The sequence below is a fragment of the Sphingomonas sp. Ell38C01 genome (assembly GCF_055231975.1).
The window spans coordinates 1501913-1732598 of the sequence record NZ_JBUYVA010000001.1 but is presented as its reverse complement, the minus strand read 5'-3'; the positions used below and the strand labels follow the sequence as shown (position 1 = coordinate 1732598).

196 protein-coding genes, 1 tRNA gene, 1 pseudogene and 1 CRISPR repeat array (1 of these 199 only partly in view) are annotated in these 230686 nt (G+C 69.0%); of the genes and pseudogenes, 126 read left to right on the top strand and 72 right to left on the bottom strand.

Annotation, left to right across the window (positions count from 1 at the left end):
- Positions 1-8: 8 nt before the first annotated feature.
- Entirely contained in the window at positions 9-932 is a 924-nt protein-coding gene (gene era / locus ACV7NO_RS08105) for a GTPase Era (RefSeq protein ID WP_463405492.1), read from the top strand.
- A gap of 93 nt (positions 933-1025) precedes the next feature.
- Here era and ACV7NO_RS08100 read toward each other — a convergent pair whose 3' ends face one another.
- The gene (locus ACV7NO_RS08100; protein ID WP_463407309.1) at positions 1026-1724 is read right to left on the bottom strand and encodes an NAD-dependent deacylase; all 699 of its coding nucleotides are present in this window, start codon (positions 1722-1724) and stop codon (positions 1026-1028) included.
- A gap of 98 nt (positions 1725-1822) precedes the next feature.
- On the opposite strand from ACV7NO_RS08100, the gene glsA reads away from it, so the two are divergent.
- The 10 genes from glsA to cas2 all read left to right on the top strand — a co-directional run bounded on the left by glsA (position 1823) and on the right by cas2 (position 12008).
- On the top strand, positions 1823-2761 hold the full coding sequence (gene glsA / locus ACV7NO_RS08095; RefSeq protein WP_463405491.1) for a glutaminase A: 939 nt from the start codon (positions 1823-1825) through the stop codon (positions 2759-2761).
- Positions 2761-3591 carry an oxygenase MpaB family protein gene (locus tag ACV7NO_RS08090; RefSeq protein ID WP_463405490.1) on the top strand — a complete coding sequence of 277 codons (831 nt, stop codon included), beginning with the start codon at positions 2761-2763 and terminating at the stop codon, positions 3589-3591. Before glsA ends, ACV7NO_RS08090 begins: the two co-directional genes overlap by 1 nt.
- A gap of 118 nt (positions 3592-3709) precedes the next feature.
- The gene (gene dapB / locus ACV7NO_RS08085) at positions 3710-4459 is read left to right on the top strand and encodes a 4-hydroxy-tetrahydrodipicolinate reductase (RefSeq protein WP_463405489.1); all 750 of its coding nucleotides are present in this window, start codon (positions 3710-3712) and stop codon (positions 4457-4459) included.
- A gap of 10 nt (positions 4460-4469) precedes the next feature.
- Entirely contained in the window at positions 4470-5135 is a 666-nt protein-coding gene (nth, locus tag ACV7NO_RS08080; RefSeq protein WP_463405488.1) for an endonuclease III, read from the top strand.
- A gap of 41 nt (positions 5136-5176) precedes the next feature.
- Positions 5177-5521: a hypothetical protein gene (locus ACV7NO_RS08075; RefSeq protein WP_463405487.1), complete on the top strand. Its 345-nt coding sequence runs from the start codon at positions 5177-5179 to the stop codon at positions 5519-5521.
- Positions 5522-5569: 48 nt separating this feature from the next.
- Positions 5570-5646, top strand: a tRNA-Arg gene (locus tag ACV7NO_RS08070).
- A 477-nt stretch (positions 5647-6123) separates the two neighbouring features.
- Positions 6124-7066, top strand: a protein-coding gene (locus ACV7NO_RS08065) for an IS630 family transposase (protein ID WP_463404102.1) whose coding sequence is annotated in 2 segments (ribosomal slippage) — positions 6124-6470 and positions 6469-7066 — 945 coding nt in all. Because the reading frame shifts where the segments join, the coding sequence is not laid out codon by codon here.
- A 425-nt stretch (positions 7067-7491) separates the two neighbouring features.
- On the top strand, positions 7492-10731 hold the full coding sequence (gene cas9 / locus ACV7NO_RS08060; RefSeq protein ID WP_463405486.1) for a type II CRISPR RNA-guided endonuclease Cas9: 3240 nt from the start codon (positions 7492-7494) through the stop codon (positions 10729-10731).
- 12 nt (positions 10732-10743) lie between these two features.
- Positions 10744-11673, top strand: a complete 930-nt coding sequence (gene cas1 / locus ACV7NO_RS08055; RefSeq protein ID WP_463405485.1) for a type II CRISPR-associated endonuclease Cas1 — start codon at positions 10744-10746, stop codon at positions 11671-11673.
- Entirely contained in the window at positions 11670-12008 is a 339-nt protein-coding gene (gene cas2 / locus ACV7NO_RS08050; RefSeq protein ID WP_463405484.1) for a CRISPR-associated endonuclease Cas2, read from the top strand. The genes cas1 and cas2 overlap by 4 nt, the downstream gene beginning before the upstream one ends.
- 73 nt (positions 12009-12081) lie before the next feature.
- Positions 12082-15018: direct repeats of the CRISPR family, unit length 36 nt; unit sequence ATAATAGCCGCTCAGAGATCGCGGTCCAGCGGCAAC.
- Between the two features lie 126 nt (positions 15019-15144).
- On the opposite strand, the pseudogene ACV7NO_RS08045 reads toward cas2, so the two are convergent.
- Positions 15145-17163, bottom strand: a pseudogene (locus ACV7NO_RS08045) (M13 family metallopeptidase).
- 270 nt (positions 17164-17433) lie between these two features.
- Here ACV7NO_RS08045 and ACV7NO_RS08040 point away from each other — a divergent pair.
- Entirely contained in the window at positions 17434-18561 is a 1128-nt protein-coding gene (locus ACV7NO_RS08040) for a zinc-binding dehydrogenase (protein WP_463405483.1), read from the top strand.
- Positions 18562-18740: 179 nt separating this feature from the next.
- Here ACV7NO_RS08040 and ACV7NO_RS08035 read toward each other — a convergent pair whose 3' ends face one another.
- Positions 18741-19406 (bottom strand): spermine/spermidine synthase domain-containing protein, encoded by a 666-nt coding sequence (locus ACV7NO_RS08035; protein ID WP_463405482.1) that lies wholly within the window; start codon positions 19404-19406, stop codon positions 18741-18743.
- Positions 19407-19469: 63 nt separating this feature from the next.
- Between ACV7NO_RS08035 and ACV7NO_RS08030 the strand changes: the two genes are divergently transcribed.
- Together ACV7NO_RS08030 and ACV7NO_RS08025 are read left to right on the top strand one after the other, a co-directional pair.
- Positions 19470-20117, top strand: a complete 648-nt coding sequence (locus ACV7NO_RS08030) for a DsbA family oxidoreductase (RefSeq protein ID WP_463405481.1) — start codon at positions 19470-19472, stop codon at positions 20115-20117.
- Positions 20117-20293, top strand: coding sequence for a DUF4169 family protein (locus ACV7NO_RS08025; RefSeq protein ID WP_463405480.1), 177 nt, complete (start codon positions 20117-20119; stop codon positions 20291-20293). The genes ACV7NO_RS08030 and ACV7NO_RS08025 overlap by 1 nt, the downstream gene beginning before the upstream one ends.
- 131 nt (positions 20294-20424) lie before the next feature.
- Here the strand turns inward: ACV7NO_RS08025 and ACV7NO_RS08020 are convergent, their stop codons facing one another.
- Both ACV7NO_RS08020 and ACV7NO_RS08015 read right to left on the bottom strand, forming a co-directional pair.
- Positions 20425-21330 (bottom strand): 5-oxoproline transporter, DUF979 family subunit, encoded by a 906-nt coding sequence (locus tag ACV7NO_RS08020; protein ID WP_463405479.1) that lies wholly within the window; start codon positions 21328-21330, stop codon positions 20425-20427.
- Entirely contained in the window at positions 21327-21992 is a 666-nt protein-coding gene (locus ACV7NO_RS08015) for a DUF969 domain-containing protein (protein ID WP_463405478.1), read from the bottom strand. The genes ACV7NO_RS08020 and ACV7NO_RS08015 overlap by 4 nt, the downstream gene beginning before the upstream one ends.
- Before the next feature lie 315 nt (positions 21993-22307).
- On the opposite strand from ACV7NO_RS08015, the gene ACV7NO_RS08010 reads away from it, so the two are divergent.
- From ACV7NO_RS08010 to ACV7NO_RS07915, 20 genes are all read left to right on the top strand, one after another.
- Positions 22308-22442, top strand: a complete 135-nt coding sequence (locus ACV7NO_RS08010) for an AtzG-like protein (RefSeq protein WP_463405477.1) — start codon at positions 22308-22310, stop codon at positions 22440-22442.
- Positions 22439-23863 (top strand): AtzE family amidohydrolase, encoded by a 1425-nt coding sequence (locus tag ACV7NO_RS08005; RefSeq protein ID WP_463405476.1) that lies wholly within the window; start codon positions 22439-22441, stop codon positions 23861-23863. Before ACV7NO_RS08010 ends, ACV7NO_RS08005 begins: the two co-directional genes overlap by 4 nt.
- A gap of 81 nt (positions 23864-23944) precedes the next feature.
- Entirely contained in the window at positions 23945-25294 is a 1350-nt protein-coding gene (locus ACV7NO_RS08000; RefSeq protein WP_463405475.1) for an NCS2 family permease, read from the top strand.
- Positions 25295-25404: 110 nt separating this feature from the next.
- Complete coding sequence (locus tag ACV7NO_RS07995) at positions 25405-26310, top strand: 5'-methylthioadenosine/S-adenosylhomocysteine nucleosidase (RefSeq protein ID WP_463405474.1); 906 nt, start codon at positions 25405-25407, stop codon at positions 26308-26310.
- 13 nt (positions 26311-26323) lie between these two features.
- On the top strand, positions 26324-27898 hold the full coding sequence (locus tag ACV7NO_RS07990; RefSeq protein WP_463405473.1) for a gamma-glutamyltransferase family protein: 1575 nt from the start codon (positions 26324-26326) through the stop codon (positions 27896-27898).
- On the top strand, positions 27895-29187 hold the full coding sequence (locus tag ACV7NO_RS07985; RefSeq protein ID WP_463405472.1) for an allantoate amidohydrolase: 1293 nt from the start codon (positions 27895-27897) through the stop codon (positions 29185-29187). The genes ACV7NO_RS07990 and ACV7NO_RS07985 overlap by 4 nt, the downstream gene beginning before the upstream one ends.
- A gap of 37 nt (positions 29188-29224) precedes the next feature.
- Positions 29225-30406 carry a pyridoxal-phosphate-dependent aminotransferase family protein gene (locus tag ACV7NO_RS07980; protein ID WP_463407308.1) on the top strand — a complete coding sequence of 394 codons (1182 nt, stop codon included), beginning with the start codon at positions 29225-29227 and terminating at the stop codon, positions 30404-30406.
- 142 nt (positions 30407-30548) lie between these two features.
- Complete coding sequence (puuE, locus tag ACV7NO_RS07975) at positions 30549-31427, top strand: allantoinase PuuE (protein ID WP_463405471.1); 879 nt, start codon at positions 30549-30551, stop codon at positions 31425-31427.
- Positions 31424-31804: an oxalurate catabolism protein HpxZ gene (gene hpxZ / locus ACV7NO_RS07970; protein ID WP_463405470.1), complete on the top strand. Its 381-nt coding sequence runs from the start codon at positions 31424-31426 to the stop codon at positions 31802-31804. Before puuE ends, hpxZ begins: the two co-directional genes overlap by 4 nt.
- A gap of 148 nt (positions 31805-31952) precedes the next feature.
- Entirely contained in the window at positions 31953-32381 is a 429-nt protein-coding gene (uraD, locus tag ACV7NO_RS07965; protein WP_463405469.1) for a 2-oxo-4-hydroxy-4-carboxy-5-ureidoimidazoline decarboxylase, read from the top strand.
- Complete coding sequence (locus tag ACV7NO_RS07960) at positions 32378-33799, top strand: NAD(P)-binding domain-containing protein (RefSeq protein WP_463405468.1); 1422 nt, start codon at positions 32378-32380, stop codon at positions 33797-33799. The genes uraD and ACV7NO_RS07960 overlap by 4 nt, the downstream gene beginning before the upstream one ends.
- The gene (uraH, locus tag ACV7NO_RS07955) at positions 33796-34125 is read left to right on the top strand and encodes a hydroxyisourate hydrolase (RefSeq protein ID WP_463405467.1); all 330 of its coding nucleotides are present in this window, start codon (positions 33796-33798) and stop codon (positions 34123-34125) included. Before ACV7NO_RS07960 ends, uraH begins: the two co-directional genes overlap by 4 nt.
- Positions 34125-35618 carry a xanthine dehydrogenase small subunit gene (gene xdhA / locus ACV7NO_RS07950; RefSeq protein ID WP_463405466.1) on the top strand — a complete coding sequence of 498 codons (1494 nt, stop codon included), beginning with the start codon at positions 34125-34127 and terminating at the stop codon, positions 35616-35618. The genes uraH and xdhA overlap by 1 nt, the downstream gene beginning before the upstream one ends.
- A complete protein-coding gene (gene xdhB / locus ACV7NO_RS07945) occupies positions 35618-37999 on the top strand; it encodes a xanthine dehydrogenase molybdopterin binding subunit (protein ID WP_463405465.1) in 2382 nt (793 codons plus the stop codon). The genes xdhA and xdhB overlap by 1 nt, the downstream gene beginning before the upstream one ends.
- The gene (gene xdhC / locus ACV7NO_RS07940; RefSeq protein WP_463405464.1) at positions 37992-38957 is read left to right on the top strand and encodes a xanthine dehydrogenase accessory protein XdhC; all 966 of its coding nucleotides are present in this window, start codon (positions 37992-37994) and stop codon (positions 38955-38957) included. Before xdhB ends, xdhC begins: the two co-directional genes overlap by 8 nt.
- Entirely contained in the window at positions 38954-40246 is a 1293-nt protein-coding gene (gene guaD, locus ACV7NO_RS07935; RefSeq protein ID WP_463405463.1) for a guanine deaminase, read from the top strand. The genes xdhC and guaD overlap by 4 nt, the downstream gene beginning before the upstream one ends.
- Complete coding sequence (locus ACV7NO_RS07930; RefSeq protein ID WP_463405462.1) at positions 40243-41256, top strand: adenosine deaminase; 1014 nt, start codon at positions 40243-40245, stop codon at positions 41254-41256. Before guaD ends, ACV7NO_RS07930 begins: the two co-directional genes overlap by 4 nt.
- A complete protein-coding gene (locus ACV7NO_RS07925; protein ID WP_463405461.1) occupies positions 41253-42263 on the top strand; it encodes a bile acid:sodium symporter family protein in 1011 nt (336 codons plus the stop codon). Before ACV7NO_RS07930 ends, ACV7NO_RS07925 begins: the two co-directional genes overlap by 4 nt.
- 57 nt (positions 42264-42320) lie before the next feature.
- A complete protein-coding gene (locus tag ACV7NO_RS07920) occupies positions 42321-43481 on the top strand; it encodes a purine nucleoside permease (protein ID WP_463405460.1) in 1161 nt (386 codons plus the stop codon).
- A 102-nt stretch (positions 43482-43583) separates the two neighbouring features.
- Positions 43584-46841, top strand: a complete 3258-nt coding sequence (locus tag ACV7NO_RS07915; RefSeq protein WP_463405459.1) for a TonB-dependent receptor — start codon at positions 43584-43586, stop codon at positions 46839-46841.
- Positions 46842-46942: 101 nt separating this feature from the next.
- Here the strand turns inward: ACV7NO_RS07915 and ACV7NO_RS07910 are convergent, their stop codons facing one another.
- Positions 46943-48148, bottom strand: coding sequence for an acyl-CoA dehydrogenase family protein (locus ACV7NO_RS07910; protein WP_463405458.1), 1206 nt, complete (start codon positions 48146-48148; stop codon positions 46943-46945).
- A 79-nt stretch (positions 48149-48227) separates the two neighbouring features.
- On the bottom strand, positions 48228-49337 hold the full coding sequence (locus ACV7NO_RS07905) for an acyl-CoA dehydrogenase family protein (RefSeq protein ID WP_463405457.1): 1110 nt from the start codon (positions 49335-49337) through the stop codon (positions 48228-48230).
- Between the two features lie 105 nt (positions 49338-49442).
- Between ACV7NO_RS07905 and ACV7NO_RS07900 the strand changes: the two genes are divergently transcribed.
- Positions 49443-51746, top strand: a complete 2304-nt coding sequence (locus ACV7NO_RS07900; protein WP_463405456.1) for an acyl-CoA dehydrogenase — start codon at positions 49443-49445, stop codon at positions 51744-51746.
- A gap of 90 nt (positions 51747-51836) precedes the next feature.
- Positions 51837-52779, top strand: a protein-coding gene (locus ACV7NO_RS07895) for an IS630 family transposase (protein WP_463404102.1) whose coding sequence is annotated in 2 segments (ribosomal slippage) — positions 51837-52183 and positions 52182-52779 — 945 coding nt in all. Because the reading frame shifts where the segments join, the coding sequence is not laid out codon by codon here.
- Positions 52780-52791: 12 nt separating this feature from the next.
- Here ACV7NO_RS07895 and glgX read toward each other — a convergent pair.
- The 6 genes from glgX to ACV7NO_RS07865 form a co-directional block, all read right to left on the bottom strand.
- Positions 52792-54540 (bottom strand): glycogen debranching protein GlgX, encoded by a 1749-nt coding sequence (gene glgX, locus ACV7NO_RS07890; RefSeq protein WP_463407307.1) that lies wholly within the window; start codon positions 54538-54540, stop codon positions 52792-52794.
- Between the two features lie 50 nt (positions 54541-54590).
- Positions 54591-56225 carry an alpha-D-glucose phosphate-specific phosphoglucomutase gene (locus ACV7NO_RS07885; RefSeq protein ID WP_463405455.1) on the bottom strand — a complete coding sequence of 545 codons (1635 nt, stop codon included), beginning with the start codon at positions 56223-56225 and terminating at the stop codon, positions 54591-54593.
- Positions 56222-57664 (bottom strand): glycogen synthase GlgA, encoded by a 1443-nt coding sequence (gene glgA, locus ACV7NO_RS07880; RefSeq protein WP_463405454.1) that lies wholly within the window; start codon positions 57662-57664, stop codon positions 56222-56224. The genes ACV7NO_RS07885 and glgA overlap by 4 nt, the downstream gene beginning before the upstream one ends.
- Positions 57665-57806: 142 nt before the next feature.
- Positions 57807-59060, bottom strand: a complete 1254-nt coding sequence (gene glgC, locus ACV7NO_RS07875) for a glucose-1-phosphate adenylyltransferase (RefSeq protein WP_463405453.1) — start codon at positions 59058-59060, stop codon at positions 57807-57809.
- Between the two features lie 51 nt (positions 59061-59111).
- Positions 59112-61271 (bottom strand): 1,4-alpha-glucan branching protein GlgB, encoded by a 2160-nt coding sequence (gene glgB / locus ACV7NO_RS07870; protein WP_463405452.1) that lies wholly within the window; start codon positions 61269-61271, stop codon positions 59112-59114.
- Positions 61268-63739: a glycogen/starch/alpha-glucan phosphorylase gene (locus ACV7NO_RS07865; RefSeq protein ID WP_463405451.1), complete on the bottom strand. Its 2472-nt coding sequence runs from the start codon at positions 63737-63739 to the stop codon at positions 61268-61270. Before ACV7NO_RS07865 ends, glgB begins: the two co-directional genes overlap by 4 nt.
- A 281-nt stretch (positions 63740-64020) precedes the next feature.
- Here ACV7NO_RS07865 and ACV7NO_RS07860 point away from each other — a divergent pair, with 281 nt between their 5' ends.
- On the top strand, positions 64021-65493 hold the full coding sequence (locus tag ACV7NO_RS07860) for a glycosyltransferase family protein (RefSeq protein ID WP_463405450.1): 1473 nt from the start codon (positions 64021-64023) through the stop codon (positions 65491-65493).
- A gap of 145 nt (positions 65494-65638) precedes the next feature.
- On the opposite strand, the gene ACV7NO_RS07855 is transcribed toward ACV7NO_RS07860, so the two are convergent.
- Positions 65639-66460 carry a formate/nitrite transporter family protein gene (locus tag ACV7NO_RS07855; RefSeq protein ID WP_463405449.1) on the bottom strand — a complete coding sequence of 274 codons (822 nt, stop codon included), beginning with the start codon at positions 66458-66460 and terminating at the stop codon, positions 65639-65641.
- A gap of 79 nt (positions 66461-66539) precedes the next feature.
- Between ACV7NO_RS07855 and trmB the strand changes: the two genes are divergently transcribed.
- A complete protein-coding gene (gene trmB, locus ACV7NO_RS07850; protein ID WP_463405448.1) occupies positions 66540-67220 on the top strand; it encodes a tRNA (guanosine(46)-N7)-methyltransferase TrmB in 681 nt (226 codons plus the stop codon).
- 147 nt (positions 67221-67367) lie between these two features.
- Here trmB and ACV7NO_RS07845 read toward each other — a convergent pair whose 3' ends face one another.
- Together ACV7NO_RS07845 and ACV7NO_RS07840 are read right to left on the bottom strand one after the other, a co-directional pair.
- Positions 67368-68381 carry a ferritin-like domain-containing protein gene (locus ACV7NO_RS07845; protein ID WP_463405447.1) on the bottom strand — a complete coding sequence of 338 codons (1014 nt, stop codon included), beginning with the start codon at positions 68379-68381 and terminating at the stop codon, positions 67368-67370.
- A 67-nt stretch (positions 68382-68448) separates the two neighbouring features.
- Complete coding sequence (locus ACV7NO_RS07840) at positions 68449-69393, bottom strand: ferritin-like domain-containing protein (RefSeq protein ID WP_463405446.1); 945 nt, start codon at positions 69391-69393, stop codon at positions 68449-68451.
- A gap of 456 nt (positions 69394-69849) precedes the next feature.
- On the opposite strand from ACV7NO_RS07840, the gene ACV7NO_RS07835 reads away from it, so the two are divergent.
- From ACV7NO_RS07835 to ACV7NO_RS07825, 3 genes are all read left to right on the top strand, one after another.
- Entirely contained in the window at positions 69850-70308 is a 459-nt protein-coding gene (locus ACV7NO_RS07835) for a hypothetical protein (RefSeq protein ID WP_463405445.1), read from the top strand.
- A 180-nt stretch (positions 70309-70488) separates the two neighbouring features.
- Positions 70489-72063, top strand: coding sequence for an alpha-amylase family glycosyl hydrolase (locus tag ACV7NO_RS07830; RefSeq protein WP_463405444.1), 1575 nt, complete (start codon positions 70489-70491; stop codon positions 72061-72063).
- Entirely contained in the window at positions 72060-73070 is a 1011-nt protein-coding gene (locus ACV7NO_RS07825) for a glycosyltransferase family 4 protein (protein WP_463405443.1), read from the top strand. Before ACV7NO_RS07830 ends, ACV7NO_RS07825 begins: the two co-directional genes overlap by 4 nt.
- Before the next feature lie 104 nt (positions 73071-73174).
- Here ACV7NO_RS07825 and ACV7NO_RS07820 read toward each other — a convergent pair whose 3' ends face one another.
- A complete protein-coding gene (locus tag ACV7NO_RS07820; protein ID WP_463405442.1) occupies positions 73175-73627 on the bottom strand; it encodes an Lrp/AsnC ligand binding domain-containing protein in 453 nt (150 codons plus the stop codon).
- A 136-nt stretch (positions 73628-73763) separates the two neighbouring features.
- Between ACV7NO_RS07820 and putA the strand changes: the two genes are divergently transcribed.
- Positions 73764-76865, top strand: coding sequence for a bifunctional proline dehydrogenase/L-glutamate gamma-semialdehyde dehydrogenase PutA (gene putA / locus ACV7NO_RS07815; protein ID WP_463405441.1), 3102 nt, complete (start codon positions 73764-73766; stop codon positions 76863-76865).
- Positions 76866-77084: 219 nt separating this feature from the next.
- Here the strand turns inward: putA and ACV7NO_RS07810 are convergent, their stop codons facing one another.
- A complete protein-coding gene (locus ACV7NO_RS07810; protein ID WP_463405440.1) occupies positions 77085-78596 on the bottom strand; it encodes a DUF4139 domain-containing protein in 1512 nt (503 codons plus the stop codon).
- A complete protein-coding gene (locus ACV7NO_RS07805) occupies positions 78596-80023 on the bottom strand; it encodes a DUF4139 domain-containing protein (RefSeq protein ID WP_463405439.1) in 1428 nt (475 codons plus the stop codon). The genes ACV7NO_RS07810 and ACV7NO_RS07805 overlap by 1 nt, the downstream gene beginning before the upstream one ends.
- Positions 80024-80154: 131 nt before the next feature.
- Here ACV7NO_RS07805 and ACV7NO_RS07800 point away from each other — a divergent pair, with 131 nt between their 5' ends.
- Positions 80155-80448, top strand: coding sequence for a hypothetical protein (locus ACV7NO_RS07800; protein ID WP_463405438.1), 294 nt, complete (start codon positions 80155-80157; stop codon positions 80446-80448).
- Between the two features lie 96 nt (positions 80449-80544).
- Here the strand turns inward: ACV7NO_RS07800 and ACV7NO_RS07795 are convergent, their stop codons facing one another.
- Positions 80545-81630 carry a GNAT family N-acetyltransferase gene (locus ACV7NO_RS07795; protein ID WP_463405437.1) on the bottom strand — a complete coding sequence of 362 codons (1086 nt, stop codon included), beginning with the start codon at positions 81628-81630 and terminating at the stop codon, positions 80545-80547.
- 91 nt (positions 81631-81721) lie between these two features.
- Here ACV7NO_RS07795 and ACV7NO_RS07790 point away from each other — a divergent pair, with 91 nt between their 5' ends.
- The 3 genes from ACV7NO_RS07790 to ACV7NO_RS07780 all read left to right on the top strand — a co-directional run bounded on the left by ACV7NO_RS07790 (position 81722) and on the right by ACV7NO_RS07780 (position 83863).
- The gene (locus ACV7NO_RS07790; protein ID WP_463405436.1) at positions 81722-82192 is read left to right on the top strand and encodes a DUF2721 domain-containing protein; all 471 of its coding nucleotides are present in this window, start codon (positions 81722-81724) and stop codon (positions 82190-82192) included.
- Positions 82189-82578 carry a DUF4345 domain-containing protein gene (locus ACV7NO_RS07785; protein WP_463405435.1) on the top strand — a complete coding sequence of 130 codons (390 nt, stop codon included), beginning with the start codon at positions 82189-82191 and terminating at the stop codon, positions 82576-82578. The genes ACV7NO_RS07790 and ACV7NO_RS07785 overlap by 4 nt, the downstream gene beginning before the upstream one ends.
- A 142-nt stretch (positions 82579-82720) precedes the next feature.
- Positions 82721-83863 carry an MBL fold metallo-hydrolase gene (locus ACV7NO_RS07780; protein WP_463407306.1) on the top strand — a complete coding sequence of 381 codons (1143 nt, stop codon included), beginning with the start codon at positions 82721-82723 and terminating at the stop codon, positions 83861-83863.
- Positions 83864-83906: 43 nt separating this feature from the next.
- Here the strand turns inward: ACV7NO_RS07780 and ACV7NO_RS07775 are convergent, their stop codons facing one another.
- The 3 genes from ACV7NO_RS07775 to ACV7NO_RS07765 form a co-directional block, all read right to left on the bottom strand.
- Positions 83907-84437, bottom strand: a complete 531-nt coding sequence (locus ACV7NO_RS07775; RefSeq protein ID WP_463405434.1) for a DUF3617 domain-containing protein — start codon at positions 84435-84437, stop codon at positions 83907-83909.
- Positions 84434-85765, bottom strand: coding sequence for an amidohydrolase (locus ACV7NO_RS07770; protein WP_463405433.1), 1332 nt, complete (start codon positions 85763-85765; stop codon positions 84434-84436). Before ACV7NO_RS07770 ends, ACV7NO_RS07775 begins: the two co-directional genes overlap by 4 nt.
- 108 nt (positions 85766-85873) lie before the next feature.
- A complete protein-coding gene (locus tag ACV7NO_RS07765) occupies positions 85874-86692 on the bottom strand; it encodes a ferredoxin--NADP reductase (protein WP_463407305.1) in 819 nt (272 codons plus the stop codon).
- 208 nt (positions 86693-86900) lie between these two features.
- On the opposite strand from ACV7NO_RS07765, the gene uvrB reads away from it, so the two are divergent.
- A complete protein-coding gene (gene uvrB / locus ACV7NO_RS07760; RefSeq protein ID WP_463405432.1) occupies positions 86901-89096 on the top strand; it encodes an excinuclease ABC subunit UvrB in 2196 nt (731 codons plus the stop codon).
- Positions 89097-89181: 85 nt separating this feature from the next.
- On the opposite strand, the gene ACV7NO_RS07755 is transcribed toward uvrB, so the two are convergent.
- A complete protein-coding gene (locus ACV7NO_RS07755) occupies positions 89182-89601 on the bottom strand; it encodes a hypothetical protein (RefSeq protein ID WP_463405431.1) in 420 nt (139 codons plus the stop codon).
- Between the two features lie 178 nt (positions 89602-89779).
- Here ACV7NO_RS07755 and ACV7NO_RS07750 point away from each other — a divergent pair, with 178 nt between their 5' ends.
- Positions 89780-90478: an energy transducer TonB gene (locus tag ACV7NO_RS07750; protein WP_463405430.1), complete on the top strand. Its 699-nt coding sequence runs from the start codon at positions 89780-89782 to the stop codon at positions 90476-90478.
- Between the two features lie 7 nt (positions 90479-90485).
- Here ACV7NO_RS07750 and ACV7NO_RS07745 read toward each other — a convergent pair whose 3' ends face one another.
- The gene (locus ACV7NO_RS07745) at positions 90486-90935 is read right to left on the bottom strand and encodes a DUF3597 domain-containing protein (protein WP_463405429.1); all 450 of its coding nucleotides are present in this window, start codon (positions 90933-90935) and stop codon (positions 90486-90488) included.
- 28 nt (positions 90936-90963) lie between these two features.
- Positions 90964-91335, bottom strand: coding sequence for a PRC-barrel domain-containing protein (locus tag ACV7NO_RS07740; RefSeq protein ID WP_463405428.1), 372 nt, complete (start codon positions 91333-91335; stop codon positions 90964-90966).
- Positions 91336-91425: 90 nt separating this feature from the next.
- Between ACV7NO_RS07740 and ACV7NO_RS07735 the strand changes: the two genes are divergently transcribed.
- The 5 genes from ACV7NO_RS07735 to ACV7NO_RS07715 all read left to right on the top strand — a co-directional run bounded on the left by ACV7NO_RS07735 (position 91426) and on the right by ACV7NO_RS07715 (position 95297).
- On the top strand, positions 91426-91977 hold the full coding sequence (locus tag ACV7NO_RS07735; RefSeq protein ID WP_463405427.1) for a hypothetical protein: 552 nt from the start codon (positions 91426-91428) through the stop codon (positions 91975-91977).
- 768 nt (positions 91978-92745) lie between these two features.
- Positions 92746-93381: an opacity protein gene (locus ACV7NO_RS07730; RefSeq protein ID WP_463405426.1), complete on the top strand. Its 636-nt coding sequence runs from the start codon at positions 92746-92748 to the stop codon at positions 93379-93381.
- Between the two features lie 107 nt (positions 93382-93488).
- Positions 93489-94007, top strand: coding sequence for a helix-turn-helix domain-containing protein (locus ACV7NO_RS07725; RefSeq protein WP_463405425.1), 519 nt, complete (start codon positions 93489-93491; stop codon positions 94005-94007).
- Positions 94008-94033: 26 nt separating this feature from the next.
- The gene (locus tag ACV7NO_RS07720) at positions 94034-94483 is read left to right on the top strand and encodes a hypothetical protein (protein WP_463405424.1); all 450 of its coding nucleotides are present in this window, start codon (positions 94034-94036) and stop codon (positions 94481-94483) included.
- A gap of 145 nt (positions 94484-94628) precedes the next feature.
- Complete coding sequence (locus ACV7NO_RS07715; protein ID WP_463405423.1) at positions 94629-95297, top strand: acyloxyacyl hydrolase; 669 nt, start codon at positions 94629-94631, stop codon at positions 95295-95297.
- 44 nt (positions 95298-95341) lie between these two features.
- Here ACV7NO_RS07715 and ACV7NO_RS07710 read toward each other — a convergent pair whose 3' ends face one another.
- On the bottom strand, positions 95342-96865 hold the full coding sequence (locus tag ACV7NO_RS07710; protein ID WP_463405422.1) for a fumarate hydratase: 1524 nt from the start codon (positions 96863-96865) through the stop codon (positions 95342-95344).
- A 120-nt stretch (positions 96866-96985) separates the two neighbouring features.
- Here ACV7NO_RS07710 and ACV7NO_RS07705 point away from each other — a divergent pair, with 120 nt between their 5' ends.
- On the top strand, positions 96986-99622 hold the full coding sequence (locus ACV7NO_RS07705; RefSeq protein WP_463405421.1) for an EAL domain-containing protein: 2637 nt from the start codon (positions 96986-96988) through the stop codon (positions 99620-99622).
- Positions 99623-99837: 215 nt separating this feature from the next.
- Here ACV7NO_RS07705 and ACV7NO_RS07700 read toward each other — a convergent pair whose 3' ends face one another.
- Positions 99838-100455, bottom strand: a complete 618-nt coding sequence (locus ACV7NO_RS07700; RefSeq protein ID WP_463405420.1) for a hypothetical protein — start codon at positions 100453-100455, stop codon at positions 99838-99840.
- Between the two features lie 110 nt (positions 100456-100565).
- Here ACV7NO_RS07700 and ACV7NO_RS07695 point away from each other — a divergent pair, with 110 nt between their 5' ends.
- The 3 genes from ACV7NO_RS07695 to ACV7NO_RS07685 all read left to right on the top strand — a co-directional run bounded on the left by ACV7NO_RS07695 (position 100566) and on the right by ACV7NO_RS07685 (position 104921).
- On the top strand, positions 100566-101228 hold the full coding sequence (locus ACV7NO_RS07695) for a response regulator (protein WP_463405419.1): 663 nt from the start codon (positions 100566-100568) through the stop codon (positions 101226-101228).
- Positions 101225-102628: a sensor histidine kinase gene (locus tag ACV7NO_RS07690; protein WP_463405418.1), complete on the top strand. Its 1404-nt coding sequence runs from the start codon at positions 101225-101227 to the stop codon at positions 102626-102628. Before ACV7NO_RS07695 ends, ACV7NO_RS07690 begins: the two co-directional genes overlap by 4 nt.
- A 406-nt stretch (positions 102629-103034) precedes the next feature.
- On the top strand, positions 103035-104921 hold the full coding sequence (locus ACV7NO_RS07685) for a ribonucleoside-diphosphate reductase subunit alpha (protein ID WP_463405417.1): 1887 nt from the start codon (positions 103035-103037) through the stop codon (positions 104919-104921).
- A 173-nt stretch (positions 104922-105094) separates the two neighbouring features.
- On the opposite strand, the gene ACV7NO_RS07680 is transcribed toward ACV7NO_RS07685, so the two are convergent.
- Positions 105095-105346, bottom strand: a complete 252-nt coding sequence (locus tag ACV7NO_RS07680) for a DUF2171 domain-containing protein (protein ID WP_463405416.1) — start codon at positions 105344-105346, stop codon at positions 105095-105097.
- A gap of 56 nt (positions 105347-105402) precedes the next feature.
- Here ACV7NO_RS07680 and ACV7NO_RS07675 point away from each other — a divergent pair, with 56 nt between their 5' ends.
- Positions 105403-105603 carry a hypothetical protein gene (locus ACV7NO_RS07675; protein WP_463405415.1) on the top strand — a complete coding sequence of 67 codons (201 nt, stop codon included), beginning with the start codon at positions 105403-105405 and terminating at the stop codon, positions 105601-105603.
- 48 nt (positions 105604-105651) lie between these two features.
- Positions 105652-106713 (top strand): ribonucleotide-diphosphate reductase subunit beta, encoded by a 1062-nt coding sequence (locus ACV7NO_RS07670; RefSeq protein WP_463405414.1) that lies wholly within the window; start codon positions 105652-105654, stop codon positions 106711-106713.
- 205 nt (positions 106714-106918) lie between these two features.
- Here the strand turns inward: ACV7NO_RS07670 and ACV7NO_RS07665 are convergent, their stop codons facing one another.
- The 4 genes from ACV7NO_RS07665 to ACV7NO_RS07650 all read right to left on the bottom strand — a co-directional run bounded on the left by ACV7NO_RS07665 (position 106919) and on the right by ACV7NO_RS07650 (position 109060).
- Positions 106919-107260 carry a hypothetical protein gene (locus ACV7NO_RS07665; RefSeq protein ID WP_463405413.1) on the bottom strand — a complete coding sequence of 114 codons (342 nt, stop codon included), beginning with the start codon at positions 107258-107260 and terminating at the stop codon, positions 106919-106921.
- Positions 107261-107305: 45 nt separating this feature from the next.
- Positions 107306-107563: a hypothetical protein gene (locus ACV7NO_RS07660; RefSeq protein WP_463405412.1), complete on the bottom strand. Its 258-nt coding sequence runs from the start codon at positions 107561-107563 to the stop codon at positions 107306-107308.
- Between the two features lie 4 nt (positions 107564-107567).
- Positions 107568-108008, bottom strand: coding sequence for a CoA-binding protein (locus ACV7NO_RS07655; protein WP_463405411.1), 441 nt, complete (start codon positions 108006-108008; stop codon positions 107568-107570).
- A 98-nt stretch (positions 108009-108106) separates the two neighbouring features.
- The gene (locus ACV7NO_RS07650) at positions 108107-109060 is read right to left on the bottom strand and encodes an Mrp/NBP35 family ATP-binding protein (protein WP_463405410.1); all 954 of its coding nucleotides are present in this window, start codon (positions 109058-109060) and stop codon (positions 108107-108109) included.
- A gap of 70 nt (positions 109061-109130) precedes the next feature.
- Between ACV7NO_RS07650 and ACV7NO_RS07645 the strand changes: the two genes are divergently transcribed.
- From ACV7NO_RS07645 to ACV7NO_RS07630, 4 genes are all read left to right on the top strand, one after another.
- Complete coding sequence (locus ACV7NO_RS07645) at positions 109131-110294, top strand: SPFH domain-containing protein (protein WP_463405409.1); 1164 nt, start codon at positions 109131-109133, stop codon at positions 110292-110294.
- A complete protein-coding gene (hflC, locus tag ACV7NO_RS07640) occupies positions 110291-111157 on the top strand; it encodes a protease modulator HflC (protein ID WP_463405408.1) in 867 nt (288 codons plus the stop codon). Before ACV7NO_RS07645 ends, hflC begins: the two co-directional genes overlap by 4 nt.
- 114 nt (positions 111158-111271) lie before the next feature.
- A complete protein-coding gene (locus ACV7NO_RS07635; RefSeq protein ID WP_463405407.1) occupies positions 111272-112816 on the top strand; it encodes a Do family serine endopeptidase in 1545 nt (514 codons plus the stop codon).
- Positions 112817-112981: 165 nt separating this feature from the next.
- Positions 112982-114637: a helicase HerA-like domain-containing protein gene (locus tag ACV7NO_RS07630; protein WP_463405406.1), complete on the top strand. Its 1656-nt coding sequence runs from the start codon at positions 112982-112984 to the stop codon at positions 114635-114637.
- Between the two features lie 162 nt (positions 114638-114799).
- On the opposite strand, the gene ACV7NO_RS07625 is transcribed toward ACV7NO_RS07630, so the two are convergent.
- Both ACV7NO_RS07625 and ACV7NO_RS07620 read right to left on the bottom strand, forming a co-directional pair.
- On the bottom strand, positions 114800-115756 hold the full coding sequence (locus tag ACV7NO_RS07625; RefSeq protein WP_463405405.1) for an isopenicillin N synthase family dioxygenase: 957 nt from the start codon (positions 115754-115756) through the stop codon (positions 114800-114802).
- Between the two features lie 87 nt (positions 115757-115843).
- The gene (locus ACV7NO_RS07620; protein ID WP_463405404.1) at positions 115844-116326 is read right to left on the bottom strand and encodes a hypothetical protein; all 483 of its coding nucleotides are present in this window, start codon (positions 116324-116326) and stop codon (positions 115844-115846) included.
- Between the two features lie 110 nt (positions 116327-116436).
- Here ACV7NO_RS07620 and ACV7NO_RS07615 point away from each other — a divergent pair, with 110 nt between their 5' ends.
- The 4 genes from ACV7NO_RS07615 (at position 116437) to ACV7NO_RS07600 (ending at position 119387) form a co-directional block, all read left to right on the top strand.
- A complete protein-coding gene (locus ACV7NO_RS07615) occupies positions 116437-117690 on the top strand; it encodes a multidrug effflux MFS transporter (protein ID WP_463405403.1) in 1254 nt (417 codons plus the stop codon).
- 69 nt (positions 117691-117759) lie between these two features.
- Positions 117760-118095: a DNA primase gene (locus ACV7NO_RS07610; protein ID WP_463405402.1), complete on the top strand. Its 336-nt coding sequence runs from the start codon at positions 117760-117762 to the stop codon at positions 118093-118095.
- Between the two features lie 91 nt (positions 118096-118186).
- Entirely contained in the window at positions 118187-118744 is a 558-nt protein-coding gene (locus ACV7NO_RS07605) for a hypothetical protein (protein ID WP_463405401.1), read from the top strand.
- A 220-nt stretch (positions 118745-118964) separates the two neighbouring features.
- The gene (locus ACV7NO_RS07600) at positions 118965-119387 is read left to right on the top strand and encodes a hypothetical protein (RefSeq protein WP_463405400.1); all 423 of its coding nucleotides are present in this window, start codon (positions 118965-118967) and stop codon (positions 119385-119387) included.
- A gap of 25 nt (positions 119388-119412) precedes the next feature.
- On the opposite strand, the gene ACV7NO_RS07595 is transcribed toward ACV7NO_RS07600, so the two are convergent.
- Together ACV7NO_RS07595 and ACV7NO_RS07590 are read right to left on the bottom strand one after the other, a co-directional pair.
- Positions 119413-120714, bottom strand: a complete 1302-nt coding sequence (locus tag ACV7NO_RS07595; RefSeq protein WP_463405399.1) for a homoserine dehydrogenase — start codon at positions 120712-120714, stop codon at positions 119413-119415.
- A gap of 35 nt (positions 120715-120749) precedes the next feature.
- Positions 120750-121340, bottom strand: a complete 591-nt coding sequence (locus tag ACV7NO_RS07590; protein WP_463405398.1) for a TetR/AcrR family transcriptional regulator — start codon at positions 121338-121340, stop codon at positions 120750-120752.
- A gap of 173 nt (positions 121341-121513) precedes the next feature.
- On the opposite strand from ACV7NO_RS07590, the gene ACV7NO_RS07585 reads away from it, so the two are divergent.
- Positions 121514-121849, top strand: a complete 336-nt coding sequence (locus ACV7NO_RS07585; RefSeq protein WP_463405397.1) for a VOC family protein — start codon at positions 121514-121516, stop codon at positions 121847-121849.
- A gap of 235 nt (positions 121850-122084) precedes the next feature.
- Entirely contained in the window at positions 122085-124043 is a 1959-nt protein-coding gene (locus tag ACV7NO_RS07580) for an OPT family oligopeptide transporter (protein WP_463405396.1), read from the top strand.
- A 4-nt stretch (positions 124044-124047) separates the two neighbouring features.
- Here ACV7NO_RS07580 and ACV7NO_RS07575 read toward each other — a convergent pair whose 3' ends face one another.
- From ACV7NO_RS07575 to queF, 3 genes are all read right to left on the bottom strand, one after another.
- Positions 124048-125328, bottom strand: a complete 1281-nt coding sequence (locus ACV7NO_RS07575; RefSeq protein WP_463405395.1) for a glycoside hydrolase family 130 protein — start codon at positions 125326-125328, stop codon at positions 124048-124050.
- 48 nt (positions 125329-125376) lie between these two features.
- On the bottom strand, positions 125377-127650 hold the full coding sequence (locus ACV7NO_RS07570; protein ID WP_463405394.1) for a glycosyltransferase family 4 protein: 2274 nt from the start codon (positions 127648-127650) through the stop codon (positions 125377-125379).
- 144 nt (positions 127651-127794) lie between these two features.
- Positions 127795-128253 (bottom strand): preQ(1) synthase, encoded by a 459-nt coding sequence (gene queF, locus ACV7NO_RS07565; protein WP_463405393.1) that lies wholly within the window; start codon positions 128251-128253, stop codon positions 127795-127797.
- An 81-nt stretch (positions 128254-128334) separates the two neighbouring features.
- On the opposite strand from queF, the gene ACV7NO_RS07560 reads away from it, so the two are divergent.
- The 3 genes from ACV7NO_RS07560 (at position 128335) to ACV7NO_RS07550 (ending at position 131506) form a co-directional block, all read left to right on the top strand.
- Positions 128335-129174 carry a sulfurtransferase gene (locus ACV7NO_RS07560; protein WP_463405392.1) on the top strand — a complete coding sequence of 280 codons (840 nt, stop codon included), beginning with the start codon at positions 128335-128337 and terminating at the stop codon, positions 129172-129174.
- A complete protein-coding gene (metC, locus tag ACV7NO_RS07555) occupies positions 129171-130370 on the top strand; it encodes a cystathionine beta-lyase (RefSeq protein WP_463405391.1) in 1200 nt (399 codons plus the stop codon). The genes ACV7NO_RS07560 and metC overlap by 4 nt, the downstream gene beginning before the upstream one ends.
- A 293-nt stretch (positions 130371-130663) precedes the next feature.
- On the top strand, positions 130664-131506 hold the full coding sequence (locus ACV7NO_RS07550; protein ID WP_463405390.1) for a TorF family putative porin: 843 nt from the start codon (positions 130664-130666) through the stop codon (positions 131504-131506).
- A 218-nt stretch (positions 131507-131724) separates the two neighbouring features.
- On the opposite strand, the gene ACV7NO_RS07545 is transcribed toward ACV7NO_RS07550, so the two are convergent.
- The 7 genes from ACV7NO_RS07545 to ACV7NO_RS07515 all read right to left on the bottom strand — a co-directional run bounded on the left by ACV7NO_RS07545 (position 131725) and on the right by ACV7NO_RS07515 (position 138788).
- Positions 131725-132195, bottom strand: a complete 471-nt coding sequence (locus ACV7NO_RS07545; RefSeq protein WP_463405389.1) for a DUF3035 domain-containing protein — start codon at positions 132193-132195, stop codon at positions 131725-131727.
- Positions 132188-132694, bottom strand: a complete 507-nt coding sequence (lspA, locus tag ACV7NO_RS07540) for a signal peptidase II (RefSeq protein ID WP_463405388.1) — start codon at positions 132692-132694, stop codon at positions 132188-132190. Before lspA ends, ACV7NO_RS07545 begins: the two co-directional genes overlap by 8 nt.
- Positions 132691-135642: an isoleucine--tRNA ligase gene (gene ileS, locus ACV7NO_RS07535; protein ID WP_463405387.1), complete on the bottom strand. Its 2952-nt coding sequence runs from the start codon at positions 135640-135642 to the stop codon at positions 132691-132693. Before ileS ends, lspA begins: the two co-directional genes overlap by 4 nt.
- 27 nt (positions 135643-135669) lie before the next feature.
- Positions 135670-136584 carry a bifunctional riboflavin kinase/FAD synthetase gene (locus ACV7NO_RS07530; protein WP_463405386.1) on the bottom strand — a complete coding sequence of 305 codons (915 nt, stop codon included), beginning with the start codon at positions 136582-136584 and terminating at the stop codon, positions 135670-135672.
- A 153-nt stretch (positions 136585-136737) separates the two neighbouring features.
- On the bottom strand, positions 136738-137205 hold the full coding sequence (locus ACV7NO_RS07525) for a dihydrofolate reductase (protein WP_463405385.1): 468 nt from the start codon (positions 137203-137205) through the stop codon (positions 136738-136740).
- A 7-nt stretch (positions 137206-137212) separates the two neighbouring features.
- Positions 137213-137335 (bottom strand): hypothetical protein, encoded by a 123-nt coding sequence (locus ACV7NO_RS07520; RefSeq protein WP_463405384.1) that lies wholly within the window; start codon positions 137333-137335, stop codon positions 137213-137215.
- Between the two features lie 70 nt (positions 137336-137405).
- Positions 137406-138788, bottom strand: a complete 1383-nt coding sequence (locus tag ACV7NO_RS07515; RefSeq protein ID WP_463405383.1) for a helix-turn-helix domain-containing protein — start codon at positions 138786-138788, stop codon at positions 137406-137408.
- 170 nt (positions 138789-138958) lie between these two features.
- On the opposite strand from ACV7NO_RS07515, the gene ACV7NO_RS07510 reads away from it, so the two are divergent.
- The 9 genes from ACV7NO_RS07510 to ACV7NO_RS07470 all read left to right on the top strand — a co-directional run bounded on the left by ACV7NO_RS07510 (position 138959) and on the right by ACV7NO_RS07470 (position 150692).
- Positions 138959-139114 carry a hypothetical protein gene (locus tag ACV7NO_RS07510; RefSeq protein WP_463405382.1) on the top strand — a complete coding sequence of 52 codons (156 nt, stop codon included), beginning with the start codon at positions 138959-138961 and terminating at the stop codon, positions 139112-139114.
- A gap of 104 nt (positions 139115-139218) precedes the next feature.
- On the top strand, positions 139219-140814 hold the full coding sequence (locus ACV7NO_RS07505) for an isocitrate lyase (protein WP_463405381.1): 1596 nt from the start codon (positions 139219-139221) through the stop codon (positions 140812-140814).
- A gap of 383 nt (positions 140815-141197) precedes the next feature.
- Positions 141198-141506, top strand: a complete 309-nt coding sequence (locus ACV7NO_RS07500; protein ID WP_463405380.1) for a DUF485 domain-containing protein — start codon at positions 141198-141200, stop codon at positions 141504-141506.
- On the top strand, positions 141503-143194 hold the full coding sequence (locus tag ACV7NO_RS07495) for a cation acetate symporter (RefSeq protein WP_463405379.1): 1692 nt from the start codon (positions 141503-141505) through the stop codon (positions 143192-143194). Before ACV7NO_RS07500 ends, ACV7NO_RS07495 begins: the two co-directional genes overlap by 4 nt.
- Positions 143195-143261: 67 nt before the next feature.
- Positions 143262-145064, top strand: coding sequence for a DUF885 domain-containing protein (locus tag ACV7NO_RS07490; protein WP_463405378.1), 1803 nt, complete (start codon positions 143262-143264; stop codon positions 145062-145064).
- A 142-nt stretch (positions 145065-145206) separates the two neighbouring features.
- Entirely contained in the window at positions 145207-145947 is a 741-nt protein-coding gene (locus tag ACV7NO_RS07485) for a Crp/Fnr family transcriptional regulator (RefSeq protein WP_463405377.1), read from the top strand.
- 137 nt (positions 145948-146084) lie between these two features.
- Complete coding sequence (locus ACV7NO_RS07480; protein WP_463405376.1) at positions 146085-147428, top strand: MFS transporter; 1344 nt, start codon at positions 146085-146087, stop codon at positions 147426-147428.
- A gap of 7 nt (positions 147429-147435) precedes the next feature.
- Complete coding sequence (locus ACV7NO_RS07475) at positions 147436-149541, top strand: alpha-galactosidase (protein ID WP_463405375.1); 2106 nt, start codon at positions 147436-147438, stop codon at positions 149539-149541.
- Entirely contained in the window at positions 149538-150692 is a 1155-nt protein-coding gene (locus ACV7NO_RS07470; protein WP_463405374.1) for a glycoside hydrolase family 68 protein, read from the top strand. Before ACV7NO_RS07475 ends, ACV7NO_RS07470 begins: the two co-directional genes overlap by 4 nt.
- Here the strand turns inward: ACV7NO_RS07470 and ACV7NO_RS07465 are convergent.
- Complete coding sequence (locus tag ACV7NO_RS07465; RefSeq protein ID WP_463405373.1) at positions 150689-151876, bottom strand: alpha-hydroxy-acid oxidizing protein; 1188 nt, start codon at positions 151874-151876, stop codon at positions 150689-150691. The two genes, ACV7NO_RS07470 and ACV7NO_RS07465, sit on opposite strands and share 4 nt — an antisense overlap.
- 78 nt (positions 151877-151954) lie before the next feature.
- Here ACV7NO_RS07465 and ACV7NO_RS07460 point away from each other — a divergent pair, with 78 nt between their 5' ends.
- Positions 151955-152992: a LacI family DNA-binding transcriptional regulator gene (locus ACV7NO_RS07460; protein ID WP_463405372.1), complete on the top strand. Its 1038-nt coding sequence runs from the start codon at positions 151955-151957 to the stop codon at positions 152990-152992.
- Between the two features lie 8 nt (positions 152993-153000).
- On the opposite strand, the gene ACV7NO_RS07455 is transcribed toward ACV7NO_RS07460, so the two are convergent.
- Together ACV7NO_RS07455 and ACV7NO_RS07450 are read right to left on the bottom strand one after the other, a co-directional pair.
- A complete protein-coding gene (locus ACV7NO_RS07455; protein WP_463405371.1) occupies positions 153001-154224 on the bottom strand; it encodes an MFS transporter in 1224 nt (407 codons plus the stop codon).
- 190 nt (positions 154225-154414) lie between these two features.
- Entirely contained in the window at positions 154415-154732 is a 318-nt protein-coding gene (locus ACV7NO_RS07450; protein WP_463405370.1) for a 2Fe-2S iron-sulfur cluster-binding family protein, read from the bottom strand.
- Between the two features lie 54 nt (positions 154733-154786).
- Between ACV7NO_RS07450 and ACV7NO_RS07445 the strand changes: the two genes are divergently transcribed.
- Complete coding sequence (locus ACV7NO_RS07445) at positions 154787-155416, top strand: DNA-3-methyladenine glycosylase family protein (RefSeq protein ID WP_463405369.1); 630 nt, start codon at positions 154787-154789, stop codon at positions 155414-155416.
- A 7-nt stretch (positions 155417-155423) separates the two neighbouring features.
- Here the strand turns inward: ACV7NO_RS07445 and ACV7NO_RS07440 are convergent, their stop codons facing one another.
- Positions 155424-155846, bottom strand: coding sequence for a DUF2147 domain-containing protein (locus tag ACV7NO_RS07440; RefSeq protein WP_463405368.1), 423 nt, complete (start codon positions 155844-155846; stop codon positions 155424-155426).
- A gap of 135 nt (positions 155847-155981) precedes the next feature.
- On the opposite strand from ACV7NO_RS07440, the gene ACV7NO_RS07435 reads away from it, so the two are divergent.
- Positions 155982-157328, top strand: a complete 1347-nt coding sequence (locus ACV7NO_RS07435) for an Nramp family divalent metal transporter (RefSeq protein ID WP_463405367.1) — start codon at positions 155982-155984, stop codon at positions 157326-157328.
- Between the two features lie 407 nt (positions 157329-157735).
- Here ACV7NO_RS07435 and ACV7NO_RS07430 read toward each other — a convergent pair whose 3' ends face one another.
- Together ACV7NO_RS07430 and ACV7NO_RS07425 are read right to left on the bottom strand one after the other, a co-directional pair.
- On the bottom strand, positions 157736-158395 hold the full coding sequence (locus ACV7NO_RS07430) for an HAD family hydrolase (protein ID WP_463405366.1): 660 nt from the start codon (positions 158393-158395) through the stop codon (positions 157736-157738).
- A gap of 299 nt (positions 158396-158694) precedes the next feature.
- A complete protein-coding gene (locus ACV7NO_RS07425) occupies positions 158695-159567 on the bottom strand; it encodes a cold-shock protein (RefSeq protein ID WP_463405365.1) in 873 nt (290 codons plus the stop codon).
- 212 nt (positions 159568-159779) lie between these two features.
- On the opposite strand from ACV7NO_RS07425, the gene ACV7NO_RS07420 reads away from it, so the two are divergent.
- From ACV7NO_RS07420 to ACV7NO_RS07405, 4 genes are read left to right on the top strand one after another with little or no spacing between them, the layout of a single operon-like run.
- A complete protein-coding gene (locus ACV7NO_RS07420; protein ID WP_463405364.1) occupies positions 159780-160544 on the top strand; it encodes a TerC family protein in 765 nt (254 codons plus the stop codon).
- A gap of 48 nt (positions 160545-160592) precedes the next feature.
- On the top strand, positions 160593-161213 hold the full coding sequence (locus ACV7NO_RS07415; RefSeq protein ID WP_463405363.1) for a ribonuclease D: 621 nt from the start codon (positions 160593-160595) through the stop codon (positions 161211-161213).
- 19 nt (positions 161214-161232) lie between these two features.
- Positions 161233-161871 (top strand): LPS export ABC transporter periplasmic protein LptC, encoded by a 639-nt coding sequence (gene lptC, locus ACV7NO_RS07410; protein WP_463405362.1) that lies wholly within the window; start codon positions 161233-161235, stop codon positions 161869-161871.
- A gap of 6 nt (positions 161872-161877) precedes the next feature.
- Positions 161878-162429 carry an LptA/OstA family protein gene (locus ACV7NO_RS07405; protein ID WP_463405361.1) on the top strand — a complete coding sequence of 184 codons (552 nt, stop codon included), beginning with the start codon at positions 161878-161880 and terminating at the stop codon, positions 162427-162429.
- Between the two features lie 9 nt (positions 162430-162438).
- Here ACV7NO_RS07405 and ACV7NO_RS07400 read toward each other — a convergent pair whose 3' ends face one another.
- Entirely contained in the window at positions 162439-162915 is a 477-nt protein-coding gene (locus ACV7NO_RS07400) for a hypothetical protein (protein WP_463405360.1), read from the bottom strand.
- 200 nt (positions 162916-163115) lie between these two features.
- Between ACV7NO_RS07400 and lptB the strand changes: the two genes are divergently transcribed.
- On the top strand, positions 163116-163898 hold the full coding sequence (gene lptB, locus ACV7NO_RS07395; RefSeq protein ID WP_463405359.1) for an LPS export ABC transporter ATP-binding protein: 783 nt from the start codon (positions 163116-163118) through the stop codon (positions 163896-163898).
- A 114-nt stretch (positions 163899-164012) separates the two neighbouring features.
- Positions 164013-165506 (top strand): RNA polymerase factor sigma-54, encoded by a 1494-nt coding sequence (gene rpoN, locus ACV7NO_RS07390; protein WP_463405358.1) that lies wholly within the window; start codon positions 164013-164015, stop codon positions 165504-165506.
- Positions 165507-165651: 145 nt separating this feature from the next.
- Here rpoN and ACV7NO_RS07385 read toward each other — a convergent pair whose 3' ends face one another.
- Both ACV7NO_RS07385 and ACV7NO_RS07380 read right to left on the bottom strand, forming a co-directional pair.
- Complete coding sequence (locus ACV7NO_RS07385; RefSeq protein WP_463405357.1) at positions 165652-166494, bottom strand: HpcH/HpaI aldolase/citrate lyase family protein; 843 nt, start codon at positions 166492-166494, stop codon at positions 165652-165654.
- Positions 166495-166651: 157 nt separating this feature from the next.
- Positions 166652-168985, bottom strand: coding sequence for a TonB-dependent receptor (locus ACV7NO_RS07380; RefSeq protein ID WP_463405356.1), 2334 nt, complete (start codon positions 168983-168985; stop codon positions 166652-166654).
- A 140-nt stretch (positions 168986-169125) separates the two neighbouring features.
- On the opposite strand from ACV7NO_RS07380, the gene ACV7NO_RS07375 reads away from it, so the two are divergent.
- The 10 genes from ACV7NO_RS07375 (at position 169126) to ACV7NO_RS07330 (ending at position 181593) form a co-directional block, all read left to right on the top strand.
- Positions 169126-169707 (top strand): ANTAR domain-containing response regulator, encoded by a 582-nt coding sequence (locus tag ACV7NO_RS07375; protein WP_463407304.1) that lies wholly within the window; start codon positions 169126-169128, stop codon positions 169705-169707.
- Entirely contained in the window at positions 169704-170903 is a 1200-nt protein-coding gene (locus ACV7NO_RS07370; RefSeq protein WP_463405355.1) for a CmpA/NrtA family ABC transporter substrate-binding protein, read from the top strand. The genes ACV7NO_RS07375 and ACV7NO_RS07370 overlap by 4 nt, the downstream gene beginning before the upstream one ends.
- 201 nt (positions 170904-171104) lie before the next feature.
- On the top strand, positions 171105-172343 hold the full coding sequence (locus tag ACV7NO_RS07365) for a nitrate/nitrite transporter (RefSeq protein WP_463405354.1): 1239 nt from the start codon (positions 171105-171107) through the stop codon (positions 172341-172343).
- Between the two features lie 49 nt (positions 172344-172392).
- Positions 172393-173598: an alginate export family protein gene (locus ACV7NO_RS07360; RefSeq protein ID WP_463405353.1), complete on the top strand. Its 1206-nt coding sequence runs from the start codon at positions 172393-172395 to the stop codon at positions 173596-173598.
- A gap of 267 nt (positions 173599-173865) precedes the next feature.
- Positions 173866-176349, top strand: coding sequence for a nitrite reductase large subunit NirB (gene nirB, locus ACV7NO_RS07355; protein ID WP_463405352.1), 2484 nt, complete (start codon positions 173866-173868; stop codon positions 176347-176349).
- Positions 176346-176687, top strand: a complete 342-nt coding sequence (nirD, locus tag ACV7NO_RS07350) for a nitrite reductase small subunit NirD (protein ID WP_463405351.1) — start codon at positions 176346-176348, stop codon at positions 176685-176687. Before nirB ends, nirD begins: the two co-directional genes overlap by 4 nt.
- Positions 176688-176820: 133 nt before the next feature.
- Positions 176821-179382 (top strand): molybdopterin-dependent oxidoreductase, encoded by a 2562-nt coding sequence (locus ACV7NO_RS07345; protein WP_463405350.1) that lies wholly within the window; start codon positions 176821-176823, stop codon positions 179380-179382.
- The gene (gene cobA, locus ACV7NO_RS07340; RefSeq protein WP_463405349.1) at positions 179372-180166 is read left to right on the top strand and encodes a uroporphyrinogen-III C-methyltransferase; all 795 of its coding nucleotides are present in this window, start codon (positions 179372-179374) and stop codon (positions 180164-180166) included. Before ACV7NO_RS07345 ends, cobA begins: the two co-directional genes overlap by 11 nt.
- 177 nt (positions 180167-180343) lie before the next feature.
- A complete protein-coding gene (locus ACV7NO_RS07335; protein WP_463405348.1) occupies positions 180344-181411 on the top strand; it encodes a hypothetical protein in 1068 nt (355 codons plus the stop codon).
- 23 nt (positions 181412-181434) lie between these two features.
- Positions 181435-181593: a hypothetical protein gene (locus tag ACV7NO_RS07330; RefSeq protein ID WP_463405347.1), complete on the top strand. Its 159-nt coding sequence runs from the start codon at positions 181435-181437 to the stop codon at positions 181591-181593.
- A 124-nt stretch (positions 181594-181717) separates the two neighbouring features.
- Here the strand turns inward: ACV7NO_RS07330 and ACV7NO_RS07325 are convergent, their stop codons facing one another.
- Together ACV7NO_RS07325 and ACV7NO_RS07320 are read right to left on the bottom strand one after the other, a co-directional pair.
- Entirely contained in the window at positions 181718-183133 is a 1416-nt protein-coding gene (locus ACV7NO_RS07325) for a sugar transferase (protein ID WP_463405346.1), read from the bottom strand.
- Between the two features lie 174 nt (positions 183134-183307).
- Complete coding sequence (locus ACV7NO_RS07320; protein WP_463405345.1) at positions 183308-185326, bottom strand: exopolysaccharide transport family protein; 2019 nt, start codon at positions 185324-185326, stop codon at positions 183308-183310.
- A 234-nt stretch (positions 185327-185560) separates the two neighbouring features.
- Between ACV7NO_RS07320 and ACV7NO_RS07315 the strand changes: the two genes are divergently transcribed.
- From ACV7NO_RS07315 to ACV7NO_RS07305, 3 genes are all read left to right on the top strand, one after another.
- A complete protein-coding gene (locus ACV7NO_RS07315) occupies positions 185561-186289 on the top strand; it encodes a polysaccharide biosynthesis/export family protein (protein WP_463405344.1) in 729 nt (242 codons plus the stop codon).
- A 34-nt stretch (positions 186290-186323) separates the two neighbouring features.
- A complete protein-coding gene (locus ACV7NO_RS07310) occupies positions 186324-187526 on the top strand; it encodes a hypothetical protein (protein ID WP_463405343.1) in 1203 nt (400 codons plus the stop codon).
- 169 nt (positions 187527-187695) lie between these two features.
- The gene (locus ACV7NO_RS07305) at positions 187696-189312 is read left to right on the top strand and encodes a glycoside hydrolase family 44 protein (RefSeq protein ID WP_463405342.1); all 1617 of its coding nucleotides are present in this window, start codon (positions 187696-187698) and stop codon (positions 189310-189312) included.
- 174 nt (positions 189313-189486) lie between these two features.
- On the opposite strand, the gene ACV7NO_RS07300 is transcribed toward ACV7NO_RS07305, so the two are convergent.
- Both ACV7NO_RS07300 and ACV7NO_RS07295 read right to left on the bottom strand, forming a co-directional pair.
- Positions 189487-190395: an NAD-dependent epimerase/dehydratase family protein gene (locus tag ACV7NO_RS07300; protein ID WP_463405341.1), complete on the bottom strand. Its 909-nt coding sequence runs from the start codon at positions 190393-190395 to the stop codon at positions 189487-189489.
- Positions 190395-192026 (bottom strand): FAD-dependent oxidoreductase, encoded by a 1632-nt coding sequence (locus tag ACV7NO_RS07295; protein WP_463405340.1) that lies wholly within the window; start codon positions 192024-192026, stop codon positions 190395-190397. Before ACV7NO_RS07295 ends, ACV7NO_RS07300 begins: the two co-directional genes overlap by 1 nt.
- A 164-nt stretch (positions 192027-192190) precedes the next feature.
- Here ACV7NO_RS07295 and ACV7NO_RS07290 point away from each other — a divergent pair, with 164 nt between their 5' ends.
- Both ACV7NO_RS07290 and ACV7NO_RS07285 read left to right on the top strand, forming a co-directional pair.
- The gene (locus ACV7NO_RS07290; protein ID WP_463405339.1) at positions 192191-193966 is read left to right on the top strand and encodes a serine aminopeptidase domain-containing protein; all 1776 of its coding nucleotides are present in this window, start codon (positions 192191-192193) and stop codon (positions 193964-193966) included.
- The gene (locus ACV7NO_RS07285; protein WP_463405338.1) at positions 193963-195276 is read left to right on the top strand and encodes an oligosaccharide flippase family protein; all 1314 of its coding nucleotides are present in this window, start codon (positions 193963-193965) and stop codon (positions 195274-195276) included. Before ACV7NO_RS07290 ends, ACV7NO_RS07285 begins: the two co-directional genes overlap by 4 nt.
- Here ACV7NO_RS07285 and ACV7NO_RS07280 read toward each other — a convergent pair.
- The gene (locus ACV7NO_RS07280) at positions 195273-196220 is read right to left on the bottom strand and encodes a fatty acid desaturase family protein (RefSeq protein WP_463405337.1); all 948 of its coding nucleotides are present in this window, start codon (positions 196218-196220) and stop codon (positions 195273-195275) included. The two genes, ACV7NO_RS07285 and ACV7NO_RS07280, sit on opposite strands and share 4 nt — an antisense overlap.
- A 48-nt stretch (positions 196221-196268) precedes the next feature.
- On the opposite strand from ACV7NO_RS07280, the gene ACV7NO_RS07275 reads away from it, so the two are divergent.
- Positions 196269-197066, top strand: a complete 798-nt coding sequence (locus ACV7NO_RS07275; RefSeq protein ID WP_463405336.1) for a type IV toxin-antitoxin system AbiEi family antitoxin domain-containing protein — start codon at positions 196269-196271, stop codon at positions 197064-197066.
- 79 nt (positions 197067-197145) lie between these two features.
- A complete protein-coding gene (locus tag ACV7NO_RS07270; RefSeq protein ID WP_463405335.1) occupies positions 197146-198462 on the top strand; it encodes a glycosyltransferase family 4 protein in 1317 nt (438 codons plus the stop codon).
- A 96-nt stretch (positions 198463-198558) separates the two neighbouring features.
- Here the strand turns inward: ACV7NO_RS07270 and ACV7NO_RS07265 are convergent, their stop codons facing one another.
- Positions 198559-199470, bottom strand: coding sequence for a FecR family protein (locus tag ACV7NO_RS07265; protein WP_463405334.1), 912 nt, complete (start codon positions 199468-199470; stop codon positions 198559-198561).
- Positions 199467-200012, bottom strand: coding sequence for an RNA polymerase sigma factor (locus tag ACV7NO_RS07260; protein ID WP_463405333.1), 546 nt, complete (start codon positions 200010-200012; stop codon positions 199467-199469). Before ACV7NO_RS07260 ends, ACV7NO_RS07265 begins: the two co-directional genes overlap by 4 nt.
- Positions 200013-200174: 162 nt before the next feature.
- On the opposite strand from ACV7NO_RS07260, the gene ACV7NO_RS07255 reads away from it, so the two are divergent.
- The 8 genes from ACV7NO_RS07255 (at position 200175) to ACV7NO_RS07220 (ending at position 214507) form a co-directional block, all read left to right on the top strand.
- On the top strand, positions 200175-203552 hold the full coding sequence (locus ACV7NO_RS07255; protein ID WP_463405332.1) for a TonB-dependent receptor: 3378 nt from the start codon (positions 200175-200177) through the stop codon (positions 203550-203552).
- Entirely contained in the window at positions 203552-205279 is a 1728-nt protein-coding gene (ggt, locus tag ACV7NO_RS07250) for a gamma-glutamyltransferase (RefSeq protein ID WP_463405331.1), read from the top strand. Before ACV7NO_RS07255 ends, ggt begins: the two co-directional genes overlap by 1 nt.
- A gap of 145 nt (positions 205280-205424) precedes the next feature.
- A complete protein-coding gene (locus tag ACV7NO_RS07245) occupies positions 205425-206870 on the top strand; it encodes an amidohydrolase (protein ID WP_463405330.1) in 1446 nt (481 codons plus the stop codon).
- A 141-nt stretch (positions 206871-207011) separates the two neighbouring features.
- Positions 207012-208838: a DUF885 domain-containing protein gene (locus tag ACV7NO_RS07240; RefSeq protein WP_463405329.1), complete on the top strand. Its 1827-nt coding sequence runs from the start codon at positions 207012-207014 to the stop codon at positions 208836-208838.
- A 220-nt stretch (positions 208839-209058) separates the two neighbouring features.
- Entirely contained in the window at positions 209059-210792 is a 1734-nt protein-coding gene (locus tag ACV7NO_RS07235; protein WP_463405328.1) for a DUF1800 domain-containing protein, read from the top strand.
- A 3-nt stretch (positions 210793-210795) separates the two neighbouring features.
- Positions 210796-212184 (top strand): DUF1501 domain-containing protein, encoded by a 1389-nt coding sequence (locus ACV7NO_RS07230; protein WP_463405327.1) that lies wholly within the window; start codon positions 210796-210798, stop codon positions 212182-212184.
- A gap of 199 nt (positions 212185-212383) precedes the next feature.
- The gene (locus tag ACV7NO_RS07225) at positions 212384-213739 is read left to right on the top strand and encodes a cytochrome P450 (protein ID WP_463405326.1); all 1356 of its coding nucleotides are present in this window, start codon (positions 212384-212386) and stop codon (positions 213737-213739) included.
- A 282-nt stretch (positions 213740-214021) separates the two neighbouring features.
- On the top strand, positions 214022-214507 hold the full coding sequence (locus ACV7NO_RS07220) for a hypothetical protein (RefSeq protein ID WP_463405325.1): 486 nt from the start codon (positions 214022-214024) through the stop codon (positions 214505-214507).
- A 49-nt stretch (positions 214508-214556) separates the two neighbouring features.
- On the opposite strand, the gene ACV7NO_RS07215 is transcribed toward ACV7NO_RS07220, so the two are convergent.
- Together ACV7NO_RS07215 and ACV7NO_RS07210 are read right to left on the bottom strand one after the other, a co-directional pair.
- Entirely contained in the window at positions 214557-214943 is a 387-nt protein-coding gene (locus ACV7NO_RS07215; RefSeq protein ID WP_463407303.1) for a VOC family protein, read from the bottom strand.
- A gap of 26 nt (positions 214944-214969) precedes the next feature.
- On the bottom strand, positions 214970-216076 hold the full coding sequence (locus ACV7NO_RS07210) for an S-(hydroxymethyl)glutathione dehydrogenase/class III alcohol dehydrogenase (protein WP_463405324.1): 1107 nt from the start codon (positions 216074-216076) through the stop codon (positions 214970-214972).
- Between the two features lie 100 nt (positions 216077-216176).
- Here ACV7NO_RS07210 and cysQ point away from each other — a divergent pair, with 100 nt between their 5' ends.
- The 5 genes from cysQ (at position 216177) to ACV7NO_RS07185 (ending at position 220800) form a co-directional block, all read left to right on the top strand.
- Positions 216177-217001 (top strand): 3'(2'),5'-bisphosphate nucleotidase CysQ, encoded by an 825-nt coding sequence (gene cysQ / locus ACV7NO_RS07205; RefSeq protein ID WP_463405323.1) that lies wholly within the window; start codon positions 216177-216179, stop codon positions 216999-217001.
- Positions 216998-217894 carry a sulfate adenylyltransferase subunit CysD gene (gene cysD, locus ACV7NO_RS07200; protein WP_463405322.1) on the top strand — a complete coding sequence of 299 codons (897 nt, stop codon included), beginning with the start codon at positions 216998-217000 and terminating at the stop codon, positions 217892-217894. The genes cysQ and cysD overlap by 4 nt, the downstream gene beginning before the upstream one ends.
- Positions 217894-218049: a hypothetical protein gene (locus ACV7NO_RS07195; RefSeq protein ID WP_463405321.1), complete on the top strand. Its 156-nt coding sequence runs from the start codon at positions 217894-217896 to the stop codon at positions 218047-218049. Before cysD ends, ACV7NO_RS07195 begins: the two co-directional genes overlap by 1 nt.
- Positions 218046-219962: a sulfate adenylyltransferase subunit CysN gene (gene cysN / locus ACV7NO_RS07190; protein ID WP_463405320.1), complete on the top strand. Its 1917-nt coding sequence runs from the start codon at positions 218046-218048 to the stop codon at positions 219960-219962. Before ACV7NO_RS07195 ends, cysN begins: the two co-directional genes overlap by 4 nt.
- An 88-nt stretch (positions 219963-220050) precedes the next feature.
- Positions 220051-220800 (top strand): class I SAM-dependent methyltransferase, encoded by a 750-nt coding sequence (locus ACV7NO_RS07185; RefSeq protein ID WP_463405319.1) that lies wholly within the window; start codon positions 220051-220053, stop codon positions 220798-220800.
- Between the two features lie 199 nt (positions 220801-220999).
- Here ACV7NO_RS07185 and ACV7NO_RS07180 read toward each other — a convergent pair whose 3' ends face one another.
- The 4 genes from ACV7NO_RS07180 to ACV7NO_RS07165 all read right to left on the bottom strand — a co-directional run bounded on the left by ACV7NO_RS07180 (position 221000) and on the right by ACV7NO_RS07165 (position 223768).
- A complete protein-coding gene (locus ACV7NO_RS07180) occupies positions 221000-222130 on the bottom strand; it encodes a GNAT family N-acetyltransferase (protein WP_463405318.1) in 1131 nt (376 codons plus the stop codon).
- A 101-nt stretch (positions 222131-222231) separates the two neighbouring features.
- Positions 222232-222696 carry a RidA family protein gene (locus ACV7NO_RS07175; RefSeq protein WP_463405317.1) on the bottom strand — a complete coding sequence of 155 codons (465 nt, stop codon included), beginning with the start codon at positions 222694-222696 and terminating at the stop codon, positions 222232-222234.
- 164 nt (positions 222697-222860) lie between these two features.
- Entirely contained in the window at positions 222861-223487 is a 627-nt protein-coding gene (locus ACV7NO_RS07170) for an HAD family hydrolase (RefSeq protein ID WP_463405316.1), read from the bottom strand.
- Positions 223484-223768, bottom strand: a complete 285-nt coding sequence (locus tag ACV7NO_RS07165) for a DUF3572 domain-containing protein (RefSeq protein WP_463405315.1) — start codon at positions 223766-223768, stop codon at positions 223484-223486. Before ACV7NO_RS07165 ends, ACV7NO_RS07170 begins: the two co-directional genes overlap by 4 nt.
- A 39-nt stretch (positions 223769-223807) precedes the next feature.
- Here ACV7NO_RS07165 and ACV7NO_RS07160 point away from each other — a divergent pair, with 39 nt between their 5' ends.
- The gene (locus ACV7NO_RS07160; RefSeq protein WP_463405314.1) at positions 223808-224170 is read left to right on the top strand and encodes a response regulator; all 363 of its coding nucleotides are present in this window, start codon (positions 223808-223810) and stop codon (positions 224168-224170) included.
- Positions 224171-224430: 260 nt separating this feature from the next.
- On the opposite strand, the gene rpmG is transcribed toward ACV7NO_RS07160, so the two are convergent.
- Positions 224431-224598 (bottom strand): 50S ribosomal protein L33, encoded by a 168-nt coding sequence (rpmG, locus tag ACV7NO_RS07155; RefSeq protein WP_055844439.1) that lies wholly within the window; start codon positions 224596-224598, stop codon positions 224431-224433.
- A 250-nt stretch (positions 224599-224848) separates the two neighbouring features.
- Here rpmG and ACV7NO_RS07150 point away from each other — a divergent pair, with 250 nt between their 5' ends.
- From ACV7NO_RS07150 to ACV7NO_RS07135, 4 genes are all read left to right on the top strand, one after another.
- Positions 224849-225151, top strand: a complete 303-nt coding sequence (locus tag ACV7NO_RS07150) for a hypothetical protein (RefSeq protein ID WP_463405313.1) — start codon at positions 224849-224851, stop codon at positions 225149-225151.
- Positions 225152-225179: 28 nt separating this feature from the next.
- A complete protein-coding gene (locus tag ACV7NO_RS07145) occupies positions 225180-225734 on the top strand; it encodes a TMEM165/GDT1 family protein (RefSeq protein WP_463405312.1) in 555 nt (184 codons plus the stop codon).
- A 95-nt stretch (positions 225735-225829) separates the two neighbouring features.
- The gene (locus ACV7NO_RS07140) at positions 225830-226327 is read left to right on the top strand and encodes a Dps family protein (RefSeq protein WP_463405311.1); all 498 of its coding nucleotides are present in this window, start codon (positions 225830-225832) and stop codon (positions 226325-226327) included.
- A gap of 131 nt (positions 226328-226458) precedes the next feature.
- Complete coding sequence (locus tag ACV7NO_RS07135) at positions 226459-229179, top strand: TonB-dependent receptor (protein WP_463405310.1); 2721 nt, start codon at positions 226459-226461, stop codon at positions 229177-229179.
- Between the two features lie 40 nt (positions 229180-229219).
- Here the strand turns inward: ACV7NO_RS07135 and ACV7NO_RS07130 are convergent, their stop codons facing one another.
- Positions 229220-229486 carry a hypothetical protein gene (locus tag ACV7NO_RS07130; RefSeq protein ID WP_463405309.1) on the bottom strand — a complete coding sequence of 89 codons (267 nt, stop codon included), beginning with the start codon at positions 229484-229486 and terminating at the stop codon, positions 229220-229222.
- A gap of 229 nt (positions 229487-229715) precedes the next feature.
- On the bottom strand, positions 229716-230258 hold the full coding sequence (msrA, locus tag ACV7NO_RS07125; RefSeq protein ID WP_463405308.1) for a peptide-methionine (S)-S-oxide reductase MsrA: 543 nt from the start codon (positions 230256-230258) through the stop codon (positions 229716-229718).
- Positions 230259-230320: 62 nt separating this feature from the next.
- Here msrA and galE point away from each other — a divergent pair, with 62 nt between their 5' ends.
- On the top strand, positions 230321-230686 hold the start of the coding sequence (galE, locus tag ACV7NO_RS07120; RefSeq protein ID WP_463405307.1) for a UDP-glucose 4-epimerase GalE. The gene runs 630 nt beyond the window's last position; the window shows 366 of its 996 coding nt (coding positions 1-366); it begins with the start codon at positions 230321-230323; its stop codon lies beyond the right edge, outside the window.

Here is a 230686-nt window from a genome sequence, read left to right as displayed (position 1 = left end):
CCGACACCATGACCGATACCCCCGCCGAGCAGCCCTCCCACTCCAGATCCTGCGGCCTCGTCGCGATCGTCGGCGCCCCCAACGCCGGCAAGTCCACCCTCGTCAACGCGCTCGTCGGCCAGAAGGTCGCGATCGTCAGCCCCAAGGCGCAGACGACGCGCACCCGGCTGATGGGCGTCGCGATCGAGGGCGATGCGCAGATCCTGCTCGTCGACACGCCCGGCATCTTCGAGCCCAAGCGCCGGCTCGATCGCGCGATGGTCGCCGCGGCCTGGGGCGGCGCGGACGGCGCGGACCTGATCGCGCTGGTGGTCGACGCCAAGGGTGGGCTCGGCGCGAAGGTGACCGACATCGCGGAGAGCCTGAAGGGCCGCCCCGAGCCGCTCTACCTGATCCTCAACAAGGTCGATCTCGCCGACAAGCCCAAGCTGCTGCTCCACGCCGAACGCCTCAACGCGCTGCTCGACTTCAAGGAGACCTTCTTCGTCAGCGCGCAGACCGGCGATGGCCTGCCCGAACTGAAGCGTATCTTCGCCGCCGCGATGCCCGAGGGGCCGTGGCACCATCCCGAGGATCAGGTCTCCGACGCCACCGAACGCGCGATGGCCGCGGAGGTGACGCGCGAGCAGCTCTATCTCCAGCTCCATGCCGAGCTCCCCTACGCCTCGACGATCGAGACCGAGAAGTTCGACGAGCGCCAGGACGGATCGGTAGAGATCCACCAGCAGATCCTCGTCGAACGCCCCACGCAGCGCGCGATCGTCCTCGGCAAGGGCGGCCAGCGCATCAAGGAAATCGGGGCGAAGGCGCGTGCCGAACTCGCAACGCTGCTCGACCGCCCCGTCCACCTCTACCTCCACGTCAAGGTCAAGCCCGGCTGGGACGAGGACAAGGGCGTCTACCGCGACATCGGCCTAGACTGGGTGGAGTGAATATCCTCCCCGCTCGCGGGGAGGGGGACCAGCCAAAGGCTGGTGGAGGGGCTTCGCCACATACGATGACGCACCTTCCCTGAAAGGATCGCTCTACCCCAGCACCTCGCTCACCCACGCCGGCACCAACATCCCCGCCGCCCCCAGGCGTGTCTCGCCGAACCACGTACTCCCCGCCGATCGCTCGAGGTTCAGCTCCAGCGTCGCCGCGCCATAGGCGTTCGCCATCCGCACGAACCCCGCCGCCGGATACACCGCGCCCGACGTCCCCACCGACACGAACAGGTCGCACGCCGCGATCGCCGCCTCGATCGCGTCCATCGCATAGGGCATCTCCCCGAAGAACACGATGTCGGGCCGCAGCGCCGCCGCCCCGCACGCGCCGCACACGCTCCCCGGCGGCAACGCCCCCTCCCACGCGACGCGCTCCCCGCACGCCGCGCACAGCGCCGACCGCAGTTTGCCATGCATGTGCAGCATCCGCCGTGCGCCAGCACGCTCGTGCAGGTCGTCGACGTTCTGCGTCACGATCAGCAGATCGCCCGGCCATGCCGCATCGAGCCGCGCGAACGCCCGGTGCGCCGCATTGGGCTCCACCCCCGCCAGCGCCGCCCGCCGTGCATCGTAGAAATGGTGGACCAGCACCGGGTCCGCCGCCAGCGCCTCGGGCGTGCACACATCCTCGACCCGGTGTCCCTCCCACAGCCCGCCCGGCCCGCGGAACGTTGCGATTCCGCTTTCGGCAGAGATGCCCGCCCCGGTCAGCACGACGATGTTGCGCACGCCTGTCATGCCCGCGATCCTATCGCCCTCGCCGCCGCTCGCAACCGTCACGGACATTTTGCTGTCGACCGCGAGTTACAGAAGCCCATTTCCCGCGAAAGTCCCGGATGCCCAACGATCTCGCCAGCATCGTCCCCGCCATCGCAGAGGAGATCGCCGCTGACGCCTTGGCGATCGAGGCCTCCGCGGACGCGAAGGACGAAAGCCTCGCCCCAGGCCCGTTCGGCATCGCGGTGGCCACCACGGACGGCGCGCTCGTCACCGGCGGGGCGGCGACCACGCCCTTCGCGCTCCAGAGCATCGCCAAGGTCTTCGCGCTCGAATGCGCCACCGCCGCGATCGGCGATGCGGTGTTCAAGCGCGTCGGCCGCGAACCCTCGGGCGATCCGTTCGACTCGATCATCGATCTCGAACGGACCAAGGGCATCCCGCGCAACCCGTTCATCAACGCCGGCGCGCTCGTCGTCGTCGACATGCTGGTCGAGCACCTGCCCGACCACCGCGAGCGCGGCGCGGTCGTCGATCTGGTCCGCCGCCAGCTTGGCGACGACGCCTTTTCGCTCGACGACAGCGTGATGGAAACGGAGCAGGACGCGAGCGACCTCAACCGCGCGATCATGAGCTTCGCGCGCCATCATGGTAATCTGGTCTGCGCGATCGACGACGTGATGGAGGCCTATGTCCGCCAATGTGCGATCCGCCTCGATTGCACGCAACTGGCGCGGACCGGGTTGTTCCTCGCCAACACCCGCCGCCGACCCGACGATTCGGGGGCGGACGCCGTCGCGAAACGCATGCGCCGCATCCTGGCACTGATGATGACGTGCGGGCATTATGACGGCTCGGGCGATTTCGCGGTGCGCGTCGGCCTGCCCGCCAAGAGCGGGGTCGCGGGCGGCATCCTCGCCATCGCGCCCGATACCGCCGCGGTTGCGGTATGGTCGCCCAATCTCGACCAGCACGGCAATTCGATGCTCGGCGTCCGCGCGCTCGAGATGCTGGCGGACCGCACCGGCTGGTCGGTGTTCGGGCCGCCGCGCGACTGATGCGCGGGCCGTCGCTCCGCACCGCGCTCGGCGACCGGATCCGCGGCCTCGTCGGGTCGCGTCAGCTCGATCTCTCCCGTCCGCCCGGCGACGACGGGCTGTTCGGTCCCGGCTCGCCAGCCTGGGCGGTGCATGGCGATTTCACCGCGATGATGATCGGCGGCGTCTCCGCGCTGATGCTCCAGATGCTCCACCCGCTCGCGCTGGCTGGCATCTGGGACCACTCCGATTTCCGCCGCGACGCCAGCGGGCGCCTCCGCCGCACCGCGCAGTTCATCGCCGCGACCACCTTCGGCTCGACCGAGACCGCCGAGGCGATGATCGCGCGCGTCCGCGCGGTCCACGACCATGTCCACGGCACGCTGCCCGACGGCACGCCCTATTCCGCGAACGATCCCGCGCTGCTCACCTGGGTCCATGTCGCGGAGGTCGACAGCTTCCTGCGCGCGCACCTGCGCTACAAGGATGCCGCCTTCTCCCCCGCGCGACAGGACGCGTATCTCGCGCAGGTCGCCGAGATCGCCCGTCGTCTCGGCGCGACCGACGTCCCCGCCAGCCGTGCGGAGATCGCCGCCTACTATACCCGCATCCGCCCGGACCTGCGCGCCGACCACCGCACCCGCGACGTCGCGCGCACCCTGATGTCGCAACCCGCCACCCACGCCGCACTGGCCCCCGCCAACGCGCTGATGATGCAGGCTGGCGTCGACCTGCTCCCGATATGGGCACAGGCGATGCACGGCTACGCACGCTCCCCGGCACGCCCCGCGCTCCGCACCGCCACCCGTGGCCTCGGCACCGTCCTGCGCTGGGCGCTCGCGACCCGCTAGGCGCCCCTGCCCCGGCGTCGCCCCGGACTGGATCCGGGGTCCAGCTTCCGCTCGTTGGGGGTGTCCCCCACCCGCCGATCCATGGCAAGGGAGCGCCCCAACAGAAGGCCGCGAATCGATGAGTCCCCAAATCCTCCGCGCAACCGCGATCGGCATCTACGGCAGCGCCGGCCGGATGGGTCGCGCGATCGCCGACCTCACCGAGATCGAGGGCGCCACGCTCGCTGGCGGCACCGACGCGCGCGAGGATCCCGCCCCGCTCGCCCGCGCCGCCGATGTCCTCGTCGACTTCTCCACGCCCGCCGCGCTCGAGGCGCATCTCGCCGCCGCGGTCGCCGCCGGCACCCCGATCGTCATCGGCACCACCGGCTTCGGCGCATCGCATCACGCCGCGATCGATGTCGCCGCGCGCGAGGTCGCGGTGCTGCAGACCGGCAATACCTCGCTCGGCGTCACCCTGCTCGCGGTGCTGGTCGAGGAAGCCGCCTCCCGGCTCGGCCCCGAGTGGGATATCGAGATCGTCGAGATGCACCACCGCCACAAGGTCGACGCTCCCTCGGGCACCGCCAACCTCCTCGGCGACGCCGCCGCGGCGGGCCGCGGGACGACGCTGGGCGAGTTGCGCGTCGACGCACGCGCGGGGCTGACGGGCGCGCGGACCGAGGGCACGATCGGCTTCTCCGCGCTGCGCGGCGGCACCGTCGTCGGCGATCACATGGTCGTCTTCGCCGGCCAGGGCGAGCGCATCGAGCTCGGCCATCGCGGCGAGGACCGCTCGCTCTTCGCGCGCGGCGCGATCAAGGCCGCGCTCTGGCTCGCCGACAAGCCCGCGGGCCGCTATTCGATGCGCGAGGTCCTCGGGCTTTGACGACGGCGCCATGAAAAAGACAGACGTCTTCGAATTCTACCGTCGCCTCGCGGAGGCCAATCCGCACCCCGAGACCGAGCTGGAATCGGGCAACGTCTTCCAGCTCCTCGTCGCGGTCGTCCTTTCCGCGCAGGCGACCGACGCAGGCGTGAACAAGGCGACGCGCGCGCTCTTCGCCGAGGTGAAGAGCCCCGCCGACATGGTCGAGCTTGGCGAGGCGGCGCTCAAGCACCACATCCGCACGATCGGGCTGTTCAACACCAAGGCGAAGAACGTCATCGCGCTCTCGCACGCGCTGATCGAGCATCACGGCGGCCAGGTGCCCGCCGACCGCGCCGCGCTGGAGGCGCTGCCCGGCGTCGGCCGCAAGACCGCCAACGTCGTCCTGAACGTCGCGTTCGGCGCGGAAACCTTCGCGGTCGACACCCATATCTTCCGCATCGGCAACCGCACCGGCCTCGCCCGCGGCAAGACCCCGCTCGCGGTCGAGCTGAAACTCGACAAGGCCACGCCGCAACCCTTCCGCCTCCACGCCCATCACTGGCTGATCCTGCATGGCCGCTACGTCTGCAAGGCGCGCAAGCCCGAATGCTGGCGCTGCATCGTATCCGATCTCTGCGCGTTTAAGCCTAAGTCCCAGGCGCCGGCGCACGCGCCTGCAACGACCGAGGCATAGGAGAGTCGATGCGCCCCCACCTTTCCCTCGCCGTCGTCGCCATGGCATTCGCCGCTACCGCCGGCGCGCGGGACCGCGACGCCATGCCCGCCGCCACCCCGGCCGGTGCTCCTCGCGACTGCATTCCGCTTTCGGGCATCCGCGAAAGCCGCGTCCGCAGCGACGGCATCATCGATTTCGTGATGCGCGACCGCGCCGTCTACCGAAACACCCTCCCGGCCGGGGGCTGCCCCGGGCTCGGCTTCGAACGGCGGTTCAGCTACGCGACCTCGCTCAGCCAGCTCTGCTCGGCCGACTTCGTGACCGTCCTCTACACCGCCCCCCTCCAGACGGGCGCCAGCTGCGGCCTCGGAAAATTCCAGCCCGTCACCCTCGCGTCCCGCTAGAAAATCGCTGGCGCCCGGCCAAACCTTGCGCTAGTCGCTTTCGCCCACGCACCCGTAGCTCAGCTGGATAGAGCGCTGCCCTCCGAAGGCAGAGGCCACTGGTTCGAATCCAGTCGGGTGCACCAGCTTTTCAAAGACTTAGCAACGACCCCAGCCACCCCGCTGGGCCTGTTGTCCGGAGTAACGTCCGGGCTACGGTGGTTTGCGCCGGTCGTACACAGGCATGATCCCGAATCGTCGCCGTTCCGATCGGGTTTGCGGACGCCGCAGCACTCGTTGCCGAGCCCCGACACCCGCCCGCGGGTCTCAAGTTCAGCATTGCCGCCGAGGTTGAGTTCGTGTGAATCTTCATCGCGACAGGAGCAGTTGCGCGACACCGTGATGACGCAGCGACAATAGCGCGCGCGCGGCCTGGATCACGGGGCAGTCCAGGGCCTTCTCGCCGTCACGTTCGCTTCGCCGGCGCACTGTCAGACACGCCCGGCCGATGACGGCGCCGGCGATTGCACTAGAGCGTGATGACGTAGATCTGAATCGCTGAGGATTCCCATGGGGCTGGCGATCTGATTCAATGTGCCGGCTGGCGAAGGAGGCCAGCCAGCATGTCAAAGCCGTATTCGATGGACCTGCGGGAACGGGTGGTCAGGGCGGTAATCACCGATGGCATGTCGTGTCACGCGGCTGCTTCACGCTTCGGGGTGGCGCCGAGTTCGGCGATCAAATGGGTGCGGCGCTTTCGCGATACGGGCAGCGCCGCACCGAGCCGGATGGGTGGTCGCCGATCCAACATCCTGTCCGGCGCGACACGTGACTGGCTGCTGGAGCGGATGACCCGCGACTTCACCTTGCGTGGACTGGTAGCGGAGTTGGCGAGCCGCGACGTGAAGGTCGACTATGTTCAGGTCTGGCGGTTCGCCCATGTCGAGGGGCTGAGCTTCAAAAAAAAGCGTGATGCCCGCCGAACAACTCCGTCCCGCGATCGCCCGGCGTCGGGCGCAGTGGAAGAAATACCAGGGTCGGCTTGATCCGGCGCGTCTCGTCTTCATCGATGAGACGTGGGTGAAGACGAACATGGCCCCCTTGCGCGGTTGGGCACCGGTCGGCCAGCGGCTCCATGCCAAGGTGCCCTACGGCCACTGGCGCACGATGACGTTCCTGGCGGCGCTGCGCTGCGACCGGATCGACGCGCCGTGCGTGCTGGACCAGCCGGTCAACGCGCAAAGCTTCACCGACTATATCGAGCAGTGCCTCGTGCCGACGCTGTCGCCCGGCGACGTCGTCATCATGGACAACCTCTCCAGCCACAAGAAACCCGCCATCCGCAACGCTATCCGTGCGGTCGGTGCCAGGCTGCTGTTCCTGCCGCCCTACAGCCCGGACCTGAACCCGATCGAGCAGGTTTTCGCCAAGATCAAACACCTCATGCGCAAGGCCGCCGAGCGATCCCACGAGGCAACATGGAGACGCGTCGGCACGCTTCTCGATGCCTTCTCCCCCGCAGAATGCCGCAACTACCTCGTCAACTCAGGATATGGGTCAGCTTGATGTCATCCGACTCTAGGGTTGCGAATATCCTCGGGATCCGGTTCGGAGCACGGTGATCGCCGACGATCCGAACGAAAAAGGCCAGCGCCATGGCGCTGGCCCTATCTGGTGCGTACTGACACTTGTTAACCGCCAGACCGCGATCTCTGAGTGATGCAGGATACCGAATGCTCGGGCGGGGTCAAGCGTCGATTGCCGACCATATCCGCCATTATGATCCGTTTCGGTGCAATTCCGACGAAGTCCACATTTGGACAGGCGGGGCGCCGGTTCGATAACCGTCGATACCCGTCCGATCTATTGGACATCGGGCGAGCGCCTCGCCAGTCTACACCTGCCGTGACGGAGAAAATCTCCGTTCCGGTGCGATCGCACTTTGACCTGACAGCGACAAAGCGATCCAGATGGCAATGGGGGTTGTGCACATGGAATGGCGTCTCGGTCTTGATCTCGGCACGAACTCGCTCGGCTGGGCGGCGCTCGAACTCGACGGGGAAAAACCACCCAGGCCGGTCGGAATCCTCGACTCGGGTTCGCGGATCTTCAGCGACGGGCGCGATCCCAAGTCCAAGGCCTCGCTCGCGGTGGAACGCCGCGAGGCGCGCGCGATGCGTCGTCGCCGCGATCGCTTCCAGCAGCGCCAGCGGGCCCTCATGAAGTATCTCGTCGCCGACGGCCTGTTCCCCGCCGACCCCGTCGAGCGCAAGGCGCTCGAGGCGCTCGACCCCTTCGCCCTGCGCGCCCGCGCGCTCGACGAGGCGCTGCCCCTTCCCCATCTCGGGCGTGCAATCTGGCACCTGAACCAGCGCCGCGGCTTCAAGTCCAATCGCAAGACCGACAAGCCCGACGACGATGCGGGCAAGGTCGCGACCGGCGTGGAACGTCTGCGCGACGCGATCGACGCGGACGGCGCACGCACCTTCGGCGAATGGCTTCACCTGCGCCGCCAGCCGACCGAGGAGCATCCCGACGGCAAGTCTGTCCGCACCCGCCTGCGTGCCGAGGAAGGCGAAGATGCCAAGGGCACCGGCTACGACTTCTATCCGGGTCGCGCGCTGATCGAGGACGAGTTCGACGAGATCTGGCACGCGCAGGCGCAATATCACGCCGATGTCCTGACCCCCGAGGTCCACGACCGCCTGTTCGAGATCGTCTTCCACCAGCGTCCGCTCAAGACGCCGCAGGTCGGCACGTGCACCCTCGTCGCCGGCGAGACGCGTCTCGCCAAGGCGCACCCCCTGTTCCAGCGCCGCCGCCTGCTGGAGGAAGTCAACGCGCTCAAGATCGTCCGCGCCGGCCAGGTCGCGGAGCGGCTGATGCCGGAACAGCGCGACCTGCTCCTCCTCAAGCTGAAGGACAAGGCAAAGGTCTCGTTCGAATCGCTGCGCAAGGTGCTGAAGCTCGACGCGGACGCCCGTTTCAACAAGGAAAGCGAGAACCGCAAGGATCTTAAGGGCAACGAGGTCAACGCCGCCACCGCGACGAAGTCGCGCTTCGGTGGCCGCTGGGCGCATCTGCCCCTCGAGGATCAGGCAACGATCATCGCGCGGCTGGAGGAAACCGAAAGCGACGAGGAGATCGCGGCCTTCCGCGACTGGCTGACCGAAACCTACGCGCTCACCCCAGACCAGACCGAGGCGGTCGCGAAGACTCGCCTGCCGCAGGGCCATGGCCGCTTCGGCATCACCGCGACGACCGGGCTGATCGACATGCTGACGAACGGTCGCACCGAAGACGGCCGCGTCCTCGTCTACAGCGAGGCGGTCGAACGGCTGGGCTGGCATCACAGCCAATTCCGTAAGGAGACGGTTCACGGCTCGCTGCCATATTATGGCGCGGTCCTCGAACGCCACATCATGCCCGGCAGCGGCGAAGAGTCCGATTCGGAGGAAAAACGCCTCGGCAAGCTCACAAACCCGACCGTTCATATCGGGCTCAACCAACTCAAGCGCACGATCAACGTTCTCATCGAGCGCTTCGGTCCGCCCACCGAAATCGCGGTCGAACTGGCGCGCGAACTCAAGCTGACCGACGAGGAGAAGAAGGACCGCGATCGCCAGAACAAGCGCAACCGCGAGGATGCCGAGCGGCGATCGGAGTCGCTGCGACTGATCGGCGTCGCGGATACTGGCGAAAATCGCGCACGCCTGAAATTGTGGGAGGAACTGGACGGCGAGAACGTCATGGGGCGCACCTGCGTGTATTCAGGCGAACGGATTTCGATCCGCCGGCTGTTCTCCGACGAGGTCGAAGTCGATCATATCCTTCCCTTTTCCGCGACACTCGACGACAGCAATGCCAACAAGATCGTCTGCATGCGCGAGCCGAACCGGTTCAAGCGCAAGCGCTCGCCTTCGGAAGCCTGGGGCGATAGCCCCCGCTGGGATGAGATCGCCGAACGGGCATCGCGTCTTCCGCGCAACAAGCGCTGGCGCTTCGAACCCGATGCGATGGAGAGGTTCCGCGAGAATGACGGCTTTCTCGCTCGCCAACTCGTCGATACGCAACATCTCGCCCGCCTGGCACGCGAATATCTGGCCTCGCTCTACCCGGACAACGGTGAGAACAGCAGCAAGGTGTGGGTGTCACCCGGTCGCCTGACCGAGATGGTTCGTCGCAAGCTCGATCTCAACGATCTTCTGCCCGATCATAATTTCGGTGGAGGCGCGGCTCAGCCCAAGAACCGGCTCGACCATCGCCATCATGCGATCGACGCGATCGTGATCGCCATCGTCGACCGCTCGATGCTCCAGAAGATCGCGCGCGAATCCGGGCTGACGGGGGTGGAAGGGCGCGAAAAGATCGTCATCCAGCCGCCTTGGGACGGCTTTCGCGGCGACGTGCAGGATGCGGTTCGACGGATCATCGTCAGCCACCGTCCCGATCACGGCACCGCCGGACACGGCGCCGGATCGACAGCGGGACGACTACACAACGATACCGCCTACGGATTGACCGGCGAGCGCGACGCCAAGGGGCTGCCGATCGTCGTCCGGCGCAAACCGCTAACGTCGCTCAAGCCCGTGGATATTCCCGCAATTCGCGATCCAGATCTGCGCGCGGCGCTCGCCGCCGACACGCTGGGGCTGGACGGCAAGGATCTGGAGCGCGCGCTCAAGCGGTTCGTCACGCACGGTCCGACGCAGTTTCGCGGCATCCGCCGCGTCCGCGTCACCGAACCGCTCACCGTCATCCCGATCCGCGATCGTGCGGGCCATGCCTACAAGGGCTACAAGGGTGATTCCAATTATCGCTACGACATATGGGAGATGCCCGACGGAAAATGGCGTGCCGTCGTCGTCTCGATGTTCGAAGCACACCAGCCGGGCGAGCGCCCGCGTCCGCATCCCGCGGCCAGGCGGATCATGCAACTCCATCGCGACGACATCCTCGCGATCGAGCGCGACGGCGGCCCGCGCGACCTGGTCCGGATCGTCAAGTTCTCGGAAAGGCAGTTCGCGGTCGCACCGCCCAACGAGGGCGGCGCGCTCAAGGCGCGCGACGCGAACCCCGACGATCCATTCAAATACATCTATCCCGCACCCAGCACCCTTAAGGCATGGCGCGCGCGCAAGGTCGGCGTCGACGAGACCGGTCGCGTCCGCGATCCCGGCTTCCCGGCCCGCACCGCCGTCCGTCGTACCCGCCCGAAGACCGCGGACTAGCGCCCGCGCACGATGGAGCGGATCGTCGACATCGCCACCGACGGCCGCCACCTGTCCGCGCACCGCGGCTTCCTGATCGTGGCGCAGGATCGCGTCGAGGTCGGCCGCGTCCCGCTCGACGACGTCGCCGCGGTGATCGTCCATGCGCACGGCGTCACCTGGTCGACGAACCTCGTCGTGGCGCTGGCAGAGCGCGGCGCGATCCTGCTGCTGTGCGGGTCGAACCACGCCCCCGTCGCGGTTTGCCTCCCGCTTGCCGGCCACCATGCGCAGAACGGCCGCATCCGCGCGCAGTGGGAGGCGGGCAAGCCATTGTCGAAGCAGCTCTGGCGGCGGCTGATCGTCGCCAAGATCCGCTGGCAGGCCACCGCGCTCGAAACCGAGGGCAAGCCGCACGCTGCGTTCGACCTGCTCGCGCGCCGCGTCGGCTCGGGCGATCCCGACAATGTCGAAGCGCAAGCGGCGCGGCGCTATTGGCCGCTCTTGATGGGCTCGGACTTTCGCCGCGACCGGTCGCTCGATGGCGCCAACGCGCTGCTCAACTATGGCTACACCATCTTGCGCTCGATGTGCGCGCGCGCGGTCGTCGCGGCCGGGCTCCATCCTTCGATCGGTGTCCACCACGCCAACCGCGGCAACCCGTTCGCGCTTGCCGACGACGTGATCGAACCGTTCCGCCCGCTCGTCGATCTCCTCGCGCTGCGCCTGCTCGCCACCGGCACAGCCACCGTCACGCCCGCCGCCAAGCAGGCCTTCGCCGGCCTGATCGCGTTCGATCTGCCCGGCGAGGCCGGCGTCACCACGCTGGCCAACGCCGCGACCCGGGTCGCGCAGACGCTCGCCACCGCCTTCCAGACCGGCCGCGCCGCCGATCTGTGGATCCCCGCTCCGCCCGCCCCGATCGAGCTCGCCCGCCTCCACGCACTCGCGATCGCGCCGTGAATGGTGTATCGCTCAGTGGCTATCAGTTGATGTGGATCTTCGTGATGTTCGACCTGCCGGTCACCACCCGCGATCAGGCCCGTGCGGCGACGAAATTCCGCGAATATCTGCTCGACGAGGGATTCGAGAAGAGCCAGTTCTCGGTCTACGCCCGATTCTGCAACGGCAAGGAACAGATCGAGGCCTACCAGCGCCGGATCGAGGCCCACCTTCCCGACAAGGGCGACGTCCACATCCTGACCTTCACCGACCGGCAGTACGAGAATATCGTCCGATTCTCCGGCCAGCGCCGACGACGGACGCGCAAAAATCCGAATCAGCTGGCGCTATTCTGATGCCGCTCGCCGATTTCAGGCCATCAGGATGCGTCACTTTCCCGCTGTTTCACAACAGGTTGGCGACGCATCCATAATAGCCGCTCAGAGATCGCGGTCCAGCGGCAACGCCCGAAGCGCAGACGCCCGACGTGGACGGATAATAGCCGCTCAGAGATCGCGGTCCAGCGGCAACAACGGGGAGCCGAAGGACAACGGCGCTCTGATAATAGCCGCTCAGAGATCGCGGTCCAGCGGCAACTAGATTTCCCCAATCTGGATTGACCGCCGCATAATAGCCGCTCAGAGATCGCGGTCCAGCGGCAACTCGGGCGAACGTGGCATGATCGCCGCGGTATAATAGCCGCTCAGAGATCGCGGTCCAGCGGCAACGGATCCGGACCGCGGCGGATCCGCAGCGTGATAATAGCCGCTCAGAGATCGCGGTCCAGCGGCAACAATACCCCGCGCACGCCGCGCGGCTGAGCTATAATAGCCGCTCAGAGATCGCGGTCCAGCGGCAACCGATGGGCGGCTTTCGGGTGCGCTCACGCCATAATAGCCGCTCAGAGATCGCGGTCCAGCGGCAACGGCCAGCGCCACATACTGCCACCATAGCTCATAATAGCCGCTCAGAGATCGCGGTCCAGCGGCAACTGATCGACACCCAGGCGGTTCGCCAGCAGCATAATAGCCGCTCAGAGATCGCGGTCCAGCGGCAACCGCGAACGCCGCGGCGGTGCGCGTCTCGGTATAATAGCCGCTCAGAGATCGCGGTCCAGCGGCAACGCCAATCCCCGGCGGCTCGGTAATCGGGTCATAATAGCCGCTCAGAGATCGCGGTCCAGCGGCAACTGCGGCCGAACTCGATCACTCGGCCGTAAAATAATAGCCGCTCAGAGATCGCGGTCCAGCGGCAACATGTCGCGGTGCGGATGCTTGCGCGTACGAATAATAGCCGCTCAGAGATCGCGGTCCAGCGGCAACTCTTCCGGTTGCCATGTCGTGTAGCCATCGATAATAGCCGCTCAGAGATCGCGGTCCAGCGGCAACGCCCGAAGCGCAGACGCCCGACGTGGACGGATAATAGCCGCTCAGAGATCGCGGTCCAGCGGCAACAACGGGGAGCCGAAGGACAACGGCGCTCTGATAATAGCCGCTCAGAGATCGCGGTCCAGCGGCAACTAGATTTCCCCAATCTGGATTGACCGCCGCATAATAGCCGCTCAGAGATCGCGGTCCAGCGGCAACTCGGGCGAACGTGGCATGATCGCCGCGGTATAATAGCCGCTCAGAGATCGCGGTCCAGCGGCAACGGATCCGGACCGCGGCGGATCCGCAGCGTGATAATAGCCGCTCAGAGATCGCGGTCCAGCGGCAACAATACCCCGCGCACGCCGCGCGGCTGAGCTATAATAGCCGCTCAGAGATCGCGGTCCAGCGGCAACCGATGGGCGGCTTTCGGGTGCGCTCACGCCATAATAGCCGCTCAGAGATCGCGGTCCAGCGGCAACGGCCAGCGCCACATACTGCCACCATAGCTCATAATAGCCGCTCAGAGATCGCGGTCCAGCGGCAACTGATCGACACCCAGGCGGTTCGCCAGCAGCATAATAGCCGCTCAGAGATCGCGGTCCAGCGGCAACCGCGAACGCCGCGGCGGTGCGCGTCTCGGTATAATAGCCGCTCAGAGATCGCGGTCCAGCGGCAACGCCAATCCCCGGCGGCTCGGTAATCGGGTCATAATAGCCGCTCAGAGATCGCGGTCCAGCGGCAACTGCGGCCGAACTCGATCACTCGGCCGTAAAATAATAGCCGCTCAGAGATCGCGGTCCAGCGGCAACATGTCGCGGTGCGGATGCTTGCGCGTACGAATAATAGCCGCTCAGAGATCGCGGTCCAGCGGCAACCGAACGCTGCGGCCGAACGCTTCGCCGAGCATAATAGCCGCTCAGAGATCGCGGTCCAGCGGCAACCATTGGCATCGCTGCGGGCCCGGATCATGTATAATAGCCGCTCAGAGATCGCGGTCCAGCGGCAACCCGCGTCCACGACGAACGAAGAAGTCGGTATAATAGCCGCTCAGAGATCGCGGTCCAGCGGCAACCGGCCGCACTCCGCCCTTAAACATCAGCGCATAATAGCCGCTCAGAGATCGCGGTCCAGCGGCAACCCGCACTCCCACGTGATGTGCCGCTCGCGGATAATAGCCGCTCAGAGATCGCGGTCCAGCGGCAACCAAAGCTGGCAGTCAGTGCGACCGCCGGACATAATAGCCGCTCAGAGATCGCGGTCCAGCGGCAACCGTCGATGGTTTCGTCCGCGATCGCGAGGAATAATAGCCGCTCAGAGATCGCGGTCCAGCGGCAACTCGCACACCATCCGGCTGTGCGACGGCGGGATAATAGCCGCTCAGAGATCGCGGTCCAGCGGCAACGGCATCGGTCCCGACGAAGTCACCGTCTTCATAATAGCCGCTCAGAGATCGCGGTCCAGCGGCAACCCTGTACGATCTGGAGCCTCAGGGCTTGGCATAATAGCCGCTCAGAGATCGCGGTCCAGCGGCAACGAACAGCACGCCGTACATGTCGTACACCTCATAATAGCCGCTCAGAGATCGCGGTCCAGCGGCAACCGTAGCGGTCGCGTCCCTTCTGCGACCAATATAATAGCCGCTCAGAGATCGCGGTCCAGCGGCAACAATCAATAGCGTCAAGCTGACCTTGGAACCATAATAGCCGCTCAGAGATCGCGGTCCAGCGGCAACAAGCGGACCTCGCGCCAGGCGGTGGGATCGATAATAGCCGCTCAGAGATCGCGGTCCAGCGGCAACAAGATCGCGGCGGTGAACAGGCTCGGCGAGATAATAGCCGCTCAGAGATCGCGGTCCAGCGGCAACCTACTCCTCTGATATCATCTAGACCTGCGGATAATAGCCGCTCAGAGATCGCGGTCCAGCGGCAACTATCCGGTGTGCCGTTGCTATCTTCGCACCATAATAGCCGCTCAGAGATCGCGGTCCAGCGGCAACGATAGTTCGACCATAACGACGCCCATCTCGATGATAGCCGCTTACATGCCGACGCGGACCCACTCCCGCGAAACCCGCCTCTGCCTCCGCGCGCCTCCCTATGCGCACGGAGGGCGGATCACCGCCTCACCAGATCCGCACCCGATCCGCCGGAGTCAGATACTGCCGGTCCCCCGGCTTGATGCCGAACGCCGCATACCACGCATCGACGTTGCGCAGCGGGTTGATCGCGCGGATCTGCCCCGGCGAATGCGGATCGCTGACGAGTTGCTGGCGCAGCGCCTCGGGCCGGAACAGCGTCCGCCACACCTGCCCCCAACCCAGGAAAAACCGCTGATCCCCGGTGAACCCGTCGACCACCCTGGCCTTCTTGCCCCCCAGCGACTGATGATACGCATCGAGCGAGATCAGCACGCCGCCCAGGTCGCCGATATTCTCGCCCATCGACGCGCGCCCGTTGATCTTCACCCCGGGCACCTCGGGGAAGCTGTACGCCTCATATTGCGCGCCCAGCTTCTCGGCCTGCACCTCGAACTTGGCGGCATCCTGTGCGGTCCACCAGTCGCGCAGCACGCCGTTGCCGTCGGACTTGCGACCCTGGTCGTCGAAGCCATGGCTGATCTCGTGCCCGATCACTCCGCCGATCCCGCCATAGTTCACCGCCGGGTCCGCATCGGGATCGAAGAAGGGCGGCTGGAGGATCGCGGCGGGGAACACGATCTCGTTCTTCACCGAGTTGTAATAGGCGTTCACCGTCTGCGGGGTCATCCCCCATTCCGCCTTGTCGACGCGCCCACCCAGCCGGTTGCGGCGATAGTCCCATTCGAACCGCTGCGCGCGCTCGGCATTGCCGACGACGTCGCCCGGCTGCACCTGCAACGCCGAATAGTCGCGCCACGTGCTCGGATAGCCGACCTTCACCGTGAAGTTGGCGAGCTTGGCCAGCGCCTGCTGCTTGGTCGCGTCGCCCATCCACGGCAGCCCGCGGATCCGCCCGCCAAGCGCGGTGCGCAGGTTCGCGACCAGCACGTCCATCTTCGCCTTCGACGTCGCCGGGAAGTACAGCGCGACGTAATCGCGCCCCACCGCCTCGCCCATCGATCGCTCGACCACGCCCACGCCGCGCTTCCACCGCTCGCGCTGCTGCGGCTGGCCGTTGAGGAACTTGGCTCGGAAATCGAACTGCGCGTCGACGAACCGCTTCGAAAGCATCGGCGCGATGTCATCGGTCGTGCGGAACGCCTGCCAGGCCTTCAGCGTGTCGAGATCGGTGGCAGCGAAGACGCCGGCGATCTTCGGCACCGCGCTGTTCTGTCCGACGATCACCCGCGTCGCCTTGCCCAGCCCCGCCGCATCTCAGAACGGCGTCCACGCGAAGCCCGGCGCGGCGGCGGCCAGCTCCGTCACCGACATCGGGTTGTACGTCTTGTCGCGGTTGCGGCTCTCCGCGCGAGTCCAGTGCGCCTGCGCGACCTGCGTCTCCATCGCGACCACCTTGGCGGCCGCCGCCTCGGCGTCGGGCCAGCCCGCCATCGACAGCATCTGCGCGACATATTGCCGGTAACGATCGACCTGCGGCTTGAACTTGGCGTCGAGATACAGCTCGCGGTCGCCCAGCCCCAGCCCCGACTGGCGCAGGCTCAGCGCATAGATATCGGGCTGCTTGGCATCGTCGTTGACGCCGACGCCGAAGAACGACGCCCCGAACCCGCCGACCGATCGTCCCATCAGTCGCGCCAGATCGTCCTTCGACGCCGCCGCCTTCACCGCGGCCAGCCGCTGCGTCAGTGGCGTCGCATCCGCGCGCTCGATCGCGGCGGTGTCCATGAAGCCCCGGTACAGCGTCGCCACCTTCGCACGATCCGCGTTCGCGGCGTCGGTCGGCGCATAGCCCTCGATCAGCGTGCGAGTCCGCGCCTCGGACAGGTCTCGCAGTACCGCGAACGCGCCATAGGACGACCGGTCGGCGGGGATCTGCGTGGTCTTCGCCCAGGTCCCGTTGACGTATCGGAACCAGTCGTCCCCCGGCTTCACGCTGCGGTCCATCCCCGCTTCGTCGAAACCCCAGGTGCCGTAGCGCGTCGCCGCGGTCGCGTCGCCACCCGCTGCGCCCGCTCCTGTCCCCTGGGGCAACAGCGAGGTCATGGTGCACGCCGCGTCGAGGCACGCGGCGGCATCCTGCGCCGTCGCGGGAGTGGCGATGGCGAGCGCAGCCAGCGAAGCGGCAAAGGCAAAGCGGAATGTCACGGCGGAGAACCTCTCTTGCGACCAAGGATATGAAATCGCGCTCGAAACCGGCGCGTTTGCGGCAGGACTGATGCCCGGGTCCGTTGCCGATTGCAACCGTACGCCTTGACCCGGGCGTTCTCCACGGGCCACACCGCGGGTCGAAAACAGATACGAGAGGATGCGACGATGGCCGACACCCCCACCGGGCTCGAACTGCGCTCGACCGTGAAGAGCGACAACACGCTGGTCCTCGATCTGGTCGAGGTGTCCCCCGGCACCCCCGGCCCCGACGAGGTCGTCGTCGAGGTCGAGGCCGCGCCGATCAACCCCTCCGATCTCGGTCTCCTGCTCGGCCCCGCCGACGTCGCGACGCTGCGTGCCGCCGGCACCGCCGACCGCCCGGTGCTTACCTTCGACATTCCCGAGCGCCGCATGGCGTCGGTCAAGGCCCGGCTCGACCAGTCGCTCGCGGTCGGCAACGAGGGCGCGGGCACCGTGATCGCGGCGGGCGACAATGTCGCGGACATCGTCGGCAAGCGCGTCGGCATGCTCGGCGGTGCGATGTACACCCGGTATCGCACGCTCCCCGCGCGCGACTGCATCGTCCTGCCCGAAGGCGCGAGCGCGGCGGACGGCGCGTCGATGTTCGTCAACCCGCTGACGTCGCTCGGCTTCACCGAAACGATGAAGGCGGAAGGCCACACCGCGATCGTCCACACCGCCGCCGCGTCGAACCTCGGCCAGATGCTCGCGCGCATCTGCCTCGCCGACGGCATCCCGCTCGTCAACATCGTCCGCAGCGAAGCGCAGGCCGAGATCCTGCGGAAGATCGGCACGCCCCACATCCTCGACAGCACCGCGCCCGATTTCCGCGAGAAGCTGGTCGAGGCGATCGCCGAAACCGGCGCGACGATCGCGTTCGACGCGATCGGCGGCGGCAAGCTCGGCGGGCAGATCCTCGCCGCGATGGAGGCCGCCGCATCCCGCAAGGCCGATGCCTACAGCCGCTACGGATCGACCACCTTCAAGCAGCTCTACATCTACGGCGCGCTCGATCTCTCGCCGACCCAGCTCGATCGCAGCTTCGGCTTCTCGTGGAGCGTCGCGGGCTGGCTCCTCACCCCCTTCCTCCAGAAGGCCGGCCGCGACGTCGCCGCGCGCATGCGCCAGCGCGTCGCGGACGAACTGACCACCACCTTCGCCAGCCACTACACCGCCACGATCGGCCTCGCCGAAGCGCTGAAACCCGACGTGCTGGAGGCGTACAACCGCAAGACGACCGGCGAGAAATACCTGATCGACCCGACGCGGTAAGTCTCCCCGCGCCTCCCGTCATCCCGCCCCCTCCCCGTCATCCCTGCGCAGGCCGGGATGACGGGAACAGGAGTTCGCGCCGCAACATCCACCGTTCGGACTAAGCTTGTCGAAGGGTGCCACCCTCCGGCGACGGACAGGGCTTTGACAGGCCCAGCCCGAACGGTTCCCGCGCGCGCCTACCCCTTCACCCCGAACCAGATCACATGCCGCGGCCCCTTGCCGTTGCTCCGCGCACGCACCGCCACCTCCTCGACCGCGAGTCCCTTCGCCATCCGCCGCGCGAACACCGGGTCCGACGCCGCGGACCACACCGCCAGCACCCCGCCGGGCCGCAGCGCCGCCCCCGCCGCCGCCAGCCCCGTATTCGAATAGAGCGCGCCGTTACGATCCGCGGTCAGCGCGTCCGGCCCATTGTCAACGTCGAGCAGGATCGCGTCGTATTCGGCATGCGCGTGCCGGATCATCACGCCCACGTCGCCGACGATCAGCTCCACCCGCGGATCGTCGAGGCAGTCGCCGGTCAGCGCCGCCATCGGGCCGCGTGCCCAGTCGATGATCTCGGGCACCAGCTCCGCCACCGTGATCCGCGCATCGGGGCCCAGCCGCGCCAGCGCCGCGCGCAGCGTGAACCCCATGCCGTATCCGCCGATCAGCAGATGCGGCGCCGTCGTGGTCAGCCGGTCGCACGTCATCGTCGCCAGCGCTTCCTCGGAGCCGCTCATCCGCGTGCTCATCAGCTCGTTGCGATCCATTACGATCATGTGGTCGTCGCCGCGCCGGACGAGCCGCAGCTCGGTGCCGCCGGGCACCTGCGCGGTCGCGATATGCTCGCGGGGGATCATGGCTGCACTCCTCTTGACTGGCGCCAGTCCCTACATCACGCCCGAAATAGCGAAAGGCTTTCCATGTCCCGTCCGATGCGCATCGATTTCGTCTCCGACGTCGTCTGCCCGTGGTGCGTCATCGGGCTGCGCGGGCTTGAGCAGGCGCTGGCGAACGTCGGCGACCTCGTGAAGGCGGAGATCGTCTTCCATCCCTTCGAGCTGAACCCCGACATGCCCGCGGGCGGCGAGGACGTCGCCGAACACATCGCGCGCAAGTACGGCGCCACCCCCGAACAGTCCGCCGCCAACCGTGACGGCATCCGCGCCCGTGCCGCCGATCTCGGCTTCGCCATGGCGATGAAGCCCGGCAGCCGCATCTACAACACGTTCGACGCGCACCGCCTGCTCCACTGGGCCGGCGAACACGGCCGCCAGCGCGACCTCAAGCACGCGCTCTTCGCCGCCTATTTCACCGAGGGTCGCGATCCCGGCGACGCCGATGTCCTCGCCACCGCCGCCGAGACCGCGGGCCTCGACCCCGCCGAGGCCCGCGCGATCCTCGCCTCCGATCGCTACGCGGAGCAGGTCCGCGCCGACGAGGAAGCGTGGCGCCGCGAGGGCATAAACAGCGTCCCCGCGGTCATCGTGAACCGCAAATACATGATCTCCGGCGGCCAGCCCCCCGAAGCCTTCGAACGCGCGCTCCGCACCATCGCGGCGGAAGCCTGATGGGCGACGTCATCAACCTCCGCCGTGCCCGCAAGGCGAAAGCCCGCACCACCGCCGAAGCCACCGCCCAGGCCAACCGCGCGCTTCACGGCCGGACGAAGGCGGAGAAGCTCGGCGAGAAGCGCGAAAACGCAAAGCTCGCCCGGATCGTGGACGGCGCGAAGCTGAAGGAGTGAACCAACTCCGAAGAACCGAACCACCCCCGTTCGCACTGAGCTTGTCGAAGTGCTGCCCTTCTTCTTCAACCGTCGCAAAAGTAAGGACGGTGCTTCGACAAGCTCGGCACGACCGAAAACGGATCGCTTCTCTACCCCAGCATCCACCACAACAACACGATATTGAACCCCAGCAACGGCAGCGCGGTCGGCACCTGCGCCTTGATGACCGCATTCCGGTCCCGCAGTTCCAGCAACGCCGCGGGCACCAGGTTGAAGTTGGCCGCCATCGGCGTCATCAGCGTCCCGCAGAACCCCGCCAGCATCCCCACCGCCGCGACGATCGCGGGATCGCCGCCGAACCCGCGCACCAGCACCGGCACGCCCACCGCCGCCGCCATCACCGGGAACGCGGCGAACGCGTTGCCCATCACCATCGTGAACAGCGCCATCCCGCCCGCATAGGCCACCACCGCGCCGATCAGGCTCCCCTGCGGCACCACCACCCCGATCACCCCGCCGACGACCCCGCCGACACCCGCCAGCGCAAACACCGCACCCAGACTCGCGAGCATCTGCGGCAACACCGCCGCCCAGCCCACATCGTCCATCAGCCGCCGTCCCGCGACCAGCGGCGCGAGCGGGCGCGGCTTCAGCCACACGATACTCACGGCAAGCGCGATCAGCACCCCCAGCGTCAGCGCCACCAGCGTCGCCTGCCTGGGATCGACCAGCGCGGGCACCTGCTTGAACGCCAGCGTCCCCAGCAAGGCGATCGCCGGAATGATAAGCGCGGGCACGAACACCCGCACCGCGGGCGCCGCCGCGGGCGCGTCGACGGCCTCGCTCCGCTTCATCCGCCCCGATGCGGCAAGCCCCACCAGCACGAGCACCAGCACGCCGTTGCCGACATCGCCCAGTCGGTCGCCCGCCAGGAAGCTCGTCGCGATCAGCGCATGGAACGCCGCGTTCACGAACCGCCGCTCACGCACGCCCAGCACCGCGAACGCCGCGAAGGTCAGCCCCGCGACCGTATAGACGAAGTTGAGCCCGATCACGCCGCGCGCTCCGCCGCCGCGCGCGCGAGCCTGCGGTCGAGCCACCACAGCCGCCCGCCATGCACCACGAACGCCGCGATCGCGGTCGGGATCGCCCAGACGGACAGCTGGAACGGCTCGAGCACGATGCCATAGCCCTCCAGCACGCCCTTCATCAGCAGGATCGATCCGATCGCGATGAAGATGTCCTCGCCGAAGAACAGCCCGATGTTGTCGGTCGCCGCCGCCAGTGCCTTCACCCGGTCCGGGTCGGCGTTCCCCTGCGCCTCGCCCGCCGCTTCCGCCATCGGCGCGATCAGCGGGCGGACGGTCTGCGGATGCCCCGCGACCGACGTCAGCCCCAAAGCCGCGGTCACCTGCCGGAACAGCAGATACCCGATCAGCAACCGCCCGACCGTCGCCCCCTTCAGGCCCGCGACCAGCCCGCGCGCCCGCGCCTGCAACCCGAACCGCTCGAGGATCCCGATCACCGGCAGCACGATATAGATCGCGGTCACATAGCGGGTATCGTTGAACGCCTTCCCGAACGCCGCCAGGATCGCCACCGGATCCAGCCCCGCTGCCAGCCCCGTCACCAGCGCGGATGCCGCGATCACCAGCATCGGATTGAACCGCAACAGGAACCCCAGCGCGATCACCGCGATTCCGGACAGGACGAGCATCAGCGGGGCTTTCCGATCACGAGCAAGACGCACGGTGTTCGCACCGAACGATCCTCCCCCGCAAGGGGAGGCGCGCCGACGGCGGGTTCCATTGCCATGGCCGATACGACGCGTAGCAGGAATCGCATGCCTTCACCCTGAACGTCACCCCGGCCTTGAGCCGGGGTCCCGCTTACATTGGCCGCTTGGAAAGAAGCGGGACTCCGGATCAAGGCCGGGGTGACGATAGAGTTCGGGGCTTTGCAGGCCCTTCGAGATAGGGATTACGCACCGCCCCCTTGCCTTTCCGCGCCAACCCCGAAACGATCGCGCCCGATGACCGACGACACCCTCCGCGCGCTCGCCGCGCTACTCGACCTCGGCCTGCCCGACGAAAGCCTCCCGGGCGTCGCGCAGAACCTCGCCGCGCTCGCCGAGCACGCAGCGCGCCTCGCCGAGGACGCCGCATGACCGCTGCCGAAACCGCCGCCGCGGTTCGCGAGGGCCGCACCACCGCGGTCGCGCTCGCCCGCGCCGCGATCGACGCCGCCCGCGCCGACCCGCACGTCGCGGTCACCCGAACCCTAGCCGACCGCGCGCTGGCGGAAGCCGCCTCAGTCGACGCCCAGGTCGCGCGCGGCGAGGATCCCGGCCCGCTCGCGGGCGTGCCCTATGCGGTCAAGGATCTGTTCGACGTCGCCGGCCTCCCCACCACCGCTGGCGCCGCGATGCTCGCCGACGCCCCGCCCGCGGCGCATGACGCAGAGGCGATCGTCCGCATGCGCACGGCCGGCGCGGTGCTGGTCGCAACCACCAACATGGACGCGTTCGCGTACGGCTTCGCGACGATCAACGCCGCGCACGGCACGACGCGCAACCCGCACGACCACGCGCGCCTCGCCGGTGGGTCGTCAGGCGGCGCGGCGGCGGTGGTCGCCGCCGGCATGGTCCCGCTGTCGCTCGGTTCCGACACAAACGGCTCGATCCGCGTCCCCGCCGCGCTGTGCGGCCTTTGGGGCCTGAAACCGACGCACGGGTCACTGCCGCTCGCCGGAGTCTATCCCTTCGTCGACAGCTTCGACGACATCGGCCCCTTCGCGACGACGCTCGCCGATCTGGAACTGGCGTGGCAGGTGCTGGGGTCCACTGCCCCCAACCCCGTTCGGGCTGAGCCTGTCGAAAGCTCTCCTGAGCGGTCGCCGCAGGCGGGCAGCCGAAGGGCCCCGTCCTTCTTTTCGCACGCCTCAGAAAAGGACAGCCCTTCGACAAGCGCAGGGCAAACGGAAGTCCGGGCGGCAAGGCTCGCAGGCTGGTTCACCGAAAACCTCTCCCCGGCCCTCGCCCAAGCGCTCGACCACCACTTCGCCCACCTCCCCACCGTCGCCTTGCCCGATGTCGACCGCGCCCGCTCCGCCGCCTACATCATGACCGCGGCAGAGGGCGGCAGCCGCCACCTCCCCGAACTGCGCCGCCGCGCGATGGCGTTCGATCCGCAGGTCCGCGACCGCCTGATCGCCGGGGCACTCACGCCCGCCGCGCATCTCGTCGCCGCGCAGGCCTTTCGCGAAACCTTCCGCGCCGCCGCCACGACGCTGTTTGAGCAATATGACGTCCTGATCGCCCCCTGCGTCGGCGACGTCGCCCCGACGATCGCGGACCCCCACGTCACGCTCGACGGCCGGCGCGTCCCCGCCCGCGCGCATCTGGGCCTCTACACCCAGCCATTGAGCTTCATCGGTCTGCCCGTCATCGCCGCCCCGCTCCATCGCCCGGGCCAGCTCCCGCTCGGCCTCCAGCTCGTCGGTCGTCCCGGTGGCGAGGCGGCGCTGTTCGCCTGCGCCGCGCAACTGGAAGCGCAAGGCATCTGCCGCACGAGCCCCCTTCCCAGCTGAAAATTCCGCTCTATGCTGCACCGCACCGGCGCCAGACCGGATCAGCAGGAGGATCGGCGAAACCAAGGGGCACCCGATCCGATGACGACCGATACGGTGCCTGCGGCATCGACCTATCTAGATCGCCGCTTCGCGCTCGCCGCGCGCGGCACGGACCTGCGCACCGAGGTGCTGGCGGGGGTCACCACCTTTCTGACGATGGCGTACATCGTGCTGGTGAACCCCGCGATCCTGGGACAGGCAGGGATGCCCGTCGCCGCGGTCGCCGCCGCGACCTGCTTCGCCGCCGGGTTCGCGAGCATCCTGATGGGCGCCACCGCCAACGTGCCGCTCGCGCTCGCGCCCGGCATGGGGCTCAACGCCTATTTCGCATTCACCGTCGTGCTCGGCATGGGCATCCCGTGGCAGACCGCGCTCGGCTGCGTCTTTGTCTCGGGCGTCGCGTTCCTCGTGCTGACGCTCGCGGGCGTCCGCCAGATGATCGTCGCCGCGATCCCCGCGCACCTCTTCGCCGCGGTCGCGGGCGGGATCGGGCTGTTCATCGGCTTCATCGGGCTGCGCAACGCCGGCCTCGTCGTCAACAGCCCCGCGACCGGCGTGACGCTCGGCAACCTCCACGCGCCGGGCGCCATCCTCGCGCTCGTCGGCCTCGTCGCGATCGCGGTGCTCAGCGTCTGGCGGGTGAAGGGCGCGATGCTGATCGGCATCCTCGCGACGACGCTCATCGGCTGGGCGGTCGGCGCGGTCGCGTTCAAGCCCGAACCCTATTCGCTCGCCAGCCTGGGCGAGACGGTCTTCGCGCTCGATCTCGCGGGCGTGTTCGGGGGGGCGGGCAAGCATGGGCTGGGCGTGCTCGAGATCCTGTTCGTCTTCCTCTTCGTCGACCTGTTCGACAATCTCGGCACGCTCGTCGCGGTCACGAAGCGCGCCGGGCTGATCGACGCCGACGGCAAGATACCCCGGCTCAACCGCATCCTCGTCACCGATTCGATCGCCACCATGGTCGGCGCGCTCGTCGGCACCAGCACCGTTACCAGCTATGTCGAGAGCGCAGCCGGGGTACAGGCGGGCGGGCGCACCGGCCTCACCGCGATCGTCACGGGCGTGCTGTTCCTCGCCGTCATGTTCGCCGCGCCGTTCGCGCAGGCGATCCCGCTCGCCGCGACCGCGCCCGCGCTCATCCTCGTCGGCGCGCTGATGATGGCGCCGCTGATCGAGGTGGCGTGGGACGAGCCCGACGCGGCGATCCCCGCCTTCCTCACGGTCGCGATGATTCCGCTCACCTTCTCGATCGCGAACGGCCTCGCCTTCGGGATCACCGCCCACGCGCTGCTCAAGCTGCTGCGCGGCAAGGCCACCAAGGGAGACTGGCTGCTCATGATCCTCGCCGCCCTGTTCGTCGTCCGCTTCGCCTGGCTGACCGCGGCATGAACTGTTTCATGCTTGCAATCCGTTCGTTTCGAGCGAAGTCGAGAAACGCTGCGCAACGTCTGGGGCACGTTGCTCGACTTCGCTCGAAACCAACGGCAGCAGGGGCTGCCTTGGTATTGACGATAGTCGCCACCCCCGCCGCCGCGCAGAAGCTCGACGTCACGCCGCGCACCGTGGTGATGACCGCTTTTCCCCCCGAATGGGCCGCGCTCGAAGGATCGGTCGCGACGCCGACCACCCACCGCGTCAACGGGCTGACGATCCTCACCGGCACGATGGCGGGCAAGCCCGTCGTGCTGATCCAGTCGGGTGTGTCGATGGTCAACGCCGCGATGAACACGCAGCTGGTGCTCGACCGGTTCACCGTGAAGCGGATCGTGTTCTCCGGGATCGCGGGCGGCGTCGATCCGCGGCTCGACATCGGCGACGTCGTCGTCCCCGATCGCTGGAACCAGTATATGGAGGTGTCGCTGGCGCGAAAGACCCCCACCGGCTGGGCCCCGCCAGAGCGTCGCGACGCCGATGCGCTGCCCAATTATGAGATGCTGTTCCCGCGCGGCGTCCGCGTCGGCAACGCGGTGGAACCGTCGAAGCAGCATCGCTGGTTCGACGCCGATCCCGCGCTGCTCAAGCTCGCCACCACCGTCGCGCACACGGTGAAGCTTCAGCGCTGTGCCGCCGCCAGCACGAACGTCATCGCCTCCCCTGCCGCCTGCCTGCCCAAGGAGCCCAAGGTGATGGTCGGCGGCGGCGGCGTCAGCGGCCCGGCGTTTGCGGACAACAAGGAATATCGCGAATATCTGTATGCCACCTTCAAGGCCACCGTGCTTGACATGGAGACCGCGGCGGTGGCCCATGTCGCCTATGCCAACATGGTGCCCTTCATCGGTTTCCGCAGCCTGTCGGACCTTGCCGGCGGCGATGCAGGCGCGAACCAGATGGTGACCTTCACCGCGCTCGCCTCGATCAATTCCGCGCACGTCGTGAAGGCGTTCGTCGCGGCCCTTCCGGATTGAGCGGGGCCGACTGATGCTCCACAGCGTGCGTGGCGACCGGGGGATGGTGACCAGCCCCCATCATCTGGCGTCGCAGGCCGGCCTCGGCATCCTGCGCGACGGCGGCACCGCGGCGGAAGCCGCGGTCGCGGTCGCCGCGACGCTGGCCGCGGTCTATCCGCACATGACCGGGATCGGCGGCGACGGCTTCTGGCTGATCCGCGAGCCGGACGGCCATGTCCACGCGATCGACGCCTGCGGTGGCGCGGCGGCGGCGGCCGATCTGTCGCTCTACGCCGGGCAAGACACGGTGCCGTGGCGCGGGCCTCTCGCGGCGAACACCGTCGCGGGCACCGTCTCGGGCTGGGCCGCGGCGCTCGAGGGCGGCACGCTTCCCCTCGCGCGCCTGCTCAAGGACGCGATCCACCACGCGCAGGCGGGCGTCCGCGTCACCCGCGGCGGCGCGGAGATCGCCGCCGCCAAAGGCGCCGAGCTGCGCGGCCAGCCCGGCGCGTGGGCCGCCACCTACGAACCCGAAGGCCGCCCGTTGCGCGAGGGCGACCTCCTGCGCCAGCCCGCGCTCGCGGACACGCTCCGTCGCCTCGCGAGCGAGGGCCTCGACAGCTATTATACCGGCGCGCTCGCCGCCGACATCGCCGCCGATCTCGCAGCGCTCGGCGCGCCCGTCTCCCGCGCGGACCTCGCCGCGCACGCCGCGACCCGCCCGGCACCGCTCACCGTCCCCATCACCGGCGCGCGCCTCTACAACACCGCCCCGCCGACGCAGGGCATCGCGTCGCTGCTGATCCTCGCGCTGTTCGATCGCCTTGCCGCCGACGCCCCCAACGGCTTCGCGCACATCCACGGCCTCGTCGAGGCGACCAAGCAGGCGTTCCTCTGGCGCGACACCCACTGCGGCGACCGCGCCTTCATCGAGGACGACCCGCAGGCGCTCCTCGACAGCCCCGCCCGCCTCGACGCGATGGCCGCGCGGATCGATCCGGCGACCGCGCTCCCCTGGCCGCAACCGCCGCAGCTCGGCGATACCTGCTGGTTCGCCGCCGCCGACCGTCGCGGACAAGTTGTCAGCGCGATCCAGTCGACCTATTTCGAGTTCGGCTCGGGTCTCGTCCTGCCGCGCACCGGGATCACCTGGCAGAATCGCGGCGCCAGCTTCCGCCTCGCGCCCGACGGCTGGAACGCGCTGCGCCCGGGTCGCAAGCCGTTCCACACGCTCAACCCCGCGCTCGCGGTCTTCGACGACGGTCGCACCATGGCGTACGGCACGATGGGCGGCGAGGGCCAGCCGCAGACGCAAGCCGCGCTCTTCACCCGCTACGCGCGCTTCGGCGTGCCGTTGCAGGAGGCGATCACCGCCCCGCGCTGGCTCTTGGGTCGCACCTGGGGCGACGTATCGACCAGCCTCAAGCTCGAGGACCGCTTCGCCCCCGACGTCGTCGAAGCGCTCCGCACCGCGGGCCACCAGGTCGAGCTGCTTGCCCCCTTCACCGCCACGATGGGCCATGCCGGCGCGATCGTCCGCCATGCCGACGGCGCGCTCGAAGGCGCGACCGATCCGCGCAGCGACGGCCAGGTGGCGGCGTTTTGAGCGCCCCCGGAAGCGGTCGGCGCGCGGTGGAGCGCTGCGACGCGCTCGGCGTCGTGCCCTATAGCGACGCCCCCGACATGCTGTTGCGCGCGTGGCTCACCCCCGCCTTCGCCGAGACCCAGCGCGCGATCGCCGGGTGGATGGCGGAAGCCGGCATGGACGTCCGCCTCGACCCCGCGACCAACCTGATCGGCCGCTACGAAGGCACCGACCCCGCCGCCCCCGCGCTCGTCATCGGCAGCCACATCGACAGCGTCCGCGACGCCGGCCGCTACGACGGACCGCTCGGCGTCATGCTCGGCATCGAATGCGTCGCCGCGCTCCACGCCGCGGGCCGCCGCCTGCGCTTCCCGATCGAAATCTACGCGTTCGGCGACGAGGAAGGCTCGCGCTTCCCCGCCGCGATGCTGACGAGCAAGGCGGTCGCGGGGGTGCTGGAGGCAAACGCGCTAACCGTCGCCGACAATAATGGCGTAACGCTTCGAGAGGCTCTTCGCGCGTTCAACTACGAAATGCATGATCCGGACGCGCCGCGTCCAGCTTTCGACAGCCTACGCATTTCGAACTATCTTGAAGCCAGACGCTCTCCCGACACCATCCTCGCCTATCTCGAGGCGCATATCGAACAAGGCCCCGTCCTCGAATCCGCCGGCCTGCCCGTCGGCATCGTCACCGGCATCGCCGCGCAGCTCCGCTACAAGCTCACCGTCACCGGCACCGCCGGCCACGCCGGCACCACGACGATGCCGCTCCGCCGCGACGCGCTCACCGCCGCCGCCGAGATGGTCCTCGCCGCCGAAACCGTCGCCCGCGCGCGCGCCGACGTCGTCGCCACCGTCGGCGTCCTCAGCCCCTCCCCCGGCGCACCCAACGTCATCCCCGGCCGCGTCGATTTCACCCTCGACGTCCGCTCGGGCGACCAGCCCGCCCGCGACGACGCCGCGCACGCGATCCTCGCCGCCTTCGCCGACATCGCCGCCGCCCGCGGCATCGCGCTCGATCACGCGCAGATCCACGATCTCCCCGCCAGCCCCTGCGATCCCGCCCTGATGGACACACTCGCCGCGGCGGTGCAGGATGCCGGCACGCCGCCGTTCCGTCTCGTCAGCGGCGCGGGGCACGACGCGATGGTGATGGCCGCGCTCTGCCCGACCGTCATGCTGTTCGTGCGCTGCGCGGGCGGCATCAGCCACAACCCCGCCGAGGCGGTCGACCCCGCCGACGTTGAGATCGCGCTCGCCGCGATGCTCGGTTTCCTCGACAAACTGGACCAGACCCGTGACGCCTGACTTATATGGAGAGATCGATCCCCCCCAGCGGCTGCTGATGGGCCCCGGCCCGGTCAACGCGCACCCGCGCGTGCTGCGCGCGATGTCCGCGGATCTGCTCGGCCAGTTCGATCCCGAGATGACGGGGTACATGAACGAGGTCATGGCGCTCTACCGCCCCGTCTTCGGCACCGCCAACCCCTGGACCTTCCTGATCGACGGCACCGCCCGTGCCGCGATCGAGGCGTCGCTGGTCAGCGTTCTCGCGCCCGGCGACACGCTGCTGGTCGTGAACTTCGGCCGCTTCGGCCTGCTCCTGACCGAGATCGGCGAGCGCATCGGCGCGACGGTCGAAACCGTCGATGCGCCCTGGGGAGAAACCGTGCCGATGGAGGCGATCGCCGCCGCGATCGAGCGCACGCGTCCCCGCCTCGTCGCCACCGTCCACGGAGACACCTCGACGACGATGGCGCAACCCCTCGCCGGACTCGGCGACCTGTGCCGCGCGGCGGGTGCGTTCAGCTATGTCGATGCCACCGCGACGCTCGGCGGGATGCCGATCGAGGCGGATGGCTGGGGCGTCGATATCGTGACGGGCGGCCTGCAGAAATGCCTTGGCGGCCCCTCCGGCTCCGCCCCCATCACCATCTCCGATCGCGCCGCGGACCACATCATGGCGCGTCGCCACGTCGAGAAGGGCATCGCGCGCGCCGACATCGCGGACGGCACCGGCCGCCGCATCGGGTCGAACTATTTCGATCTCGCGATGGTCATGGATTACTGGTCCGACAAGCGCCTGAACCATCATACCGAGGCGACGACGATGCTCTACGGCGCGCGCGAGTGCGCCCGCATCGCGCTCGGCGAAGGCCTGCCACAGCGGTTCGAACGCCACGCCGCCGCCGGCCGCGCCGTCACCGCGGGCGCACGCGCGATGGGGCTGACGGTGTTCGGCGCCGACGCGACGCGGATGACCAACGTCACCGCGATCCACATCCCGCAAGGCGTCGACGGCGAACGCGTCCGCACCCGGATGCGCGAGGAATGGGAGATCGAGATCGGCACCGCCTTCGGCCCGCTCGCGGGCAAGGTCTGGCGGATCGGCGCGATGGGCTACAATGCAAGGCTCCACAAGGTGCTCCACACGCTGGCGGCGCTGGAAGCGGTGCTGCGCGCGGAAGGCCACGCCACTCCCGCGGGCGCGGGCGTCGATGCGGCGCTGGCGGCGTGGTCGGCATGAGCGGCACGCGCGCGCCGACTCGTTTGGCCAACCCATCCCCGTTCGTTTCGAGCGAAGTCGAGAAACGTGTCCCAGGCTCCATTATAGCGTTTCTCGACTTCGCTCGACACGAACGGGCTCGCGGGATCGGACGGGATAGACCGTGAACGCACCGCGAAACCTCACCGGCTACGGCCCCACGCCCCCCGACCCGCGCTGGCCGAACGGCGCGCGCGTCGCGGTGAACTTCGTCGTCAATTACGAAGAGGGCGCGGAGAACAGCGTCCTCAACGGTGACGCGGCGTCCGAAGCGTTCCTCTCCGAAATGGTCGGCGCGGCCAGCCACCCCGCGCGCGCGATGGCGATGGAGAGCCTCTACGAATACGGGTCGCGCGCCGGCTTCTGGCGCCTCCACCGCCTCTTCACGCAGCGCGGCGTTCCCGTCACCGCCTTCGCCGTTGCGAAAGCCATGGAAGCCAACCCGCAGGCGGTCGCGGCGATGCAGGACGCCGGCTGGGAAATCGCCACCCACGGCCTGCGCTGGATCGATTATCAGACCGTCCCCGAAGCGACCGAGCGCGCGCACATCGCGGAGGCGATCGCGCTCCATACCCGCCTCACCGGCGCCCGCCCGCTCGGCTGGTATCAGGGCCGGACCAGCCCCGACACCGCGCGCCTCGTCGCCGAGGAAGGCGGGTTCATCTACGACGCGGACAGCTATGCCGACGACCTGCCCTATTACGCGCAATCGGGGCAGTTGATCGTCCCCTACACGCTCGACGCCAACGACATGAAGTTCGTCGCGCTCAACGGCTTCACCGAGGGCGAGCAGTTCTTCGCCTATCTGCGCGACACCTTCGACCAGCTCCGCGAGGAGGGCGGCCGGATGATGTCGATCGGGCTCCACGGTCGTATCGCCGGCCGGCCCGCCCGCGCCCGTGCGCTCGCCCGCTTCGTCGATCACGTCGTCGACAGCGGCGACGCGTGGATCGCGCGCCGCATAGACATCGCGCACCACTGGCGGCAGGTACACCCCGCATGATCGTCAACGACCCCCAGCCGCTCGCCGAAGTCACCGTCGCGTTCCACGCCTATGAACGCGCGCTGATGGCGGACGACCTCACCGCACTCGACGCGTTGTTCCACGACGCGCCCACCACCAACCGCTACGGCGTCGGCGAAGTCCTCTACGGCATCGATGCGATCCGCGACTTCCGCAAGGGTCGCGGCGGCTCGCCGCAGCGTACGCTCGGCCGCGTCGCGATCACCACCTATGGCGACGCGTTCGCGACCGCGGACGCCGAGTTCTTCCGCCAGGGCAGCGACCGCCGCGGTCGCCAGACGCAGGCCTGGGCGAAGTTCGCCGATGGCTGGAAGATCGTCTCCGCACATGTCAGCCTCGAAGGGAGCGGATCATGATGCGTCCCCACCCCACCCGTTCGTTTCGAGCGAAGTCGAGAAACGATGCGCAGCGTCCGGAAGACGTTTCGCGGCCTTGGCCTGTTATGAACGCCTGCCTTCGCACGCAGTCGAAGGGCTCGAAACGAACGGAAACAGGTCTGGCGAAATGACCGCGCTCTTCGAACATTCCCCCTGGGTCGAGGCGCGCGCCGACGCCGCCCCGTCGTCCGGCGACCGCCATACCGACCTGATGGCCGTCGTCCACGCCGCCACGCCCGACGAACAGCTCGCGCTCATCCGCGCGCACCCCGAACTCGCGGAAAAGGTCCAGCTCACCGACGCGTCCGCCGCCGAACAGGCCTCCGCCGGGCTCGATCGCCTGAGCGAAGACGAGTATGCCCGCTTCCACGCGCTCAACGCCGCCTATCGCGAGACATTCGCCTTCCCCTTCATCATCTGCGTCCGGCTGACCGACAAGTCGGGCATCCTCGCCGCGATGGAAGCACGCCTCGCCAACGACCGCGCCACCGAGATCGCGACCGCGCTCGCCGAGATCGGCCGCATCACGAAGCTCCGGCTGGAGGACGCCGCATGACGCCCGCCCCCTTTGGAGACCTCGCCGCGCTCGAAGCCCGCGTCGCGCACGACCTCGCGCTGCTCGACCATCCGAAACCCGACTGGACCCGCCCCCGCGCCGATACCCTCGACGTGGCCATCATCGGCGGCGGCCAGAGCGGCCTCGGCGCCGCCTTCGCGCTCCAGCGAGAGCGCGTGTCCAACATCCTCGTCCTCGACGAGAACCCCGCCGGCTACGAAGGTCCGTGGGACACCTATGCCCGGATGCGCACGCTGCGCACGCCCAAGTCGCTCACCGGGATCGACCTCGGCATCCCCAACCTCACCTTCCGCGCCTTCTGGGAGGCGCAGCACGGCGCGCACGGCTGGGACGCGCTCGGCAAGATCGCGCGCCGCGACTGGATGGCGTATCTGCGCTGGTATCGCCGCGTTCTCACGCTGCCCGTCCGCAACGATGCGAAGGTCATGCTGGTCGAGCCGCTCGACGACGGCGTCCACCGCCTCTACCTCGCCGGCGGCGACACGCTCGACGCACGCAAGGTCGTCCTCGCCACCGGCATCCAGGGCGGCGGCGAGTGGCACGTGCCGTCCTTCGTCTCCGATGCGCTCCCCGAAACCCGCTACGCGCACACCAGCCAGGCAGTCGACTATACGCGTCTCGCGGGCAAGCGCATCGCGATCCTGGGCGGCGGCGCCTCCGCGTTCGACAACGCCACCGCCGCGCTGGAGGCCGGGGTCGCGCAGGCGCACGTCCATATCCGCCGCGCCGAACTCCCCCGCGTCAACCCGATCCGCTTCATGGAAGGCGTCGGCCTGATGCCGCGCTACCCCGCGTTTGACGACGCCGCGAAATACGACGTGATGGCCAGCTTCTTCGCGCGCAACCAGCCGCCGACGGTCGACATGTTCGAGGCTGCCTCCGCGCACGACGGCTTCGCGCTGGTGACGGGCAGCCCGTGGCTGACGGTCGAGGAGCGGGGCGACGCGGTCGCGGTCACCACGCCGCACGGCGTCCTCGACTACGACTTCCTCGTCCTGTCGACCGGCCTCGTCACCGATCCCGCGCTCCGCCCCGAATTGCGCCTCGTCGCCGATCGCATCGCGCGCTGGTCCGATCGCTACGAAGCGCCTGCGGCGATCGCCAGCGCGGTGATCGACGCGCACCCCTATCTCGGCCCGGCGTTCGAATTCACCCCGCGTGCGCCCGCCGACGCCGCCGCGCTCCACGGCCTGTTCGCGTTCAACTATTCCGCGCTCATCAGCCACGGCCTGTCCGCCGCCGCGCTCTCGGGCCTCAAATACGCGCTGCCCCGCCTCGCCAAGGGCGTCGCAGACCAGCTCTTCCTCGACGACGAGGCGGCGATCCTCGCCGACTATCACGCCTATGCGGAGGAGGAATTCACCCTTCGCTGGCCGCTTCCGGACGCCACCGAATGAGCACGCTCAGCACCCACGTCCTCGATACCGCGCACGGCTGCCCCGCCGCCGGCCTCGCCGTCCACCTGTCGGGCGAGGGCATCAGCACCAGCGGCACCACCAACGCCGACGGCCGCTGCCCCGGCCTCGCCGGTGACAGTATCCCACCCGGCCGCTACCGCCTCGAATTTTCGGTCGCCGACTATTTCCGCGCCCGCGGCGTCGCGCTCCCCGATCCGCCCTTCCTCGACATCGTCGCGATCGATTTCGGCATCGCGGAGGACGCGCACTACCACGTCCCCCTGCTCGTCTCCCCCTTCGCCTATTCAACCTACCGGGGCAGCTGATGATCGTCCGCTTCCTTCTCGACGGCGAGATCGTGGAGACCGACGCCGCCGCGACCGACAGCGTCCTCGACCTGATCCGCTACCGCCTGCGTCGCACCGGCACCAAGGAGGGCTGCGCGGAGGGCGATTGCGGCGCGTGCACGATCCTCGTCGGCGAACGCACGGATAGCGGCATCGCCTGGCGCGCGGTCAACGCCTGCATCCTTTTCGTGCCGATGCTCGACGGCAAGGCGGTGATGACGGTCGAAAGCCTCGCCGGCACCGCGCCGATCCAGCACGAGATGGTCGCGCGCCATGGCTCGCAATGCGGCTTCTGCACGCCCGGCATCGTCATGGCGCTCCACGCACGCAGCCTCGGCGCGGCGGGCATGGACGTGCCGGTCGGCGACGCGCTGTCGGGCAACCTGTGCCGCTGCACCGGCTACGGCCCGATCCTTGCGGCTGGCGACGCGGTGCCGCCCGCTGCACGTGACGATGCGACCACGATAGCGTTGCTCGATTCGCTATACCCAAACGCACCGCACCCCGGCGAAGGCCGGAGCCCAGACTCGGCGCACAGCGCCGAAGACGCGTCCGCGCATGGCTCCGCTGAAGACTTGGACCCCGACCTCCGCCGGGGTACGGCCCCGCAAGACTGGCACGCCCCCGCCACCACCGACGAACTCGCCGCCCTCCTCCTCGCCCACCCCGAAACCCGCCTCGTCGCCGGCGCCACGGACGTCGGCCTATGGGTCACCAAGCAACACCGCGCGCTCGGCCCCGTCGCCTTCATCGCCGATATCCCGGACCTGCGCACGATCGACGAAACCGACACCGCGCTCACCCTCGGCGCCGCCGTCCGCTACGTCGACGCCGACGCCGCGCTCACCCGTCTCCACCCCGAGCTCGGCCGCCTCGTCCGCCGCATCGGCGGGGTGCAGGTCCGCAGCAGCGGCACGATCGGCGGCAACATCGCCAACGGCTCCCCAATCGGCGACATGCCTCCCGTGCTGATCGCGCTTGGCGCCACGCTCACGCTGCGCCGCGGCGACACCCGCCGCACGCTCGCGCTCGAGGATTATTTCCTGTCCTACGGCAAACAGGACCGCCAGCCCGGAGAGTTCGTCGAAAGCGTCACCATCCCCCGCCCCGCCCCCGAAGCGCTGGTCCGCCTGACCAAGATCTCCAAGCGCTTCGACAGCGACATCTCCGCCGTCATGGCCGCCTTCGCGCTTACCATCGAGCGTGGCCGCATCACCGCCGCGCGCATCGCGTTCGGCGGCATGGCCGGGACCCCCAAACGCGCGCCCGCCGCCGAGGCCGAACTCGTCGGCCAAGACTGGCGCTGGACCACCATCGAACGCGCCGCCCAGGCGCTCGCCACCGATTATGCCCCGCTCGACGACCTGCGCGCCTCGTCCGCCTATCGGCTAAAGGTCGCCGCCAACCTCCTCCGCCGCCTGTGGATCGAGGCGAGCGGCGAACCCGTCGACCTCTTCGCGGACGCGCTGTGATGCCCGACAGCCCCTTCAACCGTGGCGGCGTCGATCCGGACCTGCCCCCCCTCGGCACCGCGGAGGCAACGCCCCGCGACGCGACGGCCGCCCGCACGCACAGGGTACACACCAGCGTCCCCCACGACAGCGCCCCCGCGCACGTCGCGGGCACCGCGCGCTATGTCGACGACCTGCCCGAGCCCCCCGGCCTCCTCCACCTCGCCTTCGGCCTCGCGCAGGACGGCCACGCCCGCCTCGACGCGCTCGACCTCGCCGCTGTCCGCGCCGCGCCCGGCGTCGTCGCGGTCTACACCGCCGCGGACATTCCCGGCGTCAACGACGTCAGCCCCGTCTTCGGCGACGACAAACTGCTCGCAGACGGCGAGATCCTCTACCCCGGCCAGCCATTGTTCCTCGTCGCCGCGACCAGCACGAACGCCGCCCGCCGCGCCGCCCGCCTCGGCCAGGTCATCGCGGAACCGCGCCCCGCTCTCGTCACGATCGCCGACGCGCTCGCCGCCGGCTCCACGATCGAGGACACGCAATATATGCGCCGTGGCGACGCCGACGCCGCGCTCGCCGCCGCCCCCCACCGTATCGCCGGCACGCTCGCAATGGGCGGGCAGGAGCATTTCTATCTTGAGGGCCAGGCCGCGATGGCCACCCCCGGCGAGGACGGCCAGGTCCACGTCCTGTCCTCCACGCAGCACCCCAGCGAAGTCCAGCACCTGATCGCCAAGGTCCTCAAGCGCAGCCATGCCGACGTCACCGTCGAGGTCCGCCGGATGGGCGGCGGCTTCGGCGGCAAGGAAACGCAGGGGTCCGCCTTCGCGGTCGCCTGCGCGCTCGTCGCCGCCAAGACCGGCCGCCCCGCAAAATTCCGCGCCGACCGCGACGATGACATGGGCGTAACCGGCAAGCGCCACGAGTTCGACACCGCCTACGACGTCGCGTTCGACGCCGCCGGCCGCATCGAGGGCATCCGGCTCACCCTCGCCTCGCGCTGCGGCGCCACCGCGGACCTGTCGCCCGCGATCAACGACCGCGCGATGTTCCACGCCGACAATTGCTATTATCTCCCCGCGGTCGAGATCGTCAGCCACCGGCTGAAGACGCACACCGTCTCGAACACCGCCTTTCGCGGCTTCGGCGGCCCGCAGGGGATGCTCGCGATCGAGCGCGTGATGGACGCGATCGCCGCGCACCTGTCGCTCGATCCGCTCGCCGTCCGTCAGGCGAACCTCTATGGTGCCGGCCGCGACGTCACCCCCTACCACATGACCGTCGAGGACAATGTCGCCCCCGACCTCATCGAGGACCTCGCCACCCGCGCCCGCTACGCCGAACGCCGCGATGCGGTCGATGCGTTCAACGCCACCCACAGCGTCCTGAAGAAGGGCCTGTCGCTCACCCCGGTCAAGTTCGGGATCAGCTTCACCACCACGCATCTGAACCAGGCGGGCGCGCTCGTCCTCGTCTATGCCGACGGATCGGTGCAGGTGAACCATGGCGGCACCGAGATGGGGCAGGGCCTCCACGTCAAGATCCAGCAGATCGTCGCGGACGTCTTCGCGATTCCCGTCGACCGCGTCCGCGTCACGTCGACGCGCACCGACAAGGTTCCCAACACCTCGGCTACCGCCGCCTCGTCGGGCGCCGACCTCAACGGCATGGCCGCGTACAACGCCGCGACCACGATCCGCGACCGCCTGACAGCGATGCTCGCGGACCGCTGGAGCGTCGCCGCCGACACGATCGCCTTCACCCCCGAGGGCGCTGCCGCCCCCGGCGAAAGCATCGACTTCGACACACTCTGCCGCCAGGCGCATCTCGCCCGCGTCTCGCTCTCCGCCACCGGCTTCTACGCGACCCCCAAGATCGCGTACGACCGCAAGACGCACGCCGGCCGCCCGTTCCTCTATTTCGCGTACGGCGCCGCGCTCAGCGAAGTCGTGATCGATACGCTGACGGGCGAGCACCGCGTCGTCGCCGTCGACATCCTCCACGACGCGGGCCGCTCGCTCAACCCCGCGATCGATCTGGGCCAGGTCGAAGGTGGCTTCGTCCAGGGCATGGGCTGGCTGACGACCGAGGAGCTCGTATACGACGAACGCGGCCGGCTGCTCACCCACGCGCCCAGCACCTACAAGATCCCCACCGCCAACGACCGCCCGCGCCGCATGGACATCCGCCTCTGGCAACCCGGTCGCAACGCGGAACCGACGATCCACCGCTCGAAGGCGGTCGGCGAACCGCCCTTCATGCTCGCCATCTCGGTCTTCTGCGCGCTGACCGAGGCGGTCGCTGCCGCCGCGCCGGGCAAGGGTTTGCCAAGGCTCGACGCCCCCGCCACCCCCGAACGCATCCTCGCCGCGATCGACGCGCTCCGCGATGCCTGACTGGACCCCGTTCGCGAAGGCCGCGCTCGCGAACGGCCCGACCGCGCTCGTCACCATCCTCGCCACCGAAGGCTCAGCCCCCCGCGGCGCAGGCACGCGGATGGTCGTCACCGCCAGGACGCAACACGGCACGATCGGCGGCGGCGCCCTCGAATACCGCGCAGTCGACCAGGCCCGCGCGATCCTGTCGCATCCGGCCGGCACATGGCGCGTGCAGGACTACCCGCTGGGGCCACTACTCGGCCAATGCTGCGGCGGACGCGTGCGACTACTGGTGGAGAGCATTACAGATGTCGAATGGGTAACCGAAAACCCGACACTTGCAATTCTAGGCGAAACAGCGATCCAGCGAGTGCCATACCCCGGCGAAGGCCGGGGCCCAGACTCGGCGCGCAGCGCCGACTGCGTTGCCGCGCATGATCCGTCCGGACTGGACCCCGGCCTCAGCCGGGATACGGCCAAGGCTGAGATGACGGCGAGAGGCCCCCTCCCCACCCCCGGCACCGCCTACATCGAACCCGCAGATACCCCTCGCCGGGCGCTCCACCTCTACGGCGCCGGCCACGTCGGCCGCGCGATCGCGGAACGTCTCCCCGGCCTCCCCTTCACCCTCGCCTGGTTCGACACCCGCGCGGACCACGACGCCCCCGGCGTCACGATCGATACCGAGGACGCGCTGGTCGCGTGCGCGCGCACCGCGCCAGCCGACGCCGCGACTCTGATCCTCACCCACGATCACGCGCTCGACTATCGCCTCGCCGCCGCCGCGCTCACATCGCCCGCCCGCTTCGTCGGCCTGATCGGCTCCCAGACCAAGCGCGCCCGCTTCCTCTCCCGCCTCGCCGCCGACGGCATCGACGCCACGCGCCTCACCTGCCCGATCGGCATCCCCGGCATTCCCGGCAAGGATCCCGCCATTATCGCCATCGCCACCCTTGCGCAGCTCCTGTCGCTATGACCCGAACCGCCATCCGCGCAGCCCTCCTCACCGTCCCCGACGCGGAGCCGATCCACCACCCCGACGGCCTCCTCGTCGTCGAGGACGGCCACGTCCTCGCGTTCGGCCCCCACGCCGACCTCGCCCCGCGCTTCTCCGACGTCCCGACCGAACACTTCCCCGGCAAGCTCGTCGTCCCCGGCTTCGTCGACGCGCACATCCACTATCCACAAACCGATCGCATCGCCTCGCACGGCGACCAGCTCCTCGAATGGCTCGACCGCCACATCTTCCCCGAGGAAGCCCGCTTCGCCGATCGCGCGCACGCAGACACGGTCGCCACCGCCTTCTGCGACGAACTCCTGCGCAACGGCACCACCAGCGCGCTCGTCTTCGCGACCGTCCACGCCACCTCGGTCGACGCGCTGTTCGCAGCCGCGCTCGCGCGTGACATGCGCCTCATCAGCGGCAAGGTCCTGATGGACCAGGGCCCCGAAATCCTGCGCGACACCGTCGCGGACGGTCGCGCTGATACCGAAGCGCTTATCGCGCGCTGGCACGGCAAGGGTCGCCTCGGCTACGCGATCACCCCCCGCTTCGCGCTCACTTCGTCCGACGCGCAGCTGGCGGACGCCGGCGCGCTGCTCGCCGCGCACCCCCACGCGCTGCTCCACACCCACCTCGCCGAGAACCCGCACGAGATCGCCGCGGTCGCCGCGCGCTTTCCCGAGGCGGCGGACTATCTCGACGTCTACGACCGCTTTGGCCTCGTCGGCGACCGCTCGGTCTTCGCGCACTGCATCCACATGGACGATCGCGCGCTCGGGCGGCTGGCCGAGGCGCGCAGCGGCATCGCCTTCTGCCCCACCTCGAACCTGTTCCTGGGCTCGGGCCTGTTCGATCTCGCGCGCGTCGATCGCCACGGCGTGAAGACCGGCCTCGCCACCGATGTCGGCGCGGGCACGACCTTCTCGATGCTCGCGACTCAGGGCGAGGCGTACAAAGTCGGCCAGATGCGCGGCACTGCGCTCGATCCTTTCCGCGCGCTCCACCTCGCCACCGCCGGGGCCGCACGCACGCTCAACATCCACGACAAGGTCGGCGCGCTCCGGCCGGGGCACGAGGCGGACTTCGTCGTCCTCGATCCCGCCGCCACCCCGCTCCTCGCGCGCCGCACCGCGGGCGCGTCGCTTGCCGACACGCTGTTCGCGCTCCAGATCCTCGGCGACGATCGCGCGGTGGCAGCGACCTATCTGCGTGGTAGACGCGCGCATTCCCGACCGGATCTGGCACGACAGGACACGACATGACCAAGGACGAGTTCCTCACCACCCTCCCCAAGGCCGAGCTCCACCTCCATATCGAGGGCTCGCTCGAACCCGAGCTGATGGTCGCGCTCGCGAAGCGCAACGGCATCGCGATCCCCTACGCCTCGGTCGAGGAGGTTCGCGCCGCGTACCAGTTCACCGATCTCCAGAGCTTCCTCGACATCTATTATGCCGGCGCCGCGGTGCTGGTGACCGAGGAGGATTTCCGCGACCTCACCAACGCCTATTTCGACAAGGCCGCCGCCGACGGCGTCCGCCATGCCGAGATCTTCTTCGATCCGCAGACGCACACCGATCGCGGCATCCCGTTCGACATCGCGATCGGCGGCATCCTCGCCGGCATCGAGGAGTCGCAGACGAAGCACGGCCTCACCGCCTCGCTGATCCTCAGCTTCCTGCGCCACCTCTCCGAAGACGCCGCGTTCGACACGTGGAAGCAGGCACAGCCGTGGCTCGGCCGCATCATCGGCGTCGGCCTCGATTCCTCCGAAGTCGGCCACCCGCCGTCGAAGTTCGCGCGCGTCTTCGCCGCCGCCAAGTCCGATGGCATGAAGCTGTGCGCGCACGCCGGGGAGGAAGGCCCCCCCGAATATATCTGGGAAGCGCTCGACGTGCTGAAGGTCGACCGCATCGACCACGGCAATCGCGCGCTGGAGGACAGCAAGCTGATCGACCGTCTCGTCGCCGAACAGATGGCGCTCACCGTCTGCCCGCTCTCCAACGTCGCGCTGCGCAACGTCGCACGGCTGGAGGATCATCCGATCGACCGGATGCTCGATTTCGGGCTGCGCGCGTCGATCCATTCGGACGACCCCGCCTATTTCGGCGGCCAGATCGGCGAGAACTACCGCGCCGTCGCGCGCGCGCGCCAGATGGAACGCGCCGAGATGGCCGAGCTCGCGCGCAACAGCTTCCGCGGCGCCTTCCTCGACGAGGCGACGATCGCCAGCCACGTCGCCGCGGTCGACGCGCATCTGGTCGCCGCCGCATGATACGACGCGTCCTCGCCGTCTTCGAGCCGTTCGTCCTGATGCTGCTGGGAACGGTGCTGCTGGCCTCGCTGCTCCCCGCGCGCGGCATCTGGGCGACGTACGCGGGCTATGCAGCAGATGCGGGGATCGTGCTGCTGTTCTTCCTCCACGGTGCCAAGCTGTCGCGCGAGGCGATCGTCGCGGGCGCGCGCAACTGGCGGCTCCATGCCGCGGTGCTCGCCGTCACCTTCATCGTCTTCCCGATGCTCGGACTCGGGCTCGACGCGCTGCCCTTCCTCACCGGGCCGATGGCGGCGGGGTTGCTGTTCCTCACCCTGCTGCCCTCGACCGTCCAGTCCTCGATCGCGTTCACCGCGATCGCGCGCGGCAACGTGGCGGCGGCGGTGTGCAGCGCGTCGCTGTCGAACTTCCTCGGCATCCTCGTCACCCCCGCGCTCGTCGCGCTGCTGATGGGGGGCGTCAGCACGATGACCGGTGCGTCGGCGCTCGCCTCGGTCGAGGCGATCGTGCTGCAACTCCTCGTCCCCTTCGTCGCGGGGCATCTGCTGCGCCCGTGGATCGGCGGGTTCGTCGCGCGGCACAAGCCGCTGCTGACGATCGTCGATCGCGGCTCGATCCTGCTCGTCGTCTACACCGCGTTCGGCGCGGCGGTGGTCGAGGGGCTGTGGTCGAAGCTGTCGGGGGCGGACCTCGCGCTGATCCTCGCGGTGTGCGTCGTTCTGCTCGCGGCGGTCCTCGCGTTCACGCTGCTGCTCGGTCGCCTGCTCGGCCTCCCGCGCGAGGACGCGATCGTGCTGTTGTTCTGCGGCTCGAAGAAGAGCCTCGCCTCGGGCGTCCCGATGGCGGGCGTCCTCTTCCCGGCAGCACAGGTGGGCGTCGTCCTCCTGCCCGTCATGCTGTTCCACCAGATCCAGCTGATCGCGTGCGCCTTCATCGCGCGGCGCTATGCCGCACTGCCGCAAGAACCGCTTGCGGCCCCGCAACGATCTGATAGCCTTGTCTCATAGCGCCGGAAACACGGCGCGAGTCCGGGGGAGGCCCAACCGCAAACATGCGAGGGCCAAGTGGGGGTTTTCCGTTTCATTGCCGCACTGTTCGTCGCACTGACCGCGACGACTTTGGCGTTCGCGCAGACCGCGCCCTTGCCCGTCCGCCCCCTCCCGGTGCGGGTCGTGGTCGTCACCGCGTTCGAGATCGGCGCCGACACCGGCGACGCCGCGGGCGAGTTCCAGGCCTGGGCCGGCGTCACGCCACAGCCGATCCCTTTCCCCGCCGGCTTCCGCCACCTGCGCTACGATCCCAAGAAGCAGATCCTGCTCCTGTCGACCGGCATCGGTACGAACCGCGCCGCCGCCTCGACGATGGCGCTCGGTCTCGATCCGCGCTTCGACCTGACGAAGGCCTATTGGCTGATCGCCGCGATCGCGGGGGTAAACCCGAACCACGCCTCGGTCGGCTCCGCCGCCTGGATCGGCGACGTCGTCGACAGCGACTACGGCTATGCCGTCGACCCGCGCGAGGCGCCGGAGGGCTGGACGACCGGGATGTTCGCACGCGGCCGCAAGACGCCCTACGAAACGCCCCGCCCCGAGGACACCAGCTACAACCTCTTCCCGCTCAACACCGGGCTGCGCGACTGGGCGTACGCGCTCACCAAGGCCATCCCGCTCGCCGACACTCCCGTGCTCGCCGAAATCCGCAAGGGATTCGCCGCCTATCCGCAGGCGACGAAGCCCCCCTCGGTCCTCAAGGGCACCGAGATCACGGGCCAGACCTTCTGGCACGGCACCCTCCTCAACACGCATTTCGAACGCTGGGCGGATTACTGGACGAACCGCGGCGAACCCTTCGTGATGACCGCGATGGAGGATTCGGGCGTCGCGGGCGCGCTCTACATGCTCGGCCGGATCGGGCGCGCCGATCCACAGCGGCTGATGGTCCTGCGCACCGGCAGCAACTATTCGGTCCAGCCCACAGGGCAAGGCGCGGCGGAAAGCCTGATCGGCGAATCGACCGGCCTCTCCGCGCTCCAGCCGTCGCTCGACGCCGCCTTCAGCGTCGGCGGCAAGGTCGTCGACACGATCGCCGCGGACTGGCCGCGCTACCGCGACACGGTCCCCGGCGGCCCCGACCCCGACGTCGCGGCGCGCGGCGCGGTCGCGCAGCCGCTACGCTATCCCGGTGCCCCACCCCAGACGGCGGAGGGTCCGATGCCCGGTCACTGAACCGACGCACGTTCGTGGCAGGAGGATGCCCGATGCGGAGATGGCCCCAACGAGAGGCCGCCCGCCAGTGGCTCTACGAACATCGATAAAAGGGGAATCATCATGCGTCATCTGTTGAACGCCGGCGTCTGCATCGCCGCGATCGCCTGTGCGGCCACGCCCGCCTTCGCGCAGGAAACGTCGTCGAGCATTCGCGGCACCGTCACCGCGCCCGACGGCGCCCCCGTCGCGGGCGCCTCGGTCACCGTCATCCACGTCCCCTCCGGCACGAAGAACGTCGCGACCACCGACGCCGGCGGCAACTTCACCGCCTCGGGCCTTCGCATCGGCGGCCCGTTCGAGGTCGACGTCACCGCCGCCGGCTTCGCCGACAGCAGCATCACCGATATCCAGCTGACCGCGGGCCAGCCGCTGCGTCTGCCGATCGCGCTCGAAACCGGGCAGACCGACATCGTCGTCACCGCCGCCAAGTCGGGCGCGACCGATCTCGGCGCAGGCCCCACGACCGTGCTCGACCGCCGCGCGATCGAGGGCGTCGCCTCCACCCGCCGCGATATCCGCGACATCGTCCGCCGCGATCCGATGGCGACGATCGATCCGGGCCAGAGCCGCGGCGTCATCATCGCGGGCCAGAATGCACGGCTCAACAAATTCTCGGTCGACGGCCTGCGCTTCGGCGACAATTTCGGCCTCAACGTCGGCGGCCTGCCGACCAGCCGCGGACCCGTTCCGCTCGACGCGATCGAGCAGCTCTCGGTCAAGATCGCGCCCTACGACATCTCGGAAGGCGACTTTCAGGGAGGCGCGATCAATCTCGTCCTGCGCTCGGGTGGCAACACACTGACGGGCAGCGCCTTCTACACCTATAATGACGACAGCCTGACGGGGAAGCAGACCAAGGCGCTGCGCCAGAATCTCGACTTCACCAGCAAGAATTACGGCGGCTTCCTGTCCGGCCCGATCATCAAGGACACGCTGTTCCTCGCACTCGCCTATGAGCGGCTGGAGGAATCTCAGCCGACCGACTTCGGCATCGGCGGCGTCGGCACCGCGATACCGAACCTGACGGCGGGACAGGTCGACAATATCGGCAGCATCGCGCAGTCGGTCTACAGCTACAACACCGGCGGGGTATATCGCTCGGTTCCCGAAACAGACGAGAAATACACCGCCAAGCTCGACTGGAACATCACCACCGGTCAACGCCTGTCGCTCACCTATATCCACAACAAGGGGTCGGTCGGCTCGACGTCTGGCTTCTCGACGATCAACGCCGCATCGCCCGCGCTGACGCTCACCTCGAACAATTATCTGCGTCCCGAGACAGTCGACAGCTTCGTCGGCGAGCTGAACTCGGAATGGACCAACACGCTCAGCACGCAGATCCGCGGCAACTACCGCAAATACGATCTCACCCCCGCCCCGTTCGGCGCGTTCCCGTTCAGCCAGTTCCAGGTGTGCCTCGATCCCACCGCGACCGCGCAGCAGAACGGCGCGGCCAACGCCAACGCCTTCACCTGCTCGCAGGGTTCCGCCTCGGCCCCCGGCGCCGCCCGCCTCTATTTCGGGCCGGACCAGTTCCGCCACTTCAACTATGTCCGCACCAAGCAATATGGCGGCGACGTCGCGGTGAAGTGGAATATCGAGGACCTGTCGTTCAAGCTCACCGGCGCGTGGGAGCATTACGACATCGCCAACGCCTTCGCGGCGAACGCGCTCGGCACCTATTATTTCGATTCGGTCGCCGATCTCCAGGCACGCCGCGCGGGCAGCGTCGTGCTGCAGGGATCGATCTCGGGCAACCTCAACGACATCCTCGCCAGCTTCCAGTACGACCAGTTCACCGTCGGCGCACAGGCGGCGTGGGACCCGTCGTCGACCTTCAACGTCACCGCCGGCTATCGCGCCGATCTCTACCGGATGAACAGCCGCCCGCTGCTCAACCAGGCGTTCTTCAACCGCTACAACCTGTCGAACACCGGCAACCTCAACGGCAAGATCGCGCTCCAGCCGCGCCTGTCCTCCACCTGGACCCCGGTCGACCGGCTGAGGGTGCGCGCCGGCATCGGCCTGTTCGCGGGCGGCAGCCCCGACGTGTTCGTCGGCAACAGCTTCTCGGTCAACGGCGTGCTCGCCAACTCGGTGACGATCCAGCGCAACGCCGACGGCACGTGCACGCTGCCCACGCCGACGGTCTGCACAGCGGCGCTGACGGGCGTCACCGGCACGTCGTTCAGCAACGAGCTGACCAACTATCTGCGCACCAACACCGGCGCGATCGCGCTCTCCCCGGTCAACGCGCTCGATCCCGGCTTCAAGCTGCCCTCGACGTGGAAGTCGAGCCTGTCGGCGGATTACAAGGCGAACCTCGGGCCGCTGGGTGACGGCTGGAACATCGGCGGCGACATCTATTACGGCTGGACCAAGAACGCCGCGATCTACTACGACCTGCGCCTGCGCAATATCGGACTGACGCCCGACGGCCGCCCGCGCTACGCCTCGCTCACCGCCGGCGCCAACACCGATCTGTACCTGACGAACAGCCAGCTCGGCCATTCGCTCGTCACCGTCGCGCGGTTCGACAAGCAGTGGGATTTCGGGCTGTCGATCGGCGGCAGCTATACGTACCAGGACATCAAGGACCAGTCCTCGATGAACGGCACGACGGGCTCTGGCACCTATGGTCAGAACCCCACGGTCGACGCCAACGTCGCCGCCTACGGGACTTCGATCTACCAGATCAAGCACAGCTGGAAGTTCAACTTCGACTATGACCACGCCTTCTTCGGCGACTACAAGACGCGCTTCAGCCTGTTCGGCGAGCTGCGCTCGGGCCTGCCCTATTCGCTGACGATGACGGATCTCCAGTCGAACGGCCACGGCCTCGTCTACGGCGCATCGGGCGCGACGAACCGCAACCTGCTCTACGTACCCACCGTCGGCGACACCAAAGTAGTGTTCGACAGCGCCGCGACGGAGACCGCGTTCAACGCGCTGGTCGACGCCTACGGCCTCGGCGACAAGCGCGGCACGATCCTCAAGAAGAACTCCCAGCGTTCAGCCAACTGGTTCAAGGTCGATCTCCACGTCGATCAGGAAATCCCGCTCCCGCTCGTCCCCGCACGCATCACGCTGTTCGCGGACATGGAGAACGTGCTGAACTTCATCGACAAGGACTGGGGCGCGCTCGAGCAGGTCAACTTCCCGTACCTCGCCTCGGTGGTCACGGTATCGTGCGTTGCCAGCGGCGCGAACCAGTGCGCGCAGTACCGCTACTCCAACTTCTCCAACCCCACGATCACCAACCAGACCCGCGCCTCGCTCTGGTCCCTGCGCGTGGGCGCCAAGCTGAAGTTCTGACGAAGGCCTGACGGAGGGGTATCGCGCTCACGATAGCGCGACACCCCTCCACCAGCCTGTAGCTGGCCCCCAGCCCTTGCGGATCGGAACGATCAAAACCCTCACCGCGCCACCGGCAAGTCCCGGAACGCGGCATCCTTGTCCACCCGGATCTCGCCGGGCAGGCCCAGCACTCGCTCCGCGATGATGTTCTTCAGGATCTCGTCGGTTCCGCCCGCGATCCTCAGCCCCGGCGCGTTCATGGTCGCCGAGTGGAACAGCGCCTTCGCCTTCGTCACCCTGTGGTCGGCGATGATCCCGAACTGATCCATCGCCTCGATCGCGGCGTTGCCGATCTCCTGCAACTGCGCCGCCGCGATGATCTTGCCGATCGCGCTCTCGGGGCCCGGCACCTGCCCGCGCGACAATGCGGTCATCGTGCGCATCCGCGTGTTGCGCAGTCCCTCCGCCTGTACCCACCAGTCCGCCAGCCGCTGCCGGAACGCCGGATCCGCGACCAGCGCACCGGCAGGGCCATCGATCTCGCGCGCCAGCTTCAGGATGTCCGCCGGACCCACGCCGCCGCCGCCGCCCACCGCCAGCCGCTCGTTCATCAGCGTGAACAGCGCCACCGTCCAGCCCCCGTCGACCGGGCCCAGCCGCTGCGCGTCGGGAACGCGCACGTCGGTGAAATACACCTCGTTGAAGTTGGACCCGCCGGACATCTGGTGGATCGGCCGGATCTCGATCCCGGGGGACTTCAGGTCCACCCAGAGCATCGTCAGCCCCTTGTGCTTGGGCACGTCGGGGTTCGTCCGCACCAGCAGGATGCCATAGTCGCTGTAATGCGCGCCCGACGTCCACACCTTCTGGCCGTTCACCACCCAGTCGTCCCCGTCACGCACCGCACGCGTGCGGATCGCCGCGACGTCGCTGCCGCCCGCGGGTTCGGAGAACAATTGCGACCAGATCTCCTCGCCGCGCACCGCGGGGCCCACGAACCGGGCCTTCGTCGCGGCATCCGCATAGGCCATCACCGTCGGCACGCACATGCCGAGCCCGATCGTGAAATGCCCGGTCGCCACGTTCCGGCGCGCTTCCTCCTGTCCGAAGATCACGCTCTGGATCGCTGTTCCCCCGCCGCCGCCGGCCTCCTTCGCCCAGGTGATCTGCGCATAGCCCGCCGCCGCCTTGCGCGCCTGCCACGCCCGCCCACGTGCGAGATCGTCGTCGGGCGCCGACGCCTTGTGCTCGGCGACGTTGGTGTCGAGCCACGCGCGCACCTGCGCGCGATAGGCCGCCTCCTCGGGGGAATCTTCGAAGTCCATCTGACGTCTCCGCAAAAAAACCGTTCGTCCTGCGCTGGTCGGACAGCTCAACCCGAACGGGTGGAGAAATCGGGCCCAATCACGCTGCGTTGCGCCGCTCCAGCGCGTCCACCAGCCGCTCGCGCCAGATCCCCGGCGCTCCCGCCACCAGCGCCAGTTGTCGCGACCGCCGGTAATAGAGCTGCGGATCCGCCTCCCAGGTGAAGCCGATCCCGCCATGCGTCTGGATATTCTCCTTCGCCGCGAACCAGAACGCCTCGCTCGCCGCGACCCGCGCGGTCGCCGCCGCCAGTGGCAGCTCCGCCGCGCCCGCGTTCAGCGCCCATGCGCCGTAATAGGCGTTGGAGCGTGCGATCTCGGTCTTCACGTACATATCGGCCAGCTTGTGCTTGATCGCCTGATATCCGCCGATCGCACGCCCGAACGCATGCCGCTGCAACGCATAGGCCCTCGCCATGTCGAGGCACCGGTCCGCCCCGCCGACTTGCTCGAACGCCAGCAGCACCGCCGCACGATCGAACACCGCCTCCATCTGCGCGAGGCCTCCGTTCCCGTTCCCACCCGCGCCCAGCCGCTCGGCGGGCGCATCGGCGAACGTCACGCGCGCCACACTGCGCGTCGGGTCCAGCGTCTCCAGCACGTCCGCGGTCACGCCCTCGCCCCGCTCGACCAGGTACAGCCCGTCCGTCGCGAGCACGACGATCACGTCCGCCACGTCGCCGTCGGTCACCGGGATTTTCTCTCCCGACAGGCGCCCGCCCGTGACGCGCGTCGCGATCGATCCCGGCGTCACCGGCCCTGCGCCCTCGCTGGTCGCGAATGCGCCGATCACCGCGCCGCGCGCGATCCGCGGCAACCACCTGGCCTTCTGCGTCTCCGATCCGAACAGCATCAGCGCCTCGGCAACGAAATACACCGTCGAGGCGAACGGGATCGGCGCGCAGGCCCGCCCCAGTTCCTCCGCCAGCGCGCACAGCTCGACATGCCCCAGCCCCAGTCCGCCATGCTCTTCCGGGATCGCCGCCCCCATCCAGCCCTGCTCCGCGACCGCCTGCCACAGTCCGGCATCATAGGCCGTCCCCGCGTCGTCGAGCACCCCGCGCACCACATCGCTGCCGCACCGCGCCGCCAGGAACCGTCGCGCCTCGTCCTTGAGCATCCGCTGCTCGTCCGAATAATCGAAGTTCACGCCGATTCTCCCCTGCCGCGGGGTCTTGCCCCATGTTGCGCGAACCATAACATCTGTTATGCCCACTGCAAGCGGCTCCGGAGCCGCACCATGGAGAGCGCGACGATGCCCACGACCGCCGACGAACGCGCTGCGCTGATCGACTCGCTCCGCCGCCTGCTTGCCGACCACGCGAGCGAGTCGGACGTCCGTCGCGCGATCGAAGCCCCCAGTCGCACGGACCCGGTGCTTTGGCGCGCGCTCGCGGAGCTCGGCATCGCCGGCCTGCTGGTCAGCCCCGATCACGGCGGCGCAGGCCTCGGCCCGATCGAAGTCGAGCTGGTGATGGAGGAAGCCGGCGCCGCGCTCGCCTGCGCCCCGCTGGTCGCGACCGCGATGGCCGCCGCGCTGCTCTCCCGCCTTGAGGGTGAGGATGCCCTCCTCGCCGCGATCGCCGCGGGCACGACGATCGCCACGGTCGCGCCCGGTGACTGGCGCACCGGCGCAAGCGATGTTCGCGCCGACGCCGATCGCCTCACCGGCACGGCCCGCTACGTCCTCGACGCGAAGTCCGCCGACGCGATCCTCGTCGCCACCGACGCCGGACTCCATCACGTCGCCCGGGATGCTCCCGGCCTGATCGTCACCCCGCTCTCCACCTTCGACCGTACCCGTCCGCTCGCCGACGTCACCTTCGTCGACACCCCCGCGCGCCGCCTCGCCGGAGACGCGAGCGCAGCACTCGCCCACGCGCTCGATACCGCGCGCGTCGCGCTCGCGGGCGAGGCCGCCGGGATCGCCCGCCGCGTGCTCGACCTGTCGACCCGGTATGCGCAGGACCGGTTCCAGTTCGGCCGCGCGATCGGCAGTTTCCAGGCGGTCAAGCACATGGCCGCAGACATGCTCGTCGAAAGCGAGGGCGCCACCTCCTCCGCCCGCCACGCCGCGCACGCACTGGCGACGGACGCTCCCGATCGCGACGAGGCGATCGCGCTCGCCGCCTTCGCGACGAAGGACGCAGCGGTCCACTGCGCCGCTACCGCGATCCAGCTCCATGGCGGCATCGCCTTTACGTGGGACCACCCCGCACACCTCTACCTGCGCCGCGCCCGATCGAACGCGCAGCTCCTCGGCGACGCGGACCAGTACCGCGAACGCTTCCTCACCGCGCTGTCCTCCGCCCGCCCCGGGCCCGTCGAAACCCGCCCCACTCCGGGCGCGACGCGAGACGAGCCACCGTCCGCGCTCCACGACGAAGTCACCCGGTGGCTCGCGGACAATTGGACCGGGGACATCCCCACCCAGACCGAACAGTTCGGCCGCGATCCCCGCAGCGCATGGCTCGCCAAGGTCCACGCCGCCGGCTGGTCGGTCCCCCGCTGGCCCGTCGAATGGGGCGGCCGCGCACTGTCCGACGCCGATGCCCGCATCGTCGAGCGCGCCTTCGCCGCGGCCGGCGCCCCCGGCACCGGGCAGGATCGCACGAACCTGTGGGCCAACACCGCGCTCGCCTTCGCCACCGACGCGTTCAAGCGCGAGGTCGTACCCAGGCTGCTCCGCGGCGAAGTGGGCATGTGCCTCCTCTATTCGGAGCCCGGCGCCGGCTCAGATCTCGCCGCGATCCGCACCCGCGCCGATCCTGACGGCGACGATTACGTCATCGACGGGCAGAAGGTCTGGACCTCGGGTGCCGCCACCGCCGATTACGGCATGCTGATCGCGCGTACCGACTGGGATGTGCCCAAGCACAAGGGCATCAGCTTCTTCTTCCTCCCGATGAAGCAACCCGGTGTAGAGGTTCGCCCGCTGCGCCAGATCACGGACGAGGCGCATTTCAACGAGGTCTTCCTCACCGCAGCGCGCGTTCCCGCCGCCAACATGCTCGGCGCGCCGGGTCAGGGCTGGCAAGTGCTCCAGACCGCGCTCGCCTATGAGCGCTCGGTGATGGGCGACGCCGCGCGCGGCCCCCGCAAGGGCGGCGCGAAGGGAGAACGCGCACTCGTCGAGCTCGCACGCGATGCGGGAAGGCTCGAGGATCCCGTCTTCCGCCAGCGCATCGCGCAGGTCGTCGGGTGGCGCGTGGTCAACCGCCTCAACACCGTGCGCGCCAAGGCGGAGGTCGCGCAGGGCAGCTCCTCGTCCGCGATGTCGATCGGCAAGCTCGCCATGTCGCGCATCCTCCATGCCGAGGCCGCGTTGCGCACGCAGTTGCTGGGCGCCGAAAGCCTCCTCGAAGGCCCCGACCATCCGCAGGCGGACGACGCGAACTTCCTCGCGCTCAACGCCTATTTCACCTCGATCGGCGGCGGAACCGACCAGATCCAGCGCAACATCATCGGCGAGCGCGTGCTCGGGCTCCCCCGCGAACCCGAAATCGATCGCACCACGCCCTTCCGGGAGGTGCGATCGGGAACCAGTCGTCAGCCCTAGAGCGTGATGACGTAGATCTGAATCGCTGAGGATTCCCATGGGGCTGGCGATCTGATTCAATGTGCCGGCTGGCGAAGGAGGCCAGCCAGCATGTCAAAGCCGTATTCGATGGACCTGCGGGAACGGGTGGTCAGGGCGGTAATCACCGATGGCATGTCGTGTCACGCGGCTGCTTCACGCTTCGGGGTGGCGCCGAGTTCGGCGATCAAATGGGTGCGGCGCTTTCGCGATACGGGCAGCGCCGCGCCGAGCCGGATGGGTGGTCGCCGATCCAACATCCTGTCCGGCGCGACACGTGACTGGCTGCTGGAGCGGATGACCCGCGACTTCACCTTGCGTGGACTGGTAGCGGAGTTGGCGAGCCGCGACGTGAAGGTCGACTATGTTCAGGTCTGGCGGTTCGCCCATGTCGAGGGGCTGAGCTTCAAAAAAAAGCGTGATGCCCGCCGAACAACTCCGTCCCGCGATCGCCCGGCGTCGGGCGCAGTGGAAGAAATACCAGGGTCGGCTTGATCCGGCGCGTCTCGTCTTCATCGATGAGACGTGGGTGAAGACGAACATGGCCCCTTTGCGCGGTTGGGCACCGGTCGGCCAGCGGCTCCATGCCAAGGTGCCCTACGGCCACTGGCGCACGATGACGTTCCTGGCGGCGCTGCGCTGCGACCGGATCGACGCGCCGTGCGTGCTGGACCAGCCGGTCAACGCGCAAAGCTTCACCGACTATATCGAGCAGTGCCTCGTGCCGACGCTGTCGCCCGGCGACGTCGTCATCATGGACAACCTCTCCAGCCACAAGAAACCCGCCATCCGCAACGCTATCCGTGCGGTCGGTGCCAGGCTGCTGTTCCTGCCGCCCTACAGCCCGGACCTGAACCCGATCGAGCAGGTTTTCGCCAAGATCAAACACCTCATGCGCAAGGCCGCCGAGCGATCCCACGAGGCAACATGGAGACGCGTCGGCACGCTTCTCGATGCCTTCTCCCCCGCAGAATGCCGCAACTACCTCGTCAACTCAGGATATGGGTCAGCTTGATGTCATCCGACTCTAGGCTACCGAAACCGCCCTCGCGCGCCGATCCACGCGAACCGAAATCCCGCCGAACCGAACCTCGAACCCCGGCGTGCCGCCCGTCTCCCAATCCGCCACCGTCATCGCGCTGCCGTCCAGCCGCAACCAGTCCGCCGCCGCGAGAAGCGTTGGCTCCGCCAGGTCCGGGCAGCCCGCCCGCACCGCCGCCAGCCCCGCAACGAAATCCTCCAGCGCCACGTCCCGCCCCGCCCAGTCGAGCCAGCTCACGGCGTTGTCCTGCGCATAGGCGTTGTTGTTGCCCCCCTGCGTCCGCCCGAACTCGTCGCCGGCGCACAGCATGATCGCGCCCTTCGACGCGAACAGCGTCGCCAGCAGCGCCCGCACGTCCGAAGTCCGTCGTGCGATCACCGCGGGGTCGTCGCTCGGCCCCTCGACGCCGTTGTTCCAGCACACCTCGTCGCCATGCCCGTCGCGGTTGTCCTCGCCGTTCGCATGGTTGTGCCGCCCCGCATGGCTGACTAGGTCGCGCAGCGTGAACCCGTCATGCGCCGCGACGAAGTTGACGCTCCGGGACACGCTGCCCGCGAACACATCCCCCGATCCCGTCATCCGCGTCGCCAGCACGCCGACGCCCGCATCGCCGCGCCAGAACCGTCGCACATCGTCGCGATACCGGTCGTTCCACTCGAGCCACCCATCGGGAAACTGCCCCAGCCGATATCCGCCCGGCCCGATGTCCCAGGGTTCTGCGATCATCGTGCACTCCGCCAGCACCGGGTCGCCCGCGACCTCCGCGAAGATCGGCGCGTCCGCCTCGAACCCCGGAGACCGCGCCAGCACCGGCGCCAGGTCGAACCGGAATCCGTCCACGCCGCCCTGCTCTGCAAAGTGCCGCAGCGCCGCCACGGTCATCGCGCGCACCGCCGGTTGGGCGAAGTCGAACGTGTTCCCCGTCCCCGTATCGTTCACCAGCGCGCCGTCGTCGCCCCGCGCATACGCCGCATCGTCCAGCCCCCGGAACGACAGCGTCGGCCCGCCCGCGCCGCTCTCCCCGCTATGGTTGAACACGAGGTCCAGGATCACCCCGATCCCCGCCGCGTGCAGCGCCTCGACGGTCGCACGCAGTTCCGCCATCCCGCCCGGCGCCAGCCGCGGGTCGAGCGCCATCGGCACGACGGGGTTGTACCCCCACGCGTTGCGCAGCCCCAGCGCATGCAGATGCCGCTCGTCGATCCACGCGGTGATGGGCATCAGCTCGACCGCATCGACGCGCAGCTTGCGCAGGTGCGCGATCACCGCGGGATGCGCCAGCGCGGCGATCGTCCCGCGCTGCGCTGCGGGCACGTCCGGGTGCAGCATCGTGAACCCCCGCACGTTCACCTCATACACCAGCCCGCCCGCCGGCAGCGGCCGTCGCCCGGTCGCGGACGCCAGCGGCGCGGTCACCACCCCTTTCGGCACCAGCGCCGCAGTATCGACGCCCCGTTCCCCCAGCCGCGGATCATAGGCGAACGCACGGTCGAGCGTCGTCGCATACGGATCGACGAGCAGCTTGCTCACGTCGAACGGCGGCGCGCCGTCCGCGCGATAGCCGTACCGCGTTCCGACACCGACGCCCGGCACCTCCGCGACCCAGTCGTCGCCATCGCGCATCATCGCGATGCGGCGTTCGGCCTCATCGTGGAAGAGACACAACCACATCGCCTCGGCATCGGGTGAACGCACCGCGAACCGCACGCTACCCCGGCGAAGGCCGGGGCCCAGTCGTGGACCATCCGTAACTGGGCCCCGGCCTTCGCCGGGGTAGTCCAGGCTCACGTTACCACGTCGGGCTTCGCACGCCCCGTATGCCGCACGATCCCCGCAATTGCATCCGCCGCCGCCACGATCTCCGCCAGCATCTTGCCCGTCTCCGCATCCAGATCGCCGCCCACGCCCTCGTACCGCTCCAGATACACCCGCAAGGTCGCCCCGCTCGTACCGGTCCCCGACAGCCGGAACACCACCCGGCTGCCGCCTTCGAACAGCACGCGCACGCCCTGGTTGCGGCTCACAGATCCATCGGTCGGGTCCTCATAGGCGAAGTCGTCCGCCGCCTCGACCGTCAGCGCGCCGAACCGCTCGCCCGGCAGCGTCGCCAGCCGCCCGCGCAGCGTCGCCATCAGCGCATCCGCCGCCGCGCTGTCGACGCCCTCGTAATCGTGCCGCGCATAGTAATTCCGCCCGAACCGCGCCCAATGCGCGCGCGCCAGCTGGTCGACCGACTTGCCCGTCGCCGCCAGGATGTTGAGCCACAGCAGTACCGCCCACAATCCGTCCTTCTCCCGGACATGGTCGCTCCCCGTCCCCGCGCTCTCCTCGCCGCAGATCGTCGCCATTCCCGCGTCGAGCAGGTTGCCGAAGAACTTCCACCCTGTCGGCGTCTCGTACGCCGTGATCCCCAGCGCCGCCGCCACCCGGTCCGCCGCCGCGCTCGTCGGCATCGATCGCGCGATGCCCTTCAGCCCCGCCGCATAGCCCGGCGCCAGATGCGCGTTCGCCGCCAGCATCGCGAGACTGTCCGAAGGCGTCACGAACCGTCCGCGCCCGATGACGAGGTTCCGGTCGCCGTCCCCGTCGGACGCCGCGCCGAAATCGGGCGCGTCCGCGGCCATCATCGTCTCGTACAGCGCGTGGGCGTGGACGAGGTTCGGATCAGGATGATGTCCCCCGAAATCCTCCAGCGGCACGCCGTTCCTCACCGTCCCCGTCGCGAACCCCAGTCGCCGCTCGAGGATCTCGGTCGCGTACGGCCCCGTCACCGCGCTCATCGCATCGAACGCCATCGTCAGCTTGGCGGCCCGGATCGCGTCGAAATCGAACAGCGTCTCCATCAGCGCGGCATAGTCGGTGACGGGATCCACCACCTCGACCACCATGTCGCCCACCCGGCACTCGCCGGGAACGTCGAGCTCGACGTCGCCCGCCTCGACGATCAGGTAGCGCGCGATCGCCAGCGTGTTCGCATGGATCGCCTCGGTCACCTTCTCGGGCGCGGGGCCGCCGTTCGCGATGTTGTACTTGATCCCGAAATCCTCGGTCGGCCCGCCCGGATTGTGGCTGGCGGACAGCACCAGCCCGCCGATCGCGCCGCGCTTGCGGATCAGGTGGCTCGCCGCCGGGGTCGACAGGATACCCCCCGCCCCCACCACCACGCGCGCGAACCCGTTCGCCGCCGCCATCCGGATCGCGGTCTGGATCACGTCCCGATTGAAAAAGCGGCCATCGCCGCCGATAACCAGCGTCGCGCCGTCCTTGCCGTCTCCCCCATTTTCTTCAAGCGCATCGAACGTCGACTGGATGAAGTTCGCCGCATAATGCGGCTGCTGGAACACCGTCACCTTCTTGCGCAGCCCGGACGTACCGGGCTTCTGGTCGGTGTAGGGCGTCGTCGAAACCGTGCGGATCATGCGTGCGAAACCTTTCGGTAAAGCGCCGCATAGCGCGCCCCGCTCTGCGCCCAACCGAAATCCGCGCGCATCCCGTTCGCCTGTAGGGATCGCCACCGCTCGCGCTCCGCGAACAGCCCGGTCGCGCGGCGGATCGCGGCGGTGACGCCGTCGATGGTCACCCCGCCGAACTGCAACCCCGTCGCCACGCCCGCCGCCAGCGCCGCCTCGTTCGCGTCGATGATCGTGTCCGCCAGCCCCCCCGTGCGCGCGACCACGGGCACGCAGCCATAGGCCAGCCCGTACAGCTGCGTGAGGCCACACGGCTCGAACCGCGACGGGATCAGGATCGCGTCCGCCCCGCCCTGCAACAGGTGCGACAGCGGCTCGTCATAGCCGATCCGCACCCCGATACGCCCCGGATGCCGCGCCGCGGCCTCTAGGAACGCCGCCTCCAGCGAGGCGTCGCCCGACCCCAGCACCGCCAGCCGCCCGCCCATCGCGACCAGCGCGTCGAGGCAGTCGACCAGCACGTCCATCCCCTTCTGCCACGTCAGCCGGCTGATGACCGTGAACACCGGCCCGTCACCCGGCTCCAGTCCGAACATCGCCTCCACCGCGCGCGTGTTGGCTGCGCGCTTCGCCAGCGTCCGCGCGGTGAAGCGCGCGGGCAGCGCCGCGTCGGTCGCGGGATCCCACACCGCGCCGTCGATCCCGTTGACGATGCCGGACACGCGGTCCGCGCGCGTGCGGACCAGCCCCTCCAACCCCATCCCGAACTCGGGCCGGAAAATCTCCTGCGCATAGGTCGGGCTGACGGTGGTGATCGCGTCCGCCGCCTCCAGTCCCGCCTTCAGGAACCCGACACCGCCATAATATTCCACCCCGTCCACCGCGAACGCCCCTGCGGGCAGTCCCAGTTCGGCGAACACATCCGCATCGAACCGCCCCTGGAACGCGATATTGTGCACCGTCATCACGCTGCGCGCGGGCACCCCCGGCCCCGGCGCCAGCCGCAGATAGGCGGGCGCCATCGCCGCCTGCCAGTCATGCGCATGCAGCACGTCGAACCGCTGCCCCTTCACCACGCCCGACGCGAGATCCGCCGCCGCCCGCGACAACGCCGCGAACCGCCGCCAGTTGTCCGCCCAGTCGCGCCCTGCCGCATCGCCATAGACGCCGCCCTCGCGCGCGAACAACGCCGGCGCGTCGAGCACCAGCAGCGGATGCCCCGCGATCTCACCCGCCAGCAACCGCGCCTCGACCCCCAGCAGGTCGCGCCACCGATGCACCGCCCGCGCCTTGCGGATCGCCGGCGCAACGGACGGATAGCCCGGCAGCACCGTCGTCACCGCCACCCCGTGCGGCGCCAGCGCCGCCGGCAACGCGCCGACGACGTCCGCCAGCCCCCCCGTCTTGACGAGCGGATACGCCTCCGACGCGACCGACAGGACCCGCATCACGCAAGATCCTCCCCGGCACGGGGAGGGGGACCAGCGAAGCTGGTGGAGGGGGATTTCCACAAGCGCCGCCGTCGTAGGAAACCTCCCTCCACCACGCTTCGCACGGTCCCGCGCGCCGGAAAGAACTTCCTTTCGCCCCTCACAGCCGGTCGATCATCGGCTGCGTGATGAGGCAGATCCCGCTCTCCGTCCGCCGGAACCGCGTCGCGTCCAGCGCCGGGTCGTCTCCCACCACCAGCCCGTCCGGGATCACCACCCCGCGATCGAGCACCACCTTGCGCAATCGCGATCCGCGCCCGAGGTGGCAGTGCGGCAGCACCACCGCCTCGTCGAGCATCGCGAAGCTGTGCGCGCGCACCCCGGTGAACAGCAGCGACCGGTGGATCGACGCGCCCGAGACGATGCAGTCCCCGGAGACGAGGCTGGCCACCGCCGATCCGCGCCGCCCCTCCACGTCGTGGACGAACTTGGCGGGCGGGGTGATCTCCGAATAGGTCCACAGCGGCCAGCTCCGGTCGTACAGATCCAGCTGCGGCACCACGTCGGTCAGGTCGATATTGGCCTCCCAATAGGCCTCCACCGTCCCCACGTCGCGCCAATAGGCGTTCGCCTCGCCCGCCGATCGCACGCAGCTTTCGGAGAAACGGTGCGCCACCGCCTTGCCGTGCGCGACCAGGTACGGAATGATGTCCTTCCCGAAATCGCGCGTCGATCCTTCGGTATCCGCATCGCGGCGCAGCTGGTCGAACAGCAGCTTCGTGTTGAAGACATAGATCCCCATCGACGCCAGGCTGACGTCGGGCTTGCCCGGCATCGCGGGCGGATCCGCGGGCTTCTCCACGAAGTCCACGATCCGGTCGTCCGCATCGACCGCCATCACCCCGAACCCGGTCGCGTCCGCGCGCGGCACCTCCATGCACGCCACCGTCACGTCGGCCTTCTGGTCGACATGCTGCTGGAGCATCAGCTCGTAATCCATCTTGTAGATGTGATCCCCCGCCAGGATCACCATATATTCCGGCGCATAGCTCTCGATGATGTCGATATTCTGGAACACCGCATCGGCCGTGCCTTCGTACCACTGGAATTCGCTGACGCGCTGGCTGGCGGGAAGGATGTCGAAGCTCTCGTTGCGTTCGGGCCGCAGGAAGTTCCACCCGCGCTGGAGATGCCGGATCAGCGAGTGCGCCTTGTACTGGGTCGCGACACCGATGCGGCGGATGCCGGAGTTGATCGCGTTCGACAGCGCGAAATCGATGATCCGGCTCTTGCCGCCGAAATACACCGCGGGCTTGGCGCGCGTATCGGTCATCTCGAACAGCCGGCTCCCGCGCCCGCCCGCCAGCACATAGGCCATCGCATCGCGCGCGAGTGGCTGCCGCCTGTGATCCATCCTCATCCCTCTTTCTTTTTTATATCCCTCCCGCCTGCGGGAGGGGAGATGTCACCCCGCCCATTCCATGACGAGCGTTCCCAGCGGCGGCAGCGTCACCATCGCGTGCCCGTCCTTCGCGGTCACCCCGCCCAGGTTTCCGAGCCCCGACCCCCAATAGTCATGTGCATCCGAATTGAGCAGCTCGCGCCACCGTCCGTCATGCGGCAGCGGCAACCGGTACGGCATCCGCGCCACCGGCGTCAGGTTCGCGATCACTGCGATCGGCGCATGGCCCGGCGCCTTCCTCAGCCACATGAACACCGAGTTCGCGGCGTCGTCGACCACCAGCCACTCGAACCCCTCGGGCTCGCAGTCGCGCGCGTGGAGCGCGGGCTTGTCGACATAGAGCCGGTTGAGATCACGGACGAGCTTGCGCACCCCCTCGTGCGCCGCCGAGTTGCGCAGCTCCCAGTCGAGCGCGCGGTCTTCGCTCCACTCGCGCCGCTGCGCGAACTCCTGCCCCATGAACAGCAGCTTCTTGCCGGGATAGCCCCACATCATTGCGTACAGGCTGCGCAGGTTGGCGAACTTCTGCCAGTCGTCGCCCGCCATCTTGGTCAGCAGCGATCCCTTGCCGTGCACCACCTCGTCATGGCTCAGCGGCAGCACAAAATTCTCGCTGAAGGCATAGGCCAGCCCGAACGTGATCTCGTCATGGTGATGCCGCCGGTGCACCGGCTCGCGCGCCATGTACTGGAGCGTGTCGTGCATCCAGCCCATGTTCCACTTGAAACCGAAGCCCAGCGCACGTTCGTCCGCATGGACCGGGTTGGTCACGCCGGGCCAGGCGGTCGATTCCTCGGCGACGGTGAACACGCCCTTGTGCCGGCCATAGACCTCGCGGTTCATCTGGCGCAGGAAGTCCACCGCCTCCCAGTTCTCGCGCCCGCCCTCGGCATTTGGGATCCATTCCCCCGCCTCGCGGCTATAGTCGCGGTACAGCATCGAGGCGACCGCATCGACGCGGATCCCGTCGATATGATAGCGCTCCGCCCAGAACAGCGCGTTGTTCACCAGGAACGCCGCCACTTCCTTGCGCCCGTAATTGTAGATCGCGGTGTTCCAGTCGGGGTGGAAGCCCAGCCGCGGATCGGCATGCTCGTACAGCGACGTCCCGTCGAACATCGCGAGGCCATGCGCGTCGAGCGGGAAGTGCGCGGGCACCCAGTCGATCAGCACCCCGATCCCCGCCCGGTGCGCGCCGTCGACGAACCGCGCGAACCCCTGCGGATCGCCGTGCCGCGCGGTCGGCGCGAACAGCCCCGTCGTCTGGTAGCCCCAGCTCGGATCGTACGGATGTTCGCTCACCGGCATCAGCTCGATATGCGTGAACCCCATCTCGACGACATACGGGATCAGCCGCGCCGCCAGCGCGTCCCAGGTCAGGAACCAGCCCTGCTCGTCGCGCTGCCACGATCCGGCATGCACCTCATAGATGCTGATCGGCATCCGCCGCGGATCGACCGCCGCCCAATAGGCACGATGATCCGCATCGCCCCAGTCGTGCGCATCGGGCGCGGTGGTGATCGAAGCCGTCGCGGGGCGCAGCTCAGCGCGGAATGCCAGCGGATCGGCCTTCAGCGGCTCCTGCTCGCCGTCCGCGCCGGTGATCGCATACTTGTACGCGCGCCCCGCGCCGATATCGGGGACGAAGATCTCCCACACCCCCGCGTCGCCTCGCCGGCGCATCGCATGCCGGCGCGCGTCCCAGTCATTGAAGTCGCCCACCACGGCGACGCGCTGGGCATCGGGCGCCCACACCGCGAAATGCACCCCCCCCGCGCCCTCATGCTCCAGGACATGCGCGCCCAGCTTGTCGTGCAGCCGGTAATGCTTGCCCTCGACCATCAGCAGGTCGTCGATCGGCCCCAGCACGGGTCCGAAGCTGTACGCGTCGGTCACCCACCAGTCCGCGCCGCCGCCCTCCGCGCGATACTTCACCGCGCACGGCTCGCCTGCCAGTGCGCCCTCGAACACGCCGCGATCGTCTACCCGCTCCAGCGTTCCCAGCGGCTCGCCTGCCAGCGTAAACGCCTCGACCCGCTCCGCCCCCGGCACGAATGCGCGCGCATGCGTTCCCCCGGGGCCCGCATGCGTCCCAAGTAGCGAGAACGGATCGGCATGCCGCCCCTCGACCAGCGCCGCGATCGCCTCGGCGGGCGGCCTCACAGCACGCCCCAGATCTCGCGCGCATAGTCGCGGATCGTCCGGTCGGACGAGAACCAGCCGACCCGCGCGACGTTCCTGATCGCACTCGCGCGCCACGCATCCTGATCGCCCCACCACGCATCGACCCGGCGCTGCGCTGTGGCATAGGCATCGAAATCGGCCGCGATCATGAACCAGTCATGCTCGTAAAGACCGTCCATAAGCCCCTGATACCGCGCCGGATCGTCGGGCGAGAACACCCCCGAGCGAACCGCGTTCACCGCCTGTTTCAACTCGGGCGACGCATCGATCGCCGCACGCGGATCATATCCACCCGCGCGCTTGGCCGCGACCTCGTCCGCGGTCAGCCCGAAGATCGCGATGTTCTCCGCCCCCACATGGTCGCGGATCTCGACGTTCGCGCCGTCGAGCGTCCCGATCGTCAGCGCGCCGTTCAGCGCGAACTTCATGTTGCCCGTGCCCGACGCCTCCATCCCCGCGGTCGAGATCTGTTCGGACAGGTCGCACGCCGGCACGATCCGCTCCGCCAGCGATACGTTGTAGTTGGGCACGAACGCCACCTTCAGCAGCCCGCCGACCGCCGGATCGCCGTTCACCCGCCGCGCCACGTCGTTGGCCAGTTTGATGATGAGCTTGGCATTGTGATAGCTCGACGCCGCCTTGCCCGCGAACAGCTTCACCCGCGGCGTCCAGTCGCGTTCGGGGTGGCTGCGGATCTGGTCGTACAGCGCCACCGTCTCGATGATGTTGAGCAATTGCCGCTTGTACTCGTGGATCCGCTTGATCTGCACGTCGAACATCGCATCGGGATCGACGCGCAAGCCCATCGAGTCCTTCAGGTGCGCCGCCAGCACCACCTTGTTCGCGCGCTTCACCTCCGCGAACCGCTCGCGAAAGCCTGCATCCTCCGCGAACGGCGCCAGCTCGACCAGCTTTTCCGCATCGTCGAGGAACGCGTCGCCGATCGCATCGCGGATCAGCGCGGTCAGCTTCGGGTTGCACTCCTGCAACCAGCGCCGGGGCGTAATCCCGTTCGTCTTGTTGTTGATGCGCGTCGGGTACAGCCTGTGCAGGTCCGCGAACACCGTCTGCTTCATCAGCTCGGTATGCAACGCCGCCACGCCGTTGACGCTGTGCGATCCCGCGAACGCCAGGTTCGCCATCCGCACCCGCCGCTCGCCGCCCTCGTCGATCAGGCTGATCGCGCTGATCGCGGCGTCGTCGATCCCCGGCGCCTTGCGGGCCTCGCGCAGCAGCTTGCCGTTGATCGCGTAGACGATCTGCATGTGCCGCGGCAGCAGCCTTTCGAACAGCGGTAGCGGCCAGCTCTCCAGCGCTTCGGGCAGTAGCGTGTGATTGGTATAGCCGAACGTCGCCTTCGTGATCTCCCACGCCTCGTCGAACCCGAGTTCGTGGTGATCGACCAGTAGCCGCATCAGCTCCGCCACCGACACCGCCGGATGCGTATCGTTCAGCTGGATCGCCGCCTTGTCGGGCAGCGTGCGGACGTCGCCGAAATACTGGACGTGCCGCCGGACGATGTCCTGGATCGAGGCGGAGGAGAAGAAATATTCCTGCCGCAGCCGCAGTTCCTGCCCCGCCGCGTTCGAATCCGCGGGATACAGCACGCGCACCAGGCTTTCCGCGCGCACCTGTCCCTCGAGCGCGCCCTCGTGATCGCCCGCGTTGAACTTGTCGAGCCGGATCGGATCGAACGACTGCGCGGTCCACAGCCGCAGCGTGTTCACCCGCTTGCCCCGCCACCCGACGACGGGCGTATCGACCGCCACCGCCTCGACCGCCTCGGCGGGCTTCCAGTGGACCTGCCCCCCTCCGGACTCGGGTTCGTTGCCCGTCACCTCGCCGCCGAAGCCGATGAAATACGCGCTCTCGCGCCGCTCGAACTCCCACGGATTGCCGTGCGCCAGCCACGTCTCCGGCAGTTCGACCTGCCAGCCGTCGTCGATCCGCTGGCGGAACATCCCGTTCACATAGCGGATACCGTATCCGTACGCGGGCACGTCGAGGCTCGCGAGGCTCTCCATGAAACATGCCGCCAGCCGGCCGAGACCGCCATTGCCCAGCGCCGCATCGGGCTCGATCTCCTCGATCGCCGCCAGGTCGACGCCAAGCTCGGCCAGCGCGCGCGTCACCTCGCGGTTCTTCTGCAAGTTCGCGATCGCGTCGCGCAGCAGCCGCCCGATCAGGAATTCGAGGCTGAGGTAATAGACCCGCTTGGCCCCCGCCGCATGCGCCGCGCGGGTCGATTCCATCCACCGGTCGATGATGTCGTCGCGCACCGTCAGGATCGTCGCCGCCAGCCAGTCATGCGGCCGCGCCGCGCGCTCGTCCTTGCCGATGCGATAGGCCAGCACGTCGACGATCTTGCGCGCGAGTGCGCCGCGCGTATCCGACGCGTCGTTCGCCGATGGAGGAAGGGACGCGGCGGCGAGGGGCTGGGCGGTCAAGGCGGCTCCGTTCGGTCTGGCTCGAATGCGAGCTTAGCGCCTCCCGGCGCATTGTCACTTGCCATACGTATGCGCGCAGTTGCGGATTTCGGGACGGAAGCCCTTGCTCCCATACATCGTCACCCCGGACTTGATCCGGGGTCCCGCTTTTTGCCGCCGTCCAGAAAGAAGCGGGACCCCGGATCAAAGTCCGGGGTGACGGAGAGGGCAAAGACAGATCATCACCGTCTCTCCCACATCCACCCTAGCGCCCCGCCCCCCGACCCGTCAGAACCCGCACCGTGCCGACCCTCCCCGCCCGCTTCCATCTGTTCGCGCTCCTCGCGCTCGCCCTCGCGTTGCGCGTCGCGGTCACGCTCGGCGCGAGCACGCATCACCCGGACGAGATCTTCCAGTATCTCGAGCAGGCGCATCGCCTCGTCTTCGGCTACGGCGTGGTGCCGTGGGAGTATAAGTACGGCATGCGCAGCTGGCTCGTCCCCGGTGCGCTCGCAGGGCCGATGGCGCTCGGCGCGTGGCTCGCGCCCGGCGGGCTCGCCTATCTCGTCCTCCCCCGCCTCGCGGTCGCCGCCGCGACGCTCGCGATCGTTTGGGGGGCATGGGCGTTCGGCCGCGCGATCGGGCGCACCCACGCGCTGCTCGCCGCGTTCGTCGCCGCGACGTGGTTCGAGCAGGTCTTCTACGCCTCGCACACGCTGACCGAGACGATCGCGACCGCCGCCGCGCTCCCCGGGCTCGCACTCCTCGTTCTCCCCGGTCCCCGCCGCCGCCTGATCGCGGCGGGTGCGCTGCTGACGCTCGCCGCCCTGGTCCGCTTCCACTATGCTCCCGCGCTCGCGATCGCGGTGTTCTGGCGCTGCCGCCTCGAGCTGCGCGCGGCATGGTGGCCGGTGATCCTCGGCGCGCTCCCCGTCGTCGTCCTCTCCGGCGCGATCGACCTCGCCGCGGGGCAATGGCCGTTCGCCTGGGTGGTCGAGAACATCCACCAGAACGTCGTCAACGACGCCGCGTCGAACTACGGCGTCAGTGACTGGGGCTATTATCTTCGCAGCATCCGCGACTGGTGGCGCTGGGCGACGATCCCGATCGCGTTCCTCGCGGTGATGGGCGCGGCGCGCTATCCCGCGCTGCTCGCGGTCGCGCTCGTCAACATCGCGGTCCACATGACGATCGGGCACAAGGAGGAGCGTTTCATCCTCCTGTCCTCGACGCTCCTCGTCATCCTCGCCGCGCTCGGCACCGCGGACCTCGTCGCGCAGGCGAAGACCCGCTGGCGCACCACCGCCGCGCTCGCCGCCGTCGCCGCCTGGACTGCCACGTCGATCGCGCTCGCCACCGCCACCCCGATGCGGTTCCGCTGGTCGTCGCAGGCGCCGGTGCTGGAGACGGCGCGGATCGCGGGGCAGACGCCGGGCCTGTGCGGCGTCGCGACGTGGCACATGCTCTACTGGCAGTCGGGCGGCTACACGCACCTCCACCGCGACGTGCCCATCTACCCGATGTCCGCGCAGGTCGAGCTCGGCATCCCCCCTGCCGACCGCGCGACGCTCGCCGCCGCCGCGCGCGGGTTCGACGCGATCGTCACTGCCGCCGACGGCATCCCCGACATGCCCGCCGGCTTCACGCTCAAGGCCTGCCGCACGATCCCCCGATTCCTGTCCAGCGAGGCGGAGCGCGATGCGCTCACCACCTGCGTCTACACCCGCCCCGGCCCCTGCGATCCCGCCGCCGCGAAGGCGTGGCGGCTTCGTTGACGACATTGCCTCCCAGCAAAGCCGCCAGCAGAATCCGTTCGCTTCGAGCGCAGAATCCGTTCGCTTCGAGCGAAGTCGAGAAACGCCGACCGGACGCGTCGCTCCGTTTCTCGACAGGCGCAAAACTAACGGAGAAGCTCGGGACCTACTCGCCGTCCGCGTTCATCTCGCCACGCACCTGCGCATGCGCCAGCACCGCATACAACCCCGCCCCGCCGACCAGATTGCCCAAGGTTGCCGGCGCGACCAGCCCCAGCAACGCCTGCGCAGGCGACACCGCCCCCGTCCACATCAGCAGAAACGCCTCGTCCGATCCGACGATCGAGTGGCTGAACCCCGCGATCCCCACCACGTACGTCACCAGGAAGATCACGACGAACGCCTGGTCGCGCGCGCTCGGCAGCGCCCATGCCATCACCGCGATCAGGAATCCGGCGGGGATTGCGTTCACGAACGTCGCCCACGGCCCCAGCTCCGTGATCCCGTGCGAGATCGCCAGCATCGATTCGCGCAGCGCGCCATGCCCGATCGTATCGCTCGCCACCGCCGCCGCCGCGATCGCAGTGCCCAGCAGATTGCCGCCCAGCACGATCCCCCAGAGCCTGAGCGTCCGTCCCAGCGCCCAGCGCGACGGCTTGGTCACCAGCGGCAGCATCGCGGTCAGCGTGCTCTCGGTGAAGAACTGCATCCGCCCCAGCACCACCAGCACGAACCCCACCGGATAGCCCAGCCCCACCACCAGCTCGCGCCATCCGGCCTCGGGCAGACCCAGCCGCAACGCGCCTTCCGCGATCAGCGAGGCGTTGATCGCCAGCCCCGCCGCCAGCGCGGACCAGAACAGCGACGCCGCCGGCCGTTTCAGCTCCGCCTCGCCCTCCTCGCGCACCGCGCGGTGGACGTCCTTGGCATCGGCCGCCTTCAGGTCGTCGATCTCGTCATCGGAGGCGCGGGGGTCTGGTGTTTCCATTGCACCGACGAAACGATCGCGCGCCGCCTTTGCTCCCCTGTCTTTGCTCTGGGGCGATAGCTCGGCTATCGGCGCCGCGATGAACGATCCGATCACGATCCGTCGCCTCTACGGCCGCCGCCAGGGGCACAAGCTTCGCCAGGGCCAGGCCGCGCTCGTCGAGGACCTGCTGCCCCGCCTCGAAGTCCCCGAGGATGGCGCACTCGACGCCCCCCGCCTGTTCGGCGACGCCCGCCCGCTACAGGTCGAGATCGGCTTCGGCGCAGGCGAGCATCTCGCCGCGCAGGCCGCCGCCAACCCCGGCACCGGCTTCATCGGCTGCGAGCCCTTCCTCAACGGCGTCGTCGCCGCGCTCGCGCATGTCCGCGACGGCGCGCTCGCCAACGTCCGCCTCCACATGGGCGACGCGCTGGAGGTGATCGAGCGCCTGCCCGACGCCTCGCTCGAGCGCGTCTACCTGCTCCATCCCGATCCCTGGCCCAAGGCGCGCCACGCCAAGCGCCGCATGGTCAACCACGGCCCGCTGGACCTGATCGCGCGCAAGCTAAAGCCCGGCGCCGAGTTCCGCCTCGGCACCGACGATCCCACCTATTGCCGCTGGGCGATGATGGTGATGGACCAGCGCCGGGACTTCGCCTGGACCGCGCAGGAGCCCGCCGACTTCCTGACCCGCCCCGCCGACTGGCCCGAAACCCGCTACGAGCGCAAGGCCCGCCGCCACGGCCACGAGGTGTGGTATTTCCGCTACGTGCGGGTCTAGCAACAAACCGTCACCCCGGACTTGATCCGGGGTCCCGCTTCTTTTCTAGCGACGAAGAGAAGCGGGACCCCGGCTCAAGGCCGGGGTGACGGATGAAGCCGGACCGACGTCACTGCTGACGCTCGACGCGTCCCGGCATATCCGGTCTCAGCTCGCCGCGCTGGTCCGGAACGTCCCGTTGACCCCGGCCGGGAAGAACCCGCCCGCCGAAACCGCCGCGCGGTTCAGGTATACGATGTTGAGCACCTGCCCCGTGCTCCGGCTGAACGCCAGCCCGTTCGAGTCGGTCGGCACCAGGTTGGCGGTCGTCGCGGTGCCGATCCCCTGGTCGAGGTCGGTCGATCCGTCGAGGCTGTCACGCGCGTCGCTGATCTGCTGCGCGGCGGTGAACAGCGCGTTCGCGTCGACGCCCTTGCGATACAGCAACGTCCGCACCAGCCCGGCATGATACGCCTCGACCGCGAGGATGCCCGCCGCGGCATCCAGATAGGTCTTGCTGGTCAGCAGCGGCGACGCCCCCTTGTACGCGGTCACGCCCACATCCTCGAAGATATACGCGCCCAGCAGGAAGTTGTTGTCGCTCGCATACGGATCGAAGATCCCCGTCGACGAAACCACGCCCGCCGCGCGCGCCGCCGCGGTGAACGATCCGCTCGCATCGCCCGAGATGTTGATCGCGGGCTGCGCGGCGGCGGTGCTGCCGATCGCGGTGCGCAGGAAGATCACGTGGTTGATCTCGTCGATCGCGATCTCGCGCGCATATTGCGCGATGATCGGATCGGAGAACGCCACCTGCCGCGGCCCGTTGCTCCCGCCGGTGACGACCGCACCCTGCGTGCCCGTGCCCGTCAGCAGCGAGGCCTGGAGCCCGGTGCCGAACGCCGCATAGGAATAGAATTGCGCCTCCAGATATTCGAGCTGGAGCGCGAAGTTCAGGATGTCCAGATCCGCGTTCGCCGCGGTCGGCGTGGGGGTCGGAGTCGGCGTGGGGGTCGGCGTCGGGGCAGGCATGTCGTTGCCGTCGTCGCCGCATGCCGCGAGCAGCGTCAGCCCGCCCGTCACCGCGACCGCGGACCCCGCCGCCTGAAGGAACCGGCGGCGTTCGCTGCGCCGGCCTTCGATCGCCTCGACGACCCGCATCTTCGTGTCGAAATCTTGCATCGTATCTCTCCGTGACCTGAAGGACGCGGGCATCGGCCCGCATGCCCTGAAAGCTGGGGCGCGTGGCTCAGTTGGCCGCGCTCGTCCGGATGGTTCCGTTGACGCCGGCCGGGAAGAACCCGCCCATCGTGACCGCGGCGTTGTTCAGGTAGACGATGTTGAGCACCTGTCCCGTCGTCCGGCTCAGCGCCAGGCTGTTGACGTCGGTCGGCACGATGTTCGACACCAGCTGACCGTTCGACATCAACGGGTTGACGCCCTGGTCGAGGTTCGATGCACCGTCGAGGCTGTCGCGCGCGTTCGAGATGTTCTCGGTCGCGGTCTGGAGTGCGGAGCCGCGTGCATACAGCGCAGTGCGCACGATCGCGGCATGATACGCCTCGACCGCGAGGATCCCCGCCGCCGCCTCGAGGAAGGTCTTGTTGGTGATGAGCGCCGCGGCGCCCTTGTACGCGGTGACGCCCACATCCTCGAAGATGAACGCGCCCAGCAGGAAGCTGTCGTCGTTGGCGTACGGATCGAACGTCTGCCCCGCGCCGATCAGCCCGGCCGCGCGCGCCGCGGCGGAGAAGGCGCTGGTCGGCGTCGCCGACACGTCGATCGCAGGCTGCGCGACCGCTGCCGAGCCCAGCGCGGTACGCAGGAACGCGACGTGCGCGATCTCGTCCGCGGCAATTTCCGCCGCATAGCGCGCCACCACGGGATCGCTGAAGTTCGCGCGCCGCCCGCCCAGCACCGCGCCCTGCGTGCCCGTACCGGTCAGCAGAGTGTTCGCCAGCCCAGCGCCGGTCGCGGCGTAGGAGTAGAACTGCGCTTCGAGATATTCGAGGTTCAGCGCGAAGTTCAGCACGTCGTTGTCTGTCACCGTCTGTGCGGCGGCCGGGGTCGCGAACGCGAATGCACCCGCGCCTGCCGCTGCGGCGCCCAGTGCGACGGTGAAGAATGCGCGCCGGTCCTCGCGGCGTCGAACCCGCTGGTCCAGCACCTCGATCATCTGGTCTGAATCGGTCATGCCCTTGCTCTCCCTGTGTCGGGCGACGAGGTGCGGGATGACGTGAAGTCTATCCGCTGCGTCGCAACACGAACTCGCCGCCGTCGATTTGACGACAGTGGAGGAAAATTGCGGGAAAATTGCAGGGTTAGCAAACGGAAACGACCGCGATTTCGAAAAAAATCGTATGAAATCATCGTGTTGATTTGAAGCAAGATGAATATACGTACCGCAGTCAATAAAAGTTTCAGTAAAAGTGCGTTTACCGGGAAATACGAAGATTTATTCTTTCCTCCAGTGATGCGACACCATCGCTGCACTGATCGTGATTAGGACCAGAGGCCGTCGTTACTAATCGAGATCACTACACCCGCAAAACCGCGAATCCCGGCGTTCGTCGCAACGGCGTTGCTCGCGGTTGACCGAATCCCGCGCACCCGCTTTCAGCACGCGGCACGGATACGAACGGGAGCGCGCGTGACGAACGATCGAGGCTGGGGCGCCCCGACCACCGGGATGCCCACCACCATTCCATCGCCGGACCGCGCCGAACGCGAGCGCCACCGCGCGGAGGACCGCGCCCGCCGCCTGCTCGAACGCGTCGACGCGTCACAAGCCCGTATCGATCGACGCGCCGCCGAACGCGACGCCGCCACCCGCCTGCGCGAGGAGGCACGCGACGCCCGCCGCATCGCCGAGGACGCCACCCGCGCCGCGCGCATCGCCGACCGCGACGATCGCCCGAAGCGCCGCAGCACCGGCGCGCTCTCGCGAACCGGCGACGCCCCCGTCGAACGCGACACCCGCCACTACGCCACCGCGGTGGACACGGACCGCATCCGCATTCTCCGCCGCCGCGGCGCCACCGTCGCCGGGTTGGCCACCGCGTTCGGAATCTCTGAGGACGAGGTGGAAGCTGTGCTGCGGGACGAGTAGCATCCGTCACCCCGGCGAAGCCTGTCCTCAGCGCCTGCCCGGCAGGCAGTCGAAGGGGCCGGGGTCCACCGCGCAACGAAGCGCCTCGCCCATGACGATGAAAGCCGCCTACCGCCACACGCCGAAGCCATTGGCGTTCGTCCGACGTTACGGTGTACCCCGCGCAGGATCAGGACCCGAATGACCACCCACACCACCCACACCCGCCCCTGGTGGGAACGCGGCACCGTCTACCAGGTCTATCCCCGCTCGTTCCAGGACAGCGACGGCGACGGAATCGGCGACCTGGCCGGCATCGAATCCCGCCTCGACCACATCGCAAATCTCGGCGTCGACGCGATCTGGCTGTCGCCGATCTTCCCCTCGCCGATGGCCGATTTCGGCTATGACGTCGCCGATTACTGCGGCGTCGACGCGATGTTCGGCGACATGGCGGCGTTCGATCGCCTCCTCGCCGCGATCCACGCCCGCGGGCTCAAGCTCATCCTCGATTTCGTCCCCAACCACTCGTCGGACCGGCACCCTTGGTTCGTCGAAAGCCGCGCCTCGCGCGACAACCCGAGGCGCGACTGGTACATCTGGCGGGATGCCGCCCCCGATGGCGCGCCGCCCAACAACTGGATCAGCGACTTCGGCGGCCCGGCATGGGAGTGGGACGCGGCCACCGGCCAATATTACCTCCACGCCTTCCTCGCGTCGCAGCCTGACCTCAACTGGCGCAACCCGGACGTGCGCGCGGCGATGACCGACGTGCTGCGCTTCTGGTTCGATCGCGGCGTCGATGGCTTCCGCATGGACGTGCTCTGGCACATCGTGAAGGCGGAAGGCCTGCCCGACAACCCGCCCAACCCGGACTGGACCCCCGCGCGCACCGAGCGGGACCGCGTGATCCAGCGCCACTCCACCGACCAGCCCGAGGCACACGCGATCGCCGCCGACTTCCGCGCGCTCGCCGACGGCTATGGCGCGCGCGTCCTGATCGGCGAGATCTTCCTGCCCAATGCCGCGCACGCGCGCTGGTACGGCACGCCGGAGCGCCCCGAGGTGCATCTCCCCTTCAACTTCCAGCTGATCGAGAATGCGTGGGACGCCGCAACGCTGCGCCGCGTCATCGCCGACTACGAAGCCTCGCTCCCCCCGCATGGCTGGCCCAACTGGGTCTTCGGCAGCCACGACGCCCCCCGCATCGCCGCGCGCATCGGCGAGGCCCAGGCGCGCGTCGCCGCGATGCTGCTGCTCACGCTGCGCGGCACCCCCACGCTCTACCAGGGCGACGAGATCGGCATCGGCGAGGTGCCCATCCCCCCCGACCGCATCCGCGATCCCCAGCATGTCCGCCAGCCCACGCTGAACATCGGCCGCGACCGCTCGCGCACCCCGATGCCGTGGGACGCGAGCCCCTTCGCCGGGTTCAGCACCGGCGAGCCATGGCTCCCGCTCAACCCCGACTGGCGCACCCGCAACGTCGCCGCGCAGGATGCGGACGCGGCGTCGATCCTTACCCTCTACCGCACGCTCCTCACGCTCCGCCGCGCTACCCCCGCGCTCGCCACCGGCACGATGACGCTGCTGGACGCGCCGGACGGCGTCCTCGCCTACGACCGTACCGAAGGCGACCAGCGCCTGACGATCCTCCTCAACCTCACTGCGCGGAACGTCCCGATCGCATGGGGAGGCAAGCCTTTGCTCTCTACGCTCGACGGCGATCCCGAACCGGGGATGCTGTACCCCAACGAAGGCCTCATCCTCGCATGAAGATCGCGATGCTCGCCCCGATCGCATGGCGCACGCCGCCCCGCGCCTATGGCCCGTGGGAACTCGTCACCAGCCTCCTCACCGAAGCGCTCGTCGCGCGCGGCGTCGACGTCACGCTGTTCGCGACGCAGGACAGCCTCACCGCCGCCACCCTCGCCGGCCCCGTTCCCGCACCGTACAACGACGATCCCTCGGTCGACGCGAAAGTCTGGGAATTCCGCCACCTCGCGCACGTCTTCGAACGCGCGACCGCCTTCGACCTGATCCACAACCAGGCCGATTTCCCCGCCCACGCCTTCGCGAGCCTGACCGAAACGCCGATCGTCACCACGATCCACGGCTTCGGCTCGGACCGGATCCTGCCGATGTACGTGCCGTATCAGGATCGCGTGCATTACGTTGCGATCAGCGACGCCGATCGCCACCCTGCGCTGCGCTACGCCGCGACGATCCACCACGGCATCCCGCTCGACGCCTTCGCGTTCGACGCCGCGGGCAGCGACTCGCTCCTGTTCTTCGGTCGCATCCACCCCGACAAGGGCGCCGCCGAGGCGATCGCCGCCGCCCGCGCCTCGGGCCGCACGCTCGATCTCTATGGCATCGTCCAGGACGAGGGCTATCACGCCCGCGACGTCGCCCCGCATATCGACGACGAGGCGATCTGCTACCACGGCGTCACCGGCGGCGCGGCGCGCATCCGCGCGCTCGGCGAGGCCCGCGCACTGCTCCACCTCATCAACTTCGACGAGCCGTTCGGGCTTTCGGTGATCGAGGCGATGGCCTGCGGCACCCCCGTCATCGCCAACCGCCGCGGCTCGATGCCCGAACTGATCGACCACGGCGTGACGGGGTTCCTTGTCGACACCCCCGAAGAAGCCGTCGCCGCGATCGACCGCGTAGGAGAGATCGACCGCGCGGTGGTGCGCCAGGCGGTGGTGGACCGGTTCTCGGTTGAGCGAATGGCGGACGCTTACATCACCCTCTACCGTCAGATACTCGGGCACTAACCCCAAAACCGTTCGCACTGAGCTTGTCGAAGTGCTGCCCTTCTTTCGACGATCGCAGAGAAAGGCAGTGCTTCGACAAGCTCAGCACCAACCGAAGCACAAGTTCAAACCGGCAGCCGCGTCGTCGCCTTCACCTCCTCCAGCACCGCATAGGTCCTCGTCTCGCGGATCCCCGGCAGGTCCACGAGCGTCGAGCCCAGGAACACCCGGTACGCCGCCATGTCCGCCACCCGCACCTTCAGCAGATAGTCGAACCCGCCCGCCACCATGTGGCACTCCAGCACCTCGTCCAGCCGCTCGACATGCGCCGCGAACGCCGCGAACACGTCGTCCGACGTCCGGTCGAGCAGCACCTCGACGAAGATCATCAGCGCGCGCCCCAGCTTCGCGGGATCGAGCAGCGCGGTATAGCCGGTGATGACCCCGCCCGCGCGCAGCCGCTTCACCCGGTCGAAGCACGCCGCCGGTGACAGCCCGCACTGCGTCGCCAGCGCCTGGTTCGTGATCCGGCCGTCCAGCTGCAACGCGCGCAGCAGCTTGCGGTCCATCGCGTCCATCTCGAAGATCCTTCGGTCCATAGTCGAAATCGCCGAAAGCATTCGCCGATCCCCACGCAATTGCAAAGCACGTCCGGCCCGAACCGCGATATAGGCGAACGATCGCCCTGAGATCGCACCGACAGGATACACCGCCATGCTCCGCACCTTCGACTGGGATCGCCTCGACACCACCAAGTATCAGGACGAGCCCGAAACCGTCGCCGCGCTGCTGCGCGCCGTTCCGCTCTCCATCGAAGAGCGCGCCGTCGTCGCGCGCAACGCGGTGTCGCTCGTCCAGGCCGCGCGCGCCTCGACGAAGAAGCAGGGCGTGGTGGAGAGTTTCCTCCAGGAATTCTCGCTGGGCACGAAGGAGGGCCTCGCACTCATGTGCCTCGCCGAGGCGCTGCTGCGCACCCCCGATGCCGAAACGCGCGACCGACTGATCGCGGAGAAGATCGGCAGCGCGGACTGGGCGAGCCATCTCGGCGGCTCCGACAGCCTCTTCGTCAACGCCTCCACCTGGGGGCTGATGCTCACCGGCAAGCTGATCGACGTCGACGACGAGGCGAAGCGCGACCTCGGCGGCTGGGCGAAGCGTCTCACCGCGCGGATCGGCGAGCCCGTCATCCGCCAGGCGGTCGGCGCCGCGGTGAAGATGATGGGCGAGCAGTTCGTCCTCGGCCGCTCGATCGACGCCGCGCTCGCGCGTGCGAAGAAGGAGGATTATCTCTGCTCGTTCGACATGCTCGGCGAGGGCGCGCGCACTGCCAAGGACGCCGCGCGCTACGAGGTGATCTACGCGCAGGCGATCGAGGCGGTGGGTCGTGCAAGAGCTCCGGGCCTGTCGCCCGAGGACGGCCACGGCGTCTCGGTCAAGCTCTCCGCGCTCTGCCCCCGCTACGAGGCGGTGCAGGAACGCCGCGTCTGGGACGAGCTCTACCCGCGCATCAAACGCCTCGCGCTGATCGCCGCGCAGCACGACCTCAACTTCGCGATCGACGCGGAGGAGGCCGACCGCCTCGTCCTGTCGCTCCGCCTCGTCGATCGGCTCGCGCGCGAGGAGGAACTGGGCGACTGGACCGGCCTCGGCGTCGTCGTCCAGGCGTATCAGAAGCGTGGCCTCGCGGTGATCGAGGGGCTGGCGGCGCTGGCGAAGTCCACCGGCCGCCGCATCATGGTCCGCCTCGTCAAGGGCGCGTACTGGGACAGCGAGATCAAGCGCGCGCAGGTCGCGGGCCGCCCCGACTATCCCGTCTTCACGACGAAGCCCGCCACGGACCTCAGCTACCTCGTCTGCGCCGACGCGCTCATCAAGGCGGCGCCCGCGCTCTACCCGCAATTCGCGACCCACAACGCGCATACGCTCGCCGCGGTCACGCTGATGGCGACGCGCGCCGGCGTCCGCATCGAGCACCAGCGGCTCCATGGCATGGGCGAGGCGCTCTACAAGGCCGCGGGCGGCAACCTGACGCTGCGCGCCTACGCCCCCGTCGGCGGGCACGAGGAACTCCTCCCCTATCTCGTCCGCCGCCTGCTCGAGAACGGCGCGAACACCAGCTTCGTCCACGCGCTGCTCGACGAGCGCGTCCCCGCCGAACTCGTCGTCGGCGACCCCGTCGAGGCGGTCCGCGGGCAGCCCGACCGCCATCCGCGCATCCCCGTCCCGGCAGACATCTATGGCGCGACACGCCGCAACCCGCTGGGCCGCGACTACAGCCGCGACAGCGAACGCGAGGCGGCGGTCCGGGCCGCGCAGGTCGGCGCCGCCGACACGATCACCGCCGGCCCGATCGTCGGCGGCGACCTGCTCGAGGGCACCGGCCCCCGCCCGGTGACGAGCCCGGTAGACCACGCCCAGCTCATCGGCGCCGTCAGCGACGCCACCCCCGCCGACATCGACGCCGCCGCGAAGCGCGCAAGAGCCGCACAACCCGCCTGGGACCGCAAGGGCGGCGCCGGCCGCGCGGTGGTCCTGCGCGCGATGGGCGACGCGCTCGAGGCGAACATGGACCGCCTGATCGCGCTTCTGTCGCGCGAAGCGGGCAAGACGCTGAACGACGGCGTCGCCGAGGTCCGCGAGGCGGTCGATTTCTGCCGCTATTACGCGCACCTCGCCGAAAAGCAGTTCGACGGACTCCAGCCGCTGACCGGCCCGGTCGGCGAGACCAACCATCTCGAGCTGCGCGGTCGCGGCACCTTCGTGTGCATCAGCCCGTGGAACTTCCCGCTCGCGATCTTCACCGGCCAGATCGCCGCCGCGCTCGCCGCGGGCAACGCCGTCCTCGCCAAGCCTGCCGAACAGACCCCGCTGATCGCCGCCGAGGCGGTCCGCCTGTTCCACAACGCCGGGCTCGACGCCGACCTCCTCGCGCTCCTCCCCGGCGACGGCGCGACGGTCGGCGCCGCGCTGGTCGAACACCCGATGATCGACGGCGTCGCCTTCACCGGCGGCACCGAGACGGCGTGGGCGATCAACCGCGCGCTCGCGAATCGCCGCGGCGCGATCCTCCCCTTCATCGCCGAGACGGGTGGGCTCAACGCGATGTTCGTCGACACCACCGCGCTCAAGGAACAGGTCGTCGACGACGTCATCGTCTCCGCGATCGGCTCGGCGGGGCAGCGCTGCTCCGCGCTCCGCCTGCTCTTCGTTCCCGAGGAGTCCGCCGACGAGCTGATCGCCACGCTCAACGGCGCGCTCGACGCGCTGGTGCTGGGCGACCCCGCCGACGCCGCCACCGATGTCGGCCCGGTCATCGATGCCGACGCGCTCGCGATGCTCGAGGCGCACCGCGCCCGGCTGGAGCGCGAGGCGACGATCGTCCGCCGCCTCGATCCGGGAGCATGGGCCACCCGCGGCACCTTCTTCGGCCCGCTCATCGCCGAAATCCCGCGCGCCGACTTCCTCGAAAAGGAGGTCTTCGGCCCCATCCTCCACATCTACCGCTACAAGGCCGACGAGCTCGAGACGATCGCGCAGGGGCTCGCCGACACCGGCTATGCGCTGACGCTCGGCATCCACAGCCGCATCGAGCGCTTCGCCGAGGAGATCCGCGCGCTGGTGCCGGCGGGCAACGTCTATATCAACCGCTCGATCATCGGCGCGGTCGTCGGCGTCCAGCCCTTCGGCGGCGAGGGCCTGTCGGGCACCGGCCCCAAGGCCGGCGGCCCCCACGCGCTCCTGCGCTACGCCGTCGAACGCGCCGTCTCGAACAACATCACCGCGCAAGGCGGCGACCCCGCGCTGCTCAACATCTGACGGAAAGATCCTTCCCTGCAACGGACGATCCGGGGCCGAGCGGAATTCACCCGTTTGCCGTTCGTCTCGAGTAGCCGTCGAGCGACGTCGAAACGGCGTATCGAGAGGCCGTTCCCAGTGGCAAGCCTCTCGATACGGGCTGTCGACTTCGCTCGAGGCCTACGCGAGACGAACGGGCAGGAGCAGAGCAGGTCGCTTTCGCTGAATGTCGATCCACCCCTAGTCCGCCCGATACGCCATCGTCACCCGCCCGCCCGCAGGCACCGATACCCGCCACGTCGCCACCCCGTCGATCGCCACCAGCGCCACATCCTCGCCGACGATCTTCGCGCCCGCCCCGCCGACCTGCACGTCGAGCGCCACCGCGGCCGCGTTCGCGTTGCTCGCGGTCACCATCCACCGCCGCGTCCCGGCCGCCGCCTGCTCGACCAGCACCTGCGCGCTCCGCCCCGCGCCGACGCGCACCGTCTGCCCCTCGGCCGTATCCTCGATCCGTCCCGTCCCCAGCAGCAGCCGATCGCCCCCGCGCCGCGCGTACAGCGCAGTCGACCCCGACGGCAGCGCGAGCCCCAGCCCCGCCTCCGTCCGGTTGCGCATCACCAGTTCGATGCGCGCGGGCGTCGGCGGCAGCACCTGCCCCGGATACACGCCAAGCCGGTAGCGCCGCTCGAACGGCACCCCCGCCCGCGCCAGCAACGCCACCTGCTTCTGCGCGCGCGGCGCGACCGTCACCCGCTCCGGCACGCGGTACAGCTTCACGTCGCCCAGGTCCTCGGGCGGCGGCGGTGGGGGCGGGGGCGGTGGGGGAGCGGGCGCCGCGGCCATCGCCATCGGCGCGCGCATCAGCGATCCCGTGACGACGATGTCCTCCATCGGCTCCGCTCGCTTCGCCTTCAGATCCGACGTCGTCGTTCCCAGCGGATAGCATTGCAGCCGCAACTGCCCGACGCGCTCGCGATACGCCGCCTCCGCCGTGCGGTTGAGCCGCCCCGCCACCGCGCTCACCTCCGCACCCGCGAACGCCTGCGGGTTGGCGTTCGCCAGCGTCATCCACGCGAACAGGTCCAGCGTCCGCCCGTCCGCCGCCAGCGTCGCGACATAGCTCGCGCTCCAGTCGAACCCGCTCGCCAGGTACGACAGCGTCACCGTCGCCACCCGCGCCGCGGGCGTCACCGTCGCCACGCTCAGCACCGGCTTCGCCGACAGCCCCGCCGGCACGCCGGCAAACCGCACGCCCTCCGCCAGCCCCGAACACCGCAGCGTCTCGATCCCGGCGGGGGTCTTCAAAACCACACCCTGCCCCGGCCCCGCCACCAGCGTCGCCGTCTCCATCCGCACCGCTCCCGTCGCGCGATCGGTCCGCGTCAGCGTCACCTGCCGCCCCAGCGTCCCGTCGATCAGCGACGCGGGCGACAGCAGCCGCGCGTCGCGGTTCTTCTCCAACGTCCCGCCGGGCAGCCCCTCGACGATCGCGCTTACCGGCACGATCCCCTCCGCCACGCCCTCGAACCGCAGCGTCGCCGGGCCGCGCGGCAACCGCACCCGTCGCGTCTCGGTGACCAGCGCGAACCCGCCCAGCCAGCGCAGGTCGATCGCAACGTCACGATAGCGCGACGGGTTCCGATACACCGTCACCGCCACGCGGTCGGGCGCGGGCGACACCACGACCGCCTCCTGCGCGATCGCAGGCGCAGCGATCGCCGCCGCGACCAGCGCCAGCACCCGGCGCATCACCAGCGCGTGTCGAACGTCGCGGTCACCACCGCCTCGCCGTTCGCGGGCACCGGCACCTGCCACACCGCGGTCCCTGCATCGCGCCGTTCGCTCTTGCGGCTCTCCTCGATCACCCGCGTATCCGCCCAGTCCAGTCCCGCCTGCGCCAGTTCCACCGTCACTCCCGCCGCCTTTGCGTTGGTCAGCGTATAGCGCATGCTCGTCCGCCACCGGTCACCCCCCATCCGCGTCCGCGACACGACGACGGGCAGCACCTTCACGTCGAACGCATCGCCGGTGACGAGCGCGATCCGGGACCCCTGCGGCGTATGGTCGATCCGGTTCTCCCCGGTGAACTGCGGTTGCCCGCGCGCGTCGCGGACATAGACGCGGATCGTCCCAGCGGGCAGCGCGTCGCCCAGCCCCGCCCCCGCAGCATTGGCGAAGCGCAGCACGCTCTGTGCGCTGCGCGGCTCGGTCGCGCTCGCGTTCCATTCGTTGCGGAACTGGTATCCCGACGATGCCGCCCCGCCCTTCAGGTCGAGGAAGCTCACCTGCTTGGTCTGCTTGTCCGCGATCGTCGTGCGCATCGCGAGCGGATAGAGGTAGAAGTCGCCCAGCTGCTCGCGCGCCGATGTCTCGGTCCCCGCCTGCCGGATCCGCCCGGCCGGGCGGCGCGGCTGCGGGCGATACTGATACTGGTCGGTCTGCGGGTCGCTCGCCACCTCCCCCGCGACGAGCAGCGTCTTCGCGTTCGCGAACGTCGTCCCGCTCGTGTTCTTCAGCGTCACCCAGCCCTGCAGGTCGATCGTGCCCGCCTTCTGGTCGTACAGCGCGACATAGTCCGCGCTCCACCCGATCCCGCGCGTCAGGTAAGAGAGCGTCGCAGGCCGCGTCCCGCCGCGCGTGCTCGCCAGCGTCACCGACAGCGTCGGCCGCGCGCGCAGAGACTCGGGCACCCGGTCGAACACCGCGCGTACCGGCAATCCATCGTCGCGCAGCACCTCGATACGCTCGCCGATCTGGAGCACCACGCCACCGTTCACCGCCAGCACCTTCGCCCGCTCGCGCGTCTCCGCGCCGGTCGCGGGATTGGTCCGCACCAGCGTGATCGTCTCGCCCACCGCCTTTTCCATCAGGCTGGTCGGGCTCAGCAGGTCGTAATCGAAATTCTGCTCGACGATGCTCGCGTCCGCCACCTCGAGCGATACCGTCTCCGGCCGGATCTGTGCGCTCACGTCGGGGAAGGTCTGACGCACCCGCCCATTGTCGAGCGCCAGCGCCCGCACGTCCTGCACCAGCGCGACATCGTTGGTGTAGATGGTGACCGAGACGTCGCCCTGCGCGCTCGCGGGAGCGCCGGGCGTCACCTGCGTCGGCGCTTCCTGCGCCCCTGCCCCCGCCGGCAGCATCAGCGCCGCCCATCCCAGAAGGTGCCCGCGCATCCACCGTCTCCTTCGGCCTCGTCTTCGTCCGCTATGCCCGACGCGACCGCCAGCGACAATGCGCAACCCTCTGGCGTCAACCCTGGCTGCGGGTTTAGGTTAGTCCGCCAACCGCCCTGGATTCATACCGGATGTTCGATCCCCGCCGCGTTCCCCACCCGGACAGTTCGACCGACCGCGGTGAGCGGCGCGCGGTCGTCGGCTGGTCGCACGCCGACCTCCCGCTCGGTATCGACCTGACGATCGAGACGACGCGCTCGCAGGTCGGGCTGGAGAACGGCCGGGTCGAGCATTGCCACTTGGTGATGACCGACAACCAAGCGCTCCTCCTCGCGCGCTATCTCCTTCACGTCACCGGCCAGACGATCGCGGACCCGCCCCCGCCCGCTCGCGGCTGGCGGGCCCTGCTGTCCCGAAAACCGTAAAACCGGACTTGATCCGCGGTCCCGCGTCTTCTGCCCGCCGTATCAAAGGATGCGTCACCCCGGCTCAAGGCCGGGTGACGCGTGGGAACTCCGCCCCTAATTCCCGCTCATCCGCCACGCCACGCCGCCCAGCTTCGCCGCCAGCGCCGGCAACCCCGGCCGCACCAGCAGCCAGTCGCGGATCGCCGCCCCCTCGTCCGCGCCGATCACCTTCTTGTACCCACTGTCGCCGGCGCCCCAGTCGACATGCGTGACGCCGCGCGCCACCGCCTCGGACAGGTTGCGCCAGTACAGCAGCTTGCCCGGCGAATGCTTCGCGAACGCGGGATCGTAGCTGTTGGCGATCGCATATTTCAGCGCGCCCGCATCGATGTCGAACGAGAACGCCGCGGGCTTGCCCGCCACCCGCAGCAACGCCGCGCGAAACATCCCCGCCAGCACCGGATCGTTCGAGGCCGCGCGCCAGAACGCCCCGTGCCCGCCTTGCGTGAACTTCGCGTCGCTGCCGTCGGTTCGCGCTGCGATCCAGCTCGCCTCCTCGATCGCCGCCATCGCGTCGAACGCCTCCGCCCAGTCCTTCCCGCTCACGAACGACCAGTCGAGCGCGCCATGCGCCGCCAGATGCTTCTCGTGGAACCGGTTCTTGCGCAGCGTCGAGTTGCGCGGCCATATCCCCTCCGCCTGCTGCGCCGCCATGTCGAGCATGTGGCTGGTCGCGACGTAGCGCGGCACCGCCGCCCATCCCCGCGCCCGTGCCGCCGCGATCAGCGGCATCGCGTTGACGTCGCCATCATAGACCGGCCCGATCCGCAGCACCGATACCGTCCTGGCCAGCGTCGCCAGCGCCACCTCGAGCGAATCCTCCCCCGCCGCCGCGGACATCGCGAACCCGCGGAACGGCCAGAAGCAGCCCGGCACCGCCACCAGCCCCAGCGCCGCCGGCCCCTTCGCGACGAACGGAATCGCGATCACCGGCACGCCCTCGGCCTCGACGACCAGCGTCCGCGCCGCGCCGCCATAGGAGGCCAGCGCTGCGGCGTACCATTGATAGCGCAGGAAGCGGTGCGTCTCCGCCCCGCCGTCCGCCACCGCGTCGATCGCGGACGACAGCCCGTCGACAACGGCGGCCGTAACGGTGCGCGGCAACCGGGCGAAGCCGTCGAGGGAAAGCGGTCTGCTCATGATCCGCCCGGCTATACGCGCAACGCGTTACCGCGATGTTTCGAGCATGCGCATGTTGCGATGCAAAACGGGCAGGCGTAGACGTAGCGTCATGTCGGCCACCCAGTTCGCCCCAGCGGTCTCGACGATCGCCCAGACGATCCAGCTGTCGCTGACGCCGATCTTCATGCTGACCGCGATCGGCCAACTGCTCAACGTCGTGGTCGGCCGGCTCGCACGCGTGGTCGATCGGGCCCGGACGCTCGAACAGCTTCACCCCCGCTCGACCGGGCCGGAGCGCGATCGCTACGTCTGGGAGCTGCGACTGCTGGATCGGCGCATCACGATCATCAACGCCGCGCTGTTCCTGGCGGTCGTCAGCGGGGTGCTCACCTGCATCGTCGTCGCGCTGATGTTCGTCGCGGAACTCGTCCATCTCAAGATCGGACGCTATGTCGCGTTCGCCTTCGTCGCCGCGACGATCATGCTCATCGCCAGCCTGGTCGCGTTCATGATCGAGGTCCGCGTCTCGCTGCGCGCGATCCACGTCCGGGCCGAACTGCTCGAACAGGACATGGCGTGATCGAAAGGCGCGCGTTGCAGGCGGTCGTCGCATTCGCCTGCCTCGTCCCGCTCGTCACCGGCGCGATGGGCATTCTTCACGGCCCCGCGTCGTTCGGCCACGCGGCGGTGATCCCGGTCGATCTCGACAGCCATTTCCGCTACGTCTCGGGCATTTTCTTCGGCGTCGGAATCGCGTTCGCCACCTGCATTCCCGCGATCGAGACGAAGGGCCCCCGGTTCCGGCTGCTCGGCGCGCTCGTCGTGATGGGCGGGCTGTCGCGTCTGGTGTCGCTCGTCGCGGTCGGTGTGCCGTCGACCGGCCACCTCTTCGGGCTGGCGATGGAACTGGGCGTCGTCCCCTGCCTGATGGCGTGGCAGGCGGCCGTCGCCCGCCGATGCCGCTGAACGAACGCGCGGCGCCGGCGTTGACGCGCGACGCCATCGTCCCGATCCGTCTCCTTTTCCGTTCGTGTCGGACGAGGGCCGGCAGGACCGCCCCCCGCCTAAGGATCACCCGGTGCCCCTCATCCTGAAGATTATCGGCGGCATGCTGCTGTTCCTGATCGTCGCGCTGCTGATCGCGATCACGGTCGTTCCCCGCTTCCTCGACCGCATCTATTATGAAGGCCCGGACTCGGACCATTACGACGGGGAGCGGTTCCATAACCCCGATGGCGACGCCGACACGCTGCGGATGCCTGCCCAGTCCGGCGGCCGTGCGGGCTTCTTCTGGCGCTACCTCACCGGCAGCGACGGTCGTCCGCCCTGGCCCGACAGCGTCCCCGTCACGCCCGCGAAGCCGGAAGCAAGCATCGCGGGTGAGCGCATGGTCGTCACCTGGGTCGGCCACGCCTCGGTGCTGGTCCAGACACAGGGGCTCAACATCCTGACCGATCCCGTCTGGGCGGATCGCGCGGGCCCGCTCGGGTTCGGCCCGAAACGCGTCGCGCAGCCCGGCATCCGGCTGGAAGACCTGCCGAAGATCGATCTGATCCTCGTCAGCCACAACCATTACGACCATCTCGACAAGGCGACGCTCAAGCGCCTGTGGGAGCGAGACCGTCCGCGCATCGTCACCAGCCTCGGCAACGACAGCGTGATCGGGCAGACCGGCGCGCAGGCGACCGCGCTCGACTGGGGCCAGCGCGTCGAGGTCGCACCCGGGGTCGCGGTCGCGGTCACCCGCAACCACCATTGGGGCAGCCGCTGGTTCACCGATCGCAACCGTGCGCTCTGGTCCAGCTTCGTGGTGACGTTGCCCGACGGCAACCTGTTCTTCGCTGGCGACACGGGGCTCGGCGATGGTCGCTGGCCGGCAGAGGCCGCGGCGCTCGGTCCGATCCGCCTGGCACTGATCCCGATCGGCGCGTTCCGCTTCGTCCCCGGGCAGATGGGGTCTGGCAGCCATATCGGCCCGGTCGACGCGATCCGCGTGTTCGATCGCCTCGGCGCCGCGCACGCGATCCCGATCCACTGGGGCACCTTCCGCCTCAGCTACGAGCAGTACGATACCCCGCCGAAGATGCTCGATGCACTCCTGCGATGCACCGGCGGCGACCCCGCCCGCTTCGCCCCCGCGACGATCGGCGTACCCGTCGAGGTTCCGGCCTATTCGGCACCGACCCATCGCCCGGACGAAGCCCGACTGGCGACCTGCGCGAAGGCGCCCGAGATCGCGGCACTCCCATAGCTCCCGAACGTCACCCCGGACTTGGTCCGGGATGACGGACCACCTACGCCTTCGTCGCCGCGCAAGCGCCCGTCCGCTTGGACTGCAACCGCGTCGTCATCGTGCTGGCCCCGCCCCCACCGGCCGCCACGCGCCGGATCATCGCGGTCAGGTCTACCGCGGTCGAGGAATAGCTGCCCTTTTGCACCACCTCGATCCGCGAGCCGTCGGGCGAGGAACAGGCCATCGTCGCGTTCAGCTGGCCGCCCTTCATGGAGAATCGCGCGAAGCGGCAACCCTGCGCCTGTCCCGACGACAGGTCGCCGAACACCGGCCGGTCCGCGCGTTCGGGCGTCAGGCAGGCGCTGTCGGTCTGCTTGCGGCCGATCTGCTGTTTCAGCGCCTCCGCCATGCCCGCAGGCGCCCCGGGCGCCTCGAGCGATACCAGTTCGGTCGTCGTCTCCCACTGACCCGGCTCGGGCTTCTCGATCCCCTTCGACGCGGTCGCGACCTCCTCGATCGACGCGTTGGTCAGCTCCACCCCGCGATCGCACGCCGCCAGCGCGAACGCGGCCATCAGCACCGCGCGCTTCACGACACCGCGCCCGGCTTGAGCAGGTCGAGCACCGCCGCGGTCATGGCCACCGCGCCGGTCGTCACCACCGGCTCGGGCGAGATCCTGAACAGCGGCGAATGGTGCGACGGCACCGGCGGCCCGCCCGCCTTCGCCGCGTCGAATGCCGCCTGCGGCGTGCCCCCGACCGAGAAATAATAGCCCTTCACGCCCGTGTCGGGCCGGACCAGATAGGCGAAGTCCTCCGCCCCCATCCCCTTCTGCTCGAACGGGATCACCCGCGGCTGGCCCAGCGTCTGGACCATCACCGCGTTCAGCCGCCGGGCGAGCGCGGCATCGTTGATCGTCGTCGGCGTGCCCTCCGTCACGGTCACCACCGGCATCTTGTCCGCGGGCATCCCGTTGAGTTCGCCGATGCCCAGCGCGACCCGCTTGATCCCCGCGATCAGCTTCGCGCGCGTCGCCTCGTCATTGGCGCGCACCGTCACCTGCAACTTCGCCTGGTCGGAGATGATGTTGTGCTTCAGTCCCGCATGGAAGCTGCCGACGGTGATGACGCCGGGATCGAGCGGCATCCGCTCGCGGCTGATGAGCCCCTGCAACGCGATCACCAGCTGCGACGCCATATAGACCGGGTCCTTGCCCGCATGCGGGCTCGCGCCGTGCGCGCCGATGCCGGGCACCGTGATGTCGACCGAGTCGGACGACGAATACTGAATCCCCTCGGACGCCGAGACGGTCCCCGCCAGCCCTTCCGAATTGCTGTGCAGCGCCAGCGCATATTGCGGCTTGGGAAAACGGGTATACAGGCCGTCCTTCAGCATCGCCTCCGCCCCGCCGACGCGCTCCTCCGCGGGCTGGACGATGAACACCACCGTCCCCTTCCACCGGTCCTTCAGCGCCGCCAGCCGCCGCGCGGTCGCCACCATCGCGACGATGTGCGTATCGTGCCCGCATGCGTGCATCACCGGCGTCTCGACCCCGTCGATGCCCACCTGCCGTACCTTGGAGGCATTGGGCAGCCCGGATTTCTCCTCGACCGGCAACCCGTCCATGTCCGCGCGCACCAGCACGACCGGCCCGGCGCCGTTCTTCATCACGCCGACCACCCCGGTGCCGCCGACCTTCTCGGTCACGACCATCCCGGCCACTTTGCGCAGTTCCGCTGCCATCCGCGCCGCGGTGTTCGTTTCCTTGAACGACAGCTCGGGGTTGCGGTGGAACCAGTCCCAAAGCTGCCCCAGGTCCTTGTCGTAATCCGCCTTCACCGCCGCGGCATAATCGGGCTCGGCCAGCGCAGGCGTCGCAAGGCACAGCGTCGCCGCGGCGGCGAGGAGAAGGTGGCGCATCGATCGGGTCCCCTGTAATTTGGGAACAGCATAACCGCCTGCCCGCACGATGCCAGCGCGGACATGACCCGCCCTCCGTCATCCCAGCTTTCGCGGGGATGACGGCGTTCAATCGACGAACGCGCGCTCGATCACATACCGCCCCGGATTGGCGTTCGACCCTTCGTCGAACCCCAGCGATTCCAGCAGCGCCGCGGTTTCCTTTATCATCGCGGTGGAGCCGCACAGCATCACCCGGTCCCCCTCGGGATCGAATGCCGCCGGTCCCGTCAGCGGCTGCGCGAACAGCCGCCCGCTCTCGATCAGCGCGGGAATCCGCCCCGTCGTGTGGAACGCCTCGCGCGTCACCGCCGGGATATAGTGGAACTGGAGCAGCGCCTCCTCGTGCACCAGCGGATCGCCCGCCAGCTGCGCGGTCAGCTCGTCGCGCCACGCCAGATCGCTCACCCGGCGCACGCCGTGGACGATCACCACCTGCTCGAACCGCTGATACACCTCCGGGTCGCGCGCCAGGCTCAGGAACGGCGCCAGCCCCGTCCCCGTCGACAGCATGAACAGGCGCTTCCCGCCCAGTAGCGCATCGCACACCAGCGTGCCGGTGGGCTTCTTGCCCAGATACAGCTGGTCGTCCGCATGGATCGCCTGCAACCGTCCCGTCAGCGGCCCCTCGGGCACCTTGATCGACAGGAACTCCAGCTCGTCGGACCAGGCCGGGCTCGCGATCGAATAGGCGCGCATCACCGGGCGGGCGCCCTCTTCCAGCCCCGGCAGACCGAGCATCACGAACTCGCCCGAGCGGAACCGGAACGACGCGGGCCGATCGACCGCGAAGCTGAACAGATGCTCGTTCCAATGCTTCACCCACCGCACGGTGACGCTCTGGAACGCGACATGCTCCGGGATCAGTGCCGGCGCGCGGACATGCATGTTCAACCCTTCTACTCCGTCATCCAAGTCGTTGCTGCGCTGCGGCACGACGCTGTGCCGCTACCTGCGAACCGCCGGCGCGGCAACCGCTGTCACGAACCGGTGCGCTGCCCAGACACTTTCTGCGATCCGATCGCAATAGAGTTTAGCTTGCCCTCGCTCAACCATGCATTGTCGAGCGCGGCGCCCGCGACCATATTCCAGCGCGATGGCCATCCAGATCCGTACCACCCTCGCCGAGCCCGAAACGGGGCAGAGCTTCGTCCCCCACCGCCCCGCGCGCCCCCAAAAGGCCGAAGGCGGCCGGCGCTTCACACTGACCAGCGAATACCAGCCCTCGGGCGACCAGCCGACCGCGATCCGCGAGCTTGCCGAGGCCGCACGCACCGGCGAGCGCGACCAAGTCCTGCTCGGCGTCACCGGCTCGGGCAAGACGTTCACGATGGCCAGCGTCATACAGGAGCTTCAGCGCCCCGCGCTCATCCTCGCCCCGAACAAGATCCTGGCCGCACAGCTCTACGGCGAGATGAAATCGTTCTTCCCGAACAACGCGGTCGAATATTTCGTCAGCTATTATGATTACTATCAGCCCGAGGCCTATGTCGCGCGCTCGGACACGTACATCGAGAAGGAAAGCTCGGTGAACGAATCAATCGACCGGATGCGCCATTCCGCCACCCGCGCGCTGCTGGAGCGCGACGACGTCATCATCGTCGCCTCGGTGTCGTGTCTCTACGGCATCGGCTCGGTCGAAACCTATTCCGCGATGATCTTCGACCTGAAGAAAGGTCAGACCGTCGACCAACGCGAGATCGTCCGCAAGCTCGTCGCGCTCCAGTACAAGCGCAACGACGCCGCGTTCCAGCGCGGCAACTTCCGCGTGAAGGGCGACACGCTCGAGATCTTCCCGTCGCATTACGAGGATTCGGCGTGGCGCGTCTCGTTCTTCGGCGACGATATCGAAGAGATCGTCGAATTCGATCCGCTCACCGGCCGCAAGATCGCCAGCCTCGACTATGTCCGCATCTACGCGAACAGCCACTACGTCACTCCCGGCCCGACGCTCAAGCAGGCGACCGAGGCGATCAAGCACGAGCTGGCCGAGCGCCTCAAGGAGCTCGTCATGGAGGGCAAATTGCTCGAGGCGCAGCGGCTGGAGCAGCGCACCAATTTCGATCTCGAGATGATCGCCGCCACCGGCAGCTGCTCGGGGATCGAGAATTACAGCCGCTTCCTCACCGGCCGCCTCCCCGGCGAGCCGCCCCCCACGCTGTTCGAATATCTCCCGGAAAACGCGCTGCTGTTCGTCGACGAGAGCCATGTCACGATCGGCCAGATCAACGGCATGTCGCGCGGCGATCATCGGCGCAAGATCACGCTCGCCGAATACGGCTTCCGCCTGCCCTCCGCGATCGACAACCGCCCGTTGCGCTTCAACGAGTGGGAGGCGATGCGCCCGCAAACCACCTATGTCTCCGCCACGCCGGGCGCCTGGGAGATGGAGCAGACCGGCGGCGTCTTCGCCGAACAGGTCATCCGCCCCACCGGCCTCATCGATCCGCCTGTCGAGATCCGCCCGGTCGAGGAACAGGTCCAGGACCTAATCCAGGAATGCAAGAAGACCACCGAGGCCGGCTACCGCACCCTCGTCACCACGCTCACGAAGCGGATGGCAGAGGACCTGACCGAGTACATGCACGAGGCGGGGCTCAAGGTCCGCTACATGCACTCCGACGTCGAGACGCTGGAACGCATCGAACTGATCCGCGACCTCCGGCTCGGCGTCTACGACGTCCTGATCGGCATCAACCTGCTGCGCGAAGGGCTAGACATCCCCGAATGCGGCCTCGTCGCGATCCTCGATGCGGACAAGGAGGGCTTCCTGCGCAGCGAAACCTCGCTGATCCAGACGATCGGCCGCGCCGCGCGCAACGTCGACGGCCGTGTCATCCTCTACGCCGATCGCATCACCGGCTCGATGGAGCGCGCGATGAACGAGACGCAGCGCCGGCGCGAAAAACAGATCGCCTACAACACCGAACACGGCATCACCCCGCAGACGATCCGCCGCAACATCGGCGACATCATCGCCCACGTCGCCAGCAAGGACCAGGTCACCGTCGAGATCGACGAGGACCGCCCCCACATGGTCGGCCACAATCTGCGCGCCTATATCGAGGATCTCGAAAAGCAGATGCGCAAGGCCGCGTCCGACCTCGAATTCGAAACCGCCGGCCGCCTCCGCGACGAAATCCGCGCGCTCGAGCAGGAGGAACTGGGCCTCCCGGTCGACCAGCAGAAGCTGCCGATCATGGGGCGGTCGAACGAGGGCAAGCCGGGGACGCGCAAGACGCGCTACGGGAAAAGTCAAAAGGCGCGGATGGGCGGAGCGCGCGGTCGCTGATCCTCACTGCGCCCGCGGGCGTTGACGGCCAATGGCGATGGGACCGTCTTGCGCCCCATCGCCCTCGCGGATCGGGGATCGGGGATCAGGAATTCCGCGCGCTGGTAACGGCGGTGTCGAAGTGATCGCCCGCACGAACCGTGCACGCATCGACCGCCACCGGGACGATCCGCGCATCGTCGAAGATCTTCTCGGTCGTCACCTTCTTGCCGTGCCGCAGACTGGTATCGATCGCGATGCCCTCCGGCCGGACCTTGACCAGCGCGTCGGCCGTCGCGCGGCAGACGACGGTGCGTTCGGCCGCACCGCTCTTGACGAGCGCGACGTCCGCCATCCCGTTCGACAGCGGCACCCGCGCCTCCTGAGCGACCCAAGGTGCGGCCGATGCACCGGTTGCTACCAGAATGCCGGAAAATGCAACGATACCCATCATGACCTTGTTCATCTCAACCTCCATTATGTGAGCTTGGACCAGTAAAACGCCCCTGAAAAATGCTGGTTTCATGGCCGAAACGACATGACGATAATGTCATGCGGCGTTCAGTCGTGCGTCACGCTGCGGCGGCAGATACGGTCGACGGCTGTGCGGTCGCGACATGAACGGTCGGCAACCGTTCAGCCACCCGCGCGTACACACCACGCGCATGTTCCGAACCCCGCCCGCCGAGCGCCTGACAGGCGCCATGCTCGCCATCCTCGTCCAGGCGGCGATCGGCTATGCGTTGTTCGCCGGTCTCGCGATGCAGCGTCCCGCGGTCGTGACCGAAGCCCTCACGCTCTTCCGCGTCCTCCCGGACCAGCCCCCACCAAGCGACAGGCCGATCCCGCCGCCGAAGCGAGTCCACCGCCCGACCGGCGCAGCCGCTCCGCCCAACCTGCGCTCGCAGGCAACCGAGGTCGTCGCGCCGATTCCCGTCATCCCGCTCCCCGCGCCGCCGGTCGTCGTCACGCTGACGCCTGCAACCGGCGCGCAGGCGATCGCGGGTGCCAGCGATCGCGCGGGGCCCGGCACCGGCGCGGGCGGCATCGGCAATGGCCCCGGCGCGGGGGACTATGGCGACGGGAACGGCAACGACACCGAGACGCCACCACGCTGGCGCAAGGGCCGCCTGAAGATGTCGGACAGCCCGCTCCCCGACGACGACACTTCAATCGAGCGCACCGTCGGCGTTCGCTACACCGTCACCGAACAGGGCCGAGTCACGAGCTGCCGCATCACCCGTTCGAGCGGCGCGCCATCGCTCGACCAGACGACGTGTCGCCTGATCGAGCAACGCTTCCGCTACGACCCCGCCCGCGATGGCGACGGGCACCCGGTTGCTTCGACGATCGTCGAGAACCACATTTTCGTCAGCGAGGTCGCGCCACCGCCCGACCGCTGACCATCGGTCAGTCCTTCAGGCCCGCGGGCACCGTCCCGCCATTCTTCTCCAGCTCGCGCATCACCGCCTTGTGCAGCCAGATGTTCATCTCCGCCGACCCGTCCTTCGCGCCGGTATATCCGAGTTCGCCCGCCAGCTCCTTGCGGTTGTCGAGCGACGAATCGAGCCCGAGCAGCTTCATCAGGTCGACGATCGACGTCCGCCAGTTGAGATCGGGATTGCCCCTGTCCGACGCGATCTTCATCAGAACCGCCTCGACATCCACCGGCTGCGAAGGCGCGGGTGCAGCCGGGGCCGCGGTCGGCTCCGCCTGCGTCGTCTGCGGATGCGCGGCAGGCGCAGGTGCAGGCGTAGCCGGCGTCGGTGCAGGAGCCGGTTTCGCACCCCCGCCGAACTGTCCGCCCAGCGGCCCGCTCGTGCCGAAAATCGCGTCCTTGATCTTGCCGAAGATACTCATGTCACGCTCTCCCTTGAGGACATCCGTTTCACCCCGCCGACAGATCCTCGCTGCCGACCGAGTAGTAGCTCGCGACGCGATCGGCATAGGCCTGATCGAACACCGGCGCGTTGTTCGCCCAGCTCGGTCCGCCTTCCAGGACGCGGCGGTCGATCGTCACGACGTACAGGTCGCGGACGAGGTCGAACTGGAGCAGTTCGAACGGCAGCGGGTAGAAGCTCTTGCCCATCCCCAGGAACCCGCCGAGGCTCAGCACCGCATGCGTCACGCGCCCGCTGTTCTTGTGGACCATGAAGGCATGCACGCTGCCCACCGAATCGCCGTCGCGGCTCTCGATCTTCATGGTGCCCGCGATGTTGGTCTGGACGAGTTGCTGGGTCGGGGTCTGCGGGTCTGACATCATCGGCTCCTGTGCGTTCGGGCGATGAAGCGAACGGCGCGCGCGCCGGTTCCGGTTGAGCCGACGCCGCCGATCCCGCATAGCCGTGCGATGCGCTTTCCGCCCCGCTCCGCCAGCCGCCCCCGCGCGCTTCTCGCGATCGCCTGCCTCGCCTGCGCCGTCGCCGGGTGCGTCGCCAAGCCCGAACCCGTGCCGCAGCCCGCGCCGCCGCCTACCCTCCCGCTCCCCGCACCCGCGCCCGCCCCGCTCGCCGCGGACTGGCGCGACTGGCCGCAGACGCCCGGCACCTGGACCTATGGAAAGGACGCGCGCGGCTCACGCGCGATGTTCGGCACCGCGGGCGCCGACGCGCGTCTCGTCCTGCGTTGCGACATGGCGGAGCGCCGCGTCTACTTCTCGCGCGCCGGGGATGTCCGTACTCCGCTGACGATCCGCACCACCAGCACTGCACGCACGCTCCCGGTCCAGCCGACCGGCGGCACGCTGCCTTATGTCGCGACCCCGCTCGCCGCCGCGGACCCGCTGCTCGACGCGATGGCGTTCAGCCGTGGGCGGTTCGTGGTCGAGCAGGCCGGGGTCGCCCCCGTCGTCGCGCCCGCCTGGGCCGAGGTCGGCCGAGTGACGGAGGATTGCCGCGGCTGAATCGCATCGGCGGCGGGGCAGGATCGTCGTGCAAAGATCGTTTGAATACAAGTCTTGTATCGCCCCCGCCCACCGCGCACATTGCATCCGTGGCCGACGCTGGCCACGCTTGTTATCAACCAGCGAAAGGAGGTGATCCGATGTCTCATGGTTCAGCAGTGAGTTCGGTTCGGTTCGTTCGGGGGACGCGCCGCTAGAGGCCGAGGGCCGGGCGCGGGAGGTATTTTCCTCCAGCAAACGCGCATCGGCCGCAGGCACGCGGTTCGCATGGTCCTCCGGGCTGGAGCTTTCCGGCCGCTGACCATGTCTGGGGGTTGTCGGACGGTCCTTGCGGGGATCGTCCGACAACCTCTTTTCACGTGTGGCACCCGTCGGACCGACGGGGCGCCCTTCCCGACCCCCGCACCGTCGTCACCTCAACGAAGGCTGGGGTCGGTTCGTGCGGCGCGGCACGTCAGCCGCCAGAGATCCCGGCTTTCGCTGGGGTGACGGCGTATGTCGCCTGACCCCGCCCAGGCTTCCCATCACATTCCCGCCATCATCATGGCACGCGCCACACCCCCGCCATGATTGCGCCACGGCTCGTTCATCCGCCCGACAGGAACTGTTGCGCCGCAGCAACTACCCGTTCCAACCGTCGCAAAACACCGATTATTTGCCACGTGCAACGCAACATAGTTTGAGGTGCCGGGTTTGGAGTGACCTCGGACGGATCGGTCGACGCAGCGCGACCCGCCCCGGCCGGAGTAACGACAAAAGGCACATCCCATGCGTAAGATCACCCTCGCGGCCGCCGTTGCGGCTGCCACCTTCGCCGTCCCCGCGTTCGCGCAGGACATGTCCGCAGCCCCGGCAGACACGCAGACCACCGCCGAGACGCAGTCGACCGCAGCCCAGGCGCCCGACGGCAGCAAGGCGTTCGGGATCGAGCCGTATTTCGGCGTGATGGGCGGCTGGCAGGAGTTCGACAGCGAGCCGAACCGCGCCGGCATCACCGGCGGCACCCGCAACAACAAGCTGAACGGCAGCCTGATCGAGGGTCTGGCCGGCGTCAACGTCCCGCTCGGACCAGTGTTCGTCGGTGCCGAAGGCACCGTCGCCAAGGGCATCTCTGGCGATATCGACTGGCAGTATGGCGCGTTCGGTCGCTTCGGCGTCCGTGCGGGCGAGAGCGGGCTGATCTACGGCAAGGTCGGCTACCAGTGGGTGAACTTCGACAAGCGCGCCCCGACCAACCGCGATTTCCACGACATCGCGTTCGGTGCGGGCTTCGAGGTCGGCCCGAAGAGCATCGGCCTCGGCGGCATCACCGGCGAGAGCGGCTTCCGCCTGCGCGGCGAAGTCACCACGTTCGGCGACTTCCACAGCGTGCGCCCGATGCTCGGCATTGTGACGCACTTCTGATCGGGAATTTCCGCTAGGAGCAAAAGGGGCGGGTCGTCGTAGGACGGCCCGCCCTTTTGTCGTCCGGGAACAAAAGGCCTTCCGCGCACTGTCGCGCCCGATTCGGATTGCGACAAGCCGCGCATCTGGATAGGCGCGCTCCCGAAATGCCTACCTCCCAAGCCGCCATCAAAGCCGCATCGCTCACCGATGCGCAACGGCAGTATCTGCGCCTCGTCGCGCGGGGCATGACGTCCAAGCAGATCGCCCAGACGCTCGGCGGATCGCATCACACGATCAATGTCCAGATCGGCATCGCGATGCGGATTCTCGGTGCCGCCTCCCGTCGGGACGCCGCCGCGATGCTCGACATCGACGGCGCTGCGGCATCGTACGAACCATCATACGATCCGCCGCCGGTTGCCGATCCCGCCGCCGCGAACGAAGGATTGCCGCAAGACAGGCATTCTGGCGGAGATCAGCAATGGGCAATTCCGGTTTCGACCAGGGCACGGCCGCTCAACACGTTGAGCACCGGGCGCCGGCTCGTCTGGATCCTCGTCATCGCGGCCGGCGTCGCGCTGCTCCTGGGTGGTCTGGTCAGCGGCGTCACCACGATGCTGACCAGCCTCGGCCGCCTGACCTGAGCCGTGGCTGAGGGTTACCGGGGCGGATGACGATCTTCCTGGCATTGCGGGTCCTCTACGGCGCCTGCCTGCTGGCGACGGCCGTCATCGGGTGGCACTTCGGGGGGCGCAGCGAGCGATGGGGGGTGGCGATCGTCGTGACAGGCACGCTCGTGACCTACATCGTCATGGACCCCGCGCTGTTCGACTGGCGGTCGCACCGCGCGCCGCTCGTCGTGGTTGACACCCTCGCGCTCCTCGCGTTGCTGGCGCTCGCGTTGCGGTCTGAACGGTTCTGGCCGATGTGGGCGGCGGCGTTCCACCTGATAACGCTGTGCAGCCACGGCGCGATCTACGTTCTGCCGCGCCGTCTCCTGCAGACCTACGCCGTGTTCCAGGGCTTCTGGATCTACCCGGTCATGCTCTGCATCGTCATCGGCGCGCTGACGCGGCGCGTCGACGGGGTCGGGCGAGATCGACCGATCAGGCACGACTGACACACGTCGCGACCCGACAGGTCGCGGATCGCATCTATTTTCACATCGGAGACAGAGCTTGAATATTTCGACGACCGGCCTTCACGGGCGGATGGCACGCGCGCGGCGAACGGCCGCCACGAGGGTGGTCTACGCGCTCCCGGCGATGACCGGACTGCTGGCCGTGGCGGTCGCCTGCGCATCGCTCCCGGCAGCGGCGCAGGACATCCCCGGACAGGATCCGAAATTGTCGCGCCGCAGCGGACCGGAGATCGCGGTCGGCGTCTTCGAGCACGGCTCGAACTTTCATCCGCTGGGCGAGGAACTGACGTTCCCCAAATTGCCGGCCAACCAAATCTATGAAGGCGACGAGGAAAGCGACGGGACCGTCGACATCCAGATCGCCTATCGCAGCGCGCCGCTACGCTGGGCGCTGAAGCCGCGACTGACCGCCAAGGCGCAGATCAGCACTGCGGGCCGCACCAGCTTCGCCAGCCTCGGCGCCGAATGGCGGCAGCACGTCCTGCGCGGGCGCGTCTATGGACAGATCGGCATCGGGCTGGCCGTCCACGACGGCTATCGCTTCACCCCGGATCCGTTCGAACCCGGCCTGTCCCTCGACGAGGCACGGCGGCGCTATGCCATCTACCTGACGCGGACGTCGTTCGGATCGCGCTTCCAGATCAATCCCAACGCATCGATCGGCGTAAGACTGACCCGACGCTGGGCGGTCGAGCTGGCATGGGAGCATTTCAGCCACCACCAGTGGTTCTCCGAACAGAACCCCGGGCTCGACAATCTCGGCTTGCGCCTGGTCCGCACGCTCGGCCGCTGACGCGTTGCCCCCGTGCCGTCCGGGCGGCACGGGGAAACCAGCCCTCACGCCCCGACCAACAACCCCTCGCGCGCGATCTTGTCCCGCCAGACCAGCGGCGCCAGCTGGTGGACGTTGTTGCCCTCGCTGTCGACCGCGACGGTCACCGGGAAGTCGGACACCTCGAACTCGTAGATCGCCTCCATCCCCAGATCCTCGAATCCGACGACCTTCGATCCCTTGATCGCGCGCGCGACCAGATAGGCGGCGCCGCCCACCGCCATCAGGTACGCGCTCTGGCCTTCCGCGATCGCCTTGGTCGCATCCGGCCCACGCTCCGCCTTGCCGACCATCGCGAGCAACCCCTGGTCGAGCATCATGCGGGTGAACTTGTCCATCCGCGTCGCGGTCGTCGGGCCCGCCGGGCCGACGACTTCCTCGCCCACCGGATCGACCGGCCCGACATAATAGATCACGCGGCCCTTGAATTCGACGGGCAGCTCCTCCCCCTTCGCCAGCATGTCCGCGATCCGCTTGTGCGCCGCGTCGCGCCCGGTCAGCATCCTACCGTTGAGCAGCAGCCGGTCGCCCTGCTTCCACGACCGCACCACCTCGGGCGTCAGCGTGTCGAGGTCGACGCGGATCGCCGCCTTGTCCGGGGTCCAGTGGACGTCGGGCCATTCGTCGAGCTTGGGCGCCTCCAGATAGGCGGGCCCGCTGCCGTCGAGCGTGAAGTGCGCGTGGCGGGTCGCGGCGCAATTGGGGATCATCGCCACCGGCTTCGACGCGGCGTGCGTCGGCCAGTCCGCGATCTTGACGTCGAGGATCGTCGAGAGACCGCCCAAGCCCTGCGCGCCGATCCCCAGCGCGTTGACCTTGTCGAAGATCTCGATCCGCAGCGCCTCGATATCGGTCTTCGGCCCGCGCTGCTTCAACTGCGCCATGTCGATCTGGCCCATCAGCGATTCCTTGGCGAGCAGCATCGCCTTCTCCGCCGTTCCACCGATACCGATCCCCAGCATGCCCGGCGGGCACCAGCCCGCGCCCATCTGCGGCAGCATCTCCAGCACCCAGTCGACGATCGAGTCGGACGGGTTCATCATCTTGAACTTCGACTTGTTCTCGCTGCCGCCGCCCTTGGCCGCGACGTCGATCGATACGATGTTGCCCGGCACCATCTCGACGTTCAGCACGCTCGGCGTATTGTCCTTCGTATTGCGCCGGGTGAACGCCGGGTCGGCCAGGATCGAGGCGCGCAGCTTGTTCTCCGGGTGAAGGTACGCGCGCCGCACGCCCTCGTCGATCACCGCCTGCAAGGACCGCGCGGTGCTGTCCAGCCGGCAATCCATGCCCCATTTCACGAAGACCGTGACGATCCCGGTATCCTGGCAGATCGGGCGATGCCCCTCCGCGCACATCCGCGAGTTGGTCAGGATCTGCGCGATCGCATCCTTGGCGGCGGGGCCCTGCTCGGCCTCGTACGCGTCGCCCAGCGCGCGGATGTAATCCATCGGATGATAGTAGCTGATGAACTGGAGCGCGTCGGCGACGCTCTCGATCAGGTCGGCTTCGCGGATGATCGTGGTCATGGGGCCGTCTCCTAGCGCGAGGGGGGGCGCGGTTTCAACGGCCGTGCGGTGCCGGCGGTCATCCTTTCTTCACCACGACGCCTAACCGCTTCCGAACCCACCTCGGTCTAACGCCACCTGATGCTCAGGACCCGTTCAACCGACCCCGAAGACCAGACGGCCACCACCGCCACCGCGCTGGGCATCGTGTCGACCGACGAACCGGCTTTGCTCGACGCGCGCGAGGCGGGGCTGGACGCGATCCGCGGGCTGTGGCCGATCGCCGCGTTCGCGACCGCGATCGCTGCCGCGGTCGTGGTCGTGGCGCTGTTCGTGTCGGGCATGCTCACCGCGTTGTCGCTGGCGGTGGCGGCGCTCGCGGTCGCGAGCACCCTCGCGATCTGGGCGATGGTGTCGCTCGCATCGCTGCGCCAACGCCCGTCGCACGAACGGATCGCAGGTGTGGCGATGGCCGCGACGATGCTCGCGGTCGCGCTGTCGCTGATGGCGGTCAGCACGCAGGTCCTGCCCTCGGCGCTTCACCTGGCCGGGCTGGTCGGGTCGTTCGGCGCGGTCATCATCGCCGCAACCGCGCTGCATCCGCTGCGCGTCGCGTCGCTCAGCTTCGCGATCGCGCTGGCGGTGATGGTGCCGATCACCGCGGGCTTCGGGCTCGCCGCGATGACCGCGCTGCTCCTCGCCGCGCTGCTCGTCACCGGGATCGCGCGGATCGCGCGCCGCGACCTGGCCGAGGCCGACGACCGCGCCCGCGCCGGCGCCGCCGCGGCCCTCGCCACGCGCTTCGTCGCCGATTTCGAGACGCACGGCACCGGCTGGTTCTGGCACAGCGACCGCCAGGGCCACCTCACCTACCTGACGCCCAAGGTCGCGCGCGAGCTTGCGGCGCACGGCGTCGCCGCGATCGGCGAGCGGCTGACCGACATCTTCCGCGTCGATTCGCAGCTGGTAGAGACCGAACGCACGCTCACCTTCCACCTCTCCTCGCGGACCGCCTTCGCCGAGTATTCGGTCGTTCCCGCGATCGAGGGCATGGGGGAGCGCTGGTGGTCGATCAGCGGCCGCCCGATCACCGACGCGCGCGGCCGGTTCCAGGGTTTCATCGGTTCGGGCTCTGACCTGACGGAGCGCCGCCGCCAGGATGCGGAGATCACCCGCCTTGCGCTGTTCGACAGCCTCACCGGGCTCGCCAACCGCCAGCGGATGCGCCTCTCGCTCGATCAGACGCTGTCGCCGCAGACCAGCGGGGGCGGGCTTACGGGACTGTTCCTGCTCGATCTCGACCGGTTCAAGACGGTCAACGACACGCTCGGCCATCAGGTCGGGGACGAACTGCTCAAGCAGGTCGCGGTCCGGCTCCAGCGCACCGTCGGCGATGCGGGGCTCGTCGGGCGACTGGGCGGCGACGAGTTCAAGGTCGTCCTCCCGCGAGAGGGGAGCCGCGAACGACTGGGCGGGCTGGCGCGCGAGATCATCGCTTCGCTGTCGCAGCCCTATGCGATCGCGGGCTCCTCGATCACGATCGGCTGCTCGATCGGCGTCGCGATCGCGCCCGAGCACGGCACCACCGCGGAAACGCTGGTCCGCAACGCCGATCTCGCGCTCTACGCCGCCAAGGCCGATGGCCGCGGCGTCCACCGCTTCTTCCGCGACGAGTTGCTCAGCGGCGCGCAGGATCGCAAGCGGATGGAGGACGATCTGCGCCTCGCCCTGCGTCAGGACCAGTTCCACCTCGCCTACCAGCCCGTCGTGTCGACCGCGGACGCATGCATCGTCGGGTTCGAGGCGCTGCTGCGCTGGACGCACCCGACGCGCGGGCTCATCAGCCCGGCCGATTTCGTGCCCGTCGCGGAGGAATGCGGGCTGATCGAGCAGATCGGCGAATGGGTCCTGCGCACCGCCACGCGTGAGGCGGCGACCTGGCCCGATCACGTCCGCGTCGCGGTCAACGTCTCGCCGATCCAGTTCGCCAACCCCGCGCTGCCCAAACTCGTCACCAGCGCGATCGCCGAAGCCGGGATCGCCGCCGACCGCCTGGAGCTCGAGATCACCGAAAGCGTGTTCCTCGACGAGGACGCCACCACCGATCACATGTTCCGCGCACTCAAGGGGATTGGCATCCGCCTCGCGCTCGACGATTTCGGCACCGGCTATTCGTCGCTCGGCTATCTGAAGAAAGCGCCGTTCGACAAGATCAAGATCGACCAGAGCTTCGTGCGCGGCGCGATCATGGCGGGCAACCGCAACGCCGCGATCATCAAGGCGATCGTGATGCTCGCGGATACGCTCGGCATGGAAACCACCGCGGAAGGCGTCGAGCAGCAGGACGAGATCGCGCTGATCCGCGAACTGGGGTGCAGCCATATCCAGGGCTATGTCTATGGTCGCCCCGTTGCCGCTGCCGATGCCGCGGACCAGCTGGCGGAGCATGCCGGCTATGCCGTCCCGATCGGCCACAAGGTCAGCCGCGCGGCGCGCACCACGCTGCTGCGCACCGCCCGGCTGGAGGTCGGCGACGATGTCGGCGACGTCCGCATCCGCAACCTGTCGTCGGGCGGCGCGATGATCGACGGCGTCGATTTCCCGCCCGAAGCGATCGGTGTCCCCATCCGCATCGAACTGATCGATGGCCAGATGTTCGCCGCCACGATCCGCTGGATCGACGACGAGGGCCGCGCCGGCCTCGAATTCGCCCGTCCCTTCGACCTGGAACGCCTCGCCCAGGCCCCGGCCCGCCCGCTGCGACGAGCCGCAGGATAGGACAGGCCACGGGGCAGGACACAGAGTTCCGAACACATCGTCACCCGGCCTTGATCCGGGGTCCCGTTTCTTGTCCGCTGCTCGCCATAAAGCGGGGCCCCGGCTCTAGGCCGGGATGACGGCCTCCTCCGGAACCACCCCGCCTCGCTTTCATCACCGTCGATCCCGCCTGCCCCTCCTCTCCCACAGAAAGAGAAGGGGCAGCACGGGCCTGCTTAACGAGGCGCCGCGGAATTGGGCGCACCGGCCCCGGTCGCCGGGGGCGGAGGCGGAGCCCCTGCCCCGCCGACGGGCGGCGGCGGCGGCATCCCGACACCGGGCGCCCCGGCAGGCCCGCACCCGGCCGGAGGCGGCGGCGGTGCACCCGGACCACCCGGCGGAGGCGGAGGCGGGCCGTCACGACCCGGCCCGCCCTCGGGGCCATGCCGCCCGCCCGGCCCGCGCCCGGGGCCGACCTGCTCGACCCGGCCCTGCGGATCGACCAGATAGGTTGCGCGCAACTGCCCGTCGTCATAGCGACCCTGCACCGTCACCGCGCTGCCCGCCGCGATCGCGCCGCTACCGTCGCGTCCCGCGCTCACCATGGCGCGCCCGGTGCCGTCCTGCACCACGAAGCGGTCGCCATAGACCTCCGCCACGCGGCCCTTCACCGTCACCACGCCCTGCGTCGCCGCCAGCTTCGCGATCGGCGTCGCGACGGTCGGCGCCATCTCCACGCTCGGCCGCGTCAGCGAGACGGCGCCCGCGCCCCCCGCCACGCCCAGCCCCAGCAGCGCCGCGGCGCCCAGCGCTAGCCTGGTGCGGCGCGATCCGTACTTCTTCATGTCGACCATCTTGTCGTCTCCTTGGCTTGTCGATGGCCTGCTTCTACGCCACGCTTCCCCCGCCACGCTGAACCGCGCGGTTCAGCTTCGGTTTAGCGTTTCGGAGTAGCCGCCGCCTCATGCGTATCCTGCTGGTGGAAGACGATGCGGACCTCGGCCCCGCGATCGCGCGGGCGCTGCGCGCCGAGCAATGCGCGGTCGACCTCGTCGCGAACGGCGTCGACGCTGCACATCTGGGCGATACCGCGCCCTACGACGCCGCGGTCCTCGATCTCGGGCTGCCCGGCAAGGACGGCGTCACCGTGCTGCGCGAGTGGCGCGCCGCGGGCCGCGACCTGCCCGTCCTGATCCTGACCGCGCGCGAGGCGTGGTCGGACAAGGTCGCGGGGTTCAAGGCGGGCGCCGACGACTATCTGGTCAAGCCGTTCCGCGTAGAGGAGCTGGTGATGCGGCTGCGCGCGCTCGTACGTCGCGCCGCGGGCCACGCCGCCGCCCGCCTCGATTGCGGTCCGCTCGGCTACGACACCCAGACCGGCCAGTTCGAACGCGACGGCCTGCCGCTCAAGCTCACCGCGCTCGAATGGCGCGTCCTCTCCGCGCTGATGCTCCGCCGCGATACCGTGATCGAGCGTCTCGACCTGATCGATCGCGTGTACGAGGGCGACGCGGATCCCGACTCGAATTCGATCGAGGTCATCATCGGCCGCCTCCGCAAGAAGATCGGCGCCGAGATGATCGAGACGGTCCGCGGCCGCGGCTATCGCCTGACCGCTCCCGCATGACGTTTCTGCCGAACTCGATCCACGCGCGGATGCTCGCGCTGTCCACGCTCGCGACGCTCGTCGCGCTGGTCGTCGCCGCGTTCGCGATCTCCGCGGTGCTCGAACGCTTCGTCACCGCGACGTTCGACCAGCGGCTCGACGACAAGCTCTTCGCGCTCGCCTCGACCGTCCGGCGCGACGGCACGATCGACGGCATCCTGATCGAGCGCTTCGACCGTGCCTTCACCCGCGAGGACACGTGGCGGGTCGATGCCCCGCGCGGCACCGCGGGCACCGCGATGATCGACGCCGTCCCCGGGATCAGCCTGGACCCGAAGACGCAGTCCCTGCCCGCGCTCGCGACGATCGAATCGCGCCGCCGCGGCCCGCCCGGCCCGGATCGCCGCCTTGAGCCCCCGCTCCCGCCGCCCGATCCGATCGACGCGGCGACGTCGCGCCCGTTCGATATCATGCTGGCCGACGGCGAACGCGTCCACGGCCGCACCTTCGCGGTCCCGACCGACGCAGGGCCCGCGCGCGTCGCGGTCGCCGTCCCGCACGACCTGATCGAGCGCCCGATCCGCGAAGCGCTCGCCCCGCTCGCCGTGTCGCTCCTCGCGCTCGGCCTCGCGCTCGCGATCGCGATCGTCGTCCAGCTGCGCTACGGCCTGCGCCCGCTCCGCACGATCGGCGCGCAGGTCGCCGCGATCCGCACCGGCGCCCGCACCCGCATCGACGAGGACCAGCCGCGCGAACTCCGCCCGCTCGCAGCCGAGCTTAACGCGCTCGCCGCCGATACCGAGCGCGCGCTCGCCACCGCACGCGCCTCCGCCGCCAACCTCGCCCATGCGCTCAAGACCCCCGTCGCCACCCTCGCGCTCACTCTCGCCGACGACGCCCCCGCCGCCGCCCAGGTCGCCCGGATCGACGCCACGATCCGCCACCACCTCGCCCGCGCCCGCACCGCCACCGGTGCCGCCCGCGCGACGACCGTGCTGGCCCCGGCCATCACCGATCTCTCGCGTGCGATCACACGCCTCCGCGCCGATCGCGGCATCACGATCGTGCAGGACATTCCCGCCGATTTCGCCGTGGGGCTCGACGCACACGATCTCGACGAACTCGCGGGCAATCTGATCGACAACGCCGCCCGCCACGCGCGTACCGAGGTGCGCGTCGCCGCGGTCCACGAAGCCCGCCGGATTCGCCTCATCGTCACCGACGATGGCCCGGGCATCCCCCATGCCGACCGCGCACGTGCCACCACAGCCGGCACCCGCCTCGACGAACGCGGCGACGGCCATGGCTTCGGCCTGTCGATCGTCCGCGACCTCGCCGAACTCCACGGCGGCAGCCTCACGCTGGACGAAGCCCCCGGCGGCGGGCTGGCGGCAAGCGTGACGCTCCCGACCGCGTCCTGACCCGGACACAACCGGTGGTGTCCGCCACCGCCACCTCTGAAAATATTTTCGTTCGCCCCCCGTTCCCTTGCATTCCGCGAACCCCGCGCAAGTCCGCGCGTCGCGCGTTTCCGGGTACGACCAACACCCCTGCGAACGCGACCGGCCGCACCGTTCCGGCCCCATTCCCCGCTTGCGTCACGACACGCTTTCCCACAATCTGTAGGGGTTGAGTTCGGGGGCGGACCCAAGCACTGGTAGAGACAAGCGCAGAACACCATATCGCGCGGAGACGTTCAGCGCCCCTCGGGCGACGCGGATGATCTTATTTTGTTCTCCACTGCGCGGCGTCCGGAGTGTAGGATCGGGGGCTATCCCGATTCGCATCGTCTCCCGGACGCACGACGGACATGAGGGAGCGGCCGCGATGGATTTCAGGGACACGGGTGAGACGAACATGACGACCGATACGATCGACGCGACCCAGACCGAAGCCACCGGCAGCGAGGCCGTCGCGAAAGCGAAGCCGTACCCTGTCGAGGTCGATCACAGCCGCGATGCGCGCCTCACCGATTTCGGCAAGGAGACGCTCAACGATCGCTACCTGCTGCCCGGCGAGGGCTATCAGGATCTCTTCGTCCGCGTCGCCTCGGCCTATGCCGACGATGCCGCGCACGCGCAGCGGCTGTACGACTATATCTCCAAGCTCTGGTTCATGCCCGCCACCCCCGTCCTGTCGAACGGCGGCACCGGGCGCGGCCTGCCGATCAGCTGCTATCTCAATTCCGTCCCCGACAGCCTCAACGGCATCGTCGACACGTGGAACGAGAATGTCTGGCTCGCCTCGCGCGGCGGCGGGATCGGCACCTATTGGGGTAACGTCCGCGGGATCGGCGAGCCCGTCGGCCTCAACGGCAAGACCAGCGGCATCATTCCCTTCGTCCGCGTGATGGATTCGCTGACGCTCGCCATCTCGCAGGGCTCGCTGCGTCGTGGCTCGGCCGCCTGCTATCTCGACATCTCGCACCCCGAGATCGAGGAGTTCCTCGAGATCCGCAAGCCGTCGGGCGATTTCAACCGCAAGGCGCTCAACCTCCACCACGGCGTCCTCGTCACCGACGCGTTCATGGAAGCCGTCCGCGCGGGCAGCGAATGGCACCTGCGCAGCCCCAAGGACCAGGCGATCCGCCAGACGGTCGACGCGCGCTCGCTGTTCCAGAAGCTGGTCGAGACGCGCCTGCAGACCGGCGAGCCGTACATCGTCTTCGCCGATCACGTGAACTCCGCGATGCCCAAGCATCACCGCGACCTGGGGCTCAAGGTCTCGACCTCGAACCTGTGCTCCGAAATCACGCTGCCCACCGGCCGCGACCATCTCGGCAACGATCGCACCGCGGTGTGCTGCCTGTCTTCGCTCAACCTCGAGACGTGGGACGAGTGGAAGGACGAGAAAGGCTTCGTCGAGGACGTGATGCGCTTCCTCGACAACGTGCTGCAGGATTACATCGACCGCCATGAGCCCGGCATGGAGCGCGCCGCCTATTCGGCCGGACGCGAGCGTTCGGTCGGCCTCGGCGTCATGGGCTTCCACTCGTTCCTCCAGGCGCGCGGGCTTCCCTTCGAGGGTGCGATGGCCAAGTCCTGGAACCTCAGGATCTTCAAGCAGATCAAGGGCCAGGTCGACGAGGCGTCGATGCAGCTCGCGGTCGAGCGCGGCCCCTGCCCCGACGCCGCCGACATGGGCGTGATGGAGCGGTTCAGCTGCAAGATGGCGATCGCGCCGACCGCGTCGATCAGCATCATCTGCGGCGGCACCAGCGCGTGCATCGAGCCGATCCCCGCGAACATCTACACCCACAAGACGCTGTCGGGCAGCTTCTCGGTCAAGAACGCCTATCTCGAGCGGCTGCTGGGGGAGAAGTCGAAGAACTCGGACGCGGTGTGGAACTCGATCCTCGAACAGGGCGGCTCGGTCCAGCATCTCGATTTCCTGAGCGCGGACGAGAAGGACGTGTTCAAGACCAGCTTCGAGATCGACCAGCGCTGGCTGCTCGAGCTCGCCGGCGATCGCACGCCCTATATCGATCAGGCGCAGTCGCTGAACCTGTTCATCCCCGCCGACGTCGAGAAGTGGGACCTGCTGATGCTCCACTTCCGCGCCTGGGAACTGGGCATCAAGTCGCTCTATTACCTGCGCTCGAAGAGCGTCCAGCGCGCCGGCTTCGCGGGCGGGGTCGAGGCGGACAACACGATCGCCAAGCCCGAATATGCGTTCGAGACGACCGATTACGACGAGTGCCTGGCCTGTCAGTGACCTGCCAGATTCGAGGAAGCGCGGGGACCGTTCGCCCCCCTGCCATGGGGATGATGATGCGACAGGCGATGGCCCAGATGCGAATGGTCCAGATGCGAAAGACCCCGACCCGCATAGCGCGGGCCGGGGCCATATCGTCCGCGCGCCGACAGGTCACCGGCGCAGGGACATCCTCATTCGGCTTCCTCGAACAGGTCCTGCGCGTTCTGCGCGGTCGCGCTCAGCCGCACCTGATCGCCCTCGACCTCGGCGACGAGGCCCAGCGGGATGTAATGATGCTTCGCGCCCTGCCCGTCCTCGGTCTGCGGGCTGTCGGTCTTGGTCAGCTTGATCCGTCCGCCGTCGACATGGTCGACCGTCCCGACATGGACGCCGTCCGCGCCGATGACTTCGGCATGTTCCTTGATCTGGGTTGCGTCGACCATGATGCGTCTCCTTGCGTGGGTTCGGTTGGGAAACGCACGACCCCGGCGTTGGTCGCATGAGCTGGCAGATCCTCATCATGTACGCGGTCGCCACGGTCTTCGCCCTGCTCGGCGCCGGCCTGCTCATCGCGCTCGCCCGCCCTGCGGGGCCCGCCAAGGTCTATGTCTTCCGCATGGTTGGCATCATGGCGCTGTCGCTCGGCGTGGTCCTCGCGATGAGCGCGACCGCGATGTGGCAGTGGAGCCTCGAACCCTGAATTTGCGTTTTCCATCTCATCCCAAGCATTCGGTCCCGGAGTAACCCCATGTCCCTTCTCGAAGCCCGCAAGCAGTACAAGCCGTTCGAATACCCCTGGGCGTTCGAGTTCTGGAAGCGCCAGCAGCAGCTCCACTGGCTCCCCGAGGAAGTCCCGCTCGGCGAGGATTGCCGCGACTGGGCGCAGAAGCTCTCCGATCACGAGCGCAACTTGCTCACCCAGATCTTCCGTTTCTTCACGCAGGCGGACGTCGAGGTGCAGGATTGCTACCACGACAAATATGGCCGCGTGTTCAAGCCGACCGAGATCAAGATGATGCTGACCGCGTTCAGCAACATGGAGACGGTCCACATCGCCGCCTACAGCCATCTGCTCGACACGATCGGCATGCCCGAGAGCGAGTATGGCGCCTTCCTCGAATATGCCGAGATGAAGGAAAAGCATGATTACATGCAGAATTTCGGCGTCGACAACGACGAGGACATCGCGCGCACGCTCGCCATGTTCGGCGGCTTCACCGAAGGCGTCCAGCTGTTCGCCAGCTTCGCGATGCTGATGAACTTCCCGCGCTTCAACAAGATGAAGGGCATGGGCCAGATCGTCACCTGGTCGATCCGCGACGAGTCCCTGCATTGCGAGGGCATCATCAAGATGTTCCACACCTTCTGCCACGAGCGCCAGTGCCTCACCAAAGCGGTCAAGGACGACATCGCCGACGTCTGCCAGACGACGATCCGGCTCGAGGACAATTTCATCGACCTCGCGTTCGAGATGGGGCCGGTCAACGGCATGACGCCCAAGGAGATCAAGAAGTATATCCGCTTCATCGCGGACTGGCGGATGGGCCAGCTCGGCCTGAAGCCCATCTACATGATCGACGAACACCCCCTCCCCTGGCTCGCCCCGATGCTCAACGGCGTCGAGCACGCCAACTTCTTCGAACAGCGCGCCACCGAATATTCGAAGGCGGCGACGAAGGGCCAGTGGAACGACGTCTGGGACTCGTTCGACAAGCGCCAGAAGGCGAAGAAGGGTCCGGCCGCCAACGAGGATCTGATGGCGGAGATCGGCGGAGACATGTTCTCGCGGGCTGGCGTGGCGGCGGAGTAAGGCGCGCCGCGCGAGGAGTTAGCGAAAGCCAACTCCCGCCCCCCACGGCGCGCCCGGCCGGCGGCGCCACCGGCGTCGACCGACGAAAGCACGGGCTTTGCCCGTGCTCCGCGCGCTCATCGCAGGCGAATACGATCGTGAACCGCGCTCCGCCCTTTCGCGAACGATAGCGGACGGCACGGTCATTCCACCCCGCGACATCGAGTCACGGCGCCGGCTTGCGGGCCCCGTTGCCACCGACGCCCGTGCGCGTACTGTAATGCACCCCGGCATGCCCGCATCCGGTCAGGAACAGGCTCTTCTCGCGGCAATTGTCGCTGCGCGCGAACAGGCGCTCACGCTCGGCACGAACGTCCTGGATCTGCGGGTTGCCCGCGTCCAGCCCGACGAAAGGCACGCGGAACCGGTCGGCGTTGCGCGTGCCGCACACGGTGATATCGGTCGAGGCCGGATCGCGCACGCACCGCCGTTCCGCCGCAGTCATCGCGTCGTATCGCGACGTCGTAGCGGGGTCGCTCGCGGCGAACAGGAGCGTCAGGATCAGCATGGCAAGACAGACTGCCTCGCCCCTATCGCCAGCGCAAGTCCCGCCTCAATCTATCGCGGTGGACACCATCGGCCGGCGCTTGCGCGTACACAATCGCGCGCCGACGATGCTGCACTGTTGTCCGTCGGTCGCCAGTGCCCGTGTCTTCGTGTCGATCTCGATCGTATCGTCGCCGGCCATCCGGAACCGCGCATTGGCATCCCGGACCGGCGCCTCCGCCACGCCGAGCCGTCGCGATGCGGTCTCGATCAGCATCGCGGGATCGCCGGCCATCAAGCCGAGCAGCAAAGCGAATGCGGCCATCGCGTCAGCCCCGATCGACAGAAACGGGCGAGACGCCAAGCCGCGGAATGTCGATCGCCGGGCACCGGTCCATCACGACCTTGAGCCCCGCCGCTTCCGCCCGCGCCGCTGCCGCCTCGTTGACGACCCCCTGCTGCATCCACACCGCCTTCGCGCCGATCGCGATCGCCTCGTCCACGACCTCGCCCGCGGCGTCGCTGCGACGAAAGATGTCGACCATGTCGATCGGATCGCCCAGTTGCGCCAGGTCGCGGAACACGAACTCCCCGTGTATGTGCTCGCCCGTGATCTGCGGATTGACCGGAATCACGCGATATCCATGCGCCTGCAGCGTTGCCATCACCCCGTAGGATGGCCGGGAAGGCCGGTCCGACGCGCCGACCAGCGCGATCGTCCGCACCTCTTCCAGCAGGGCCTTGATCTCGGCGTCGGTCGTCAGCGGCATCGCGGCGCTCCCGATGGAGAAAACTGGTCCGCTCGTGCCGCGGCTCTACGCGCCGGGCACGACCGGTAGTAAGACAACGCGGTCACGCCATTCAGGTTTCACGCTTTTTCCAGCCATGCGGCGACCCGGGCCGCGATCGGCGCAAACACCGTGTCGCCATCCTCCGCCGCCGGCGGTCGCCCCGCATCGCTCGCGCTGCGGATTGCGATGTCGAGCGGGATGCGCCCCAGGAACACATGCCCACGCGCCGCCGCCTCGGCCTCAGCGCCGCCGCACCCGAACGGATCGGAGACGCTGCCGCACGACGGGCACGCATAGCCCGCCATGTTCTCGATCACGCCGACGATCGGCACGCCCGCCTTGTCGAACAGGTCGATCGCGCGCGTCGCGTCGATCAGCGCCAGGTCCTGCGGGGTCGAGACGATCACCGCGCCCGCGGGCCGGTACTTCTGCACCATCGTCAGCTGGACGTCGCCGGTGCCCGGCGGCAGGTCGATCACGATCGTGTCCGCCACGCCCCACTCCGCGTCGAGCAACTGCCCCAGCGCCCCCGCCGCCATCGGCCCGCGCCACGCCAGCGCCCGCCCCGGCTCGACGAGTTGCCCCATCGACAGCAGCGGCACGCCGTACGGCGTCGCCACCGGCATCAGCACCTTGTCGCGCGCCTCGGGCCGCGTCCCCTCCACCCGCATCAGGCGCGGCTGCGAGGGGCCGTAAATATCCGCGTCGACCAGCCCGACGCGCCGTCCGGCGCGCGCCAGCGCGATCGCCAGGTTCGCCGCGACGGTCGACTTGCCGACCCCGCCCTTCCCGCTCGCCACCGCGATCAGCCGCCGCGCGACGCGCTCCGCGGTGACGACGACGCGCACCTCGGCGACGCCGGCGACCGCGCCGGCCGCGGCCTTCGCCGCCGCCTCCATCGCCTCGCGCTCGCTTTTACCCAACCCGGTCGCGTCGAGCACGATGCCCGCGCGCGCGCCCTCCATCCGCACCGTCGCGCGCGTTCCCGCCACCGCGCCCACCGCGTGCTCAACCTGCCTGTCGATGTCCATGACGCGCCAGATAGGCCCGCCCACGACGCTTGCCACTGTTTTTCCCGTCCGGCGCGCTTATAAAGCTATCATGACGATCTTCCCGGCGTGGCTGAAGCGCCCCCCTATCCTCGCGACCGAAACTCCCAAGGGCCCCTGGGGCGGAGGCGGTGCCGGCAATAGCGGCGGTGCCGGCGGCGACGGCCCGCGCAACCCTTGGTCTGTCCCGCCCGGCGGTCGCAAGGGCACGCCGCGCACGACCGCGCTCGACGAGTTCCTGAAGCGCGCGCGCCCCGGCGGCCCCGGCGGCGGCCCCTCGCTCCCCGGCGGCGCGAACCCGCGTGCGCTGTGGATGATCGGCGTCGCGGTGATCGTCGTCGCGTGGATCGTCCTCACCGCGTTTCACTCGATCGGATCGCAGCAGCGCGGCGTCGTCACCTATTTCGGGCGCTACAGCGGCACGCTCCAGCCCGGTATCAGCCTGACGCTCCCCGCCCCGATCGCCTCGGTGACGAAGGTCGACGTCCAGCGCATCCGCACCGACGATTTCCCCCGCGACGGCGCGGAGAACCTGACGCTGACCGGCGACCAGAACATCATCGACCTCGCCTATTCGGTCCGCTGGGACGTCTCGTCCCCCCGCGATTACGTCTTCCAGGTCGCGAACCCCGAGGAGACCGTCCGCGCCACCGCCGAAAGCGCGATGCGCGCGGTGCTGGCGACGACCACGCTTGAGGAAGCGATCGGCGCGGGCCGCACCGGGATCGAATCGCGCGTCGCGCAGACGATGCAGGCGATCCTCAACGACTATAACGCGGGCGTCCGCATCCAGGGCGTCTCGATCAAGCAGGCGTCCGCGCCCGCCAGCCTCGTCGACGATTTCAACAAGGTGACCGAGGCGCAGCAGCAGGCGATCGGCAACCTCAACCGCGCGCGCTCCACCTCGCAGCAGGTCATCAACCGCGCGCAGGGCGAGGCCGCGGCGTTCGACAAGGTCTACGAACAATACCGCCTCGCCCCCGAGGTGACGCGCCGACGGATGTATTACGAGACGATGGAAGCCGTGCTCCGCAAGACCGACAAGACGATCGTCGAGGTTCCGGGCGTGACGCCCTACCTCCCGCTCGATCGCGCCCGCCGCCTGTCCGACGCCGCCGCGACGACGCCGCCCGCGGTTCAGGCTGCCCCGGCCCAGTCCCCTCCCGCCCAGTCCGCTCCCGTCCAGTCCGCCACCCCGCCGGGAGCCGGCCGATGAACGCGTTCTCCTGGCGCAACCCGCTCGCGCTCGGCATCGGCGCGCTGCTCGCGGTCATCGTGGGCGCCGCGACGATCGCGATCGTGCCCGAGACGCAGCAGGCGGTGGTCTATCGCCTCGGCCAGCCGATCTACATCGTCAACCGTTGGACCCCCGGACAGGCGTACGGCGACACCGGCGCCGGCCTGATCGCGCGGATTCCGTTTCTCGACCGGATCGTCTGGGTCGACAAGCGCGTCCGCGACGTCGAGCTCGACAATACGCAGGTCCTGTCGACCGACCAGCTCCGCCTCAACGTCGATGCCTATGCGCGCTACCGCGTCTACGATCCGCTCAAGATGGTGAACACGGCCGGCTCGGAGGAGCGCGTCGCGGACCAGCTCCGCCCGCTGCTCGGCACCGCGATCCGCAACGAGCTGGGCAAGCGCCGATTCGTCTCGCTGCTCAGCCCGGAGCGCGGGCAGCTGATGGACAACATCCAGAACGCGCTTGATCGCGAGGGCCGCAAATACGGCGTCCGCGTCGTCGACGTCCGCATCAAGCACGCCGACCTGCCGACCGGCGGTCCGCTCGATAGCGCGCTCGAGCGCATGCGCACCGCGCGCCAGCAGGAGGCGAACTCGATCCAGGCAGAGGGCCTGAAGAACGCGCAGATCGTCCGTGCGGAGGCCGATGCCCGCGCTGCGCAGATCTACGCCGACGCGTTCAGCAAGGATGCGGACTTCTATGATTTCTACCGCGCGATGCAGTCCTATCGCACCACCTTCGGCGCGGACGGCGGACCGGTGCCGGAGGGATCGACGTCGATCATCCTCAGCCCGAACAACGCCTATCTCAAGGAGTTCGAGGGGCGCGGTCGTTGAACGCGATCTGACTTGAAACGACGCCGATCGTTCATATTCAAATACCGTTCATCGAGTTGCCCTATTACCACAGTGCAACCGGAAAAATGCGTTCCACGAGAGGAATACAATATCGTGCGCTATGCCTATGCCCTGACCGGGGCCCTACTGCTCGGCGGCGCCGCCGCGTCGATCTCGCTCCACAACGATGCCAGCGCGCAGGTGGCGCAGAACGAGCCCGGCGCGATTCAGGCCGCCGCGCCCAAGGCCGGTGCGCCGATGAGCTTCGCGGACATGGTGGCGAAGCTCCAGCCCGCGGTCGTCAACATCTCCACCGACCAGAAGGTCACCGTCGCGCAGCAGCAGGGCAACAACCCGCTTGCCGAGCTGTTCGGCCAGTTCGGGATGCAGGTGCCCAACCAGGGCGGCGGACAGGGCGGCGCGCCGATCACGCGTGAGGCGACCTCGCTCGGCTCGGGCTTCATCATCTCGCCCGACGGCTATGTCGTCACCAACAACCATGTCGTCGCGGCGGGCGCCAAGAACGCGACCGTCGAGGCGATCACCGTCACGCTGATCGACCGCAAGGAATATAAGGCGAAGCTGATCGGCCGCGATCCTGCGTCCGATCTCGCGCTGCTCAAAATCGACGGCGCGAACCTGCCCTTCGTCAAGTTCGGCGATTCGGCGCGCAGCCGCGTCGGCGACTGGATCGTCGCGATCGGAAACCCGTTCGGCCTCGGCTCGACGGTCACCGCTGGCATCGTCTCCGCGGTCCACCGCGCCACCGGGCAGACCGGCCCGCTCGATCGCTTCATCCAGACCGATGCCGCGATCAACCAGGGCAATTCGGGCGGCCCGATGTTCAACATGAACGGCGACGTGATCGGCATCAATTCGCAGATCCTGTCGCCCACCGGCGGCAATGTCGGCATCGGCTTCGCGATCCCCGCGGAAGAGGCCTCGCCGATCATCGCGACGCTGATGAAGGGCCAGTCGATCAAGCGCGGCTATCTCGGCGTCGGCATCCAGCCGGTCGGCGACGATATCGCGGCCGCGCTCGGCCTGCCCAAGAATCAGGGCGAGATCATCGGCCGCGTCGAGCCGGGCGGCCCCGCCGCCAAGGCGGGCCTGCGCGCGGGCGACGTCGTGACGCGCGTCAACGGCAAGGAGGTCAATCCCGACCAGACGCTGTCGTATCTCGTCGCGAACATCGCACCGGGCTCCAACGCGCGGTTCGACGTGATCCGCGACGGCAAGCCGACGACGATCAACGCCACCGTCGCGGTTCGCCCGTCGGAGGACGCGATCGCCAGCATCGGCAGCGGCGACGATGACGACGGGCTGCCCGACGAGAACCAGGGCGGCAGCGCGGCCACCGCGCCTGCGGCCTCGCTCGGCCTCCAGGTCGTGCCGCTGACGCCGCAGATCGCCCGCCAGGTCGGCGTCGATTCGACCGTCCAGGGCGTCGTCGTCGCCAGCGTCGACCAGTCGAGCGACGCCGGGCAGAAGCTGCGTCGCGGCGACGTGATCTCCGCGATCAACAGCGTCCCCGTCCGCACCGTCGCCGACGTCACCCGCGCGGTCGCCACCGCGAAGGCTGCGGGCCGGCCGCAGGTCCTCCTCCTCGTCACCCGCGGGCGTGCGGGCGGCGGCTATATCGCGGTCAAGCTGAAGTAAGCCGGACCGACCGAACGACAGGGCCGCCGCGGGCAACCGCGGCGGCCCTTTTTTTTGGTTGAAACATCCGCTCCTTGTTCCGTTCGCACCGAGCCTGTCGAAGTGCTGCCTTTTCTTCCCGGCAGAAGAAGGGCAGTCCCTCGACACGCTCAGGACAAACGGAGAATGGAGCCCATGACCGGCATCTTCATCGGCGCAGGCGAAGGTGGCACCGCCCCCCAGACGCTGGAACTCAAACGCGCCAACCGCCACGGACTGATCGCGGGCGCCACGGGCACCGGCAAGACCGTCACGCTGCAGGGCATCATCGAAGGCTTCTCGAACGCGGGCGTCCCCTGCTTCGTCGCCGACGTGAAGGGCGACCTCTCCGGCCTCGCCATGGCCGGCTCGCCGACCGCGAAGACGCACGAGATCTTCGCCGCCCGCGCCGCCGCGATCGGCGACACCGCGTGGCGCTACGCCGACACCCCGACGCAGTTCTGGGACCTGTACGGCGAGCAGGGCCACCCGATCCGCACCACCGTCAGCGAGATGGGCCCGCTCCTCCTCGCCCGCCTGATGGACCTGAACGAGGTGCAGGAGGGCGTCCTGACGATCGCGTTCCATGTCGCCGACAAGGACGGCCTGCTCCTCCTCGATCTCGACGATCTCCAGGCGATGCTCGCCGAATGCGGCGCGCGCGCCGACGAACTCACCACCACCTACGGCAATGTCAGCAAGCAGAGCATCGGCGCGATCCAGCGCTCGCTCCTCCAGCTCCGCAGCCAGGGGGGCGAGCATTTCTTCGGCGAGCCCGCGCTCGAGATGGACGATTTCATCCGCACCGACGACACCGGCCGCGGCATCGTCAACATCCTCGCCGCCGACAAGCTGATGGCGGCGCCCAAGCTCTACTCCACCTTCCTCCTATGGTTGATGAGCGAGCTGTTCGAGCATCTTCCCGAGGTCGGCGACGCCGACAAGCCGAAGCTCTGCTTCTTCTTCGACGAGGCGCACCTGCTGTTCGACGCCGCGCCCAGGGCGCTGCTCGAGAAGATCGAACAGGTCGTCCGCCTCATCCGCTCGAAGGGTGTCGGCATCTATTTCATCACGCAGAACCCGATCGACATCCCGGATACCGTCGCGGGCCAGCTCGGCAACCGCGTCCAGCACGCGCTTCGCGCGTTCACCCCGCGCGATCAGGCCGCGGTCCGCTCCGCCGCGGAGACATTCCGCGCCAACCCGGGCCTCGACGTCGCCACCGCGATCACCGAGCTCAAGGTCGGCGAGGCGCTCGTCTCGCTCCTCCTGCCCGACGGCGCCCCCTCCCCCGTCGAGCGCACCCTCATCAAACCCCCCGCCTCGCGCGTCGGCCCGATCACGCCCGCCGAACGCAAGGTGATGATCGAAACCGACGCGATCGGCGACAAGTACGACACGCTGGTCGATCGCCAGTCCGCCGAAGAGATGCTCGCCGCCAAGACGCAGGAAGCCGCCGCCGCCGCCGCGCAGACCCGCGCGCAGGGCGACGCCGACAAGGCCGCCGCAGCGCAGGCCAAGGCCGACGCGGTCGCCACCAGACAGGCCGAGCGCGACCGCATCGCCGCCGAGCGCGAGGCCGAACGCCAGCGCCGTATCGCAGAGCGCGAGGCGGCGAACTCGCCGGTCACCAAGATCACCAACAGCGTCCTGCGCTCCGCCTCGTCCTCGATCGGACGTCAGGTCGCGAACGAGGTCGGCAAGCAGATCTTCGGCACCGGCCGCCGCTCGTCCGCATCCGGCGGCGGACTGATCGGCGGCCTCGTCCGCGGTGTGCTGGGCGGCCTGTTCAAGGGGCGGTGAAGACCATCGCCACCCCTCGATATTTCGCACCCGACCCCAACCCGTTCGCACTGAGCCTGTCGAAGTGCCGCCCTTCTTCTCCACCATAGAAAAGAAGGACAGTGCCTCGACAAGCTCAGCACAAGCGGGATTTCAGAATACTCCGGAGATCGCAGCCCAGCCCTATTTTTTGATGAGCCCGATCTCCACCAGCCGCTCGTACAAATAATCCTGCGCGGTGATCGGCGTCGGATACCGATCCGGGTTCTCCGCGGTCACCGTCTGCGGCAGCGTCTCGATCAGGAAGTCGGGCGCGGGATGCAGGAAGAACGGCATCGAATAGCGCGAGTGGCCGCGCCGCTCGGGCGGCGGATTCGTCACGCGATGCGTGGTCGAGGGCAGGACATGGTTCGTCAGCCGCTGGAGCATGTCGCCGACATTGACGACCATCGCACCCTCGGGCGGCTTGATCGCCAGCCATCGCCCCGAATCGCGGTCGAGCAGCTCCAGCCCCGCCTCTTCCGCACCCAGCAACAGCGTGATGAGGTTGATGTCCTCGTGCGCCCCCGCGCGTACGCCTTCCGCATCGATCGGGATCGGCGGATAATGCAGCAATCTGAGCACGCTGTTGCCGTCCTTTACCGCCGCGTCGAACCAGTCGGGCGCCAGCCCCAGATGGCGCGCGATCGCCGACAGCAGCCTGTCGCCCGCGGTATCGAACGCCGCGAACAGCTCGACGAACGTATCCTTGAAGTCCTTGGGCTCGGTCGGCCAGATATTGGGCGCCATGTCGCCGGCGAACCGATGCCCAGCGGGCAGCTCGCGTCCAACGTGCCAGAATTCCTTCAGGTCGACATGCTTGGCGTCCTTGGCGATTTCGGTCTTGAACGGGGTGTAGCCCCGCGCGCCGCCGCCGCCCTCGACGAAATAGCCGCGCTTCTCCGCCTCGGGCCGCGCGAACAGTGCTTCGGTATCGCGCCACGCGCGGTCGATCAGGTCCTGCGGCACGCCGTGGTCCGCCACCACCGCGAACCCGAACCGCTCGAACGACGCCCCCAACGCCGCCGCGAACGCATCGGGATCGGTCGCCTGGTCCTTCAGGCTGAGCGTGGGAACCTGAGCGAGGGGAGTGTCGAGCATGGCAAATGTCCGTTCCATCGGGAAACTTCCCGTATAGCGCACGGAACCGAGCGCTGCCAGTCCGGCGACCGGTCCGGCGCTCGCCGGCTACCCGATCCGCACCATCCCCGACGATCGCGTCGCACCGTCGGGCGCCAGCTCGATCCGGAACGGCTCGTCCCCGGTCGTCCCGCGCAGCCCGGCGCCGTCCGGCGTCAACGCCATCCCCTTCTTCTCGAACTCGCGCTTGAACCAGTCCTGCACCGATGAGGGCGTCGCCGGGCTGTTGAACCGCACCGTCACCGTGCCGTCCCCCTTCCCCTGCCCCGCCACGTCGAGATTCTCGATCCGCGAGCCCGGGAACAGATGCACCCCGTTCACGTCGAAATCGTCCGCGTTCATCGCGATCTTGGGCAGCTTGAGCGCGCCCTTGAACATCGGCGTGTCGATCTTCACTTCGCCGGTTCGGCCGTCCACCGCCGCGCCCGCGCCGTTGCCGGTGTCGATCGCGATCGACGTACCGTCGTCGGAGCGGTTGCACGCCGTCAGCGCGGCGGCCGCGACGGTGAGCGCCAGCATGGTGCGGGTCATCGAACGTCTCCCGTGTATTGCGTCGCCAATACAGCTAATACGTATGCACTCCGGTTTCAATCGCCTGCAACGGGGTGACGGGGCAGCCTTGCATCCCTAGTTGCACGCCCATGACGACACCCGCATCGCCGATCACCGATCAGGGCACACCCCTGATCGCTCGCCAGGGCGCCCCGATGCCGATGGCGGAGTTCGTCGCGCTGATCGCCGCGTTGATGGCGCTCGGCGCGCTCGGCATCGATTCGATGCTCCCCGCGCTCCCCGCGATCGGCGCTGCGCTCGACGTCGCCGACGAGAACCGCCGGCAATTCGTCGTCAGCGCGTTCCTCGGCGGGTTCGGGGTCGCGCAACTGGTCCACGGTCCGCTCGCCGACCGCTACGGCCGCCGCGCCCTGCTCGTCGCGATGCTCGCGCTCTACGTCGTCGCCAACGTCCTGTGCGCGGTCTCGGGCAGCTTCGTGCTGCTGCTGTGCGCGCGCGCCATGGGCGGTGCCGCGATCGCCGCGACCCGGGTCGCCTGCATCGCGATGGTTCGCGATCGCTATGCGGGGCGCGCGATGGCGCGCGTCATGTCGATCGCGTTCATGGTGTTCATGATCGTCCCGGTCCTCGCCCCCACTTTCGGCGCAGGCGTGCTGCTGTTCGGCAACTGGCGCGCGATCTTCTGGACGGTCGCGGTCGTCGCCGCGCTCGTCCTTGCCTGGTTCGCTTGGCGCATGCCCGAAACGATGGACCCGCGGGATCGCCAGCCGCTGTCGCTCTCGCGCACCGCCGCGGGCTGGCGGACGACGCTCACCGATCGCTGGTCGCTCGGCTACACCTGCGCGTCCGCCTGCCTTCAGGGCGCGCTGTTCGGCTATCTCAATTCGATCCAGCAGATCGTAGCCGACGTCTTCGCCCGCCCGAACATGCTCGTCGTGGTGTTCGCGACCACCTCGGCGACGATGGCGCTCGCGAACCTTGCCAATGCGCGCCTCGTGATGCGGCTGGGCACGCGGCTCATCAGCCACGCCGCGGTCCTCGTCCTGATCGCGACCAGCGGCGTCCACCTCGCGGTCGCGGCGAGCGGGCACGAGACGCTGGTCTCGTTCGCGATCCTCCAGGCGCTGACCCTCGGCAGCTTCGGCCTCGCCACCTCCAACTTCTCCGCGATGGCGATGGAGCGGATGGGGCATATCGCGGGCACGGCGTCGAGCGTGCAGGGCTTCGTCAGCGTCACGGGCGGTACGCTGGTCGGCGCGATGATCGGACAGGCGTTCGACGGATCGAGCGTTCCCCTCACCGCCGGTTTCCTGATCGCCGGCGTGACCGCGCTCTCACTGGTCGTCTGGACCGAGCGCGGCCGCCTGTTCCGTCCCGCCTGATCGTATCACGCCGCGGAACCGCCAGCCCCTGCGCACCGTTCGCACCCCACACATGAGTGGAGACGGACGATGGGTGGCTATCAGGTTTCAGGCCAAGGCACCGGCGACGACGGCTATGACGAGGATGGCTATGACGAGAGCCAGCGCGCCGAGATCCTCGAGGCCACGCGCAACGGGCCGACCGACGGCACCGTGATCGTCGATCTCGACCCTGATCTCGGGATGGACGACGATACCGACGACGAGGATGACCTGGGCATGGCCGATGGCGAAACCGCCGTGGCCGACGACGAGGTCGATCAGGATGACGACGACATCGACGAGGACGAGGTCCAGGCCGATTTCGACGCCGGCACGCTCGACGATGACATCGACGATCGCGACGACAAGGCCATCGCGCCCTGAGCACCGGCGTAGCGCGGCATGTGTCCTGCGATGCGCCTGCCGCGCATGTCGTTCGAAAGGTTCCTATATGCGCATCGCGACGATAATCGCCTTGGCCACGCTCCTCGGTGGCTGCGATCGTGACGATTCTTCGCAGGCCAATCAGGTCGACGTCGCGACAGCAGCCAATGCCGCACAGGGGGCGGTCGACGCCTATGCCGACGCGCACCGTACCGCGCCCGTTGCGGCAACGCCCGGAAACAGACGCGACGTATCCGAAGCGGGCGACCGACAAGACGCGCGCAACCTCGTCGTCCGCTATTATGCGCTGATCGCGCACAAGGACTATACCGCCGCCCGCCGTCTCTGGGACGACGACGGCTCGGCATCCGGGATGTCGGACACGGCATTTGCCGCCACCTTCGATCGCTATGCGACCTACCGTGCGGAGATCGGCGACCCCGGCCGTATCGACGCCGGCGCCGGCCAGCGCCACGTCGAAATCCCGGTCCGCGTCACGGGCACGCTCGCCGGCGGCGGCGGACCCTTCGCGATCGAGGGCCCGCTGATCCTCCATCGCACCGCCAATATTGACGGCGCCACACCCGCACAACGCAGCTGGCATATCAGCGAATCTGGCCTGCGCCCCCGCCCGATCGTACCGCGATAGCGCGGTTACCCCATCGCGTTCGCCAGTGCCGCGAGATCGGCCGCGTTGACCGCAACCCCAGTCGCATCCCTTTCCTGCCGGCTGTGCGACATCGGCTACAGGCGGTGACGGCGCGGATGCATCGCACGCCATCGCGCCGACGCCCGTCACGATACGCCTGCGACCCATGGTTACCGCGGCGACTTCTGCCCGCCACAATTGCGCGGCACGATCCGCTCCCATGCTGACACCGCTGATCGCCATCCTGCTCCAGGCCGCCCCCGTCGCCCCTGGCCCGCACTCCGCCCCGCCCCCGGTGCCCGGGCGCTTCTCGATCCTCGTTCCCGTCGGCGACCAGCCCTGCGACCGCAAGCCGGGCGACGACATCGTCGTCTGCGGCGATCCGCTCCCGTCGCAGACGCTCCCGCTCCCCGGCGAGGCGATCTCGCCCGGCCCGACCCCCTCGAACAAGTTCGTCACCGGCGCCGGCGCACTCGCCGCCGAAGGCACGCCCTGCGCCGCGACCCAGCGCGGTTGCCTGGTCGGTTTCGGCCCGCCGCTGATGCCGATCGTGAAGGGGGCGGTCGATCTCGCCAAACGCGCCTTCGCGAAGAAACCCGACAAGACCGGCCGCGTCGCGATCCCGCTGGACAACACGCCCTGAAATCCCTTTCCCCGCCGGGGAACGATCACCCCAGAATATGCATCCACATCGGCTCGCCGACCAGGCTGGCCGACCCGCGCAGCCGCTCCAGCGCCTGCGCCACGCAGCGCTCCGGCCCCTCGTGCGTCACGATCGCGACCAGCACCTGCCCGCCTTCGTCGGCATCCCCGCTCGCGCCGCGCTGGATCAGGCTTTCGATCGAGACCCCGGCATCGCGCATCGCCGCCGCGATCTCCGCCAGCACGCCCACCCGGTCCGCGACGGTGAAGCGCAGATACGCGCGCCCGCGCCGCTCGCCGCTGTCCGCCTTGCCACTCGCGACCAGCGCGTCGGCGGGCATCGCGAAGGGTGGGCCATATTCCCCGCGCGCGATGTCGATCAGGTCCGCGACCACCGCGCTCGCGGTCGGCCCGTCGCCAGCCCCCGCGCCTTGGAACAGCAGCCGTCCGACGAAATTGCCCTCCGCCACCACCGCGTTGGTCGATCCGGTAACGTGCGCCAGTGGATGCGCCAGCGGCACCAGATGCGGGTGCACGCGTTGGAACAGCCCGTGCGGGCCAGCCTCGGCGATGCCCACCAGCCGCACCTTGTAGCCCAGCGCCGCGGCTTCCGCGATGTCCGCCGCCACGACATGCCGGATCCCGCTCGCCGCGACCTCTCCGAACGCTGGCCGCGTCCCGAACGCCAGGCTGGCGAGGATCGACAGCTTGTGCGCGGCGTCTACGCCGTCGATGTCGAAGCTCGGATCGGCCTCGGCGAACCCCAGCGCCTGCGCCTCCGCCAGCACCTCGCCGAAATCGCGCCCTTCCGCTTCCATCTTCGACAGGATGAAGTTGCACGTTCCGTTCAGGATCCCGGTCACCCGGATGATCTCGTTCGCCGCCGCGCCCTCGCGCAGCCCCTTGATGACGGGCACCCCGCCCGCGACCGCGGCCTCGAACTTGCACGCCACGCCCGCGCCTTCCGCCGCGCGCGCCAGCTCCAACCCGTGATGCGCCAGCATCGCCTTGTTCGCGGTGACGAACCCCTTGCCCGCCGCCAGCGTGGCGCGCGCCAGCGTCAGCGCGGGGCCGTCCGATCCCCCGATCAGCTCGACCACCACGTCCGCGGTCGGATGCGCCGCCAGCGCGGAGGTATCGTCGATCCAGTCGAACCGCGCGATATCGACACCGCGGTCCTTCGACCGGTCGCGCGCGGAGACCGCCACGATCTCGATCGGCCGCCCCGCGCGCCTGGCGATCAGGTCGCCATTGGTGTCGAGCACCTTGATGACGCCCGCTCCCACGGTCCCCAGCCCGGCCAGCGCCACCCGCAACGGTTCGGTCATTCGTCCCACCCCACACCAAGATCGAAGACGCCCGGTTAGGGGCGTGGGGGTGCGTTGTCGAGACGGGCAGCAGCGCGACGAGCCGGACGCTCACCGTTCGCGACGATGGTAGAACACGCGATCAACTGGTCCGTCATATCGTCGATCGTCACCGCGGCATGACCCGCCAGCCAGCAGCGGAGCATCGCCAGTTGCGCGGCCGCGATTCCCGTCGCACAGATCGATGCGCGCCCCTCGGCCAGACCCGTGCGAACCGCATGCGGCACGATGGCTTCCGCCAAAGTCCTTTGAACGATCGGCGCGGTCGCCGAATCCATCAGCGATCGTCCGATCGATCGTCGGTCCCAAAGGTGCAGCACCATGTCCCGGACATAGGAACGCGCCGCCCGCCCGGACGCAGCGGTGGCAAGCGCCAGGAACACCGGGTGCAGCGCGGACAGCAGCACCGCGTCCTTGCTGCGGAAATGCTCGTAGAAGGTCGATTTTCCGATGCCGGCCTGCCGGATCACCGCGGCGACGCGTATCGCATCGTGTCGACGCTCGAGCGCCAGCGCGACGAACGCATCGACGATGGCGGCACGCGTCCGTGCCGCGCGTTGGCTGTCCGTCTGGGGTCGGTTCGGCATGCGGGGGGTCTATCATCGGCGGCAGGCTTTTGCGGGCGCAATCGGCCGGACATCTGCGACACGATGTCCGCTTCGCGGCCCCCGACATGTTTTCCCCCTCGCCAGGGGCTGGTCTCGGCTGCAAATCATCGGAGGATGGCAATCTCGGAGGACTGGCAATGGATCATCATGCAGTGGCGATCATCCCGTGCAGCGATCTTGATGCGAGCGAGGCGTTCTACGCTCGGCTGACGTTCGACGTCGTCAGCGACTACGGGCATTACCGTATCCTGGAGGACGGCCGCGGCTGGCACCTGCACCTCACCTACGCGCCCGGCTGGCCGAAAGCCGTGGAAGACAATCCTTTCGGACTTTACCTCTATGTCGACGATGTCGACGCGGTCGCGGACCGCGTTCGTGATCTTATCATCGAAGACGGGGCACCGCATGCCAAGCCGTGGGGAACGTACGAATTCTCCGTCAGCGACCCCAGCGGCCTTCTGGTCCGGATCGGACGGGTTATTGAATAGCGCGCCGCCGGCGACAGGAGAATGACCGGAAGGGCGAGCGAAACTATGTCCTACATGGCGCGTCGCATGTAGGATCGTCGTACGCTCTTTCACACGACGGACACAGCGCACGCGCTTCGGGTTACGCGCCCCTGCTTTCGGCAGGACATTTCCATCCCGACGTGGCGGCAACTTCGGCAACTTCCGAGCCCTCAAACCCCTGTTGCGCCCTGCACCAGCCGTGGCACAAGCACGCATGGCCACCTCCCCCACCAGCACGCCGAGCACCCCCATCGCCGAACTCACGCTGCGCGGCGTCCTGCTCGGCGGGGTCATCACGCTGCTGTTCACCGCGGCGAACGTCTATCTCGGGCTGAAGGTCGGGCTGACCTTCGCCACCTCGATCCCCGCCGCGGTCATCTCGATGGCGATCCTGCGCGCGTTCAAGGGCTCGTCGATCCTCGAGAACAACATCGTCCAGACGGTCGCGTCCGCCGCGGGCACGCTGGCGGCTATCATCTTCGTGCTGCCCGGGCTCGTCATGATCGGCTGGTGGACGCACTTCCCGTACGTCACCACCGCCGCGATCTGCGCGACCGGCGGAATCCTCGGCGTCATGTTCTCGGTTCCGCTGCGCCGCGCGCTCGTCCTCGATACGCCGCTCCCCTATCCCGAGGGGCGCGCCGCCGCCGAAGTGCTCAAGGTCGGCGCGGCGAGCGACGGCGCGGAGGAAAGCCGCCGCGGACTACGCACGATCGTCGCCAGCGCGGTCGCCTCCGCCGGGTTCGCGCTCGCGACGCAGATGAAGCTCGTCGTCGGCGAAGCCGCGCTCTGGTTCCGTGCCGGGGCGGGCGCGACGGGCATCTCGGGCGGCCTGTCGTTCGCGCTCGTCGGCGCGGGGCATCTCGTCGGGCTGTCGGTGGGCGCGGCGATGTTCGTCGGGCTCGCGCTCGGCTGGTGGGTGCTGTTGCCCGTCCTTACCGCCGCACAACCGATGCCCGGCCCGGTCGAGGCATGGGCGGGCAGCGTCTTCCGCACCGACGTCCGCTTCTTCGGCGCGGGCGTCATCAGCGTCGCGGCGGTGTGGACGCTGATCCGCATCATCGGCCCCGTCATGGCCGGGATCCGCGGCGCGATCGCCGCCTCGGGCGCGTCGCGCAGCGGCGACGCGCTGCCGATCGAGGAGCGCGACCTGCCGATCTGGATCGTCGGCGCGATCAGCCTCGCCATGCTCGTCCCCATCGCGATCCTGCTGTGGGAGGTGATCGCGGGCGGCCCGCTCGTCACCTCCGCGGTCCTCCTGATCGGCGGGGCGCTCGTCTTCGTGGTCGTCATCGGGCTCGTGATCGCGGCGGTCTGCGGATACATGGCCGGGCTCATCGGCGCGTCGAACTCGCCCGTCTCCGGCATCGGCATTCTCGCGATCCTCGCCTCCGCACTGCTCCTCGCGGGACTGTTCGGGCGCGATCTGCCCGCGGACACCATGCAGGCGCTCGTCGCCTATGCGCTCATCGTCACCGGCGTCGTCTTCGGCGTCGCGACGATCTCGAACGACAACCTGCAGGACTTGAAGACCGGCCAGCTCGTCGGTGCCACCCCATGGAAGCAGCAGGTCGCGCTCGTCCTCGGCGTGATCTTCGGCAGCCTCGTCATCCCCCCCGTCCTCGACCTCCTCAACGCCGCCTTCGGCTTCGCCGGCATACCCGGCGCGAAGCCCGACGCGCTCCCCGCACCGCAGGCCGCGCTGATCTCCGCGCTGGCGAAGGGCGTGCTCGGCGGCAACCTCAACTGGGCGATGATCGGCTATGGCGCGCTGGCGGGCGTCGTCGCGGTGATCGTCGACGAGATCCTCGGCCGCACCGGCAAGCTGCGCCTGCCTCCGCTCGCGATCGGGATCGGCGTCTACCTGCCGATGGCGGCGACCTTGCCCGTCGTGATCGGCGCGGTCCTCGGCCACCTGTACGATCGCTGGGCGGAGCGGCGCGGCGACGTCGAGGCGGCGAAGCGCATGGGCGTCCTCACCGCGACGGGCATGATCGTCGGCGAGAGCCTGTGGCAGGTCGTGTTCGCCGGCATCGTCGCGGGCTCGGGCAGCGATTCCCCGCTCGCGATCGTCGGCGAGGACTTCGCGCCGGTCGCGCTCATCGCGGGACCGGTCGCGTTCGCCGCGCTGGTCTGGTGGCTCTACCGGCGAACGCGCGCGTCCGCCGGCTGACGCGTCACATCAATTCGAGCAGCTTCGAGATCTCGACGAACGCGAACCCGACCGAGCTGTCCGCGATCCCGTACGGCATGAACAGCTTGTCGCCATGCCGCATCGCGCCGCAGGTATAGACGACATTGGGCACATAGCCCTCGCGGTCCTGGTCCGCCGCGGCAAGGATCGGCTCGCGCGTCCGCCCGATCACCTTCGACGGATCGTCCTTGTCGAGCAGCGCGGCGCCGATCGAATATTTGCGCATCGCACCCACGCCGTGGGTCAGCAGAAGCCAGCCCTCGTCGATCTCGATCGGCGGGCCGCAATTGCCGATCTGGACGAACTCCCACGGATATTCCGGCTTCAGGATCAGCGCGCCGTCGTCCCAGTGCGACAGGTCGTCGCTCTTGAGCAGGAACAGGTTCTCCCCGTCCTGCCGCCCGATCGACATATACTGGTCGCCCACCTTGCGCGGGAACAGCGCGATGCCCTTGTTGCGCGCCGCGGTGCCCGTCATCGGCACCAGGTCGAACGCGCGAAAGTCCTTCGTCCGCATCAGCTCGGACTGGATCTTCGCGCCGTTATACGCGGTATAGGTGCCCAGCCACTCGACCTCGCCATCGTCATGCGTGAACTGGACGAGGCGCAGATCCTCCAGCCCCTTCGACTGTGCGTTGGTGATCGGGAAGATCACCGTCCCCGACAGCGTCGAGTCGCGATGGCGATAGACCGTCACCGGCCCCTCGGGCGCTTCCTCCTCGTCACCGCCGATCGTGTCCGTCGCGGTCGCGAAGGGCGGCTCGGGCGCCAGCATCATCTCGTTGTTGCTGGTGATGATGCCTTCGCGGAACGCGACCGAGGAGATATGCCCCTCGCCCACCGCACGCAGGCTCATCAGGATTCGCTGCGATCCTTCGGGCATCCCCGACTGGTCGAAATGCGGCACCGCGCTCGGGTTCATCAGCGCGGCGGCGGCATAGCTGTATTCGTGGCAGAAATACGCGCCGATCAGCTGGCGCTTCTCGTCGCCGATCTCGCTGCCGTTCAGCCCGTGCTGCGCCTCGATCTCATCATAGCGCGTCATGAACACGCGCCGCGTCTGCCAGTGACGCGCCTCGAAATCCTTGAGCACCGTCTCCAGCTGCTCGCGCGCCTGCTGGTTCGTCATCTCGAGCACTTCGTTGACGAGACGCTGTGAGCGGCTCACCCCCTGCCCGTTCGCCTGCCACGCCAGATGGAACGGCCGCACGACAACGCGCGACGGATCGGCATGCAACCGCAACGCATGGTTGAAGAGATCCAAGAGTAAGCCTCGCTGTCGCCTGAAACGAATGCGCCGACGCGAGCGAGGCTACGCGACGGCGCGACCACTCCCTTCCACATTTTCGGCGAGCTTTGATAGCCCCGAAATCGCACAGCCTGCCAATTGCAGGGCCAAGATCGATTCCGCCCCCTGGTTGCGGTTCAGACCGTGCGGCATCAGCCCGTCGTAGCACCCTCCGTCTGCACCGCTCGACAGCGGCAGGTCGAGGTCGTTGGCGCCGAGGAACCACTGGTACGCGCGCATCGCCTGTTCCAGCCAGCGCTCGTCATGCGTCGCATCGTACGCCGCGACGCACGCCTCGACCGTACCCTGCGCCTCCAGTGGCTGCTGGTCGTATGGCAACGGATCGGCGTAAGGCCGCCCGAAGCTTTCGCTGCCCACCGCACGGAACCGGCCATCAGGCGCGGTCTGCTTGGCGAGAATCCAGTCGAGCGTCTCGACCCCGCACGCGATCAGGTCGGCGCGGCCCAGCGCCTTGCCAGCACGCAGCATCGCCTCCGGCAGACGCGCATTGTCGTAGGCCAGCACGATCTCGAACCACGACCATTCGGACCGGCGTACATCGGACAGCAATTCGAGATGCTGGTCGGGGAACCGCTCCAGGATCGCCTTTGCCCGCGCGTGCCCGGGAGACGCCTCCAGCATAGCCGCCGCACCCAGCATCGCGAATGCCTGCGCACGCGGGCTCTCCAGCTCGAACGCCACGCTCGCGGTCGTGTCGAACATCGCAATCGCCCAGTCGCGATGCTTCGCCATCTTCGCATCGCGCGCAGTGACGCCGAGCGACCACAAAGTGCGCCCGTTGGAGTCCTCGGACCCGACATCCTCACACCACGTACGATCGTAGTTCATGAAGTTGCGGAACCGCCGCTTGTCGGGGTTCCACGCATATTGGACGAACGAGGCATAGATCGTCGTCCACTTGTCGCGCACGACCGGATCGAGATCCTCGATCTCGCACATCAGCATCAGCGCCCGGCAATTATCGTCGATGCAATAGCCGTGGCGACGGTCGGGGACCGAGAAGATCGAGTGCTGGAGCATGCCCGTCGCGTCGCTCATCCGCTCGACCGCGGCGATATCGGGTTTCAGCATCGCGCGCGGCTTGGCCGGCGCGGTGATGCGTCGCGGCTGTGCCGCGACGATCATCTGTATCTGGTCCAAGGCCGTCTCCGAAAGGCGCGACCAGATCATCGTCCGGCCACGGGCATAGGCCCGTGCTGACAATTGGCCGCGATTGCGGTCGCTACCAAGCAAACCGGTGATTTCACGCGCGAACGCGGCACTGTCGCAGAAGTCGACCAGCACGCCGTGTCCGTCCGCCAGGATTTCCGTCGCATGCACATAAGGCGTTGAGACGACAGCCTTGCCCACGCCGACGGCGTAGCTCAGCGTGCCCGACGTGATTTGCGCGGGATTGGTGTACGGCGTCGCATAGATGTCCGCCGCCTGCAGATAGTCGATCAGGTCGTCGTGGTCGACGAACGCGTCGATGAACGCGACATTCGCGTCGACGCCGCGGTCGGCGGCCAGCGCCTTCAGCCGGTCGCGATACGCCTCGCCTTCATGCGCTACAAGGTTCGGATGCGTCGCGCCGAGCACGACGTAATAGGCATCGGCGTGCGCCGAAACGATCGCGGGCATCGCCTCGATCATCGTCTCGATCCCCTTGTTCGGCGCCAGCAGTCCGAACGTCAGGATCACCTTGCGGCCCTCCCATCCGAACCGGGCCTTGAACAGCTCGGGATCGGCGAACACCCGGTCCGGCACGCCGTGCGGGATCATCACCACCGACTTGGGCGACGCGCCATAGACACGCTGGAGGATTTCGCGCCCGCGCTCCGCCATCACGATGACGCGGGCCGCGCGCTTGAGCAGCCCCTCCATCACCTGGCGCTCCGACGCGCTCGGCTTCTCGAGCACGGTGTGCAGCGTCACGATCAGCGGAAGCGAGGTGCGGTCGAGCAGCGCGAGGATATGCTCTCCCGCGTCGCCGCCGAAGATGCCGTATTCGTGCTGGAGCCAGATCGCCTGCGCGCCCGACGTCTCGATCCGGCGCGCGGTCTCGATATAGGCGGCGCGCTCGTTCTGCGGGATCGTCCCCGTCACTTCGGGCGGGTAGGCGTAACGGCCCGGATGATCGTCCATCGCATAGACATCGACGGTCAGGTCCGGAAACCGGCTGGCCAGCGCGTTGAACGTATCCGTCGTGAACGTCGCCAGACCACATTTCCGGGGCAGGAAATTGCCGATCAGCGCGATGTGATCGATCTTGGTCAGGGAGTCCGCGGCTGGCGTCATCGTCGCTTTACCTTCGCTGATGCAATAAAACGGACATTAATCGCCCGTACACAAAGGCTAACGTGCGATAGGCCGGTTGGTTGCGTCCATGCCGCACCGCACAAGGCCAAGATCACTAACTTAAATCAATCGCTTCGCCTAACGTCATCCGCGCCCGCGATAGGGCGCGACACCCTGATCGGGCAGCCACAATGCCGGTGGCGGCGCGCCGGTCTGCCAGAACACGTCGATCGGGATGCCCCCGCGCGGATACCAGTATCCCCCGATCCGCAGCCACACCGGCGCCATCTCCGCCACCAGCCGCTCGCCGATCCCGACGGTACAGTCCTCGTGGAACCCCGCATGGTTGCGGAAGCTGCCGAGGAAGAGCTTGAGCGACTTCGATTCGACGATCGTCTCGCCGGGCACATAGTCGATCACCAGATGCGCGAAGTCGGGCTGCCCGGTCACCGGGCACAGCGAGGTGAACTCGGGCGCCGCGAACCGCACCAGATAGGTGCGCGCGGGCCGCGGGTTGGGCACATAGTCGAGCACCGCCTCCTCGGGCGAGGCAGGCAGGGCGCTGGTCTGGCCGAGATGGCGCGGGGTCGTGGGGATCGTCATCCCACGCGATATAGGAACTCCCGCCCCGAAACGCGACCACCCCCCTTCCGCCCCGAGCGCGCCCGAGGTAGCAAGCCCGCCATGACCCCACTCGTCACCCCGGCATGGCTCGCCGCCGAACACGGCGCGCGCGACCTGCGCATCGTCGACGCAACCTACGTCCTGCCCGGCGACGCGCGCGACCCGCGTGCGGAGTTCGAGGCCGCACACATCCCCGGCGCCGTCTTCCTCGACCTCGCCGAGATCGCGGACTCGACCAGCGACCTCCCCTCGATGCTCCCCCCGCCGGAGAAGTTCGCCAGCCGCATGCAGGCGCTCGGCCTCGGCGACGGCACCCGCATCGTCCTCTACGACACGTCTCCGCTCCACAGCGCCGCGCGCGCCTGGGTGATGCTCCGCAGCTTCGGCATCCCCGACGTCGCGATCCTCGACGGCGGCCTCGCGCGCTGGCAGGCGGAGGGCCACGCGGTCGAGGCGGGCACCCCCACCCCGCGCCCGCGCCACCTCACCCCGCGAACGCGCGGCGCGCACATCCGCGACCTCGCCGCGATGCGCGCCAACCTCGACACCCGCGCCGAACAGGTCGTCGACGCGCGCGGCTCCGCGCGGTTCGCGGGCGAGGAACCCGAGCCCCGCCCCGGCACCGACGCCGGCCACATCCCGGGCGCGAAGAACCTCCACTATGCGAAGCTTTTCGAAGCCGACGGCAGCTGGAAACAGGGCAACGCCTTGCGCGCCGCCTTCGCCGAGGCGGGGGTCGATCCCGGGCAGCCGATCGTCGCCACCTGCGGCTCGGGCATCACCGCGTCGATCGTCGCGTTCGCCGCGCACCTGCTCGGCACCGACGCCGCGGTCTATGACGGCAGCTGGGCCGAATGGGGCGCCGACGCCACCACTCCCAAGGCGAAAGGCCGCGCATGACCGACCATAGCGACCGCGATCTTGCACCCCGCACCCGAATCGTTGCCGCCGGCCGCCGCAAGGAATGGACCGCGGGCGTCGTCAACACCCCCGTCTGGCGCGCCTCGACGATCCTCTACGATTCGGTCGATCACCTCCGCCGCACCGGCGCGAAGGACACGCACCACACGCTTTTCTACGGCCGCCGCGGCACCCCCACCCAGTGGAGCTTGGCCGATGCGCTCACCAGCCTCGAACCCGGCGCGGAGGCGACCTTCCTCTACCCCTCGGGCGTCGCCGCGATCGCCGCCGCGCTGCTCACCGTGCTGTCGCCGGGCGACGAGTTGCTGCTGGTCGACAGCGCCTATGATCCCACGCGCGGGCTCGCGACCGGGCTGCTCGCGCGGCTAGGCATCACGACGCGTTTCTACGATCCGCTGATCGGTGCTGGCATCGCGGACCTGATCGGCGACCACACCCGCGCGATCCTGATGGAAAGCCCCGGCAGCCTCACCTTCGAGGTGCAGGACATCCCCGCGATCGTCGCCGCCGCGAAGGCTCGCGGCGTCGCCACGCTGCTCGACAACACCTGGGCCACCCCGCTGCGCTTTCCCGCGATCGCGCACGGCATCGACTACACGATCCTCGCCTGCACGAAATATGTCGTCGGCCACAGCGACGTGATGCTCGGCTCGGTCACCGCCGCCGAGGGCCGGTTCGCTCCCTTGCGCGACACCAGCTTCCAGCTCGGGCAGGTCGCCAGCCCTGACGATTGCTGGCTCGGCAGCCGCGGCCTGCGTACGATGGCGATCCGGCTCGACCAGCACGAGGCGAGCGCGCTGCGCATCGCACGCTGGCTCGCCGATCATCCCGCGGTCGCGCGCGTCCTCCACCCCGCGCTCGCCGCCTGCCCCGGCCACGACGTCTTCGTGCGCGACTTCTCGGGGTCTACGGGGCTGTTTTCCTTCGTCCTCGACGGCGGCGGCGACGCCGCGCGCACCGCGCTGATCGACGCGCTCGCGCTGTTCGGGATCGGCTATAGCTGGGGCGGCTATGAAAGCCTCGTCGTCCCCGTCGATCCGCACCGCCACCGCAGCGCGACCACCCCCGACTTCGCCGGCCCGCTCGTTCGCCTCCAGATCGGCCTCGAAGACCCCGCCGACCTGATCGCAGACCTCGACCAGGCACTCACCCGCTTCGTCGCAGCCCGCGGCTGAAGCTCCTCCCCGACACGGGGAGGGGGACCCTCCGCAGAATGGTGGAGGGGGGATGCGCAACCGGACCGATACCCGCCGCCCCCTCCTTTGCCTACCAGGACCGCCCCCACTGTGGCGCAATCGCAACGATCGTGCGCTTTCGGCACATCGCCCACCAAGAATGCCTTGTGCACCGCAACACTCGTGCGCCATGAAGCGGCTCTGTCACGAAGACCGCACGAGGGGCTCGCCCCTGACAGATGCGGCGCCGGACGGAAATGCAGGAGCGGACATCGACCTTTGAAAGGGATACGATGCGCTTCACCACTGTTCTCGCCGGCGGGCTCGCGCTCGCCTCCGCCACCCCTGCGTTCGCGCAGGACACGGCACCGCCTCCCGCCGTCACCGTCACCGGTTCGGCCGGCATCTATTCCGACTATCGCCTGCGTGGCGTGTCGCAGTCCGACAAGAACGGCGCAGTTCAGGCCAGCCTGACGATCGCGCACGAAAGCGGCCTCTACATCGGCACGTTCGGCTCCAACCTGTCCGGCTGGGGTACGTTCGGCGGCGCCAATGTCGAGCTCGATGCGATCGCGGGCTACAAGCACACCTTCGGCTCGGCCACCGTCGACGGCGGCGTCACCTGGTACACGTATCCGGGCGGCTTCTCGGAGAGCGACGTCGTCGAATTCTACGGCAAGCTGTCGGGCACCTATGGCCCCGCCACGCTCACCGCGGGCGTGTTCTACGCGCCGACGCAGACCTCGCTGGGACGCATCTTCAACAACGCGACTGACGCGGGCAACGGTATCGCGCGCAATCCCAAGCGCTGGGACAACCTTTACCTGACCGGCGACAGCTCGATCGCGGTCCCAGGCCTGCCGATCCCGCTGACCGCGCGCGCGCATATCGGCTATTCGAAGGGCAATCCCGGCCTCGGCCCCAACGGCACCAGCCTGGCGCCGACCGGCGAATACTGGGACTGGAACGCCGGCGTCGACTGGAACTTCTACAAGAACCTGACGCTCAGCGCGACCTATGTCGACACCGACATCGGCGCACGCGAGAGCTTTTACCTCGCCCCCAACTTCCGCAAGACGAGCGGCGGGCTGATCTCGGACCCCACCGTGGTGTTCTCGCTCACCGCCGCATTCTGATCGCGCCACGCTGACGAAAAGGGGGGCGGCACCACATCGGTGCCGCCCCCCTTTTCGTGCCCTTCACGGACGCCGGAAGTACCGCGTCCGATCTCTCGCACACCCTCTAACCGTTCGGGCCGAGCCTGTCGAAGCCCTGCCCTTCTTCCTTCTCGCCCGCCGAAAGGAAAGACATCCCTCCGACAGGCCAAGGACCAGCAAGGCTCCGATACGTCAGCTCACTTCGGTGCAGGCGTCGGCGTCGCAGCAGGCGCCGGCGCAGCCCCCGCCGGCTTCGGCACATTGGTCGTCGCCCGCGCGTCCTGCCCGTCGCCCTCGGGCGCCGCGACGATGTCGCGCGTGGTCGAACCCTTGTCGACCACGTTGGTGTCGGGATCGCCCACCGCCGAGCGCACGCCCATATCCGCGGTATCGTCGCCCGCCTGGTTGAGCGCTGCGCGCTCCGCGGTACTGCGCGCGGTGTTGCCGCCGAACAGCGCGTCGAGCGCCTGCCGGCTCGGGTCCGCGCCCTGCACGCGCGCCGCGCCCGGCGTCGGCGGGACCAGCGCGAAATCGGGCGGGATCACAAGCGGGGCCTGCCGCGCCACCGCGAACTCGTCGGGCCGCGCGCGATCGTATCCGCTCTTCCCGCAGCCGGACAGCAGCGCCACACCGATCAGCGCCACCGCGACGCCAGACACCTTACGCATTCCCATTCTCCAAAACCTTGGGGGCCTTATCGCGGATCAGCAGCGCGCGCACCAGCAGGATCAGCACCCCGATCGTAATCGCGGCATCGGCGACGTTGAACACCAGGAACGGCCGCCACTCGCCGAAATGCAGGTCGGCATAGTCGATGACGTATCCCAGCCGGATCCGGTCGACGATGTTGCCCAGCGCACCGCCCAGCACCAGCCCCAGCGCCGCGCGATCCGCGGACTTCGGCTCGCGCCACATCCACACCGCCACGCCCGCCGCGATCGCGCCGGTGAACGCGACCAGGATCCACCGCATCACTGTCGTCTCCGCACGCAGCAGCCCCAGCGACACGCCGACATTCTGCACGAAGCGCAGGTCGAACACCGGCAGCAGCCGGATCTCCGCGCCCAGATAGTCGAGCCCCAGCGGCCCGGTGACGATCCACTTCACCAACTGGTCCGCCGCGAACACCGCCAGTGCGATCGCCAGCGCCTGCCTCGGCGCGCTCACGCGACAACCTCCGCACAACGCCCGCACAACGCGCCGTCCTCGGTTACATCAGGCAGGTGCCGCCAGCAGCGGCCGCATTTGTGGAAGTCCGTCCGCGTCACCTCGACGCTATCACCCGAAGAGACCTTCGCCACGATGAACAGCTCCGCCAGCGCCTCGGCGGACAGCGGCATCTCGGGCACCGACACCTCGGCCTCCAGGCTGGAGCGCACCGTCTTCGCACGTCGCAGCGGCTCGATCGCCTCGGTCACCCGCTCGCGCAGGCGCCGCACCTCCAGCCAACGGCCTGCGATATCCTCCGCCCCTGCCTTGGGCAGTTCGGGCCATTCGAGGAAATGCACCGACGAGTCTTCGCCCGGATAGCGCGCCTGCCACACCTCCTCGCAGGTGAAGACCAGGATCGGCGCCGCCCAGCGCACCAGCGCATGGAACAGCACGTCGAGCACCGTCCGGTACGCCCGCCGCTTCATGTCCGAAGGCGCGTCGCAATACAGCGAGTCCTTCCTCACGTCGAAGAAGAACGCCGACAGATCCTCGTTCGCGAAGTCGGTCAGCAGCCGCAGATACCGCCCGAACTCATAGCCTTGCGCGGCGTCCTTCAACTGCCCGTCAAGCGCGCGCGCCAGATGGAGCACGTATCGCTCCAGCTCGGGCATGTCCGCCACCGCCACCCGTTCGGCGTCGTCGAACCCGTCGAGCGCGCCGAGCAGATAGCGGAACGTATTGCGCAGCTTGCGGTACGCATCGGACGCGGTCGACAGCACTTCCTTGCCGATCCGCACGTCCTCGAAATAATCGGTCGAGGCGACCCACATCCGCAGGATGTCCGCCCCGCTCTCGCCGATGATCTTGAGCGGATCGACGACGTTGCCGAGCGACTTCGACATCTTGCGCCCCTGCCCGTCGAGCGCGAACCCGTGCGTCAGCACCGCCTCGTACGGCGCCCGCCCGCGCGTCCCCGACGATTCGAGCAGCGACGACTGGAACCACCCGCGATGCTGGTCCGACCCCTCGACATACAGGTCCGCGCGAACGCCCTCGCCGTACCGCGCCTCGACGGTGAACACATGCGTGCAGCCCGAATCGAACCAGACGTCGAGAATGTCCTTCTGCGGCTCATAGTCGGCGAGATCGTACGCCTCACCCAGGAACGCCTGGTGATCCGCGGTGAACCACGCGTCCGCCCCGCCTTCGCGAAACGCCGCAACGATACGCGCGTTGACGCTGGAATCGTTGAGATACTGCCCCGTCGCACGGTGCACATAGAGCGCGATCGGCACCCCCCATGCGCGCTGGCGCGAAATCACCCAGTCCGGGCGCCCCTCCACCATCGACCGAATCCGGTTCTCCGCCCGCGCCGGCACCCACTGCGTCCGCTCGATCGCGTCCAGCGCGATCTGGCGCAGGGTGGGCGCGTTGCCTGCCCCCCCTCCCGCTTGCGGGAGGGGGCCGGGGGGTGGGCTCGCGGTCTCATGCGTCGTAACGTCGGAAACCGGGAGCCCACCCCCAGCCCCTCCCGCGAGCGGGAGGGGAGCAGAAGTGTCCATCGGGATGAACCACTGCGGCGTCGCGCGGAAGATCACCTTCGCCTTCGACCGCCACGAATGGGGATAGCTGTGCCTGAAATCGTCCGACGCCGCCAGCAACGCCCCCGCCGCACGCAGGTCCGAACAGATCGGCCCGTCCGCGCTCACGAACTTCTTGTTGATGACCGAGCCCTGCCCGCCCAGCCACGCCCAGTCGTCGCGATACATCCCCGCGCCATCGACCGCGAAGACCGGCTCGATCCCGTGCTCCTTGCACAGCGCGAAATCGTCCTCGCCATGATCCGGCGCCATATGCACGAGCCCCGTGCCCGCATCGGTCGTGACGAAGTCGCCGGGCAAGAACGGACGCGGCTTAGCGAAGAACCCGCCAAGATGGTGCATTGGGTGGCGGGCAGTTGCGCCGTTAAGGCGGTTGCCTTCGAAGCCTTCGCCCTGCTCCACAATCTGCCAAGCATTTTGTTCAAGCACGTCTTTCTTGAAAACCGCTACTCTGTCTTCCGCGATCAAAACGATTTTACGGTTGGGCAACGGCAATACGGGAGCAGGCTTATCGGGCGAGACGAACGGCGGCAGCGTCGCCTTCTCGATCGTCAGCAAAAGATACCGAAGCTCCGCCCCATAGCTCAGTGCCTGGTTCACCGGAATCGTCCACGGCGTCGTCGTCCAGATCACCGCATGTGCGCCGACCAGCTCCGGCGCGTTCGGCGCATCGACGATCTCGAACGCGACGTCGATCTGGGTCGACACCACGTCCTCATATTCCACCTCCGCCTCGGCCAGCGCGGTCTTCTCGACCGGCGACCACATCACCGGCTTGGCTCCACGATACAGCTGGCCGCTCTCCGCGAACTTCAGCAACTCGCCGACGATCGTCGCCTCGGCGTCGTATTTCATCGTCAGGTACGGATCGGCCCAGTCGCCCATCACGCCCAGCCGCTGGAACTCCGCCTTCTGCACGTCGACCCACTTGTCGGCGTACGCGCGGCACTCCGCGCGGAACTGGTCGACGGGCACGTCGTCCTTGTTCAGCTTCTTCGCGCGATACGCTTCCTCGACCTTCCACTCGATCGGCAGGCCGTGGCAGTCCCAGCCCGGCACGTACGGCGCGTCATAGCCCATCAGCGATCGACTGCGGACGATCACGTCCTTCAGCACCTTGTTCATCGCATGGCCCATATGGATGTCGCCATTGGCATAGGGCGGGCCGTCGTGAAGGATGAAGCGCTTCCTGCCCGCACGCTGCTCGCGCAGCCGGTCGTACACCCCGATCCGCGCCCAGCGCTCCAGGATCGCGGGCTCCTTGGCGGCGAGCCCCGCCTTCATCGGAAAATCGGTCTTCGGCAGGAAGACGGTGTCGCGCCAGTCGGTCTTGGCGTCGCGCTGTTCGGGTGTGTCGGTCATCAGACCGAGCGCCTTAGCGAAGCGCGACTAGCGCAGCAACGCCCGCGCCCGATCGCAATCCGCCGCCATCTGCGCCTGCAAAGCCTCCAGCGAGTCGAACTTCGCCTCCGCGCGCAGATACTCGACCAACGCCACCTCGATCACCTGCCCGTACAGATCCCCCGAAAAGTCGAAGAAATACGGCTCCAGCAGTTCCTTGGGTGGATCGAAGGTCGGACGGATCCCCAGATTCGCCGCGCCGTCCAGAACGCGCCCGTCCGCCAGCGTCCCGCGCACCGCATAGATCCCGTAGGCCGGGCGCAGATACATCCCCATGTCGACGTTCGCGGTCGGATAGCCGATCTCGCGCCCCAGCTTGTCGCCATGCTGCACCACGCCGCGAATCGCGAACGGCCGCGTCAGCAGCCGCGCCGCGCCCTGCGGATCGCCGCCACGCAGCGCATCGCGAATCCGCGTCGACGACACCGCCTCGCCGTCCAGCGTCACTGCGCCCACCGTTTCCGCCGAAAGACGCGCATCCGCCGCCAGCATCGCGACCGTCCCGCCCTTGCGGTGCCCGAAAGTGAAGTCCTCGCCCGTTACGACACCGGCCGCGCGCAGGCATCCGATCAGCCGTTCCTCGACGAACTCTGCCGCGGACAGCGCCGCCAGATCGCCGTCGAACCGGAACACCACCATCGCATCGACCCCCGCCGCCGCGAACAGCGCCTCGCGCTGGTCCAGCGTCGTCAGCCGGAACGGCGGCGTATCGGGGCGGAAGTGGCGCACCGGGTGCGGATCGAACGTCGCGACCAGCGCCGGCCTCCCCTCCGCCCGCGCCCGCGCGACCGCGCGCCCGACCACCGCCTGGTGCCCGAGGTGGAATCCATCGAAATTGCCGAGCGCGACGATGCCCCCCGCCAGATGCGCGGGCACCACCGAGCCGCCGTCCACGCGCTCCATGGTTTCGCGCCTTACGGACGCGGAAGCGGTCGGGCAATGGGGCTCGCCTTCGCTGGCCCCTGCCTCCGTTCGGGCTGAGCTTGTCGAAGTCCGGCCCGCACCACGATCCGTGGGCCGCCCTTCGACAAGCTCAGCCCGAACGGTTCACGGAATTCAGTCCCGAACCAACGTCACGAATGCATATCCCGGCCGCCCTTCTGCCGCCACGAACTCATCCCGCGCCACCTCGCGCCACCCGACGAACCCCGGCACCACCGCATCCCCTTCCGGCGCCGCATGCACCTCGGTCAACTCCACCCGATCCGCCCGGTCGAGGAACAGCGCGAACACCTCCGCCCCCCCGATCACCGCGACATCGTCTCCCGCCAGCGCCAGCGCCTCCTCGACCGAATGCGCCACCTCCGCACCCGCCGCGCTCCAGCCGCGATCCCGCGTCAGCACGATATGCCGCCGCCCCGGCAGCGGCGCTGGGAAGCTCTCGAACGTCTTGCGCCCCATCACCATCGCACGCCCTAGCGTCTGCGCCTTGAAGCGCTTCAGGTCGGCCGGCAGGTGCCACGGCAGCGCGCCGTCGCGCCCGATCACGCCGTTGTCGGCGCGCGCGAGATGGAAGGTAATCATCGCTTCGCTATGCCTTGCCCGCCACGCCGGGGCCAGCCGCTACCGCCACCCGCGGTGGCGGCGTCTCCAGCCATTGCAGCACCGCCGCGCAGAAGGTGGCGACGACGACCGTCACGATCAGATCCCGCATCTCGAACTCCCCGAACCATCTGACTACAGCCGTAGTCGAAGCGTACTGAACCCGAAATGAACATGTGTCGTCAGTCCGCGACGAATCCGAACGCCGACACCCCCCGCTCGCGTTCGTTGACCACCAGCGCCCGCCCTGCCGGCGGCGCGGAGCGTTGCGCGCACGCCCCGCGCAGGCACGCCCGGCACCCCAGCCCGATCGGCGTCGCCGGCCCCGCCGGATCGACCCCGCGCGCCGCCGAAAGCGCCCCCGCCTGCGCCGCCGCCACCCCCAGTCCGATCGCGAACTCCGCCGCGACGTCCCCCGCCACCCGCGCCTGCGGCTCCACCGTTCGCGACACCGTTAGCCAGCGCGCGCCGTCCTCCAGCTCGACCAGCTGCACCGCCGCCCGCCCCGGCCGGTCGAAGGCATGATGGAGCCGCCACAACGGGCACCGCCCCTCCGCCTCGACAAGGATCGCCCCGCTCGCGCCGCCATAGCGTTTCGACGATTGCCCCGCGCGATCGATACGGATCAGGAAGAACGGCAGCCCCCGCGCGCCCACCCGCTGCAACGTCGTCAGCCGGTGCGCGACCTGCTCATATCCCGCGCCGAACCGCCGCATCAGCAGGTCCAGATCATAGCCGCTCATCTCGCACGCGCGCAGGAAGCGGGCATAGGGCATCATCACCGCCGCCGCGAAATAGCTTGCCAGATGCCGCCGGAATAGCCGCTCCGCCGCGCGGTCCGCAAACCCCGCCCCGCGCGCCAGCGCCTCGATTTCCGCGCGCGCCTCGATCTGCGCCAGCTGGAACGCCACCGCGAACGTCCGCCCCGCGGGATCGAGCGTCTCGCTCAACTGCAACTGGCGCGCGTGCAGGTCCACCCGGCGCAGCAGATCGGGCATCACGTCGACGGGCAGGATCCGGATCGACAGCGCGTGCCGCACACGCAACCGCTCGACCATCGCGCCATACGCGTCGCCTGCGCCCAGCCGCAGTTCGTCCGCCAGCGCCTCCGCCGCCGCGTCGAGGTCCGCGAAATGGTTGCGCCACCGCTCGATCTCACGCCGCACGATCAGCGAGGGTTCGTCCGTCGCCACCGGCGCACTCCCGCCACCACCCCGGTCGAACGCGCGCGCGAACGCCTCCGCCCCGCCCGGCGCCGCCGCCAGCCACGCGTCGACCTCGTCGCGCTCCACCTCCAGGTCGGCGAACAGCGGGTCCGCCAGCCGCCGCTTGAGCGCGTCCGCCCCGCCCCCCGGCTCCCCCGCCGCCAGCGCGCGCGGATCGAAGTCGAACCGCTCAGCCAGCCGCACCAGCAGCGTCGCGGACACCGGCCGCTGGTTGCGCTCGATCAGGTTGAGATAGCTCGGCGACACCGCCAGCATCTCCGCCATCGCCGCCTGCGTCAGCCCCGCGCGCCGCCGCGCCCGCCGGATCGCGTGCCCGCCCATCAGTTTCCGGTCTGCCATCGACGATCCTGTAAAGACTTTACAAAATGACGAGGACAATCCCGCCTTTGCCGACCATAATACGCGAAACCCTGTCGATTTCGATACCGAATGCGCGATTCATTCGCTTATTCAACTCCCACCGGGCGGCGCTTCAGCCATCGCCGCCCGCACCGACAGGAGAGTTCATCATGACCACCGAACCGCAGCGCAGCCGCGCCGTCTTCTCGACCGAGGACTTCGGGCTGATGAAGGAAGCCGTCGCGCACTACACCAAGGTGATCGCCGACAAGCCCGAGAGCGTGAAGTTCTCCAACCTCTATCACCGTCTCGGCCGCCTGAGCTGAACCCGTTTTCCAGTTCCTGGGGAGGAAGGGTGTCCGCCGGTACGCAACACGCGTCCGGCGGACATTTCCCGCACCCCGCACACGTATATGAAGGACCCGCACTCGTGACCTACCAGGACAAGATCGCCCGCACCGGGCAGCTCATCGGCAGCTATCAGGGCACCTGGGACGGGATCGACGCCGAGTCGGTGGCGCGGATCCAGGTCCAGAACCGCTTCCGCACAGGGCTCGATATCGCGAAGTACACCGCCAGCATCATGCGCCGCGACATGGCCGCCTACGATGCGGATCCGGCGAACTACACCCAGTCGCTCGGCTGCTGGCACGGGTTCATCGCGCAGCAGAAGATGATCTCGATCAAGAAGCATTTCGGCTCGACCAGGGGCCGCTACCTCTATCTTTCGGGCTGGATGGTCGCCGCGCTGCGCAGCGAATTCGGCCCGCTGCCCGACCAGTCGATGCATGAGAAGACGAGCGTGCCAGCGCTGATCGAGGAGCTCTACACCTTCCTCCGCCAGGCCGACGCGCGCGAGCTGGGCATGATGTTCCGCGATCTCGACAAGGCGCGCGAGACGGGCAACGAGATCGAAGTGCAGCGGCTGACGCAGGCGATCGACAATTACGAGACGCACGTCGTTCCCGTCATCGCGGACATCGACGCGGGCTTCGGCAATGCCGAGGCGACCTACCTCCTCGCGCGCAAGATGATCGAGGCGGGCGCCTGTGCGCTCCAGATCGAGAACCAGGTCAGCGACGAGAAGCAGTGCGGGCATCAGGACGGCAAGGTCACCGTCCCGCACGAGGACTTCCTCGCGAAGGTCCGCGCGTGCCGCTATGCGTTCCTCGAGCTCGGCATCGACGACGGCATCATCGTCACGCGCACCGACTCGCTCGGCGCCGGTCTTACCAAGCAGATCGCGGTCAGCGAGACGCCCGGCGATCTCGGCGACCAGTATAATAGCTACCTCGACTGCGAGGAAGTCACCGACCTGTCGACGATCAACGGCGACGTCGTCATCAACCGCAACGGCGCGCTGATGAAGCCGAAGCGCCTGCCCTCGAACCTCTTCCAGTTCCGCGAGGGCACCGGCGCGGACCGTTGCGTGATGGACTGCATCGCCTCGCTCCAGCACGGCGCGGACCTGCTCTGGATCGAAACCGAGAAGCCGCACATCGAGCAGATCGCGTCGATGGTCGACCGGATCCGCGCGGTCATTCCCAACGCCAAGCTCGTCTACAACAACTCGCCCAGCTTCAACTGGACGTTGAACTTTCGCCAGCAAGTCTATGATGCCTGGGCAGAAGCCGGGAAGGACGTGTCCGCCTATGATCGCGCGCGCCTGATGTCGGTCGATTATGACGCCACCGACCTGGGTGCCGAGGCCGACGAGCGCATCCGCACATTCCAGCGCGATGCGGCGGCGCGGGCGGGAATCTTCCACCATCTCATCACGCTGCCGACCTATCACACCGCCGCGTTGTCGACCGACAATCTGGCGAAGGAGTATTTCGGCGACGCTGGGATGCTCGGCTACGTCAAGGGCGTCCAGCGCAAGGAGATCCGCGAGGGAATCGCCTGCGTGAAGCACCAGAACATGTCGGGCTCCGACATCGGCGACGACCACAAGGAGTATTTCGCGGGCGAGGCGGCGCTGAAGGCCGGCGGCGCGCACAACACGATGAACCAGTTCGCCGCGTGATCCCGTCCCAGCCGCAGCCATCAGGGCTGCGGCGCCCCCACGGCAAAACAATGCCGGAACTCGACGACGTGACAATGGACCGGACGCCCATCCGCCCGGCGTGACCGCCTCCACGGCAGTACCGACAGCGCGGTCGTCACCACCGCGAGCATGGCCTGCTCCGGCCCGGCGACACGATGGCGGCTGCCGCAATCCCGACGTTGCGCAGGGCCCGATTCCGGGGCGCATCGATCCCCTTCTGGCCTGTGTCCGGATCGGCAGCGGTCCGCGCCCTGCCGGCCTGCACATGTGCGCGACAACCATCTCGCATCCTTTGCTTGCGCTTTGCCGCAGGCTCCGCATGATGCCGCCCACGCGAGCCTGGACCGTGTGGGGGAGAGCGCATGACCACCGAAGACGCCGCGACGATCGCGCGCGATTCACGCTATATCGCGCTCGTGCGTCGCCGCGGGCGGTTTACCTGGGCGCTCAGCGTCGTGATATTCGGGGCCTATTTCGGGTTCGTCCTGCTAATCGCGTTCGACAAGGCGTTCCTCGCGCAGCCGATCGGCGCCGGGGTCACCTCGCTCGGGATCGTGCTCGGCTTCGCGCTCATCCTCCTCTCGATCGTGCTGACCGGCGTCTATGTCCGCGAGGCGAATCGCGCGTTCGACGGCCTCGTCGCCGATCTCGTCCGGGACTATCCGGCATGAGGCGTCTTTTCGCGCTCGCCGCCGCCCTCCTTATCCCGCTTCCCGCCGGGGCCGACGCGATCGCCGGGCAGGCGACGCGCCAGCCGACGAACTGGACCGCGATCGCCATGTTCGCGCTGTTCGCGGGCCTGACCCTGCTCATCACCCGCCGCGCCGCGCGCCGCACGCGCACCGCATCGGACTTCTACACCGCGGGCGGCGGCATCACCGGCTTCCAGAACGGCCTCGCGATCGCGGGCGACTATATGTCCGCGGCGTCGTTTCTCGGCATCTCGGCACAGATCTTCAACGACGGCTATGACGGGCTGATCTATTCGATCGGCTTCCTCGTCGGCTGGCCGATCATCCTGTTCCTGATGGCGGAGCGGCTGCGCAATCTCGGCCGGTTCACCTTCGCGGACGTCGCCGCGTTCCGCTTCGCACAGCCCCCGGTGCGCACCTTCGCTGCGATCAGCACGCTGGTCGTCGTGCTGTTCTACCTCATCGCACAGATGGTCGGCGCGGGGCAGCTCATCAAGCTGCTGTTCGGGCTCGATTATGCGTACGCGGTCGTCATCGTCGGCGTGCTGATGACCTTCTACGTCCTGTTCGGCGGGATGACCGCGACGACCTGGGTGCAGATCATCAAGGCCGTCCTCCTCCTCGGCAGCGCCACCTTCATGGCGAGCGTCGTCCTCTGGCAGTTCGGCTTCTCGCCGGAGGCGCTGTTCGCGCGCGCGGTCACGGTGAAGACCGATCTCGCCGCCGCCGCGGGCAACGCAGACCCCGCCATCGCGGGCCGATCGATCATGGGCCCGGGCAACTTCATCAAGGATCCCGTCAGCGCGATCTCGTTCGGCATGGCGCTGATGTTCGGCACCGCGGGGCTGCCGCACATCCTGATGCGCTTCTTCACCGTTCCCGACGCAAGGGCCGCGCGCAGCTCGGTGCTGTGGGCAACGGGGTGGATCGGCTATTTCTACCTGCTCACCTTCATCATCGGGTTCGGCGCGATCGTGCTGGTCGCGACCGATCCGGGCTATCTCGATCCCGCGGGCGGCCTTCGCGGTGGCGGCAACATGGCCGCCATCCACTTGGCACACGCGGTCGGCGGCAACCTGTTCCTCGGCTTCATCTCCGCGGTCGCGTTCGCCACGATCCTCGCGGTCGTCGCGGGGCTGACGCTGTCGGGCGCTTCGGCGGTCAGCCACGATCTCTACGCCACCGTGTTTCGCAAGGGCGCAGCCGACTCCGCGGCGGAGCTTCGCGTGTCGCGCCGCGCGGTCCTCGCGCTCGCGGTCGCCGCGATCCTGCTCGGCATCGTGTTCGAGAAGCAGAACGTCGCGTTCATGGTCAGCCTGGCCTTCGCGATCGCCGCGTCGAGCAACTTCCCCGTGCTGATCCTCTCGCTGCTCTGGAGCGGCTGCACCACGCGTGGGGTCGTCGCCGGCGGCGCCCTCGGACTGCTGCTCGCGCTCGTCCTCACGATCCTGTCGCCCGCGGTCTGGGTCACGATCCTCGGGCATGCGGTCGCGGTATTCCCCTATTCATCGCCCGCGATCTTCTCGATGCCAGCAGCGTTCGTTACGATCTGGCTCGTTTCGATTCTGGATCGATCCCCACGTGCCGCGGTCGACCGCGGCGGCTATGCCGCGCAGCGCGTTCGCGCGGAAACCGGGATCGGTGCCGACTCGGCTTCGTCGCATTGACGGGCACGGTCTGGCGGTCTTCGCGCCGCCGGGCTAGGTCCCGTTACGAATATCGGGAGCCAACATCATGGATCGTCGTCATTTCCTCGGCGGAGCCGCCGCCGCCGGCGCGCTCGCCGCGCTGCCTGTCAACGCCGCCCCGAACGACGCGGACTCGAAGCTGCGTGCCATGCTCGATCGCTTCTTCTACGCCCGCCTCGACACCTCCCCCGAACAGGCCACCCGCCTCGGCCTCGACACCGGCCCCCGCGCCGCGCTGAAGGCGAAGCTCGACGACGAATCCGCCGCCGCGCAGCGGCGCGCGCTCGCCGACGCGAAGCGCGAACTTGCCGAACTCCATCGCTTCCCCACCACCGGCCTCTCCGACGCGGGCAAGCTCGATTACGAGGTCGTCGCTTACCAGCTCACGCGCGCGGTCGCGGGCGCGGAGCGCTTCAGCTACGGCAACAGCCTCGGGCGGTTTGCGCCCTATGTCCTCAGCCAGCTGACCGGACCGTATCGCGACGTTCCCGACTTCCTCGAGTCGCAGGCCCGCGTCCGCGACGCCGCGGAGGCTGACGCCTATCTGGCGCGCCTCGCCGCCTTCCCCACGGCGCTCGACGACAGCACCGATCGCCAGCGCGCCGACGCCGCCCGCGGCGTGTTCGCGCCCGACTATATCCTCGACACCACGCTGAAACTCCTCGCCTCCGCGCGCGAGAAGCCGGCGGACCAGACGGTGATGGTCGCCACCTTCGCCGCCAAGCTGAAGGCAGCCAACCTCCCCGCAACGCACGTCGCCACCGCCACCCGCATCGTCGAGCAACAGGTCTTCCCAGCGCTCGATCGTCAGCGCACGCTGGTCGAGCAGCTGCGCACGAAAGCCGTCCATGATGCCGGCTGCTGGCGCCTGCCCGACGGAACGGCCTATTACGCCGCTGCCGCGGAGGCCGCGACGACGGTCGCGATGACGGGCGACGAGATCCACGAACTCGGCCTCGCGCAGGTCGCCGAAATCTCCGCTCGCATCGACACGATCCTGAAAGCCCAGGGCCTGACGCAGGGCACCGTCGGCCAGCGCCTCGTCGCGCTGAACGAGCGCCCCGACCAACTCTATCCCAACACCGATCCCGGCCGCGAGGCGCTGCTTGGGCAGCTCAACCGCCAGATCAAGGCGATGCAGGTTCGCTTGCCCGAAGCGTTCGCGACGCTACCCGCCGCCCCGGTCGAGGTCCGCCGCGTGCCGCCGACGATCCAGGCCGGCGCCCCCGGCGGCTATTACCAGAACGCCTCGCTCGACGGCTCGCGCCCTGCGATCTACTATATCAACCTGCGCGACACTTTCGATCGCCCGAAATTCGGCCTCGCCACGCTGACGCATCACGAAGCGGTACCCGGCCATCATCTCCAGGTCACGCTCGCGCTCGAAAGCACGCAGATCCCGCTGATCCGCCGCCGCGGCTTCTTCAGCGGCTATTCGGAAGGCTGGGCGCTCTATTCCGAACAGCTGGCGGACGAGATGGGGATGTATGAGGGCGATCCGCTCGGCCAGGTCGGCTATCTCCAGTCGTTGCTGTTCCGCGCCACCCGACTCGTCGTCGACAGCGGGATGCACGCCAAGCGCTGGAGTCGCGAGAAGGCGACCGACTATCTGATCGCCACGACCGGCATCGCACGCGGCCGCAGCCAGGGCGAGATCGACCGCTACACCGTCTGGCCCGGCCAGGCGTGCAGCTACAAGATCGGCCACACCGTGTGGACCCGCCTGCGAGACGAGGCGAAGGCGCGGCCGGGCTTCGACCTCAAGGCGTTCCACGACGTCCTGCTCCAGGGCGCAATGCCGCTGACCGTCCTGGAGCGCGTCGTCCGCAAGCGCTGGGAAATCACGTAAAACCGCGCGCGCGTGTGCCATCCACGCGAAGATAGCCTGATTTATGTTGCTCCCTCCACGAACAACCTGTGTATGGGATCACTCGGCCTCGATTCTCTAGAAGACAAGGCGTGGGTCGCAGGCGCGCTCGCCGGAAGTGCGCATGTCCAGCCGTTTTGAAATTGCCCAGGCGTTGATCGCCAAGGTCGCGACGCGCGCGTCCCTAAACGAGGGTGATGCGCTCGCGATTCACGCGCTGCATCCGACGGAACACGAACTGCCCGCGCAATCCCATCTGATCCGCGAGGGGGAGCGGCCGATGCATTGTGCCTTCGTCCTGTCGGGCCTCGCCTTCCGCCACAAGATCGCTGTGAACGGCGGCCGCCAGATCGTCGCCATCCTCGTCCCCGGCGATTTCGCCGATCTCCGGCAGCTGTTCCTGCGGGTATCGGATCACAACGTCCAGGCGATGACCGCGCTCGTCGTTGCCGAACTGTCGGCCGACGCGCTGCGGACGCTGGCGAAGAACCGTCCCAACGTCGCCCGCGCGATGTGGATCGACACGCTGGTGGAGGCGTCGATCGGACGCGAGCTCGCGCTGAACATCGGCCGGCGCGATGCGATCACGCGCGTCGGCCACCTGCTCTGCGAGGTCCATGTCCGCATGATGCATACCGGGCACACCGATCGCGGCTACGAGCTGCCGATGACGCAGGAGCAGATCGGCGACGCAACCGGGCTCACCTCGGTCCATGTCAATCGTACGCTCAAGGAACTGGTGCGCGAGGGACTGGTCGCGCACGACCGGCGGTTCGTGAGAATCGTCGACTGGAGCGCTCTGGCGAGTCGCTCGGACTTCAACCCGCTCTACCTCCACCACGACCAGGCACTGGGCACGGCCTGATCGCGCTCAGGTGGCGCAGGATCGCCCGATTTGCACGAACGCTTATGCAATCGATTGTTGCAGCACGTCGCATTCCGCGGCATGACATCGCTCACGAACGCGGACCAACCGCGACCCGAGGGGACGGAGAGGTGACGATGCGCATGCCCGAGACGAAGCCGATCCTGAGCATGCCGCGCATCCTCGAAATGAACCTCGGGTTCCTCGGGCTCCAGTTCAGTTTCGGGCTGCAGCAGGGCAACATGGCCCCGATCTACAGCTATCTGGGCGCGGCGGAGGCGCAGCTGCCGCTGCTCCAGCTGGCGGGGCCGATCACCGGCCTCCTGATCCAGCCGCTGATCGGCGCGATGAGCGACCGCACCGATTCGCGCTGGGGCCGGCGTACGCCCTATTTCCTGTTCGGCGCGGTGCTGTGCGCATTCGGGCTTTTCTTCATGCCGCTCAGCCATTCGATCCTGATGGCGGTGTCGATGTTGTGGATTCTCGACGCGGGCAACAACATCACGATGGAGCCCTACCGCGCCTATGTCTCGGACCGGCTGGACGAGAGCCAGCACCAGATCGGCTTCCTGACCCAATCCGCTTTCACCGGGCTCGCGCAGATGCTGGCGTTCCTCACGCCCTCGCTGCTCGTGTGGTTCGGGATGAACCAGGACTGGGTCGATACCCACAACATCCCCTACACCGCGCGTATCGCCTTCATGGTCGGCGCGTTCCTGTCGCTTACGACGATCATCTGGTCGATCCGCCGGGTCCCCGAACTGCCGCTGACGATCGAACAGCGCACGCACATCGCCGCCCAACCCAAGACGGTTGCGTCCACCATCGCGGAGATCGGCCACGCGATCCGCGACATGCCGGTCGCGATGCGCAAACTGGCGCTGATGAGCCTGTTCCAATGGTATGCGATGGCCGCCTACTGGTCGTACGTCATCTACTCGATCGGCCGATCGGTCTACGGCACCGATGTTGCCAACTCGCCAGGCTTCCACTCGGCGGTCCTCACCAACGGCGAGATGGCGGCGTTCTACAATGGGGTCGCCTTCCTCGCGGCCTTCGCGATGGTGCCGCTGGCGAAGCGTCTGGGCGCGGCCTCGCTCCACGCGATCTGCCTCGCGATCGCGGGTGCGGGCATGCTGTGGCTGCCGCACATCACCGAGAAGTGGATGCTGTTCCTCCCCGCGATCGGCGTCGGGCTCGGCTGGGCCAGCATCATGGGCAACCCCTATGTCATCCTCGCCGGTTCGATCCCGCCGGAGCGGACCGGCGTCTATATGGGCATCTTCAACATGATGATCGTGATCCCGATGCTGCTGATCGCGGCCACCCTGCCCTTCTATTACAAGCCGCTGATGAACGGCGATCCGCGCAACGTGCTGACCTTGTGCGGCATCCTGATGTTCTGCGCCGCCGCCGCGGTCTGGACGGTGCGCGAGAAGAACGCGGCCGGTCTTCCCGTCGGCGCGACCCGCGAAGGCTGACGCCCCGATGATCGTACTGAACGGAGCGACCATGGCGATCGTGCTCGAGCCGCGCGAACAGGGCGGCCTGCTGTGGCGCTGGTGGGGCGCGCGCGTCGCCGCCGACGCACTGCCCGCGCTCGCGGATACGCGCCCCGCCGCCTCCTTCTCGCTCGACGTCGACCAGCCGCTTGCGCTGGTCCCGTCGTTCGGCACCGGCTGGTTCGGCGCCCCTGCACTTCGCGCGCATCGTGGCGGACGGGCCTTTGCGCAGGCGTTCGAAACCGCTGACATCGGGCGTAACGGCGACACGCTGACGGTGACGCTGGTCGATCGCGCCGCCGCGATCACGCTGATCCAGCGCATCGCGATCGCGGGCGACGTCGCGACGCTGTCGGCGGAGGTGGTCAACGACGGCGACGACATGCTCGACATCGAATGGCTCGCCGCGGGCACCCTCCCGCTCCCCGCCGACGCGCAGGCGATCCGCAGCTTCACCGGTCGCCACAATGCGGAGTTCGTCGAACAGGTCGAGCCGATGCCCGCGCATGGCTGGATCCGCGAGACGCGACGCGGCCTCACCGGCCATGCCGGCCCGCCCGGCCTGTTCGTTACCGGTCCCGGCGCGACCTGGCATGCCGGCCCGGTCCGCGCCGCGCAACTCGCCTGGTCGGGCAACCATCGCCTCGCGATCGAGCGCGACGACGACGGCGTCTGGACGCTCCAGATGGGCGAGGCGCTCGCGCCCGGCGAGATCCGCCTCGCGCCCGGCGACCGCTACGCCACCCCCGAGATGCTCGCGACCGCGTCGTCGGCGGGGCTGAACGGCGCGGTCCAAGCGTTCCACGCCGCGATCCGCGCCCGCGCGCCCTGGCCCACTGAGGGCATGCGCCCCCGCCCGGTCCACATCAACAGTTGGGAAGGCTTCTATTTCGACCACGACGAGGCCGCGCTGGTCGCGCTCGCCACTCGCGCCGCCGCGCTCGGGGTCGAGCGCTTCGTGCTCGACGACGGCTGGTTCAGGGGTCGCGACGACGACACCGCCGCGCTCGGTGACTGGACCGTCGACCGCACCAAATATCCGAACGGCCTGGGTCCGCTCGCGGACCATGTCGTCGCGCAGGGCATGGAATTCGGCCTCTGGGTCGAGCCCGAAATGGTCAACCCCGACAGCGACCTGTACCGCGCGCACCCCGACTGGGCGCTCACCGTCGCCGGACCCACGCACCTCACCTCACGCAACCAGCTCGTCCTCGATCTCGGCCGCGCGGAGGTGCGCGAGTATCTGTTCGACGCGATCGACACGCTGCTCCGCGACCTGCCGATCGCGTACCTCAAATGGGATCACAACCGCGATCTCGCCCCCGCCGGCGGCGCGAACGGCCATGCCGGCTACCGCGCGCAGATCCTCGGCACCTATGCACTGATCGACCGCATCCGCGCCGCGCACCCCGCGGTCGAGATCGAGTCCTGCGCCGGCGGCGGTGGCCGCATCGACGCCGGCATCGCGACGCGCACGCACCGCTTCTGGACGAGCGACTGCATCGATGCCGTCAGCCGGGTCGCGATGCAGCGCGGCTATCTCCACTTCATGCCGCCCGAGATGATGGGCGCGCATGTCGGCGCCGCACCCGCACATTCGACCGGGCGGCGGCAGGGCATGGCGTTCCGCGCCGCGGTCGCGCTGCCCGGCCATTTCGGCGTCGAGCTCGATCCCGCCGCGATGCCCGACGACGACGCGGCGACGCTCGCGGCGTGGATCGCGCGCTACAAGGCCCTGCGCGGCACGCTCCACGCGGGCAAGGTCTGGCTCGGCGACGGCCCCGACGGCCTCGTCTGGCAGATGCACGGCCGGCCCGGCGACCTGCTCCTGTCGGTCACCCGCGTCGCGCCCACCACGCTGCGCCGCCCGCCCGCACTCCCGCTCCCCCCGCTGCTCGGCGCGGGGCCGACGCGCGTCCGCCTGCTCGCGATCGCGACCGAACCCGGCCACCCCGCCCCCGACGCGCCGCTGTTCGCCGCGATGCGCGGCGACGGCACGGTCTTCGACAGCGCCTGGCTCGCCTGTGCCGGGCTGCCGATGCCCGCGATGAAGGCGGAGAGCGTCGCGCTCTTCGCGCTCGAATCCGCATGACCACCCCTGCCAGCCGGACGACCTCGCCGATGATCCCCACCCACTGGTCCGCCGACGCCGTCGCGGGCATCGCCATCCAGCGCGGCGGCGCGCTGCCCGTCATCACCACCGCCGATATCGTCCCCATCGTCTCCGGCCACGACGTGTGGGACATGTGGCAGATCGCCTATGCCGACGGCCGCACCGCGTTCGTCGAGGGGCGCAGCTGGTGGTTCTTCCTCGCCACCCCGCGCTTCGCCGATCCCGAATCGCGCCACGACGCCGCGCGCATCCGCCTGACCAGCCACGGCACGGACGGCTGGCGCGATCATGGCGATACCTTTCCCGAGGGCTTCACGCCCGGCAGTCGCGAATGGTCTGGCTCCGCGGTTCTCGCCGACGACGACTCGACGCTGACGATGTATTTCACCGCCGCCGGCCGCCGCGGCGCGCCGACGACCTTCGAGCAACGCCTGTTCGAAACCTGCGGCCGCTTCGTCGTCGACGCGTCCGGCGCGCGCACCGAAGGCTGGTCGACCCCGGTCGAATCAATCGCCAACGACGGCCGCTTCTACGCGCGCGCCGATCAGGCGGCACCGGTGGGCGGTGCGATCAAGGGCTTCCGCGATCCGGGCTATTTTCGCGATCCCGCGGACGGCGCGGAATATCTTCTTTTCGTCGGCTCGGCCGGCTGGGTCGATGAGGTCGTGGACGGCGTCATCGGTCTCGCGAAGCGCGACGGCGACGCATGGCGGCTCGAGGCTCCGCTGGTCGAAGCGATCGGCGTCAACAGCGAGCTCGAACGGCCCCACATCCTCGTCCACGACGCGCGCTACTATCTGTTCTGGTCGACGCAGGCTAAGCGCTTCGCCCCCGGCCTCGCAGCGCCGACCGGACTCTACGCGATGGTCGCCGATCGCATCGAGGGACCATGGCGCCCGGCGAACGGCACCGCCCTCGTCGCCGCCAACCCCGCCGCCGAGCCCGTCCAGGCCTATTGCTGGTGGGTGACCGGCGAGCTCGACGTCATCAGCTTCGTCGACTATTGGGGCCTCGCCGGCGCCGACCCCACGGCCGACACGACACTCCGCCGCACCCGCTTCGGCGGCACCGCAGCCCCCTGGTTCCGCCTCGCGATCGACGGAGACCGCGTGACGATCGTTCCCCGCTAGCCGCGAACCGCGCCCGCCGCGCGCACGTCAGCAAGCGTCGGATAGCCGTTCACCGCCATCAGCAGGTCCGCCTCGGCGAGGATGCAGCGCAGCACATGCGCCGCCCCGTCCGCGCCATCCAGCGCGAGGCCCCACACATAGGGCCGCCCGATGCCGACCGCGCGCGCGCCCATCGCCAGCGCCTTCACCACGTCGCTCCCCGATCGCACGCCCGAATCGAACAGCACCGGCACGTCGCCCGACGCCGCCACCACGCCCGGCAGCAGGTCGATCGCCGCGATCCCGCCATTCGCCTGCCGCCCGCCATGGTTGGAGCAATAGATCGCGTCCGCCCCCAGATCGATCGCGCGGCGCGCATCGTCGGGATGGCAGATCCCCTTCAGGATCAGCGGCAGCGTCGTCAGCGAGCGGAGCCACGCCATGTCGTCCCAGGTCAGCACCTTGCCGAACACCCCCGCCCATTGCCGCACCGCCGCCGCCGGATCATCCTCGGGCGGCTTCGCCAGCATCTTGCGGAAGACGGGATCGGAAAAATAGTTGGCCAGCACATGCCCGCGCAGTTGCGGGAAGTTCGCGACGTTCAGGTCGCGCGGCCGCCATCCCGTCACCCAGGTGTCGAGCGTCACGACGATGCCCTTGAACCCCGCAGCCTCCGCCCGCCGGACGAGGCTCGCCGCCAGGTCCCGGTCGCGCGGGGTATAGAGCTGGAAGAACCCCGGCGCGTCGCCCATGTCGCCCGCCACCGTCTCCATCAGGTCGTTCGACAGCGTCGAGTGGACCAGCGGAACGCCCGTCGCGGCCGCGGCGCGCGCGGCAGCGCGGTCGCCATGCCCGTCCTGCGTGCAGATCCCGATCACCCCGACGGGCGCCATGAACACCGGTGTCGGCAGCGTCATCCCGAACAGGTCGATCGACAGATCGCGCCGGGTGGTGTCGACCATCATCCGCGGCACCATACCCCAGTGGCGGAACGCGCTGGCGTTCGCATCCTGCGTCGCCTCGTCGCCGCACCCGCCCTGCACATAACCCAGCACCGAGGGCGGCAACGCCATCGACGCACGCGCCTCCAGCGTGGCATAGTCGACCGGCAGCTTGGGAAGCACGCCGGACAGCCCCGCCATGTAGATCGCATTCTGATAGTCGCCGAACTGTGCGCCCGCAGCCGCCATGGCCCTCTCCCTCATGTCGTTGCATTCAGGCTACAGCACCCCGCGCGCGGTGCAACGCTTGCCGCGTGCGCCCCGCCCGACTAGCACGTCGCCATGGCCGACGGAGACAGGACGCCCGACGTGAAGCGCGTGCGCGGCGCGCTCGCCGGCGCAGTGACGATGGCGGACATCGCCCGCCTCGCCGATGTTTCGAAGCCCACCGTCTCGCGCGTCCTCGCCAACAGCCCGCTCGTTACCGCGCAAACGCGCGACCGCGTCCTCCAGGTCGCGCGCGACCATGGCTATGCCGTCAACTGCAACGCGCAGAGGCTACGCCAGTCGCGTACCAATACCATTACGGTCGTCCTCGATTTCGGTTCGCACCGGCACGGTGCGATCGGCGATCCCTTCGTGTTCGAGCTGCTGGCCGGCATCTCCGAGGCGCTGTCGATCCGCGAGCAGGACCTGCTGCTGTCACCCCCGGGTCTCGATTCCGTGCAAGGTTTCATCGACCTCCATCGCAGCCGGGCGACCGACGGGTTCATCCTGCTGGGCCAGGGCGTTCGCGACGCGATGCTGCGCGAACTGGCACGCACCGACGTGCCGTTCGTCGTCTGGGGCGCGGTGGAGGACGACGACTATTGCGCGGTCGGCAGCGACAATCTGGCGGGCGGACGGCTCGCCGGCGAGCGCTTCCTCACGCAGGGCCGCCGCCGCTGGTTGTTCGTCGGCGACATTGCGCACGCGGAACTGCGGATGCGGTTCGAGGGGCTGTCCGCCTCGGCGGACGCCGGCGTCACGATCGACCGACTGGACATCGCGTCGATGGCCTATGCGACGACGTTCGAGCGCGCGACTGACTGGCTGGCGCACAACCCCCGCCCCGATGCCGTCTTCGCCTTTTCGGACACCGCAGCGATGGCGGTCGTCGGCGCGTTCCGCGAACAGGGTCACGTCACCCCGCGCGACTATGCGCTGGTCGGCTATAACGACATTCCGCCGGCGGCGCACTTCACGCCCGCGCTGACGACGATCGCGCAGGAGACGGAGGTCGCGGGATCGATGCTCGTGGAAAAGCTGATGCACCGCCTTGACGGCGCCCAGCCGAAATCCGTGAAACTTCCCACCAGACTGATCGTCCGCGACACCTGACGATCGCGCTATACCGCGCGGTCGCGCCGCGTCACCCTTTGAAAGCGGACGAGCGCCACCGCGATCGCCGCCATCGGCACCAGCACCATATAGAACGCCCGCGCGCCCGATATGTACTGGAACGCGAGCCCGGTCAGCAGCGATCCGATCGTCCCGCCCAGCGCGGAGAAGATCACGATCAGCCCTACCAGCGAGGCATGTCGTTCGCGCGGCTGCGCGCTCAGCATCACCGAACACAGGATCGGATAGACCGGCGCCATGAAGACCCCGATCAGCGGGAAGATATAGGCCGGCGCGGGCGCGCTCAGCCACGTTATGCCGCGCCGCGGCGCCAGGCCCTGCGCCGCGGGCAGCGTCAGCACCACCAATACCGCCATCGCCGCGATGCACCCCAACAGCAACCGCAGCCACCCAAGCCGCGCGACCAGCCAGCTCGCCCCCAGCCGCCCCGCCGCCAGCGCGCCGAGGAAGATCGTCGACGCCTGCACGCTCATCGCGGACGGGAGGTGGAGCACCTCGTTGTTGAACGTCGGCAGCCACGTCCCGATGCTCTGCTCGATCAGGACGTACAGGAAGATCGCGACCAAGAACGCGACCGTCGCGGGCAACAGCGCCAGCGCGAACATCGCGCGGCGCGTCGGCTGCTCCTCCGCGGTGGCTGCGGCCTCGTCGAGATCGGCGCCCCACCACAGGGCCGCCGCGACCGCGCACAACAGCGCGACGACATAATAGACGCGCAGCCAATCGCTGCCCGTCGTGTCCGCGCCGATGAACCAGCCGAACATCCACACCCCCGCCAGGATGCCGAGCATGAATATCCCCTCGACCAGGCTGGTCAGGCTGGCATGTCCCTTGGCGTCGGTCCTGAGCAGCCCGATCGTGGCATAGGTCGCGACCTTGGCAGTGCCGAAGCCCAGCCCGGTCAGCACGAAGAACGCCTGCATCCCCCAGAACGCATCCGCCAGCGGCACCAGCAGCGCGCCCGCCCCGATCGCCAGCATCACCGCGATCTGTGCGCGCCGGTATCCGAACCGCGGCAGCTGGACCGCGAACAGGAACGACGCGACAACCACAGACAGGTCCTTGCACGCCTCCAGCGTCGCCGCATGCGGCTTCGACACCGCATAGCGCTGGATCGACTGGAGGATCACCACGCCGACGCTGTTCATCAGGACGCCCAGCACCGCATAGCTGACGATCAGCGCAAGCGTCGCGCGGGCGGTACGGGTCATGCGGCTCTCCCGGCGGCGATCTCTGAAAAGGATCGATCACGGGAATGACGTAACGAGAAATGCATTTCAAGCGACCATGCGATCAAAGACACGCTCGCCCGTCGAAGCCCGGCTTATCGAAAGCCCCTGGTCGTTTCCGAATACCATCCGGGGTGATGCGACGGGCAAACGCGCCGATGTCCGGCCCGCCTCAATCCTCCGCGGCGATCGTCACCTTCATCCCGTCGAGCGCGGACGTCAGCTGGATCTGGCACGACAGCCGCGACCATTGGTTGCGATCGCTCGACGAATCGAGCAGATCGTTCTCGTCCTCGCTCATCGCCGGCAGTCGATCCGCGAAATCCGGGTCGACATGGATGTGGCACGTCGCGCACGAACAGCATCCGCCGCACAGCGCCAGGATCTCGTCGATCCCTGCATCGCGGATCGCTTCCATCACCGACAGGCCGACCTCGCCATCGATCTCGCGTTCTTCCCCCTCGCGCGTAACCACGGTAAGCGTCGGCATCATGTTCTCTCCAGACAATAACCCGTTCCATGCCTTTGAACACGCGGCCCCGCAATGGGGCTGAGCGAGGCGCAGCTGCGCGAGAGTCTCGACGCGCTCGCCGCGATGGAGCCCGCCTTCGCCGCCGCGATCGCGCGCGTCGGGTATCCAGCGCCCCGGATCCGGGCGCGCGGCTATGCCACGCTGCTGCGCACGATCCTCGGCCAGCAGGTGAGCGTGAAGGCCGCCGACTCGGTCTGGCGCAAGCTGGAGGCCGAGGTCGGCGACGCGGGCGACCCCGCCGCGATCCTCGCCGCCAGCGACGAGGCGCTGCGCGCCTGCGGCTTCTCGCGTCAGAAGGCGTCCTACGCCCGCAGCCTCGCCGAGGAAGTGACGAGCGGTCGCCTCGATCTCGCCAACCTGCCCGCAGACGACGAGGCGGCGATCGCGCAACTCGTCCGCGTCAAGGGCATCGGCCGCTGGTCGGCGGAGGTCTACCTCCTGTTCGCCGAGGGACGTCTCGACATCTGGCCGGCCGGCGACCTCGCGGTGCAGATCGAGGTCGGTCGCATCCTCGGGCACGCCGAACGCCCGGGCGAAAAGCTGGTCCGCGACCTCGCCGAGGCGTGGCGACCGCACCGCGGCGCGGCGGCGATCTTCACCTGGCACCATTACGGTGCCGGCGCGGACGCGGCGCCGGTCTGACGGGCGTTCAGCGCGCCGGACGCCATACCTGCGTCTGGCAGAAGAACGCGATGCAGCCCTGCACCTTGAGCGTGCCGTCCGCCGCGCGGCTGACGATCGACTTGTAGGTCTTTCCGTTGCGCGGATCGTAGATCCTGCCGCGCCAGTCGTCGCCCTTGTCGACGAATCCGCTCAGGATCGGAACGCCCAGGATGGGGCGCGAACGCAAGGCGGGATCGGGATTCGCCACGTCCATCTTCGGCGCGTTCGGCGCGGACTTCAGGATCGTGACCAGCCGCCCGCAGGTCGAGCCGCCGCAATCGCCGACCTGGATGACGCCGCTGCCGTCGGCGGTGAGCCAGCGGCCCGCGATCGGTTGCGCCGCAAACGCAGGGGCGGCAGCGAGCGTGGCGATCAGGACGGCGGCGGCGAGCGGGACGAGACGGCGCATGGCAACTCCGGGTGCAGGAAACGATCGGGCGCCCGCCCTGCCCGCGTCGCGATGAACGGGCAATGGCTCGCTTGCCAACCCGCCCGCGCTTTGCGGCTTGAACCCGCCCCCCGCGATGCCGCATGGCGATCCGCGATGACGCCGCCCGCCCCAGACGCCACCGCCGCCGCCCTGCCTCCCAGCGCCCGGATCGCGACGCGTTCGCTCGCCGAGAGCCATGCCAGCGTGCGGATTCCCGAAGGCGCAGGCTTCTGGCGCAAGCTGTTCGCGTTCGTCGGGCCGGGCTATCTCGTCGCGGTCGGCTATATGGATCCGGGCAACTGGGCGACCGACATCGCGGGCGGCTCCGCGTTCGGCTATACGCTGCTGAGCGTCGTGCTGCTGTCGAACCTGATGGCGATCGTCCTCCAGTCGCTGTCCGCGCGGCTCGGGATCGGCGCGGGGCTCGATCTCGCGCAGGCCTGCCGCGCGCATTATTCGCGCCCCGTCACGCTCGCCCTGTGGGTGCTGTGCGAGATCGCGATCATCGCGTGCGACCTCGCCGAAGTGCTCGGCACCGCGATCGCGCTCAAGCTGCTGTTCGGGCTGCCGCTGGTCTGGGGCGTCGTCGTCACCGGGCTCGACGTGTTCCTGATCCTCGTCCTCCAGCGCTATGGCTTCCGCCGGCTCGAGGCGTTCATCGTCGCGCTGCTCGTCGTGATCGCGGCGTGCTTCGCGTTCGAACTCGCGCTGGCGGGGCCGGACTGGCGCGCGGCCGCCGCCGGCCTGATCCCCACGCCCGAGATCCTGCGCAACCCGGCGATGCTCTACATCGCGATCGGCATCCTGGGCGCGACGGTGATGCCGCACAATCTCTACCTGCATTCGTCGATCGTCCAGACCCGCGCGTTCGGCGCGTCGCCCCCCGAGCGGCGCGAGGCGCTGAAGATGGCGACGATCGATTCGACCGTCGCGCTCGCGCTCGCCTTCTTCATCAACGCCGCGATCCTGATCCTTGCCGCCGCCACCTTCCACGTCGCGGGGCGTACCGACGTGGCGGACATCGAGCAGGCGCACGAACTGCTCGCGCCGATGTTGGGCGCAGGCGCGGCGAGCATCGTCTTCGCGATCGCATTGCTGGCGAGCGGGCAGAACTCGACCGTCACCGGCACGCTCGCCGGCCAGATCGTGATGGAGGGGTTCCTCGACCTCAGGTTGCCGATGTGGCTGCGCCGGCTGGTGACGCGCGGGCTGGCGATCATCCCCGCGGTCGCGGTCGTGGCGTATGCGGGCGACGCGGCGGCGATCAAGCTGCTGGTGCTGAGCCAGGTGGTGCTGAGCCTCCAACTCCCCTTCGCGGTCATCCCGCTCGTCGCCTTCACCGGCAGCGCCGCGGTGATGGGCGCGATGGCCGCCCCGCGCTGGCTGCGCGCGCTGGCCTGGGCGATCGCGGCGGTGATCGTAGGATTGAACGCGACGCTGCTGTGGGGGCTGATGGCCTGATTCGTTTTTTGCGATCTGGCGAGAAGCGGCGCGGAAGTTGCCGAAGTTGCCACTACGTCGGGGTGGCAAATCGATCGCAAGTGATCGGCCTGATCGATCAGTGACGGAAAAGGCGCCTGCATCGGCCATTATCGTTACGGACTACACCGGCCGGCAGGATGTAGGAAAGCGCCGGCGTCAACGCACGACGGCGCCCGCCGTCGGTCGGGCCACCAGCACGCGACCGGGACCGCTGGACCGCAGCCATCCGTTCGGCGTGACCTTTCCCGTTTCTCCATTTCCGCGCGACACTTGCGGGAAAAGCAGTCGGGAACGGATTTCGGGAAAGAGGATACCGCAGACGAGCCGGAGCGAAGCGAGAGGCACGACGTTCCCGGTCCACGTTCGTTTGTGGGAAGGCGTAGGGCTTACCAAGAGACCCGCTCGACGGGGACTCTCAATCTGGCTAGCCGTTTCGCGGTTTTGCCAGACGCGTTGACGAGGAATGCCGATGTGGCTCTAGCGAGGAGCGGAGCGTCATCGGCACTGTCGCTGTAGGCGACGGCCCATCGCTCACCGAAGCCGGCGCCCCTGATCGCGTCGCATTTTGCTTCGTGGCGACAATGGTATCGCGCCACCCATCCGCCTAGAAACCGACATAGCACCGATCCCACCACGGGGACTTGGAAGGGAAGCGTATCGGATAGGCTCTCCGCCAACCATGCGGGTGCGGCGGTAGCGATCAGTGCGGTCTCCCCACGGGTGACATGCCGTTCGAGTTCGGCGAGGCCGGCTGTTCGCCAAGCGACACCCTTCCCCTCGCTCACATTGATGGCGAAAAGCGCGAAGGACTGGCGCAACTCCGGTTCGGTCAGGCCGATGGTCGCGATCCATAGGGATATCGAACCGCCGATCCGCCGTGATGGCGCATGGAGCGTCAGTGGGAGGGCGATCGGGAACGCCACGACGGCCAGAAGCGTCCGCCATACTGATTGCTTGATACGGCTCATCATCCAGATCGATGCGGAGTCTCCATCGAGCAGCGTGCCATCCAGATCGAAGACGACAGACGATGTTCGCGATTTCACTGCATTTCATCCTGCCGTTCACGCCAAGTTCGATAGCTCAGCCTACCGTGACGGCAATGGCATGATTTAAGCAGGCTTGGCGAAGAGCGGCATCGTTCGGGATCAGTCGCCATTCCCATTCAACGATCGTTTGCGGGAAAAGCAGCGGCGCCGGGCAATGTCAGTTATCGCAGGCTGCTTTCCCGAAAGCGCACCAATCGCTTTACGACTGCTTCCAGGCATTTCCGCCCCCGCCCACGAAAAAGCCCGGCCCCGCTTGTCGCGGGACCGGGCCTTTCGAACCGGGTCGTGAAACCGGATCAGCCTTGGTTCGGCGCCAGGTTGACCGCGGCGTGCTTGCCGCGACGGTCGACTTCGAGTTCGAACGACAGGCGATCGCCCTCGTTCAGCGTCGGCATACCGGCGCGCTCGACGGCCGAGATGTGGACGAACGCGTCGGGCTGTCCATCGTCGCGCTGGATGAAGCCGAAGCCCTTCATCGCGTTGAAGAACTTGACCGTGCCGGTCGCCTTCTCGCCGGTCAGCTGGCGCTGCGGCGCACCGCCGCGGTCGTTGCCGCCGAAGCCGCCCGCCGCCGGACGGGGGCCGCGATCGCCGAAGCCGCCTTCGCGCGGCTCACGCGGGGGCGCACGATCGGTGACGGCCATCGGCTCGCCGTCGATCTTGAGCTCGGTCGCCGAGATGCGGCCGCCGCGATCGACGAGGGTGAAGCCCATCGGCTGACCCTCGGCCAGACCGGTGAGGCCCGCCTGCTCGACCGCCGAGATGTGCACGAACACGTCCTCGCCGCCATCATCGCGCACAACAAAGCCGAAGCCCTTCTGCGCGTTGAAGAACTTGACGACACCGGTGCCCTCGCCGACGACCTGGGGGGGCATCCCGCCGCCACCGCCGCCGCCGCCGCCACGGAAACCACCGCCGCCGCCACGGAAGCCGCCGCCACCGCCGCCACCGCCGCCGAAGCCGCCACGGTCACCGCCGCCGAAGCCGCCGCCACCGCCGCCGAAGCCGCCACGATCGCCGCCACCGCCGAAGCCGCCACGGTCACCGCCACCGAAGCCGCCACCACCGAAGCTGCTGCCGCCGCCGAAATCGTCGCCGCCACCAAAGCTGTCACGCTTGTCGCGCCCACGTCCGCCGCGATTGCCGCGGCCGCCTTTGTCGAAACCCATAAACCTGTTCGTCTTCCCGGTCCGCCCGTACTTCGATCAAAGGCCGTGCGTACCGGACGAGAACGCAAGCCATCAGATGCGCCGCCTGTGACGCACCTTTGGGCCTGCCATAACGCATCAATCTCCCTCGCGCGACCGGATTCGTCAGAAAAACGGCACACGCATGTCGATCCTTGCGCGACTGTCGCAAGCGGGGCACAGGTCGCCGCACGATGCCGATCATGGACCTCCTCGCCAGCCCCGCCGCATGGGCCGCCCTCCTCACTCTCGTCGTGCTCGAGGTAGTGCTGGGAATCGACAATCTCATCTTCATCTCGATCCTGTCGAACAAGCTGCCGGAGGCACAGCGATCGAAGGCGCGCAAGCTGGGGATCGGGCTCGCGCTCGGGCTGCGGCTGGGGCTGCTGTCGATCCTGTCGTGGCTGACGCAGCTGACCGATCCGGTGTTCGACCTGGGGCTGAGCGGCGCGCCCGGGCAGCATGGCCAGCCGACCTTCGAGACCGCGTTCTCGTGGCGCGACCTGATCCTGATCGCGGGCGGGCTGTTCCTCGTCTGGAAGGCCACCCAGGAGATCCACCATACGATGGACGAAGAGGCCCCCGACACCAGCGTCGGCGGCACCGCGGTGGCGACGTTCGGATCGGTGATCGTCCAGATCCTGCTGCTCGACATGGTGTTCTCGATCGATTCGATCCTGACCGCGGTCGGGATGACGGACGACCTGCCGATCATGATCGCCGCGGTCGTCATCGCGGTGGGCACGATGCTGTTCGCCGCCGATCCGCTCGCGAACTTCATCAACCGCAACCCCAGCGTCGTGATGCTCGCGCTCGCCTTCCTGCTGATGATCGGGCTGGTGCTGATCGCGGACGGGTTCGGGGTGCACGTACCCAAGGGCTATATCTATGCGGCGATGGCGTTCTCCGCGCTGGTCGAGACGCTCAACCTCGTCTCCCGCAAGCGCAAGAAGGCGTAGGTCGCAACGCCCATTGAGCCGCCCGCCACTCCCGGCTAGGGCCGTCGCATGGCCGTCCATCTCCACGAAGAAGACCTTCCCGCAGACGTGTTCGCGCCCGGTGCGTCGATCGCGGTCGATACCGAGACGATGGGGCTCATCACCCCGCGCGACCGGCTGTGCGTCGTGCAGCTGTCGGACGGCGGACCCGACGAGCATCTCGTGCGGTTCGCGGCCGGGTCGGACTATGCCGCGCCGAACCTGAAGGCGCTGCTGGCGGATCCGGCGCGGCTCAAGCTCTATCATTTCGGGCGGTTCGATATCGCGGCGATCCAGCAGTATCTGGGCGTCGTCGCCGCGCCCGTCTATTGCACCAAGATCGCGTCGCGTTTGATCCGCACCTATACCGATCGGCATGGCCTGAAGGAGCTGGTGCGCGAACTGCTCGGGCAGGAGGTGTCGAAGGCGCAGCAATCGTCGGACTGGGGCTCGCCGGTGCTGAGCGAGGCGCAGAAGGACTATGCCGCCAGCGACGTGCGCTTCCTCCACCGGATGAAGGAGGAGCTCGACCGCCGGCTGATCCGCGAGGGGCGGATGGATCTGGCGCAGGCGTGCTTCGATTTCCTGCCGACGCGTGCGGCACTCGATCTGGCGGGCTGGCCCGAGATCGACATCTTCGCGCACGCCTGAGCCCCCGGAACCTCCAGCCATGTCCGAGATCGCCCGCCGCGTCCGCACCAAGCGCCAGATCTGGGCCGCGCCCGGCAGCTCGCACGATCGGCTGGTCGGCATCACCCACTGGCTGCTGCCGGTGATGATCGGCGTGCTCGCGGCGTTCCTGGTGATGGCGCCGCTGACGACCGGCGGCGACGTGTCGTTCGTCCTCGACAAGAACAAGGTGGAGGTCGCCAAGGAACGCCTTCGCCTCGAACGCGCGCAGTATCGCGGCGAGGACGGCAAGGGCCAGCCCTTCACGCTGACCGCAGGGTCGGCGGTGCAGAAGAGCTCGGCCGAACCCATCGTCCAGATCCAGACGCTCGCCGCGCGGCTCCAGCTGCAGGACGGCCCCGCGACGCTGACCGCGCCCACCGGCCGCTACGACATGGATAGCGAGCAGGTGAAGGTGCAGGGCCCGATCGCGTTCCGCGCCGCCAACGGCTACACGCTCGACACGCAGGACGCGACGGTCGATCTCAAGACGCGACGGATGGTCAGCGATGGCGCCGTCACGGGCACGCTGCCGCAGGGCAATTTCAGCGCGAACCGGCTCCACGCGGATCTGGAGGAGCGCACCGTCCGGCTCGACGGCAATGCCCGCTTGCGGATCGTGCCGCGAGGGACGAAATAGCGCGGCATGACCCGCCCCCGCCTCCTGCCCGCCCATGCGCTCGCGCTCGTCCTGTCCGCCACGCCGCTGGCGGCGCAGTCGCGGCACAACTCGGCCGCCCCGATCGATTTCGGCGCGGACCATATCGAGCTGCAGGACAAGGCGAACCGCGCGGTGCTGGCAGGCAACGTTTCGGTGCGGCAGGCGGAGATGACGCTCAACGCGCAGCGGATGACGGTCGCCTATACCGGCCAGGTCGTCGGCGGGAACCCGCAGGTTTCGCGACTCGACGCGTCGGGCGGGGTGACGGTGAAGCGGCCGGACCAGACCGCGAAGAGCCAGTATGCGATCTACGATCTCAACCGCCGCGTCATTACGATGCTGGGCGCGGTGTCGCTCGTCCAGGGCGGGGGCAACACCGTCAATGGCGGGCGGCTGACGATCAACCTCGATACCGGGCGCGCGGTGATCGACGGGTCGTCGGTCGCGGGCGGCGCGTCGGCGGGGAGCGGCGGCACCGTCGCCACTGCGCCGAGCGGCCGCGTGACGGGCACCTTCTCGGTGCCGAAGCGCGACTGAGGTTACGATCTATTTCTGCGGCTTCGTGACTCCTGAAAAATCGGCCTCGTCGAGGTATTTGACGTAGGCGGTAATGCCGGCCTGCGCGGCCGGGTTGCCGAGCAGTTCCGTCATCGCCACCCGACCCAACGCTTCGCCGGCGATCGTGAAGGCAGCGGTGGTATTGCCGCGGATCGCGAACGCCGCCTTGGCCTCCGGCGCGCAATCCTTGGCGATCAGCCGGGTAAACAGCGTCGCCATCACGCGATCCGCCGCATCCTTCTTGCCCGGCTGAACCGTCGTGATGTCCGCCACCTGCGGCGCGGACGCGAGCGAGCCCAGCAGCCAGCGAGCTACCGCGAGCCGATCCGCCCCCGTCGATTTCAGGACGATGCATTCGCCCAGCACCGCCCCGGCCCGATCCTCGGCGACGGGTGGCTGCTGCGCGGGTGGCGCTGCGGCTGCGACCGCGGCACCCGCAATGATGCCCATCAGGATCGTCATCATGATCGCCGCGTCTCCGTCATGCCCAAGAGCCCCGAATATCGCTTCGGGATCTGACAGACCGCCCGGGCCCTCACAAGGGGCGCAGCGAGCCACCGCAAGGAGCGGATGATCGGTCGCACGATGCGATCATGCAGGTTTCCTGCCAAGCCCCGATGCGGTAACGGTCCGGCAACCCATTCCTGCAAAGCGTGACACCGCACATGGCCGATACCGACGTCCTTTCCATTCCCGAGTCCGCGCCGATCGTCGAGGCGCCGGTGATGAACGGCCTGTCGGTCGTCTCGATCGCCAAGTCCTACGACAAGCGCGTCGTGCTGAGCGACGTGTCGGTATCGGTCGGGCGTGGCGAGGTGATCGGGCTGCTCGGTCCCAACGGCGCGGGCAAGACGACCACCTTCTATTCGGTGATGGGGCTGGTGAAGCCCGATTCGGGCCGGATCATGCTCGACGGCGACGACATCACCGGGTTGCCGATGTACCGCCGCGCGATCCTCGGGCTGGGCTATCTGCCTCAGGAAACGTCGATCTTCCGCGGGCTGACGATCGAGAAGAACATCTCGACCGTGCTCGAGCTGTCCGAACCCGATCCTGCCGCGCGCGCCGCCAAGCTGGAGAAGCTGCTTGACGAGTTCGGGTTGACCCGGCTGCGTGCCGCGCCCGCGATGGCGCTGTCCGGGGGCGAGCGCCGCCGTGCCGAGATCGCGCGCGCGCTGGCGGCGGACCCGTCGATCATGCTGCTCGACGAACCGTTCGCGGGCATCGATCCGATCTCGATCGCGGACATCCGCGATCTGGTGAAGGACCTGAAGCGCCGCGACATCGGCGTGCTCATCACCGATCACAATGTCCGCGAGACGCTCGAGATCGTCGACCGCGCGTACATCATCTATGACGGCCGCGTACTGTTCACCGGCTCGCCCGCCGAACTGGTGGCGGATGCGAACGTGCGCCGGCTGTATCTGGGCGAGGGCTTCTCGCTGTAATCCTATGCGTACAGCCCTTATCCCGTTCGTTTCGAGCGCAGTCGAGAAAGGTAGCGTGACGCCCGCGACACGTTTCTCGACTTCGCTCGAAACGAACGGATGGGGGCATGCCGCATGAGCCTCGCCCCCCGCCTGGACCTCCGCCAGTCGCAGTCGCTGGTGATGACGCCGCAGCTCCAGCAGGCGATCAAGCTGCTGGCGCTGTCGAACCTCGAGATCGAGGGCGTGATCGCGGAGGAGGTCGAGAAGAACCCGCTCCTCGAACTCTCCGCCCCCGACGAGCCCGGCCCGACGATCGCCGACGAAATCCCGCTCGCGCGCGATGAACCCGCGGGTGCGGACGAGCTGGTGATGACCGGCGAGGCCGCTGGCGAATCGCTCGACGTCGACATCGCCGCGGAGCGTTTCGACGACGGCCCCGGCGACCGCGCCGAGCCGATGGCGGGGATGGACGGCTCGCTCGGGCTCAACGGCACCAGCGGCGGCGCGGGCGGCGAGGACCTGCCCGATCTCGACGCGTTCGCGGACACTGGCCTCGATCTCCACGATCACCTGATGGCGCAGGCGGGCGCGACGATTGACGGCGAAGACATCTTCATCGCGCACCACCTGATCGACCAGATCGACGAGGCGGGGTATCTGACCGCCAACCTGCTCGACATCGCGACCCGGCTGGGCGTGGCGAAGGCGCGCGTCGAAGCGGTGCTCGGCATCATCCAGACGTTCGACCCGACCGGCGTCGGCGCGCGCGACCTGTCCGAGTGCCTCGCGCTCCAGGCGAAGGAGGCGGACCGCTACGATCCGTGCATGGCGCGGCTGATCGACAATCTCGACCTCGTCGCACGCGGCGACCTCGCACGGCTGAAGCGGATGTGCGGCGTCGACGACGAGGACATGGCGGACATGATCCGCGAATTGCGGGGCTATGATCCCAAGCCCGGCTGCCGTTATGGCGGCGAGCCGATCCAGTCCGTGGTGCCGGACCTGTACATCGCGAAAACGAAGGCCGGCTGGGCGATCGAGATCAACGCCGCCACCCTGCCCCGCGTGCTGGTCAACCGCAGCTACTACACCGAACTCGCGACCGGGCCGCAGGACAAGGCGTCGAAGGCGTGGCTCAGCGATTGCCTCGCCAGCGCGAACTGGCTGGTCAAGGCACTCGACCAGCGCCAGCGCACGATCATCAAGGTCGCGACCGAGATCGTGAAGCAGCAGGAGGCGTTCTTCCTCCACGGCGTCGCGCATCTCCGCCCGCTGACGCTGGCGAAGGTGGCGGAGGCGATCGAGATGCACGAATCGACCGTCAGCCGCGTGACGTCGAACAAGTATCTCAGCTGCGCGCGCGGGCTGTTCGAGCTGAAATATTTCTTCACCTCCGCGATCCAGTCCGCCGATGGCGGCGACGCGGTGTCGGCGGAGGCGGTCAAGTCCGCGATCCGCGCGCTGATCCAGAACGAGGGCGCGAAGATCCTGTCCGACGACACGCTGGTCGAACTGCTCAACGCCAAAGGATTCGACATCGCGCGGCGCACGGTCGCGAAGTATCGCGAGGCGATCGGCATCGGCAGCTCGGTGCAGCGCAGGCGCGCGCGGACGCTGGCGTCCTAGCGGCAAGATCCTCCCCTGCAAGGGGAGGTGGCAGTCCGAAGGACTGACGGAGGGGTGCCGCCGGTTCGGCCGAAGCACGCGATCGCAATCGGCGGCACCCCTCCGTCGCGCTACGCGCGCCACCTCCCCTTACAGGGGAGGAGCGTCAGCCCCCGATCATCGCCACCATCGCCAGCACCTCGCGCGCCTGCTCCAGATGCAGCCGCTCGACCATCTTCCCCTCCACCCGGATCACGCCCTTGCCCGCCGCCTCCGACGCATCGAACGCCGCGACGACCGTCCGTGCCCATGCGACCGCCGCGTCGTCGGGGGTGAACGCCGCGTTGCACGCCGCGATCTGCGTCGGGTGGATCAGCGTCTTGCCCTCGAACCCGAACCGCACCCCCTGCGCGCATTCCGCGGCGAACCCGTCCGCGTCGTCGATCGCGTTCCACACCCCGTCGAGGATCGCGACGCGATGCGCGCGCGCCGCCGCGACCGAGGCGGCGAGAAACCCCAGGAACGGCAGCCGGTCCGCCCCCGCCTCCGCGCGCATCTCCTTGGCGAGGTCGTTCGTGCCCATCACCATCGCGGCCAGCCCAGGTGCGGAGGCGAGGCTCTCGATCCGCAAAACCGCGCGCGCGGTTTCGACCATCGCCCAGACCGGGACGCCGCCCGCGGCCGTCACGTAGCGCGCCACCGCCGCGCCGTCGTCGACCTTGGGCGCCAGCACCGCATCGGGTCGCGCCTGCGCCACCGCGGCGAGATCGTCCGGCCCCCAGTCGCTGTCGATCGCATTGATGCGCACGACCAGCTCGCGGCGCCCGAACCCGCCCTCCCGCACTGCCGCGACCGCCGCATCGCGCGCCGCCACCTTCGACTCCGGCGCGACCGCGTCCTCCAGATCGAGGATCACGACATCGCAATCGAGCGTCCGCGCCTTGGCAATCGCCTTCGCGTTGGAGGCGGGCATGTAGAGCGCGCTACGCCGCGGGCGGATCTGGGTCATGTGGGGGTGATAGGGCGGCAATCGCAGCACGCCTATCCCTTCTCCATTGGTGCTGAGCGTGTCGAAGCACTGTCCTTCTTTCAAACGGTCGAACAAGAAGAAGGACAGTGCTTCGACAAGCTCAGCACGAACGGGGAACAGGGTGCGCGTCCGAGTCTCAGAACCGCGCGCGCAGCGTCGCGCCATAGGTCCGCGGCGCCATCAGGAACGCGCCATAGGTGCCGGCCTGCAACGGCTGGTCGATCACCACCTGATAGATGTGCGCATCGGTCAGGTTCTGGCTCCACGCCTCCAGCCCCCACGCGCCGCGCTCCACCCCGATGCGCGCGTTGACGACGGCATAGGGGTTTTGCCGCTTCACCGGATCGAGGTTCGAGCCTGTGTTATACCCCGACGACCATTTCACCGACGCGCTCGACGTCAGCCGCAGCCCCGCGCCGATCGGCTGGACCGAGGTAAAGCCGCCCGTCGCGTTCCACTTCGCGGCATAAGGCAGCGGCGCCCCCGGCGCGCGCGCGTTGATCCCCGGCGGCGGTACGAACATTCCGAACCGCGTATCGGCATAGGTCGCGCCCGCGTTGAGCGTCAGGCCCTGGACGCCGGTGGTCCACGACAGGTCGAGATCGGCGCCCCGCGCGGTCACCTCCGGAATCGCGACCACGAGGAAGCTGACGCCGGTATAGGTATTGAGCCGATAGTCGCGGAAGCGCTGGTCGAACCCCGCCAGGCTGGCGAACAGCCGCCGCCCCAGCAGCGCGGTCTTCGCTCCCACTTCGTAGCTCTCGACGCGTTCGGTCGCGAACTGGGTGTCGGGGTTCATGCGCCCCGGCGCGAACCGTGCGCGATCGAGGTTGAAGCCCCCCGCCTTGAACCCGTTGGCATAGGACGCGTAGGCCATCACCTCGGGCGACAGGCGGTACTGCACCTTCGCCGATCCCGAGAGCCGGTCCTCGTCGCGGCGCTGCATCGTCGTCACGTCGTCGAACGCGCTGTCTGCGGTCGGCGCGCACAGCGTCGCGATCTGTGCCGCGGTCAGCGGTTTGGCGAGCGCCGCGCGGCACCCTGCAGCGGGCGCGGTGTTGCGGAACCGCGAGGTCAGCCGCTTGCGCTCGTCGGTGAAGCGCAGGCCGAGCGACACTTCCAGCCCGCGCGCGACCTCCACCGTCGCGTCGCCGAACAGCGCGGCGGACCGCGCGCGCTGGCGGTGGACGTCGCGCTGCCCCGCATCGGCGACGAAGCTCGCCCCCGCCGCCAGCCCCGTCAGCCGCGACACCGCCAGCGCGTCGCTTCCCCCCGACAGCAGCAGCCCGATATAGCGCTCGTAATCCGCGCCGGGCAGCACCGAGGCAATGCTCGTCAGCCGCTCGTCGTAATAGAAGGCGCCCAGGATCGCGTGGACGCCCGGCGCGGCATAGGCCAGCCGCGTCTCCTGCGTGAACACCCGGAACCGGTTCGAATGATCGTTCGGGCGATACCAGATGTCCGCGCTCGCATAGTCCATGTCGGACGGCTGTTCGGCGTAATAACTGCGATACGCGGTGATCGAGGTCAGTGCGAAACGATCGTCCAGCGCCCAGTCGAGCTGCGCCGACACGCCGCGGTCGCGCAGCCGGAAGTCGGTCGCGCGATTGGCGTAGGTGAAGCGCGAGAACGGCCGCGCGGGGCGCACCACGCCCGCGTCCGCCGCCAGCGAATCGACCAGCCCCGCGGTGCCGCCCACGATGCTCGGCGCATCGACGCAGCAATCCTCGTCGCGGTCGGACCAGTCGCCGATCACGCGCAGCGACACCGCGTCGCGCGGTTTGAACAGCAGCTGCCCGCGGACCGTCCAGTTGTTCGCGTTGTCCGACGTCGTGCTGGTCCGCGGCCCCGCCCCGGTCGCGACCGTCCAGAACCCCGCCCGCGCCCGCCGGAACGCATAGACGCGCCCGGCCAGCACGTCCCCCACGATCGCGCCGTTCACCATCGCCGACGTCGTGAACGCCCCGTAGTTGCCGTACCCCGCCGACACCTCGGCCGCGGGGGTGAACGACGGCGCGACCGTCTCCACCGCGATGACGCCCGCGGACATGTTCTTGCCGAACAGCGTCGATTGCGGCCCCTTCACCACCTCGACCCGCGACACCTCGCCCAGATCGCCGAACGCCACGCTGGAGCGCGCGCGATAGACGCCGTCGATCACGGTGCCGACCGAGCTTTCCAGCCCGTTATTGTCCGCGACGGTGCCCACGCCGCGGATGCGGAACGCGGTCTGCGCGGGGCTCGCGGTCGTCGATGCGTTCAGGCCGGGAACGATGAACTGCAGGTCCTTGATGTCGCGCACCCCCGCCGCCTCGATCTGCGCGCGATCGCGGACGGTGACGGCGACGGGCACGTCGTCGAGCGCCTGGGGGCGCTTCTGCGCGGTGACGACGATCTCGCCCGCCTGCGGATCGGGGGCGGGCGATGCCGCAGCGACGGCCGCCGCGAACGGAATGAACACGATGGACACAGGACCCCCCAAAACTCGGTCGCGCGCCTCTAGGCAGGTTCCGCGCGCGAAACCACCCGCGGATCGCAACCTTTCGTGCCTTGACCTTCGCAGTCGCAGCAACGAGGCTCAGCCCCGGATCCACCGGAGATGAATTGTCCTTGCGCATCGTGATCGTCGACGACAGCGGCCTGCGCGCGACGGTGCTGGAGGACGGCCTGCGCGAGGCGGGGTATGACGACATCCACCTCGTCCCCCCGCGCGGCGCGTTCGTCGCCCGGCTGGAGCGGATGGCGCCCGACGTCGTGCTGATGGACCTGGGCTCCCCCAGCCGCGACACGCTGGAGGAGATGCTCGCGGTCAGCCGCGCGCTCGCGCGCCCGATCGCGATGTTCGTCGACCGGTCGGACGATGCGATGATCGGCGCTGCGATCGATGCGGGCGTCTCCGCCTATGTCGTCGACGGGCTGCGCAAGGAACGCGTGAAGCCGATCCTCGATCTCGCGATCCGCCGCTTCAACGCCTTCGCGCGGATGCAGGCGGACCTGACCGAGGCGCGCACCCAGCTGGCGGACCGCAAGACGATCGACCGCGCCAAGGCGATCCTGATGGACAGTCGCGCGCTCGCCGAGCCCGAAGCGTACGCGCTGCTGCGCTCGACCGCGATGAATCAGGGCCGTCGCATCGTCGAGGTCGCCGACGCGATCATCACCGCCTCCAGCCTGTTCGGAAGGCAGCCATGACCCCGCTCGCGATCGCGTTCCTGCCGCTCACCGACGCCGCCGTCCTCGTCGCCGCGAAGGAGATCGGGTTCGCCGCGGAGGCGGGCATCGACCTGGCGCTGGTGCGCACCACCAGCTGGGCGACGGTGCGCGACCGGCTGGTCTTCGGGCAAGTGCAGGCCGCGCACATGCTCGCCCCGCTCGCGATCGCGGTGACGCTGGGCCTGAGCCAGCACCCCGCCGCGATCGCCGCGCCGATCAAGCTGAGCGTCAACGGCAATCTGCTGGTCGTCTCCACCGCCTTTGCTGCAGCTCTCGAGCCCGATCCGGCCGCCCGCGTCGCCGATCCCGTCGCCACCGCGCATGATTTCGCGAATGCGATCGGGCTGCATCACCGCAAACCCGTGATCGGCGTCGTCCATCGCTTCTCCAGCCATGCGCTGATGCTGCGCTACTGGCTGGGGTTCGCAGGGGTGGACCCGGACCGCGACGTCACGCTGCGCGTCCTGCCGCCCTCGCTGATGGTCGAGGCGTTGCGCGCGGGCGAGATCGACGGGTTCATCGCGGGCGAACCCTGGGGCAGCGTCGCGGTCGCGGAGGGGCTGGCCGAGGTCGCGGCGCTGGGCCCCAGGATCTGGCAGCGCGGGGTGGAGAAGGTCCTGGCCTTCCGCGCCGACTGGCTCGCGGACAATGCCGGCACCGTCGACCGGCTGATCGTCGCGCTCATCCGCGCGGCCGCGTGGTGCGACGACCCTGCCAACCGCGAGGCGCTCGCCGAACTGCTGGCGCGCGACGCCTATGTCGCGCAGCCGGTCGAGGCGATCCTGCCCGCGCTGGCCGGGCGGATCGTGCTGCGCCACGGCACCGCGCCGATCGCGGTCGACGACGCGATGCTGTTCCACCGCGAGGCCGCCGCGTTCCCGTGGCGCAGCCAGGCGCTGTGGATCTATTCGCAGCTCGTCCGCTGGGGGATGGCGGAGTCGGGACGCGAGGCGGAGGCGGCGGACGTCTTCCGCTCCGACGTCTATCGCCGCGCGCTGGCGGGCACCGACCAGCCGATGCCCGGCGCCAGCATGAAGGTGGAAGGCGCGCTCGCCGCGCCGCTCGCGGTCGGCACGAATCGCGGCGCGATCACTTTGGGCCCTGATCGGTTCTTCGACAGGCGTGTGTTCGATCCGTCGGATATCGCCGGCTATCTGTCGGACGATACGGGCTGATTATTTTGCACTTGCGAAACGATCCGATTCGCGGGATCGTCTGACCGGCGCGCGATGAAGCGCGCCTGATCCGGGATCCTCGCGCCAGCGCCGGCGCGGTCCCTCCACAGAATTCGCAGCAAAGCCGCTGTCCGGTCCTGGCCCCTCGCCAGCGCCGGGCGAGCGGCTTTTTTTCGTGTCCCCACTCGATGGAGAACCACCATGGCGACCGCCTTATGGCAGGACGGCAAGACCGACCCCGCCCCCGGCTTCTGGAAATCCGGCCACACCCCGACGCTGATCGCGGCGTTCCTGTATTTCGACCTCGCCTTCATGGTCTGGGTCCTGCTCGGCCCGCTCGCGCCCGACATCGCCAGGGCGCTGGCGCTGACGCCCGCGGAGAAGGGCCTGATGGTCGCGACGCCGACGCTGGCGGGCGCGATCCTGCGCGTCGTCAACGGGCTGCTGGTCGACCGGATCGGCCCGAAGCGCAGTGGCGCGATCAGCCAGATCGTCGTCATCGCGGGGCTCGCCTGCGCGTGGATGCTGGGCGTCGACAGTTTCGCGGGCACGATCGCGCTGGGCGTGATCCTGGGCTTTGCGGGGGCCAGCTTCGCGATCGCGCTGCCGCTCGCCAGCCGCTGGTATCCGCCCGAGCATCAGGGCAAGGCGATGGGGCTGGCGGGCATGGGCAATTCGGGCACCGTCCTCGCCGCGCTGTTCGCACCGACGCTGGCGAAGCTGTTCGGGTGGAACGCGGTGCTCGGGCTCGCCTGCATCCCGCTGTCCATCGTGTTCGTCGTCTACATGGCGATGGCCAAGGACGCCCCCGGCGCGCCCGCGCCCAAGTCGCTCGCCGCCTATATGGCGCCGTTGAAGCAGGCCGATGCGTGGTGGCTGATGGGGTTCTACGCAGTCACGTTCGGCGGGTTCGTCGGGCTCGCGGCCAGCCTGCCGATCTACTTCACCGATCGCTTCGGGCTGACCCCGGTGGTCGCGGGATACTGTACCGCGGCCTGTGTGTTCGCAGGCTCGCTGGTGCGGCCGATGGGCGGCGCGCTGGCGGACCGCGTCGGCGGGGTGAAGGCGCTGACATTCGTGTTCGCGCTCGCCGCGGTCGCGATCGCGTTCGTCGGCGTGATGCCTTCGGTCGGCAGCGCGCTGGCGCTGTTCGTGCTCGCGATGCTGGCGCTGGGCACCGGCAACGGCGCGGTGTTCCAGCTGGTGCCGCAGCGGTTCGCCGCGGAGATCGGCGTGATGACCGGGCTGGTCGGGATGGCGGGGGGCATCGGCGGCTTCTACCTCGCCTCGTCGCTGGGCATCGCCAAGCAGTGGACGGGCAGCTTCGCCCCCGGCTTCCTCGTCTTCGCCGCACTCGCGCTGGTCGCGCTGGCGGGGCTGACTCTGGTGAAGCGGACGTGGCGGACGCGCTGGGGCACCGCCGAGGGCGTGCGGATTTGATGCGCCGGCGGGACCGGCGCGCAGTCCCGCCGCCTATGAAGGGATGATGATGTCGAAACTCCCCATCGCCGCCGCCGCGCTGCTCGCCGCCGGCAGCGCGCACGCGCAGACCGTCACGCTCAAGCCGCTCGCGGACGCCCGCCTGCGCTACGAGCATGTCACGCAGGACGGCCTCTCCGCGGACGCCGACGCGGTCACGATCCGCGTCCGCACCGGGGTCGAGGCGAAGGCGAGTGCGCTCTCCGCGCTGGTCGAAACGCAGGGCACGCTCGCGATCGGCGACGCCTATTATGACGGCCTCCACGGCGTCCAGACCCGCCCGATCGTCAGCGATCCGCAGAATATCGCGCTCTATCGCGCGCAACTCCGCTACGCCGCGTCCGGCCTCGCGGTGTCGCTGGGGCGACAGAAGATCGCGCTCGACGACGAGCGCTTCGTCGGCAACGCCGCGTTCCGCCAGAACGCGCAGACGTTCGACGCGCTGCGCGTCGAATGGTCGCCGGTGAAGCGTGTGAAGGCGGACCTGTCCTACGTCCGCGGCATCCGCACGATCTGGGGCGTCGACGGGCGCGGTGCGCGGCAGGGCGGAATCGGCGGCGACACGTTGCTCGGCAATCTGGGGGTCGCGACCCCGATCGGCACGGTCACCGCCTTCGCCTATCTGATCGACCAGGATTCGGTTGCGGTGCAGGCGTTCCGGTTGTCGACGCAGACCTATGGCGCGCGACTTGCGGGATCGCGCCCGCTCGGCGGCGCGGCGAAGCTCTCCTACCAGGCGAGCTATGCCCGCCAGTCGGATTACGCGCGCAATCCCAGTCGCTTCGCCGCCAGCTATTATCTCGCCGACGCCACGCTCGACATCGCGAAGGCGAAGCTCGGCGCGGGCTACGAGGTGCTCGGCGCGGACAGGGGCGCGGCGCTCACCGCGTTCCAGGCGCCGCTCGGCGCGGTGTTCAAGTTCCAGGGCTGGGCGGACAAGTTCCTCACCACCCCGCCCGACGGCGTCCGCGACCTCTATGCCAGCGCGGGCTACACGATCGGCGCGATCGGCCGCGCGAGGGCGCTGTCGGTCCAGGCGGTCGCGCACCGCTTCACCAGCGACCGCGTCGCGCGTCACTATGGCGACGAGATCGACCTGCTCGCGACGGCGAAGCTCGGCCGCTACGCGCTGTCCGCGCGCTATGCCGACTATCGCGCCGACGCCTTCGCGGTCGACACGCGCAAGGCGTGGCTCCAGCTCGACTGGACGCTGTAGATGCTGCGGCTGCGAAAAGGCACTTGAACACCGCCGCGATTCGCGTCATCCTCCCTCTCGTTCGGACAAGGCTGTCCGTCACCCCATAGCCGGACCGGTCCACCGATGGACCGCGACGGCGCATCGCCCCGGCCGAAAGGCCGGTCCACGATGAAGGCAAGGCCGCCATGCAGGCGCTGGATTTCTCCAGCGTCCGCATGGCGGCCTTTTTCGTTTTCGGAGCATTGCCCCATGACCATCCATGTTCGCCCGGTCGGAGAGGAGGCGGTGGCCATCGAAGCCACCGCCCATTCCCCGTCGCGTCCCCACCTCGTCGTCGTCGGTAACGGCATGGCCGGCTGTCGCGCGATCGAGGAACTGCTGGCACGCGATCCGGCGCGCTACCGCGTCACCATCTTCGGCGCGGAGCCGCTGGTGAATTACAACCGGATCATGCTCTCCCCCGTGCTGGCGGGCGAGAAGACGTTCGACCAGATCGTCATCAACGGGCACGACTGGTACGCCGACAACGCGATCACGCTCGTCACCGGCGACCCCGTCACCGCGATCGACCGCGCGGCGAAGACCGTCACCGCGCGCAGCGGCGCGACCGTCGCCTATGACAAGCTGCTGATCGCGACCGGCTCCGATCCGTTCATCATCCCCGTCCCCGGCCGCGACCTGCCCGGCGTGATCGGCTTTCGCGACATGACCGATGTCGAGACGATGCTCGCCGCCGCAGGGCGCGGGGGCGACGCGGTCGTCATCGGCGGCGGGCTGCTGGGGCTGGAGGCCGCGCACGGGCTGACGCTGCGCGGCATGAAGGTGACGGTCCTCCACATCATGCCCACGCTGATGGAGCGCCAGCTCGACGAGGCGGCGGGCTGGCTGCTCAAGTCCGCGCTCGAGGCGCGCGGCCAGACGATCCTGACGAAGGCCGACACCGCCGAGATCCTCGGCGCGGACGCGGTCGAGGGCGTCCGCCTGAAGGACGGCACGCTGATCCCCGCCAGCCTCGTCGTCATGGCGGTGGGCATCCGCCCCTCTGTCGCGCTCGCGCGCGACGCGGGCCTCGCGGTCGGGCGCGGGATCCAGGTCGACGACCATATGGTGACGAGCGACGCGGACGTCCTCGCGGTCGGCGAGTGCGTCGAGCATGACGGGCAGGTCTACGGCCTCGTCGCGCCGCTGTGGGACATGTGCCGCGCGCTGGCGGACGGGCTGGTCGACGCGCCGACCGGCTATCGCGGCTCGGTCACCTCGACCAAGCTGAAGGTATCGGGGATCGACGTGTTCTCCGCCGGCGACTTCTCGGGCGGCGATGGCGCGGAGGACATCGTCCTGCGCGACGCCTCACGCGGCATCTACAAGCGCGTGGTGGTGAAGGACGACCGCATCGTCGGCGCGGTCCTCTATGGCGACACCGCGGACGGCGGCTGGTATTTCGACCTGCTCAAGCGCGGCGAGGACGTCTCCGCGGTGCGCGACATGCTGATCTTCGGCCAGGCCTTCGCCTCGGGAGGAGGCAATGCGGACCCTAGGGCGGCCGTTGCGGCGCTCTCCGACTCGGCGGAGATCTGCGGCTGCAACGGCGTCACCAAGGGACAGGTCGTCTCGTGCATCGCGAAGGGATCGCACAGCCTCGACGCGGTCCGCGCGACCTGCAAGGCCTCGGCCAGCTGCGGATCGTGCACCGGACTCGTCGAATCGATCCTCGCGCTGACGCTCGGCGACGACGTGCAGGCGGGCGCGAAGACGATGTGCAAGTGCACCAGCTTCGGTCACGACGACGTCCGCCGCGAGATCGTCGTGCAGGGCATGCGCTCGATCCCCGAGGTGATGCAGAAGCTCCACTGGTCCACCCCCGACGGCTGCTCCTCGTGCCGCCCCGCGCTCAACTATTACCTGCTCTGCGCGCTGCCCGGCGAGTATGAGGACGACCAGCAGAGCCGCTTCGTCAACGAACGCCTCCACGCCAACATCCAGAAGGATGGCACCTATTCCGTCGTCCCGCGAATGTGGGGCGGCATCACCTCCCCGCGCGAACTGCGCGCGATCGCGGACGTCGTCGAGAAATACGACGCGCCGATGGTGAAGGTGACGGGGGGGCAGCGGCTCGACATCTTCGGGATCCGCAAGGAGGATCTGCCCGCGGTGTGGGCGGATCTCAATGCCGCCGGGATGGTCAGCGGCCACGCATACGGCAAGAGCTTGCGCACCGTGAAGACCTGCGTCGGCAGCGAATGGTGCCGCTTCGGCACGCAGGATTCGACCGGGCTGGGCGTCAAGGTCGAGCGGATGACGTGGGGCAGCTGGATGCCGCACAAGTTCAAGATCGCGGTCAGCGGCTGCCCCCGCAATTGCGCCGAGGCGACGATCAAGGACTTCGGCATCGTCTGCGTCGACTCAGGCTACGAACTGTCGGTCGGCGGCAATGGCGGGATCAAGGTCCGCGCGACCGACTTCCTGTGCAAGGTCGCGACCGAGGCGGAGGCGATGCACCACTGCGCCGCCTTCATCCAGCTCTACCGCGAGGAGGCGCGCTATCTGGAGCGCACCGCGCCGTGGATCGAGCGCGTCGGCGTCGACTATATCCGCGAACGCATCGTCGACGATGCCGGGGGCCGCGACGCGCTCGCCGCGCGGTTCCTGTTCTCCCAGCGCTTCATGCAGGACGACCCCTGGGCCGCCCGCGCCGCCGGGGCGGAACGCGAGCATCACGCGCCGATGGCAGTCTTCACCCCCCTCGAAACCCGCAAGGAACTCGCATGACGACCGGCGACTGGATCGACATCGGCTGGATCGACGAGATTCCCGCCCGCGGCAGCCGCACCGTGCAGGTGACCGGCGGCGACGACATCGCGGTGTTCCGCACCGGCGACGGCCGGGTCTTCGCGCTGCTCGACCGGTGCCCGCACAAGCATGGCCGGTTGTCGCAGGGCATCGTCCATGGCGGCGCGGTGGCGTGCCCGCTGCACAACTGGCGCATCTCGCTCGCGACCGGCGAGGCGCTGGGCGAGGATCGCGGCTGCACCCCCACGGTGCCGGTGAAGGTGTCGGGCGGGCGGGTGCTGCTGTGCCGGACCGCCACGATGCAGGCGGCGGCGTGATCCTCCCCGACACGGGAAGGGGGACCGCTCGCGAAGCGAGTGGTGGAGGGGGATCGCCGCAAGCGCTTCGCCTGTGGCGATCCCCCTCCACCAGCCTGCAGCTGGTCCCCCTCCCCGCAAGCGGGGAGGATCTGTGACCCCCATAAAAACCACCTGTGCCTATTGCGGCGTCGGCTGCGGCATCCTCGCGACCCCGGCCGGTGGCCGCAGCGTGAAGATCGAAGGCGACCCCGATCACCCCGCCAACCGCGGCCGGCTCTGCTCGAAGGGCACGCATCTCGGCGAGACGGTCGCGCTCGACGGCCGCCTCCTCCACCCCATGATCGGCCACAGGCGCGCGTCATGGGGCAAGGCGCTCGACCTCGTCGCGAAACGCTTCCGCGACACGATCCGCGAGCACGGGCCGGACAGCGTCGCCTTCTACGTCTCGGGCCAGCTGCTGACCGAGGATTACTACGTCGCCAACAAGCTGATGAAGGGCTTCATCGGCTCGGCCAACATCGACACCAACTCGCGGCTGTGCATGTCGAGCGCGGTCGCGGGCCATGTCCGCGCGTTCGGCGAGGACATCGTCCCCGCCAGCTACGACGATCTCGACGCCGCGGACCTGATCGTCCTCGTCGGATCGAACACCGCCTGGTGCCACCCGGTCGTGTACCAGCGGATCCGCGCCCGGTGCGAGGCGGGCGCGACGCTCGTCGTGATCGATCCGCGCCGCACCGAAACCGCCGACGAGGCCGACCTTCACCTGCCGCTGCGCCCCGGCAGCGACGTCGCGTTGATGAACGGCGCGCTCGCGCACTGCCGCGCCGTCGGCCTCACCGACGACAGCGCGCTCACCGTCCCCGCCGGCTTCTGGGATGCGCTGGCCGAGGCGGACCTGTGGTCGACCGCGCGCGCGTGCGACCTGCCGCCCGCCGACGTCCGCCGCTTCTTCGATCTGTTCGCCGCCAATCCGCGCACCGTCACGCTGTTCAGCCAGGGCATCAACCAGTCACTGGCCGGCACCGACCAGGTCAACGCGATCACCAACCTCCACCTCGCCACCGGCCGGATCGGCACGCCCGGCGCCGCGCCCTTCTCGATCACCGGCCAGCCCAACGCGATGGGCGGGCGCGAGGTCGGCGGGCTCGCCTCGACGCTGGCCGCGCACATGGACTTCGCGCCGGACAACCGCGCGCGCGTCCAGCGCTTCTGGGCCTCCCCCACGATCGCGGCGAAGCCCGGATTGAAGGCGGTCGACCTGTTCCGCGCGGTCGGCGAGGGACGCGTCAAGGCGCTGTGGATCATGGCGACCAACCCCGCGGTGTCGATGCCCGACGCGGGCCGCGTCCGCGACGCGCTCGCCGCCTGCCCCTTCGTCGTCGTCAGCGACGTCATCGCCGAGACCGACACGAGCGCGCACGCCCACGTCCGCCTGCCCGCCGCGGCCTGGGGCGAGAAGGACGGGACGGTCACCAATTCGGACCGCACCGTCAGCCGCCAGCGCGCCATCCTCCCGCTGCCCGGCGAAGCGAAGCCCGACTGGTGGATCGTCAAGGAGGTCGCGCGCCGGATGGGCTGGACGACCGCCTTCCCCTATGATCGCGCGGCCGAGATCTGGCGCGAGCATTGCCGTCTGTCGACCTACGAGAACAATGGCGACCGCCTGTTCGCACTTCCCGGCCAGGCCGCGCGCGGCAACGCGGACTATGACGCGATGGCCCCGTTCCGCTGGGGCGGCACGCCGTTCGCGGACGGGCGTTACCCGACACCCGACGGTCGCGCGCGCCTCGTCGCGGTCGCGCAGAAGCCGCTCGCCGCGCCGCTGAAGGCCTGGCCGCTGACGCTCAACACCGGGCGCTATCGCGACCAGTGGCACACGATGACGCGCACCGGGCTCAGCCCCAAGCTCGCGCGCCACCGCGAGGAGCCGCTGGTCGAAGTCCATCCCGCCGATGCGGGCGGGCTGACCGATGGCGGGCTGGCGCGCGTGTCGACCCCGCAGGGTGCGACGCTCTACCGCGTCCGCGTCGACGCTGCCCAGCGCGCGGGCGAGCTGTTCGCGCCGATCCACTGGACCGACCGGCAATCGACTGGCGGGCGCACCGGTCTGCTCCCCCGCCCCCTCGCCGATCCCCATTCGGGCCAGCCCGGCTTCAAGGCGACGCCCGCGCGGATCGAGGCGGTCACGACCGAATGGCGCGGCTTCCTGATCGCGCGCGACCTCGACGCGCTCCCGGACTGCCTGTGGGCGACGCGCATCGCGGTCCCCGGCGGCACGCTCGTCGAGATCGCGGGCGACGGCGACATCGCGAAGATCACACTCCCCAAGGGCGACCGGATCGAGGCGCGCGACCCCGCGAAGGGCACGCACCGCATCGCCGTCCTCGCCGAGGGCAAGGTCGCCGCGGTGCTGTTCGTCACCGCCACCGGCCTCCTTCCGACGCGCGACTGGCTGATCGCGCAGCTCGGCCAGCCAGCCCCCGGCCCCGCGCTCCTCGCCGGCCGCGCGCCGGGCGCGCAGGTCGATCGCGGCGCGATCGTATGCGCGTGCTTCGACGTCGGCATGACGACGATCGTGACGGCGATCGCGGACCAGCGCCTCGCCGACGTCGCCGCGATCGGCGCGGCACTCGGCGCGGGCACCAACTGCGGCAGCTGCCGCCCCGCGCTCGCGCGGATCCTGAGCGAAGGAAAGACGCATGCAGCCTGACCTCATCCCCGCCGGAGCCGTCTGGCTCGTCGGCGCCGGTCCCGGCGACCCCGATCTGCTGACGCGCAAGGCGGAGCGGCTGATCCGCGCCGCCGACATCGTCTTCCACGACGCGCTCGTCGGCCCCGGCGTGCTCGCGCTCGTCCCCGCCGGGGTCGAGATCGTCGGCGTCGGCAAGCGCTCCGGCCGCCATTCGAAGGACCAGGGCACGATCAACGACCTGCTCCTCGCCGCCGCGCAGGCCGGGCGTCGCGCCGTCCGCCTCAAGGGCGGCGACCCTTCCGTGTTCGGCCGCTCGACCGAGGAGATCGCGCATCTCGCCGCGCACGGCATCGCCGTCCATGTCTGCCCGGGCGTCACCGCGGCGAGCGCGGCGGCCGCTAGCGCGGGCGTGTCGCTGACGCTGCGCGGGCTTGCACGCCAGCTCACCTTCGTCACAGCGCATGCGCGCGCGGGCCATGCGCTCGATCTAGACTGGGGCCAGCTCGCGGGCGATGGCGCGACGCTCGCGGTCTATATGGGCCGCGCGGCGGCGGGTGAGGTCTCGCGCGAACTCATCGCCGCGGGCCGCGCGCCCGATACCCCCGTGATGGTCGCGGTCGACGTGTCGCTCCCGACCGAGCGGGTGATCCACGGTCGTCTCTCCGCACTCGCGTTCCTCGTCGAGACGGTGGGCGACGACGACCCGACGCTGCTGCTGATCGGCGAAGCGGTCGCGCGCGGGGTGGGAGTAACCGAGAGCCTCGAGGCTGCACGAAACCTCACCCCGATCCGCTCGCACTGAGCTTGTCGAAGTGCTGCCTTTCTTGCTTCGGTTGCGAAGAAGAACAGTGCTTCGACAAGCTCAGCACGAACGGGGTGGGGTCAGCGCGCAACGCCTCGGGGCGCCCTTAACCCGACCGCATAGCCCAGCAACCTTTCGCCCCTTCCCACCCGCACCGCCAAGCGTATCCTTCCGCGCATGCCGCTTCGCCTCCTCCTCGCGCTCATGCTCCTCACACCCGCCGCCGCGCACGCGCAGGCGATCGACGTCCACACCGCCCCGCCCCCGCCCGTCTGCCGCGCGGTCGGCGATACGCCCGCCACCGACGGCACCCCCGGCTTCATCCGCATCGACCCCGCCGCCGCGCAGCGCCTCGCCGCGATCGGGCTGGACCGCGCCGCGATCTTCCAGCGGATGCGCGAGACGTCGATCCCCGAGACGATCGGCTGCTGGGCGATGCCCGCGGGCAATTTCGACAGCCAGCTGATCTCGGTCGGGATGGCGCAGTGGAATTACGGCACCGGCAGCCTCCAGCCGGTGCTCGTCCGCTGGCGCGAGAGCTTCCCCTCGCGCCGCGCCTTCCGCCGCGCACTGGCGACGCTCGCGCCGACGCACGGCGAACTGCTGTTCTCGAAGGACTGCCTCGCCATCCCCGTCCGCGATGCCTGCCGCGCGGGCATCCTCGCCGCCGAAGGGCCGGACGGCCGCCCGCTCCCCGCGCTCGCCGCCGATCTCGCGCGCGTCTTCGAAAGCGACGCGATGCTCCAGATCCAGACCGACACCTATGTCGCGCTGCTCGACGCGGTCCGCCTCGATCTGCTGCGCGTCTTCCCGGCGGGCGACATCACGATGCGCAAGGTCCGCTGGGCGATCGACACCCGCGTCCAGCAGGGTGGGCTGCCCGCCAGCGAGGACATCGCGCGCCTGCGCCGCAAGCTCGCCGCGATGCCCACCGCGGATCGCTGGCCCCGGCTGCGCGCGATCGTCGCCTGGTACGGCGCGCTCGCGGCGACGATCGACCAGGACGGCATCGCGAACGATCACCGCTGGAACGTCCAGCGCTGGGGCTGCCTGATCGATCGCGGGCTGATCGACCCGGAGCAGTATGAAATGCTCCACCTCACCTTCCTGCGCAGCCGCACCGCGATCGGGAACAGCGGCCGCTGGCAGGCGCTGACGTTCGAGCGGCGCGCGAAGATCATCCTCGGCGTCGGCAGCGTCAGCGGCGTGCGCGACGGCCACTGCCCGGCGTTAACCACGCCTTAGGACGGGCCTGCTGTAGTGGCGCGATGTTCGAGCCCCCGCGCCACCATTTCGACACCGCGATCGAGATCGACGTTCCGGCCGCGCCGGCCGTCACCGGAATCGCGCCGCTGGCGATGGCGTTGCTCGCGACGGTAAGCCTCGCGATCTGGGTGTCGCTCGCGCATCTCGTGGGGATCCTGTGACCCCGCTCATGCCGAGGAGCCACTGAGCGAAGTCGAAGTGGCGTCTCGAAGCACGGGTCCTTCGAGACGGGTCTTCGACAAGCTCAGCCCCTCCTCAGGATGAACGGATTTCTCCGTTCCCCCTTCAGAACGCATTCGGGTGCAGCAGCACCCGCCCGGTCTGGATCGCGATGCGCAGGTCGCGCCAGATCGTCCAGCCATGGATATATTCCAGATCCGCCTGCACCCGTTCGGTCAGGTCGCGCGTCGCCGTGGTGGATCCGCGGAACCCGCGGACCTGCGCGAGGCCCGTCAGCCCCGGCTTGACGACATGGCGCTGCCAGTAACGGTGGTCCGCGTCCCAGAACAGCGCCTCCCCCGCGAGCGACCCCAGCGCATGCGGTCGCGGTCCGACGATGCTCATGTCCCCCGCCAGCACGTTGAACAGCTGCGGCAGCTCGTCGAGGCTGGTGCGGCGCAGGAACCGTCCGACGCGGGTGATCCGCGCATCGTCGCGGCTGGCGGACAGCGCGCCGGCATGGTCGGCCGCGGCGTGGCGCATCGTACGGAATTTCAGGATGCCGAACAGCCGGTTGCCCTGCCCCATCCGCGTCTGGCGAAAGAACACCGGGCCGCGATCGTCGATCGCGATCGCGATCGCCACCACCAGCGTGACGAGCAACAACCCCGGCAGCAGGAAGATCACCACGGCCAGATCGAACCCGCGCTTCAGCGCCAGGTCGGTCGGCCGCAACGGCCCCTGCGCGACCACCGCGGTCAGCCGGTCGCCATGCTGCCCGGTGCCCAGCATCCCCAGCGCCTCCAGTTCGGGGACCAGCACTTCCACCTCGACGCCCAGTCCTTTCAGCGCCGCCGTCCAGCGGTCGCGCATCTCGGGCGCGGAGGCGACCACCACGCGCTCGCAGCCGCGCAGCACGCGCCCGATCCGGTCGAGCATGTCCGGGTCGTCCAGCGTCGGCGCCAGTCCCAGCCGGCGGGCATCGACCGGGGTCGCCCCCGGCCCCACGTCGACGCGACCGGTGAACGACGGATCGATCAGGATCGCGACGTCGACGACCGATCCCGGCAGCATCTCACGCGCCGCCCGCGACGCCGCCCAGCGCGACAGCGCGAGCAGCCCGGCGGACACCACCACCCCCATCAGCACGATCGTGCGCGAATAGTCCGCACTGATCTTCAAGGCGAACGCGATGCCGACGAGCGCGAGGAACGCCACCGCCAGCGCGGATACCGCGCGGCGATACCCGCGCCGCCAGTCGAGTATCGCGTCGCGATCGTACGCGTGATGGTACAGCGCCACCGCCAGGAACAGCGGCAGCAGCGCGGACATCACATGCCCCACCTCGTCGCGCAGCCCCATCGCCAGCCGCACGAGGCCGACGATCCCGATCCCCGTCAGCAGCGCCAGCGCATCGCCCGCCGCGATCATCAACCGCGCCTGCACCCGCCGCCCGGCCTTCGACCCGATCGGCCCCGCCGCCGAGCGGTCGCCGCAGACCGGTGCGGGGTCCGACGCTGGTGGGGTAGTCCGGTTCAGCATAGGGGCCCGGGCTGATTTGCGATAGCGCTCGCCAAAACCGCTCCGTTCGCACTGAGCTTGTCGAAGTGCTGCCCTTCTTCCGCGACGCATGAAGAGACGGACAACGCTTCCACAAGGCTCTCCAGAGCGAAGTCGAAGGGCTCGGCACGAACGGAACGATCGGGCGTAACCCTGTCACCCATCCCCGCGCTCCCCGCCGCCCAGTCGCTGCCGGAGCCACGCCGGCACATGGTCCCGCACCCCCAGCAGCACCGCGCCCAGCAGATACCCGCCACGCTCGCGGATTGCCACCGCCAGCGCCTGCGCCGCGCGCGCGGTCGTCACGTCCGCGCGCACCACCAGCGCGACCGCGTCGACCACGCCCGCCAGCGCGACGCCGTCGACCGAGGCCGATGCCGGCGGCACCGTGACCACGACATGGTCGTACCGCTGCCGGAGCGCCCCGAGCAGCCCGGCCGCGACCCCGCGCCGGACGCACGCATCCGTCCCGATCACCGTCGTCGCGACGCCGCTCCAGTCCTGGATCGGCAGCATCGACGGGTCGTGCGGCACGCGGCCACCCGCCGCGAACCGGACGAGGATCACCCGACCCGGCGCCCGCCGTGCCAGTGCGGTGCCCAGCCCCATCGCCACCTGTTGCAGATCGCTGCGGGACCCCGGCGACACCAACAACAGCGTCGATCCGTCCGCCGCGCCCTCACCATCGACCGCCGCGGCGAGTTCGGCACAGGCCTTTTGCGCCGCCTCCGGCCCCTCCCCGATCGGCAGCACCGGCAGGTCGAGCGCGCGCGACGCTTCCTCCGCCGACAAAAATGTCGTGCGCAGGCTGGCGAGCACCACCAGCGCGATCCCCGCGAGCGCCAGCCCAACGACGATACCCGCGACGATGAACAGCACAGGCGGGTTGCTCCGCCGCTCGGGCGGGGTCGGCGCCTCGACGACGCGGACGTTGGTGCTGCCCGCGCTCGTTGCCTGGTTCTGCTGGATCCGCGCCTGCTCGACGCGCGCCGACACCGCGCGGACCGAGTCGCTCAATATGTCATGCTGGAGCCGCAATTTCGACAGCGTGTCGGACACGCCGATCAGCTGCGCCAGCCGCGCGCGCGACGCGGCCTCCTGCGCGCCCAGCACGCCGCGCCGCGCGCTGTTGCCCGCCACCACCGCGTCCGCCTGCGCCAGCCGGTCGCGCGCGGTGTCGTAGAATTCGTTGCGTCCGGTCCGCCGCGTCGTCACCAGGTCGCGCCGCTGCCGCGCGATCGCGCCCTCCAGCCCGGCGATCTGCTTGTCGAGCTGCTGCACCTGCGGCGACGCGGCCATGTAGCGCGACGCGAAATCGGCGCGCCGCGCGCGCAGCTGGAGCATCGAGGTCTGCATGTCGCCCAGCGCCTTCGCCGCCTCGGTATTGTCGGCGTACAGCTCCACCTGCCGCGGCACCGATCCCGCGCTCCGCCGCAGCGTGTCCGCGTTGCGCCGGCCGTCCGCGATCGCCGCCTCCGAATCCAGCCGCGCCTTGGTCAGGTCGTTGCTCTGGGTGACCGCGCCCGCGATCTGCGCCGCGATGTCGACGACGTTGTTCTCGCGCTGGACGGTCACGATCCGGCGGTCGACGTCGTCGAGCTGCGCCTGCACCTTGGCCAGCTGTGCGCTCAGGAATCCGAGCCGCCCCGCGGTCAGCACCTCCGCACGAGTCGCGAAATAGGTGTCGAGCACCGCTTGCAACGTCTTCGCAGCCGCCTGCGGGTCGCGATCCGCATAGGTCAGTTCGATCACGTTCGCGTCGGTCACCTTGGTGACGTGGAGCTTCGCCTCCAGCGCGGCGGCGCGTGCGGATACCGCCGCCGCATCCGCGCCCGCGCCCAGCTCGCGCCGTGCAACGGTGCGGTGAAGCTCGGCGCTCTCCAGCAGCTGGATCTCGACATTGGCGACGTCGGTGGGGTTCAGCACCTGTCCCGGATTGCCCCCGCCATTCTCGGCCTGCATGTCGTAGATGCCCGCGTTCAGCGTCAGCAGCCGTGCCTGTGCGCGATACGTCGGCGGCACCAGCATCGCCGCCAGCACGCCCAGCAGGATCGCCACGCCCATGATCGCCAGCGCCACCCGCCAGTACCGGAACGCCCCGTTCAACGTACCGTACAGCGTCCGCGGCGGCATGGCAGCGACGGCATCGGGGGCGGGAGAGGCTGGCGGCTTCAACATGGTCGTCGTGCGCTACTCGCTTTCGTCGCGAAAGATACGGTCGCCTGCCCCGGCGGATCCTCCGCCACGAAAACCGTCGCAGATCGGCACAGACCGGGGATCCGATTCCCGCTGCCCGGCCGCCGCGCGACCCGCTAAGAGGCTGTTCCGACAATGATACGAGCGAGCTTGGCCATGGAAAAGGACATTTCCCTCCCCTTAACCATCGTGCGCCGCGCGAATGGTGCCATCATGGGACGCTGGCTCGCGATCGTCGCGCTCGCCTGCCCTGTCGCGGCGGGCGCCCAGGGCAACATCTATGGCGCGCCCGCCACGCGCGTCGTCGCCGCTGCGCCTGCATCGTCGCAGACCGACGCCTATCGCCTCGGCCCGGGCGACCAGATCGCGATCACCTACCCCTATAATGCCGAGCTCAACTACGAAGGCCCGATCGGTCCCGACGGCCGGCTGACGATCCCGCTGATCGGCTCGATCCGAGTCGCCGACCAGACGGTGACCGAAGCGGAGGCGCAGATCGCCGCCGCGCTGCGCCGCGCGAGCATCGTCGAGAATGCGCGCCCGTCGCTGTCGGTGCGCACCTATGGCGCCACCGTCTATGTCGGCGGCGAGGTCCGCACCCCCGGCGCGGTCAAGCTCGTGGGGCCGACCGACGCGATGCGCGCGATCATCCTGGCGGGCGGCGTGCTGGAAACCGCGAAGTCCAAGCAGGTCGTCGTCATCCGCCAGATGCCCGACGGCAGCCCGTCGTTGCGCTATGTGAACCTGCGCGCCTATGTGAAGGCGGGCGGCGTCGGCCAGGACGCGGCGCTCCGCGCGCAGGACGTCGTCTTCGTGCCCCGCTCCTCGATCGCCGAGGTCAATCTGTGGATCGACCAGCACATCAACCGGGTGCTGCCCTTCAGCCGGAGCCTGAACTTCAATGTGGGTGACGTCGGCGCACGCACCGTCACGGCGAACTGACGCCGTCGCTTCGGCGGCGCCCGCCCCCACACGGGTGCGCTGGGCGATGGTCGCCGCGCTGCTGTTGCCCGCGCTGATGTTCGGGCAGGTGTTCAGCTATGTGAAGCAGGTGCCCCCGCTCTGGGCGCTGTCGAAGCTGTTCCCGATCCTTTCGCTGCCGCTCGCGCTGCTCCTGCTGCGCTGGCCACGCCCGGTCGCGACGCGGCAGATGCTCGTCACCTTCGCGTGGCTGCTGCTCGTCCCCAGCATCATCGGGATCTGGACGTTCCAGCAGGGCTTTCTCGTCGGGCTGACCGCGCAGGTGAAGCTGCTGCCGATCCTCTACGTCTTCTCGTTCCTGGCGCTGCTGCGCTGGTGGCGACCGACGCTCGACGAGATCGCCGCCACCTTCCTCGTCGCCGCGCTCGTCACCTTCGCGATCCTGATCGCGCTGTGGCTGTTCGCGCCGCAGCGCTGGTACGTCGCCCCCTACGACATCGAGACCGCGCCGATGCTGAGCGCGGACAATCGCGGCAACCGCATCCGCATGCCGATGTTTTTCGCGCTGATCGGCACCTTCTACTGGTATCGCCGCTGGCTGTCTGGGGACGGGTTCGCGTGGCTGCTGCCCGCGGCCGCCGGGTTCGCGCTGGCGGTGCTGGTGGTGCGCCAGCGCACGACGGTGATCGGCCTGTCCGGCGTGGTCGCGATCAACGCGTTCATCGCCGCCTCCCCGCGACTGCGCATCCTGCTCGCCGCCGCGATCCCGCTCGCGCTCGCGGCGCTGTTCTCGGTGCCGTATCTGGCGTCGGTGTTCGACACCAGCCGCGAGAGCGGGTTCGACACGCGCTGGATCACCACCGTCAAGGCGATCGACTTCCTCGGGCTCAACCCGCTCGCGTGGATGTTCGGCGTCGGCACGATCAGCCCGCTCGATCGCACCGGGTTGATGCAGTATTTCAACCACTTCTTCTTCCTCGCCGACATCGCGTGGCTGGGGGTGGTGTTCGAGTTCGGCATCCTCGGCGCGCTGCTGATCCTCGCCATCCCGCTGCGCGCGCTGTGGATCGCGCGGCAGGCGCGCGCGGCGGGCGACACGCCGTTCCTCGCCGCGCTGCAGGATTATCTGGTCTTCGCGCTCATCACCTCGCCGCTCAACCCGCTGACGCTGGCGCCCGGCGAGATCGCGACGATCCTCGCGATCATGATCTACGCGCTCGATCGCGCCCGCAATGATGCAGGCGCTCTCCGGTCATAGACCCAACCCAACCCGTTCGTTTCGAGCCCTTCGACTACCTGCCAAGGCAGGCGCTCAGGACAAGCCGAGGTCGAGAAACGTGTTAAAAGCGCTGCGCCGCGTTTCTCGACTTCGCTCGAAACGAACGGAAGGGTAAGCCCGCCTAGTGTATCGGTACACCTGCATGACCATGATCCGCGCCGCCATCGCCGCCATCGCGCTCCCGCTGCTCGCCGCCCCCGCGGCCCCGCCGTCCGCCGACGGCATCGTCCGCATCGCGATCGACGCGACCGCGAACCGTCGCCCGATCAGCCCGCTGATCTACGGCGTCGCCTTCGCCGATGCCGCGGCGCTGCGCGATCTGGGCGCGCCGCTCGACCGGTCGGGCGGCAACAGCGCGTCGCTCTACAACTGGCAGGCCGATGCGCGCGGCGCGGGGCAGGACTGGTTCCACGAGACGATCCCCTGCAAGCCGGACGATACCGGGTGCTTCACCGGCGACCGCTTCGTCACCGCCACCCGCGCAGGGAACGCGGCCGCGATCCTGACGCTGCCGATGACCGGCTGGGTCTCGCAGCCCGCCCCCGACGGCACGCGCCGTGCCGCCTTCTCGGTCGCGAAATACGGCGCGCAGCAGAAAACCGACGCGTGGTATCCCGACGCGGGCAACGGCCTGCGCCCGGACGGCACGCGCGTGACCGGCAACGACCCGACCGACGCGGCACGCCCCGCGGACGCGGCGTTCCAGCGCGGATGGGTGGAGGCGCTCGTCAAGCGCTGGGGCCGCGCCGACGCGGGCGGGGTGCGCTATTACGCGCTCGATAACGAACCCAGCCTCTGGTTCGAGACGCACCGCGCGGTCCGTCCGGTCGGCGCGCACGCCGCGGAGATCGCCGCCAGCACCATCCGCTACGCGGCGATGGTCAAGGCGGTCGACCCGTCCGCGAAGGTGATGGCGCCCGAGGAATGGGGCTGGAACGGCTATCGCTACAGCGGCTTCGATCTCCAGCACGGCTACGCCCACGGCTTCGACGACGCGCCCGATCGCCGCGCGCAGACCGGCGGGTTGGACTATGTCCCGTGGCTGCTGACGCAGTGGAAGCGCGCGGGCCATCCGGTCGACGTGGTCAGCCTTCATTACTATCCACAGGGTGGCGAGTACGACGCGACGCGCCCCGACGTCTCGCCTGCGATGCAGGCGCGCCGCAACCGCTCGACCCGCTCGCTATGGGATCCCGCCTATGTCGACGAGACGTGGATCAAGGACCGCATCGCGCTGATCCCCCGGCTGCGCGGGTGGGTCGATCGCTACTACCACCCCGGCACCCCGATCGCGGTCACCGAATATAGCTGGGGCGCGGAGACGTCGATGAACGGCGCGACCGCGCAGGCCGACGTGCTGGGCATCTTCGGGCGCGAGGGGGTGGACATCGCGACGCGCTGGATCGTCCCGCCGCGCGGTTCGCCGGTGTGGCTGGCGATGCAGCTGTTCCGCAACCCGGGCGGGCGCGGTGCCGGCTTCGGCGACACCAGCGTCGCCGCGCGCGTCCCAGATCCCGACACGCTCGCCGCCTTCGCCGCCACCCGCCCGGACGGCGCGCTGACCGTCGTCGCGATCAACAAGCGCGCCGACGCGCCGGCGCGGATCGACATGGCGCTCGCCGGGGTGCCGCCGCGCGGGCGCATCGGCGGCTGGCTGCTCGCGGACGGCAAGCTCTCACCGCTCGCGCCGGGTGCCTATGCGGGCGCCCACCTCACCACGACGCTGCCTGCGCAGAGCGTGACGCTGTTCGTGCTGGGGCCGTAGCCATAACATCCAAGCGACTTCTGTTGAAGATTCGCAACCTACCCGACCGTTCGCACTGAGCTTGTCGAAGTGCTGCCCTTCTTCTCGGCGGTTGCAGAGGAACGGCAGTGCTTCGACAAGCTCAGCACGAACGTGGAAGGGACAGCGCTCTTTCACCGGAGTGACGAGCCGGGATCACGCCCCCACCGACCGCGCCGCCTCCGCCACCCCATCGTCGAGCGACGTCCACGCCATCCCCGGCAACGCCTGCGCCGCGCGCGTATCGAGCGTGATATCCTGCGCCCACAACCGCACCAGCGAGGGCGGGATCGACGCGGGCACGGGCAGGCGCGCGCGCTCCGCCAGCTTGATCGGGATCGCCGCCAGCGCCTCCGCCTTCAGCCGCCATCCCGGCACCCGCACGATCGGCACCGCTCCCAGCGCGCGCGCGAACGCCAGGAAATACCCGTTCCAGTCGGGCGCCCCCGGCATCGCAAGGTTCAGCACCGCGCCGTCCTGCGCGCGCGCGCGCAGCAGCGCGACGATCGCCGCGACCACGTCGTCGACATGGACGATGTTGCTGCACCCGTCGCCCGCTGCGCCCAGGTCTCCGATCCGGCGCGCGCGCAGCAGGTCCGCGATCCGCGCGGTCCATTGCGGGCTGCCCCCGCCATAGATGCACCCCGGCCGCAGCACCGACACCCCGCCGCGCGCCGCCGCCAGTCGCTCCGCCGCCACCTTCGCGCCCGCATAGCCGCCCGCGCCCGCCAGCGCCGCGTCCTCGCCGACGAGCCCCGTCACGTCGCCATAGACCGCCATCGAGCTCATATGGACGACGCGAACACCCGCGGGTCCGCCGAACAGCGCCTGAGCCCCCGCGACGATCGCGGCATCGCTGCCCGTCACGCAGTTCACCACCGCATCGACCGACGCCATCGTGGCCTGCACCTGCGCCGCGTCGGTCGCGTCGAGCACGATCTGCTCGCCCGCCCCGGCCCCCGCGCGCCGCACGCCCGAAACCGGCGTCGCCCAGTCGCCCGCGGCCAGCGCCGCGACCAGCCTGCGCCCGACGAACCCGCCCGCGCCCAGCACCAGCACCCGCATCACGGTCCTCCCAGCCGATCCGCCAGCCGCAGCGCCAGCGCCACCGCGGTCAGCGTCGGGTTCGCCTGGCTCGACGTCGGGAACACCGCCGCCCCCGCGACGTGCAGGTTGCCGACGCCGTGGACGCGGCAGTCGCGGTCGACTACGCTCGTCCGCGCGTCCTCGCCCATCCGCGCGGTGCCGATATGGTGCCCCGGATACGCGCCGTCGCGCACCATCTCGCGCTCGACCGCGGCGTCGTCATAGTCGAGCGTCCCGCAACCCGACCGAGCGAGGTCCGCCGCCAGCAGCCGCAGCCCGGTCCGCACCGTTGCGACATCGCCCGGCAGGTAGCGCCAGTCGACACGCAGCCGCGGCACGCCGAGCGCGTCGCGATCGTCGTGCGCCAGCGTCACCCGGCTGTCGCGGTTGGGCAGTTGCTCGGCATGGAAGTCGAGGCTGAACACGCCGTTGCGCGGGGTGACGACCACCGACGGATATTTGCGCGCCGCCAGCCGCCGCGCCACCCCCATCCGCCACGCGAATCCCGCCACCGCGGGGATCTCGCGCGCGATGTTGGCGACGTGGCGGACCGTCCGCGCGACACCGCTGTCCCCGTCGTCGAGCCGCTTGCGGAACTGGCGCGGCACGAACGCGCGGCCGAGCTGGAGCGCGGAGAGCGCGCCGCTGCCATGCGCGGGATCGCCGATCCGCGGGTGGTGCAGCCGCGCGACGAAACCGCCGACACGGTGCGCGCGCTGCGCGGCCTCGGTCAGCGCCAGCCGCCGCCGGCAAAAGGTGCCGTCGTCCGCCACATCATAACCATGCCACACCGCCGCCGCACCGCCCGCCGCGCGGACCGTGCCGATCGTCCCCGCGACATGGCTCATATAATAGCGCCCGACGACGTCGTGCTCCGCGCCGATCGCGTTCGCCAGCAACAGCCGCGCGGTTTCCAGTCCGCCTGCCGCCAGCACCACCTCGCGCGCCTCGACCGCGAACCGCGCGCCCTCGCGCGTCGCCACCGCCAGTCGCTCGACCCGCCCGCCGCCCTCGTTCCGCTCGATCGCGACGACGTTGGCGTGGAGCATCACCCGCACCCCCGGCGCCTGCGCCAGCCGGTGCCGATAGCGCCGGCCGAAATCGGTCGGGCAGCTGAACCGCTCAAGCGTGTCGTCGCTGAACGCGGTGCCCGCGAACCCCGCGATCATCGGCCGCAGCGGCCCCGGCAGCGCCGTGCCCGCATCATAGGCGAACGCACCCGCCTCGCAGATCCGGTTCGCCTCCGGATACCAGGCGTCGAGCGCGTCGCGCCCGATCGGCCAGCCGCTGTCCGCCACCCAGTCGCGCGCGGCGAAATCGATCGCGTCGAACGGCACGCAGCGCCCGCCCCAGATCGTCGTCGATCCGCCCAGCCGCCTCTCGCGATATTCGTCGAGCGGACTGTGCAGCGCCGGGTCGACGACCGTTCCGGCATAGAATGCCTGGTCTGCCTCGTCGTGCCCCTCGCCCCCCGCCTCCAGCAGCAACACGCTGCGCCCCGCCCTCGCCAGCGCGAGCGCGAGCGTGATCCCGATCGCGCCCGCGCCGACGATGCACACGTCGTCCGTCAGCGTCGTTCCCGCCGGTATTGCGTGCGCATCGAGGATCATCGCGGACGTGCCTAGCGCGAAGCCGTGCCGGAATGAAGCACCCTGAGGCGCTTGTTGAGTCCTTCGACGGGACCTACACCCGACGGCGTGACGACCGCCGTTCTCCCCCGCACCGTGCTCGTCCGCCCGGTCGACGCTTCGGCACCATCCCCCGGCGCCCGCCGATGACCGCCAGCACGACGATGACCGCCGCGCCCGCACGAATGCGCGCACTCTATTTCGACGGGCGCTTTAGCTGGCTTCACGTCGCGCCCCGCTCCGCCGCCACCGGCCCCGCGACCGGTGTCGTGATCTGCGGCGCGCTGGCGCAGGAGGAAGTCTGCACGCGCTATGGCATGATGCTGCTCGCGGACCGGTTCGCCGCCGTGGGGGTGCCGACGCTGCGGTTCGACTATCGCGGCACCGGCGACAGCGCACCGGCCGACCTGTCGGTCGAAACGATGATCGCCGACATCGCCTGCGCGGTCGATACGCTGCGGCAGGAAGCCGGCGTCGGCGCGGTCGTGCTGTGCGGCCTCAGGGCAGGCGCGACTCTGTCCATCGCGGCGCTTGGCGAGATCGAGGGGGTGGCAGGCGTCGCGATGCTCGCGCCGATCCTGTCGGGCGCGCAGTATATGCGCGATCTGGGCGTGTCGGTGCGGTTCTCGCCGCTCGCGCTGCTCGATCCGGTTCCGCCCGCCGCCTCCGCCGCACCGCTCAACACCAACGGCTTCCACTGGAGCGCGGCGCTGCGCGACGGGATCCGCGCACTCGACATGGCGACGATGCCCGCGCCCGCGGTGCCGGTCCTGATCGCGCCGCACCACGCCAACCCGCGCACCGCCGCGCTCGTCGCCGCGTGGCGCGACGCCGGCACCCCGCTGACCGAACACGCCTTCGCCGACTATCCCGCCTTCATGCGCGATCCGACGACGCATGTGGTGCCGGAGGCCACCTTCGCCGCGACCGTGCGCTGGGTACAGGCGCTGCCCGCACGTGCCGACGTCTCCGCTACCTGCGCGGTCCCGATCGCCGACCACCTTGTTCTTGCCGAAGACGTCGAGGAACGCCCGCTCCGCCTCGGCCCCTACGGCGCGACCTTCGCCATCCTCTGCCGCCCGCGCGACCGACCACCCGCCCCGGTCGCGGCACTGATGCTGCACGAGGGCAGCAGCCACCATATCGGCAATGGCGGCGCGCAGGTGCCGCTCGCGCGCCGGCTCGCCGCGCACGGCTTCGCGTCGCTGCGCCTCGACCTGACCGGGATGGGAGATAGCCCGTGCGCGGCAGGGCGGGGTCGTCCCTTCTCCGATCCCGCGCGGCTGGCGGAGGCGATCGCGGGGGTCCACGCGCTCGCCGCGATCGCGCCGGGCGGCATCATCGCCAGCGGACTCTGCTCGGGCGCGGAGATGGCGTATCACGCCGCGCTCGCCGACGCGCGCATCGTCGGCACGCTCCTGGTCAACATGCCCGCGATCGGTTGGGACCCGCTGGCGGAAACCGGCGGGGTCGCCCCGCCGCCCAAGCGCACGCTGAGATCCTACTGGCGCGCGATCCGCGCCGGCGGCGTGCGCCGGGTGGTGCTGGGGCAGGTCGATATCGGCGGGGTGAGCGCGGCGCTCGCGCGGCGCGCGCGCGGGGCTATGGCGCTTCGGCTGCGACGGCTGGCGCGGCGCGGGCACGATCCCGCGCACCTGCGCGCGCGTCGCCAGATACGCACGCTGGCCGACCGCGGAGTCCACACGCTGTTCCTGTTCAGCGACGACGATCCCGGCCTGCCCGAGGTCCGCGCGCAGCTCGGCGGCGAGGATGCGATCGCCGCGTTCGCGCCCGCGCGGATCGCGGTGTTCGCGCACGCCGATCATCATTTCAACGGCTCCGCCATCCGCCGTCGCTACGATGTGGTCTATCTGGAGACGCTCCAGGCCCTGTCGGCCCAAAGCCTGTCGGCGCACCGATGACGGGCGCGCTCGCCCGGTTCCGCGCGCTGAGAGGCAGCGTGGTGTGGACCCAGATCGTCAGCACCGGCGTACGCCTGATCGACCTGCCCAGCCGCTATGCCTTCCACCTGATCGTCGCCGCGCAGCTCGGGGTCGCGGCGGCGGGCGGGTTCTACATCGCGTTCAGCCTGATGATGCTGGCTGCCAGCTTCGGCCGCGTCGGCATCGATCGCGCGCTGACCCGTTCGATCGCGCGCGCGATCGAACGGGGCGACCCCGCCGCGGCGCGGGCCGCGGTCGCGCGTGCGTTTCGTATCGCGGTGCCGCTGTCGCTGGCGACGATGGCGGCGATCCTGCTGCTCGCGCAGCCGCTCGCGGTGCATGTCGTCGGCAAGCCCGAACTCGCGCGCGCCTTCGCGCTGGGCGCGGCGACGGTACTGCCGCTGACGATCGGCGTGATCGCGGGCGGTGCGCTCGCCGGGCTCCATCGACTCGGGCTCAGCCTGATGGTGTATAGCTGGCTGTGGCCGACGCTCTTCTGCCTGGGGGCGATATTCGTGCTGCTCGACATCGAGCGCGCATTGCTGCTGATCGCGGCGGCGACCGCGGTCAACGCCGTCATCGCGCTGGTCCTGCTCCACCGCTGCCTGCCGCGCGCGGACGCGTCCGCCGCCTCGCCGCCCGAACCGCTGCTGGCGACCGGGATCGCGTTGTTCTCGACCGAGATGGTCCAGCTGCTGCTCGGCTATGCCCCGGCACTCGTGCTGGGCGTCGTCGCCAGCGACGCGGCGGTCGGGCTGTATGCCGTCGCATGGCGGATCGCGCTGGCGATCAACCTGCTGGTCGGCACGATCGCGGCGATCAGCGCGCCGCGTTTCGCGCAGCTCTATGCGCGCGGCGACATGGAAACGCTGCGCCGGGCGGCGGCGCAGGCGATCGCGTTCGTCATCGTCCTCGCGGTGCTGCCGATCGCGGCGATGCTCGCCTTTCCCGCACCGCTGCTCGGGCTGGTCGGTCACGGGTTCGAGGCGGCCGCACCGACGCTGCGCCTGCTGATGATCGGCCAGGCGGTGGCGGTGTGCTGTACCGCGGGATCGGAGCTGCTGGGGATGACGAACCATGCCGCGACGCTGCGCCGGATCAACCTCGCGACGCTCTGCGTGCTCGCGGTGGCGCTCGCAGTGTTGGGCTCGCTCTGGGGCAGCGAGGGCGCCGCGCTCGCCACCTCGCTGACGATCGCGGTGGGCAGCGTCGCGACCGCGCTGGCGATCCGCCGCCATCTGGGGTTCGTGCCCATCGCGGGGCTGGCGTCGCTGCTCCGCCGCGCCTAGCCGCGCGCCGCCGCCATCCGCAGCGTCGGCGCATATCCCGGCTGCACCTCCAGCCGCTCGACCACCTCCGCCTCGGCCAGCATCGCGTGGAGCCGCTTCAGCCGATAGCAGGGCACGTAGGGCAGCAGGTGATGCTCGGCATGATAGTTCACCCAATAAGGCGCAAGGAACGCGCGTGCGAGCCACCCCGCCTGCGTCGTCCGCGCGATGCGCCACGGATCGCCTGCGGGCAGGACCGCATGCTCCGCGATGTTGCGGATCCGCGTCACCGCCTGCTGCCACGTCAGCAACGGGACGACCCACAGCAGCGGATAGAGCCACCAATATCCCGCCGCCGCCAGCATCGCGAACAGCCCCGCGTTGACCGCGATCGGCCGCCCCAGCGCGCGCACGAAATGGCGCACGCGTCCGGACAGAGGTGCCCCCGGCTTGCCCATCGCAGCGCGAAGCTGCGCGCGGCGCTGCTTGAACCCGGTCTGCCCCGTCAGGTCCCGGACCAGCTTGCGCCGCATGCTCGCGCGCGTCGTCGGAAACTTGGCGGACAGGTGCAGGTCGGGATCCGCCCCGGTCTGCGCATGTCTGTGATGGTCCAGATGATAGGTGCGATAGGCCAGCGTCTCCGCGCCGACCGGATAGGCGCACAGCCACTGGCTGAGCCACAGATTGATCCGTGCGTCCGTCGCCAGCCCGCCATGCGCGCCCTCATGCATCAGGATCGCCAGCCCCAGCTGGCGCGACCCGACCACCGCGATCGCCAGCAGGATCGTCAGCGGATTGGGCGCCCACGCGACCAGCGCCATCGCCCCCGCGATCACCGCCCAGCAATGCGCGATCATCCCCACCCCCCGCCACGTCGAGCGCGCGCGGACCGCGCGGATCTGGGCGGGCGTCAGATGCCGGTGGAGATTGACCCGGCGCGCGGGCATATCGGGCACGGTCGTCACGGGACATCCTATCGGTTAGTGTCTTATCATGTCGCATCTGGACAAATAGTGCAACATATCATCGATCTGCCGAACCCTGGTGCCCGGACGATCGTGCTCGACCTCGTCGCGCGGGGCGATGCGCCGACGGCGACGACCGCGGCACTCGTCAAGGCGGGCGCGGCGTTCGGGATCGAGCCGACGGGGATCCGCACCGCGATCGCACGGCTGCGCGCCGATGGCCGCCTCGTTCAGGTCGCGCGCGGCGTCTACGCACGCGGCCCGCAGGCGGAGCCGATCGTGCGGCGGTTGCGCGGCTGGCGCACCGTGATCGATCGGCGGGTGGCGTGGGACGGCGCGTGGCTGCTCGCGGTGACGGGCGCCGCCGAGCGCGCGGACCGGACGGCGTGGCGGCGTACGCTGCGCGCCTTCGATCTCGAGGGGTTCGACGAAATCGAGGCCAATCTTTGGATGCGCCCCGACAATCGCATCGGCGGCACGGCGGCGGTCCGCGCGACGCTCGCCGATCTGGGTGCGGCGGGGTCGCTGTTCCTGGCCCGCGTCGCGGATCTCGACTCCGCGCGCGAGACGGGGCTGCGCGGCAGCTGGCGCGAGACTCGCGAGGACGCCGGCCACGCCGCACTGACCGCGGCGCTCGCGGCACATCGCGTGGCCAGCCCGGACGAGCCGCTGGCCACCGTCGCGGCGACCACGCTGCGGCTGGGGCGCGAGGCGATCCGCCGGATCGTCCGCGATCCGCTGCGCCCCGATGCGCTCGGCGGGGTCGAGTCACTGCGCACGCTGGTCGCGGAGATGACGCGGTACGACGTGATCGGGCAGGCCGCCTGGCGGGACTATCTCGCCTGATGCCCGGGCTCCCGAGGTGGCACGGGCGGAGCGTGTACGGGATTGCGCGCGGAGGCTGGGAGGCGCATCGCGGACCGCAATGACATCCACCGGTTCCGCTTCGCCGCGCGTCCTGCTCGTCGCCGAATCGTGCGATCCCGAAGGCCGCGCCGCGGCGCTGATCGGGTGGGCGCAGGCGGAGGCGCTGCGACGCCGGCTCGACGTCCACATCGTGACCGAGACGGAAAGCCGCGCGCCGCTGCTTCGCGCCGGGCTGGTCGAGGGGCGCGACTTCACGATCGTCGACGCCACGCCGTTGAAGCGCGTGCGCGAGGGCATCCGCAACGCGATCTTCGGCCGGAGATCCGAACGCGGCTGGGGGGTGTGGCAGGCGCTGTCGCTGCCCGCGGTGTCGCTGTTCGAGTGGCGCGTCTGGCGACGGTTCCACACGGCGCTGGTCGCGCGCGAGTTCGATCTCGTCCACCGCATCGTCCCCGTCAGCCCGGATCAGCCGAGCGTCCTCGCGCTCCGGCTGCCGAGCATCGGCGTGCCGCTGGTGGTCGGCCCGATCAACGGCGGGCTCCCCTGGCCGGACGGCTATGCCGACGTGCGGCGTGCGGAGGGCGAGTGGATGTCGTACCTGCGCGGCGTCACGCGCTTCGTCCCCGGGCTGACCGCGATGCGCGCGAATGCGGCGGCGCTTTTGCTGGGCTCCCGCGACATGGTCGCGCGCAACCCGCCGCAGTTCGCCGGACGCGCGATCTACCTGCCCGAGAACGGAATCGATCCGCGCCGTTTCTCGATCGAACGCCGGCCCCGCGCCGATGGCCCGCTGCGGATCGCGTTCCTGGGGCGGCTCGTGCCGTACAAGGGGCCCGACCTGGTTCTCGAAGCCGCGCAATCCCTGCTCGCCTCGGGCCATGCGACGCTGCGCTTCGTCGGATCGGGGCCGATGCGCCCGCCGATCGAGGCGCGGGCCGCAGCACTTGGAATAGGCGGCGCGGTCAGCTTCGCGGGAGACGTCGATCACCGGCAGGTGCAGGAGGAACTCGCGGTCGCGGATGTGATGTGTGCGCCCGCGATCCGCGAATTCGGCGGCGCGGTGGTGATGGAGGCGATGGCGATGGGCGTGGTGCCCGCCGTGGTCGATTATGGTGGCCCGCCCGAATTCGCCTCCCCGGACTGTGCGTTCCTGCTGCCGATGGGAGACCGCGCCGCGATCGTCGCGTCGCTGCGGGCCGTGCTCGAACGGGTGGCGGCGGACCCCGCGATGCTCGACGCGATGGCCGAAGCCGGGCGCACTCGCGCGCGCGTGTTCGCGTGGGACTCCAAGGCAGCGATGCTCGAGCGCGTCTATCGCTGGGTGCTGTCCCCCGACCAGCCCAAGCCCGATTTCGGGATGCCGCTGGCGGGGTGAGTTGCCAGCGGCATCGTCACCCCGGACTTGTTCCGGGGTGACGATCGTGGAAAGTTTCAAGAGCTAAACGAACGCGTATCCATCCCGGGGGAGCCGCTACCGCCCCGCCCCCGCCCGGATCGCGACCGCATCGGGATGCGCCACCAGATCCCGGATCGCGGCGGTGTCGCCCTGGTCGACCACGCCATAGACCGGCACGTTCGCCGCGTTCGGATCGGTCAGCACCACGCGGTCGGTGGCGTAGCGGTTGATCGTCGCGATCACTTGCGACAACGGCTCGCCGTGGAAGACGAGTTGCCCGCGCGTCCACGCGGTCGCGCTCTCGATATCGGCGGGCGCCGACTGGCTGATGAAGCCGACGCTGCCGCCACCGCGCGCCGCGACCCCGAACGCCACGATCTCGCCCTTGCGCGCCAGCTTCACGATCGGCTCGCCGCCTTCCCCGCCGCCGCCGGGAAGCGCGATGCGGACCACGCCCTCGACGACAGTCACGTCGGCCTCGCCCTTGCCCAGCGAAACGTCGAACGCGGTGCCGACCGCCTTCACCTCACCATGCGTCGTCTCGACGATGAACGGGCGCGCGGCGTTGTGCGCCACCGCGAACAGCGCCTCGCCCGCCACCAGCCGCAGCCTGCGCTCGCCCGCGGTGTAGGCGACGTCGACCTGCGTGTCCGCCGCCAGCGTCACCGTCGATCCGTCCACCAGCCGGACGACGCGGCGCTCCGCATGCGCGGTACGATAGCGTTCGGAGACAGGCGCCTGCGGATCGGCGTGGAGCATCCACCCGACCGATCCCGCCACCGCGAGCAGGACAGCCGCCGCCGCCGCCGGCCAGCGCCAGCGCCGCCCCGGCTCGACGCGGGCAGCCGGCCGCTCGCGCTCGCCCAGCCAGCCCCAGAACGCCGCCGCCTCGGCGCGATCGTCGGGGTGGAGCGCGTCGCCGCGCCCGTCGAGCCACGTCTCGAACACCGCGCGCGAGCGGTCGCGCAGATGATGCGGCCCGGTCATGCGCCGCGCTCCATCAGATGGCCCAGCCGGTCATAGAGATGCGCCACCGCAGTCGTGAGGTGCTTCTGCACCATCCGCGTGCTCAGCCCCAGCCGCCGCGCGATCTCGCCGGTGCCGAGTTCGTCGAAGCGCCGCATCACGAACACTTCGCGCGCCCGCGGGTTGAGCTCGTCCAGCGCCCGCACCAGCGCCGCCTGGAGATCGGTCGCCAGCCGCGCCTCCTCCTGCGCGGGCGCAATCGCTGGGTGATGCGCCTCTGCCAACTGCTCGACCGGGTGCGCGCGGCGGTGCCGGTCCGCGATCAGGTTCGCAGCGATGCGGAAGAGATACGCCTGCGGCTCGTCGAGCGTCCGGTCCCGCGCGGTCGCGATCAGCCGGGCGCACGCCTCCTGCACCAGATCGTCGACCTCCTGCGGATCGCGGATCCGCCGCGCCACGAACGCGCGCAGCGCCGCGCGATAGGTCGCGAACGCCGCCCCCTCGAACGGCGGCGCCTCCACGCGCCGTACCTCCGCCATCGTCGTCGCCCCCCGCAGCCCCATGCCGACTATGACGCGCAGTCGGCGCAAAAGCGAAGCCTCATGCGTCGGGTTTATGCCGCACGTGCGAAAAATAATGCGTCTCGGGGGTTCGCCTGACCGATTGTTTCGCGTCAATGGCTAGGAGAGGCCCGTGGGGACGGGCCGCGATCGGGGGATCCAATCATGAAGACGTCTCACCTGCGGCTGTCCGCCTGCGCGATCGTGATCGCGGCACCCGCGGTCGCCGCGCAGGATCGCGCGGTTGCGGTCGACGTGGCCGCCGGGCCGCTCGACGGCGCGCTGTTCCGCGTCGCGAAGCAGACCGGAGTGCAGCTGATCTTCACCGATCCCGCGATCGGCGCGGTGTCCACCCAGCGCCTCGTCGGCCGCTTCACCGCGCGACAGGCACTCGACCGGCTGCTCGCAAAGACCGGCTATACCTATCGCGTCACCGGCCCCCACTCGCTGCGGATCGTGCCCGTCGGCGAGGCGTCGCTGCGCCCCGCCGCGCTGGTGCAGGTGACGCCTTCGCCCGCCCAGACCGAAGGAACCGCGCAGGCCACCACCGCCGCCGAGCACGCGGTAGCGGGCGACGACACCGCGCCCGCGACCGACATCGTCGTCGTCGGCACCCAGATCCAGGGCAGCAAGGCGACCGCGGCGCTCCCGGTCACCGTCGTAGGCCAGCAGGAGATCGCCTCGACCGCGGCGGTGTCGGGCGACGAGCTGTTCCGCGCGATCCCGCAGTTCGGCGACGTCAGCTTCAATTCGAGCTACCTGCCCAACAGCTCGAACGCGGCGCGCGGCGACGTCGGCTCGGTCAACCTGCGCAACCTGGGCGTCGGCAACACGCTCGTCTTGCTCAACGGCCGCCGCGTCGTGAACCACCCGACCAGCCGCGCCGACGACAATCTCGTCCCCGTCCTCACCTACAACACCAACGCGATCCCCGTGTTCGGGATCGAGCGGCTCGAGATCCTGCGCGACGGCGCGGCGGCGATCTACGGGTCGGACGCGGTGGCGGGCGTGGTGAACACCGTGCTCAAGACCGACTATACCGGCCTCCAGCTCGAGGCGCAGACCGGCTTCGCGGAGGGCAGCAACCTCGCCGAGGCGAACCTCAACCTGCTCGCCGGCACCGATCTGGGCGGGCGCGGCAACGTCACGCTCTACGCCAGCTACGATCATCGTACGGCGCAGGGCGCGCGCGACCAGTCCTACACCGCGTCGGCGGACAAGACGCCGCTGTTCGTCGACACCCGCTTCGCCGGCTCCACCTCGGTCGACGGGCGCAGCACGATCACGCCATGGGGCTCGTTCCAGACGGTCGGCAACGTGCAGGTGCGGCAGGGCACGACGATCCTCACCAACGCGTCGGGCCAGTTCCACATCCAGCCGCTGACCAATACCGGCTGCCAGACGACCGCGGTCAACGGCCTCGGCAATGGCCTGTGTATCGACGACGGCGTCAACACCGCCGCGGCGGACCGCAACCTGCGCTTCGACGCCCCCGCCGCGTTCAACACCTCGGTCATCCCCGAGGTCGAGCGCGTCAACCTGTTCGGCACCGGGCATTACGACCTGACCGACGGCGTCGAGCTGTTCGGCGAGGCGGGGTACTATCTCGCCAACACGCGCAGCGTGCAGGCGTCGACGGGCACGCTCTCGTCCGGCCCACTCGTCATCCCGGCGACCAACTACTGGAACCCGTTCGGCGCGACGACGATCAACGGCGTCGCCAATCCCAACCGCCTGGCCGGAATCAACGCGCCCGCCGCCGGGCTGGGCATCACGCTCGCCAGCTACAATTTCGCCGATGTCGGTCCGAACGTGGTCGAGGTGAAGAACACGCAGTATCGTCTGCTCGGCGGGGTGCGGTTCAAGGCGGTGGGGCTCAACTGGGAAAGCGCGCTGCTCTATTCGAAGGCGCGCGTGCGCGACACGTCGGACGGGATCAGCCAGACTCTGCTCCAGCGCCAGCTCGCGCTGTCGACGCCCGACGCATACAACCCGTTCAACGGCGGCAACCTCGCCGCCCCCGCGGGCGCCGACGGCACGTTCAGCAGCCGCGCCGCGATCGACGCGATCCGCATCAAGTCCACCCGAATCAGCACGTCGACGCTGGCGATGGCGGACCTGAAGGGATCGACCGCGTCGCTCTTCGCGCTTCCCGGCGGCGACGTCGGCATGGCGATCGGCGGCGAGATCCGCCGCGAGACGCAGAACGACGATCGCGACGGGCGCGTCGACGGCACGATCACCTTTACCGATCCGATCAGCGGGTTCGTCAACGGATCGGACCTCGTCGGCACCAGCCCCTCGCCCGACACCAGCGGCCGCCGCACCGTCGCCGCGGCGTATCTCGAGTTCGCCATCCCCGTGGTCAGCCCGGACATGCACATCCCGCTGGTCCGCCGCATCGAGTTGCAGGTCGCGGGCCGCTACGAGCATTATTCGGATGTCGGCAGCGTCGCCAAGCCCAAGATCGCGGGAGCGTGGGACGTCGTCAACGGCATCCGCTTGCGCGGTTCGTACGCGCAGGGGTTCAAGGCGCCCAATCTGGAACAGATCAACGCCCGCGTCGTCACACGCTCCAACACCCGCACCGACTACGTCCGCTGCGAGGCGCAACTGCGCAACCGCCAGATCGCCAATTTCGCCGCATGCAGCCAGGCGTTCGCGACGACCGCACAGCGCTCCGGCAACCCCGATCTCGCGCCCGAGACGTCGAACACCTGGTCCGCGGGCGTCGTGCTGGAGCCGCATTTCCTCGACGACGCGGTCGGGCGGATCACGGTCACCGCGGATTACTGGAACGTGAAGCAGAAGGGAATCGTCGGGCTGTTCGGCGAGGGCAACGCGCTCATCAACGACTATCTGCTGCGCACGCAGGGGCAGAGCGACCCCAACGTGATCCGCGCCGCGCCGACCGCGGACGACGTGCTGCTGTTCGCAGGTTCCGGCCTGACGCCCGCAGGCCGCGTGCTGTTCGTCAACGATCGCTACGTGAACCTGCTGCCGCAGGAGGCCGCCGGGCTCGATCTGGGCGTCAACTGGCGGCTGCCCGATTTCGGCATCGGGCGGTTCAGCTTCAGCGCGAACGCGGCCTATCTCGACAAATTCTTCCTCCAGCCCTCGCCCGCGATCCAGACGCTGATCGACGCGCGCGCGGCGGGCACGATCAACGCGGGCACCGCGATCGCCGACGCGGGCGATCTCGTCCGCCAGAACGGCAAGCCCGCGTGGAAGGTGACGGGCACCGCGACATGGGAGTACAAATTCCTGCAACTGGGCGGCTTCACCAGCTATACCAGCGATGTCGACGATACCGGGCTGATCGACGCGGCCGGGGCACCGTGGCTGATCGAGGACCGGATGACGTACAATCTCTACGCGCAGATCAGCTTCAAGGCGCCCGCGGGCCAGGGCCGCTACCGAGCGCGCTTCGGGGTGCGCAACCTGACGAACGAAAAGCCGCCGCTCAGCTCGAACGGCTTCCTCGGCTCGCTCTACAACCCCTATTCGCGCTACTGGTACGCGAACATCCGGGCCTCGTTCTGATGAAGCATTTCGTCGCCGCGGCCGCGCTCCTGGCGCTTGCCACCCCGCTCGTCGCGCAGGAGGAGGGGCCGCAGCGCCCGGCCAGCGGCGGCGACATCGTCGCATATGATTCGATCCACAAGCCCGGCGTCGCGCGCGGCGGGATGGTCGTCAGCCAGAACAGGCTGGCGGCGGAGGTCGGCGCCGCGATCCTGCGCAAGGGCGGCAACGCGGTGGACGCCGCGGTCGCCACCGCGTTCGCGCTGGCGGTAACGCTGCCGCGCGCGGGCAATATCGGCGGCGGCGGCTATATGCTCGTCCACATGGCGGCGACGGACGGGAAGCCGGCGCAGGACATCGCGATCGACTATTACGGGCAGGCCAGCCGCCACACGACGCCCGACCTGCTCGTCGGCGCGGACGGCAAGTTCGATCCCGCCAAGGGCTATTCGATGAAAGGCGTCGCGACGCCGGGCACCGTTGCGGGCCTGTGGGAGGCGCATCGCCGCTTTGGCTCGCTCCCTTGGGGCACGCTGATCGCGCCCGCGATCGCGATGGCGGAAAAGGGCGTCGTCCTGTCCGACGACGAGGCGACCGCGAACGCCGACCAGCGCAAGGCGATGGCGGACGATCCCGCCGCCACGGCGATGTTCTTCAAGCCCGACGGCAGCGCCTATGCCGCGGGCGAGACGTTCCGCGCGCCGGACCTCGCCGCGACGCTCAAGGCGATCGCCGCGAAGGGCCGCGACGGCTTCTACACCGGCCCCGTGGCGGACAGGCTCGCGGCCGGGATCAAGGCGGGCGGCGGCGTGATCGACGCGCAGGACCTCGCCGGCTACCGCGCGATCGTCACCGCGCCGATCTGGTCGAGCTATCGCGGCAACCGCATCGCCTACATGCCGCCCACCGCCTCGGGCGTCAGCGTGGCGGAGGCGATGAACATCCTCGAACGCTTCCCGGTCGGTGAAGCGAAATGGGGCAGCGTCGCCAACCTGCACCTGCTGTCGGAAACGATGAAGATCGTGTCCGCCGACCGTCGCCTCGTCGGCGGCGGGCCGGACTGGGTAACGCCGGCCAAGGGCCTCGCGAGCAAGGCCTATGCCGCCGAGCGCGCGAAGCTGATCCGCCCCGACGCGTCGCTCGGCGCGAAGGACGTGGCGGACGGCAATCCCTATCCGTTCGAAAGCAGGGACACGACGCACTTCTCGGTCGCGGACAAGGACGGCAACGCGGTCAGCAACACCTACACGCTGTCCGCCTCCTACGGCGCGCACGTCGTCGCGCCCGGCACCGGGGTGCTGCTCAACAACTCGCTCGGCAACCTCGCCTGGGGCGAACGCGCGCGCCGCGACAGGGCCACGCGCCCCGCGCCGAACAAGCGCGTCGGCTCGACGATCACCCCGATCATCGTCTTCAAGGGCGACCGCCTGTGGCTCGTCACCGGCACGCCCGGCGGCGGCTACATCATCGCGACTATGGTCCAGCTGCTGTCGAACGTGATCGACCACAGGCTCAACATCGCCGAGGCCGCCGAACGCCCGCGCCTCAACCAGGGCGGCGGCGACGCACCGCTCGAGCTGGAGGAAGGCTTCTCGCCGGACATCGTGCCGCTGCTCGTCGCGAAGGGCCACAAGGTCCGCGCGTCGAACACGATGGGCAGCATCCAGTCGATCATGATCGACGGCGATCGCTTCCTCGGCAGCGCGGACACACGCCGGCCGGATGCGCTGGCGGTCGGCGTGCGGTAGGAGCCAGCATGTTTGAACCCCAACCCCGTTCGGGCTGAGCCTGTCGAAGCCCTGTCTTTCTTCTGCGGCGGTTGAAAGAAAGACAGCCCCCTTCGGAGAAGCTCAGGGTAAACGGATGCCCGTAAAATCCCGGAGAGAATTCATGATGATCCGCGCGCTTCTGCTAGCCTCCGCCTTCGCCTCCCCCGCCGTCGCGCAGGGAATCGCCCAGCCCGATCGCACCGCGATCGTCGCGGACGTCGACAAGCGCGCGCCCCAGCTCGCGCAGACCGCGAAGGCGGTGTGGGACTATGCCGAGGTCGGCTATCAGGAAACGAAGAGCTCCACGCTCCTCCAGTCCGAGCTGAAGAAGGCCGGGTTCACCGTGAAGGCGGGCGTCGCCGGCATGCCGACCGCGTTCGTCGCCAGCTACAAGTCGGGTAGCGGACCCGTGATTGCGATCCTCGCCGAGTTCGACGCGCTGCCCGGCCTCGCGCAGACGATCGACGCCGCCAAGACGCCGATCGCAGGCCGGATCGCGGGCCATGCCTGCGGCCACAACATCTTCGGCGCCGCCTCGATCACCGCGGCGATGGCGGTGAAGGACTGGATGGTCGCCAACAAGGTGGCGGGCGAGCTGCGCGTCTACGGCACCCCGGCCGAGGAGGGCGGATCGGGCAAGGTCTACATGGTCCGCGCCGGGCTGTTCGACGACGTGTCCGCGACGCTCCACTGGCACCCGGGCGACCAGAACGGGGTCAGCGTCGGCAAGAGCCAGGCGAACATCTCGGGCAAGTTCCGCTTCCGCGGAGTCTCCGCGCACGCCTCCGCCGCACCCGACAAGGGCCGCTCCGCGCTCGACGGCGTCGAGGTGATGGACGTCGCGACCAACTTCCTGCGCGAGCATGTGCCGATCGGCACCCGCATCCACTATGTCATCACCAAGGGCGGCGAGGCGCCCAACGTCGTCCCCGACTTCGCCGAGAGCTATTATTACGTCCGCCACACCGATCCCGCGGTGGTGAAGTCGGTGATGGCGCGCGTCCGCAAGGCCGCCGAGGGCGCGGCGATGGCGACGGGCACCACCGTCGAGTTCGAGGCGACCGGCGGGGTCTATTCGATGCTCGGCAACGATGCGCTCGCGACGGTGATGCACCGCAACCTCGCCGCGGTCGGCGGCGAGACGTGGACGCCAGAGGAACAGCAATGGGCGACGACGATCCAGAAGACGCTGCCGACGCAGAAGGATCTCGCCTCGATCGCCACGATCCGCCCGATCACGCACGAGGACGGCGGCGGCTCGACCGACGTGTCCGACATCAGCTGGACGACACCGACCGTGGGCCTGGGCACCGCCACCTGGGTGCCGGGCACGCCCGCGCACAGCTGGCAAGCGGTGGCCGCGTCGGGCATGTCGATCGGCGCGAAGGGCGGCGTCGTCGCGGCCAAGACGATCGCGCTGACCGCCGCCGACCTGTTCCGCTCGCCGCAGGTGCTGGCCGAAGCGAAGGCCGAACTGCTGAAGAAGCGCGGCGCAGGGTTCAAATACGAGGCGATGCTCGGCGATCGCGAGCCCCCGCTGGATTACCGGGCGAAGGGTGGGGCGGAGTAAGGTTCGGGTAATCGGGCTGCACACCCCTCCCCGTCACCCCGGACTGGATCCGGGGTAACGGGGTGGGGAACCGATTTCGATTCAGCCCCGCGCGAAACCGTCCTAACGTCACGCCACTCGCGGCACGAAGGACCAACGCCCATGCAGATCGATCGTCGGACCCTCCTCGCCGGCACAGCCGCGCTCGCCACCACCGCGGTCCTCCCCGCCGACGCCACCCCCGCCGACGCCGCCGCGCTCCGCCTGCTGGACGACACCGCCGAGGCGCTGCTGCGCGAATATCCCGAACAGGCCGCGTATCTGGGGATCGACACCGGCGCGCGCGCCGCGCTCAAGGCGCAGCTGACGCGCTACGGCAAGGCTGCGGTCGCGACGCGTGCGGCGGCGTGCGATACCCGCCTTGCAAAGCTGAAGGCGGTCGACCGCACGCCGCTGTCCCCCGACGTCGCGATCGACCTCGACGTGGCGCAGGCGGCGCACCAGCTCGCCGCGGACGGCTATCGCCGGATGCCCGTCGGCGACGTCGCGATCCTCGGCCCCAACGGCTATCGCAGCACGCCCTACGTCGTCGCGCAGGGCAACGGCGCGTTCACCGACGTGCCGACGCTGCTGGTCGAGAAGCATGCGGTCGCCGGCCCGGCGGATGCGGAGGCGTATCTGGCGCGGATGCAGGCCTATGCGGTCGCGCTCGATGCGGAGACGCAGGCGATCGCCGCCGATGCCGCCGCCGGGGTGCTGCTGCCCGCGTTCCTCAACGACATCACCGCCGCGCAACTCCGCGCTGGCGCGACGCAGCCCCCCGCGCAGTGGGACATCGTCACCAGCCTTGCCGACAAGGCGAAGAAGGCCGGGCTCGCGGCCTCGTGGCGCGACAAGGCCGAGGCGATCGCCGCGACGTCGATCGCCCCCGCCCTCGCGCGCCAGGCCGACCAGTTCGTGCGCCTGCGCCCCAAGGCAGGCGACGCCCCCGGCATGTCGGCGCAGCCCGATGCGGCGGATCGCTACCAGTGGCTCGTCGAAGCCGGCACCACCACGACGCAGACGCCCGACCAGATCCACGCCTCCGGCCTCGAGCAATGCCGCGCGTTCGCCGCGCAGATGGACCCGCTGCTCCGCGCGGCCGGGATGACGCAGGGGACCGCGGGCGAGCGGATGGCCGCGCTCGGCAAGCGCCCCGACATGCTGTTCCCCGATACCGATGCCGGCCGCGCACAGATCCTCGCCTTCCTCGAAAACGGCCTCGCCGACATCCGCACCCGCCTGCCCCGCGCGTTCGGCAAGCTCGTCCCCGGCAACGCGGTGATCCGCCGGGTGCCGCCCGCGATCGAGGGCGGCGCGCCCAACGGCTATGCCGGCCCCGGCACCAAGGACGGCAAGACGCCGGGCATCTTCTACATCAACCTGAAGGATACCGGCATCTGGCCGCGCTTCGCGCTGCCGACGCTGTCGTTCCACGAGGCGATCCCGGGGCATATCTGGCAAGGGGAATATCTGTTCGACCTGCGGCTGATCCGCGCGCTGCTCAGCTTCAACGCCTATTCGGAAGGCTGGGGGCTGTACGCCGAACAACTCGCGGACGAGCTGGGCGTGTACGACGACAACCCGATCGGGCGGCTCGGCTATCTCCAGTCGATGAACTTCCGCGCGGCGCGGCTGGTCGCCGACACCGGGCTGCACGCCAAGCGCTGGACGTTCGACCAGGCGATGCGCTTCTTCATGGAAACCACCGGCTTCACCGCGTCGCAGGCGGGCTCCGAGCTGCGCCGCTATTGCGCGTGGCCGGGACAGGCGCTGGGCTACAAGACCGGGCATAACGAGATCAACCGGCTGCGCGCGAAGGCGAAGGCCGCACTCGGCCCCCGGTTCGACCTGCGCGGGTTCGACGACCGCGTCGTCAGCGCGGGCGGAATGCCGCTCGGCGTGCTGGAGCGCGTCGTCGATCGCTGGATCGCGACGCGCAAGGGGTGAGCGCGACCGGCATTCGCCTTAAAAAGCGCAGTGCCGAAACCACACCGTCACCCCGGACTTGATCCGGGGTGACGGGAACGAGCGACCAATTCCCCTCCCCATGCGCCCAGCCGATCGGCGTTAACCTATCTTGTTAAGGTCCGCTGCGGTATCAACGCGTTAGGTTTCGGCACGTCTTCCGCGGGGGGAGCGCGTGCCATGCCGGGGGTGGGGACCATCAGTGCTTGACGATAGGCGCCCGTTCGACGGGGACGCGATCAACAGCGTGCGCGAGATCGACGCGGCATCGGGGGATGCGATCGCGCCGCTTTCTCTTGCCGCGACCGCAGCCGCACTCGCGCCGGCCGCGCTGCTCGCCGCGTGCGGCGGCGGCAGCGGATCCGATGGCGGCGGCGCCACCGCGACCACGCCCTCTGCCCCCGTCGTCGTCGCGCCGACCCCGCTCACCGCGGCGCAGGCCAGCCGCTTCCTCGCGCAATCGACGATGGGCGCCACCCGCGCGACGATCGCGGAGGTGATCGACAAGGGCTATGACGCGTGGCTCACTGCGCAGTTCGCGATGCCGCGCGCGACGACGCACTGGGACTGGCTGAACGCCAACGGCTACAACGTCGCTGCCAACATCAATTCGGAAACCGGCTTCGACCAGACGATGTGGCGGCAGATGATCGTGGAGCCCGATCAGCTGCGCCAGCGCGTCGGCATGGCGCTGCTCGACATTCTCGTCGTCGGGATCGGCGGGGTGAACCTCAACTGGAAGCAGTTCGCGACCGCCGCCTATGTCGATCTGCTGCTCGACAACGCGTTCGGCAATTATCGCCAGCTGATGGACGCGATCACCTACAATCCCGCGATGGCGTCGTTCCTGACCTATCTGGGCAACCGCAAGGCCAACCCCACCACCGGCGCGGTGCCCGACGAGAATTACGCGCGCGAGCTGATGCAGCTGTTCACGCTGGGCCTCTACCAGCTCAACATGGACGGCACGCCGAAGACCGCGAACGGCACCCCGCTCGAAACCTATACGCTGGCCGACGTATCGCAGCTGGCGCGCGTCTTCACCGGGTTCACGCTGTCGACCACGGTCAGCACCACGCCCGATCGCTACCGCGACCGGCTGACGATCACCGCCTCGACCAACGAGACGGGCGCGGCGACCTTCCTCGGCACCAGCGTGTCGGGGGGCGGCACCGCGGCGGTGAAGGCCGCGCTCGATGCGATCTTCGCGCACGGCAACATCGCGCCGTTCGTCTCGAAACAGCTGATCCAGCGTCTCGTCACGTCGAACCCCTCGCCCGCCTATGTCCAGCGCGTCGCGACCGTCTTCGCCGACAACGGCGCGGGCGTGCGCGGCGACCTGAAGGCGGTGGTCCGCGCGATCCTGCTCGATACCGAGGCACGCGGCGACACCGCGCTCGCCGCCACCACCGGCGGCAAGCTGCGCGAACCCGTGATGCGGCTGACCGGCTGGGCACGCGCGTTCAACGTCGCCTCGCCGTCCAGCGCCTGGCCGATCGGCGACACCTCCAGCCAGTCGACCCGGCTCGGCCAGTCGATGGGGCGCAGCCCGACGGTCTTCAACTTCTTCCGGCCCGGCTACGTCCCCGCCTCCACCGCGATCGCGACGGGCGGGCTGGTCGCACCCGAGTTCCAGGTGACCAACGAACAGTCGGTCGTCGGCTACATCAACTACATGTACGCGCTCGTCTCGAACGGCACCGGCGACGTGAAGGCGGACTATACCGACATCCTGACGAAGGCCGCGGACAGCCAGGCGCTGATCGACGAGGTCAACACCGTGCTCGCCGCCGGCCAGCTCTCCGCCGCGACCGTCGCGTCGATCAGGGCCGCGATCGACAGCGTCTCCGCCACCGCCAGCACCGGCCCGATCAACCGTGTCGGCGTCGCCATCCTGCTGACGCTCGCGTCGCCCGATTATCTGACGGTGAGGTAACCCATGTCGGATTTCATCCACGACGCCTCGCGCCGCGCCTTCCTCCAGCGCTCCGCCGCGCTCGGGCTCGCCGGGGTCGCGGCGCCCTTCGCCGCCTCGCTCGGCGCGATCGGCGAAGCCGCGGCCGCGACCGCGACCGACTACAAGGCGTTGGTCTGCATCTTCCTCTACGGCGGCATGGACTACGCCAACACGCTGACGCCGTATGACCAGGCGAGCTACACCCAGTATCTCGCCGCGCGCGCCAACATCGCGCACACCCGCGAATCGCTCGCGGCGACCGTCCTGAACCCGACGACCGCGCTCGCCGGCGGTCGCCAGTACGCGCTGGCGCCTACGATGACCTCGCTGCTTCCCGTGTTCGACGCCGGCAAGATGGCCGCGGTCCTCAACGTCGGCACGCTCGTCCAGCCCACCACCAAGGCGCAGTATCAGGCCGGCTCGGTCCGCCTGCCCCCGAAGCTGTTCAGCCACAACGACCAGCAGAGCTATTTCCAGGCCTCGAGCCCCGAAGGCGCGACGTCGGGCTGGGGCGGGCGGATCGGCGATCTCTATCAGGCGGGCAACGGCGCCTCGACGCTGACGTGCATCAACGCCAGCGGCAACGCGATCTATCTGACGGGGCGGCAGGCGATCCAGTATTCGATCGGCACCGGAGGGCCGATCGCGCTGCTGTCGAACAGCCAGACGCTCTATGGCTCGGCGACCGCGGCGAGCACGCTGCGCTCGCTGATGACGGGCACCAACGCCAATGTGCTGGCCAACGAACATGCCCGCGTATCGAAGCGCGCGCTCGACACCTATGCGCAGGTGACGTCCGCGCTGGCCGGTGCGCCGGTCGGCAACTTTCCGCTCTTCCCCTCGGGCAACAGCCTTGCGGACCAGCTCAAGATCGTCGCGCGGATGATCTCGGTGTCGAGCGAGCTGGGCGCGAAGCGGCAGGTGTTCTTCGTCTCGCTCGGCGGGTTCGATCTGCACGACCTTCTCGTCGCCAAGCATCCGGGGCTGATGAAGCAGGTCGCGGACGCGATGCGCGCCTTCTACGACACCACCGCCGCGATGGGCGTCGCCGACAAGGTCACCGCGTTCACCGCCAGCGATTTCGGCCGCACGCTGCAGTCGAACGACGACGGGTCGGACCATGGCTGGGGCAGCATGCACTTCGTGATGGGCGGCGCCGTGAAGGGCAAGCGCCTCTACGGCACCGCGCCCGCAATCGGCAACGGCACCCCCGACGATGTCGGCCAGGGCCGCCTGCTCCCGACCATATCGGTCGATCAGTACGCGTCGACGATGGCGTCGTGGTTCGGCGTCTCCACCGGCGACATGACGACGGTGCTGCCCAACATGGGCAACTACAATCCGAGCACGTGGAACCTCGGCTTCGTGTGACGCAGGACGCGTGAAGAACACCCGTCGCCCCCGGCCGTGAGCCGGGGTGACGCGTCTTTTCGACAGACCGGCAGGAACGGGACCACGGCTCCAAGGCCGGGGTGACAAAACGCCTCGCGCACTTGACTCCGCCCCCGTCATAACTAAAGTTACGGACGAAGCCTGCCGTACGAGGCGGGCACCTCAGGAGAGCCGAGCCATGCGTCTCGTCAGCGATCATATCGTCGAGGGGCGCCCTGGCCCGACCTTCCCGCTCGCCTGGCCGACGCTCCCCGGCGTCGACCTCACCGACATTCAGGCCTTCACCCGCGGCCAGCCCTGGGCGGACTATGCGCGGATGCGCACGGAGGCGCCGGTGATGTGGCATCCCGGGGCGCGGGGCGGCGTCGGCTTCTGGGCGATCACCGGCCATGACGACGTCAAGCGCGTCAACGGCGATCCCGAGACCTTCTCGTCGGAGACCGGCGGCATCCTGATGACGCTGGGGCCCCAGGAGACGCGCCACCCGACGCTGTTCTCCGCCTCCACCAACTCGATGATAAATCTCGACGCGCGGCCGCACCGCCAGCTCCGCCGCGAACACATGCCCTATTTCACCGCGACCTACATGAAGGGCCTGCGCGGCCGCGTCTCCGCCGAGGTCACCCGCCTGCTCGACACGATGGCCCCGCTCGGCAAGTGCGATTTCGTCGAGAAGTTCGCGCAGCGCCTGCCGATCTTCACGCTGTGCGAGATGCTGGGCGTCCCCGAGAGCGACCGCGAGCGCTTCATGGGCTGGATCCACTTCCTAGAGATGGCGCAGCAGGTCGCGCTAGAGCAGATCGACCAGCTCGCCGGTCTCACCGAACCCTCGCCGCAGATCGCCGCCTTCATCCAGATGTTCAATGCCAACGTCGAGGAGATGTTCGCCTATGGCCGCGACATGCTCGCGAAACGCCGCGCGGACCCACAGGCGGACCTGATGAGCGCGATCGCCAATGCCGAGGTGGAAGGCGAGACGCTGCCCGGCGAATATCTCGACGGCGCATGGCTGCTGATCGTGTTCGCGGGCAACGACACCACGCGCAACTCGCTGTCGGGCGCGATGAAGCTGTTCACCGAGCACCCGGAGCAGAAGGCGCTGCTCCAGCGCGACGGATCGCTGCTGACGAACGCGGTGCACGAGATCACCCGGATGGTCAGCCCCGTCATCTACATGCGCCGCACCGCGACGAAGGACGTCGAAATCCACGGCCAGACGATCGCCGAAGGCGAGAAGGCGATCATGTATTACGGCGCGGCGAACCGCGATCCCGCGATGTTCCCCGATCCCGACCGCTTCGACATCACCCGCGCCAATGCGGAGAAGAATATCGCGTTCGGCCACGGCCCGCACATCTGCATCGGCCGGATGACCGCGCAGCTCCAGCTCGAGGAAGCCTATCGCCAGATCTTCCAGCGCTTCCCGGACATCGCCTGGACCGGCGGCATCGACATCGCCCCAAACAACTTCGTCCATGCGGTGCGCCGGCTGGAGGTGGCGTTTACGCCCGAGGCGGCGGCGCGGGCGGCGTAGGCGCGCGCACCCGACACTCAGGACCAATCGACATTCAGCGATTGGGGCCGCGACACGTGCCAAACCCGTCACCCGCCCCAAGCCACCCTCCCCACCCCGAACCGTCACCCCGGCGAAAGCAGGGGTTTCTCTCGGCAGCGCGAACCCTTTGCTGCGGGACGACTCCGCCTTTCACTGGGGTGGCGGTTGAAGGAACGCGCCCCAAAGCGGGCACGATGGATCGAATCTCATGGCGCACGCGTTCGCCCGAGCGACCATCATGACCGCAACGGGAGTGCCCTCTTGATCGCCGCCTATTCCAAGCTTGCCGCCAACACCGCGACCGCAATCCTCGCCTTTTCGATCGCCGGGTGCGGCAACGCCGCCACCGAAAGCGCGACTACCAACGAAACCGTGTCGCTCCGCGAACTCGCGACCACCAATATCGCCGCGCCCGAGCGTGTCGGCTACAGGCTCGAGGGGACGATGATCCCGACCCCGTCGGATCCCGAATCGCGCTTCTTCCTGCTGCGCGAGCGCCAGACGCCGACCGGCACCGTGATCGCGATCCTGCGGCAGGAGCGCGGCGGCAAGATCGCCTATTCGCGCACCGAGGTGGATTGCGGCAAGCGACTGTTCCACGTCCTCGGCATCGGCGACACGCGCGGCCATGCGGAGGTGAACATCACGCATGACGGCCCGCTGCGTCCGATCGCCGGGCTGCCGCTCCGCGAGGAACTCGCGGGCTTCGTCTGTCAGCGCAACGGAACGCCGCTCGCTGCGGCGTGATGTGTCGGGCGGGCCGGGACCGGAACTCCGGGCCCGGCCGCCGGGAAAATCAGGCCGCGGCCATCCGGTGCAGCGCGCACAGCTTGTGGCCGTCCGGGTCGCGCAAATAGGCGAGGTACAGGTCGCCGAACCCGCCCTTGCGGACCCCCGGCGCGTCCTCGATCGCGGTGCCGCCTGCCGCGACGCCTGCCGCGTGCCAGGCGTCCGCCTGCTCCGGCCCATCCACCGAGAAGCCGATCGTACCACCGTTCGCATACGTCGCCGGCTGGCCGTCGATCGGCGCGGTGACCAGCAGCATGCCGCCATTGTGCATATAGATCAGGCGCCCTTTGTCGTCCTGAATCGCGGGCTTGCCCCCCAACGCGCCGAGCAACGCGTCGTAGAACGTCTTCGACCGTGCCAGATCGTTCGATCCGACCATCATGTGGCTGAACATCGTCATCCTCTCCTTCGTGTTGATCGTCAGTAGATCACGACGCTGCGGATGCTCTCGCCCGCGTGCATCAGATCGAAGCCCGTGTTGATCTCGTCGAGCGGCAGCCGATGCGTAATCATCGGGTCGATCTGGATCATGCCGTCCATATACCAGTCGACGATCTTCGGCACGTCGGTCCGCCCACGCGCGCCGCCGAACGCGGTGCCGCGCCAGTTGCGCCCGGTGACGAGCTGGAACGGCCGCGTGCTGATTTCCTTGCCCGCCTCCGCCACGCCGATCACGATGCTGGTTCCCCAGCCGCGATGGCAGCATTCCAGCGCCTGGCGCATCACCTCGGTGTTGCCGGTGCAGTCGAAGCTGTAGTCCGCGCCGCCGTCGGTCAGCTGGACGATATGCGGCACGATATCGCCGACCTGCTTCGGGTTCGCGAAGTGCGTCATCCCGAACTGCCGTCCCCACGCCTCGCGGTCCGGGTTGATGTCGACGCCGACGATCATCTTCGCGCCCGCCAGCCTGGCGCCCTGGATCACGTTCAGCCCGATCCCGCCCAGCCCGAAGACCACGACGGTGTCGCCCACCTGCACCTTGGCGGTGTTGACCACCGCGCCCACCCCGGTCGTCACGCCGCAGCCGATATAGCAGCTGGTGTCGAACGGCGCGTCCTCGCGGATCTTCGCGACCGCGATCTCGGGCAGCACCGTGAAGTTCGAGAAGGTCGAACAGCCCATGTAATGGAAGATCGGCTGGCCCTTGTAGCGGAACCGCGTCGTCCCGTCGGGCATCAGCCCCTTGCCCTGCGTCGCGCGGATCGCGGTGCACAGGTTCGTCTTGCCGGAAAGGCACGACTTACATTGGCGGCACTCGGGGGTGTAGAGCGGGATAACGTGATCGCCGGGTGCGACGCTCGTCACGCCCGCACCAACCTCGCGCACGATGCCGCAGCCCTCATGCCCCAGCACGCTCGGGAACAGCCCCTCGCTGTCGAGCCCGTCGAGCGTATAGGCGTCGGTATGGCAGATGCCCGTCGCCATGATTTCGACCAGCACCTCGCCCGCCTTCGGCCCCTCAAGGTCGAGCTCGACGATCTCCAGCGGCTGTTTCGCCTCGAACGCGACGGCGGCACGGGTCTTCACGATTCCACTCTCCTGCGGGGGTCGGTTACGGGATAAGCATAAGCAGGGCTTTCGCGCGACCAAGAAAGCGGCGCGTGCGACGGGCGGGGGGCGACACTAGATGGACGACATGGAACTGGGTGTGGAACGGGACGCGCTGCTGCGCGCGCTGGTCACGGTCGCGGGCGCGGCGGGCGACATCGTGTGGGATCATTTCGTCGGCGGCTGCGCGGTCGTCATCAAGGCGGACGAGTCGCCCGTCACCGCCGCGGATCACGCCGCGGAGGCTGCGATCCTGACCGCCCTCGCCGCGATCGCGCCGGGCATCCCCGTCGTCGCGGAGGAAGAGGCCGCGGCGGGGCGCATCCCCGTCACGCCTGGCGCGTTCTTCCTTGTCGATCCGCTCGACGGCACCAAGGAGTTCATCCGCAAGGGCGACGACTTCACCGTCAATATCGGCCTGATCGAACACGGCGCGCCGACGATGGGCGTCGTCTACGCGCCTGCGCACCGCACGCTCTACTGGGGCGATGTCGGCGTCGGCGCATGGCGGGCGGAGCGCGCGCCGCATGGCCTCCAGGGCGCCGCCCACCCGATCGGCGTCCGCGCGCCCGGCACGCCGGTATGCGCGGTCGCCTCGCGCAGCCACGCCACCCCCGAAGTGGTCGAATGGCTCGACGCGGGGGGGATCTGCGACTGCGTGTCGATCGGCTCCAGCCTCAAGTTCGCGCTGGTCGCGGCGGGCGAGGCCGACGTCTACCCCCGCACCGGCCCGACGATGGAGTGGGACACCGCGGCCGGCGACGCGATCCTGCGCGCCGCGGGTGGCCGCATGTTCGCGCCGGACGGCACGCAGTTCGCCTATGGCAAGCCCGGCTTCCGCAACACCGGGTTCGTCGCCACCGGCGCGTACGACCCCGCCCCGATCGGCCCCTATTGCAAATGACGCTGACCCATCTGGACCGCCTTGAGGCGGAGAGCATCCACATCCTGCGCGAAGTCGTCGCGGAGGCCGCCAATCCCGTCATGCTCTACAGCATCGGCAAGGATTCCGCGGTGATGCTCCACCTTGCGCGCAAGGCCTTCTACCCCGCCCCCCCGCCCTTCCCGCTCCTCCATGTCGACACGACGTGGAAGTTCAAGGCGATGTACGCGCTGCGCGAAAAGGCCGCGCGCGAGGCGGGGATGGAGCTGCTCGTCCACCGCAACCCGGAGGCCGAGGCGAAGGGGATCAACCCGTTCGACCACGGCGCGCTCCACACCGACCTATGGAAGACCGAAGGGCTGAAGCAGGCGCTCGACCTTCACGGGTTCGACGCCGCGTTCGGCGGCGCGCGCCGCGACGAGGAGAAGAGCCGTGCCAAGGAACGCATCTTCTCGTTCCGCTCCGCCGCGCACCGCTGGGACCCCAAGGCGCAGCGCCCCGAGCTGTGGCACCTCTACAACGCCCGCAAGAAGCCCGGCGAAAGCATCCGCGTCTTCCCGCTCTCCAACTGGACCGAGCTCGACGTCTGGCAGTACATCGCACGCGAAGGAATCGAGATCGTCCCCCTCTATTTCGCCGCCCCCCGCCCGACGGTCGAGCGCGACGGCATGCTGCTGATGGTCGACGACGATCGCTTCCGTCTCGGCCCCGGCGAAGTCCCGGTGGAGCGCTCGATCCGCTTCCGCACGCTCGGCTGCTACCCGCTGACGGGCGCGGTGGAGAGCGAGGCGGCGACGCTGCCGCAGATCATCCAGGAAATGCTGCTGACCACCACCAGCGAACGCCAGGGCCGTGCGATCGACCGCGACGCGGGCGCCAGCATGGAAGCGAAGAAGCAGGAGGGGTATTTCTGATGGCACCCAGCACGATCCTCCCCGGCACGGGGAGGGGGACCGCCGCGTGCAGCGCGGTGGTGGAGGGGGAGCGCCACGAAGCGCTTCGCCTGCGGCCCGCCCCCTCCACCAGCCTGCGGCTGGTCCCCCTCCCCGTCCCGGGGAGGATCTGGTGACCGCTTACCGCCCCGACGCGCTCATCGCGTCCGACATCGACGCGTACCTCGCCCGCCACGAGGCGAAGGACCTGCTGCGCTTCATCACCTGCGGCTCGGTCGACGACGGCAAGTCGACGCTGATCGGCCGCCTGCTCTACGATTCGAAGACGATCTTCGAGGACCAGCTCGCCAGCCTCGAGGCGGACAGTAAGCGCGTCGGCACGCAGGGCCAGAACATCGATTTCGCGCTGCTGGTCGACGGTCTCGCCGCGGAGCGCGAACAGGGTATCACGATCGACGTCGCCTATCGCTTCTTCGCGACCGAGAAACGCAAGTTCATCGTCGCCGACACCCCCGGCCACGAACAGTATACGCGCAACATGGTGACGGGCGCGTCGACCGCGGACCTCGCGGTGATCCTCGTCGACGCGCGCAAGGGCGTGCTGACGCAGACGCGGCGGCACACCTTCCTCGCGCACCTGCTGGGGGTGCGCAACATCGTGCTCGCGATCAACAAGATGGACCTGGTCGGCTATGATCGCACCGCGTTCGATCGCATCCGTCTCGCCTATCGCGCCTTCGCCAGCGACATCGGCATCACCGATTTCGCCGCGATCCCCGTCTCCGGCCTCGCCGGCGACAACATCGCGGCCGCCTCGGATGCGATGCCGTGGTACACCGGGCGCACGCTGATCGAGCATCTCGAAAGCGTCCCCGTCGACGCCGATCGCGACGCGGCGAAGCCGTTCCGCCTGCCGGTCCAATGGGTCAACCGCCCCGATCTCGACTTCCGCGGTTTCGCGGGCACGATCGCGGGCGGGACGATCCGCCCCGGCGACGCGGTTCGCGTGCTGCCGTCCGGACGCACCTCGACCGTGGCGCGCGTGGTGGCCATGAACGGCGATCTGGATCACGCCGTCGCGGGCCAGTCGATCACCCTCACTCTCGCCGACGAAGTCGACTGCTCGCGCGGCGACGTCATCGCCGTCTCGGACGATCCCCCGCAGGTCGCGGACCAGTTCGAGGCGACGATCGTCTGGATGGCGGACGAGCCCATGCTCCCCGGCCGCGGCTATATCCTGAAGCTCGGCACGCAGACCGCGACCGCGACGCTCTCGCCCCCCAAATACGAGATCAACGTCAACACGATGGACGAACTGGCGGCCAAGACGCTGGCGCTCAACGCGATCGGCGTAACCCGCGTCTCGACCGACAAGCCGCTGGTGTTCGAGCCCTATGCCGACAGCCGCGAGAGTCCGAATAGGGATTTGGGTGGCTTCATCCTGATCGACAAGCTGACCGACCAGACGGTTGCGGCGGGCATGATCCGCTTTGCGCTCCGCCGCGCGCAGAACGTCCACCGCCAGGCGACCGACGTCACGCGCGAGATGCACGCCGGCCTCAAGAACCAGGCGCCTGCGGTCGTCTGGTTCACCGGGCTGTCGGGCGCGGGCAAGTCGACGATCGCCAATCTCGTCGAGAAGAAGCTCGCGCGAATGAACCGCCACACCTTCCTGCTCGACGGCGACAATGTCCGCCACGGGCTCAACAAGGATCTGGGCTTCACCGATGCGGACCGCGTCGAGAACATCCGCCGCGTCGGCGAGGTCGCGCGGCTGATGACCGATGCGGGGCTGATCGTCCTCACCGCGTTCATCTCGCCGTTCCGCGCCGAACGCGACATGGTCCGCCGGATGATGGCCCCCGGCGAGTTCGTCGAGGTCTTCGTCGACACTCCGCTGGCCGATGCGGAAGCGCGCGACGTGAAGGGCCTCTATGCCAAGGCGCGCAGCGGCAAGCTCGCCAACTTCACCGGCATCGACAGCCCCTACGAAGCCCCCGAGGCGCCCGAGATCCGCATCGACACCCATGCGATGACCCCGGACGCCGCCGCGCAGTTGATCGTCGATCGCCTGATCGGAGAGCCTTGATCGCATCACCGAATGCGCCGAAGTTGCGCCGAACACGCACCCGGCCGCTTGAAGCAGGCGGGACGGGCCGCGTAACAGGAGAGACCCGATGCGTATCGCCGCCCCCATCGTCATCGCCGCGCTGGCGTTGTCCGCCCCCGCCGACGCGCGCCAGCATAGCGCGGCCGAGAGCAAGGCCGCCGTCGCCAGGGCGCTCGCCGATCCCGCCCGCGCCGACCAGGCGAGCGACGACCAGCGCCGCAAGGCCGCCGAAGTGATCGCATTCGCAGGGATCGGCCCCGGCGACACCGTCGTCGATTTCCTCCCCGGCGCGGGGTACTGGACGCGGATCTTCACCGGCGTCGTCGGGCCGAAGGGCAAGGTCCATGCGATCTGGCCCGCGGCCGGCGCGAAATATGCCGAGAAGACGCTCCCCGCGCTCGAGGCCCGCAACCTCGCCAACGTCACCGCGGAGGTCCAGGCGACGAACCTGCCCACCGCCCCCGCTCCGGTCGATGTGTTCTGGACGGTCCAGAACTATCACGACATCCCCAACAAGGGCGCGGGCGAGCCGGCGCTGCGCGCATTCGACGCCGCGGTGTTCAGGATGCTCAAGCCCGGCGGCACCTATATCGTCATCGATCATGCCGACACGCCCGGCAGCGGCATGAAGGGCACGGAAACGGTCCACCGCATCGATCCCGCCGCTGTGAAGGCGCAGGTACAGGCGGCCGGCTTCAAGTTCGTCGGCGAGAGCACCGCGCTGCGCAACCCGGCCGACGATCACACGAAGAACGTGTTCGACCCGGCGGTGCGCGGCAAGACCGACCAGTTCGTCTACAAGTTCCGCAAGCCTTGAGGGGCTGATCCCCGAACCGTTCGGGCCAACTCTAGCCAAAGACCTGAAGAGCTGCCCCTAAAACCGTTAGGGCTGAGCCTGTCGAAGCCTTGTACTTCTTCGCCGCTGTCGAAAGGAAAGACAGCACCTTTCGACTGCCTGCCTGCGGCAGTCGCTCAGGACACGCTTCGACAGGCTCGGTGCGAACGGAGCTGTGGGATTACCCCCGCCGAAACGGCGCCAGCTCCCCCAGAAACTCCGCCTCGCGCTCCACCGCCACCCGCTCGCGATCCAGAAAGTCCGAAATCGCGCGCCGGAACCCCACATCGGGAATGTAATGCGCCGACCAGGTCGGCACGGGCACATAGCCGCGCGCCAGTTTGTGTTCGCCCTGCGCCCCCGCCTCGACGGTCTTCAGCCCCCGCGTGATCGCGGCGTCGATCGCCTGATAATAGCATAGCTCGAAATGGAGGAACGGCACCTCTTCGGTCGCACCCCAATAGCGTCCGTACAGCGTCTCCTCCCCGATCAGGTTGAGCGCGCCCGCGATCGGCACGCCGTCGCGCCTGGCAAGGATCAGCAGCACCCGCTCGCCCATCGCCTCCCCCAGCAGCGGAAAGAACGCGCGCGTCAGATAGGGCTGCCCCCACTTCCGGCTGCCGGTATCCTGATAGAAGCGCCAGAACGCGTCCCACTCCGCCGCGCCGATCTCGCCCCCGGTCAGGTGGACGATCTCAAGCCCCGCCTGCGCCCCCGCACGCTCCTTGCGGATCGCCTTGCGCTTGCGGCTGGCGAGGTCGCCGAGGAAGTCGTCGAACGTCGCATAGCCGCGGTTCGCCCAGTGGAACTGCGTCCCCTCGCGCACCAGCCAGCCCGCCGCCTCGAACAGCGGCACCTGATCGGGCTCCACGAACGTCGCATGCGCCGACGACAATCCGCTCTGGTCGGTCACCGCCTCGATCGCCGCGATCAGCGCGGGTGCCGCGGCGGGGTCGCGCAGCAACAGCCGCGGCCCCGGCACCGGCGTGAACGGCACCGCGATCTGGAGCTTGGGGTAATAGCTGCCGCCCGCCCGCTCCCATGCGTCCGCCCACGCGTGGTCGAACACATATTCGCCCTGGCTGTGCGCCTTGGCATAGGCGGGCGCGACCGCCGCCGGCTCCCCGTCCGCCCCGTCCACGACGATCGGCAACGCCTGCCACCCGCTCCGTCCCCCGACGCTCCCCGACGCCTCGAGCGCGGACAGGAAGGCGTGGCTAAGGAAAGGGTTGGCAGTGCCAGCGCACGCGTCCCACTGCGCGGCCGGAATGGCGGAGACGCCCTCGGCGATGCGCGCGATCAAATCGGTCATGCCGTCACGCGGTCGCGAGCGGAGACCGGGTTCGGTGTTCGTTCGAAAGTCATCGCCGCTCTATATAGCGACAGCCTACAGCCCGTGCAGGGGGGTGACGATCAAGAAAGCTGGATGATCGCATCCACCTCGACCGCCGCACCCAGCGGCAGCACCGGCACGCCCACCGCCGAGCGCGCATGCTTGCCCGCCTCGCCGAACAGCGCCACCATCAGCTCGCTCGCGCCGTTCGCCACCTTGGGCTGGTCGGTGAAGTCGGCGGCGGAGTTCACGAACACGCCCAGCTTGACGATGCGGGCGACGCGCGACAGGTCGCCGCCCAGATATTTCTTCACCTGCGCCACGATCATCAGTCCGCACGCCTGCGCCGCCTTCTGCCCGTCCTCGAGGCTGACGCCGTCGCCCAGCCGCCCGGTCACCAGCGCGCCGTCGACGAAAGGCAACTGCCCGGACAGATGGAGCAGCCCACCCGCCTCGACGACGGGGACATAGGCGGCGACAGGGGCGGCGGCTTCGGGAAGCGCCAGGCCCAGCTCTTCGAGCTTGCGATCGATATGCGTGGTCATGCGCGCAGCCTCACCACAGGCGCCCGTGCGCGGTCAAGCACGGGCTGGAATTGAAACCTGGCGCTCTGTCGTACCCCCGCCAAGGCGGGGGTCCAGTCCGGGCTCCCGCCTTGGCGGGAGCACCAAGGCGCGGGACAACCGAAATCGCGCTCCACCATCACCGGTCAAGCGTCGGCCGCCACCCCCGCGGCGAACCGGTCCGCGATCCACATGCGCGCCGCCTGCCAGTCGTCGATCCGCGCATGCGCCGCCGGCGCGGGCGGCACCGTCGCCGCGAGTTCGGGTTCGGAGATCATGTGCAGCCGGTGGACGCCCGTCGCGTGCTTCGCGACCGATTCGTGATGCACCGCCAGATCGTCGACGAACACCGTCACCGGGTTGCCATGTTCCGCGACCAGCCGCGCGACCGGCTCGCCCTTGCCGCCCTGGTTGCACTCGACGCGGTGATCGATCCCGAACGCGGCCAGCTGCTCGATCCGCGGCAGGCGGCAGTCGTCCTGCAGGTTCGTCAGGATCACGATATCCGTTTCCTCCGCCAGCGCCGCCAGCGCCTCGCGCGCATGCGGAACCAGCGTCTGGCGGTGCATCTCCGCGGGGAAGAAGCCACCCAGATACCCCCACATCTCCTCACGCGTCGGCGGCGGCGATCCGTCGCGCCGCGTCATCGCCTTCGCCAGTTCGGGGCCGCCGATCGCGAAATCGATGTCGTGCGACTCGCCCAGCCAGGTCCCGAAATGGCGGACCATATGCAGCAGCACTTCGTCGCAATCGCAGATCAGCAGCGGCTTCATGCGGACAGGCTTTCGTTGGCGGCGACCAGCGCCGCGGGAGGGACACCCAGCGCATCGGCGCAGGCGATCAGATCGGGCTCGTGCGATTCGAGGAACGCCAGCGTCGCCGCCAGCACCGCGGGATCGCCCGCGCGCGACCGAAGCTCGGCGGGCGCGAGCCCCGTCAGGTTGATGAACCGCATCGCGCGCGGCGGCTCGGTCAGCACCCACACGAGCGCACGCAGCGCCAGGGCCTGGGCGGCCTCGTTCGGATCATCGGTGTTGGTATCGCGGCGCGTCATCGCTATCATCCCGGACCTTCAGGGAAAGGTCGGTTCCGCGTGGCAAAACGGGTGCTCGTTGTCGAGGACAACGAACTCAATCTCAAGCTGTTCTGTGATCTGCTGCGCGCGCACGACTATCTGGCGGAGCCGGTCCGCGACGGTCGCGAGGCGGTGGAACGCGCGCGCGCGTTCCAGCCCGACCTCATCATCATGGACATCCAGATGCCGCACGTCACCGGCTACGAGCTGATCCTCGAGCTGAAGGCGGACGAGGCGTTGCGCACGATCCCGGTGATGGCGGTCACCGCCTATGCCGGCCGCGACGACGAGGACCGGATCCGCGGCGCGGGCGCGGAGGCGTATGTCTCGAAGCCGATCAGCCTCGCGCGCTTCGTCGATGCGGTGCGGGCTTTGATTTAGCGCCCTGATATCCAGGTCCGTTCATGCTGAGTAGAGACCGAGTAGCTGCGCAGCAGCGTATCGAGGGCTCGTATCGAAGCAACGCGCGCGGATCGATCCTTCGATACGCCATTTCGATACGCCCTCGCGGGCTACTCAATGGCTACTCAGGACGAACGGTGTGGGAGGGGTATCCACGACAAAACCGCGGACGATACGCCCGCGGCTTCACGCAACCCGAACCAAGATGAACGCGAGCGGGGATCACCCCGCCCGGCGGATCACTTGATCTTGGCTTCCTTGAAGTCGACATGCTTGCGCACGACGGGGTCGTACTTCTTGAACGACAGCTTCTCGGTCTTCGTCCGCGGGTTCTTCTTCGTGACGTAGAAGAAGCCGGTGTCGGCGGAGCTGACGAGCTTGATCTTGACGGTAGTCGGCTTGGCCATGAGCCCGGTATCCTGCAAAACGAAAGGAGCGGCGGAACGCATCCGCCGCTGACAGGGTGGGGCGGATGACGGAACTCGCCCGCCAAGTCAACCCGGACAACACGATTCGTGGCCTCCCGTCACCCCGGCGAAGGCCGGGGTCCAGCTCCGACACCCATGACGATACACGACGGTCGCCGCCCGGCTGCCCCCTCGTTAGCGCGCCCTTAACCCACCATCGTGCAGCCTCTCGTCCCAAGGGGGAATGGTCATGGACGATCCGATCACCAGCATCCGCGCGGAGCTCAGCCGCCGCATCCGTTCGATCGAGTGGCGCGCGGGCACGCGCACGATCGCCACCGAGGTCGATGCGATTCGCGCGCTCGCGCACCGCAACGGGATGCTTCCCGCAGTCACCGTCGCGCACGCGCTCGAGGCCGCGCTGGCTCGTGGCGAGCACGGCCCCCTCGTCCATGCCTGGCTCGACATGCTCGCCGACGCGGTCGGCAGCGAGCGACAGGATGCCGCCGCGTGCGACACCTTCGCCGCCGCCTGTGCGGTCCGCTTCGCCTGACGAACCGGGGCCGGCCATGGACGCGCTGATGGCGGCCCTCGTACTGGGCGCGCTCACCCAGATCGGCGATCGCACGCCGTGGCTCGCCACGATCCTGGCGGAGCGCTTCCGCACCAGGGCGCTCGTGCTCGTCGCCGCGACGCTCGCGCTCGCCGCCAACTACGCGATCGGTACGATCGGCGGCGTCCTGGTCGCGCCGATGCTCACGCCAAGCGCGAAGCAACTGCTGCTCGCGCTCGCGCTGCTGCTCGCCGGCGTCTCGACGCCGTGGCGCGCCAAGGCGCCCGAGCGGCTCGATACGTGGCGGATCGGCGCAGTGCTGACGAGCACGCTCGGCCTGTTCATCATGGCGTTCGGGGACCGGATGCAGTTCGTCGCCGCCGCGCTCGCCGCGCGCTCGCCGCTGCCCTGGGCCGCCCCGGTCGGCGCGACGATCGGCGCGATGGCGGTCGTCGTCGCCGCGGTCGCGATGGGGGAGGGTGCGTGGACCCGGCTCCCACTCCATTGGGTCCGCCTCGCCACCGCGGTCCTGCTGACCGTCGCAGGGCTAGTGATCGGCCTCTCGGCGCTCGCGCTGATCTGACCAGCCGAACACACTGAACGACAAAATCGCGGGAGCGAATCGCCGGGGCATCCGTTATCTCCGCGAAACGAAATCCAACCGATGGAGCCTGTGCCATGGCCGATCCCGCGCCCGCGCTGAAGACCCCGACCGATCTCAACCGCAACGACACGAAGTCGGTCGCCGACGCACTCAACTCGTCGCTGGCGGACTGCTACGCGCTGTACCTGAAGACCAAGAATTTCCACTGGCACGTCTCCGGCCCGCATTTCCGCGACTATCACCTGATGCTCGACGATCAGGCCGCGCAGATCCTGGGCGTCACCGATGCGATCGCGGAGCGCGTCCGCAAGACCGGCAACCTGACGTTGCGTTCGATCGGCGACATCGGTCGCCGTCAGACGATCGTCGACAACGATCGCGAGTTCGTCACCGCCGAGGACATGCTTGGCGAGCTGCGCGACGACAACCTCAAGCTCGTCGAGAGTTTCCGCGCGGTCAAGGAGGCGTCGGAGGAGGCCAAGGACAACGCCACCAGCGGCATCGTCGACGAATGGACCGATCAGGCCGAGGAGCGCGCCTGGTTCCTGTTCGAAGCCTCGCGCAAGGGCTGAAATCACATCTATTGCACCGCGCTGCCCCGGATTTGGCATAGTCCTGCGACAACTGGCCGTTAGCCGCACCACCGATCGACGAATCAAGGGGATCGGTGTTGCGGCGTTTCGGCAGAATGACGGTTGGGTTGATGGCAGGCAGCGCATGGATCGCGCCCGCCGCCGCACAGCAGCAGGCGCCCGCGACCCCCGCGCCCGCGGCGGAAGCACCCGTCGCCGAGGACGAGAGCGAAGGCCCCGACATCGTCGTGCAGGGCGCGCGCCTGCCCGGTTCCGTGATCGGCGACATCCCCCCCGAACAGACGCTCAGCCCCGCCGACATCCGCTCCTACGGTGTCGGTTCGATCAGCGAACTGCTGACCGAACTCGGGCCGCAGACCAACAGTGGCCGCGGATCGGGCGGCGCGCCCGTCGTCCTGCTCGACGGCCGCCGCATCTCCGGCTTCCAGGAAATCCGCGACCTGCCGACCGAGGCGATCGCCCGCGTCGAGATCCTGCCCGAGGAGGTCGCGCTCAAATACGGTTATCGCGCCGACCAGCGCGTCGTGAACTTCGTCCTGCGCCGCCGCTTCCGCGCGACCACGATCGAGGCGAGCGACCGCATCCCAACCCAGGGCGGCCGAAACATTCCAGCCGGCGAGGGGGACCTGCTCCAGATCCGGAACGGCCGCCGGTTCAACGTCCATCTCGGATACCAGAGCGCGTCGGCGCTGAGCGAAGCGGAGCGCGGCATCCAGGCGCAGTCGTCGCTCTTCTCCTTCCCCGGCAACGTCTCGGCGGTCGGCGGCGGCGTCCTCGACCCCCGCCTCGGCACTGCCACCGTCGCGGGCGTCCCCGGCACCAACCCCACGCTCGCCGATTTCGCCGCCACCGCAGGCCGGCCGACCGTCACCGATCCCGGCGCCTACCGCACGCTGCTGCCCGCGACCCAGGCGTTCAAGGCCAACGTCATCTATGCGCGTCCGATCGGCAAGGTGTCCGCGACGCTCAACGCCACGCTCGACTACAGCGACTCGCGCGCGTTCAACGGCCTGCCGACCACCACGCTGGCGGTGCCCGCGGGCAATCCCTTCTCGCCCTTCGCCAATCCGGTCACGGTGTCGCGCGCGCTCGACCTGCTTCCGCTCCAGCAGCGCGGCTCGTCGATCACCTCGCATCTCGGCGCGACGCTCAACGGCGATCGCGGCGCGTGGCGCTGGACGCTGACCGGCACCTACGACCGCGTCGACAGCGAGACGTTCACGGACACCGGCGTCGACGCGTCCGCGTTCCAGGCCCGCCTCAACGCACTCGATCGCACCGCCAACCCGTTCGGCGTCATCCCCGTCGGCGCAGGTGTCGCCAACCAGGCCTATTCCACCTCGACCAGCGGGGAGATCGACGCGGTCGCCAGCGGCCCGCTGTTCACCCTCCCCGCCGGCCCGGTCTCGACCACGATCAAGCTGGGCGCGGACACCAACGATTTCTCCAGCCGCTCGCTGCGCGCAGGCGTCGCGCAGTCGGGCGCGGTGTCGCGCGACATCGGCAGCGGTCAGGTCAATTTCGATCTGCCGCTCACCAGCCGGACGCGCGGGTTCCTGGGGGGCATCGGCAACCTGTCGCTCAACGGCAACGTCGCACTCGATCACCTGTCGGACTTCGGCACGCTGACGACGATCGGCTACGGCGCGAACTGGTCACCGCTCGTCGGCGTCCGCGTCATCGCCTCCGTCACCGACGAGGACGAGGCGCCGACCCAGCAGCAGCTCGGCAACCCCACGATCACCACGCCCGGCGTCCGGGTGTTCGATTACGTGCTGGGCCAGACCGCGACCGTTACCACGCTGTCGGGCGGCAACCCGAACCTCGCCGCGGACAACCGCCACGTCACCAAGCTCGGGCTCAACCTCAAGCCATGGAGCGAGAAGGACCTGACGCTGACCGCGGACTATATCCGCTCCAGCACCGACGATCCGATCGCCAGCTTCCCCACCGCCACCGCCGCGATCGAGGCGGCCTTCCCCGATCGCTTCACCCGCGATTCGAACGGCGCGCTGACGCGGATCGACACGCGCCCGATCAATTTCGATTCGTCGGAACGCAGTCAGCTTCGCTGGGGCATCAACGTGTCCAAGGCGCTCAAATCGAAGATCCAGCGCGAGTTCGAGGCGTTCCGCGCGGGCACCGGGCCGAACCCGTTCGCGGGCATGACCTTTCCCGGCGGGCGACGTCCCGGCGGCGAGGGCGGTGACGGTGGACCGCCGCGTCAGGCCGGCGGTGGCGAGGGCGGCCCACCCCCCGGCGGTCCCGGCGCGGGCGGCCCCGGCGGCGGTGGCGGCGGCTTCGGTGGACGCGGTGGCGGCTTCGGCGGGCGCGGTGGGCAGGGCGGCGGCCGGCTCCAGTTCGCCCTCTACCACACGTGGCATTTCACCGACACGGTCACGATCCGGGACGGCCAGCGGCTCGATCTGCTGCGCGGCGACGCGATCGGTTCGTCGGGCGGTCAGGCGCGCCACGAGCTGGAGGGGCAGGCCGGCTACACCAACAACGGCCTCGGCGCGCGTCTTTCAGTCAACTGGCAGAGCGGCACAACGGTACGCGGCGGCACCGCCGCGGCGCCAACCACGCTCGACTTCTCCAGCCTCGGCACCGCGGATCTTCGGCTGTTCGCCGATCTAGGCGGACGGCTCGAATGGGTGAAGGCGCATCCCTGGATGCGCGGGATGCGCGTGACGCTCGCGATCACCAACCTCGCCAACGAGCGCATTCAGGTGCGCGACGCGACCGGCGCGACGCCGATCAACTTCCAGCCCGCCTATCTCGATCCGCTCGGCCGCGCGGTCCGCCTTTCGGTCCGCAAGCTGTTCTTCTAGAAACCAACCGCCACCCGCGCAGTGCGGGTGGCGGTCGGGATCAGCGAACCGCCGCGGCGTCGTTGTTGATGATCTCGGCCTTCTGCGCATCGGACATCGCATGCGCGTTCAGGTCGGCCGCATCGATCGCGTCGGCGCGCTGCTCGCCTACCTTGCGGGTCTGCTCCGCCTGCGCCTCGAGTGCGTCGGCGCGGTTGTCCGCCGCTTTCTCGACCTGCTTGGCCAGCTTGTCGTCGCCATTGCCGCCGCATGCGGCCAGCGGCGCGACGGCGAGCGCCAGGATCGAGAGCGAGAGGATCGGCTTCATGGACAGGCCCCTGTTGTGAAAAATCCGGCCGGATCGCTCGACCCGGCCGCCGCCGCACAATCCCCCGCGCACGGGAACGGTTCCGAAATCACACCGAATCTGCCGCAGGACGCATGTCCTCTTCGTCACCCCGGCCTCGAGCCGGGGTGAGGCCTCTGTGCGCCGTTGGAGAAAAAGCGGGACCCCGGATCAAGTCCGGGGTGACGGCGTCTTCTCGGCACCCGCTGTCTCAGCCCACCGTCGCCTTCCTCGACCGTTCCGCAAAGCTCTTGCGCAGCTTCTGCAGCTTCGGCGGAATGACCGCGAGGCAATAGGGGTTCCGCTGCCCCTCCCCGTCCCAGTAATCCTGATGATAGCCCTCGGCGGGATACCACTCGGCCATCGGCTCGATCGTCGTGACGATCGGCTTCGACTGGTCCGCTTGGGCGCGCGCGATCGCCTGGTTCGCCTGTTCCTCCTGTATCACCGTCGCCGGGAAGATCGCGGAGCGATACTGCGTGCCGACGTCGTTGCCCTGCCGGTTCAGCTGCGTCGGATCGTGCGTCGCGAAGAAGATGTCGAGCAGGTCGCCGTATGACAGCTGCGCGGGATCGAACCCGACGCGGATCGCCTCGGCATGCCCGGTGTCGCCGCCGCACACCTGCTTGTAGGTCGGATTCTCGACGGTGCCGCCGATATAGCCGCTCTCGACGCTCTCGACGCCGATCACGTCCTTGAACACGGCTTCCGTGCACCAGAAACAGCCGCCGGCCAGCGTTGCGTAGTCCGTCATGGGGGAGTCTCCTTTGCACCCCATGTAGGAAGGCGCTACCCGCGCCGAAAGGGAGACTCGCGATGATCGACGGCAAGGTGATGGTGACCGGGGGCGCGGGCTATATCGGCAGCCACGCGGTGCTGGCGCTGCTCGATGCGGGATACGCGGTCGTCGTGATCGACACGCTCGTCACCGGCTTCGCCTGGGCGGTCGACCCTCGCGCGACGCTGATCGAGATGGCGGTCGAGGATCCCCGAGTCGCCGACGTGATCGCCGAGCACCGCATCCGCGCGATCCTCCACTTCGCGGGCTCGGTCGTCGTCCCAGAATCGGTATCCGATCCGCTTAAATACTACCGCAACAACACCGCCGCGAGCCGTACGCTGATCGAGACCGCAGTGACGGCGGGCGTCCCCCACTTCATCTTCTCCTCGACCGCCGCCACC

Bases quoted from the DNA above. Each gene is read 5' to 3' on its own strand.
- era (WP_463405492.1), top strand. From the start codon at position 9: ATGACCGATACCCCCGCCGAGCAGCCCTCCCACTCCAGATCCTGCGGC.
- ACV7NO_RS08100 (WP_463407309.1), bottom strand. From the start codon at position 1,724: ATGACAGGCGTGCGCAACATCGTCGTGCTGACCGGGGCGGGCATCTCT.
- glsA (WP_463405491.1), top strand. From the start codon at position 1,823: ATGCCCAACGATCTCGCCAGCATCGTCCCCGCCATCGCAGAGGAGATC.
- ACV7NO_RS08090 (WP_463405490.1), top strand. From the start codon at position 2,761: ATGCGCGGGCCGTCGCTCCGCACCGCGCTCGGCGACCGGATCCGCGGC.
- dapB (WP_463405489.1), top strand. From the start codon at position 3,710: ATGAGTCCCCAAATCCTCCGCGCAACCGCGATCGGCATCTACGGCAGC.
- nth (WP_463405488.1), top strand. From the start codon at position 4,470: ATGAAAAAGACAGACGTCTTCGAATTCTACCGTCGCCTCGCGGAGGCC.
- ACV7NO_RS08075 (WP_463405487.1), top strand. From the start codon at position 5,177: ATGGCATTCGCCGCTACCGCCGGCGCGCGGGACCGCGACGCCATGCCC.
- cas9 (WP_463405486.1), top strand. From the start codon at position 7,492: ATGGAATGGCGTCTCGGTCTTGATCTCGGCACGAACTCGCTCGGCTGG.
- cas1 (WP_463405485.1), top strand. From the start codon at position 10,744: ATGGAGCGGATCGTCGACATCGCCACCGACGGCCGCCACCTGTCCGCG.
- ACV7NO_RS08040 (WP_463405483.1), top strand. From the start codon at position 17,434: ATGGCCGACACCCCCACCGGGCTCGAACTGCGCTCGACCGTGAAGAGC.
- ACV7NO_RS08035 (WP_463405482.1), bottom strand. From the start codon at position 19,406: ATGATCCCCCGCGAGCATATCGCGACCGCGCAGGTGCCCGGCGGCACC.
- ACV7NO_RS08030 (WP_463405481.1), top strand. From the start codon at position 19,470: ATGTCCCGTCCGATGCGCATCGATTTCGTCTCCGACGTCGTCTGCCCG.
- ACV7NO_RS08025 (WP_463405480.1), top strand. From the start codon at position 20,117: ATGGGCGACGTCATCAACCTCCGCCGTGCCCGCAAGGCGAAAGCCCGC.
- ACV7NO_RS08015 (WP_463405478.1), bottom strand. From the start codon at position 21,992: ATGCTCGTCCTGTCCGGAATCGCGGTGATCGCGCTGGGGTTCCTGTTG.
- ACV7NO_RS08010 (WP_463405477.1), top strand. From the start codon at position 22,308: ATGACCGACGACACCCTCCGCGCGCTCGCCGCGCTACTCGACCTCGGC.
- ACV7NO_RS08005 (WP_463405476.1), top strand. From the start codon at position 22,439: ATGACCGCTGCCGAAACCGCCGCCGCGGTTCGCGAGGGCCGCACCACC.
- ACV7NO_RS08000 (WP_463405475.1), top strand. From the start codon at position 23,945: ATGACGACCGATACGGTGCCTGCGGCATCGACCTATCTAGATCGCCGC.
- ACV7NO_RS07990 (WP_463405473.1), top strand. From the start codon at position 26,324: ATGCTCCACAGCGTGCGTGGCGACCGGGGGATGGTGACCAGCCCCCAT.
- ACV7NO_RS07980 (WP_463407308.1), top strand. From the start codon at position 29,225: ATGGGCCCCGGCCCGGTCAACGCGCACCCGCGCGTGCTGCGCGCGATG.
- hpxZ (WP_463405470.1), top strand. From the start codon at position 31,424: ATGATCGTCAACGACCCCCAGCCGCTCGCCGAAGTCACCGTCGCGTTC.
- uraD (WP_463405469.1), top strand. From the start codon at position 31,953: ATGACCGCGCTCTTCGAACATTCCCCCTGGGTCGAGGCGCGCGCCGAC.
- ACV7NO_RS07960 (WP_463405468.1), top strand. From the start codon at position 32,378: ATGACGCCCGCCCCCTTTGGAGACCTCGCCGCGCTCGAAGCCCGCGTC.
- uraH (WP_463405467.1), top strand. From the start codon at position 33,796: ATGAGCACGCTCAGCACCCACGTCCTCGATACCGCGCACGGCTGCCCC.
- xdhA (WP_463405466.1), top strand. From the start codon at position 34,125: ATGATCGTCCGCTTCCTTCTCGACGGCGAGATCGTGGAGACCGACGCC.
- xdhB (WP_463405465.1), top strand. From the start codon at position 35,618: ATGCCCGACAGCCCCTTCAACCGTGGCGGCGTCGATCCGGACCTGCCC.
- xdhC (WP_463405464.1), top strand. From the start codon at position 37,992: ATGCCTGACTGGACCCCGTTCGCGAAGGCCGCGCTCGCGAACGGCCCG.
- guaD (WP_463405463.1), top strand. From the start codon at position 38,954: ATGACCCGAACCGCCATCCGCGCAGCCCTCCTCACCGTCCCCGACGCG.
- ACV7NO_RS07930 (WP_463405462.1), top strand. From the start codon at position 40,243: ATGACCAAGGACGAGTTCCTCACCACCCTCCCCAAGGCCGAGCTCCAC.
- ACV7NO_RS07925 (WP_463405461.1), top strand. From the start codon at position 41,253: ATGATACGACGCGTCCTCGCCGTCTTCGAGCCGTTCGTCCTGATGCTG.
- ACV7NO_RS07915 (WP_463405459.1), top strand. From the start codon at position 43,584: ATGCGTCATCTGTTGAACGCCGGCGTCTGCATCGCCGCGATCGCCTGT.
- ACV7NO_RS07910 (WP_463405458.1), bottom strand. From the start codon at position 48,148: ATGGACTTCGAAGATTCCCCCGAGGAGGCGGCCTATCGCGCGCAGGTG.
- ACV7NO_RS07900 (WP_463405456.1), top strand. From the start codon at position 49,443: ATGCCCACGACCGCCGACGAACGCGCTGCGCTGATCGACTCGCTCCGC.
- ACV7NO_RS07885 (WP_463405455.1), bottom strand. From the start codon at position 56,225: ATGATCCGCACGGTTTCGACGACGCCCTACACCGACCAGAAGCCCGGT.
- glgA (WP_463405454.1), bottom strand. From the start codon at position 57,664: ATGCGGGTCCTGTCGGTCGCGTCGGAGGCGTATCCGCTCGTCAAGACG.
- glgC (WP_463405453.1), bottom strand. From the start codon at position 59,060: ATGGATCACAGGCGGCAGCCACTCGCGCGCGATGCGATGGCCTATGTG.
- ACV7NO_RS07855 (WP_463405449.1), bottom strand. From the start codon at position 66,460: ATGGAAACACCAGACCCCCGCGCCTCCGATGACGAGATCGACGACCTG.
- trmB (WP_463405448.1), top strand. From the start codon at position 66,540: ATGAACGATCCGATCACGATCCGTCGCCTCTACGGCCGCCGCCAGGGG.
- ACV7NO_RS07845 (WP_463405447.1), bottom strand. From the start codon at position 68,381: ATGCAAGATTTCGACACGAAGATGCGGGTCGTCGAGGCGATCGAAGGC.
- ACV7NO_RS07840 (WP_463405446.1), bottom strand. From the start codon at position 69,393: ATGACCGATTCAGACCAGATGATCGAGGTGCTGGACCAGCGGGTTCGA.
- ACV7NO_RS07830 (WP_463405444.1), top strand. From the start codon at position 70,489: ATGACCACCCACACCACCCACACCCGCCCCTGGTGGGAACGCGGCACC.
- ACV7NO_RS07825 (WP_463405443.1), top strand. From the start codon at position 72,060: ATGAAGATCGCGATGCTCGCCCCGATCGCATGGCGCACGCCGCCCCGC.
- ACV7NO_RS07820 (WP_463405442.1), bottom strand. From the start codon at position 73,627: ATGGACGCGATGGACCGCAAGCTGCTGCGCGCGTTGCAGCTGGACGGC.
- putA (WP_463405441.1), top strand. From the start codon at position 73,764: ATGCTCCGCACCTTCGACTGGGATCGCCTCGACACCACCAAGTATCAG.
- ACV7NO_RS07810 (WP_463405440.1), bottom strand. From the start codon at position 78,596: ATGCGCCGGGTGCTGGCGCTGGTCGCGGCGGCGATCGCTGCGCCTGCG.
- ACV7NO_RS07805 (WP_463405439.1), bottom strand. From the start codon at position 80,023: ATGCGCGGGCACCTTCTGGGATGGGCGGCGCTGATGCTGCCGGCGGGG.
- ACV7NO_RS07800 (WP_463405438.1), top strand. From the start codon at position 80,155: ATGTTCGATCCCCGCCGCGTTCCCCACCCGGACAGTTCGACCGACCGC.
- ACV7NO_RS07795 (WP_463405437.1), bottom strand. From the start codon at position 81,630: ATGAGCAGACCGCTTTCCCTCGACGGCTTCGCCCGGTTGCCGCGCACC.
- ACV7NO_RS07790 (WP_463405436.1), top strand. From the start codon at position 81,722: ATGTCGGCCACCCAGTTCGCCCCAGCGGTCTCGACGATCGCCCAGACG.
- ACV7NO_RS07780 (WP_463407306.1), top strand. From the start codon at position 82,721: ATGCTGCTGTTCCTGATCGTCGCGCTGCTGATCGCGATCACGGTCGTT.
- ACV7NO_RS07770 (WP_463405433.1), bottom strand. From the start codon at position 85,765: ATGCGCCACCTTCTCCTCGCCGCCGCGGCGACGCTGTGCCTTGCGACG.
- ACV7NO_RS07765 (WP_463407305.1), bottom strand. From the start codon at position 86,692: ATGCATGTCCGCGCGCCGGCACTGATCCCGGAGCATGTCGCGTTCCAG.
- uvrB (WP_463405432.1), top strand. From the start codon at position 86,901: ATGGCCATCCAGATCCGTACCACCCTCGCCGAGCCCGAAACGGGGCAG.
- ACV7NO_RS07755 (WP_463405431.1), bottom strand. From the start codon at position 89,601: ATGAAACCAGCATTTTTCAGGGGCGTTTTACTGGTCCAAGCTCACATA.
- ACV7NO_RS07750 (WP_463405430.1), top strand. From the start codon at position 89,780: ATGCTCGCCATCCTCGTCCAGGCGGCGATCGGCTATGCGTTGTTCGCC.
- ACV7NO_RS07745 (WP_463405429.1), bottom strand. From the start codon at position 90,935: ATGAGTATCTTCGGCAAGATCAAGGACGCGATTTTCGGCACGAGCGGG.
- ACV7NO_RS07740 (WP_463405428.1), bottom strand. From the start codon at position 91,335: ATGTCAGACCCGCAGACCCCGACCCAGCAACTCGTCCAGACCAACATC.
- ACV7NO_RS07735 (WP_463405427.1), top strand. From the start codon at position 91,426: ATGCGCTTTCCGCCCCGCTCCGCCAGCCGCCCCCGCGCGCTTCTCGCG.
- ACV7NO_RS07730 (WP_463405426.1), top strand. From the start codon at position 92,746: ATGCGTAAGATCACCCTCGCGGCCGCCGTTGCGGCTGCCACCTTCGCC.
- ACV7NO_RS07720 (WP_463405424.1), top strand. From the start codon at position 94,034: ATGACGATCTTCCTGGCATTGCGGGTCCTCTACGGCGCCTGCCTGCTG.
- ACV7NO_RS07715 (WP_463405423.1), top strand. From the start codon at position 94,629: ATGACCGGACTGCTGGCCGTGGCGGTCGCCTGCGCATCGCTCCCGGCA.
- ACV7NO_RS07710 (WP_463405422.1), bottom strand. From the start codon at position 96,865: ATGACCACGATCATCCGCGAAGCCGACCTGATCGAGAGCGTCGCCGAC.
- ACV7NO_RS07705 (WP_463405421.1), top strand. From the start codon at position 96,986: ATGCTCAGGACCCGTTCAACCGACCCCGAAGACCAGACGGCCACCACC.
- ACV7NO_RS07700 (WP_463405420.1), bottom strand. From the start codon at position 100,455: ATGGTCGACATGAAGAAGTACGGATCGCGCCGCACCAGGCTAGCGCTG.
- ACV7NO_RS07695 (WP_463405419.1), top strand. From the start codon at position 100,566: ATGCGTATCCTGCTGGTGGAAGACGATGCGGACCTCGGCCCCGCGATC.
- ACV7NO_RS07690 (WP_463405418.1), top strand. From the start codon at position 101,225: ATGACGTTTCTGCCGAACTCGATCCACGCGCGGATGCTCGCGCTGTCC.
- ACV7NO_RS07685 (WP_463405417.1), top strand. From the start codon at position 103,035: ATGGATTTCAGGGACACGGGTGAGACGAACATGACGACCGATACGATC.
- ACV7NO_RS07680 (WP_463405416.1), bottom strand. From the start codon at position 105,346: ATGGTCGACGCAACCCAGATCAAGGAACATGCCGAAGTCATCGGCGCG.
- ACV7NO_RS07675 (WP_463405415.1), top strand. From the start codon at position 105,403: ATGAGCTGGCAGATCCTCATCATGTACGCGGTCGCCACGGTCTTCGCC.
- ACV7NO_RS07670 (WP_463405414.1), top strand. From the start codon at position 105,652: ATGTCCCTTCTCGAAGCCCGCAAGCAGTACAAGCCGTTCGAATACCCC.
- ACV7NO_RS07665 (WP_463405413.1), bottom strand. From the start codon at position 107,260: ATGCTGATCCTGACGCTCCTGTTCGCCGCGAGCGACCCCGCTACGACG.
- ACV7NO_RS07660 (WP_463405412.1), bottom strand. From the start codon at position 107,563: ATGGCCGCATTCGCTTTGCTGCTCGGCTTGATGGCCGGCGATCCCGCG.
- ACV7NO_RS07655 (WP_463405411.1), bottom strand. From the start codon at position 108,008: ATGCCGCTGACGACCGACGCCGAGATCAAGGCCCTGCTGGAAGAGGTG.
- ACV7NO_RS07650 (WP_463405410.1), bottom strand. From the start codon at position 109,060: ATGGACATCGACAGGCAGGTTGAGCACGCGGTGGGCGCGGTGGCGGGA.
- ACV7NO_RS07645 (WP_463405409.1), top strand. From the start codon at position 109,131: ATGACGATCTTCCCGGCGTGGCTGAAGCGCCCCCCTATCCTCGCGACC.
- hflC (WP_463405408.1), top strand. From the start codon at position 110,291: ATGAACGCGTTCTCCTGGCGCAACCCGCTCGCGCTCGGCATCGGCGCG.
- ACV7NO_RS07630 (WP_463405406.1), top strand. From the start codon at position 112,982: ATGGAGCCCATGACCGGCATCTTCATCGGCGCAGGCGAAGGTGGCACC.
- ACV7NO_RS07625 (WP_463405405.1), bottom strand. From the start codon at position 115,756: ATGCTCGACACTCCCCTCGCTCAGGTTCCCACGCTCAGCCTGAAGGAC.
- ACV7NO_RS07620 (WP_463405404.1), bottom strand. From the start codon at position 116,326: ATGACCCGCACCATGCTGGCGCTCACCGTCGCGGCCGCCGCGCTGACG.
- ACV7NO_RS07615 (WP_463405403.1), top strand. From the start codon at position 116,437: ATGACGACACCCGCATCGCCGATCACCGATCAGGGCACACCCCTGATC.
- ACV7NO_RS07610 (WP_463405402.1), top strand. From the start codon at position 117,760: ATGGGTGGCTATCAGGTTTCAGGCCAAGGCACCGGCGACGACGGCTAT.
- ACV7NO_RS07600 (WP_463405400.1), top strand. From the start codon at position 118,965: ATGCTGACACCGCTGATCGCCATCCTGCTCCAGGCCGCCCCCGTCGCC.
- ACV7NO_RS07595 (WP_463405399.1), bottom strand. From the start codon at position 120,714: ATGACCGAACCGTTGCGGGTGGCGCTGGCCGGGCTGGGGACCGTGGGA.
- ACV7NO_RS07590 (WP_463405398.1), bottom strand. From the start codon at position 121,340: ATGCCGAACCGACCCCAGACGGACAGCCAACGCGCGGCACGGACGCGT.
- ACV7NO_RS07580 (WP_463405396.1), top strand. From the start codon at position 122,085: ATGGCCACCTCCCCCACCAGCACGCCGAGCACCCCCATCGCCGAACTC.
- ACV7NO_RS07570 (WP_463405394.1), bottom strand. From the start codon at position 127,650: ATGACGCCAGCCGCGGACTCCCTGACCAAGATCGATCACATCGCGCTG.
- queF (WP_463405393.1), bottom strand. From the start codon at position 128,253: ATGACGATCCCCACGACCCCGCGCCATCTCGGCCAGACCAGCGCCCTG.
- ACV7NO_RS07560 (WP_463405392.1), top strand. From the start codon at position 128,335: ATGACCCCACTCGTCACCCCGGCATGGCTCGCCGCCGAACACGGCGCG.
- metC (WP_463405391.1), top strand. From the start codon at position 129,171: ATGACCGACCATAGCGACCGCGATCTTGCACCCCGCACCCGAATCGTT.
- ACV7NO_RS07550 (WP_463405390.1), top strand. From the start codon at position 130,664: ATGCGCTTCACCACTGTTCTCGCCGGCGGGCTCGCGCTCGCCTCCGCC.
- ACV7NO_RS07545 (WP_463405389.1), bottom strand. From the start codon at position 132,195: ATGCGTAAGGTGTCTGGCGTCGCGGTGGCGCTGATCGGTGTGGCGCTG.
- ileS (WP_463405387.1), bottom strand. From the start codon at position 135,642: ATGACCGACACACCCGAACAGCGCGACGCCAAGACCGACTGGCGCGAC.
- ACV7NO_RS07530 (WP_463405386.1), bottom strand. From the start codon at position 136,584: ATGGAGCGCGTGGACGGCGGCTCGGTGGTGCCCGCGCATCTGGCGGGG.
- ACV7NO_RS07525 (WP_463405385.1), bottom strand. From the start codon at position 137,205: ATGATTACCTTCCATCTCGCGCGCGCCGACAACGGCGTGATCGGGCGC.
- ACV7NO_RS07520 (WP_463405384.1), bottom strand. From the start codon at position 137,335: ATGCGGGATCTGATCGTGACGGTCGTCGTCGCCACCTTCTGCGCGGCG.
- ACV7NO_RS07515 (WP_463405383.1), bottom strand. From the start codon at position 138,788: ATGGCAGACCGGAAACTGATGGGCGGGCACGCGATCCGGCGGGCGCGG.
- ACV7NO_RS07510 (WP_463405382.1), top strand. From the start codon at position 138,959: ATGACCACCGAACCGCAGCGCAGCCGCGCCGTCTTCTCGACCGAGGAC.
- ACV7NO_RS07500 (WP_463405380.1), top strand. From the start codon at position 141,198: ATGACCACCGAAGACGCCGCGACGATCGCGCGCGATTCACGCTATATC.
- ACV7NO_RS07495 (WP_463405379.1), top strand. From the start codon at position 141,503: ATGAGGCGTCTTTTCGCGCTCGCCGCCGCCCTCCTTATCCCGCTTCCC.
- ACV7NO_RS07490 (WP_463405378.1), top strand. From the start codon at position 143,262: ATGGATCGTCGTCATTTCCTCGGCGGAGCCGCCGCCGCCGGCGCGCTC.
- ACV7NO_RS07485 (WP_463405377.1), top strand. From the start codon at position 145,207: ATGTCCAGCCGTTTTGAAATTGCCCAGGCGTTGATCGCCAAGGTCGCG.
- ACV7NO_RS07480 (WP_463405376.1), top strand. From the start codon at position 146,085: ATGCGCATGCCCGAGACGAAGCCGATCCTGAGCATGCCGCGCATCCTC.
- ACV7NO_RS07475 (WP_463405375.1), top strand. From the start codon at position 147,436: ATGATCGTACTGAACGGAGCGACCATGGCGATCGTGCTCGAGCCGCGC.
- ACV7NO_RS07470 (WP_463405374.1), top strand. From the start codon at position 149,538: ATGACCACCCCTGCCAGCCGGACGACCTCGCCGATGATCCCCACCCAC.
- ACV7NO_RS07465 (WP_463405373.1), bottom strand. From the start codon at position 151,876: ATGAGGGAGAGGGCCATGGCGGCTGCGGGCGCACAGTTCGGCGACTAT.
- ACV7NO_RS07460 (WP_463405372.1), top strand. From the start codon at position 151,955: ATGGCCGACGGAGACAGGACGCCCGACGTGAAGCGCGTGCGCGGCGCG.
- ACV7NO_RS07455 (WP_463405371.1), bottom strand. From the start codon at position 154,224: ATGACCCGTACCGCCCGCGCGACGCTTGCGCTGATCGTCAGCTATGCG.
- ACV7NO_RS07450 (WP_463405370.1), bottom strand. From the start codon at position 154,732: ATGCCGACGCTTACCGTGGTTACGCGCGAGGGGGAAGAACGCGAGATC.
- ACV7NO_RS07445 (WP_463405369.1), top strand. From the start codon at position 154,787: ATGGGGCTGAGCGAGGCGCAGCTGCGCGAGAGTCTCGACGCGCTCGCC.
- ACV7NO_RS07440 (WP_463405368.1), bottom strand. From the start codon at position 155,846: ATGCGCCGTCTCGTCCCGCTCGCCGCCGCCGTCCTGATCGCCACGCTC.
- ACV7NO_RS07435 (WP_463405367.1), top strand. From the start codon at position 155,982: ATGACGCCGCCCGCCCCAGACGCCACCGCCGCCGCCCTGCCTCCCAGC.
- ACV7NO_RS07425 (WP_463405365.1), bottom strand. From the start codon at position 159,567: ATGGGTTTCGACAAAGGCGGCCGCGGCAATCGCGGCGGACGTGGGCGC.
- ACV7NO_RS07420 (WP_463405364.1), top strand. From the start codon at position 159,780: ATGCCGATCATGGACCTCCTCGCCAGCCCCGCCGCATGGGCCGCCCTC.
- ACV7NO_RS07415 (WP_463405363.1), top strand. From the start codon at position 160,593: ATGGCCGTCCATCTCCACGAAGAAGACCTTCCCGCAGACGTGTTCGCG.
- lptC (WP_463405362.1), top strand. From the start codon at position 161,233: ATGTCCGAGATCGCCCGCCGCGTCCGCACCAAGCGCCAGATCTGGGCC.
- ACV7NO_RS07405 (WP_463405361.1), top strand. From the start codon at position 161,878: ATGACCCGCCCCCGCCTCCTGCCCGCCCATGCGCTCGCGCTCGTCCTG.
- ACV7NO_RS07400 (WP_463405360.1), bottom strand. From the start codon at position 162,915: ATGATGACGATCCTGATGGGCATCATTGCGGGTGCCGCGGTCGCAGCC.
- lptB (WP_463405359.1), top strand. From the start codon at position 163,116: ATGGCCGATACCGACGTCCTTTCCATTCCCGAGTCCGCGCCGATCGTC.
- rpoN (WP_463405358.1), top strand. From the start codon at position 164,013: ATGAGCCTCGCCCCCCGCCTGGACCTCCGCCAGTCGCAGTCGCTGGTG.
- ACV7NO_RS07385 (WP_463405357.1), bottom strand. From the start codon at position 166,494: ATGACCCAGATCCGCCCGCGGCGTAGCGCGCTCTACATGCCCGCCTCC.
- ACV7NO_RS07370 (WP_463405355.1), top strand. From the start codon at position 169,704: ATGACCCCGCTCGCGATCGCGTTCCTGCCGCTCACCGACGCCGCCGTC.
- ACV7NO_RS07365 (WP_463405354.1), top strand. From the start codon at position 171,105: ATGGCGACCGCCTTATGGCAGGACGGCAAGACCGACCCCGCCCCCGGC.
- ACV7NO_RS07360 (WP_463405353.1), top strand. From the start codon at position 172,393: ATGTCGAAACTCCCCATCGCCGCCGCCGCGCTGCTCGCCGCCGGCAGC.
- nirD (WP_463405351.1), top strand. From the start codon at position 176,346: ATGACGACCGGCGACTGGATCGACATCGGCTGGATCGACGAGATTCCC.
- cobA (WP_463405349.1), top strand. From the start codon at position 179,372: ATGCAGCCTGACCTCATCCCCGCCGGAGCCGTCTGGCTCGTCGGCGCC.
- ACV7NO_RS07335 (WP_463405348.1), top strand. From the start codon at position 180,344: ATGCCGCTTCGCCTCCTCCTCGCGCTCATGCTCCTCACACCCGCCGCC.
- ACV7NO_RS07330 (WP_463405347.1), top strand. From the start codon at position 181,435: ATGTTCGAGCCCCCGCGCCACCATTTCGACACCGCGATCGAGATCGAC.
- ACV7NO_RS07325 (WP_463405346.1), bottom strand. From the start codon at position 183,133: ATGCTGAACCGGACTACCCCACCAGCGTCGGACCCCGCACCGGTCTGC.
- ACV7NO_RS07315 (WP_463405344.1), top strand. From the start codon at position 185,561: ATGGGACGCTGGCTCGCGATCGTCGCGCTCGCCTGCCCTGTCGCGGCG.
- ACV7NO_RS07305 (WP_463405342.1), top strand. From the start codon at position 187,696: ATGATCCGCGCCGCCATCGCCGCCATCGCGCTCCCGCTGCTCGCCGCC.
- ACV7NO_RS07300 (WP_463405341.1), bottom strand. From the start codon at position 190,395: ATGCGGGTGCTGGTGCTGGGCGCGGGCGGGTTCGTCGGGCGCAGGCTG.
- ACV7NO_RS07295 (WP_463405340.1), bottom strand. From the start codon at position 192,026: ATGATCCTCGATGCGCACGCAATACCGGCGGGAACGACGCTGACGGAC.
- ACV7NO_RS07290 (WP_463405339.1), top strand. From the start codon at position 192,191: ATGACCGCCAGCACGACGATGACCGCCGCGCCCGCACGAATGCGCGCA.
- ACV7NO_RS07285 (WP_463405338.1), top strand. From the start codon at position 193,963: ATGACGGGCGCGCTCGCCCGGTTCCGCGCGCTGAGAGGCAGCGTGGTG.
- ACV7NO_RS07270 (WP_463405335.1), top strand. From the start codon at position 197,146: ATGACATCCACCGGTTCCGCTTCGCCGCGCGTCCTGCTCGTCGCCGAA.
- ACV7NO_RS07265 (WP_463405334.1), bottom strand. From the start codon at position 199,470: ATGACCGGGCCGCATCATCTGCGCGACCGCTCGCGCGCGGTGTTCGAG.
- ACV7NO_RS07260 (WP_463405333.1), bottom strand. From the start codon at position 200,012: ATGGGGCTGCGGGGGGCGACGACGATGGCGGAGGTACGGCGCGTGGAG.
- ACV7NO_RS07255 (WP_463405332.1), top strand. From the start codon at position 200,175: ATGAAGACGTCTCACCTGCGGCTGTCCGCCTGCGCGATCGTGATCGCG.
- ggt (WP_463405331.1), top strand. From the start codon at position 203,552: ATGAAGCATTTCGTCGCCGCGGCCGCGCTCCTGGCGCTTGCCACCCCG.
- ACV7NO_RS07245 (WP_463405330.1), top strand. From the start codon at position 205,425: ATGATCCGCGCGCTTCTGCTAGCCTCCGCCTTCGCCTCCCCCGCCGTC.
- ACV7NO_RS07240 (WP_463405329.1), top strand. From the start codon at position 207,012: ATGCAGATCGATCGTCGGACCCTCCTCGCCGGCACAGCCGCGCTCGCC.
- ACV7NO_RS07230 (WP_463405327.1), top strand. From the start codon at position 210,796: ATGTCGGATTTCATCCACGACGCCTCGCGCCGCGCCTTCCTCCAGCGC.
- ACV7NO_RS07225 (WP_463405326.1), top strand. From the start codon at position 212,384: ATGCGTCTCGTCAGCGATCATATCGTCGAGGGGCGCCCTGGCCCGACC.
- ACV7NO_RS07215 (WP_463407303.1), bottom strand. From the start codon at position 214,943: ATGTTCAGCCACATGATGGTCGGATCGAACGATCTGGCACGGTCGAAG.
- cysQ (WP_463405323.1), top strand. From the start codon at position 216,177: ATGGACGACATGGAACTGGGTGTGGAACGGGACGCGCTGCTGCGCGCG.
- cysD (WP_463405322.1), top strand. From the start codon at position 216,998: ATGACGCTGACCCATCTGGACCGCCTTGAGGCGGAGAGCATCCACATC.
- ACV7NO_RS07195 (WP_463405321.1), top strand. From the start codon at position 217,894: ATGGCACCCAGCACGATCCTCCCCGGCACGGGGAGGGGGACCGCCGCG.
- ACV7NO_RS07185 (WP_463405319.1), top strand. From the start codon at position 220,051: ATGCGTATCGCCGCCCCCATCGTCATCGCCGCGCTGGCGTTGTCCGCC.
- ACV7NO_RS07180 (WP_463405318.1), bottom strand. From the start codon at position 222,130: ATGACCGATTTGATCGCGCGCATCGCCGAGGGCGTCTCCGCCATTCCG.
- ACV7NO_RS07175 (WP_463405317.1), bottom strand. From the start codon at position 222,696: ATGACCACGCATATCGATCGCAAGCTCGAAGAGCTGGGCCTGGCGCTT.
- ACV7NO_RS07170 (WP_463405316.1), bottom strand. From the start codon at position 223,487: ATGAAGCCGCTGCTGATCTGCGATTGCGACGAAGTGCTGCTGCATATG.
- ACV7NO_RS07165 (WP_463405315.1), bottom strand. From the start codon at position 223,768: ATGACGCGCCGCGATACCAACACCGATGATCCGAACGAGGCCGCCCAG.
- rpmG (WP_055844439.1), bottom strand. From the start codon at position 224,598: ATGGCCAAGCCGACTACCGTCAAGATCAAGCTCGTCAGCTCCGCCGAC.
- ACV7NO_RS07150 (WP_463405313.1), top strand. From the start codon at position 224,849: ATGGACGATCCGATCACCAGCATCCGCGCGGAGCTCAGCCGCCGCATC.
- ACV7NO_RS07145 (WP_463405312.1), top strand. From the start codon at position 225,180: ATGGCGGCCCTCGTACTGGGCGCGCTCACCCAGATCGGCGATCGCACG.
- ACV7NO_RS07140 (WP_463405311.1), top strand. From the start codon at position 225,830: ATGGCCGATCCCGCGCCCGCGCTGAAGACCCCGACCGATCTCAACCGC.
- ACV7NO_RS07135 (WP_463405310.1), top strand. From the start codon at position 226,459: ATGGCAGGCAGCGCATGGATCGCGCCCGCCGCCGCACAGCAGCAGGCG.
- ACV7NO_RS07130 (WP_463405309.1), bottom strand. From the start codon at position 229,486: ATGAAGCCGATCCTCTCGCTCTCGATCCTGGCGCTCGCCGTCGCGCCG.
- msrA (WP_463405308.1), bottom strand. From the start codon at position 230,258: ATGACGGACTACGCAACGCTGGCCGGCGGCTGTTTCTGGTGCACGGAA.